The 198,324-nt window shown below is 70.2% G+C and carries 181 protein-coding genes, 2 tRNA genes and 1 pseudogene (1 of these 184 running past the window's edge); 101 read left to right on the forward strand and 83 right to left on the reverse strand.

The features are described 5' to 3' along the window. A protein-coding gene (locus AC1DP1_RS04420; RefSeq protein WP_477505811.1) for a glycerophosphodiester phosphodiesterase family protein crosses the window boundary here: on the forward strand, nucleotides 1-619 show its 3' portion. The gene continues 206 nt to the left of window position 1, outside the view; 619 of the gene's 825 nt are visible here — the last part of the coding sequence; the start codon falls outside the window, past its left edge; its stop codon occupies nucleotides 617-619. Between the two features lie 8 nt (nucleotides 620-627). Here AC1DP1_RS04420 and AC1DP1_RS04425 read toward each other — a convergent pair whose 3' ends face one another. Continuing rightward, on the reverse strand, nucleotides 628-1,254 hold the full coding sequence (locus AC1DP1_RS04425) for a response regulator transcription factor (RefSeq protein ID WP_457188014.1): 627 nt from the start codon (nucleotides 1,252-1,254) through the stop codon (nucleotides 628-630). Nucleotides 1,255-1,442: 188 nt separating this feature from the next. On the opposite strand from AC1DP1_RS04425, the gene AC1DP1_RS04430 reads away from it, so the two are divergent. From AC1DP1_RS04430 to AC1DP1_RS04460, 7 genes are all read left to right on the forward strand, one after another. Further along, complete coding sequence (locus AC1DP1_RS04430; protein WP_129477404.1) at nucleotides 1,443-1,745, forward strand: metal-sensitive transcriptional regulator; 303 nt, start codon at nucleotides 1,443-1,445, stop codon at nucleotides 1,743-1,745. 37 nt (nucleotides 1,746-1,782) lie between these two features. Beyond that, on the forward strand, nucleotides 1,783-1,989 hold the full coding sequence (locus AC1DP1_RS04435; RefSeq protein WP_477505812.1) for a heavy-metal-associated domain-containing protein: 207 nt from the start codon (nucleotides 1,783-1,785) through the stop codon (nucleotides 1,987-1,989). Between the two features lie 84 nt (nucleotides 1,990-2,073). Next, nucleotides 2,074-3,054: a hypothetical protein gene (locus AC1DP1_RS04440; protein ID WP_477505813.1), complete on the forward strand. Its 981-nt coding sequence runs from the start codon at nucleotides 2,074-2,076 to the stop codon at nucleotides 3,052-3,054. Then, a complete protein-coding gene (locus AC1DP1_RS04445) occupies nucleotides 3,044-5,344 on the forward strand; it encodes a heavy metal translocating P-type ATPase (RefSeq protein ID WP_477505814.1) in 2,301 nt (766 codons plus the stop codon). Before AC1DP1_RS04440 ends, AC1DP1_RS04445 begins: the two co-directional genes overlap by 11 nt. A gap of 199 nt (nucleotides 5,345-5,543) precedes the next feature. Continuing rightward, nucleotides 5,544-6,536, forward strand: a complete 993-nt coding sequence (locus AC1DP1_RS04450; protein WP_477505815.1) for a tripartite tricarboxylate transporter substrate-binding protein — start codon at nucleotides 5,544-5,546, stop codon at nucleotides 6,534-6,536. Then, complete coding sequence (locus AC1DP1_RS04455) at nucleotides 6,533-7,042, forward strand: tripartite tricarboxylate transporter TctB family protein (protein ID WP_477505816.1); 510 nt, start codon at nucleotides 6,533-6,535, stop codon at nucleotides 7,040-7,042. Before AC1DP1_RS04450 ends, AC1DP1_RS04455 begins: the two co-directional genes overlap by 4 nt. A gap of 1 nt (nucleotide 7,043) precedes the next feature. Next, complete coding sequence (locus AC1DP1_RS04460) at nucleotides 7,044-8,543, forward strand: tripartite tricarboxylate transporter permease (RefSeq protein WP_457188027.1); 1,500 nt, start codon at nucleotides 7,044-7,046, stop codon at nucleotides 8,541-8,543. A 70-nt stretch (nucleotides 8,544-8,613) separates the two neighbouring features. Here the strand turns inward: AC1DP1_RS04460 and AC1DP1_RS04465 are convergent, their stop codons facing one another. The 3 genes from AC1DP1_RS04465 to AC1DP1_RS04475 are packed head-to-tail and all read right to left on the reverse strand — an operon-like array spanning nucleotide 8,614 to nucleotide 12,403. Continuing rightward, nucleotides 8,614-9,309, reverse strand: coding sequence for a response regulator (locus AC1DP1_RS04465; protein ID WP_477505817.1), 696 nt, complete (start codon nucleotides 9,307-9,309; stop codon nucleotides 8,614-8,616). Next, nucleotides 9,306-10,940 carry a sensor histidine kinase gene (locus AC1DP1_RS04470; protein ID WP_477505818.1) on the reverse strand — a complete coding sequence of 545 codons (1,635 nt, stop codon included), beginning with the start codon at nucleotides 10,938-10,940 and terminating at the stop codon, nucleotides 9,306-9,308. The genes AC1DP1_RS04465 and AC1DP1_RS04470 overlap by 4 nt, the downstream gene beginning before the upstream one ends. Nucleotides 10,941-10,990: 50 nt before the next feature. Next, nucleotides 10,991-12,403 carry an alpha/beta hydrolase family protein gene (locus tag AC1DP1_RS04475; protein WP_477505819.1) on the reverse strand — a complete coding sequence of 471 codons (1,413 nt, stop codon included), beginning with the start codon at nucleotides 12,401-12,403 and terminating at the stop codon, nucleotides 10,991-10,993. Nucleotides 12,404-12,507: 104 nt separating this feature from the next. On the opposite strand from AC1DP1_RS04475, the gene AC1DP1_RS04480 reads away from it, so the two are divergent. Next, entirely contained in the window at nucleotides 12,508-13,212 is a 705-nt protein-coding gene (locus AC1DP1_RS04480; protein ID WP_477505820.1) for an EcsC family protein, read from the forward strand. A gap of 4 nt (nucleotides 13,213-13,216) precedes the next feature. On the opposite strand, the gene AC1DP1_RS04485 is transcribed toward AC1DP1_RS04480, so the two are convergent. Together AC1DP1_RS04485 and AC1DP1_RS04490 are read right to left on the reverse strand one after the other, a co-directional pair. Beyond that, nucleotides 13,217-14,014 (reverse strand): polyphosphate polymerase domain-containing protein, encoded by a 798-nt coding sequence (locus AC1DP1_RS04485; RefSeq protein WP_477505821.1) that lies wholly within the window; start codon nucleotides 14,012-14,014, stop codon nucleotides 13,217-13,219. Then, nucleotides 14,011-14,610, reverse strand: coding sequence for a DUF4956 domain-containing protein (locus AC1DP1_RS04490; protein ID WP_477505822.1), 600 nt, complete (start codon nucleotides 14,608-14,610; stop codon nucleotides 14,011-14,013). The genes AC1DP1_RS04485 and AC1DP1_RS04490 overlap by 4 nt, the downstream gene beginning before the upstream one ends. Nucleotides 14,611-14,723: 113 nt before the next feature. Here AC1DP1_RS04490 and AC1DP1_RS04495 point away from each other — a divergent pair, with 113 nt between their 5' ends. Both AC1DP1_RS04495 and AC1DP1_RS04500 read left to right on the forward strand, forming a co-directional pair. Further along, complete coding sequence (locus tag AC1DP1_RS04495) at nucleotides 14,724-15,083, forward strand: hypothetical protein (protein WP_477505823.1); 360 nt, start codon at nucleotides 14,724-14,726, stop codon at nucleotides 15,081-15,083. Continuing rightward, nucleotides 15,080-15,484 carry a hypothetical protein gene (locus AC1DP1_RS04500; RefSeq protein ID WP_457188046.1) on the forward strand — a complete coding sequence of 135 codons (405 nt, stop codon included), beginning with the start codon at nucleotides 15,080-15,082 and terminating at the stop codon, nucleotides 15,482-15,484. Before AC1DP1_RS04495 ends, AC1DP1_RS04500 begins: the two co-directional genes overlap by 4 nt. A gap of 20 nt (nucleotides 15,485-15,504) precedes the next feature. On the opposite strand, the gene AC1DP1_RS04505 is transcribed toward AC1DP1_RS04500, so the two are convergent. From AC1DP1_RS04505 to AC1DP1_RS04515, 3 genes are all read right to left on the reverse strand, one after another. Next, a complete protein-coding gene (locus tag AC1DP1_RS04505) occupies nucleotides 15,505-16,695 on the reverse strand; it encodes an aminotransferase class V-fold PLP-dependent enzyme (protein ID WP_477505824.1) in 1,191 nt (396 codons plus the stop codon). Between the two features lie 7 nt (nucleotides 16,696-16,702). Continuing rightward, nucleotides 16,703-17,896 carry a phosphoglycerate dehydrogenase gene (gene serA, locus AC1DP1_RS04510; protein ID WP_477505825.1) on the reverse strand — a complete coding sequence of 398 codons (1,194 nt, stop codon included), beginning with the start codon at nucleotides 17,894-17,896 and terminating at the stop codon, nucleotides 16,703-16,705. 61 nt (nucleotides 17,897-17,957) lie between these two features. Further along, on the reverse strand, nucleotides 17,958-18,425 hold the full coding sequence (locus tag AC1DP1_RS04515; RefSeq protein WP_477505826.1) for a hypothetical protein: 468 nt from the start codon (nucleotides 18,423-18,425) through the stop codon (nucleotides 17,958-17,960). A gap of 91 nt (nucleotides 18,426-18,516) precedes the next feature. Here AC1DP1_RS04515 and AC1DP1_RS04520 point away from each other — a divergent pair, with 91 nt between their 5' ends. The 5 genes from AC1DP1_RS04520 to AC1DP1_RS04540 all read left to right on the forward strand — a co-directional run bounded on the left by AC1DP1_RS04520 (nucleotide 18,517) and on the right by AC1DP1_RS04540 (nucleotide 23,300). After that, entirely contained in the window at nucleotides 18,517-18,831 is a 315-nt protein-coding gene (locus AC1DP1_RS04520; RefSeq protein WP_477505827.1) for a hypothetical protein, read from the forward strand. 370 nt (nucleotides 18,832-19,201) lie between these two features. Further along, a complete protein-coding gene (locus AC1DP1_RS04525; RefSeq protein ID WP_477505828.1) occupies nucleotides 19,202-19,699 on the forward strand; it encodes a hypothetical protein in 498 nt (165 codons plus the stop codon). A 39-nt stretch (nucleotides 19,700-19,738) separates the two neighbouring features. Next, the gene (locus AC1DP1_RS04530) at nucleotides 19,739-20,692 is read left to right on the forward strand and encodes a hypothetical protein (RefSeq protein ID WP_477505829.1); all 954 of its coding nucleotides are present in this window, start codon (nucleotides 19,739-19,741) and stop codon (nucleotides 20,690-20,692) included. Between the two features lie 129 nt (nucleotides 20,693-20,821). Further along, nucleotides 20,822-22,378 (forward strand): hypothetical protein, encoded by a 1,557-nt coding sequence (locus AC1DP1_RS04535; protein ID WP_477505830.1) that lies wholly within the window; start codon nucleotides 20,822-20,824, stop codon nucleotides 22,376-22,378. 355 nt (nucleotides 22,379-22,733) lie between these two features. Beyond that, nucleotides 22,734-23,300 (forward strand): hypothetical protein, encoded by a 567-nt coding sequence (locus AC1DP1_RS04540; protein WP_477505831.1) that lies wholly within the window; start codon nucleotides 22,734-22,736, stop codon nucleotides 23,298-23,300. A 211-nt stretch (nucleotides 23,301-23,511) separates the two neighbouring features. Here the strand turns inward: AC1DP1_RS04540 and AC1DP1_RS04545 are convergent, their stop codons facing one another. The 3 genes from AC1DP1_RS04545 to AC1DP1_RS04555 all read right to left on the reverse strand — a co-directional run bounded on the left by AC1DP1_RS04545 (nucleotide 23,512) and on the right by AC1DP1_RS04555 (nucleotide 26,345). Further along, nucleotides 23,512-24,303, reverse strand: coding sequence for a hypothetical protein (locus tag AC1DP1_RS04545; protein WP_477505832.1), 792 nt, complete (start codon nucleotides 24,301-24,303; stop codon nucleotides 23,512-23,514). 243 nt (nucleotides 24,304-24,546) lie between these two features. Continuing rightward, a complete protein-coding gene (locus AC1DP1_RS04550) occupies nucleotides 24,547-24,765 on the reverse strand; it encodes a hypothetical protein (RefSeq protein ID WP_477505833.1) in 219 nt (72 codons plus the stop codon). A 578-nt stretch (nucleotides 24,766-25,343) separates the two neighbouring features. After that, nucleotides 25,344-26,345 carry a hypothetical protein gene (locus AC1DP1_RS04555; protein WP_477505834.1) on the reverse strand — a complete coding sequence of 334 codons (1,002 nt, stop codon included), beginning with the start codon at nucleotides 26,343-26,345 and terminating at the stop codon, nucleotides 25,344-25,346. Between the two features lie 996 nt (nucleotides 26,346-27,341). On the opposite strand from AC1DP1_RS04555, the gene AC1DP1_RS04560 reads away from it, so the two are divergent. Next, on the forward strand, nucleotides 27,342-30,542 hold the full coding sequence (locus AC1DP1_RS04560; protein WP_477505835.1) for a hypothetical protein: 3,201 nt from the start codon (nucleotides 27,342-27,344) through the stop codon (nucleotides 30,540-30,542). 140 nt (nucleotides 30,543-30,682) lie between these two features. Here AC1DP1_RS04560 and AC1DP1_RS04565 read toward each other — a convergent pair whose 3' ends face one another. After that, nucleotides 30,683-32,305 (reverse strand): serine/threonine protein kinase, encoded by a 1,623-nt coding sequence (locus AC1DP1_RS04565; RefSeq protein ID WP_477505836.1) that lies wholly within the window; start codon nucleotides 32,303-32,305, stop codon nucleotides 30,683-30,685. A 242-nt stretch (nucleotides 32,306-32,547) separates the two neighbouring features. Between AC1DP1_RS04565 and AC1DP1_RS04570 the strand changes: the two genes are divergently transcribed. Then, nucleotides 32,548-33,237, forward strand: coding sequence for a GIY-YIG nuclease family protein (locus AC1DP1_RS04570; RefSeq protein ID WP_477505960.1), 690 nt, complete (start codon nucleotides 32,548-32,550; stop codon nucleotides 33,235-33,237). Between the two features lie 397 nt (nucleotides 33,238-33,634). Further along, nucleotides 33,635-34,852, forward strand: coding sequence for a hypothetical protein (locus AC1DP1_RS04575; RefSeq protein ID WP_477505837.1), 1,218 nt, complete (start codon nucleotides 33,635-33,637; stop codon nucleotides 34,850-34,852). Nucleotides 34,853-36,869: 2,017 nt separating this feature from the next. Here the strand turns inward: AC1DP1_RS04575 and AC1DP1_RS04580 are convergent. The 3 genes from AC1DP1_RS04580 to AC1DP1_RS04590 form a co-directional block, all read right to left on the reverse strand. Further along, nucleotides 36,870-38,093: an HNH endonuclease signature motif containing protein gene (locus tag AC1DP1_RS04580; RefSeq protein ID WP_477505838.1), complete on the reverse strand. Its 1,224-nt coding sequence runs from the start codon at nucleotides 38,091-38,093 to the stop codon at nucleotides 36,870-36,872. Nucleotides 38,094-38,361: 268 nt separating this feature from the next. After that, on the reverse strand, nucleotides 38,362-39,939 hold the full coding sequence (locus AC1DP1_RS04585) for an MFS transporter (RefSeq protein ID WP_477505839.1): 1,578 nt from the start codon (nucleotides 39,937-39,939) through the stop codon (nucleotides 38,362-38,364). Nucleotides 39,940-40,054: 115 nt separating this feature from the next. Beyond that, nucleotides 40,055-41,245 (reverse strand): RimK family alpha-L-glutamate ligase, encoded by a 1,191-nt coding sequence (locus tag AC1DP1_RS04590; protein WP_457188073.1) that lies wholly within the window; start codon nucleotides 41,243-41,245, stop codon nucleotides 40,055-40,057. A 52-nt stretch (nucleotides 41,246-41,297) separates the two neighbouring features. Here AC1DP1_RS04590 and AC1DP1_RS04595 point away from each other — a divergent pair, with 52 nt between their 5' ends. Further along, on the forward strand, nucleotides 41,298-41,786 hold the full coding sequence (locus AC1DP1_RS04595; RefSeq protein WP_477505840.1) for an ATP-dependent zinc protease family protein: 489 nt from the start codon (nucleotides 41,298-41,300) through the stop codon (nucleotides 41,784-41,786). A gap of 2 nt (nucleotides 41,787-41,788) precedes the next feature. Here AC1DP1_RS04595 and AC1DP1_RS04600 read toward each other — a convergent pair whose 3' ends face one another. Both AC1DP1_RS04600 and AC1DP1_RS04605 read right to left on the reverse strand, forming a co-directional pair. Next, nucleotides 41,789-42,619: a hypothetical protein gene (locus AC1DP1_RS04600; protein ID WP_477505841.1), complete on the reverse strand. Its 831-nt coding sequence runs from the start codon at nucleotides 42,617-42,619 to the stop codon at nucleotides 41,789-41,791. Then, on the reverse strand, nucleotides 42,600-43,118 hold the full coding sequence (locus AC1DP1_RS04605; RefSeq protein ID WP_477505842.1) for a hypothetical protein: 519 nt from the start codon (nucleotides 43,116-43,118) through the stop codon (nucleotides 42,600-42,602). The genes AC1DP1_RS04600 and AC1DP1_RS04605 overlap by 20 nt, the downstream gene beginning before the upstream one ends. Nucleotides 43,119-43,288: 170 nt before the next feature. Between AC1DP1_RS04605 and AC1DP1_RS04610 the strand changes: the two genes are divergently transcribed. The 7 genes from AC1DP1_RS04610 (at nucleotide 43,289) to AC1DP1_RS04640 (ending at nucleotide 49,720) form a co-directional block, all read left to right on the forward strand. Beyond that, nucleotides 43,289-44,794 carry a carbohydrate-binding domain-containing protein gene (locus AC1DP1_RS04610; RefSeq protein WP_477505843.1) on the forward strand — a complete coding sequence of 502 codons (1,506 nt, stop codon included), beginning with the start codon at nucleotides 43,289-43,291 and terminating at the stop codon, nucleotides 44,792-44,794. 264 nt (nucleotides 44,795-45,058) lie between these two features. After that, on the forward strand, nucleotides 45,059-45,241 hold the full coding sequence (locus AC1DP1_RS04615) for a hypothetical protein (protein ID WP_477505844.1): 183 nt from the start codon (nucleotides 45,059-45,061) through the stop codon (nucleotides 45,239-45,241). A 109-nt stretch (nucleotides 45,242-45,350) separates the two neighbouring features. Beyond that, nucleotides 45,351-46,298 (forward strand): succinylglutamate desuccinylase/aspartoacylase family protein, encoded by a 948-nt coding sequence (locus AC1DP1_RS04620; RefSeq protein WP_477505845.1) that lies wholly within the window; start codon nucleotides 45,351-45,353, stop codon nucleotides 46,296-46,298. Nucleotides 46,299-46,318: 20 nt separating this feature from the next. Beyond that, complete coding sequence (locus tag AC1DP1_RS04625) at nucleotides 46,319-47,518, forward strand: cysteine desulfurase-like protein (protein WP_477505846.1); 1,200 nt, start codon at nucleotides 46,319-46,321, stop codon at nucleotides 47,516-47,518. 104 nt (nucleotides 47,519-47,622) lie between these two features. Further along, on the forward strand, nucleotides 47,623-48,276 hold the full coding sequence (locus tag AC1DP1_RS04630) for a hypothetical protein (protein WP_477505847.1): 654 nt from the start codon (nucleotides 47,623-47,625) through the stop codon (nucleotides 48,274-48,276). Between the two features lie 77 nt (nucleotides 48,277-48,353). Next, entirely contained in the window at nucleotides 48,354-48,875 is a 522-nt protein-coding gene (locus AC1DP1_RS04635) for a SigE family RNA polymerase sigma factor (protein ID WP_457188087.1), read from the forward strand. Continuing rightward, entirely contained in the window at nucleotides 48,872-49,720 is an 849-nt protein-coding gene (locus tag AC1DP1_RS04640) for a hypothetical protein (protein WP_477505848.1), read from the forward strand. The genes AC1DP1_RS04635 and AC1DP1_RS04640 overlap by 4 nt, the downstream gene beginning before the upstream one ends. 6 nt (nucleotides 49,721-49,726) lie before the next feature. Here the strand turns inward: AC1DP1_RS04640 and AC1DP1_RS04645 are convergent, their stop codons facing one another. Then, on the reverse strand, nucleotides 49,727-49,969 hold the full coding sequence (locus AC1DP1_RS04645) for a hypothetical protein (protein WP_477505849.1): 243 nt from the start codon (nucleotides 49,967-49,969) through the stop codon (nucleotides 49,727-49,729). Between the two features lie 217 nt (nucleotides 49,970-50,186). Here AC1DP1_RS04645 and AC1DP1_RS04650 point away from each other — a divergent pair, with 217 nt between their 5' ends. Further along, nucleotides 50,187-51,230, forward strand: coding sequence for a DNA polymerase IV (locus AC1DP1_RS04650; RefSeq protein WP_477505850.1), 1,044 nt, complete (start codon nucleotides 50,187-50,189; stop codon nucleotides 51,228-51,230). A 48-nt stretch (nucleotides 51,231-51,278) separates the two neighbouring features. Here the strand turns inward: AC1DP1_RS04650 and AC1DP1_RS04655 are convergent, their stop codons facing one another. The 4 genes from AC1DP1_RS04655 to AC1DP1_RS04670 all read right to left on the reverse strand — a co-directional run bounded on the left by AC1DP1_RS04655 (nucleotide 51,279) and on the right by AC1DP1_RS04670 (nucleotide 56,872). After that, nucleotides 51,279-51,989: a ZIP family metal transporter gene (locus tag AC1DP1_RS04655; protein ID WP_457192415.1), complete on the reverse strand. Its 711-nt coding sequence runs from the start codon at nucleotides 51,987-51,989 to the stop codon at nucleotides 51,279-51,281. Nucleotide 51,990: 1 nt separating this feature from the next. Next, nucleotides 51,991-53,469: a peptide MFS transporter gene (locus AC1DP1_RS04660; RefSeq protein ID WP_477505851.1), complete on the reverse strand. Its 1,479-nt coding sequence runs from the start codon at nucleotides 53,467-53,469 to the stop codon at nucleotides 51,991-51,993. A gap of 76 nt (nucleotides 53,470-53,545) precedes the next feature. Next, nucleotides 53,546-56,089: an ABC transporter permease gene (locus AC1DP1_RS04665; protein WP_477505852.1), complete on the reverse strand. Its 2,544-nt coding sequence runs from the start codon at nucleotides 56,087-56,089 to the stop codon at nucleotides 53,546-53,548. Nucleotides 56,090-56,092: 3 nt separating this feature from the next. Next, a complete protein-coding gene (locus AC1DP1_RS04670; RefSeq protein ID WP_457192409.1) occupies nucleotides 56,093-56,872 on the reverse strand; it encodes an ABC transporter ATP-binding protein in 780 nt (259 codons plus the stop codon). Nucleotides 56,873-56,987: 115 nt separating this feature from the next. On the opposite strand from AC1DP1_RS04670, the gene AC1DP1_RS04675 reads away from it, so the two are divergent. Further along, complete coding sequence (locus tag AC1DP1_RS04675) at nucleotides 56,988-57,590, forward strand: LysE/ArgO family amino acid transporter (RefSeq protein ID WP_457192408.1); 603 nt, start codon at nucleotides 56,988-56,990, stop codon at nucleotides 57,588-57,590. 50 nt (nucleotides 57,591-57,640) lie between these two features. On the opposite strand, the gene AC1DP1_RS04680 is transcribed toward AC1DP1_RS04675, so the two are convergent. Continuing rightward, nucleotides 57,641-57,826 carry a hypothetical protein gene (locus tag AC1DP1_RS04680; protein WP_457192406.1) on the reverse strand — a complete coding sequence of 62 codons (186 nt, stop codon included), beginning with the start codon at nucleotides 57,824-57,826 and terminating at the stop codon, nucleotides 57,641-57,643. 47 nt (nucleotides 57,827-57,873) lie between these two features. Here AC1DP1_RS04680 and AC1DP1_RS04685 point away from each other — a divergent pair, with 47 nt between their 5' ends. Continuing rightward, on the forward strand, nucleotides 57,874-58,500 hold the full coding sequence (locus tag AC1DP1_RS04685; RefSeq protein ID WP_477505853.1) for a hypothetical protein: 627 nt from the start codon (nucleotides 57,874-57,876) through the stop codon (nucleotides 58,498-58,500). Nucleotides 58,501-58,551: 51 nt separating this feature from the next. Here AC1DP1_RS04685 and AC1DP1_RS04690 read toward each other — a convergent pair whose 3' ends face one another. Beyond that, complete coding sequence (locus tag AC1DP1_RS04690) at nucleotides 58,552-59,505, reverse strand: helix-turn-helix transcriptional regulator (protein WP_477505854.1); 954 nt, start codon at nucleotides 59,503-59,505, stop codon at nucleotides 58,552-58,554. Between the two features lie 93 nt (nucleotides 59,506-59,598). Between AC1DP1_RS04690 and AC1DP1_RS04695 the strand changes: the two genes are divergently transcribed. Next, on the forward strand, nucleotides 59,599-60,282 hold the full coding sequence (locus AC1DP1_RS04695) for an alpha/beta fold hydrolase (RefSeq protein ID WP_477505855.1): 684 nt from the start codon (nucleotides 59,599-59,601) through the stop codon (nucleotides 60,280-60,282). 178 nt (nucleotides 60,283-60,460) lie between these two features. Here the strand turns inward: AC1DP1_RS04695 and AC1DP1_RS04700 are convergent, their stop codons facing one another. After that, on the reverse strand, nucleotides 60,461-61,438 hold the full coding sequence (locus AC1DP1_RS04700) for a serine/threonine-protein kinase (protein ID WP_477505856.1): 978 nt from the start codon (nucleotides 61,436-61,438) through the stop codon (nucleotides 60,461-60,463). Nucleotides 61,439-61,608: 170 nt separating this feature from the next. On the opposite strand from AC1DP1_RS04700, the gene AC1DP1_RS04705 reads away from it, so the two are divergent. The 5 genes from AC1DP1_RS04705 to AC1DP1_RS04725 all read left to right on the forward strand — a co-directional run bounded on the left by AC1DP1_RS04705 (nucleotide 61,609) and on the right by AC1DP1_RS04725 (nucleotide 66,769). After that, the gene (locus AC1DP1_RS04705) at nucleotides 61,609-61,983 is read left to right on the forward strand and encodes an ArsR/SmtB family transcription factor (protein ID WP_477505857.1); all 375 of its coding nucleotides are present in this window, start codon (nucleotides 61,609-61,611) and stop codon (nucleotides 61,981-61,983) included. Between the two features lie 16 nt (nucleotides 61,984-61,999). After that, nucleotides 62,000-62,488 (forward strand): SRPBCC family protein, encoded by a 489-nt coding sequence (locus AC1DP1_RS04710; RefSeq protein ID WP_477505858.1) that lies wholly within the window; start codon nucleotides 62,000-62,002, stop codon nucleotides 62,486-62,488. 58 nt (nucleotides 62,489-62,546) lie between these two features. Continuing rightward, nucleotides 62,547-63,110, forward strand: a complete 564-nt coding sequence (locus tag AC1DP1_RS04715) for a dihydrofolate reductase family protein (RefSeq protein ID WP_477505859.1) — start codon at nucleotides 62,547-62,549, stop codon at nucleotides 63,108-63,110. A 73-nt stretch (nucleotides 63,111-63,183) separates the two neighbouring features. Further along, a complete protein-coding gene (locus AC1DP1_RS04720) occupies nucleotides 63,184-65,022 on the forward strand; it encodes a Na+/H+ antiporter (protein WP_477505860.1) in 1,839 nt (612 codons plus the stop codon). Nucleotides 65,023-65,107: 85 nt separating this feature from the next. Further along, nucleotides 65,108-66,769: an NAD(P)/FAD-dependent oxidoreductase gene (locus AC1DP1_RS04725; protein ID WP_477505861.1), complete on the forward strand. Its 1,662-nt coding sequence runs from the start codon at nucleotides 65,108-65,110 to the stop codon at nucleotides 66,767-66,769. Between the two features lie 36 nt (nucleotides 66,770-66,805). Here AC1DP1_RS04725 and AC1DP1_RS04730 read toward each other — a convergent pair whose 3' ends face one another. Further along, on the reverse strand, nucleotides 66,806-67,183 hold the full coding sequence (locus AC1DP1_RS04730) for a DUF1304 domain-containing protein (protein WP_477505862.1): 378 nt from the start codon (nucleotides 67,181-67,183) through the stop codon (nucleotides 66,806-66,808). 107 nt (nucleotides 67,184-67,290) lie between these two features. Here AC1DP1_RS04730 and AC1DP1_RS04735 point away from each other — a divergent pair, with 107 nt between their 5' ends. Further along, nucleotides 67,291-67,515 (forward strand): hypothetical protein, encoded by a 225-nt coding sequence (locus AC1DP1_RS04735; protein ID WP_477505863.1) that lies wholly within the window; start codon nucleotides 67,291-67,293, stop codon nucleotides 67,513-67,515. Nucleotides 67,516-67,528: 13 nt separating this feature from the next. Here the strand turns inward: AC1DP1_RS04735 and AC1DP1_RS04740 are convergent, their stop codons facing one another. The 6 genes from AC1DP1_RS04740 to AC1DP1_RS04765 all read right to left on the reverse strand — a co-directional run bounded on the left by AC1DP1_RS04740 (nucleotide 67,529) and on the right by AC1DP1_RS04765 (nucleotide 71,344). Then, nucleotides 67,529-67,750 (reverse strand): hypothetical protein, encoded by a 222-nt coding sequence (locus tag AC1DP1_RS04740; protein ID WP_477505864.1) that lies wholly within the window; start codon nucleotides 67,748-67,750, stop codon nucleotides 67,529-67,531. A gap of 1 nt (nucleotide 67,751) precedes the next feature. Next, entirely contained in the window at nucleotides 67,752-68,789 is a 1,038-nt protein-coding gene (locus AC1DP1_RS04745; protein ID WP_477505865.1) for a WD40 repeat domain-containing protein, read from the reverse strand. Next, nucleotides 68,786-69,316 (reverse strand): DUF4919 domain-containing protein, encoded by a 531-nt coding sequence (locus AC1DP1_RS04750; protein ID WP_477505866.1) that lies wholly within the window; start codon nucleotides 69,314-69,316, stop codon nucleotides 68,786-68,788. Before AC1DP1_RS04750 ends, AC1DP1_RS04745 begins: the two co-directional genes overlap by 4 nt. Continuing rightward, nucleotides 69,313-70,374: a hypothetical protein gene (locus AC1DP1_RS04755; RefSeq protein ID WP_477505867.1), complete on the reverse strand. Its 1,062-nt coding sequence runs from the start codon at nucleotides 70,372-70,374 to the stop codon at nucleotides 69,313-69,315. The genes AC1DP1_RS04750 and AC1DP1_RS04755 overlap by 4 nt, the downstream gene beginning before the upstream one ends. After that, entirely contained in the window at nucleotides 70,371-70,685 is a 315-nt protein-coding gene (locus tag AC1DP1_RS04760) for a hypothetical protein (protein WP_477505868.1), read from the reverse strand. Before AC1DP1_RS04760 ends, AC1DP1_RS04755 begins: the two co-directional genes overlap by 4 nt. Nucleotides 70,686-70,759: 74 nt before the next feature. Beyond that, complete coding sequence (locus AC1DP1_RS04765; protein ID WP_477505870.1) at nucleotides 70,760-71,344, reverse strand: mycothiol transferase; 585 nt, start codon at nucleotides 71,342-71,344, stop codon at nucleotides 70,760-70,762. A gap of 106 nt (nucleotides 71,345-71,450) precedes the next feature. Between AC1DP1_RS04765 and AC1DP1_RS04770 the strand changes: the two genes are divergently transcribed. Together AC1DP1_RS04770 and AC1DP1_RS04775 are read left to right on the forward strand one after the other, a co-directional pair. After that, the gene (locus tag AC1DP1_RS04770; protein WP_477505871.1) at nucleotides 71,451-72,542 is read left to right on the forward strand and encodes an oxidoreductase; all 1,092 of its coding nucleotides are present in this window, start codon (nucleotides 71,451-71,453) and stop codon (nucleotides 72,540-72,542) included. Nucleotides 72,543-72,562: 20 nt separating this feature from the next. Next, the gene (locus AC1DP1_RS04775; protein ID WP_191193756.1) at nucleotides 72,563-72,877 is read left to right on the forward strand and encodes a hypothetical protein; all 315 of its coding nucleotides are present in this window, start codon (nucleotides 72,563-72,565) and stop codon (nucleotides 72,875-72,877) included. A gap of 22 nt (nucleotides 72,878-72,899) precedes the next feature. Here the strand turns inward: AC1DP1_RS04775 and AC1DP1_RS04780 are convergent, their stop codons facing one another. Further along, a complete protein-coding gene (locus AC1DP1_RS04780) occupies nucleotides 72,900-73,136 on the reverse strand; it encodes a hypothetical protein (protein WP_477505872.1) in 237 nt (78 codons plus the stop codon). Between the two features lie 70 nt (nucleotides 73,137-73,206). Continuing rightward, a complete protein-coding gene (locus AC1DP1_RS04785; protein ID WP_477505873.1) occupies nucleotides 73,207-74,076 on the reverse strand; it encodes a sigma-70 family RNA polymerase sigma factor in 870 nt (289 codons plus the stop codon). Between the two features lie 109 nt (nucleotides 74,077-74,185). On the opposite strand from AC1DP1_RS04785, the gene AC1DP1_RS04790 reads away from it, so the two are divergent. Then, nucleotides 74,186-75,295, forward strand: a complete 1,110-nt coding sequence (locus AC1DP1_RS04790) for a prolyl oligopeptidase family serine peptidase (RefSeq protein ID WP_477505874.1) — start codon at nucleotides 74,186-74,188, stop codon at nucleotides 75,293-75,295. A 16-nt stretch (nucleotides 75,296-75,311) separates the two neighbouring features. Here AC1DP1_RS04790 and AC1DP1_RS04795 read toward each other — a convergent pair whose 3' ends face one another. From AC1DP1_RS04795 to AC1DP1_RS04805, 3 genes are read right to left on the reverse strand one after another with little or no spacing between them, the layout of a single operon-like run. Then, nucleotides 75,312-76,724 (reverse strand): MFS transporter, encoded by a 1,413-nt coding sequence (locus AC1DP1_RS04795; protein ID WP_477505961.1) that lies wholly within the window; start codon nucleotides 76,722-76,724, stop codon nucleotides 75,312-75,314. A 47-nt stretch (nucleotides 76,725-76,771) separates the two neighbouring features. Further along, complete coding sequence (locus AC1DP1_RS04800) at nucleotides 76,772-77,713, reverse strand: homocysteine S-methyltransferase family protein (protein WP_477505875.1); 942 nt, start codon at nucleotides 77,711-77,713, stop codon at nucleotides 76,772-76,774. Between the two features lie 50 nt (nucleotides 77,714-77,763). Then, nucleotides 77,764-78,360: a DinB family protein gene (locus tag AC1DP1_RS04805; protein WP_477505876.1), complete on the reverse strand. Its 597-nt coding sequence runs from the start codon at nucleotides 78,358-78,360 to the stop codon at nucleotides 77,764-77,766. 39 nt (nucleotides 78,361-78,399) lie between these two features. Here AC1DP1_RS04805 and AC1DP1_RS04810 point away from each other — a divergent pair, with 39 nt between their 5' ends. Next, complete coding sequence (locus tag AC1DP1_RS04810; protein WP_477505877.1) at nucleotides 78,400-78,849, forward strand: MOSC domain-containing protein; 450 nt, start codon at nucleotides 78,400-78,402, stop codon at nucleotides 78,847-78,849. On the opposite strand, the gene AC1DP1_RS04815 is transcribed toward AC1DP1_RS04810, so the two are convergent. The 7 genes from AC1DP1_RS04815 to AC1DP1_RS04845 all read right to left on the reverse strand — a co-directional run bounded on the left by AC1DP1_RS04815 (nucleotide 78,846) and on the right by AC1DP1_RS04845 (nucleotide 85,165). After that, entirely contained in the window at nucleotides 78,846-79,208 is a 363-nt protein-coding gene (locus AC1DP1_RS04815) for a bleomycin resistance protein (protein ID WP_477505878.1), read from the reverse strand. The genes AC1DP1_RS04810 and AC1DP1_RS04815 overlap by 4 nt on opposite strands. 104 nt (nucleotides 79,209-79,312) lie before the next feature. Beyond that, nucleotides 79,313-81,490, reverse strand: coding sequence for a catalase/peroxidase HPI (gene katG / locus AC1DP1_RS04820; RefSeq protein ID WP_477505962.1), 2,178 nt, complete (start codon nucleotides 81,488-81,490; stop codon nucleotides 79,313-79,315). A 104-nt stretch (nucleotides 81,491-81,594) separates the two neighbouring features. Beyond that, a complete protein-coding gene (locus AC1DP1_RS04825; protein ID WP_457190675.1) occupies nucleotides 81,595-82,044 on the reverse strand; it encodes a Fur family transcriptional regulator in 450 nt (149 codons plus the stop codon). Between the two features lie 43 nt (nucleotides 82,045-82,087). Continuing rightward, nucleotides 82,088-82,639 carry a GNAT family N-acetyltransferase gene (locus AC1DP1_RS04830; protein ID WP_477505879.1) on the reverse strand — a complete coding sequence of 184 codons (552 nt, stop codon included), beginning with the start codon at nucleotides 82,637-82,639 and terminating at the stop codon, nucleotides 82,088-82,090. Nucleotides 82,640-82,648: 9 nt separating this feature from the next. Continuing rightward, entirely contained in the window at nucleotides 82,649-83,626 is a 978-nt protein-coding gene (locus AC1DP1_RS04835) for an SDR family NAD(P)-dependent oxidoreductase (RefSeq protein ID WP_477505880.1), read from the reverse strand. A gap of 25 nt (nucleotides 83,627-83,651) precedes the next feature. Then, entirely contained in the window at nucleotides 83,652-84,521 is an 870-nt protein-coding gene (locus AC1DP1_RS04840; protein ID WP_477505881.1) for an aldo/keto reductase, read from the reverse strand. A gap of 65 nt (nucleotides 84,522-84,586) precedes the next feature. Then, entirely contained in the window at nucleotides 84,587-85,165 is a 579-nt protein-coding gene (locus tag AC1DP1_RS04845; protein ID WP_477505882.1) for a TMEM165/GDT1 family protein, read from the reverse strand. Between the two features lie 311 nt (nucleotides 85,166-85,476). Here AC1DP1_RS04845 and AC1DP1_RS04850 point away from each other — a divergent pair, with 311 nt between their 5' ends. Both AC1DP1_RS04850 and AC1DP1_RS04855 read left to right on the forward strand, forming a co-directional pair. After that, the gene (locus AC1DP1_RS04850; protein WP_477505883.1) at nucleotides 85,477-85,833 is read left to right on the forward strand and encodes an MmcQ/YjbR family DNA-binding protein; all 357 of its coding nucleotides are present in this window, start codon (nucleotides 85,477-85,479) and stop codon (nucleotides 85,831-85,833) included. A 102-nt stretch (nucleotides 85,834-85,935) separates the two neighbouring features. Next, entirely contained in the window at nucleotides 85,936-88,116 is a 2,181-nt protein-coding gene (locus AC1DP1_RS04855; protein ID WP_477505884.1) for an acyltransferase family protein, read from the forward strand. A 7-nt stretch (nucleotides 88,117-88,123) separates the two neighbouring features. Here the strand turns inward: AC1DP1_RS04855 and AC1DP1_RS04860 are convergent, their stop codons facing one another. Further along, nucleotides 88,124-88,513, reverse strand: coding sequence for a DUF6069 family protein (locus tag AC1DP1_RS04860; protein WP_457190661.1), 390 nt, complete (start codon nucleotides 88,511-88,513; stop codon nucleotides 88,124-88,126). Continuing rightward, nucleotides 88,510-89,523: an RNA polymerase subunit sigma-70 gene (locus AC1DP1_RS04865; protein WP_477505885.1), complete on the reverse strand. Its 1,014-nt coding sequence runs from the start codon at nucleotides 89,521-89,523 to the stop codon at nucleotides 88,510-88,512. The genes AC1DP1_RS04860 and AC1DP1_RS04865 overlap by 4 nt, the downstream gene beginning before the upstream one ends. Before the next feature lie 205 nt (nucleotides 89,524-89,728). Here AC1DP1_RS04865 and AC1DP1_RS04870 point away from each other — a divergent pair, with 205 nt between their 5' ends. The 3 genes from AC1DP1_RS04870 to AC1DP1_RS04880 all read left to right on the forward strand — a co-directional run bounded on the left by AC1DP1_RS04870 (nucleotide 89,729) and on the right by AC1DP1_RS04880 (nucleotide 94,470). Then, nucleotides 89,729-92,704 (forward strand): reprolysin-like metallopeptidase, encoded by a 2,976-nt coding sequence (locus tag AC1DP1_RS04870; protein ID WP_477505886.1) that lies wholly within the window; start codon nucleotides 89,729-89,731, stop codon nucleotides 92,702-92,704. 138 nt (nucleotides 92,705-92,842) lie between these two features. Beyond that, nucleotides 92,843-93,403 carry a hypothetical protein gene (locus AC1DP1_RS04875; RefSeq protein WP_477505887.1) on the forward strand — a complete coding sequence of 187 codons (561 nt, stop codon included), beginning with the start codon at nucleotides 92,843-92,845 and terminating at the stop codon, nucleotides 93,401-93,403. 86 nt (nucleotides 93,404-93,489) lie between these two features. Beyond that, nucleotides 93,490-94,470, forward strand: a complete 981-nt coding sequence (locus AC1DP1_RS04880; protein WP_477505888.1) for a lysylphosphatidylglycerol synthase domain-containing protein — start codon at nucleotides 93,490-93,492, stop codon at nucleotides 94,468-94,470. A gap of 6 nt (nucleotides 94,471-94,476) precedes the next feature. On the opposite strand, the gene AC1DP1_RS04885 is transcribed toward AC1DP1_RS04880, so the two are convergent. Next, on the reverse strand, nucleotides 94,477-95,289 hold the full coding sequence (locus AC1DP1_RS04885) for an META domain-containing protein (RefSeq protein ID WP_477505889.1): 813 nt from the start codon (nucleotides 95,287-95,289) through the stop codon (nucleotides 94,477-94,479). Between the two features lie 207 nt (nucleotides 95,290-95,496). Here AC1DP1_RS04885 and AC1DP1_RS04890 point away from each other — a divergent pair, with 207 nt between their 5' ends. The 3 genes from AC1DP1_RS04890 to AC1DP1_RS04900 are packed head-to-tail and all read left to right on the forward strand — an operon-like array spanning nucleotide 95,497 to nucleotide 99,947. Beyond that, on the forward strand, nucleotides 95,497-96,963 hold the full coding sequence (locus tag AC1DP1_RS04890) for a basic amino acid/polyamine antiporter (RefSeq protein ID WP_477505890.1): 1,467 nt from the start codon (nucleotides 95,497-95,499) through the stop codon (nucleotides 96,961-96,963). A gap of 24 nt (nucleotides 96,964-96,987) precedes the next feature. Next, on the forward strand, nucleotides 96,988-98,274 hold the full coding sequence (locus AC1DP1_RS04895; RefSeq protein WP_477505891.1) for an arginine deiminase: 1,287 nt from the start codon (nucleotides 96,988-96,990) through the stop codon (nucleotides 98,272-98,274). Between the two features lie 8 nt (nucleotides 98,275-98,282). Beyond that, the gene (locus tag AC1DP1_RS04900; RefSeq protein ID WP_477505892.1) at nucleotides 98,283-99,947 is read left to right on the forward strand and encodes an alpha/beta hydrolase; all 1,665 of its coding nucleotides are present in this window, start codon (nucleotides 98,283-98,285) and stop codon (nucleotides 99,945-99,947) included. A gap of 60 nt (nucleotides 99,948-100,007) precedes the next feature. Here AC1DP1_RS04900 and AC1DP1_RS04905 read toward each other — a convergent pair whose 3' ends face one another. The 6 genes from AC1DP1_RS04905 to dnaB all read right to left on the reverse strand — a co-directional run bounded on the left by AC1DP1_RS04905 (nucleotide 100,008) and on the right by dnaB (nucleotide 106,454). Beyond that, complete coding sequence (locus tag AC1DP1_RS04905) at nucleotides 100,008-100,481, reverse strand: MarR family winged helix-turn-helix transcriptional regulator (RefSeq protein ID WP_477505893.1); 474 nt, start codon at nucleotides 100,479-100,481, stop codon at nucleotides 100,008-100,010. Between the two features lie 17 nt (nucleotides 100,482-100,498). Then, nucleotides 100,499-101,956 carry an MFS transporter gene (locus AC1DP1_RS04910; RefSeq protein WP_477505895.1) on the reverse strand — a complete coding sequence of 486 codons (1,458 nt, stop codon included), beginning with the start codon at nucleotides 101,954-101,956 and terminating at the stop codon, nucleotides 100,499-100,501. Nucleotides 101,957-102,112: 156 nt separating this feature from the next. Further along, the gene (locus tag AC1DP1_RS04915; RefSeq protein ID WP_477505896.1) at nucleotides 102,113-102,967 is read right to left on the reverse strand and encodes a CPBP family intramembrane glutamic endopeptidase; all 855 of its coding nucleotides are present in this window, start codon (nucleotides 102,965-102,967) and stop codon (nucleotides 102,113-102,115) included. A gap of 112 nt (nucleotides 102,968-103,079) precedes the next feature. Further along, nucleotides 103,080-103,739, reverse strand: a complete 660-nt coding sequence (locus AC1DP1_RS04920) for a response regulator (protein ID WP_457190639.1) — start codon at nucleotides 103,737-103,739, stop codon at nucleotides 103,080-103,082. Next, entirely contained in the window at nucleotides 103,736-104,959 is a 1,224-nt protein-coding gene (locus AC1DP1_RS04925) for a sensor histidine kinase (RefSeq protein WP_477505898.1), read from the reverse strand. The genes AC1DP1_RS04920 and AC1DP1_RS04925 overlap by 4 nt, the downstream gene beginning before the upstream one ends. Before the next feature lie 91 nt (nucleotides 104,960-105,050). Further along, nucleotides 105,051-106,454, reverse strand: coding sequence for a replicative DNA helicase (gene dnaB / locus AC1DP1_RS04930; protein ID WP_457190635.1), 1,404 nt, complete (start codon nucleotides 106,452-106,454; stop codon nucleotides 105,051-105,053). A 526-nt stretch (nucleotides 106,455-106,980) separates the two neighbouring features. Between dnaB and AC1DP1_RS04935 the strand changes: the two genes are divergently transcribed. From AC1DP1_RS04935 to AC1DP1_RS04950, 4 genes are all read left to right on the forward strand, one after another. After that, nucleotides 106,981-108,318, forward strand: coding sequence for an MATE family efflux transporter (locus tag AC1DP1_RS04935; RefSeq protein ID WP_457190633.1), 1,338 nt, complete (start codon nucleotides 106,981-106,983; stop codon nucleotides 108,316-108,318). A 46-nt stretch (nucleotides 108,319-108,364) separates the two neighbouring features. Beyond that, nucleotides 108,365-109,522 carry a hypothetical protein gene (locus AC1DP1_RS04940; RefSeq protein WP_477505899.1) on the forward strand — a complete coding sequence of 386 codons (1,158 nt, stop codon included), beginning with the start codon at nucleotides 108,365-108,367 and terminating at the stop codon, nucleotides 109,520-109,522. Between the two features lie 191 nt (nucleotides 109,523-109,713). After that, complete coding sequence (locus AC1DP1_RS04945; protein ID WP_477505900.1) at nucleotides 109,714-114,417, forward strand: S8 family serine peptidase; 4,704 nt, start codon at nucleotides 109,714-109,716, stop codon at nucleotides 114,415-114,417. A 106-nt stretch (nucleotides 114,418-114,523) separates the two neighbouring features. Next, complete coding sequence (locus AC1DP1_RS04950) at nucleotides 114,524-114,934, forward strand: hypothetical protein (protein WP_477505901.1); 411 nt, start codon at nucleotides 114,524-114,526, stop codon at nucleotides 114,932-114,934. An 82-nt stretch (nucleotides 114,935-115,016) separates the two neighbouring features. On the opposite strand, the gene rplI is transcribed toward AC1DP1_RS04950, so the two are convergent. From rplI to rpsF, 4 genes are all read right to left on the reverse strand, one after another. Next, entirely contained in the window at nucleotides 115,017-115,463 is a 447-nt protein-coding gene (gene rplI, locus AC1DP1_RS04955) for a 50S ribosomal protein L9 (RefSeq protein WP_300048385.1), read from the reverse strand. A gap of 14 nt (nucleotides 115,464-115,477) precedes the next feature. Continuing rightward, nucleotides 115,478-115,714, reverse strand: coding sequence for a 30S ribosomal protein S18 (gene rpsR, locus AC1DP1_RS04960; protein WP_056603689.1), 237 nt, complete (start codon nucleotides 115,712-115,714; stop codon nucleotides 115,478-115,480). Nucleotides 115,715-115,909: 195 nt separating this feature from the next. Next, complete coding sequence (locus AC1DP1_RS04965) at nucleotides 115,910-116,548, reverse strand: single-stranded DNA-binding protein (protein ID WP_477505902.1); 639 nt, start codon at nucleotides 116,546-116,548, stop codon at nucleotides 115,910-115,912. A 123-nt stretch (nucleotides 116,549-116,671) separates the two neighbouring features. Then, complete coding sequence (rpsF, locus tag AC1DP1_RS04970) at nucleotides 116,672-116,962, reverse strand: 30S ribosomal protein S6 (RefSeq protein WP_129456612.1); 291 nt, start codon at nucleotides 116,960-116,962, stop codon at nucleotides 116,672-116,674. Between the two features lie 213 nt (nucleotides 116,963-117,175). Between rpsF and AC1DP1_RS04975 the strand changes: the two genes are divergently transcribed. Both AC1DP1_RS04975 and AC1DP1_RS04980 read left to right on the forward strand, forming a co-directional pair. Next, entirely contained in the window at nucleotides 117,176-118,135 is a 960-nt protein-coding gene (locus AC1DP1_RS04975) for a serine/threonine-protein kinase (RefSeq protein WP_477505903.1), read from the forward strand. Next, complete coding sequence (locus AC1DP1_RS04980) at nucleotides 118,132-118,944, forward strand: deoxyribonuclease IV (RefSeq protein ID WP_477505904.1); 813 nt, start codon at nucleotides 118,132-118,134, stop codon at nucleotides 118,942-118,944. The genes AC1DP1_RS04975 and AC1DP1_RS04980 overlap by 4 nt, the downstream gene beginning before the upstream one ends. On the opposite strand, the gene AC1DP1_RS04985 is transcribed toward AC1DP1_RS04980, so the two are convergent. Together AC1DP1_RS04985 and AC1DP1_RS04990 are read right to left on the reverse strand one after the other, a co-directional pair. Beyond that, on the reverse strand, nucleotides 118,945-119,607 hold the full coding sequence (locus AC1DP1_RS04985; protein WP_477505905.1) for a class F sortase: 663 nt from the start codon (nucleotides 119,605-119,607) through the stop codon (nucleotides 118,945-118,947). Beyond that, complete coding sequence (locus tag AC1DP1_RS04990; protein WP_477505906.1) at nucleotides 119,600-120,574, reverse strand: hypothetical protein; 975 nt, start codon at nucleotides 120,572-120,574, stop codon at nucleotides 119,600-119,602. The genes AC1DP1_RS04985 and AC1DP1_RS04990 overlap by 8 nt, the downstream gene beginning before the upstream one ends. Before the next feature lie 365 nt (nucleotides 120,575-120,939). Here AC1DP1_RS04990 and AC1DP1_RS04995 point away from each other — a divergent pair, with 365 nt between their 5' ends. Beyond that, nucleotides 120,940-122,076, forward strand: a complete 1,137-nt coding sequence (locus tag AC1DP1_RS04995; protein WP_457190614.1) for a lipid II:glycine glycyltransferase FemX — start codon at nucleotides 120,940-120,942, stop codon at nucleotides 122,074-122,076. A gap of 84 nt (nucleotides 122,077-122,160) precedes the next feature. Next, on the forward strand, nucleotides 122,161-123,240 hold the full coding sequence (locus AC1DP1_RS05000) for an alanine racemase (RefSeq protein ID WP_477505907.1): 1,080 nt from the start codon (nucleotides 122,161-122,163) through the stop codon (nucleotides 123,238-123,240). Here the strand turns inward: AC1DP1_RS05000 and AC1DP1_RS05005 are convergent. Beyond that, nucleotides 123,151-124,425 carry a hypothetical protein gene (locus AC1DP1_RS05005; RefSeq protein ID WP_477505908.1) on the reverse strand — a complete coding sequence of 425 codons (1,275 nt, stop codon included), beginning with the start codon at nucleotides 124,423-124,425 and terminating at the stop codon, nucleotides 123,151-123,153. The genes AC1DP1_RS05000 and AC1DP1_RS05005 overlap by 90 nt on opposite strands. An 8-nt stretch (nucleotides 124,426-124,433) precedes the next feature. After that, nucleotides 124,434-126,800 (reverse strand): transglycosylase domain-containing protein, encoded by a 2,367-nt coding sequence (locus AC1DP1_RS05010; RefSeq protein WP_477505909.1) that lies wholly within the window; start codon nucleotides 126,798-126,800, stop codon nucleotides 124,434-124,436. A 74-nt stretch (nucleotides 126,801-126,874) separates the two neighbouring features. Between AC1DP1_RS05010 and AC1DP1_RS05015 the strand changes: the two genes are divergently transcribed. The 3 genes from AC1DP1_RS05015 (at nucleotide 126,875) to AC1DP1_RS05025 (ending at nucleotide 129,330) form a co-directional block, all read left to right on the forward strand. After that, nucleotides 126,875-127,465 (forward strand): PadR family transcriptional regulator, encoded by a 591-nt coding sequence (locus AC1DP1_RS05015; protein WP_477505910.1) that lies wholly within the window; start codon nucleotides 126,875-126,877, stop codon nucleotides 127,463-127,465. Between the two features lie 56 nt (nucleotides 127,466-127,521). Then, on the forward strand, nucleotides 127,522-128,604 hold the full coding sequence (locus AC1DP1_RS05020) for an inositol-3-phosphate synthase (RefSeq protein ID WP_457186222.1): 1,083 nt from the start codon (nucleotides 127,522-127,524) through the stop codon (nucleotides 128,602-128,604). A 96-nt stretch (nucleotides 128,605-128,700) separates the two neighbouring features. Continuing rightward, nucleotides 128,701-129,330 carry an HAD family hydrolase gene (locus AC1DP1_RS05025; protein WP_457186224.1) on the forward strand — a complete coding sequence of 210 codons (630 nt, stop codon included), beginning with the start codon at nucleotides 128,701-128,703 and terminating at the stop codon, nucleotides 129,328-129,330. Between the two features lie 7 nt (nucleotides 129,331-129,337). Here AC1DP1_RS05025 and AC1DP1_RS05030 read toward each other — a convergent pair whose 3' ends face one another. Next, on the reverse strand, nucleotides 129,338-130,747 hold the full coding sequence (locus AC1DP1_RS05030; RefSeq protein ID WP_477505963.1) for a CCA tRNA nucleotidyltransferase: 1,410 nt from the start codon (nucleotides 130,745-130,747) through the stop codon (nucleotides 129,338-129,340). 92 nt (nucleotides 130,748-130,839) lie between these two features. Between AC1DP1_RS05030 and AC1DP1_RS05035 the strand changes: the two genes are divergently transcribed. From AC1DP1_RS05035 to trxA, 7 genes are all read left to right on the forward strand, one after another. Next, complete coding sequence (locus AC1DP1_RS05035) at nucleotides 130,840-133,176, forward strand: DUF6049 family protein (RefSeq protein WP_477505911.1); 2,337 nt, start codon at nucleotides 130,840-130,842, stop codon at nucleotides 133,174-133,176. After that, nucleotides 133,173-134,819 (forward strand): murein biosynthesis integral membrane protein MurJ, encoded by a 1,647-nt coding sequence (murJ, locus tag AC1DP1_RS05040; RefSeq protein ID WP_477505912.1) that lies wholly within the window; start codon nucleotides 133,173-133,175, stop codon nucleotides 134,817-134,819. Before AC1DP1_RS05035 ends, murJ begins: the two co-directional genes overlap by 4 nt. A 53-nt stretch (nucleotides 134,820-134,872) precedes the next feature. Next, nucleotides 134,873-136,900, forward strand: a complete 2,028-nt coding sequence (locus AC1DP1_RS05045; RefSeq protein WP_477505913.1) for a hypothetical protein — start codon at nucleotides 134,873-134,875, stop codon at nucleotides 136,898-136,900. A gap of 67 nt (nucleotides 136,901-136,967) precedes the next feature. Then, on the forward strand, nucleotides 136,968-137,639 hold the full coding sequence (gene sigM, locus AC1DP1_RS05050; RefSeq protein WP_477505914.1) for an RNA polymerase sigma factor SigM: 672 nt from the start codon (nucleotides 136,968-136,970) through the stop codon (nucleotides 137,637-137,639). Between the two features lie 72 nt (nucleotides 137,640-137,711). Then, nucleotides 137,712-138,485: a hypothetical protein gene (locus tag AC1DP1_RS05055; protein ID WP_477505915.1), complete on the forward strand. Its 774-nt coding sequence runs from the start codon at nucleotides 137,712-137,714 to the stop codon at nucleotides 138,483-138,485. A 101-nt stretch (nucleotides 138,486-138,586) separates the two neighbouring features. Further along, nucleotides 138,587-139,600, forward strand: a complete 1,014-nt coding sequence (gene trxB / locus AC1DP1_RS05060) for a thioredoxin-disulfide reductase (protein ID WP_457186236.1) — start codon at nucleotides 138,587-138,589, stop codon at nucleotides 139,598-139,600. Between the two features lie 95 nt (nucleotides 139,601-139,695). After that, complete coding sequence (gene trxA, locus AC1DP1_RS05065) at nucleotides 139,696-140,019, forward strand: thioredoxin (protein WP_299930264.1); 324 nt, start codon at nucleotides 139,696-139,698, stop codon at nucleotides 140,017-140,019. A gap of 109 nt (nucleotides 140,020-140,128) precedes the next feature. Here trxA and AC1DP1_RS05070 read toward each other — a convergent pair whose 3' ends face one another. After that, nucleotides 140,129-140,773, reverse strand: a complete 645-nt coding sequence (locus tag AC1DP1_RS05070) for a GNAT family N-acetyltransferase (RefSeq protein WP_191193807.1) — start codon at nucleotides 140,771-140,773, stop codon at nucleotides 140,129-140,131. Nucleotides 140,774-140,815: 42 nt separating this feature from the next. On the opposite strand from AC1DP1_RS05070, the gene AC1DP1_RS05075 reads away from it, so the two are divergent. Continuing rightward, nucleotides 140,816-142,030 (forward strand): pyridoxal phosphate-dependent aminotransferase, encoded by a 1,215-nt coding sequence (locus AC1DP1_RS05075; protein WP_457186240.1) that lies wholly within the window; start codon nucleotides 140,816-140,818, stop codon nucleotides 142,028-142,030. Nucleotides 142,031-142,076: 46 nt separating this feature from the next. Beyond that, entirely contained in the window at nucleotides 142,077-142,853 is a 777-nt protein-coding gene (locus AC1DP1_RS05080) for a lysophospholipid acyltransferase family protein (RefSeq protein ID WP_477505916.1), read from the forward strand. Between the two features lie 194 nt (nucleotides 142,854-143,047). On the opposite strand, the gene AC1DP1_RS05085 is transcribed toward AC1DP1_RS05080, so the two are convergent. From AC1DP1_RS05085 to rpmH, 8 genes are all read right to left on the reverse strand, one after another. After that, a complete protein-coding gene (locus AC1DP1_RS05085; protein ID WP_457186244.1) occupies nucleotides 143,048-144,046 on the reverse strand; it encodes a ParB/RepB/Spo0J family partition protein in 999 nt (332 codons plus the stop codon). 13 nt (nucleotides 144,047-144,059) lie between these two features. Next, nucleotides 144,060-144,998: a ParA family protein gene (locus AC1DP1_RS05090; RefSeq protein ID WP_477505917.1), complete on the reverse strand. Its 939-nt coding sequence runs from the start codon at nucleotides 144,996-144,998 to the stop codon at nucleotides 144,060-144,062. A gap of 202 nt (nucleotides 144,999-145,200) precedes the next feature. After that, nucleotides 145,201-145,884 carry a 16S rRNA (guanine(527)-N(7))-methyltransferase RsmG gene (gene rsmG, locus AC1DP1_RS05095; protein WP_477505918.1) on the reverse strand — a complete coding sequence of 228 codons (684 nt, stop codon included), beginning with the start codon at nucleotides 145,882-145,884 and terminating at the stop codon, nucleotides 145,201-145,203. A gap of 89 nt (nucleotides 145,885-145,973) precedes the next feature. Next, nucleotides 145,974-146,549 carry a Jag family protein gene (locus tag AC1DP1_RS05100; protein WP_477505964.1) on the reverse strand — a complete coding sequence of 192 codons (576 nt, stop codon included), beginning with the start codon at nucleotides 146,547-146,549 and terminating at the stop codon, nucleotides 145,974-145,976. 42 nt (nucleotides 146,550-146,591) lie between these two features. Next, nucleotides 146,592-147,563, reverse strand: coding sequence for a membrane protein insertase YidC (gene yidC / locus AC1DP1_RS05105; protein ID WP_477505919.1), 972 nt, complete (start codon nucleotides 147,561-147,563; stop codon nucleotides 146,592-146,594). Further along, entirely contained in the window at nucleotides 147,564-147,830 is a 267-nt protein-coding gene (yidD, locus tag AC1DP1_RS05110; RefSeq protein ID WP_457186252.1) for a membrane protein insertion efficiency factor YidD, read from the reverse strand. Next, entirely contained in the window at nucleotides 147,827-148,267 is a 441-nt protein-coding gene (rnpA, locus tag AC1DP1_RS05115; protein WP_457186254.1) for a ribonuclease P protein component, read from the reverse strand. The genes yidD and rnpA overlap by 4 nt, the downstream gene beginning before the upstream one ends. After that, nucleotides 148,206-148,343 (reverse strand): 50S ribosomal protein L34, encoded by a 138-nt coding sequence (rpmH, locus tag AC1DP1_RS05120; protein WP_300048438.1) that lies wholly within the window; start codon nucleotides 148,341-148,343, stop codon nucleotides 148,206-148,208. The genes rnpA and rpmH overlap by 62 nt, the downstream gene beginning before the upstream one ends. 504 nt (nucleotides 148,344-148,847) lie before the next feature. On the opposite strand from rpmH, the gene dnaA reads away from it, so the two are divergent. The 16 genes from dnaA (at nucleotide 148,848) to AC1DP1_RS05200 (ending at nucleotide 166,681) form a co-directional block, all read left to right on the forward strand. Further along, nucleotides 148,848-150,311, forward strand: coding sequence for a chromosomal replication initiator protein DnaA (dnaA, locus tag AC1DP1_RS05125; RefSeq protein ID WP_477505920.1), 1,464 nt, complete (start codon nucleotides 148,848-148,850; stop codon nucleotides 150,309-150,311). 406 nt (nucleotides 150,312-150,717) lie between these two features. Continuing rightward, nucleotides 150,718-151,854, forward strand: a complete 1,137-nt coding sequence (gene dnaN, locus AC1DP1_RS05130; protein ID WP_477505921.1) for a DNA polymerase III subunit beta — start codon at nucleotides 150,718-150,720, stop codon at nucleotides 151,852-151,854. A gap of 138 nt (nucleotides 151,855-151,992) precedes the next feature. Continuing rightward, nucleotides 151,993-152,976 carry a phosphogluconate dehydrogenase (NAD(+)-dependent, decarboxylating) gene (gnd, locus tag AC1DP1_RS05135; RefSeq protein ID WP_477505922.1) on the forward strand — a complete coding sequence of 328 codons (984 nt, stop codon included), beginning with the start codon at nucleotides 151,993-151,995 and terminating at the stop codon, nucleotides 152,974-152,976. 7 nt (nucleotides 152,977-152,983) lie between these two features. Further along, entirely contained in the window at nucleotides 152,984-154,198 is a 1,215-nt protein-coding gene (recF, locus tag AC1DP1_RS05140) for a DNA replication/repair protein RecF (RefSeq protein WP_477505923.1), read from the forward strand. Beyond that, the gene (locus AC1DP1_RS05145; protein ID WP_477505924.1) at nucleotides 154,188-154,751 is read left to right on the forward strand and encodes a DciA family protein; all 564 of its coding nucleotides are present in this window, start codon (nucleotides 154,188-154,190) and stop codon (nucleotides 154,749-154,751) included. The genes recF and AC1DP1_RS05145 overlap by 11 nt, the downstream gene beginning before the upstream one ends. Nucleotides 154,752-155,020: 269 nt before the next feature. Then, nucleotides 155,021-157,234: a DNA topoisomerase (ATP-hydrolyzing) subunit B gene (gene gyrB, locus AC1DP1_RS05150; RefSeq protein WP_477505925.1), complete on the forward strand. Its 2,214-nt coding sequence runs from the start codon at nucleotides 155,021-155,023 to the stop codon at nucleotides 157,232-157,234. A 60-nt stretch (nucleotides 157,235-157,294) separates the two neighbouring features. Beyond that, nucleotides 157,295-160,024, forward strand: a complete 2,730-nt coding sequence (gyrA, locus tag AC1DP1_RS05155) for a DNA gyrase subunit A (protein ID WP_477505926.1) — start codon at nucleotides 157,295-157,297, stop codon at nucleotides 160,022-160,024. 7 nt (nucleotides 160,025-160,031) lie between these two features. Further along, nucleotides 160,032-160,577, forward strand: coding sequence for a DUF3566 domain-containing protein (locus tag AC1DP1_RS05160; protein ID WP_300048452.1), 546 nt, complete (start codon nucleotides 160,032-160,034; stop codon nucleotides 160,575-160,577). Between the two features lie 82 nt (nucleotides 160,578-160,659). Continuing rightward, a tRNA-Ile gene (locus tag AC1DP1_RS05165) sits at nucleotides 160,660-160,733 on the forward strand. 46 nt (nucleotides 160,734-160,779) lie between these two features. Beyond that, complete coding sequence (locus tag AC1DP1_RS05170) at nucleotides 160,780-160,905, forward strand: DLW-39 family protein (RefSeq protein WP_300048454.1); 126 nt, start codon at nucleotides 160,780-160,782, stop codon at nucleotides 160,903-160,905. Nucleotides 160,906-160,937: 32 nt separating this feature from the next. Further along, nucleotides 160,938-161,013: transfer RNA gene (locus AC1DP1_RS05175), tRNA-Ala, on the forward strand. A 315-nt stretch (nucleotides 161,014-161,328) separates the two neighbouring features. Next, nucleotides 161,329-162,384 carry a sigma factor-like helix-turn-helix DNA-binding protein gene (locus tag AC1DP1_RS05180; protein ID WP_477505928.1) on the forward strand — a complete coding sequence of 352 codons (1,056 nt, stop codon included), beginning with the start codon at nucleotides 161,329-161,331 and terminating at the stop codon, nucleotides 162,382-162,384. Beyond that, nucleotides 162,377-164,425: a Z1 domain-containing protein gene (locus AC1DP1_RS05185; RefSeq protein WP_477505929.1), complete on the forward strand. Its 2,049-nt coding sequence runs from the start codon at nucleotides 162,377-162,379 to the stop codon at nucleotides 164,423-164,425. The genes AC1DP1_RS05180 and AC1DP1_RS05185 overlap by 8 nt, the downstream gene beginning before the upstream one ends. Beyond that, nucleotides 164,418-165,524, forward strand: a complete 1,107-nt coding sequence (locus AC1DP1_RS05190) for a hypothetical protein (protein WP_477505930.1) — start codon at nucleotides 164,418-164,420, stop codon at nucleotides 165,522-165,524. The genes AC1DP1_RS05185 and AC1DP1_RS05190 overlap by 8 nt, the downstream gene beginning before the upstream one ends. Before the next feature lie 3 nt (nucleotides 165,525-165,527). Continuing rightward, nucleotides 165,528-166,403, forward strand: coding sequence for a hypothetical protein (locus AC1DP1_RS05195; RefSeq protein ID WP_477505931.1), 876 nt, complete (start codon nucleotides 165,528-165,530; stop codon nucleotides 166,401-166,403). Beyond that, a complete protein-coding gene (locus AC1DP1_RS05200; protein WP_477505932.1) occupies nucleotides 166,400-166,681 on the forward strand; it encodes a hypothetical protein in 282 nt (93 codons plus the stop codon). The genes AC1DP1_RS05195 and AC1DP1_RS05200 overlap by 4 nt, the downstream gene beginning before the upstream one ends. A gap of 12 nt (nucleotides 166,682-166,693) precedes the next feature. On the opposite strand, the gene AC1DP1_RS05205 is transcribed toward AC1DP1_RS05200, so the two are convergent. Continuing rightward, nucleotides 166,694-168,085, reverse strand: coding sequence for a DNA cytosine methyltransferase (locus AC1DP1_RS05205; RefSeq protein ID WP_477505933.1), 1,392 nt, complete (start codon nucleotides 168,083-168,085; stop codon nucleotides 166,694-166,696). 262 nt (nucleotides 168,086-168,347) lie between these two features. Here AC1DP1_RS05205 and AC1DP1_RS05210 point away from each other — a divergent pair, with 262 nt between their 5' ends. Next, the gene (locus AC1DP1_RS05210) at nucleotides 168,348-169,148 is read left to right on the forward strand and encodes a protein NO VEIN domain-containing protein (RefSeq protein WP_477505934.1); all 801 of its coding nucleotides are present in this window, start codon (nucleotides 168,348-168,350) and stop codon (nucleotides 169,146-169,148) included. Here AC1DP1_RS05210 and AC1DP1_RS05215 read toward each other — a convergent pair. Beyond that, the gene (locus AC1DP1_RS05215; RefSeq protein WP_477505935.1) at nucleotides 169,118-169,648 is read right to left on the reverse strand and encodes a very short patch repair endonuclease; all 531 of its coding nucleotides are present in this window, start codon (nucleotides 169,646-169,648) and stop codon (nucleotides 169,118-169,120) included. The two genes, AC1DP1_RS05210 and AC1DP1_RS05215, sit on opposite strands and share 31 nt — an antisense overlap. Nucleotides 169,649-170,277: 629 nt before the next feature. Between AC1DP1_RS05215 and AC1DP1_RS05220 the strand changes: the two genes are divergently transcribed. The 6 genes from AC1DP1_RS05220 to AC1DP1_RS05245 all read left to right on the forward strand — a co-directional run bounded on the left by AC1DP1_RS05220 (nucleotide 170,278) and on the right by AC1DP1_RS05245 (nucleotide 177,283). Then, on the forward strand, nucleotides 170,278-171,069 hold the full coding sequence (locus tag AC1DP1_RS05220; RefSeq protein ID WP_477505936.1) for an AAA family ATPase: 792 nt from the start codon (nucleotides 170,278-170,280) through the stop codon (nucleotides 171,067-171,069). Further along, the gene (locus tag AC1DP1_RS05225) at nucleotides 171,069-172,004 is read left to right on the forward strand and encodes a hypothetical protein (RefSeq protein WP_477505937.1); all 936 of its coding nucleotides are present in this window, start codon (nucleotides 171,069-171,071) and stop codon (nucleotides 172,002-172,004) included. The genes AC1DP1_RS05220 and AC1DP1_RS05225 overlap by 1 nt, the downstream gene beginning before the upstream one ends. Further along, nucleotides 172,004-173,665 carry a DUF262 domain-containing protein gene (locus AC1DP1_RS05230; protein WP_477505938.1) on the forward strand — a complete coding sequence of 554 codons (1,662 nt, stop codon included), beginning with the start codon at nucleotides 172,004-172,006 and terminating at the stop codon, nucleotides 173,663-173,665. The genes AC1DP1_RS05225 and AC1DP1_RS05230 overlap by 1 nt, the downstream gene beginning before the upstream one ends. 306 nt (nucleotides 173,666-173,971) lie before the next feature. After that, nucleotides 173,972-176,683, forward strand: a complete 2,712-nt coding sequence (mobF, locus tag AC1DP1_RS05235) for a MobF family relaxase (RefSeq protein ID WP_477505939.1) — start codon at nucleotides 173,972-173,974, stop codon at nucleotides 176,681-176,683. Nucleotides 176,684-176,850: 167 nt separating this feature from the next. After that, the gene (locus AC1DP1_RS05240) at nucleotides 176,851-177,093 is read left to right on the forward strand and encodes a PLC family EF-hand domain-containing protein (protein ID WP_477505940.1); all 243 of its coding nucleotides are present in this window, start codon (nucleotides 176,851-176,853) and stop codon (nucleotides 177,091-177,093) included. After that, a complete protein-coding gene (locus tag AC1DP1_RS05245) occupies nucleotides 177,086-177,283 on the forward strand; it encodes a helix-turn-helix domain-containing protein (protein WP_477505941.1) in 198 nt (65 codons plus the stop codon). The genes AC1DP1_RS05240 and AC1DP1_RS05245 overlap by 8 nt, the downstream gene beginning before the upstream one ends. A gap of 135 nt (nucleotides 177,284-177,418) precedes the next feature. Here the strand turns inward: AC1DP1_RS05245 and AC1DP1_RS05250 are convergent, their stop codons facing one another. Together AC1DP1_RS05250 and AC1DP1_RS05255 are read right to left on the reverse strand one after the other, a co-directional pair. Further along, nucleotides 177,419-178,192 carry a toll/interleukin-1 receptor domain-containing protein gene (locus AC1DP1_RS05250; protein ID WP_477505942.1) on the reverse strand — a complete coding sequence of 258 codons (774 nt, stop codon included), beginning with the start codon at nucleotides 178,190-178,192 and terminating at the stop codon, nucleotides 177,419-177,421. 5 nt (nucleotides 178,193-178,197) lie between these two features. After that, nucleotides 178,198-178,428 (reverse strand): DUF2188 domain-containing protein, encoded by a 231-nt coding sequence (locus AC1DP1_RS05255; protein WP_477505943.1) that lies wholly within the window; start codon nucleotides 178,426-178,428, stop codon nucleotides 178,198-178,200. A 213-nt stretch (nucleotides 178,429-178,641) separates the two neighbouring features. Here AC1DP1_RS05255 and AC1DP1_RS05260 point away from each other — a divergent pair, with 213 nt between their 5' ends. Then, on the forward strand, nucleotides 178,642-179,079 hold the full coding sequence (locus AC1DP1_RS05260) for a hypothetical protein (RefSeq protein ID WP_477505944.1): 438 nt from the start codon (nucleotides 178,642-178,644) through the stop codon (nucleotides 179,077-179,079). A 386-nt stretch (nucleotides 179,080-179,465) separates the two neighbouring features. Here AC1DP1_RS05260 and AC1DP1_RS05265 read toward each other — a convergent pair whose 3' ends face one another. The 5 genes from AC1DP1_RS05265 to AC1DP1_RS05285 all read right to left on the reverse strand — a co-directional run bounded on the left by AC1DP1_RS05265 (nucleotide 179,466) and on the right by AC1DP1_RS05285 (nucleotide 185,397). Then, complete coding sequence (locus AC1DP1_RS05265) at nucleotides 179,466-180,884, reverse strand: metallophosphoesterase family protein (protein WP_477505945.1); 1,419 nt, start codon at nucleotides 180,882-180,884, stop codon at nucleotides 179,466-179,468. Nucleotides 180,885-180,888: 4 nt separating this feature from the next. Continuing rightward, on the reverse strand, nucleotides 180,889-181,629 hold the full coding sequence (locus AC1DP1_RS05270; protein WP_477505946.1) for a hypothetical protein: 741 nt from the start codon (nucleotides 181,627-181,629) through the stop codon (nucleotides 180,889-180,891). Nucleotides 181,630-182,259: 630 nt separating this feature from the next. Beyond that, the gene (locus AC1DP1_RS05275; protein ID WP_477505947.1) at nucleotides 182,260-183,432 is read right to left on the reverse strand and encodes a tyrosine-type recombinase/integrase; all 1,173 of its coding nucleotides are present in this window, start codon (nucleotides 183,430-183,432) and stop codon (nucleotides 182,260-182,262) included. Between the two features lie 299 nt (nucleotides 183,433-183,731). Continuing rightward, nucleotides 183,732-184,307, reverse strand: a complete 576-nt coding sequence (locus AC1DP1_RS05280; RefSeq protein ID WP_477505948.1) for a class F sortase — start codon at nucleotides 184,305-184,307, stop codon at nucleotides 183,732-183,734. Nucleotide 184,308: 1 nt separating this feature from the next. Next, nucleotides 184,309-185,397, reverse strand: a complete 1,089-nt coding sequence (locus AC1DP1_RS05285) for a hypothetical protein (RefSeq protein ID WP_477505949.1) — start codon at nucleotides 185,395-185,397, stop codon at nucleotides 184,309-184,311. Between the two features lie 240 nt (nucleotides 185,398-185,637). Between AC1DP1_RS05285 and AC1DP1_RS05290 the strand changes: the two genes are divergently transcribed. Further along, nucleotides 185,638-186,246, forward strand: a complete 609-nt coding sequence (locus tag AC1DP1_RS05290) for a TetR/AcrR family transcriptional regulator (protein ID WP_477505950.1) — start codon at nucleotides 185,638-185,640, stop codon at nucleotides 186,244-186,246. 146 nt (nucleotides 186,247-186,392) lie between these two features. Further along, a complete protein-coding gene (gene leuE / locus AC1DP1_RS05295) occupies nucleotides 186,393-187,064 on the forward strand; it encodes a leucine efflux protein LeuE (RefSeq protein WP_477505951.1) in 672 nt (223 codons plus the stop codon). A 10-nt stretch (nucleotides 187,065-187,074) separates the two neighbouring features. Here the strand turns inward: leuE and AC1DP1_RS05300 are convergent, their stop codons facing one another. Then, nucleotides 187,075-192,825, reverse strand: coding sequence for an Ig-like domain-containing protein (locus AC1DP1_RS05300; RefSeq protein WP_477505952.1), 5,751 nt, complete (start codon nucleotides 192,823-192,825; stop codon nucleotides 187,075-187,077). A 180-nt stretch (nucleotides 192,826-193,005) separates the two neighbouring features. Here AC1DP1_RS05300 and AC1DP1_RS05305 point away from each other — a divergent pair, with 180 nt between their 5' ends. From AC1DP1_RS05305 to AC1DP1_RS05330, 6 genes and pseudogenes are all read left to right on the forward strand, one after another. Beyond that, nucleotides 193,006-193,338 carry a YciI family protein gene (locus tag AC1DP1_RS05305; RefSeq protein WP_477505953.1) on the forward strand — a complete coding sequence of 111 codons (333 nt, stop codon included), beginning with the start codon at nucleotides 193,006-193,008 and terminating at the stop codon, nucleotides 193,336-193,338. A gap of 15 nt (nucleotides 193,339-193,353) precedes the next feature. Further along, nucleotides 193,354-194,619 (forward strand): annotated as a pseudogene (locus tag AC1DP1_RS05310) (RNA polymerase sigma factor). Nucleotides 194,620-194,644: 25 nt separating this feature from the next. Then, nucleotides 194,645-195,385: an SURF1 family protein gene (locus tag AC1DP1_RS05315; protein ID WP_477505954.1), complete on the forward strand. Its 741-nt coding sequence runs from the start codon at nucleotides 194,645-194,647 to the stop codon at nucleotides 195,383-195,385. 24 nt (nucleotides 195,386-195,409) lie between these two features. After that, on the forward strand, nucleotides 195,410-195,790 hold the full coding sequence (locus AC1DP1_RS05320) for a DUF3817 domain-containing protein (RefSeq protein ID WP_300053751.1): 381 nt from the start codon (nucleotides 195,410-195,412) through the stop codon (nucleotides 195,788-195,790). A 19-nt stretch (nucleotides 195,791-195,809) separates the two neighbouring features. Continuing rightward, a complete protein-coding gene (locus AC1DP1_RS05325; RefSeq protein WP_477505955.1) occupies nucleotides 195,810-196,640 on the forward strand; it encodes a patatin-like phospholipase family protein in 831 nt (276 codons plus the stop codon). 11 nt (nucleotides 196,641-196,651) lie between these two features. Further along, a complete protein-coding gene (locus AC1DP1_RS05330; protein ID WP_477505956.1) occupies nucleotides 196,652-197,653 on the forward strand; it encodes a lysophospholipid acyltransferase family protein in 1,002 nt (333 codons plus the stop codon). 176 nt (nucleotides 197,654-197,829) lie between these two features. Here AC1DP1_RS05330 and AC1DP1_RS05335 read toward each other — a convergent pair. Next, on the reverse strand, nucleotides 197,830-198,324 hold a 495-nt coding region (locus AC1DP1_RS05335; RefSeq protein ID WP_477505957.1), incomplete at its 5' end, for a hypothetical protein.

Consider the following 198,324-nt stretch of genomic DNA (forward strand, 5'->3'; position numbering starts at 1 on the left):
GCGCGTCGCGGACCTGGACCTGGCCGACCTGCGCCGCCTCCGCGTCGGGGGCACCGACCGGATCCCGACGCTGGTCGAGGCGATGGCGTCCTTCCCGGACGCGAGGTTCGCGATCGACCTCAAGGACGAGGCGTCGATCGGGGCGATGGCGCGGCTGCTGCAGGCCAACCCCGGCTGGGCGGAGCGGGTCCTCGTGGCGGGGGCGTGGTCCCGCTGGCTGGACCGTCTCCGCGACGAGGCGCCGGGCGTGACGACGGCACTCGGCTGGCGCTCGCTGACCACACTCATCGCCTGCTCGCGCGGCGGCGTACGCCCTCCGGGGCTGCGGACCGACGTGCTCGCGGGTGGTGCGTTCGCGCACGTGCCGATCCGGCTCGGCCGGCTCCCCGTGCACTCCGAGCGGGTGATCCGGCGCGCCCACGAGCTCGGCATCCGGGTGGTCGTGTGGACCGTCGACGACCCCGCCGCGATGCGCGTGCTCCTCGACATGGGCGTGGACGGCATCATCACCGACCGCCCCGACCTGCTGCGCGAGGTGCTGATCAGCCGCGGCGAATGGCCGCGCGCGTCCGGCGTACGTCCCGCGACACCGGCGCCGGCGCCTGCGAGCGCCGGGTAGCCCGGGGGTCAGACGCGCTCGAGGGCCTCCGCCGCCAGGCCGTGCGAGACGGCCCAGAGCACCGCCTGGCTGCGGCTCTGCACGCCGGTCTTGCGGTAGGCGCTGCGGATGTAGGACTTCACGGAGTTCAGCGAGATCTGCATCTGTCGCGCGATGTCGTCGTTGCTCTTGCCGGTGGCGATGTGGGCGAGGGTCTCGCGCTCACGGGCGGTGAGGAAGTCGATCTGGGTGGTCGAGCGCAGGTCCTTGGTCGGCAGCACCGGCAGGAGCGGGGCGACGACGGTCTCGCCGAGGTGGATCGCGCGCAGGGCACGACCGAGCTGCTGGGCGTTGAGGCTCTTGGCGAGGTAGCCGGTGACGCCGTTGCCGAGCGGCTCGTGGGCCAGTCCGGGCTGGTGGTTCCACGTGTAGACCGCGACCCGGCGGATGTGCGGGTCGGTGACCGCGCGCTGCAGCGTGGTGTCACTGCGCGCCGTCCCGAAGGTCTCGACCAGCGCGATGTCGACCGGCAGGCGAGAGCGGTCCTTGATCGTCCCGAGCTCGAAGCCGCCGAGCGTCTTCAGCATGCTGTCGAGGCCTCGCCTCACGAGCTCGTCGCCGCCGAGCAGCGCGACACGGATGTCCATGCTCATCATCTGGTGGGTCCTAGGGATCGCCTCGGAGAGACGGAACCTCCATCTCCCGACGACCCCCCGACCGTCACTGGGGACAGTAACCCGGGGGGGTGCCCGGCATTCACATCAGTGGTGCCAGCACGACCATTTTCACCCCCTCGGGTGAGCCTGGCCTTGATCCTGATACCCCCTAGGGGTATCTTGGATCCATGAGCGAGCAGCACGGCCACCTCGAGGGCAACGACGAAGCCGTCCAGGCGCACCTCAAGCGCCTCCGCCGGATCGAGGGGCAGGTCCGCGGGATCCAGCGGATGGTCGAGGAGGAGAAGTACTGCATCGACATCCTCACCCAGGTGTCCGCGGCGACGAAGGCGCTCCAGGCGCTCGCGCTCAGCCTGCTCGACGACCACATGGCGCACTGCCTCGTCGACGCCGCCCGGCAGGGCGGGGCCGAGCAGGAGCAGAAGCTCAAGGAGGCCTCCGAGGCCATCGCCCGCCTCGTGAAGTCCTGACCCCGCGCCCCCCTTCCCACGTTTGCAGGAGCACCCCATGAGCCAGACCACCACCTACACCGTCACCGGGATGACCTGCGGCCACTGCGCCGCGTCGGTCACCGAGGAGATCTCCGAGATCGCGGGCGTCGAGGACGTCGCCGTCGTCGTCAAGACCGGAGCCGTCACCGTCACCAGCGCGACCCCCCTCGACGACTCGGCCGTCCGCGCCGCCGTCGAGGAGGCCGGCTACGCCGTCGCCTGAGAGCGGTGACCTGTCAGCGAGCGCCAGCGAGCCGACAGGGCGCCGAGTCGAGTTCTTGAAACCCCAGCCCGAAGGAGCCTGACCATGAGCACGCCGCTGCGTGTCCTCGCGTTCGTGTCGGCCCTGGCCGTCGCGTTCGCGCTGGCATGGGGCGGGGGCCGGCTCGTCGGCCCGCTCGACACCGAACCCGTCGCGCACGAGGGCGCCGCCCACGGTGCCGACGCCTCGCACGACGACGAGGCCGGGTCGCACGACGACCACTCCTCCGCCGTCGCCGAGGCGACCGGGCTCACCGCCCGCGCCGACGGCTTCACGCTCGCGCTCGCCGACCGTACGCCGGCCGCCGGGCGCACCCGCCTCGACTTCCAGGTGCTCACCTCCAGCGGGCGCCCCCTGCTCGACTACACGCGCGAGCACGAGAAGGACCTGCACCTCATCGTCGTACGCCGCGACCTGACCGGCTTCCAGCACGTGCACCCGCGGCTCGACCGCAGCACCGGCACCTGGTCGGTGGACGTGCGGCTCACGCCCGGCGTGTGGCGGGTCGTGGCCGACCTCGTGCCCGCGGGCTGGGAGGGCATCACGCTGGCCGACGACGTGTCGGTCGCCGGAGACTTCACGCCCGCCGCCCTGCCGGCCGACGACCGGATCGCAGAGGTCGAGACCGACGCGGGCACCTACACCGTGACCCTGGCGGGTGACACCGCGCCGGGGGCGTCGACCGTCCTCACGACGCGCATCGAGCTCGACGGCGAGCCGGTCACCGATCTCGAGCCCTACCTCGGCGCCTACGGCCACCTCGTCGCGATGCGCGCCGGCGACCTGGGCTACCTCCACGTCCACCCCGAGGAGGGTCCGGCCGGCCCGGGCATCGACTTCGCGACGGCGTTCCCCGAGCCGGGGACGTACCGCCTGTTCCTGGACTTCCAGCACCGCAGGCAGGTGCACACCGCGGCGTTCACGGTCGAGTCGGGCGGGGCTCCGGCGGCCGACTCCGCCGACGGCTCCGAGGACAACTCCGGCGACGGCTCCGGGCATGCGGAGGGAGGCGACCATGACCACTGAGTCGAGCGCTGAGGCCCAGCCGCTGAGCGACGTCGAGCTGGCGATCACCGGCATGACGTGCGCGTCCTGCGCCAACCGCATCGAGCGCAAGCTCAACAAGCTCGACGGCGTCTCGGCCACCGTCAACTACGCCACCGAGAAGGCGAAGGTCTCCTTCCCCGTCACCGTCTCGACCGACGACCTGCTCCGGACCGTCGAGGCCGCGGGCTACGCCGCCGCGCTGCCGACTCCGCCCGACGAGGTCACCGCGGCCGAACCGGAGCGCGACCCGCTGCTGCAGCGACTGCTCGTCAGCACCGCCCTCAGCATCCCCGTCGTCGCGATGGCGATGGTCCCGGCCTGGCAGTTCACCTACTGGCAGTGGGCCTCGCTGGCCCTGGCCGCGCCCGTCGTCGTGTGGGGCGCGTGGCCCTTCCACCGCGCGGCGTGGACCAACCTGCGCCACGGCGCGACGACGATGGACACGCTGGTGTCGGTCGGCGTGCTGGCCGCGTTCGGCTGGTCGCTGTGGGCGCTCTTCCTCGGCACCGCCGGCGAACCGGGCATGACGCACCCGTTCCAGATCTCGATCGACCGCACCGACGGCGCGGGCAACATCTACCTCGAGGCCGCGGCCGGGGTGACGACGTTCCTCCTCGCCGGACGCTGGCTGGAGCACCGCTCCAAGCGGCGCGCGGGCGCGGCGCTCCGGGCGCTGCTCGAGCTCGGCGTCCGCGACGTGGCGGTGCTGCGCGACGACGCCTCTGGTGGGCGGAGCGAGACCCGGATCCCGGTCGACCAGCTCGCGGTGGGCGACCTGTTCGTCGTACGCCCCGGCGAGAAGGTCGCCACCGACGGCGAGGTCGTCGAGGGCAGCTCTGCCGTCGACGCCTCGATGCTCACCGGTGAGTCGGTCCCGGTGGAGGTCAAGCCCGGCGATGCCGTCGTCGGCGCCACGGTCAACGCCGGTGGCCGGCTCGTCGTCCGCGCCACCCGCGTCGGCGCCGACACCCAGCTCGCGCAGATGGCTCGGCTGGTCGAGGACGCGCAGAACGGCAAGGCCGAGGTGCAACGCCTCGCCGACCGCGTGTCCGGCGTCTTCGTGCCGATCGTCATCGGCCTGTCCGTCGCGACGCTGGGCTTCTGGCTCGGCGCCGGGGCGGGCGCCACGGCAGCCTTCACCGCCGCGGTCGCCGTCCTGATCATCGCGTGCCCCTGTGCCCTCGGCCTTGCCACGCCGACCGCGCTGATGGTCGGCACCGGCCGCGGCGCCCAGCTCGGCATCCTCATCAAGGGTCCCGAGGTCCTCGAGTCGACCCGGCGCGTGGACACGATCGTGCTCGACAAGACCGGCACCGTGACCACCGGCGAGATGACCGTCCACGACGTGGTGGTCGCCGAGGGCGAGTCCGTCGACGACGTACGACGCCTCGCGGCGGCGCTCGAGTCGGCGTCCGAGCACCCGATCGGCCGGGCGATCGCCGCCGCCGGCGTGTCTGAGGACGCGGCGTACGCGAACGAGCCCGGGATCCGTCCACCACGTCCTCAGCTACCTGTGGTCGAGGACTTCGCCAGCCGCGAGGGGCTGGGTGTCGAGGGCGTCGTCGAGGGCCACGCCGTCGTCGTCGGCCGGCCGAGCCTGCTCGCAGACTGGGCGCAGCACCTCCCGCCGTCGCTCGACGCCGCCGTCCGGCGGGCGCAGGGCGAGGGCCGCACCGCCGTCGCCGTCGGCTGGGACGGCCGCGCGCGGGGCGTCATCGTCGTCGGCGACACCGTGAAGCCCACGTCCGCGCAGGCCGTCGCCGCGCTGCGCGACCTCGGCCTGACCCCGATCCTGCTCACCGGCGACAACGAGGCCGCCGCCCGCCAGGTCGCCGACCAGGTCGGCATCGAGACCGTCGTGGCCGACGTACTGCCGGCTGACAAGGTCGCCGAGGTCCAGCGGCTCCAGGCCGCCGGCAAGGTCGTCGCGATGGTGGGCGACGGGGTGAACGACGCCGCGGCCCTCGCCCAGGCCGACCTCGGGCTGTCGATGGGCACCGGCACCGACGTGGCCATCGAGGCCGGCGACCTGACCCTCGTGCGCGGCGACCTGCTCGTCGCGGTGGACGCCATCCGGCTCTCCCGCCGCACCCTCGGCACGATCAAGGGCAACCTCTTCTGGGCCTTCGCCTACAACGTCGCCGCGCTCCCCCTCGCCGCCGCCGGCCTCCTCAACCCGATGCTCGCCGGCGCCGCGATGGCGTTCTCCAGCGTCTTCGTCGTGACCAACAGCCTCCGGCTGCGGGGGTTCCGCTCCTCCGTCGCCTGAGGTATCTAGGGCACGGGCGACCCCTGACCGGCCGCCGAGCGGTGCCCCAGCCACCTTCCGGCAGGCGCGAAGGTGGCTCACGCACCGCCCGCCCGCGCGTCGTACGACGACACCCGTGAACACAAGGTGCACAACGGTGACCCGCGGCCCGCGGGTGGGGAGTGTGACCGGCGACACACTCCCCGAACTAGGAGCACCCATGCACCGGCGCATCCCCCTGGCCACCCTCGCCTGCCTGTCGATGTTCACGCTCGCTGCGTGCGGTGGCGGCGAGGCCGACCCGGCCACCTTCCCCGACGACGACATCACCCTGGTGGTGCCGTTCGCGGCCGGTGGGCCGACCGACACCGTCACCCGCCTCATCGCCGAGCCGATGTCCGAGGAGCTCGGCGCGGAGATCGTCGTGCAGAACGTCGAGGGTGCGGGCGGCACCGTCGCGGCCGGTCAGGTCGCCGACGCGGACCCCGACGGCTACGAGGTGCTGATCCACCACATCGGCATGTCGACGGCCCCGGGCCTCTACCCCGACCTGGCCTACGACCCGCTGGAGGACTTCAAGACCGTCGGCCTGGTCACCGACGTGCCGATGACGATCGTCGCGCGGAAGGACTTCGAGCCCGAGACGCTCGACGAGCTCGCGACCTACGTCGAGGAGAACGCCGACACGGTCACCCTCGCCAACGCCGGCGTGGGCGCCGCCTCCCAGCTGTGCGGCCTCCTCATCGAGCAGCAGCTCGGCGTCGACCTCACCGAGGTGCCGTACGACGGCACCGGTCCGGCGCTGACCGACCTCGTCGGCGGCCAGGTCGACTTCATGTGCGACCAGACCACCAACACGGCCGCGCAGATCCAGTCCGGCGACATCAAGGCGTACGCCGTCACGACGCCGGAGCCGATCGAGGCGCTGCCCGACCTCCCGACGACCGCCGAGGAGGGCTGGTCGGACGTCGAGGTCGGCGTGTGGCACGGGCTCTACGTCCCGTCCGAGACGCCCGACGAGATCGTCGAGAAGCTGACCGCGGCCCTCGAGGTGGCGCTGCAGGACCAGAACGTCATCGACAGCATGGCCGACCTCGGCACCACCCCCGCGCCGGCCGAGGACGTCACCCCTGACGCCCACACGGCCAAGCTCCAGGAGCAGATCGACCTCTGGACCCCGATCATCGAGGAGTCCGGAGTCACCGGCGGATGAGCACCGACCACACCCTCGTGGACGGCGCCGGGCACCGCCCGGCGCCGTTCCGGCCGGACCTCTACGCGGGCGCCGCGTTCGTCGTGCTGGGCCTCGCGTTCGCCATCGGCGGCTCGAGGTACGACGTCGGCTCGGCGCTGCGGATGGGCTCGGGCTACGTCCCGCTGGTCCTCGGCGGCATCCTGGTCGTGCTCGGGGTCCTCATCGTCGCGATGGGTTTCCGTGGTGGCGATCCGTCGATCCGCGATGTCCAGCGGGAGCCGATCCCGTGGCTACGCGGCGGGCTGCTCGTGGCGGCGATCATGTTCTTCGGGTTCTTCGTCTCCGGCCTCGGGCTCGGCCCGACGCTGTTCGTGACGACGTTCATCGCCGCGATGGCCGGGCACGGCACCAGCCCCCTCAAGGCAGCACTGACGGCCGCTGGCATCACCGCGCTGTGCCTGGTCGTCTTCGTGGCGCTGCTGCAGCTGCGGCTGCCGCTGCTCGGCGACTGGTTGGGAGGCTGACGTGGACGGCATCCTCCTCGGCCTCGAGACCGCGCTCCAGCCGACCAACATCCTCATCTGCCTGCTGGGCGTCACGCTCGGCACAGCGGTGGGCGTGCTGCCCGGCATCGGGCCCACGGCGACGGTGGCACTGCTGCTGCCGATCACCTTCGAGTTCGACCCGGTCGCCTCGCTGATCATGCTCGCCGGCATCTACTACGGCGCGCAGTACGGCGGCTCGACGACGGCCATCCTGCTCAACCTGCCCGGTGAGTCGTCATCGGTGGTGACGGCGCTCGACGGGCACCAGATGGCCCGACAAGGGCGGGCCGGACCGGCCCTGGCGACGGCGGCCCTGGGGTCGTTCTTCGCCGGGACCGTGGGCACCATCGTGCTCGCCCTGTTCGCCCCGCCCCTGGCGCAGCTGGCGCTGAAGTTCGGGCCGGCGGACTACTTCGCGATCGTCGTCCTCGGCCTCATCGCGAGCATCGCGCTCGCCAGCGGGTCGGCGGTCAAGGCGCTCGCGATGATCGTGCTGGGCCTGCTGCTCGGCACGATCGGCCAGGACCAGTTCACCGGCGTCCCACGCTTCACCTTCGGGGTGCGCGAGCTCTACGGCGGCCTGGACTTCGTCTCGCTCGCGGTCGGCCTCTTCGGCCTCGCGGAGATCATCCGCAACCTGGAGACGAAGAACTCGTCCTCGATCGTCACGAAGAAGGTGGAGGGACTCTGGCTGAGCAAGGACGACTTCCGCCGCATCCGCAACCCGGTCCTCCGTGGCACGGCCCTCGGGTCGGTGCTCGGCGTGCTGCCCGGCGGCGGGCACGTGCTGGCCAGCTTCACGTCGTACTCCGTGGAGAAGAACCTCTCGAAGGAGCCGAAGAAGTTCGGCACCGGCGTCATCGAGGGGGTCGCGGCGCCCGAGTCGGCCAACAACGCCGCGGCGCAGACGTCGTTCATCCCGCTGCTGTCGCTCGGCCTGCCGGCGCACCCGGTGATGGCGCTGCTCGTCGGCGCCTTCATCATCCAGGGCATCACCCCGGGCCCCAACGTCATCAACGACGAGCCCGAGCTGGTGTGGGGCCTGATCGCCTCGATGTGGGTGGGCAACCTGCTGCTGGTGGCGCTCAACCTGCCGCTCATCGGCATCTGGGTGAAGATGCTCTCGGTGCCCTACGAGGTGATGTTCCCGGCGATCATCGCCTTCGCCTCGATCGGCTGCTACTCCCTCGGCCTCAACTCGTGGGACGTGTTCGCGATCGCCGCCGCGGGTGTCGTGGGCTACTTCCTCATCCGGTGGGGTTGCGAGGCCGCGCCGCTGCTGCTCGGCTTCGTGCTCGGGCCGCTGCTCGAGGAGAACCTCCGCCGCGCGATGATCATCAGCCGGGGCGACCCGACGGTCTTCCTGACCCGGCCGATCTCCGCGTCGCTGCTGATCCTCGCCGCGCTGATCATCATGATCGCGGTGCTGCCGTCGGTACGCCGCAAGCGTGAGGTCGTCTTCCAGGGCGAGGACGACTAGGTCCGTCCATCGAGCGGTGAGTGAGACAGGTCCTGGTCGCCAGGAACCTGTCTCACTCACCGCTCGTGCGTCACCGTTTGGAAGACGAGTGCTGCCAGCGGTACTCGACCTCCGGCCGACCGCTGCCCCCGTAGCGCAGCGACCGGGCGACGACCCCGATGTCGGCGAGGTGCTCCAGGTAGCGCCGGGCGGTGACGCGCGAGCTCTCCAGCTTCTCCCCGAGCTCCCGCGCGGACAGCACGCAAGGAGGCGTGCGGAGGTGGTCCATCGCCTCGTGCAGCCGCTCCGCGGTGAGCCCCTTGGGGAGGGCGCCGTCGGAGGTGGCGACGCGCAGCGAGCCGAGCATCCGGTCGACCTCGTCCTGCATCACCTGCTCGGGGGCGTCGCCGAGCTGCCGGCGGTAGTCGGCGTACTGCTCGAGCTTGGCGCGGAACATCGGGAACGTGAACGGCTTGATCAGGTAGAGCACGACCCCGTGGGCGACCGCGCGGCGCACCATCTCGGCGTCGCGCGCTGAGGTGACCGCGATGACGTCGCACATGGTGCCGCCGGCGCGCAGGTTGCGGAGCAGGCCGAGGCCGTGGCCGTCGGGGAGGTACATGTCGAGCAGCACCAGGTCGACCTCGCGGTCGCCGAGCATGCGGGCGGCCTCGGTCGCTGAGTTGGCGACGCCGACGACGTCGAAGCCCGCGACGCGGCGGGTGTACTCCGCGTGCGCCTCTGCGACGAGCGGCTCGTCCTCGACGACCAGGACCCGGACGCTCACTCCGGCACCTCCGCGCTCGCCGGCTCGGGCGCCCGCCCCAGTACGACGACCATCTCGGCGCCGCCGAGCTCGGACCGTCCGATCCGCACCCCGCCGCCGAGGCGCCGGGCGACCTGCGAGACGAGGGCAAGGCCCACGCCGTGCGCGTCCCCGGCGTCGGCCTTCGACGTCCAGCCGCGCTCGAGGGCGTGGGCGGCCTCCTCGGGGGTGAGCCCGGGTCCGCTGTCGCCGACGACGAGCCGCGCGTGGCCGGGCGAGCCCTCGAGGTGCACCACGATGCGGCGGTCGGCGGCGCCGGCGACGGCGTCGATCGCGTTGTCGACGAGGTTGCCGAGGACGGTGACGAGGTCGCGCGGGGAGCCGACGGCGAACGACGCCGGCAGCTCTCCGGTGACGGTGAGCGAGATGCCGCGCTCCGCGGCCTCCGCGGACTTGCCGAGCAGCAGCGCTGCGACGACCGGGTCGCCGACCGCGCCGACGACGCGGTCGGTCAGCATCTGGGCGACCTTCAGCTCGTCGGTGACGAAGTCGATCGCCTCCTCGGTGCGCCCGATCTCGATGAGGGAGACCACGGTGTGCAGCCGGTTGGCGGCCTCGTGGGTCTGCGCCCGCAGCGACTCGGTGAGGCCACGGACGATGTCGAGCTCGCCGGTGACGGCCTGCAGCTCGGTGTGGTCGCGCAGGGTGACCACCGCGCCGACCTCCTTGCCGTCCCAGAAGGCGGCGCTGGAGCTGGCGACCAGGACGTGGTCGCCGGTCACGTAGACCTCGTCGGCACCGCGTTCGCCGGACGCCGCCTCGACGAGCGCCGGCGGCAGGCCGAGGTCGTCGAGCGAGCGACCGACCACGTCGCCGGGCAGGCTGAGCAGCCGGCGCGCCTCGTCGTTGACGAGCTGGACCCGGCCGTCGAGGTCGATGAGCAGCAGTCCCTCGCGGACGGCGTGCAGGACCGCGCTGTAGTACTCGTACATCCGGGTGATCTCGCGCTCGCCCATGCCGTGGGTCTGGCGCCGCAGCCGCTGCGCGATCAGCCACGCCCCCACGATCCCGACGATGAGCACCACGACCGCGGCGACGACGATGTCGGTGAACTCGTCGACGAGCAGGTCGTCGAGCTGGGTCAGGGTGATCCCGACCGCGACCAGCGCCACCACGGGCGAGCCGGTGTTGGTGTCCGAGGCCGAGCTCGGCCCGAAGACCGGCACGATCGCCCGGATCGACGGCCCCAGCGTGCCGACGTACTCCTCGGTGTAGACCTCACCGTCGGGCGCCCCGCCGAGGTTGCCGATGAAGGTCTTGCCGAGCTGCTCCTGGTTGGGGTGCGACCACCGCGTGCGGTCGCGGTCCATCACCACGACGAAGTCGACGCCGGTGTCGACGCGCACCGCCTCGGCGTACGGCTGGAGCAGAGCGGTCGGTTCGCTGGTCGCCATCGCCTCGCGGACCACCGGCGAGCGCGCCACCGCCCTCGCGACCGACACCGCCTCGTCGCGGGCGCTGGCCCGGATGTCGTTGCGCGCGTCGTAGGTCGCGAGGGCGAGGGCCGTGACGACCAGGACCAGCACCACGATCAGCTGCAGGACCAGCACCTGGCGCGCCACGGACTGCTCGTGGCGAGGTCGCGTCAGCACCGGCACATCGTAGGTGCGGTCGTGACGCCCCTCACCCGCTCAGCCACGGGTCACGGCTCGATCCCGATGCCCGGGGCCCGCGACCAGGCCCGCTCCTGCGCGGCGCTCATCGTCGGCCACCGGTGGCCGCCCGGGCGCGCCTCGACGCGGCTGTCGTACGACGTCGGCTCGAAGGTCGGGTCGAGGAAGCAGCCGCTGCCGTACGTCGAGTCGTTGCCCGCGCAGGAGGCTGCGACGCCGGCGGGCGTCGGCTCGACGCCGGTGTCGACCCACGTGTCCACCGCGTCGAGCACGGCGGCGTACCCGCTGTTGCTCAGCGAGCTGTGCTCGGACTCGCGGCTGAAGACCTGCACCAGCGCGTCGGCGGTGCCGGCGCCCTCCCGGGTCGCGCGGTAGGCCGACTCGTGCTCGACGAACGCGGTCGGGTCGTCGATGGCGTGGAGGGTCACGGTCGGGATGGTGACCGCGCCGGTGAGGTCGCTGTCCCAGGTGAGGTCGCGCTTGGCGTCCGGGTCGGCGGAGAACCGCTGGACGCCCTGGTTGAGCGCCTTGTCGTCGTGGCTGCCGGAGTAGTGCACGCCCCTGTTGCTGAACGGGTTCCGGCCGTCGAGCCGGTGGTGGACGATGTCGCGGAAGGTGAAGGTGGCGAAGCGCAGGTGCGACTCGAGGGTGCGCTCGGGCACCTTCGTGACGGCGAGGATGTCGTCGAGGTTGCGCTGCTGCAGCGGCGTGCGGTCGGCCGGTGCGGACTGGTAGCCGGTGCACTCCTGCAGGCGCGAGCGGAGACCGGCCGACGTCATCGTCGAGTCCTCGCGCAGCCCCATCCAGAGCGGGTACTGCGGCTCGGTCGGGCGCGGGTGGTTGCCGCAGTAGTACTGGTAGACCACGCGCAGGTCGACGCGGTAGTCGTAGCCGCGGGAGGCCCCGGCCAGCACGCCGTTGGTGAGCAGCACGCCGTCGTACGACGTCGGGTGCACCTCGACGAGCTTGGCGGCGACGTCACCGCCCCACGACTGGCCGTGCGCGAGCGTCGTACCGGGCACGCCGAACGTCGCCTCGAAGACCTGGCGAGCGCTCTCGGTGTCGGCGACGGCCATCCGGGTGCCGTAGCCGCCGCGACGGTAGGCCGAGCCGACCCAGGCGTAGCCCTCGCGCGCCATCACCGCCCAGCGGTCCAGGTCCTCGACGCTGCGGGCCGGGTCGGACGCGTCACCGAGGTCGGGGCCGCCGTGGGCGTGGACGACGAGGTCGCCGTTCCAGTCGTGCGGGACCGCCATCGCGTAGTAGGCGCCGTTGTCGTCCTGGCCGGTCCAGCAGTCGGCGACATCGGCGACCCCGGCCGGGCAGGCCGACGGCGTCGGCCCGGTGGCAGCCGACGCGGGGACGGGCGCGAGCAGGGCGCCGGCAAGGACGGCCGAGCCGGCCGCGGTGACGGCGCGAGCAAGGTGCGAACGGTGGGGCATGACGAGCCTCCGGGGTGGGGGGACGGACGACCGAGTGCGTCCGGTCCCCCGACGCTAGGAGGGTGTGACGTCCGTCTCACCGTTGTGTTCGTAGTGTTTGCGCCATGGGACTCAAGGACCTCGTCACCCGCGGCCGCTCCGAGGCAGCCACCACCCGGACCGCGCTCGAGGCGTCGGAGGAGCCGCACCACGACCCCGGGGCCATCGACCGGATGGTCACCATGCTCCTCGACGTCGGCCTCGACGGACGAGGCCCGCTGGACTCGGTCCGGGAGGTGGCCGACGAGGCGCTGCGCAAGGCCGGCGGCGACCCGGAGAAGGCGATCGCCGCGGTGGCCCGGCGCACCACCGTCACCGGCGGCATCGGCGGCTTCGTCACGGGCGTCGGCGGCTACGTCACGATGCCGGTCGCGCTGCCGGTCAACGTCGCCGAGTTCTACCTCCAGGCCACCCGGATGGTCGGCACCGTCGCGGTGCTGCGCGGCTACGACGTGGACGACCCGCGGATCCGCAGCGCGATCCTGTTGGTGCTCGTCGGCGCGGAGTCCGACGAGGTGCTCAAGAAGGTCGGCATGTCGAGCGTCAGCGGTCGCGCGACGACGTACGCCCTCGGCGGCCTGCCGCCCGCGGCGCTGATGATGGTCAACAAGGCGGTCGGCTTCCGGCTGATGCGCGGCGTCAGCGAGAAGGGGCTCGCCGGTCTCGGCCGCGGCATCCCGCTCGCCGGTGGGTTCATCGGCGGCGGGCTCGACGGCTACATGATGAAGAAGATCGCCGACCACGCGATGAAGGAGCTCCCGAAGGCCTGAACCGTCACGCCAGGACTCCTTCGCGGAGGGTGAGGTGGCCGGCGAGGTGGCGGCTGGTGACGCGGTGCCAGCGGTTGCCGGGGAGGTCGGGGGTGAGCAGCGCCAGCCCGGTGCCGTACTTCGAGATCCGGACCGGCCGGTGGCCGAGCTCCCACAGCCGCCGGTCCAGCGGGCCGGGGCGTGGAGTGCCCGACTTGGTCTCGACGACCAGCACCTCGCCGACCTCGGCGGTGCCGTGGCCGGACACCCAGCGCAGGTCGCGGTCGATCGTGGCCCGGCCGGCGCCGCCGGGGAGGAGGAGCGTCGTGCGCCGGTAGCTGGTGTGCAGCGTCGCGACCAGGCCGGACGGGTCGACGTCGTGGACGCGCGCGGCGCCGAGCCGGTCGCGGACCCACGCGTCGGCGTGGCCGGAGACGTCCGGTCCGTCGTGCGGCAGCCGCTCCTTGACGGTGGTGCCGCGCAACCCGCGTGTCTTCACCTCGAGCCATCGCTCGCCGGTGTCGGCGTAGACGCGGCAGCGGACCTTCCAGCGGTGCCGGCGGCGGGTCGCCGCGCCGGTCCAGCTGTCGAGGTCGACGGTGTCGAGGTACGTCGACTCGTAGCGCGAGCTGCGACGGCCGTCGACCTCGAGCACCCGCAGGCCGGCGCTCCCGGTGGGACACAGCCCGGTGACCACGGGGTCGAGCTCGCCTGCCGGGACGACGTACTTCCGGTCGGTGCGGGTCAGCAGCTGCGCGACGTCGTTGAGCTCGTCGAGGGAGACGGTGGGGAGGCGGTCGAGGGCGCTCACCTGGATGGTCATCGGGTGACCGCCGCGACCTCGTGGCGCTCGGCCGCGGGGAGGGTCGGGCGGGGCGCGGCGGCGTAGTGCACCTCGACGGTCGTGGTGTCGTTGACGAGGTCCACGCGGATCGGCGTGACCCGGGTGACGCGGGCGTCGAGGAGCATCTCGAGGCGGACGACGAGGTCGCGCTCGTCGGTGACCGCGCTGTCGAGCACCACGACCTGCCGCAGCCCGGTGGCGTGCAGCAGCCGGCTGTCGGCGAGGGCGAGGACGAGCACCAGGCCGACCATGAGCGAGGCCGAGAGGGCGACGTCGCCGGTGCCGAGCCCGCCGAGCAGGCCGATGGCGAGGGCGGCGAAGTAGTAGGCGATCTCGTGCTGGCCGAGCTCGTCGGAGCGGAGCCTGATGATGGAGAGGACGCCGAACAACCCCAGGCCGAGCGCGACCGTCGCGGCGCTGTTCGCCAGCACGATCGTCACCGACAGCACGCCGACGTTGACCGCGACGAACGCCGTGACCAGGTCGGCGCGGCGGTGGCGCGGGTAGTAGACGGCGAGGGCGAGCACCAGCACGGCGACGATGTCGACGGCGGCGAGGAGGTAGGTGGGGTTCATCGAGATCCTTCGTCAGCGGTTCGGGTGCCCCGATGTTGTCCGGCTCACCTGTCGACGGACTGCTGCGATGCTGTGACGGGTCTGTGAGGACGGCCCTGCGAGAATCCACCCTCGTGGACGGACCCCTGCCCCTCGTGCTGCTCGTCGCCTCGCTGCTCTTCGCGGCGGTGGTGCTGGTCTACGTCGTGCTCGACCGCACGCCCGACTGGGGCCTGCTCGGCTTCGCCGCCGTGATCGAGGCGCTCACCCTCGTCCTGCTCGTCGTCGCCGCGGTGCAGGTCGACGACGTGGACCTGTCCGGCGGGCGGCTCGTCACCCTGTTCGGCTACCTGGTCGCCGGGCTCGTCCTGCTGCCGATCGGCTTCGTCTGGTCGCTGGCCGAGCGCAGCCGCGGCGCCACGGCCGTGCTGATGGTCGCCGGTCTGGCGCAGGCGTTCGTCGTCGTACGCGTGATGCAGGTGTGGCCGTCGTGAGCCGCGCCGCCGCCTCCACCTCGTCGGGCCTCGGCCGCGCCCTCGTCGCGGTCTACGGCGTCTTCGCCCTCGCCGCGACCGCCCGCTCGCTCGTGCAGCTGGCCACCAAGGCCGGTGAGGCGCCGCTGGCGTACGCCCTCTCGGCCGTCGCCGCGCTGGTGTACGTCGCCGCCACCCTCGGCCTCGCCGAGGTCGGGCCCAGCCCCCGCCGGCTGGCCTGGGCTGCGGTCGGCTTCGAGCTCGTCGGCGTGCTCACGGTCGGCACGCTCACCGTGCTCGACCCGGAGCTGTTCCCCGACGCCACCGTCTGGTCGGACTACGGCGCCGGCTACGGGTGGCTCCCGCTGGTGCTGCCGTTCGTCGGGATCGCGTGGCTCTGGCACACGCGGGCGCGCGACTGATCCGACGTCGATCGGCGGGGTCAGGTGACTCGGGTCAGCGCCCCGGCGAGCACCTGGAGGTCGTCACTGGTGTTGTAGCCGTGCAGGGACACGCGGATCCCGCCGACCCGTGAGCTGGTGAAGACGGAGTGGTCTCGGGCCAGGGCGGCCTGGACATCAGGTCCCGACGCGCGGGGGTGTCGCAGCGAGATGAGGTGGTGGCTGGCGGCTGGGTCCCCCACCTCACGGAACGGGGACCAGCCGGACGGGCCCACGAGGTCGACGAGCTCGTCGGCCAGGAGGCGTGAGTGATCGGCGAGAGCCGGGATCCCCGCGCTGCTGAGCAGCTCGATGGACTGTTGGAGCCCCACCGCAGAGGCGTACGACATGGTCGAGAGCTCGAAGCGGCGAGCGCCTGTTGCGAGCCTCAGGTGGGTGGCGTCGAAGTCGAAGGGATCCTCAGCCCCCATCCATCCCACCACCGGAGGCACGAGCTCGGCCATCTCGGCGCTCAGCGCGGCGACGGCGACACCGCCGTGGGCCGAGAGCCACTTGTACCCGCTGCACACGAGAGCGTCGACGCCCCACTCCCTCATGCTCACCGGGGCGGCACCCGCGAGCTGGGTCACGTCGACGACGACACGGGCCCCCACCGTGCGCGCGGCGCGAGCGACGGCAGCGACGTCGATCCTCGTGCCCGTCGAGTACTGCACCGCGCTCACGCACACGACAGCGGTCCGTTCGCCCACTGCCGCGACGAGCCGGTCGGTGAGGTCGCTTCCGGGCTCGTCGACGACCCAGCGAAGGACGGGTGTCGTGGGAAGGCCTCGACCCCTGGCGGCGAGCCACGGGTAGGTGACGCTGGGGAAGTCGGTCGTCACCAGCACGACCTCCGGTGCGTCCGGCCTCAGTCCCGGGGCGAGGGCCGCCGCCACCTGCCCCAGCCCTTCGCTCGCCCCGGCCAGCACCGCGATCGATCCGGGTGGGGCGTCGAACAACGTTGCTGCAGCCTGGCGCACGCCGTCCAGGACTCGTGCCTCGGCGTCGTCGGACAGTCGGACGTTTCCGTACTGGCCGACCTCCTCGAGGAATCGCGTCATCGCCTCGATGGTCGGGCGGGGCACGAGTCCCAGGGATGCCTGGTTGAGGTAGGTGCATCCCTCGAGCGCCGCGTACAGCTGCCGCGGGAGCAACGCGCCCTCGGCATCACGACCAGCTCCTTCAACGTTCACGCCGACATCACCAGGTGCGCACCCAGACGCAGTGCTCCGAGCGCCGCAGCTCCTCGACGGCCGTGGCGGACAGGGGCTCCGACGCGTCGGTGACCACGTAGCCGAGGTGGTCCCTGGTCGACAGGTGCTGACCGATCACGTTGTCGCCGGCCTCGGCGAACACGGCGTTGAGATTGGCGAGGACCCCGGGGACGTTGTGGTGGAGGAAGCCCAGCCGGTGCTCACCGGTCAGCGTGGGCGTGAGGACCTGCGGGAGGTTGACCGACAGCGCCGTGCTCCCCTGGAGGGTGTAGCCGGCGAGCTTCTCCGCCACGAACCGGCCGATCTCCTCCTGCGCCTCCTGGGTCGAGCCACCGACGTGGGGCGTCAGGATGACGTTGTCGAGACCCCGCAGCACGGACACGAACTCGTCGCCCTGGGCCTTCGGCTCGACCGGGAAGACGTCGACCGCGGCACCCGCGATGTGCCCGGACAGGACATGGGCGCGCAACGAGTCGTAGTCGACCACCATGCCGCGCGAGGCGTTGATGAACAGGGCTCGTGGCTTCATGGCCGCGAACTCGGCGGCGCCGAAGAGGCCCGCGTTGCCCGGCCGGCCGTCGACGTGGAGGCTGACCACGTCGGCGGTCTCGAGCAGCTCGGCGAGCGACGCCATGCGGCGAGCGTTGCCGTGGGCCGGACGATCCGCCTTGTCGTAGAAGACCACCCGCATCCCGAGCGCCTCGGCGACGTTCGACAGCTGGGTGCCGATGTTGCCGTACCCGACGATCCCGAGCGTCCGCCCGCGCACCTCGTGGCTCCCCCGCGCTGACTTGTCCCACACGCCGTCGTGCATCCGCTGGGTCTTCTCCGGCAGCCTCCGGGCCAGCGCGATGATCTCGCCGATCACCAGCTCGACGACGCTGCGCGTGTTGGAGTACGGCGCGTTGAAAACGCCGATGCCCCGTTCCGCGGCCGCGACCAGGTCGACCTGGTTGGTGCCGATGCAGAAGCAGCCGATCGCCTCCAGGCTGGGCGCTTCCTTGAGGACCCGCTCGGTCACCGTCGTGTTGGACCGGATCCCCAGCAGCTGTACGCCGTCGAGCGACTCGATCAGCTCGTCCTCGCGCAACGCTCCCGTGCGCAGCTCGACCTCGTAGCCGCGGGACCTCAGGACATCCACGGCCGTCGGGTGGATGTTTTCGAGAACCAGAGCCTTCATGGCCGCAACGTTATGGCAGTACGGGCGGGGCACCGGTGTCGGTCCAGCACGGGGCCGCCGGTCAGGTCTCGCCCCCGATGTCGAACTCGTACGCCTCGTAGACGAGGTCGGACCCTCGTTGGCGGTGCCGGACGAGCCTGCCCAGGAGCGCCGTACCCAGGTCGCGGACCCTGTCGACGTCAGGGACGACTTCCACCGGCCCGACTCGGGCCAGGAGGCTGTCGAGCTGACCGCGGATCAGCACGTGCTCGCGGGTGAGGGTGGCGACGGCCCCGGACAGCCGCGGTGAGGCCGTGAGGATCTCGCGGTGCAGACCGTCGGGAGCCTCCGTGATGTCGACGTGCTGCCGGAGGTCGCCGGCGAGCTCCACCGCGGCGACGTGGACACGTTGGGCCCAGCGATCTCGGTCGCCGACGGCCGGCGCGGCCATCGCATCCTCCAGCGCGCTCATCGACTCGCGCAGCTCCGCGCGGTGTCGCCGGAGCTCCTCCAGGAAGTCTTCGTCTGATGTCGTCGCGCTCGGTTCCATCGACCCTCCGTCCCCGGACGTGCGTGACCTACCAGTGTCGCGCGTTCCGCGTCCCTTGGCGATGCCGTCCTCGAGCCCGCACAATCGACAGATGGTCATGCTCGAGGCCGCCCTCGTGATCGGCGTGCTGGGACTCCTCATCTTCTGGGTGACGTCGCTCCTCCTGCGCCCCACGAGCCAGGGTCCTCACGTGGCGGCCGCGGGCACCTGGCGCGTCGCGCACCACGACGCCAAGGGGGAGACACGCGTCGTGCTGCAGAAGGTCCGCGAGGGGGACACGCGGGTGATCGACGAGCACGTGATCACGTCGATCCGTGCGGACGATCCTGAGTACGACGACAAGTTCCTCGCCGCGATGGACGCCGCGCGACAGCGGCAGGCTCTCTTCGAAGCCGAGGACGGCTGAGGGGAGCTCGGGCGGCTGTCCCAGCCCAGGCACCGATTGAGATGTCCAGCGCTGCCGGGTAGTTTGGACGACGCCACGCTTCGGGCGCTCGCTGCAGGGGATGGCGCCGATTCGCGGCGGTAAGACGCACCTATTGCGGTAGATCCGGTTGGACCTGCACGCTCGGCGGCGTCTGAGCGGCGTCCCGCATGTCGCGCTGCTCGCTGGTGGCGTGAATCAGTGCTTCCGTTCGCGTCGTGGTCGGCCATGCGTCCGAGTGCGACGGTCAGCTCCGACAGCGGGGCCGGGACTGCTTAGGGGCCTCAGATTCCCGGCACGGTCGGGACGGCAGCCCTGTGCGGGAACGTGCTGTGCGGCGCACACTCGACGCATGAACACCAGCGGGCATGCGAGCGGCCGTAGGGCCGCGGTGGCGCTCGCGGTGATTGCGGTCGGCTTCTCGTGGTCGGGGTGTGACGCGTCGGACTCCGAGCCGGGTGGTTCCACCGACACACCGAACGAGGAGCAGCGATCGTCGGATGCTGCCGCGGAGCCCGGGCCCGACACCGCTCCCGACGGCGAGAGGTCTGCGGAGGTTGAAGCCACCATGTCCACCCCGGCCGGCTTCCGGCCGTGCCTGTCACAACCTTGGAGTGCGTGGACCACCGTGGACAGCGAGACCGAGGACTTTTCGTGGTCGGACATCGGGGACCTCGTCGTCGACGGCGACGGGACTGCGACGCTGGCCCTAGACGAGTGGGTCGGAGGGCTCCTCAACGCCCGCACCCTCCCTGCTGTCCAAGGTGACCCGCAGGAGCTGCCAGGACCACCGCCCAACATGCAGCCTGTGCCAGCGAATTCCGGCGTGTCCGCGCACTTCCCCGACTAGACCCACCTCGGCGTCGACGACGCGGGCACCCTGACCGCCATGTTCATCCAGGACATTCGTCGGCGCGGCGGCATGGGGTCGGAGAACTACGACCTCGTGCTCTCCGACAGACCGGTCGGTCGGGCGTGGCCACCGGACCCGTACGTACCAGGCACCGCCACGATGATGAGGGCCGAACTGGCGGTCAACGCCTCCGGCGCCGCGGTCGTGACGTGGCAGGGCTTCGATGAGCCGCTGCGGGTGAGCTACCGGCCCGCCGCCGGCGCCGCCTGGGACTCTCCTCAACCCGTCACACCAGACGCAACGTTTGCGGTGGACGTCGGCATCGACGACGCCGGACGGGTCGTCATGCTCTACGGCAACGAAGGCCAGGAGATCGCCGCCATCAGGGGCACCCCGGGCACCGGGTGGAGCCAACCCACGCCCCTGGCCGGCAACGACCACCAGCTTGAGGTCGCCGCCGGCGGCGCCGCGCTCGTCACTTCCGGCCGCGGCTTCCCGGGCACCCGCCACTACACGTACTCGATGTCCCCATCAGGCACCTGGGGTCCCGCCGTCCGACAGCCGAACACCCTCGGCCTCGCACCGGTCGTCGCGATCGACGGCGCCGGCCGAGGCGCCTACATGTACTGGCACGAGCGACGCCTCTCCATCCGCTGGAGCGACCCCAACGGCCGGTGGGACGAGCCGTGCGTCCTCACCGACCGGGCCAGCAACCCGTTCGACTCCGACGAGGACTCCGGCGCCCTCGCCGCCAACAGCCGCGGCGACGCCGTCGTCGTCTACCGCATCTCCGACGACACCCCGCAGCTGTGGGCCCGCTACAAGCCCGCTGGGCGGGCGTGGACCCAACCCATCGAAGTGACCGCCGGAGCCACCGGCCGGCAACGCGCGTTCCGCGCTGCCATCGGACCGAACGGCGACGCCGCCATCGCGTGGGTGAAGCCCAACTTCAAGCAGCTCAACCTCACCCGCATGGCCCCCGCACGCTGATCCACTCCCTCGGGCTGCCAACTGGCCGCCCGACCGCGGACGCACGCCGGTCGACGCGACGTGAAGTTCCCGATCCAAGCGGGACTGCAGCCCCGGGCACCGACCACGCGGGAAGCGCACACTCGACCCATGAGCACGAGAATGCGCCACAGCCAGGCGACGAGGTCGGGAGGGGTGCTGACCGGGCGCATCCGTCTCGCAGCGCTCGAGATGTCGGTGGCTGTTCTCGTTGCCGCGCTAGCGGCCTGCAGCGCGAGCGAGTCGACAGCCCGGACAGCGCCGAACGATGCCGAGTCCGACACAGGTGTGGTCGAGCCGTTCGAGCCAGTCGACCTGCGCGCGTCCGCGTCCACTCAAGGCGTCGCACCATCCAGCGATCCGCGCGCACCTGCCCCGTGCACCACTGGTCGGCCGCGTGCGTGGGCGCTCGAGGAGCCGACGGCGGTCGCCGGTCGGATCAGCCCCGCGGACTACCTGACGCCGACAGACATCGTCGTCGCCCATGACGGCATAGCGACCGTCGCCTACCAAGGTGCAGGCCACGTGGCGCGTACCGCGGACGACCCGCCCGCTGCCGGGGACCCGTTGGACCCCTCAGGCGGCCTTGACGAGACATGGCTGGAGCCCGGTGACGACCACTTGGCCGTCGATGGCAGCGGAACCCAGACGATGGTCGTCCAGGAACCGGTGCGGTTCAACTCGAACACATTCAGGCAGTTCTACGACTTAATCGTCGCCGACAGGCGCGCCGGGGGCAGCTGGTCTCCCGCCGCGGTGACGGTGAAGGACAGGGAGATCACCGGGCGAGTCGACGTGGCGGTCAACGCCTCGGGCGCAGCGGTCCTCGTGTGGTCCGAGAAAACGCGCTATCGAGCCGTCTACCGCACAGAAGCTGGCGCCCCGTGGAGCAGGCCAGAACGCATACCGTCGGTTCACGCGTTCGACTTCGGCGTCGACATCGACGACGCCGGTCGCATCGTCCTCGCCTATGACAGGCTTTACGACGACCAGTCGGGCGTCTACGCCATCCGACGCTCGCGCGACGGCCGGTGGACACCCCGCGAGCAGCTCGGCGGCCCGGGCAACGAGCTGTTCGCGATGGCGTTGAACTCCGATGGTGTGGCCGTGGTCAGCTACGGACCCACTGACGACGGCACGCCACTCGGCCGCCTGTACACCGCGCGGATGACCGCCGACGGCACCTGGCAGGCACCCGTCCGGCAACCTCACTCCCTCGGACTTCACGGCGTCAACGTCGACGAGCGCGGGCGCGCGCTCATCGGTGGTTGGGAGCGCGGCAGCCTCTGGGGCCGGTGGAGTCGCGCGGACGGCACCTGGCGTCAGCCGTTCACCATCGCAGGTGACGTCACCGAGACCGGCCGGTGGGGTCTCGACCCGCGCGTGACGGCGAACGGGCGCGGCGACGCGCTCGCCGCGTGGGGCACCAGGACGGATGCCGGGAACCTTCGCGTGTTGGGGCGGTTCGCCGCCGCCGGCCGCAACTGGACCAAGCCGCGGCGCGTCACCCCAACGAGCCATCAGCCCACACGGTTCGACGTCGCCATCGGCGAATGCGGGCACGCCGCCTTCGCGTGGACGCCCGCCGGCAAGCCGCGGCAGTTGCACATACGGCGAGCCACACCATCCGGCAACACCGGCAAGCCGGCGCCGGTGACGGCACGATGAGGAGCAGACGGACACCGGTACGTGAAGCCGTCCTCGACGCGCGCTGGCCGACAGAACAGCGCCAAGCCTGAGATGCTCGTCCGGGATACGACGGGCGGTGGCTTGGCCCGTCGCAACACATCCAAACGCAGCTGGGTTGAGACGACCTTCTGATCCGCGCCGGCACGCGGCGAAAAGATGCGCCCAGCACGGCGTACTTGGTCGTCCCGTTCGACTGACGCGTCGGCTGCTCTTCTTTACTGTGTGGCCACCGACTCGCGAAGGGCGAGCCATCGAGCAGGGACGTGGCGTGGCCGTACAAGGCAAGGTGTGGAACTTGGCTCCGACACCTAGGCAGCAGCTTGAGGCTGCGGACATGGACTTCGCGTGGGTATCAGGCTCTGGACTCCGAGCTCTGAGCGTGGGGTCTGGCGGAATTGGTTTGTTCGCCGGCGAAGCGGCACGAATCGAGACGTGGCCCAACGTGGTCTCGCTCGAGACGCGCGGAAAACAGCAGGTCGCGATGAGTCTGGAATCGGGCGACGACCCACTCGAGTTCACTTTCGCCCGCGCGAAGGAGCGCGACGAGTTCTTCGCAACGATGCCTCCCGAAGAACGGGACCGACTACTAAGCAACAAGGTGTCAATGAGCGGGAGTCCCCATCGGTCAGTGGCGGCAACGTCGGCGGCAGCGACCAGCTCGACCAGCTCGATCTGGACGCTTTTCTGGTGTGGCGTCATTGCTCAGGTTGTCGGCGGGGTCGCTCTGGGCCTGTCCTGGCCCACGCTGGAGGTCAGTGACCTTGGAGTGGCATCTGTTGACGGCAGCGAGCTCGGCCTCGCTCTGGGTTGGGCCATGATCGGAGCGGGATCGCTCGCCACCCTGACCGCCGTAATCGCTTTCGGGGTTCGACTCGGCATACGGGCCGCTGCTGAGGATTAGGCCAGTGGGCAGGGTGCTGGGAGTTAGGCCTCGCGCCGGTTGCCCGTTTGAAAGGCGAATGGCCGGGCGTAGACAAGCGGCGGAATGGGCTAGGTCAGGCTGACACCACTTCGTGCGGCAGATACCGACTGACGACTTCGAATTTGCGGGACAGTGCCGAGCGCAAGTGCAATTTGCCGCCGCACCCGCCGCCTAGAGCGGCGAGGAGTGGTTACTGCTCGAAGCCGGAGGCGCCGACGAGTCGCACCGCGCACTTCTCCGGCTTCTCACCATACGAACCCAGTGTCCAGGTGACCGAGCCGCCCGCTGGCACGGTGTCCCCGTCGGTGTACTCATTGCGTTGTGTGACGGTCCCGTCGGCAGCGAGACAGGCTGTGGCCACGCTGATCGGACCGCCGACGGTGACGTCGTGAGGGTTGCTGACGTCGCCGACAAGGTCGCCGCTCTTGAGCTGTTCGACGTTCTCTACGTCCAACGCGATGATGTTCTCGAACTCGGCGAGCCCCTCTTCGAACTGAATGCGCAGGTCGGGGATCGAGGATCCGGCGGGGAGTTCGTAGTCAGATGTCTCGATGTAGACGTATCCGATCGCGTAACCATCGGGCAGCACGACGTTCGGCTCGATCGACTGTGAGGCGCCGGTTCCGAGCGTGGTCCCGTCGGCATCCTGAGCCCGACCGCTGACCTCGATACGTGAGATGGCTTGGTCAGTTCCGTTGTGGACGATGAATGGGAACGAGGTTCCGCCGTCTGGTTCGCTGATGGCGACGACTGTCACCTCGCCTTCGGTTCCTGCGGGTAGTGCAGCCTCATCGCCAATCACAGTCAAGGTCGAGTACGCCTGCGGCGTGTCAGGAAGATCGCCAGTGGGCTCTTCTTCGCTGGAGTCTGAATGATCCTGCGTCACGACAACCGTGTCGTCCGTATCGGAGTTGCTTCCGCCACACGCGCCCACCAACAGCAACATCGCGCCGATGGCGCACGCCCCAAGTCGTTTCATCACGACATTGAACGTAGTCGACTGCAACTCGGAGATCTCGACTTCGGGCTCACCGACCTAACGATGGTGTCGTGGGTCGCGGGCCCGGAGGCAACCGGACCGACGCGGCCGCGCGGTAATCGCCACATGGCTAATAGAGAACGTTCAGCATCCCCACCGAAGGATGGGTGACCCGTTGCCGGGAGGCCAGCCAGCTCGGGTCGCGCCAGATCGAGGCGAGGCCGGGCCTCGAACGGCCGGCTGCGGTTAGCCCTCTGAGGACGTGAAGTCGGCGTCAACGCCGCCGAAGGCCAGTCCGACCTCGAGCGCTACCTCGCCCATGGTCAACGACACATCCGCTACACGCTTCGCGACATCGCGGATTTGAGCTGAATGCGCGTCGCGCACCGCCTGCTTTCCCTCGGCGTAACCCTCCTGGAAGGCGCGGAGAACTTCCTCAGCGCTGTTCTGGCTTGTCTCGCTCATTGACTACTCCCTAGGCGCTACGGTCGGACAACGGTAGGACGAGCGCCTGTTAGTGCGCAGGCTCAGCGTGTAGACAACCACCATTTGAGGCACCCTCAACGACCGTTCAGCCTGTGCGAAGCGCCTCGAGCCGGGCCAACTGCTGGCGGCGGTGGTGCTCCACCTCCCGGCCCCGTTCCTCGTGGCTCAGCAGCGAGCGGATAGCGGGCGGAACGGTACGCGGGCACCGGCACCACCGCGGCACCGAACAGCGCGACGACGGCGTGCTCCACCAGCGTGGACCCGTCCGGCTGGGTGCTGCGCCTGGCGCTCCGCCGGTCCGGCACGAACTCGGTCGACAGCGCCCCGTACGTTCGGCCCGGATCAGTTCCGCTGTTGGCGAGGTGTTCCACCTGGCGACGAACGCGGCGGAATGGGGCAGGGTTGTCTATCTCGATTGGGGTGGCTCACGGGACGCGGTTGAGGAGGGATGGTGGCGTCGAACGTGTGTGCCAGATCCCGTGTTGGTCACGCGTGACGATCGGTTTGAGCAGCACCGCGCGCGACCGTCGGATCGGAGACGTCGAAGGAGTGGCGCCTCAAGCCGTGCTGGTCCGCGCGATGAAGTCGCTGATGGGAAACCAGTTGGAGTTCCCGGTCAGAGGCTCGACGCGGACCTCGTACTCCCTGTCGCGCCATTGGCCGTTGGCCAAGTCTTGGGCGAGCGCGTCACCGTTGATGCCACCCGAGCGCCCCATCCAGGCAAAGCTTAGGCTTTCCGAGGCGTGGGCTTGGACGATGTCTTCGCCGCGAATCAGCGCATCGGCGTTTGTCCGGAAGGTGGGCTCGGGGGAGGCGAGTTCGTCGTATCGGGCGAGAGCATCCCGGATCACCCCGAGCCAATACGCAGGCGCGACGGCCGCGTAGGCATCGCGCACCGCCTCCCAGGTGATCACGGGCACCGCGAGCTCGCCGCGGGCTCGCGCCAGTGGCTCGGGCAGCAACAGCACGTGTGCCACCCGCTCCGGGTCCAGCCCCAGCGCGGACGTCCAGTAGTCCACTAGTGTTCGCTGCCGCGCGATCTGCTTTTCGAGCGCCTGCCGAGTCGGCCGGTGGTACATCTTGGCCTCGACAGCCAGCAACCAATCAGGACCGGTCAGAACAAGGTCAGGGGTGTCGCGCTCGTGCGGTCGGTCGGCGAACCGCTGCCGGTCGTGCGAGGTTTGAACACTCTCGGCGAAGGCGTATTCGGTGAAGAACTGCAGGTCTTGCCGTCCCTCGAGTGGATGGCTGCCCGCGCCGACGTCGCCAACGAAAAGACCACAGAGATCGAGGAATCGGTGCAGGTGAATGAATCCGTTGTCGCTGATCAAGGCGGGCAGCACGGTCCCGGTGAAGTACTTCTCTTTCCGATTTACCGGCAATCGGAGGTCAGCGGCTTGGGTGAAGCCGGCCCCGGCATCCGGCTGAGGGCTGCTGCCCTCGACCAGTCCGGCGACTTCCCGGGTGTGTCGCGCCCGTTCACCGAGTGCAGTGAGCATCTCGGCGACCGCATCTGCGTGCCCGGCCGGCCAGTCGGACGGTATCTCCCCGTTGCGCATCTGATCCAGCCAGCTCGACCCGTCGCCTGGGCCTGCGACTCGATCCCACAAGGCTCGCGCTCCTGTGGCTGCCTCGCGGACAGCCATAACTGCCTTGGACGGCCTCATTGCCACAGTCAACCGCAAGACGGTGACATGTCCACTAACCAATTCTCTGCCGATCACACGGAGCCGGCCGTTCCTTGGGCTTGGTCGCGCGAAGTAGTCGCTCGAATGCGCAAACAAATATTACCGAGCCATCGCGCCCCTCCGCTCCGACCAGCCCGTCCCCCACGCCGAACCCTCGCCGGCGCACCGCCTGCTCGCCACTCCTGAACCGCAGTCCGAGTCCAAGACTCCCCGTTCCCCTGGTATCACCGGCATTGACGCCCTTATGCGGCCACGCTCTAACGAGCCCATCGGGAGGACGTTGCCGACAGGCGGCGGAATGACCATCTTTTTCCAAGGCACGTGCCGGAGGCAGGCACCGGGCCCCGCGCATCGCTCGCCCGGCGACCACCAAGCCAGGAGATGCCCCCTGGCTCAACGTGCACACATGCGTCTCTCCCTCGCGAGGACCGCGGCAGCGATGGGATTATTTCGGGCCAACCCTCGCCGGCCGAGTCACCCAATCCATGAGCGGCATCGGAACCACGTCACAGTTCCGGGACGAGGATGACGGGACACCGGTCCTCCTCATCCCGACGAGTTGGGGCCCGTTGTTCTTCCGTCCTTCGGCGATCCCGGAGAACGGCACTGCCCGTCGCAAGCGCCGGGAGCCCGACGACGCGTGATGAAGCGCCCCGTCACCGATCATCGGTATTTGCCGAAGTTTTGACAGCGCCACAGCACCGCCCGCTGTATCAACAAACCGTTACGGACTAACGCCTTGGCTCTCCGAAGGGCCGCACCGGTGGCGACCGCCGCTCCTGTCGCTCACCAAGCGAACCATGTGCAGCTCGCATCCGCTAGGCGCCAAAATGTGGACAACTACTTGGGGAAGTAACGGAAACCGCAGTGAAATCCAACGTCTTCGGCCTTCTCAGTCGTGTCGATCAGCCGGCAAGGCGACTGAAGCACCATGTAGGCAGCGTCGTCCGGCGATCTCTAGCAATGGTTGTTGTCATCCTGCTCGCGCTCGTCGTCAAGGCGATAGCGACTCTGACGATCGCTGTGGAACTGAACTGGTTTGCCGGACCCGCGGGCGAAGTGTGCGCGGCTTTGAAGCCGGACTGCAATGAACTGGTCTCGCTCGTTGATCGATTTTATGTCTGGTTGCCGGTGCTTATCGTGGGCGCCGTAGTCCTCCTGACCCTTCACCGACTGGACCGGCGCAGACGCGCCGATGTCAGCATTTTGGTCATTGCTGCGTCCCTCGGTATCGCCGCGACCTACCTGCTTTGGCGGGTCCCGCGAGACTCCGATTCGTCGGCGTGGTTCAGGGGTGAACCTGGCTGGGCGCTCGGACTGCTCGTCCTGGCTCTGGTGCTCATCGGGGGCAGGGAAGTGTGGGTAAGCGACGACGGTGCGGCGGCGTCGGAGCGCGCGCACCCGGGACTCACCCTCGTCCGTCACCGACTGGGGCAGCACCGCGTGGCGATTCTCGTCATGGCAGCTTATGCCCTGCTGTTTCTCGTCGCGGACCAATCTAGTGGTCAGGCCCTTGACGCTCTGCGCTCCTGGGGACTTCGCGGTCAGCCGCAGGGAACTACCGCTGCACTTGGGCTGATTAGCGCCCTGCTTCTGTCCCTAACGATCCGCGAGACCGGACGAGAATTTGAGCGCCAGCGTAGCAAGGAGCGAGGCGACTTCGTCACTTGGTGGTGGATCACCGCAGGCGTCGTTGTAACAGTCGTAGGTGTCATCCTTAACTACTCGACGCCAATGGGATCCGGCGTACTTCTGTTGGGTGGCGCCCTGCTGTCAATGGGTGTCATCGGAGTCTTTCCGGCTCCGAGCCGACCGCGTAAGGAGCCGCCGGAGCTCGACTCGCCGATGTCCAGCGGCGATGACCCGCGACCCCGCCTTTCCATCGTCGGTCAGTGGATAGTCGCGCTGCCGTTCCTCGTCATCGCGACCGGACTGGCCAATGTCGCGGTGGACAGATATTGGGTCACGGGCCATGTGGGTGGGCACTACGTCCTCATTCTTGCGGCTTTGTTCCTTGGCGCCCTCGTCTCAGTTGACGAGTACGGGTACCGCCCGCACGAGGACTGGTCAGCCGTAACGAGCGTGATTGTCTGGACGATCCCCGCAATCTTGGTCGCTGTTCCCTTCGCTACCCTTGAAGTGCGAAACGTCACGTTGACGCTTGCAGTGTCGGCTGGCCTGGGGATCGTCACTCTCTCTTACGCGTATGCAGTAATCCGGGGGAACTCAATCGGCTCCCTGCAACTAAGCCTTCCGGTAACTATGTGGGCTTCCGTGGCTGCCGCCGTGTCCGTGCATATCGACCCGATCAAGACCGGCGAGGTGTTCGGAACGGTGACGCTAGTCAATCTGGCGGCCGGGATTTTGGTGGTGCTTGGTTACGGCGTCGTGCGCGCCGCAGCGAAGTACCGTCCGCCGGACTTCCTGGAATGGCTCGGTTACCGCTCGCTTCCCGTGCTCACCATGCTGCTGGCGTGGTGGATCGTCTGCGGAACGGCTCTGCCTGAAGAGATGCACGATGTAGAGGTGGTGCAGCGGAAGGCGCCCGAAACTTGGTCAGCCGAGCAGCAACGTACGCCCGACCTCAAGGACGCGTTCGACGCGTGGGTGCGAGCGCAACCGGAACTGGCAGACCAACCGAAGTCAACTGCAGGGGAGCGACCTCCCGGTAACCCAGACCCTCCGGTCCCAATGATGCTTGTCGCCACGCATGGTGGCGGAATTCGCGCGGCGTACTGGACAGCGCTGGTCCTCGATTGCCTCGTGGCGAGATCTCGCTCAATTGACGAACGCGTTTGTCACGGGCCGCGCCGAGACCAGCCCGGTACTGAGGCGGCAGCTAGACGAATATTCGTGGCAAGCGGAGTGTCGGGAGGGTCTGTCGGCCTGGCCTCCTACGCCCAGCACATGCTGTACGGCGACCTAGAGAACGATGAATGGATCCGTGACAAACTTGGCTCGGACTTCGCCGCACCCACTGTGGCCTGGGGGCTATTTCACGACCTGCCCAACCACGCGCTGGGGGTGACCGCCGCGCGCGGCCGGTGCGAGGGGTGGCGTCCATTCCAATGTGTCCGGCGCGACCGAGCCGGAATACTCGAAGACACCCTCGACAAGGACTCGCCGGAGCAGGGACCTGCTCAGTTGCGCAAAACTTGGGACGAGCGAATGTCCGACGACTCGCTGACGCGCAAAAAGGCAGAGACGGTCCCTCTGCTCGTCTTCAACTCGACTCAAGTTGGCGGAAAGTTCTCGGTGGTGACATCCGCTGCCAAATTCGGCTCGCAGAAGTTGGACCTTGACGCGTCGTCAGGTGTCCGCCCAGTTCGCAACGACGAACCGCTGCCCCTAGGCGGGGCCCTCGAGACGGTTGACCTGCTGTGTAGCGACTCGGATCTCAAATTGTCGACGGCCGCGATGCTCAGCGCACGCTTTCCCCTTGTTTCCCCCTCTGGGCGGCTCTCCGGGAAGTGTGGCCAAAGTCCCGCTGGCCAGCGCTTCAAGTACAAGGATTGTGTGTCCAAAAGGTGCGCCATCTACATGGTGGACGGCGGATACTTCGACAATTCCGGTCTGCTCACTTTGGCGGGTCTTTCAGGTCAACTGCGAAGACTGGTGGCTGCGTACAACGCGACTCATCTTCGCAAGATCGCACCGTTCGTCGTCGACATCGACAGCTCATACCAGGCACGCGATCCCAAGTTCACCGATCCCGGTCAGATCGCGGAATCGACCGCTCCACTTCAAACTTGGGGTGTGAGTGGCGCGGTGGAGCGATGGGCGCGCGGACGCATCTACGCGATGTTCCCACGGCGGTGCGCTGTCACCATCGCGCCCGCGGTGCAGCCGGCGCTGATGGCGCCCCTCGGCTGGTCATTGAGCGAAACGACTATGGGCGAACTTGAGATGGCATTGGACGCCGAGGGGCGCGACGGGGACGGTAAGGCGTTGGGACGCCGGGAGAACTTGCGGATGGTGCAGGGGTGGCTCGGCGACGAGAGCCCGGAAGGCCAGGTGTCCGAAGACCTGCTCAACGGATGCGCTGGGATCGCGCCGACCCGCAGATAGGCGGCAATGCCAGCGACCGGACGTGGCGCCTTCAAGATGAGTGCCGCGGACTCAAATTATTGACTCCGAACACAGGAGTGTGGAGACGGGAACTCGGCGGGACTGGCGGACACGCGGCGTAAAGACGCGTGCTCGTGTTCCTAGGCCGCGCAGTCTTGGCGTTCGCTCTGAAGGACCAGGAGTTCGACCCTGTCGTCCATGATTCCGATTGTGTAAAACACCCCCGGCGCGACTCCCGGATACATGTTGCCGAGTCGATCGCCTGCCGCCACTGGATATGCAGTCCAGACTTCGTCGGCCGAGGAGCCAAGTCTGATCCCTCGAGAGGTAGCCATCTTGCCGACAAACTCGATGGCGACGACTCGCTTCTGCGTTCTGGAAAAGAAGGCGTAGCCGCCTGCGCGCATCCCGTAACGGACGCAGGATCCCCCGGATTCGTTGCTGTACCCCGTCGTTTCTTCCGTCGCCACGAGTTGAGCGCGCGTCATTCCCAGCTTGATGGCGCCGTAGCCGACTCGCCGGTTCCCTCCTAGCCCGGGAATCGCGGCGCGCTCGGCTGGCTGCTCGTGGGTGCGGGTGGTGAGGGCTGCGCCGTGGGCGTGCGAGAACCCGTCGGGGTCGTGGGGGGCCGTTGCGGTCGGCTCTGTCGGTCTCGTGCTTGTTGCAGGGTCCTGCGTCTCTCTCGCTATGGGTATGGCGCCGTCTGTGGTCGAGCTCGACGCCTCAGGTCGAAGCAGCGCGCTGCCTCCGAGAGCCACGTAGGTCATCAGGGATGCCAACGCGATCACCCCAAGCAACACGCCAGGGCGGCGCAAACGAAAAGAAGGACGCGTTGCAAAGTCAGGCCGAGTCTGTGCCCCCGTTGAGTTGCCAACAAGGGTGACGTCCGCGGTGGAATCCCATGCCGTCGCCACCATTTCCGACGTGACGCCACCCGTGCCGCCGAGCTCTCCAACAAGGTGCGCTGCGCTCCTGCGCTCGAACGGTTCTTTACTGAGCGCCCTCGTGACTGGAACAACCAGCGTTGAGTGCAAGGCGTCCGGAACTCTGGAGGTCGCGGACTCCCAAGTACGCAATCGCCGAATGCTTTCGCTCGAACTCGCGCCCGCAAAAGGCGAACTTCCTGATGCGGCGAACCAGCACACACATCCCCACGCGAAGACATCGATGGCACTCGTGGGGACCGCGAATGGGTCGAGTTGTTCTGGCGCCATGTACCCAGGAGAAGCTGGTGCCAACGCCCCATACCCGGTCACCCCCTGAACGTTCTCCCTGACCGCGATCCCAAAGTCGATCAGCCGGGGACCACGGTCCGTACAAATGATGTTCGCCGGCTTGACGTCGCGGTGTACAAGGCCTTGGGTGTGAAGCTGTGTAAGTCCCTCGGCGAGGGCGGAAGCTAACGCGTACTGCTGGTACGGCCCGAGCGGCCCCTGGCGCGCGACAAGCTCGGCAAGAGTCGGACCGTCGATGTACTCGATCGCTACCCACTGCCGTTCGGCACTAAGGTCAGAGGCCAAGGTGTCAGGGACGAATGGTGATTCAACACTCAGCGACGCGAGCACTTCATGCCGGAAGCGACGACGGGCATCGGGGTCGTCCGCATGATCCAGCTGCACCATCTTTACAACGGCACGCTGGCCACCAGTCGTCTCAGCGAGATAGGCAATGCCCATCCCGCCCGCACCGAGTCTCGAAATGACCCTAAACCGTCCGCACAGGTCCGGATCTCCCGGCATCAGGGGTCGGCTCTGCGCCTCCACCGATCCCCCTATCCGCCGAAGTGGTCCGAGAGTAGGTCTGCGTGTTGCTACCCGACTCGGAGCGCAGTCGGGTTCACCAGAGGGTAGGTATGGGCCTAGCAGATGACCTACCCGGTTGACCGCGTTCACCAGATTTGGCGAGCGCTTCAGCGAACTGATGGGTCACCACGCTCAGGACCGCACGGCTGGCGCCTCAGACGGCGATAAGCGTGCCTCTGGCCGGCCGGTTCGATCGCGGCGCAATGACGCGGGTCCGTGGCCGGGCCTCCCCGCTCCGTCCATTTGCCCCGCGGTCGGCTCGCGCAACAGGCAGACTGGGCCTTGTGCAGGACGAGGCAGCGACACCAGACGCTTCGGCGCTCCTCTCTCTGAGAATCACGGCGGGACGAGATGAAGCGCTCACCAGGCCGTGTCCGATCCCAGCGACGCCCGGGGTCTACGCCTGGTACTTCGATCGGGCCCCCGCGGGTGTACCGACGCAGGACTGCCACACAACGGAGGCCGGAACTCTCCTGTACGTCGGTATCTCTCCCAAGGCGCCGAGCAAGGATGGATTGCGCCAGAGTCGGCAGAACCTTCGGACACGGATCCGGTACCACTACCGTGGCAACGCCGCCGGATCGACTCTCCGGCTCAGTCTAGGTTCGCTACTAGTCGACGAGCTCGGGATAGGTCTGCGTCGCGTCGGGTCGGGTCAGCGGCTCACTTTCAGCGACGGCGAGGCGCGCATCTCCGAATGGATGTCTGCGCACACGCGAGTTTGCTGGCTCCCAACTGACAAGCCATGGGAGGCGGAGAGCCATCTGATTTCGATGCTGCCACTGCCCTTAAACCTGGACCAGAACCGGCACTCGGGTTTCCATCACGAGCTCAGCGCGGCTCGCGCACGGCAACGAGCGCGGGCGCGTGAACTGCCGGTCGTCCCCAGATAGTTCGCGACGAACCCGCTGTCTTCGGGAGGCGCAACGCGGCGATATGTCGCACCTCCGTGTCGGCACCGCTGTTCACTCTACGGGGAGCTGCTGGACCGCGCCGGATCGTGCTGGTGCCAAAACAATGGTCTAGGCACTAGGAGTTGATCCTCGGAAGCGCACTTAGGCTGGGAGTTGACCTAGTTCGAGCAAGCGCGGGGAGGAGTGACCCGTGAGCAGTTCGGCCGTCCCGCGAGCGTTGGCTCGCCAACTCGTGTCCATTGGGGTTCTGCTGCTCCTATGGAGCCAAACGTGTATCGCGATTGCGCCTGCTTCACCCGCGTCGGCGACCAGCGTGGGAACTGAGACGTGTTTCGGTCAAGCAGCAACTATCGTCGCCAGGAGCGGGGAATCCGTCATGGGTGGCACGAGTGGGCCGGACGTCGTCGTCTCTTATGGCGCTGACCCGATCTTGACGGGTGACGGCGACGACCTCGTGTGCGTCTTCGGGGGCGCGCGGCCAGACTCCGAGGGGTACTTGTTCGGAATCGACACCGGCCCCGGAGACGACCGAGTTGACACGAGAGGGACTTCGGCTTATATCGCCACCGGGCTAGGAGGCGGCGCAGATCAGTTCGAGGGCGGTCCCGGGTCGGACATCGTGTCCTCAAGTGGACACGATGATCGACTGCGCGACATCGAGCAGGACTTCATCAGTACGGGGGGCGGCGCGGATCAGGTCTACACCTCTGGCGACTCGGACAATGTCGTCCTCGGAGACGGAAACGACACGGTCACGCTGACAGGACTGACCAAGCCGGAAGCTGTTCTGGACGGTGGATCAGGCGCCAACAAGCTAGACATGTATCTCGTCGACGCTCGACGGCGATCCTGGACAGTCGACAATCGAGCAGGGCAGTTGCGGGGCGACGCAACCGTGCGGGCCGACTGGATCGGCTTCACGAATTTTGAGATCGTCGCTCCGGGACCAGTCGAGTTTCTTGGCAGCGGGCTGGACGAGTCGCTGACTGTAGGGCCCAACGTGGTCCCCGGGACCGACGGGTTCGCAAGGATTCATCGGTGGCCCGTAGATGCCCGCATGGGTGGCGGAGACGACGTTGTTGCATTCATCGGGGGTCCCGACGACACGCAGTTTGATGGCGGTCCTGGAACGGACGAGTTGCGCTACACCACGTGGTTGCGCCGCCTCCGGAACACCCCCAGCGAGGTCGTTCTAGACCTGGCCGCCGGATGGCTGACTGACACGGAGGCGAACTGGAGGCGTCGGTGGCAGGCTCGGCGCTTCGAGGACGCGAACGTGCGGAACTCGAGTGGCCGTACGCACATTCGTGGAACCGACGGCCCCAACTTGCTGTCTGCCAAGCGAAGTTCAGCTGACACCACAATCGATGGAGAGTCGGGAGCTGACGTTCTCGTCGGAGGAGGAGGCAACGACTCTTTACGAGGTGGAAAGGGCCGCGACAGCGCTGACGGCCGACCTGGAGGGCGAGATCGCTGTGAGGCCGAGGTTGTCATCTCTTGCGAGAAGGTGGCTGAGAGCTGCGAGGCGTCGCCTATGGCTCGTTCGGGAGCCAGCAAGCCGGCCCTGAACCTCGTCCGCCGAGCGGCGGTATGACGCGGGGGCTGTACAGACAGTCTGGCCTTGGCTCGCTAGGGGCTGCACAATTTCGGTGAGGTGACGTCTCGCAAGCGCAAACTCGGTCTGAGGCTGGGTGATATGAACTTTCCGAAGTGGCGAACTCGCCTACGCTTCAGTCTCGTACTCGCTGCGGCCGGACTGAGCGCGGCAGCAGGTTGTGCATCAGGCGAGTTCTCCGCGAGCCGGGGAGGTGTCGGGCCAGCGCCTGATGCGGCGTCGGCATCGGCGTCGGCATCGGCAGTGCAGGCAGGCGGGAAGGCTGCAGAATCTTCGCTCTTGCGGTCTTCGCTCGAGTGGGGTGAGCTCCAGGAGCTCTTTGGGCGAAGGCCCGTGGGCGTGATTCCGCTCTTCGCTGATGAGAGAGCAACTGCCGTATGGACCTCAGGTCGCCGCATATGGACACGTCACACCACCAGGACGGGTGTCTGGAAGGCAGCCCGGTCTGTGCCCCACCACGTTCGAAGTCCCGGATTGATCGGCGCTGCATCCGACGCCGACGGCGCGCTGACGCTCGTCGGGAAGACGTCGCCCCGTGGCGACCGCTATCGCATCTACTCCTGGTGTAGCCGCCGCAACGGATCATGGACGCGTCCACAACTGCTTGCGTCCGGTTCCACAGACGAGGACCTCGGTACGGCCGTTGATATGTCGGTGAACAGCCGGGGTGCCATCTTGGTGACGTGGATCGAACCCACCACTTTGAAGGCACGTGCTCTGTACCGACCCTCAGGTGGCCCGTGGAGCAAGCCCGTAACGTTCCGAACGCCGTCGTTGTTCGAAGGAATCCGCGGAACAGTGGGCCCAGGCGGCCAAGCCGTCGTGACCTACCCGAACTCGACCGGGAAAGTCGTCGCCGTACGACGCATCAATGGTCGATGGATGCCGCCGACCGTACTCCCTGTGCGCCCATCCCCGCCGACAACGCACGACATCGATCAGGCTTCGTCTCGAAAGAGCTACTTAGTATGGAGGACGAACAGTGGCACGATTCGCGTAGGAACAATCACCGCCCGCGGCTGGCGATCTAGCCGCGTGGCCACCAACGTCGCAGCCGCTTGGGATGTGCAGATCACAGCGAACGCCGACGGTGGAGCGCTCGCCCTGTGGACACAGGGACCATTCGCAGCGGCTCGACCCTTCTCAATGCATGGCGTCCGTCGCCACGCAGGGGGACCGTGGCAGGCACCCGAGGTACTCGTTCCGCAAGCCGTGTCCAATGCGCCTGAGGTGGTGAGCAACCCACGGGGTGACGTGTTGCTGTCCTGGCTCGGCCCCGGACTCGAGGGCGCGACATACGACGTCGAGCCCTACGTCATGTTCCTCGCCCGCGGCAGCAGCTCCTATGCACCTGTCGATATCGGTGCTGGCACCGGAAGCAACACCGGAGGCGGCACGCCCCCTGTGGCTCTCGCCCGCGACAGTCGCGCCCTAGTCGTCTGGCAAAGCCTTGTCGGACCACCCTCTCTAGTCGATTGGGGACCAACGCTGCTGCGTAGCGGCTACCCGGTCACCTAGTTTGTGCCTCGCAGGTGAGTGCCGGAGCGAGCCAGGACATGAGCCTGTTGCCGTTGCCGGCGTGACGGCTGATTGTTCGCGGCGGATAGACGCGGACAAGCTGAGCCCGCCCGCTGGGAGGTGCCGCCGGATGACGTGACGTTTCCGCCAGCGGTGATCAGCCGCACCCGCTGGTCGTAGTGCCTGCCCCGTCCGTGTCGTAACCCCACTCGCACAACCATCCGTCATGACCGCCGGTTGCCTCGACGAGGAGTAGCAAGAAGATCAGGAAGAACGCCACGGTCATGATGACGATGGCTCGTAGCACCCGCGCTGTCAGCCGGCTCATTGAAGGAGCGTACGACTGCGAGCGCCGTCGGTCATCGTCCGAATCGGTCACAAAGGCGCGCGAGACAACAACCGGGCAGCGCGACACGGCACCGTTTCCCGGCATTCGACAGTGACCGGCATGCGGCGCTGTGTGGCACCCCTCGCCGGCCTACGTCCGCCTGGCGAAGGTGACCTTGTTGTCGGCGTGGATGGTCATGGCGTAGCGGGAGTCGTGGGCCAGGCGGTGGTGGCGTGGGCAGAGGAGTCGGCCGTTGGTGAGGTCGGTGAGGCCGAGGCGGGACCAGGGGGCGTCGTGGTGGGCGTGACACCCGGACGCTGACGTCTCGCAGCCCTTCGCAGTGCACCCACCGTCGCGCAGGCCGAGGGCGATGCGTTGGGGCTTGTTGTAGAGCCGCGCGCTACGTCCCAGGTCCAGCGGCTGCGACGAGGTGCCGAGTACGGCGGGGATGATCCCGGCCTCACACGCCAGACGGCGGGCCTGCCCGGCTGTCATGCGCGAGCCGTCGTCGAGCAACGCCGTGGCCTGCTCGGCCATCAGCTGCTCGAGGGTCATGGTCACCACGACCGTGGCATTGACGCCTGCGGTCTGCGGGGTGGCGTCGGCTGGGTAGCGCTCGACGTACTCGACGAACGCCTCGCCGAGCCGCCGGCGCAGGGGCTTCCAGTCGCCGGTTTCGTCGCGGAGGTCGGCCTCGGTGTGGCGGGCTGGGTTGGCGAGCGCGAGGAGGTGGCGCTTGAGCATCGCGCCCACGTGGGACGGCACGGTGAACCTGCCGTGGCAGCGCCCGGCGCCGTCGTCGACCAGCGTGAGCTCGACACCAGCAGCGGCCCGCGCCTCCTCGCCCGCGAGCACGGACTCCTCGTGGCACTCCCCCACCTCGGGGGCCACCACGTCAAGGATGCGTTTGCCGATCTGCCTCAGGTCGCGGGCGTCGTGCCGGGCAGCCAGCTCCAGAAGGGTGGTCTCGGCGAGCCTGCGAACATCAAGATCTACGTCCGACGGGAGGGCGTCGACTGCCTCGACGATCACCCGAGCCTGCTCCGTGCGCACCTCACCCGATGTCAGGGCCGTGGCCACGTCGACGTGCTGCCCGAGCGCCCGGCCCAGCGCCAGGTCACGACCAGCCTCCCGTCGGGTCGTCCGCGTCGCAACCGACAGCCACGCCGCGGCGTCGCGCAGCCCGTGCTGCTCGCCCACGTCGTCGGAGGCGGCCAACACCCGCGCGGTCAACGCGTCGAGCTGCGAGCGGGCCGCGGCCACCGCCACCAGCGCCGACTGCTTCTCCCCCACCGACATGAACGTCGGCTCGACCGACGCGACGCTCTTCAAGGCGGTCTGGACGTCGGCGGCACAGCCGATGATGGGATGCACTCGGGCCACCTCCTCGCACGCGCTCACTGGTCACCGCCCGGGTCCGGGGCGGAGCGGTGAGGCATGACTGGTGGCGCCGTTGCCAGGGCGTCACCCGAGAGCCGTATGGCATCCCGTCAGCACCAAGACGGGTTCTATGGGCAACTGTCCTGATCCCCAGATCCCCATCACCTCAGACGAGAGATCCTTTCCGGACCAGCGTGCTGCCACCATCGTACGCCTGTTCGAATAGCACCGCAAGAGTCATTCGCGCCGGTTGCGTGAGGTCTCACCCAAGGCCCACATCGTCGGTCGCCGACGGCGCAGGGTCAGGTAGCCGCATCATCCGGAACGCGACAACGACCCCCACCAGGGAGGCAAGAAGCGCCACGAGGAGTGCGACCTGGAGCGCGAGGTCCCGGGCGTCGTCGTTGATGGCGAGGACCTCGTCCTGGATGTTCTCGGGCTGGCCGGCGAGGAGCTCCTCGAGCTGGGCGTCGCTCATCACCTGCGCGTCGTCCTCCAGGACCGTCGCGACCCGCTGCTGGTCGGCCGGCGGCAGGACGCTGCTGGACTCCGCCATGCTCGTGAAGGAGGTCGACAGGGTGGCGAGCATGATCGCGCCGGCGAAGGCGAGACCAAAGGACAGACCGAAGGATCCGGTCGCAGACGTGACGCCCGCGGCCTCGCCGACCCGGTCCTCCGAGAGCGGAGCGAGCGCGTAGTTGTTGAGCTGGGAGGCGAGGAGGCCGAGGCCGGCACCGGCGAGGATGAGCGGGATCGCCAGGTGCCAGCCGGAGTCCGCCCGGGGCACCAGGAGGATGAGGCAGGCGATCGCCGCGGCGAGCAGGATGAAGCCCGCTCGGATGATGCTGCTCGCCCTCCGCTGCCCAGCCCTCCGCCCGGCGAGCAGCGCGACGCCGAACATCGTGAGCGACAGCGGCGCGAGCGTGATGCCCGCCTGGAGCGCGTTGTAGCCCCAGACGAGCTGCAGGAAGATCGGCAGCGCGATGAGCATCCCGCCCAGCGCGACCTGTTGCAGGAAGATCTGGGTCACGCCGGTGCTGAACAGCTTGGACGAGAAGAGGCCCGGGTCGATCAGCGCGGGCTTGCCGTCGCGCTTGCGGTGGATGAGCCAGGACACCAGACCGGCCATCGCGATGACCCCGATCGCGAGCAGCAGCAGTACGGACTCGGCCCCTTCCTGCCACGCGAGGACGCCCAGCACGAGGCCGCCCATGCCGATCACCGAGAGGAACGCCCCGGGGACGTCGACGGACCGGTCGCCGGCGTACGGCACGTCCCGGATGCCGCGGCTCCCCAGGAGCACGGCTCCGATGATGAGCGCCTCCAGCAGGAAGCCGACGCGCCAGGACAGCAGCGTCGTGACGAACCCCCCGACCAGGGGACCGATCGCGGCGGCGATGGCCCCCGATGCGCCGACCAGGGCGAACACCTTGGCGCGGGTCTTCCCCTCGAAGTTCCCGTGGATCAACGACTGCATCGCCGGGAGGTAGAGGGAGGCGCCGAGCCCGCCGAGGACGGCCCAGAAGACGATGATCGCCGTCAGGCCCTGAGCGAAGACCATCGCGAGCGCCCCGACGGCGTAGAACAGCATGCCGAGGACGAACGCACGCTTCCGCCCGAACAGGTCACCGATCTTGCTGCTGATGAGGATGAACGCAGCGGACACGAGCGCCTCGATCGCCACGGCCGACTGCACGCCGCTCACGGTCGTGTCGAGGTCCTCCACGACGGCCGAGATCGACACGTTCATGAACGACGTGTCGATCACGAAGACGAACATCGCCGCCGCCAGGAGGATGCCCTGGCGCGGCGTGCCGCCGGAGTCTTCCGCAGGAGCCATGCGAATCACCACGCCATCGGTGCCGTGGCGACGGCCGAGCATCGCCGGGGGTCAGTCGACCCATCGTGGAGCGCGCAAGGCGCTCCCGGCTTCACCCGCAGCGAAGGACCGTGGGCTACGAGCTCTCGGGCGGCAGGTGCTTCTTCATCAGGCGCCGGACGCGCTTCTGCTTGCGGTCGGGGATCATCGAGCGCATCTCCTCGAGCTTGCCGAAGCAGAGGAGGCGGTCCTCGCCCTCGAGCACGGTCTTGTTGCGCGGGTTGGGGATGACCTGGGGTCCGCGGTGCAGCGTCAGGACGGTGATGTCGCGCTCGTCGAGGCCGGAGTCGCCGAGCTTCTTGCCGACCATGTCGGAGCCGGCGTGCACGACGATCTCGGCCACGCCGTAGCCGGTCGAGACGGTCAGCCGCTGGCGTACGTCGATGTCGGGGAAGGCCACCTGGTTGGCCATGTAGTCGACGATCGCGCCGGCGACGTCGAGCTTGGTCGCGCGCTCGATGCCCTCGAGCCCGGGCGAGGAGTTGACCTCCATCACCTGCGGGCCGCGGCGGCCCTCGAGCATGTCGACACCGGCGACGCGCAGTCCCATGATCTGCGCGGACCGGACGGCCACCCGCTCGAACTCCTCGTCCAGCTCGACCGGCTCCACGCTGCCGCCGCGGTGCACGTTGGAGCGGAACTCGTCGCCCTGGGCGACCCGCCGCATCGCCGCGACCACCCGGTCCCCGACGACGAGGGCGCGGATGTCGCGGCCCTTGCTCTCCTTCACGAAGCGCTGGATCAGGACGTTCTGCCGGGTGCTCTGCAGCGTCTCGATGATCGCCTCGGCCACCTTGATGGTCGGGGCCAGGATCACGCCGATGCCCTGCGTGCCCTCCAGCAGCTTGATCACGACCGGCGCCCCACCGACGCGCTCGATCGCCGGGATCACGTCGGCCCGGTCCTGCACGAAGGTCGTGGCCGGCATCGGGATCTTGTGGCGCGACAGGATCTGCGTGGCGCGCAGCTTGTCGCGGCTGTTGGCGATGCCGTAGCTCGTGTTGGGCGTGTAGACGTCCATCTGCTCGAACTGGCGCACGACGGCGGTGCCGAAGTAGGTGATCGAGTTGCCGATGCGCGGCAGCACGGCGTCGTACGTCGACAGCTGCTTGCCGCGGAACAGCAGGTCGGGCTCGTCGCCGGTGAGGTCGATGCCGAAGCGCAGGGTGTTGAGCACCTTCACGTCGTGGCCGCGGTCCAGGGCGGCGGTGCGGAGCCGCTGCGTGCTGTAGGACCGCGGGGCCCGGGACAGGATGGCGAGCTTCATGGGACGTCATCCAACCACCTGCCCGGAGCCCGCCACCTGCCAAGATGGCCGCGTGGACCCCGCCCCCCAGCCGACCGAACCCGAGAAGGTCGTCGTCGGCTGGCGCGAGTGGGTGGCGCTCCCGCAGGCCGACGTGCCTTGGGTGAAGGCGAAGATCGACACAGGTGCGCGGTCGTCGTCGATCCACGCCTTCGACCTCGAGGTGTTCGAGGAGGACGGCCACGAGCGGGTGCGCTTCTCCATCCACCCGTGGCAGCGCTCCGACGAGGACCACGTCGAGCTCAGCCTGCCGGTGCTCGACATTCGCGAGGTGCGCTCCAGCAACGGCCAGGTCGAGAAGAGGTACGCCGTCTCGCTCGACGTCACGCTCGCCGGCCGCACCATCACGACCGTGATGACGCTGAGCAACCGGGACGAGATGGGCTTCCGGATGCTGATCGGGCGCGAGGCGCTCGAGCGCGGGTTCCTCGTCGACTCGTCGCTGTCGTACGCCGGTGGCAAGCCGCGCCGCGCCGTGCGCCGCAAGAACTGGGGCAAGTAGCCCTAGCGCAGCTTGATCTCGCAGCTCCTGAGCTTCTCGCCGCTGCACCGGTCGCGGTTGGCGTTGCCGTCGACCGTGTCGCGACCGGGCCCGCCGACGAGCAGGTCCTTGCCTCGGCTGCCCGAGAGGGTGTCGTTGCCGCCGTCGCCGTAGATCCGAATCGTCGACCTCCGCGGGTCGCAGTCGAGCAGGTGGCCGTCGTCGGCGGTGCGGAAGAACTCGAGCGAGTCCTTGCCAGCGCGGCCGCGGACGGTGGCGGTGCAGGCGTAGACGCGGAGGTCGTCTGCTTTCTTCGTGCCGCGGACGTTCATCCTCTTCGCGCCGACGCGCACGTCGTCCCAGCCGCGGAAGGTGCTGCGTTGGGTCTTGCCGAAGAACCGGTTCTCCAGCCGGCCCTCGGGCAGGTCGAGGTCGAGCCGCGTGCCGGCCCACAGGTCGACCGAGTCCTCGCCCGGCCCGCCGACGTACTCGCTGTCGCGCCAGCCGAGGCCGTTCGGCGCGAGGAGGGTGTCGTCGCCGCCACCGAGGGCGAACCGCAGGACCGTCCTGGCACCGCGGTTGAGGAAGACGCGGGCGTACTCGTCGCGGTCACCGCCGATGAGGGACAGCGAGCGCGGCGCGCCGGGACCCAGCTCGAATCGCGTGACCTCGCCCGTCCAGGAGAGCACCGATGCACCGTCCTCGGTCCACGATCGCCGGGCTGCGTCGATGGCCACGTCACCGACGCCGAGGGCGGGTCGCAGCTCGGCCGAGGTGCCCAGCGCCACCCGTGAGCCCGGCGCCTGGATCCCGTACCAGTACACGACGTGCCCGTCACCGGCGAGCTGCAGCACGTCGGGGTTTGGGCACGTCGAGCATCCCGGTGAAGTACTGGTCGGCGGACTGGCCCAGGCGCGTTCCGGTCGTCGCGACGACGGTGTCGGCCTCCAGGTCCACCGGCCCCCCGCCGTCGTTGGACCCGAGGACCACGTAGTCCCGGCCCGCCGAGGCGGTGTAGTGGTCGGACCCGGTGCCGAGCTCCGCGTCGATCGTCGACGCGGACGCGGAGGCGTCCACCACGTCATTGCCCGCGCCGGCGCGCAGCGTCACGAAGACCGGGGCCGTCACGTCGGTGACGCAGACCAGGTCGTCGCCGCCCAGCGTGGCGACGCCTACGGCGCCGTTGGTGACCACCACGTCGGGACCCTCCGTGCCGGTCACGCCGAGCTGGCCGGGCGTACCGACGATCGTGGCCGCCCGTCCCTGGCAGGTCTCCACAGCCGCCTGGGCCGTCGGCGCGGCGAGCAGCGTGGCGGTGAGCAGTCCGGCGGCCACGAGGGGCAGCGGTCGCATGAGGTGTCCTTCGATCGGGGTCCGGTCCTAGGGAGACGCTGCCAGACGCCGAGAGGTTGTCGCTGGGCGCGGGGCTCACAGGAGACGCACAAGGTCAGCCCACCGCTCCGACAGGTGGGCCGAGCAGCATCGGGCTCACCAGACCAGATGCACTTCGGAAGGCAACACCCATGCGACTCACCACGCTCCGTCAGGCCGTCGCCGGCACGATGGCCGCCGCGCTCCTCGCGGGCTGCGGCGCCTCCGTCGCCAGCGACTCCACGTCCACCTCCTCGAGCACGTCGACCAGCTCGTCGACGAGCGGGGTCGTCAAGACCGACGCCACGACCGTCGAGGACGCCCTCGCCGACGACGTCGCCGTCGAGACCGGCGACACCTCCTACGACGAGGGCGACGCCACGGCGATCACGCTGTCCGGCTCGGGCGCCGACTCCGACAGCGACGCGGTCACCGTCGAGGACGGCACCGTCACCATCTCGGCCGCCGGCACCTACGTCCTGAGCGGCGAGCTGACCGGGCAGGTGGTCGTCGACAGCGCCGGCGACGGCGTCGTACGCCTCGTGCTCGACGACGCGACGATCACCTCCGAGACCACCGCCGCGATCGACGTCGTCGACGCCCAGTCGGTCGTGGTCGTCCTCGCCGACGGCAGCACCAACGCGCTGGCCGACGCGGCGACGTACGCCGACACGTCGGAGGACGCACCCACCGGCACCCTCTACTCGACGGCCGACCTGACCATCGGCGGCACCGGTTCGCTGACGGTCACCGGCAACAGCAACAACGGCATCGTCGGCAAGGACGGCCTGGTCATCACCGGCGGCACCATCGACGTGACGTCCGTCGACGACGGCATCCTCGGCAAGGACTACCTCGTCCTCACCGACGGCACCGTCACCGTCGACGCCGTCGGTGACACCTTCAAGTCCGACAACACCGAGGACGCCGGCTCCGGCTTCGTGCTCGTCGAGGGCGGCGAGCTCACTGTCACCTCCCAGGACGACGGCATCAAGGGCGTGCAGGTCCTGATCGCCGGCGGCACGGTCGACGTGGCCGGCTCCGACGAGGCGCTCGAGGGTTCGCTGATCGTCATCGACGACGGCGACGTCGAGCTGCACGCCGCCGACGACGGCGTCAACGCCGCCTCGTCGGACGACAGCGCCTCGACGGACGGGCAGCCCGGCGGCGCGATGGCGGCCGACGACTCGCTGGCCCTGTACGTCAACGGCGGCACGCTCGAGGTGTGGGCCAGCGGCGACGGCCTCGACTCCAACGGCAGCGCCACGATCACCGGCGGCGAGATCACCGTCTACGGCCCGACCACCGACGGCAACGCTGCGCTCGACGTGAACGGCACCTTCGACGTCAGCGGCGGCACCCTGATGGCGACCGGCAGCGCCGGGATGATGGTCGCCCCGTCGACCGACTCCGCCCAGGGGTGGATCGCGACCGCCCTCGGCACCACCGCGGCGGCCGGCTCGGAGGTCGTCATCACCAACGCCGACGGCGCCGAGGTGGCGGCGTACACGATCGCGAAGGACTTCGCCTCCGTCGTCTACTCGTCCGCGGACATCACCTCCGGCGAGAACTACACGGTCACCGTCGACGGCACCGCGACGACCGTCACCGCGGGCGAGGCGCCCGCGGGCGGCCACGGCGGCCCGATGGGCGGCTGACGTCCGGTCCCCACGCACCCGCTCCACTCCCACCACGTCACACGAAGGAACCCAGATGAACGACAGCCAGCTCCCGCCCGCCCCCGCCGGTTCCCCTCGGGCCGCAGGGCGGTCGCCGCGGGCGCCGTCGTCGCGGGACTAGCGATCGGCGGTGCCGGGTTCGGGGCCGGGTACGCCGTCGACGACGACGGCTCGGCCGACACCGCCACCACGCAGACTGGCACCGACTGGGACCGCGGCCAGCCCGGTGACGGCCGCGGGCCGATGGGCGACCTGGAGGGCCAGGTGCCCGGCGGCGGGATGGGCGGGCCTCCCGGTGACCTGACGCAGGGTGAGGGCGGCACGACCGACCAGGCGCCCGACTTCGACGGCGACGGGCAGCCCGACACGGACAACGACAGCGGGTCGACTTCCGACTCCGGCACGGACACTGCTCTGAACGGCTGACCCCACGATCCGCTCGCCCCGACCCCTCCGCCCCCGGGAGGCGGTCGGGGCGGGCCAGTGCGCGCACTACCCTGAGCGTCGTGATCGCCGCCGACCGGAGAGCCGCCTGATGGCGCGGGAGTCCTTTGCCATCGGCGGCGTGCGGATCCGCTCCGGCACGGTGCGCGCGCTCGAGCTGCCGATCACCCGGCTCGTCACCGGCGCCGACGTCACCCTTCCGGTGCGCGTGGTGCACGGACGCGAGGACGGCCCCCGCGTCTGGATCGACGCCGCGATCCACGGCGACGAGGTGGCCGGCGTCGAGGTCGTCCGCCAGGTGATGGCGGGCCTCGACCCCAAGACGTTCCGCGGCACCCTCGTCGCGGTCCCGATCGTCAACGTCCTCGGCTTCATGACCGGCGACCGCTACCTCCCCGACCGCCGCGACCTCAACCGCTCCTTCCCCGGCTCGCCGCGCGGGTCGCTCGCCAGCCGGATCGCCCACCTCTTCATGCGCGAGATCGTCGCCGGCTGCGAGGTGGGCATCGACCTGCACACCGGCTCCGACCGCCGCAGCAACCTCCCGCAGGTCCGCGCCGACCTCGACGACCCCCGCACCCGCGAGCTGGCCGCCGCCTTCGGCGCGCCCGTGATGCTCCACGCGGGGATCCGCGACGGGTCGCTGCGCCACGCCGCCGGCGAGCACGGTGCGAAGGTGCTGCTCTACGAAGCCGGCGAGAACCTCCGCTTCGACGACTACGCCGTCTCGGCCGGCGTGATCGGCGTACGCCGTGTGCTGGCCGCGCTCGGCATGACCGACCCGGTCGACGAGCCCCCCGTCGAGCCGAGCCTGGAGTGCCGCTCCAGCGGCTGGGTCCGCGCCCGGCGCACGGGCATCCTGCACCTCGACGCGCACCTGGGCCAGAAGGTCAGCGACGGGGAGCGGCTCGGCACCCTCTTCGACTCCTTCGGCAAGACCCTCCGCGCGGTCTACTCCAACCGCGACGGCATCGTGATCGGCCGGACCGAGGCCCCGCTGGTCAACTCCGGTGACGCCGTGGTGCACATCGCGTCCTGAGCGTCTGGTTGAGTGCGGGGGTGTCCGCCTTCGACGTCTCCGCCTTCCGTGCCGGGTTCCCCTCGCTCGACTCGGGCATCGCCCACTTCGACAACCCCGGCGGGACCCAGACCCCGCGGGTGGTCGGCGACGCGATCGTCCGCACGCTGACGGGTCCGCTGTCCCAGCGCGGCTCGGCACTCGTCAGCCAGCGCAACGCCGAGGCCGCGGTCGCCGGCTACCGCTCCGCAGTCGCCGACCTCGTCGGCGGTGACCCGGGCGGCGTGGTCCACGGCCGCAGCGCCACCGCACTGACGTACGACGTCTCGCGCACGCTGGCGCGCACGTGGTCACCCGGCGACGAGATCGTTCTCTGCGAGCTCGACCACGACTCCAACGTGCGTCCGTGGATCCAGGCCGCCGAGCGGGCCGGCGTGACCGTGCGGTGGCTGCGCCTCGACCCGGCGACCGCCGAGCTCGACCTGTCCTCGCTCGAGGAGATCACCTCGCGGACGCGCCTCGTGGCGCTCACCGCGGCCTCCAACCTCCTCGGCACCCGACCCCCGGTCGCGACCGTCGCCGCCCGGGCGCACGAGGTCGGCGCGCTCGTCCACGTCGACGCGGTGCACCACACCGCGCACGCCGCACCCGACATCACCGCGATGGGTGCCGACTTCCTGGTGTGCTCGGCCTACAAGTTCTTCGGACCCCACTGCGGCTCGCTCGTCGCGGACCCCGCCCTGCTCGAGACGCTGCGGCCCGACAAGCTGCTGCCCTCGACCGACGTGGTGCCCGAGCGGTTCGAGCTCGGCACGCTGCCGTACGAGCTGCTGGCCGGCGTCACCGCCGCGGTCGACCTGATCGCCTCCGTCGGCTCGGGCGGCACGCGGCGCTCGCAGCTGGTCTCGGCGGCCGCGCTGATCGCCGAGCACGAGCTGCGGCTGCGGACCCGGATCGAGGAGGGGCTGGCGTCGCTCGGCGACCGGCTCACCCTCCACTCCCGGGCGGCCGACCGCACCTCGACCCTCTTCCTCACCCTGCGCGACCGCTCGCCGCTCGACGTCTTCGAGCACCTCGCCAAGCGGGACGTGCTCGTGCCGGCCGGCACGTTCTACGCCCACGAGACCTTCCGCGCCCTCGGCCTCTCCGTCGACTCCGGGCTCCGGATCGGGCTGGCCGCCTACAACGACGACTCGGACGTCGACCGGCTGCTCGAGGGGCTGGCGGAGGCTCTCGGCTGACGCGCTTCCCGTGCGGGCCGCCACCGACCGAACCGACCAGCGCGCTCGCAGCGTTGAAGGTCGGGAACGGTTCCCGATGATGAGGCCCGGAAGAGGGTGGCGAGATGCGCAGGCTGACGCGTCCCAGGATGCAGATCGGCTGGAGGACCTGGCTCGGGATCGGGCTCGTGGGGCCGTTGGTCGCGGGGGTGGCGATGATGCCCTCCAACGCCTCCGACGTGGGCGATCCCGCCCAGCTCGAGCAAGACCAGCACGACGGCGACCACGACCACGCGGCGATGACCGCGGGCCTGCAGGACGACCTGGCCCGGGTCCGCAGGGCCACCGCGAGGTACCACCGGGTGGAGGCTGCCGAGGCGGCCGGCTACCGGCTCGGGTGGGTCAACGGCGCGGGCAGGCTGATCGTCAACACCTGCATCGCCCGCCCGGCTGGCGCTGGCGGCGGCGCGATGGGGTTCCACTACTTCAACGCGGACCTGATGGCCACCGACGAGGTCGACGTCCTCCGACCTGAGGTCCTGGTCTACGCACCGGACGACGACGGTCGCCTGCACCTGGCCGCCGTCGAGTGGGTGGCCCGGAGCGCCACCTCCAACCCTCCCGGGGTCTCGACCGCCCCGTCGGTGCTCGGGATGCCGATGCACATCATCGCTCCCGCACCGGCCGGGCCGGCGTTCTACCTGACCCACGCATGGATCTGGAGGGAGAACCCGGCCGGGATGTTCGCCGACTGGAATCCGGACGTGAGCTGCGACTGATCCCTCTGGCGCCGACGAACCGGATCGCAGGACCATCGCGTTGAGGGGTTGATACCCACGACGCGAGGGGGTGACCCATGGGCCTCGACCGGGACCTCGACCAGGACTTCGCCGAGTTCGTCGGCGCCCGCTGGACCTCGCTCTACCGACTGGCCTACCTGCTGGCGGCCTCGCCCGCGGGCGCGGAGGACCTGTTGCAGACCACCTTGGAGAAGGCGTACATGGGCTGGGGGCGGATCAGCGCCATGGAGTACCCGGAGGCCTACGTGCGCCGCATGATCACCACGACCCTGGTGTCCAGCCGCCGTCGGGCCTGGAACCGGGAGCGCCCCACCGAGCACCTCCCCGAGACCGGCGCCGACTCCGGTGAGCTCGGCACCCTCGACAGGTCCCTCCTCTGGCCGCTGGTCTGCGCGCTCCCGGAGCGGCAGCGTGCGGTGATCGTGCTCCGCTACTACGAGGACATGTCGGAGGCGCAGATCGCGCAGACGATGGGCTGCGCGGCAGGCACGGTGAAGTCGCAGTCCTCGGCAGCCATGGCAGCGCTGCGCCGGGCGCTCGTGGCGTCGGGCGTCGTCCAGGAAGTGGGTGGGGCATGAGCCTCGACGAGGAGCTGCGCACGACCCTCGGCCTCGAGGCCGAGCTGCACACCGTGCCCCCGCCCGACGTGGTCCGCCTGATCCAGGGGGGCCGGGCCCGGCGGCGCCGCCGGACGCTCGTACGCGCCGCGGTGGCCGTTGCGGCGACCGTGGCCGTCGGAGCAGCGACCCTGGGCTACGTGACACTCGATCCGCGAGCGGGGGGTGAGGTGGTGTCGCCTCCGAGCCCCACCCCCCGGCCAGATCTCGAGACCTACTCGGACGACGGTCGCGCCACGCTGGAGCCCGGCACCTACCGGATGCTCGCCGGACTCCGACCGGACGGTACGCCGGTCGATGTCGACGTCACCGTCGACGGGCCCAACTGGAAGCACGGCGACTTCCCGCTGTTGTCCGACGGGTCCGGCTCGGCACACGCAGGCTTCGGCATCTACCAGGCATTCTCGCTGGCGTCGGGCGACGGCTGCGTGACCGGCCCGACCGTCGCGGCGTCCTCCCCCACGCCGACGGCCCTGGCCGCCCAGCTCGCCGGGCTCCCGCGCAGCACCGTCCTGAGCCCTCCCCGACCAGCGCAGGTTCTGGGCCGCGGCGCCGTCCACCTGCGACTGCGCATCCGCGTCGCGTGTCCCAGCTACTACCGCGTCGCACACACCGCCGGTGGGAACCGCGGCATGACCTACGCCCCCAACGGGCTGCCGGACGATGTCGTCATCGACTTCTGGGTGCTCCGCGCCGGCGGCGTCGTGCTCGTGGTGGACGAGTGGCACGACGTCGACGCGCCGGCGGACCTGCGGGAACGGGCCCAGGAAGCGCGGAAGTCGATCAGGTTCGTCGCGGACGGCTGAGGCGGCTCAGTCCTGGCGACCGCCGTCGACCTGCTCGGCGACCTCCTCCGACCCCGCACCCTCCTCGTGGGCGCTGGAGTCGAGGCCGTCGGTGTCGACCATGTCGCCGACGGTGGCGTTGCCCGCGGGCTCGGCATCGAGCGCGCGCTGCCGGTCGGCGTCGCTGACCCGCTCGCCGGCACCGGGGAAGACGGACTCCTCGGGGTGCTCGGCGTAGGGGTCGGGCCCGGCCTGCTCGTCGCTCGTCATGGCTTCGACCGTACGCCGACGGCGTACCGCGGCACCCCTCCCTGAGGGTGGCGGCAGATCGCAGCTCCAGGGTGCGGGTCCGCGCGATGTGCCGCCACCCCCACCAGGACCCCCGCGAAGGTGGCGGCAGATCGCGGCCCGACCCCGCCGTTGCCTGCAAGGTGCCGCCACCCCCGAGCGGCGCACCGGTGTCGGAACGTCGGGCCAGAATGGGCGGATGCCGCAGCACTGGGTGCTCCACGTCGACATGGACCAGTTCCTCGTCGCCGTCGAGCTGCTGCGCCGCCCAGAGCTGGTCGGGCTGCCGGTGGTGGTCGGCGGGCGGGGCGACCCGACCGAGCGGGCGGTGGTGTCGACGGCGTCCTACGAGGCCCGCGCCCACGGCGTCCGCAGCGGGCTGGCGCTCAAGCTGGCCAAGCGGCGCTCGCCCGACGCGGTGTTCCTGCCGGTCGACTTCCCGGTCTACGAGGCTGCGTCGGCGCAGGTGATGGAGACGCTGCGCGCGACGCCGGGCGCCGTGGTCGAGGTGCTCGGGTGGGACGAGGCGTTCGTGGGGGTGGAGACCGACGACCCGGTGGCCACCGCGCGGCAGGTGCAGGCGGCGGTGCTCGAGGCGACCGGCCTCCACTGCTCGGTCGGCATCGGCGACACGTTGGTCCGGGCCAAGATCGCGACCGACTTCGGCAAGCCGCAGGGCGTCTTCGAGCTCACCCGCGACAACTGGATGGAGGTCATGGGCGAACGGCCGACGACCGCCCTGTGGGGCGTCGGCTCGAAGATCTCCAAGCGGCTGGAGGGGATCGGGATCCGCACCGTGGCCGACCTCGCGGGCACCGACGACGAGCCGCTCGTCGCCGCGTTCGGGCCGACCAACGGACCCCACCTCGGCCGGCTCGGTCGCGGCGGCGGGCGGTCACGCCCTGACGACACCCCGTGGGTGGCGCGCGCCCACGGCCGGGAGACGACCTACCAGGCCGACCTGCTCACGCCCGACGACGTACGCACCGCGCTGCGGGAGCTCGCCACGCGGGTCGTCGACGACGTCCGCAAGGAGGAGCGGGCGGTGCAGCGGGTGCACCTCAAGGTCCGCTTCGCGCCGTTCTTCACCTTCACCCGCATCCGCAAGCTCCCCGAGGCGACGTACGACGTCGAGGTGATCGCGCGGACGGCCTTCGAGCTCTACCTCGCGCTCGCCGACGACCGGCCGGTGCGTCTGCTCGGTGTGCGCGGCGAGATGGTCCCGCCCGAGGGCGGCTACTGACCGGAGCGCGGAGTCCTGAGGTCACCGGATGACGCCAGGACTCCGCGATCATCCGCCGAGCAGCGACAGCCCCGCTGCCAGCGCGAAGCCGGCGACGGTCGCCAGACCCGCCCAGTCCTTCGCCTTCTCCTTGGCCTCGGGCACCATCGAGTCGATCAGCATCGTCAGCAGTGCACCCGCGGCGAACCCGTCGACGAACGCCTGCGCATCGCTGGAGACAGCGTCCGCGAGCGCGGTGCCGGCGACGGTGGCGAGCGCACAGCACACCGCGACCACCGTCCACAGGACGACCACCGAGCGCCGCGACCGCCCGGCGGACCGCATGTCGGCGGCCGAGCCGATCGCCTCCGGCAGGTTGGAGGCGAAGATCGCGACCACCAGCGCGGCGCTCACGCCCTGCCCCGACGCGATGCCGATGCCGAGCACGGCCTGTTCCGGGATGCCGTCGAGGAAGGCCCCCACCGCCAGCGGCGCACCGGCGGCGGAGCCACCCGAGCGTCCGCCCCACCTCTCGACCAGGCGGTCGGCCGTGAAGTAGGTCAGCCCGCCGAGCGCCAGCCCACCGGCGACGGCGTACGTACTGCCGATCCGCAGGCCCTCCTCGGCCAGCTCGAACGAGACGCTGGCGATCAGCGCGCCGGCACCGAAGCCGAGCACCAGCCCGACGACGGTCGCCGACCACGTGCGTACGAGCGCGAGGACGGCGCCGACCACCAGCGAGCTGGCGGCCAGCGCACCCCACCCGAGCGCCTCGAGCACGTCAGTCGACGCCCGCCATGAGGCGGTGGATCGGCTTCGACGCGAGCATCACCACGACGCCGGTGACGACCGACGCGAGGCCGATCGAGAGGAAGAACGGCGCCTCGTCCGTGGCGTCGTAGTAGCCGGCCAGGATCCCCGCCAGGGCCGTGCCGAGCGCGATGGACAGGAAGTAGAGCGCAACCATCTGCGTCAGGTACTTCTTCGGTCCCAGCTTGGTCGTCGCGCTCAGGCCGACCGGGGAGATGAGCAGCTCGGCCACGGTGAAGATGAGCAGGATGCCGGCCAGGCCGAGCAGCGGGACGGTGTTCTCGCCGGGCGGCATCAGCAGGAAGGCGAAGAACGCCACGCCCATGAGCGCCGTGCCGGCACCGAACTTGATCGGCGTGATCGGCTGGCGGTCGCCCAGCTTGGTCCACAGCGCGGCGAAGGCGCCGGCCAGGACGATGATGAAGACCGGGTTGATGCTGTTGACCCACGAGATCGGCATCTCCCAGCCGAAGATGTCGCGGTCGAGCCGCTTGTCCGCGTAGAGGGTCACGACGGTGAACTGCTGCTGGTAGAGGGACCAGAACACGACGTTGCAGACGAACAGCGGGATGAACGCGAAGATCCGGCTGCGCTCGGCGCCCTTCACGTCCTTGTCGGAGAGGATCCGCGCGAAGTAGGCGATCGCGGCGAGCAGGCTGATGCCGATGACGATGTCGGCCAGCCGTTCGGCGGTGATCACCTCGACCCACACCAGCACGCCGACCAGCGCAAGCACGGCCACGGCGCCGACGACGTACACCACGCGCCGGTCCGCCGGCAGCGGGTTGGCGACGTGGTGGGTCTCCTCCGGGAGGTTCTTGCGGGTGAGCGCGTACTGGGTGAGGCCGATCGCCATGCCGACCGCAGCAGCGGCGAAGCCCCAGTGGAAGCCGGCCTCCTTCTGCAGCAGGCCGGTCAGCAGCGGGCCGAGCAGGGCACCGATGTTGATGCCCATGTAGAACAGCGAGAAGCCCGCGTCGCGGCGCGGGTCGTGCTCGTCGTAGAGCGACCCGACCAGCGAGGTGGCGTTGGCCTTCACGCCGCCGGAGCCGAGGGCGATCAGCACCAGGCCGAGCCCGACGCCGGCGAGGTCGGGCACGACCGCGAGGGCGATGTGGCCCGCCATCACGCAGATCGCGGCGTAGAAGAGGGTGCGCTCGGGACCGATCAGCCGGTCGGCGAGCCAGGCGCCCAGGATGGTGGAGAGGTAGACCGCACCGCCGTAGGCCCCGACGATGCCGGTCGCCACGGCCTCGTCGATGCCGAGGCCGCCCTGGGCGGCGGAGTAGTAGAGGTAGATGAGCAGGATGCCCTGCATGCCGTAGAAGCTGAACCGCTCCCACAGCTCCACCCCGAACAGGTTCGCCAGCACACGGGGCTGGCCGAAGAAGCCGGTGTCGGACCGGCTCTGCGCGCCGCTCCCGTGCGTGTTCTGTTGTAGGTCACTCACCTCTTCACCGTGCCATCGTTCCCCGGGTGTGTCAGCACCCGGGGTCCGAAGGGGTGAGCCGCCTCACGAGCAGCGGCTACTCCGTGGCGATCGCGTCGAGCACCTTCATCCGGGACGCCCGGATGGCGGGGACGATCGCGGCGAGCACGCCGAACACGACGGCGATGACCAGGAAGACCACCAGCGATCCGAGCGGCAGCGAGAGCACCGTGAGGTCCTCCGACAGCGACTGGCGCAGCGCGACCCCGATCAGCAGCCCGACCGCCAGCCCGAGGACCGCGCCGAGCACCGCGATGGCGATCGACTCCAGCGTGATCATCAGGCGCAGGCGCCGCCGCGACAGGCCCACCGCACGGAGCAGCCCCACCTCGCGGGTGCGCTCGATGACGCTGAGGCCGAGGGTGTTGACGATGCCGATCACCGCGATGATCACCGCCAGCGCCAGCAGGCCGTAGATCATGAACAGCAGCTGGTTGACCTGCTGCTTGATCAGGTCGGCGAAGCCCTCCTTGTCCTGCACCGTCACGATCGGCAGGTCCTCCACGACCGCGTCGAGCGCGTCGTGCACCTCGTCGACGTCGGCACCCGGGGCGACGTTGATGCTGAGCATGCTGTCGTTGCGCCGAAGACCGACGTCCTCCAGGACCGTGATGGGCAGGGTCACGCCCTGGGTGATCGGGGTGTCCTCGAAGATGCCGACGACCTCGAGGTCGACCGTCTGCCCACCGGGGAACGCCATCGGCAGCGACGTGCCGACGTCGGCGTCGAGGTCTGCGGCCGTCGACGCGCTGAGGATCGTCTGGTCGCCGCTCATCTGCTGCGTCCCGCGCCGCATGTCGAGCTCGTAGATGTCGCCGAACGTCTCGTCGACGCCCATCACGAAGGTCTGGTCCTTCTTGACCAACGCCACCGAGCCCTGCATCCGCGACACCGTGCCGACGCCGTCGACCTCGGCCATCTCGTCTCCCACCTTGGTGGGGAAGCCCTGGAAGCTCGGGGACTGGACCAGGAAGTCGCTGCGGAACTCGCGGTCGACGAGCTCGTCGTTGGTCGCGCTGAGCGACGAGGCCAGCACGCCGACGGCCGAGACCACGGCGAGGCCGATCATCAGCGCCGACGCCGTGGCGCCCGTACGACGCGGGTTGCGCAGCGCGTTCTCGCCGGCGAGCTTGCCGCTGGTGCCGAACAGCTTGCCGAAGACCGCCCGGCAGGCCAGCAGGACGGGCCGCCCGAGGATCGGCGCCATGACGGCGACGGTGATCACCCAGATCACCGCGCCCGCGCCGATCCAGGCCGCGTCGGCACCGGGGGCGCCGACCAGGCCGGCTGCCATGAGCGCGGCGCCCACGAGCAGGGCGATCGTGCCGAGGACGAGCCGGCGACGGCCGAGTGCCTTCTCCTGCACCGTCAGGTCGTCACGCAGGGCGGCGACCGGCGGCACCTTGGCGGCGCGCCGGGCCGGCACGAAGGCCGCGACCATCGTCACGCTGATGCCCACGACGTAGGCGGCGATGACCGTCGCGGGCGTCAGCACCAGCACGTCACCGGCGATGTCGAGCCCCTGCGAGCGGAAGACTGCGGCGAGGCCGCGCGCGAGGCCGAGCCCGACCAGGAGCCCGAGGGTGGAGCCCAGCAGCGCCATCAGGAACGCCTCGATGAGGACGGACCGCGTCACCTGGCGGCGGCTCGCCCCGAGCGCACGCAACAGCGCCGACTCGCGGACCCGCTGCGAGACCAGGATCGAGAAGGTGTTGAAGATGATGAAGGCGCCCACGACGATCGCGATCACCGCGAAGGCGATCAGGAAGTAGCTGATGACGTCGAGGAACTGGCCGATCTGCTCGTCGGACTCGTCGATCACCTCCTGGCCGGTGACGGCGGTGAAGCCGTCGGGCAGGACGGTCTTGGCGGCGTCGGCGAGCTCGGTCTGGCTGACCCCCTCGGCGGCCGTGAGGCTCACGGTCGTGAAGGCGTCCTCGCCGTCGAGGAAGAGGTCCTGCGCAGCGCTGGTCTCGAGCAGCGCGAGGGTGGCGCCGGCGGTGCCACCGCCGTTGAAGTTGGAGGTGCCGACGAGCTCGAACGTCTGGCGCAGCTCACCGGTCGGCAGCAGGAGGGTGACCTCGTCGCCGACCTCGTAGTCGCCGCGCTCGGCCGAGGAGACGTCGAGGTTGATCTGGCCGGGCTGGTCGGGCCACTCGCCGGACTCGAGGATCAGGATCGGGTCGCCCGCGGCGTTGACGCTGTCGTAGTAGTTGAACACCAGCGTGGGCGCGCCGGTGCCGCCGACGAGCTTGCCGTCCTTGCCGAGCAGGTAGGCACCGACGCCGTCGACGGACCCGTCGGCGGCGGCGACCTCGGGCAGCTCGGCCAGCCGGTCGACGACCTGCGGCTCCACCAGCTTGGTCGTGCCGGCGCCGGAGGCCTGGAACGACACCTCGCCCTCGGTGCGGACGATCGCGTCGGAGGTGGACCCCTCGATGATGTTGTCGAAGGTCGCGCCCAGGCCGTGGCTGAAGGTCAGGACGCCGGCGAGGAAGCCGATGCCGAGCACGATGGCCAGCGTGCTCATGACCAGGCGGACCTTGCGGGCCACCAGGTTGCGCCAGGTGAGTCGGAACACCGCTCAGCCCGCCTTGCGCGCGGCGGCGTCGTGCAGGGCGCCCATCCGCTCGAGGATCGCGTCGCGGTCGGGGTTGCGCAGCTCGTCGACGACCTTGCCGTCGGCGAGGAACAGCACCCGGTCGCTGTACGACGCCGCGACGGGGTCGTGCGTGACCATGACGACCGTCTGGCCGAACTCGTCGACGCTGCGGCGCAGGAAGCCCAGCACCTCGGCGGAGCTGGTGGAGTCGAGGTTGCCGGTGGGCTCGTCGGCGAAGACGATCGACGGGCGGCTCACGAGCGCCCGGGCGCACGCCACCCGCTGCTGCTGGCCGCCCGACATCTCGCTGGGCCGGTGGCTCAGGCGCGGGCGCAGGCCAACGGCGTCGATGACCTGGTCGAACCACGCCTGGTCGGCCTTCTTCCCGGCCAGGTCGAGCGGCAGCAGGATGTTCTCCTTGGCCGTCAGGGTCGGCACGAGGTTGAACGCCTGGAACACGAAGCCGATGCGGTCGCGGCGCAGGTTGGTCAGCGCCTTGTCCTTCAGCTTGCCGAGCGCGGTGCCGTCGACGACGGCCTCGCCGGAGGTCGGGGTGTCGAGCGCCGCCAGGCAATGCATCAGCGTGGACTTGCCGGATCCCGAGGGACCCATGATGGCGGTGAACTCCCCCTTCATCAGGTCGACGGTCACCCCATCGAGGGCACGGACCTCGGCCTCCTCCGTGCCGTAGACCTTCACCAGGTCCTGTGCGCTTGCCGCGACGCCCTGCAGCGCCGCCCCTCCCGTGGGCTGCTCAGTCATGGGAGGAGTCTGGCAGGGGCCTCCGACGTCCTGCCATGGGATAACACCCGCAGACGACCCTGACATCTGTCAGGGGTCGCTCGGGGTCTGGACCGGTGGCCCTAGGTTGAGCCGCGTGGGTGACGTCGTCGCGGGGCTGCTGACGGGCCTGTCCCTGATCGTGGCGATCGGCGCGCAGAACGCGTTCGTGCTCCGGCAGGGACTGCGCCGCAGCCACGTGGGGCTGGTCGTCGCGATCTGTGCGCTGTCCGACGTCGTGCTGATCCTCGCGGGCGTCGCCGGCATCGGCGTGCTCGTCGACCGCGCCCCCTGGGCCGTCGAGGCGGTCCGCTGGCTCGGCGTCGCGTTCCTCACCGTCTACGGTGTGGCCTCCCTTCTGCGCGCCCGACGCGCGGAGGCCCTCGACGCCGGCGACGGCGTGGTCGAGGCACGACGCGGGGTGGTGGGTCGCGCAGTCGCCCTCACCTGGCTCAACCCGCACGTCTACCTCGACACCGTGCTCCTGCTCGGGTCGATCGCCGGGACCCACGGCACACCCGGGCGCTGGTGGTTCGCACTCGGCGCCTGCGTGGCGAGCATCGCGTGGTTCGCCGGCCTCGGGTACGGCGCCCGGCTGGCCGCCCCGCGCCTGGCCAGCCCCCGCTCCTGGCAGGTGCTCGACGTGCTGGTCGGCCTGGTGATGCTGGCGATCGCCGTACGCCTCGCGCTCGGCGCGTGATCGTCGTACGCCCTCCCGGCCCGGGTCGCCGGAACCGGCGGTGCGGCTGCTCACTCCGAGGTGGGGTCGCCCTCGGCCGGCTGGCGTGCGACGGCCTCGTCGTGGCGGGCGTGGAGCCGGTCCCGGACCTCGGACGGCTCGTAGTGGCGACGCACCCGCTCGTCGCGCGCGACGGCGGCACCGGTGGCCACGCCGGCCAGGATCCCGGCCAGTCCGACCCACTTCCACACGCGCATGGTTGGAGCCTAGTGGTCGGCGTGCGTCGATCGTGCAGACTGCGCGCATGACCCTGAGCCTCGACCAGGCGGTGGACCTCACCCGCAGCGGCGACATCTGGTTGTTCCGCGGTCGTCGGGCACCGGACCGGGCGATCCGCGCGGTCACCAACTCGCCGGTCAACCACGTCGGCATGGCGGTGGTCGTGGACGACCTGCCGCCGCTGATCTTCCACGCCGAGCTCGGGAAGAAGCAGCCCGACATGTGGACCGGCGACCACCACCGAGGCGTGCAGCTGCACGACCTGCGCGAGGCCGTGACGCGGTGGCAGGTCGAGTACGACCAGGACGCCTGGGTCCGCCAGCTCGACCCGCAGATCGGCCAGTCCGAGGAGGACGGGATGCTGCGAACCGTCGCGCGGCTCGACGGGGTCTCCTTCCCCAGCCTGACCCGGCTGGGCGCTCGGTGGCTCCGCGGCCGCGACGCCTACGTCCCGCAGCGCAAGCGCGGTCAGCGCGTCACCCCGGAGGCGGCGTTCTGCGCCGAGATCGTGGCCAGCTGCTACATCGAGATGGGCATCCTCCGCGACGACCGGCGCGCGACCTGGTACGACCCGGGCAAGTTCTGGAGCGGCGACTACCTGCCGATCTCGCCGGGCTGGAGCCTCGGCAAGGAGGTCGCGGTCAGTCGCTGACCGAGTCGAGTGCGGAGGTGGTCGTGCTCGACACATGGCCGCGCACTCGACTCACTCGATCGAGCGCGCCAGCCGCTCGGCCACCGTCGCGACCGCGGCCCGGAGCTCGGGACCGCCCACCACCGTGAACGGGAGCGGGACGTGGGCGAGCCACTCACCGGCGTACGCCTCCGGGTTGCTGGTGCTGCCGACCAGCTCGCAGCGGCCGTCGGGCAGCTCGCGCAGGTCGCCCAGCGTGGGCCGGATCCAGGGCCGCACCTCGGCCAGTGGCAGGTCGAAGACGAGGTGGGTGTCGTGCTCCCACCCCTTGCCGAGGTTGGCCTCGAGCTCGGCCGCCGGATCGAGGTCGGCCGGCACCTCGAAGGTGCCCGCGAGCTGCTCCACCTCGGTGATCCGGTCGATGCGGAAGGTCCGCAGCGCATCGGCGTGGTGCGAGTGGCACAGCAGGTACCACCGTCCGTAGCGCACCACCACCGACCACGGGTCCACCTCGAAGGTCCGGGCGTTGCCGGCCGCCGTGCGGTAACCGATCCGCACCTGCTGCTGGGCGGCGACCGCGGCGACCAGCCCGCTCGTGACCTCCGGGTCGGGCCGGACCGACGCCCTCTCGGGCACGGTGCGCGCGGTCTCCCGCACCGCGGCCGCCTGCCGCGCGACGTTGGTCGGCAGCACGCGCAGGATCTTGCCGAGCGCGGAGCCCACCGGGTCGGCGGGGTCGGCGACCGCGTGCTGGGAGTCCAGGGCGGCCATCACCAGCCCGAGCGCCTCGGTCGCCGAGAAGACCAGCGGCGGCAGTCGGAGCCCGCGCCCCAGCGTGTAGCCGCCGTAGGGACCACGCGTGGACTCGATCGGGATGTCGGCCTCGCGCAGGATCGCGACGTAGCGCCGCGCGGCGCGCTCGGTGACGCCGAGGCGCTCGGCCAGCTCCGCGGCGGTGACCCCCGGTCGGGCCTGCAGGACATCGAGCGCCCGCAGCGCCCGCGCGGTCGGACTGATCTCGCTCATAGGAGCATCGTGGCACCGGTTCCGGACGTGGAGCGTCCGGAAAGGCCCCTAACGTGTGCGGTGAGGGTCGACCACACCGATCAAGGAGAACTCATGGACATCGTGCTCATCGCCGGACTCTGGCTCGACGGCACGGCCTGGGACGACGTGCTGCCCGAGCTCGAGCGGCTCGGCCACCGTGGCATCCCGGTGACGCTGCCGGGACAGGGCGACGGCGCCAGCTCGGCGACGTACGACGACCAGGCGGACGCGGTCGTCGCAGCCGTCGACGCGGCCGACGGGTCACCCCTCGTCGTGGGCCACTCCGCGGCGTCGACGCTGGCGTGGGTGGCGGCCGACCGGCGGCCGGACGCCGTGACCGGGGTGGTCCTGATCGGCGGCTTCCCGACGACCGGCGGCAACGCCTACGCCGACTTCTTCGACACCGACGGCGACGCGGTGCCGTTCCCCGGCTGGGAGCCGTTCGCCGGCCCGGACTCCGACGACATGTCGCCCGAGCTGAAGGCGGAGGTGGCGGCGTCCACCCACCCGGTGCCCGCGGGCGTCACCAAGGGCACGGTGCACTGGACCGACGAGCGTCGCCACGGCGTACCGCTCACGCTGGTGTGCCCGGAGTTCAGCCCCGCCCAGGCGCAGGAGTGGATCGACTCCGGTGACGTGCCCGAGCTGGCCGACGCCACGGCGTTGGAGCTCGTCGACCTCGAGTCCGGCCACTGGCCGATGTTCACCCAGCCGGCCGCCCTGGCGGCGCTGGTCGACGCGGCGACCAAGCGCTAGACCCCCGGCTGGGCGGTGCGTGAGCCACAACCGGACCGCGCGGAATGTGGCTGGACCACCGCCCGGTCGCGTGTCGGCGTACGACGCTCCCGCGGGCGGTGCGTGACCCACATTCCGACCCCGCGGAATGTGGCTGGGACACCGCCCGTCGGGGCGGCACACGAAGACCCGGAGGTCCTCAGTCGAGGAGCTCCTCGGGCGCGGCGGCCATGGTGGGGAGGTCGAGGGGCGCGCGGTCGGCCGGCTTGACGGCCTCGAGGGGCGTCGACGGCGTCAGCGGCGTGACCGGCAGGACGACGTAGCCGCCGCTGGGCACGCCGGAGGCGAGGTCCACGTCGACGTCGGCGAGCTCGGCCGGGGCGACGCCCAGGAGCACGGCGACGGCGAGGGCGTTCTCGGGGCGGTCGGTGGGGTCCTTTTCCAGCAGGCTCGCCACGACGTTGCGCAGGTCCTCGGGCACCTCGTCGCCCAGCGGCGGCGGGGGCTCGTTGACGTGGCACATCGCGGTCGCGATCGGGGTGCCGCGGTCGAAGGGCCGCTTGCCGGTGAGCATCTCGTGGGCGACCACGCCGAGGGCGTAGAGGTCGCTGGCACCGGTGGCCTGCTGCCCGATCGCCTGCTCGGGGCTGATGTAGTTGGGCGTCCCGAGCATCTCGCCGACGCGGGTGTGGCCGATGGTGTCGATCGCGCGGGCGATGCCGAAGTCGGTCAGCTTCACCAGGCCGTCCTCGCGCACGAGGATGTTGGCGGGCTTCACGTCCCGGTGCACGACACCGGCCTCGTGGGCGGTGCCGAGCGCGAGCGCGGCCTGGCCGAGGATCGACCGCACGGGCTCGGGCTGCATCGCACCCTGCTCGCGGATGATCGCCGACAGGGGCAGCCCCTGGACGAGCTCCATCACGAGGTAGGTGAGGTGGTCGTCCTCGCCGTAGTCGAAGACGGTGGTGATGTTGGGGTGCAGGAGGGCAGCCGAGTGGAGGGCCTCGTCGCGGAACCGCTCCGCGAAGATCTCCTCGTTGTCGGGGTCGGCGCGCATGACCTTGACCGCGACGTCGCGCTTGAGCACGTCGTCCAGCCCGCGCCACACGTCGGCCATGCCGCCGGAGGCGATGCGGGCCTGCAGGACGTAGCGGTCCCCGAGACGGAGTCCTTCCACGAGCCTCTGCATCGGGCGGTGTCCCACTTCTCTCGAAACAGGTGCGCAAGAGCGCACCAGCGGCCGAGATTACTCCGACTTCCGGCTGATCCGGCCTTTTCCGCAGCCAGGCCCACCCGGGTGGGTGACTCCCTTGACAACGTACAACCAGTTGGTTGTATATTAGTCCCATGAGCCAGACGGAGGAGGACCGGGCGGACGCCTGGTTCCACGCGCTCTCCGACCGGACGCGCCGCGACATCCTGCGGCGCGTGCTGTCCGGCGAGCACTCCGTCTCGGCGCTGGCGCGCAGCTACGACATGAGCTTCGCCGCCGTCCAGAAGCACGTCGCGGTGCTCGAGCGCGCGGGCCTGCTGACCAAGCGTCGGCAGGGTCGCGAGGCCCTGGCCAGCGGCGACGTGGAGGCCGTGCGGTCGGTGGGCGCGATGCTCACCGACCTCGAAGCCCTCTGGCGCGGCCGCATCTCGCGGATGGACGAGCTGTTCGCCGAGCACCAGGAGCAGGACCAGGAGCACGACGACCGACCCGACCCGACCGATCGATGAGAGAAGGACCGAACCCATGCCTGTCACCGACGTCCAGCACGACCTCGACGCCCTCACCCTGACCATCACCGCCGACTTCGCCGCGCCCGTCGAGCGCGTGTGGGAGGTGTACGCCGACCCGCGCCAGCTCGAGCGGGTGTGGGGTCCTCCGGGCTACCCCGCCACCTTCGTCGACCACGACCTGGTCCCGGGCGGGCGGATGAACTACTACATGACCAGCCCCGAGGGCGAGAAGTACTACGCCTACTGGGACATCGCCGCTGTCGACCAGCCGACGAGCTTCACCTTCAAGGACGGCTTCGCCGTGGACGACTCGTTCACCGCCAACCCCGAGATGCCCGAGTCGAGCCAGGTCTTCGCCTTCGCCGACGTCGACGGCGCCACGCGGGCCACCTTCCTCGCGACCTACGCCGACGCCGAGTCCCTCCAGAAGGTGCTCGACATGGGCGCCGTCGAGGGGTCCACACTTGCCATCAACCAGATCGACGACCTCCTCGCGGCCTGACGCGAGCGGCCGACCCACCAGTCCCCGACCAGTCCCCGACCAGCAGAGGAGCACCATCGTGCGACCCATCGTCGTCACCGAGTTCATCAGCCTCGACGGCATCGTCGACTCCCCCGGCGGGGGCGACCACCCGCACGCCGGCTGGACCTTCAAGGACGTCCCGTTCGACGAGGCGGCCTACGAGATCAAGGGCCGCGAGATCTCCGAGGCCACCGCGCTCATGTTCGGCCGGCAGTCCTACGACGAGTTCCACCCCGTGTGGCCGTCGATGGAGGAGTTCGCGACCTACAACGCGATGCCCAAGTACGTCGTCTCCACCACGCTGGCCGGCGAGACCGTGCCGTGGGGCGAGGGCACCGTGCAGGTCCTGCGGTCCCTCGACGACGTGGCGGCCCTCAAGGAGACCGACGGCGGCGAGATCCACGTCCACGGCAGCGCGCGCCTGGCCCAGTCGCTTGCCGCCGCCGGCCTGGTCGACCGGTACACGTTGCTCGTCTTCCCGCTGCTGCTCGGCGGCGGCAAGCGGCTCTTCGCCGAGGGCGACAAGACCAAGCTGGAGCTCGTCGAGCACGCGGCCTATGGCAACGGCATCACCCTCCAGCGCTACGACGTCGTGCACTGACCGCTCCCCTCATCTCGCTGGTGCCGTGGACGACCTCCTCGACCAGCGGGACGCGAGCGGCAACAATCACCCGGTGGAACTCGCCCTGCTGCTCGTCTCCATGGCAGCCGTCGTGCTCGCCGCCACCGCCGTCAGCGAGCGGCTGCGCATCCCGGCGCCGCTCCTGCTGGTCGTCGTCGGCGCCGCGGCGGCGTACGTCCCCGGCGTCCCGACGATCCACCTCGAGTCGGAGGTCGTGCTGCTGGGGCTGCTGCCACCGCTGCTCTACGCGGCGGCGATCCAGACCTCGCTGGTCGACTTCAACGCCAACCGCGGCACGATCCTGCGGCTCTCGATCCTGCTCGTCCTCGTCACGACGTTCGCGGTGGCCGCGGTCGTCCACTGGCTGGTGCCGAGCCTGGGCTGGGCGGCCTCGATCGCCATCGGGGCCGTCGTCGCACCCCCGGACGCCGTCGCCGCCACGGCGGTGGCCCGGCGCATCGGGCTGCCGCGGCGCGTCGTGACGATCCTCGAGGGTGAGTCGCTGCTCAACGACGCAACCGCCCTCGTCACCCTCCGCACCGCGATCGCCGCGCTGTCCGGCGGCGTGGCCATCACCGCGGTGGCGGGCGACTTCGTCGTCGCCGCCGGTGGCGGCGTCCTGATCGGCGTCGGCTTCTTCCTCCTCGTCGCCAAGCTCCGACATCGCATCCGCGACCCGCTGATGGACACCGCGATCTCGTTCCTGACGCCGTTCGCGGCGTTCGTGGTGGCGGAGGAGATCCACGCCTCCGGTGTCATCTCGGTCGTCGTCGCCGGCCTGCTGCTGGGCCACAAGGCGCCGATCATCCAGACCGCGCAGTCGCGCATCACCGAACGGATCACCTGGCGCACGGTCGCCTTCGTGCTGGAGAACACCGTCTTCCTCCTCATCGGCCTCCAGCTCGACTGGATCCTCCAGGACGTCCACGAGTCGAGCCTGCCCAACAGCCGCATCGCGCTCGTCTGCCTCGCGACCCTGCTGACCGTCGTCGTCGTACGCCTCGTCTACATGCAGGCCACCGGCTTCCTCCGGCGGCGCGACCCCATCCCGGCGTCGTGGAGCTTCCTCATCGGCTGGGCCGGGATGCGCGGCGTCGTCACGCTCGCCGCGGCGTTCGTGATCCCGGAGGACGCGCCCCACCGCGAGGTGCTGCTCCTCGTCGCGTTCACCGTCGTGGCCGGCACCCTGCTCGCACAGGGCCTGACGCTGCCGCTGATGACCCGGCTGCTCGACGTACCCGCGCCCGACCCGGCGGAGGACGCCCTCGCCCGCGCCGGCCTGCTCCAGCAGGCCGCGGACGCCGGCTTCAAGCGCCTCGACGAGCTGGAGTACGTCGACCACCACGGGGTGGCCGATCAGGTCCGGGCCCGCGTCGACCAGCGCACCTTCGCCGCCTGGGAGCAGCTGGCGACCACCGACGGCGAGGAGACACCGTCGGAGCTCTACGCCCGGATCCGGGGCGAGATGATCGAGGCCGAGCGCGCCAAGGTGCTGCTGGTCCGGGGCAAGGGCAAGGTGCCGTCGGAGGTCGTGAGCCAGGTGCTCGGCATGCTCGACATCGAGGAGTCGATGCTCGACGCCGGCTCGGCTGCGCGCGCCGGCGTACGTTCCGGGAGCCTCTCCTTCGCCGGCGGCCGCACCTGCGACGACCTCGACGAGCACCCCGCGGTCGAGACGGTCGACGAGCCGGCCTGCGCCACCTGCCTGGCCGACGGCACCCGCTGGGTGTCACTGCGGCAGTGCCTCACCTGCGGCAACGTGGGCTGCTGCGACTCCTCCATCGGCAAGCACGCCACCGCCCACTTCCACGACAGCCTGCATCCCGTGGTGGAGTCCGCCGAGCGGGACGAGTCCTGGCGGTGGTGCTACGTGCACAACCTCACCGGCTGATCTGGATATCTGAGGACGGCGTGGACGTCGGACCGGTCGATTTCCGACCGCGACGTCCTCAGATATCGGCCACTAGGCTGGAGGAATGGGAGCGCCCGCGATCGTCATCGCCTCCACCCACCACACGACCGAGCTGGGCGAGGCCTTCGCCCGCTACGAACGCGAGTACGACGTCCGCTTGGCGTCCGACGAGGCCACGGCCAAGTCGACCGCCAAGCACCTGCTCAAAACCGGGCACCAGGTGGCGCTCTTCGTCGTCGACACCGACCAGGAGCAGGACACGCTCTACAAGCTCATCGGCGGCACCCGGCAGGCCGTCCCGACCGCGCGGCGGCTGATCGTCACGCACGTCAGCCGGTTCCGCGACGACAACCAGACCTTCCGCCACGCCGTCGCCGCCGGCAAGGTCGACGCGCTGCTGCTCATGCCGCAGGGACCGCGCGACGAGGAGTTCCACCTCGCCGTCGGCGAGCTGCTCAACGAGTGGAACGCGACCGTCGCCGCACCGGTGGTGGAGAACGTCCGCATCATCACGCCCGAGAAGGACGGCCTGACGCGCGACCTGCTCGACTACCTCGCCCGGGTCGGGATGCCGGCCGGCGTTCACCACCCCGACAGCGAGGTGGGCCGCGAGGTGATGGCGAGCTGCCCGGAGGACGAGGGCCGATGGCCGGTCGTGTCCTCACTGTCCGGGTGGTGCGGCCACTGCCCCGACGTGCGATCGCTGGCCAACCAGCTCTACGGCCGACCCGACTCGATCGACGTCGACGAGGTCGTCGACCTCGTGGTGGTCGGCGCGGGCCCGGCCGGGCTGGCCGCCAGCGTGTACGCCTCGAGCGAGGGCCTGTCCACCATCTGCCTCGAGGCCGAGGCCATCGGCGGCCAGGCCGGCACCAGCTCGATGATCCGCAACTACCTCGGCTTCCCGCGCGGCATCTCCGGCATGCGCCTGGCGCAGCGCGCCCGCGGGCAGGCGCTGCGGTTCGGCACCCGCTTCTTCACCGGCTGGCCGGCGACCGGGATCTCGCGGTGCGCGGACGGGGACCACCACGTCGTGCACACCGACGGTGGCGACGTGCACGCCCGGACGGTGCTCGTCTCGACCGGGGTCGACTACCGCCGGCTGGGCGTCGAGTCGCTCGAGGAGCTGGTCGGCCGCGGGGTCTACTACGGAGCAGCGATGGCGGCCGCCCGCGAGCTCGCCGGCGACCACGTCGTCGTCGTGGGGGGCGGCAACTCAGCCGGGCAGGCGGCGATCCACGCCGCGCGCTTCGCCTCCGCGGTCACGCTCGTGGTGCGTCGGCCGGACCTCACGGCCACCATGTCGTCGTACCTCATCAACGAGATCGAGTGGAACCCGCGCATCACCGTGCGTCCCTGCACCCGCGTGGTCGACGGCGGCCCCGACGACGTCGGTCAGCTGGCCTGGCTCGACATGGAGGACGTCGACACGGGCGCTCAGGAGCGGGTCGAGGCGCGCGGGTTGTTCCTGCTCCTCGGCGCGGCACCCGAGTGCGGCTGGCTGCCGGATGCGGTCCTGCGCGACGAGCGCGGCTTCGTCCTCACCGGGCGCGACGTGCCGACCGAGCACTGGGCCGAGGGCGTGCCGCCGGAGGACCTGGCCACCACCGTCCCGGGCATCTTCGCCGGCGGCGACATCCGCGCCGGGTCGATGAAGCGGGTCGCGTCGGCGACCGGCGAGGGCGCCTCGGTGGTGTCCTCGGTCCACACCTGGCTCGGCCAGTAGCGCTCATCCGGTCGAGACCCGGGTCGAGCCCGGGACCTACATCGACAGCAGCAGGAAGAGCACGGCCAGCGCCGGCAAGGTGCCCTGGGTGATCGCGGCGCGCGCCATCGACCGGTCGTGGGTCACCAGCACCAGCGCGGCGCCGAGCATCGAACCGGTGCCGGCCAGCGCCAGCGCCCGGCCGACGTCCTCCTGCTCGCCCAGCAGGGCGACGCCGACGATCGTGACGATCGCCAGGAAGAGGTTGTAGAAGCCCTGGTTGTAGGCCATCGGCGCCAGGACCGGGGCGTCGACCTCGGAGACGCCGAAGGTCTTGCGGGTCGAGGGCTCGGTCCACCGGAAGGCCTCGAGCACCCAGATGTAGACGTGCAGCAGCGCGGCCAGGACCGCGAACACCACAGCGAGGACGGTCATGCGGCCACCCTAGGCCCGCCTACCCCTGGGAGGGTGGCAGGTCGTACGCCGTTCGGCGCACACTCGCGACGAACGGCCGCCCGGCCGTGAGGAACGAGGAGGTCCCTGTGGGACGACTGATCGGCATCCTGCTCGTGGTCTGGCTCGTCATCGGCGGGCTCGCCGCCTTCCAGCGCGGCTACTTCGAGGACACCCGGACCAACTGCTCCGAGGCCGGCGACATCGCGCTCACCGTCGTCGCCGGGCCGCTGAACTACTTCGGCGTCAACCCCAAGGTGAAGTGCTCCGACGTCGACATCCCCGACGTCGACGTCCCGGAGCCGAGCAACTAGGGACACGCCCTAGTCAGCGACCCGCGTTGCGCGGATGGTTCTTCGCCGTCCGCTCGTTGCCGCGGCGGTAGTTGCCGGTGACCCTGGCCATCAGCTCCTGCGCGTCGTCGTCCTCGACGTCGGCGAGGAAGCGCGCAGCCGCCGCGCCGCGCAGCACCGTCGCGCGGCGGCCGTGGTGCGAGATCACGACCTCGCCGCCGCGCACCTCGTAGTCGAAGCCCTCCGGTCCCGGCACGTCACTCCTCCTGCTTCTCGAACGTCGTCGCGTCGCCACCCGATGCCGGCCAGGCGAGGACGCCGTCGCGAGGGCTCACTGCGTAGATGCGCGAGCCGTCGGGCGCGACGAGCACGGCCCGCGGGGTGTCGGTGGCACCGGCGAGCGGCTTCACGTCATCGGTGCGCCAGTCCCAGACCCGCACGTCGGGCTCGTCCTTCACGCTCGCCACGACACCGTCGGAGCCCAGCCAGGCCAGGTGGTCGGCGGCGACCGACGACGACGCCTCCTCCTCGTAGGTCTCGGCGTCCCAGACCGTCAGCGCCGCCTGCTCGTCGAGGGCGAACGACGACGTCGCGAGGGTGGCGTCGTCCGGCCCCCAGGCGACATGTCCCTGGGGTGGGGCGTCGAGCTGTCCGCGGGCGGCCCCGGACCCGGCGTCGAAGACCGTGACCGGGGCGTCGGAGGACGCGACGGCGAGCGCGGACCCGTCGGAGCTGAAGGCGACGGCCACCGGCGCCTCGCCCTCCGGGTCGAGCTCGGTCACCTCGGCCGGGTCGTCCACGGACCAGAGGCGTACGACGCCGTCGGCGCCCGCACCAGCGAGCGTCCGGCCGTCGGGAGAGAACTCGAGGTCGCGCATCCCGGCGCCCGGGCCGTCCTGCACGACCTCGGCGTCGTAGGCCTCGGCCGTGCCGACCTCGTCGCCGGTCGTGTCGTCGACGAGGACGATCGAGACGGTCTCGCCGTCGACCCGGTCGGTCGCGACGAGCCCGCCGGTGCCCCAGGCGACCACGCCGCCCCCGTCCCACCGGTCGTCGACGGTGCCCTCGGCCGTGGACCACAGGCAGAGCTCGCCGTCGCACGGCACCGCGATCCGCGACCCGTCGGGGCTCAGCGCTGCGGAGTCGCCGGTGAAGGGCACGCCCGGCACCTCGACGACGTCTCCCGACCCGGTGTCGACCCCGTCGGTCATGGCACCGCCGGAGTCGTCCGAGCACCCGGCGAGCGCCAGCGCGGCGACCGCCAGCCCCGCCGCCAGCGGGAGCGCACGCCTCATGCGCGGACCAGCCGGCTGACGTCGAACCACGCCTCGGTGCCGTCGTCGCACACGTGGTGGTCGAGCGACCCGCCGTCGACGGCGACCAGGGTCTGCTGCTGCGAGGTGCGGCGCCCGGCGCGCAGCACGTCGTACTCGTCACTGATGCGCAGCACGCTCCACGGGTGCTCGCGGGTGCCGTCGCCGGTGCTGCGGATCGACTCGATCGCCAGCGCCTGCAGGCCCCGCTCCGCCCGGGCGCGGGCGTCGTCACCGAGCCCGCCGTGGGCGGCGGCGAGCGCCGCGTGGGCGGACGGGGAGAAGAAGGCGCCGGGCATCAGGCGCTGCACGACCGAGGCCGCCTCGGAGTGGTCGCCGCGGGCGAGGGCAGGGGCGACGGCGTCGACGACGTCGAGACCGGGGTCGAAGCCAGGCGTTCGGCGGACAGCGTCGCGGAGCGCCGCCAGGTCCGAGGCCGAACGGGTGCGGGCCCAGACGAGGGCGAGGTCGGACAGCGCGGGTCCGCCGGGCTCGATGTGCGTGCTCATCGCGCCTCCTCCCTGATCCGGTCGAGGTCGTCCTCGTCGAGGTCGTCGAGGTAGGCGCCGCCGGTCTCGCGGGCGTCCTGCTCGACAGGCTGGTCACGATAGGCGTCGTAGCCGTCGTCCTTCGTGGTCTGGTAGTCGTCGAAGTTGTCGCGCCACTCCTCGACCTCCGCCTCGCTGACGCCGGGCGGACCGTCGTAGTCCTCCCACCACCACCACGGCAGGTCGTCGACCTCCTTGTGCTGCTGGGCGTGCCGGACCTCGTGGGCCACGGTGCCGAGGATGGTCGGGTCGGAGAGGTTGCCCTCGTCGATGCGCAGCACGCGGTCGCCCTCGCTCCAGCTGCCGCGGGAGTCGGTGGTCGGGTCGTCGTCCTTGCCGTCGCCGTCCGCGTCCTCGAGGTCCTCCACACGGACCTCGAAGTCGTCGACGCCCGCGTCGCGGGCCTGCTGCTCCGCGATGTGCTCGAGCACCCGGCGGCGTTCGTCGTCGGACATCGAGGCCCAGTCGCGCTCGACCTCCGGATCGACGACGTAGTCGGGTCCGTCGTCGCTGAACGACCCGTGCGGGCGCGCAGCGACCAGCGCCGAGTCGACGGCGTAGGCGTCGTCGAGGACGTCGCCCACCCGCGTGGCCAGGGCGTTGACGGCGTGCTGCCGGCTCGCCTGGTGCTCCTGCGCCTCGAAGCGGTTGTCGAAGGTGGGCCTCGGGGCGACGTCGCTGACGGTGCCGGACGCGTCGACCTCCAGCTGCTGGGCCGCGGCGTCGGTGAGGATGTCCTGCACGGCCTGCTCGATCGCGGTGACCGGACCGATCTGGGCGTAGACCTGGCGCTCGAAGTCGGCCAGTCCCTCGATGTGGCGCGTCATCTGGGCGACCAGCGCCGCCTGGCGCGCGGAGGCCGCCCAGCGGCCGAGGCCGGTCCACCCGTCGGGGACCGCGTCGGACTCCACGACGTCGCGGGCCTTCTCCAGCGCCAGCACGTCGACCCGCAGCTCGTCGCTCGCGGCCTTCACGCCCGCGGAGCGCCAGGACCGGAGCCGGCCGAAGGTGATGCTCACGACCCTCCTCCGAGGAACGTGCGCAGCCACTCCTGGAACGCCTGCGCCCGGGCGTCGGCCGCCTCGGCGTCGGCGGCGGCCGCGTCGAGCCCGTCGGCGAAGTCGCCGACCGACGACGCCCACGCCGTGATGCCCTCGTCCCACGCGGTCGCGAACGCCGGCATCACGCTCGCGGTGCTGCTGCCGGGGAGGGCACCGGCGAGCTCGTCGACGGCGTCCCTGGCGTCGGCGTCGCGGGCGTCCTTGGCGGCGGACCGCAGGTCGCTCGCCGTGGTGCGGAGCTCATCGGGCTCCACCTGGTAGGTCGACATGTGTGGTGGATGCCCCGCCGCGACGCCCGCCAAACCGCGTCGCCCGGCGCCTGTGGACGACTACGGGAGGGCGACTACGCGAGCCAGGCGGGGGTCCAGTCCTCGGGCGGGTCCTCGCCGACGCGCCCGTCGACGGCCTCGCGGAGCAGGTCGGCGTGGCCGGTGTGCCGGGCGTACTCCTCGAGCAGGTCGACGAGGAGCCTTCGCAGCCGCGGGTGGTTGCCGTTGCCGTCGTCGACGTGGGCCACCAGGTCGAGACCGCCCTCGGCGAGCGCGTCGTCGATGCGCCGGGTGTTGCGGACGACGGCCTCGTCGAAGACGGCGTACGTCTCGGCCGCCGTGAAGTGGTCGGCCTCGAACTCCCACTCGTCGGTGTCGTCGTGCCCGAGCGAGCGCCACGGCTCGACGAGCTCCTCACCCCGCAGCTTGGTGGTCAGGTAGTAGTCCTCGGCCAGCGCGAGGTGGCGCAGGAGGCCGCCGAGGGACAACGACGACGAGGGCAGTCGGTGCCGGAGACCGCCGTCGTCGAGGCCGTCGGCCTTCCACCTCAGCGTCGCCCGCATCCGCCCGAGCGCACCGGTCAGGTGCTCGGCCTCGGTGCCGTCGATGGGCGGCTCCCACGGCGGCGGGACCCAGATCTCGTGGTCGGGAGTGCTCATCCCCCGACGCTAGACCGGGTTCCGGACGATCCGCTGCCGCAAGGCGCGTCCTTGCAGGTGGCGACGGGTCTGGACACGGTCGGCGCCACGGGTGGAAGGTGACCGGATGCGACGACTCGGAGTCCCTGCCCTGATCCCTGCCCTCCTCACGATCCCCGCCCTGGCGCTCGGCCTCCCAGCGAGCACGGCGGCCCAGCCGGAGGCCGCCGCCGGGCCGAACCCGTTCCGCGACGGCTGGAGCGAGACGGTCGTCGACGCCGACCAGAACTTCCGCGGCCTCGAGGCCGTGAGCAAGCGCGAGGCCTGGGTCACCGGCGAGAGCCTCACCGACGACGGGCCGGCCCGCGTCTTCCGCACGACCGACCGGGGCCAGACCTGGACCGACGTCAGCCCCGACGGCACCGAGGGCCTGTCCTTCCGCGACGTCGAGGTGCACGGCTCGGTCGCGCACGTGCTCGCGATCGGCCCCGGCGAGGCGTCCCGCATCTACCGCTCGACCGACGGCGGCGCGTCGTGGGACGAGTCGTTCCGCAACACCGACGAGAAGGCGTTCTACGACTGCATGGCGTTCTACGGCAAGGGCAGGCACGGACTGGCGGTGAGCGACCCGGTCGGCGGCAAGCTGCGCATCCTCGCCACCGACGACCGTGGCCGCTCGTGGTCGGTGCTGCCCGACAAGGGCATGCCTCGCTCGAAGGACGAGTTCGGCTTCGCCGCCAGCGGCGACTGCCTCGTCACCTCCGGCAGGTCGGCGTTCCTGATCACCGGGGGCAAGAAGTCGCGCGTCATGCGCTCAGACGACCGGGGTCGGACCTGGACGGCGGTCGCCTCGGGGATCCCGACCGGTGAGGCGGCCGGCGGCTTCGCGGGCGCGTTCGCCTCGCCCCGGGTGGGCATCGCGGTCGGCGGCGACTTCGCGGAGGCCGACGACACCGAGGACACGACGGCCTACACCCGCGACGGCCGGACCTGGACCACGGGCGGCGACCTCTCCCACGTCGGCGAGGACGTCGCCTTCCTGCGCGGCACGAGGTACGCCGTCGCGACCGGCGACTACGACGGGTCGATCGGGTCGAGCATCACCACCGACGGCGGGCGCACGTGGAAGCGCACGAGCCGGAAGGGCTACCACGCCATCGACTGCGTCGGCACGGTCTGCTGGGCCGCCGGCAGCAAGGGCCGCGTCGGCCACAACTGAGTGCTGGCTAGGCTCGCTGTGTGCCTGACCTGACGCGCGTCCCGACCGCTCCCCTGCTCGCCGCCGGCCTCGTCGGCGGCTTCGCAGCTGCCCAGCAGACCGGCGTACGCCCACTCGGCGGTGCCGCGATGCTCGGCGCCAACGTGGTCGCGGCCCGGCAGTGGTACGCCGTCGGCGGCGCGCCGCTCGCCGTCGGGCTGAGCGCCGCCTACTGGACCGCGATGGGTGTCTCGCACCCGCTGGCGAAGAAGGTCGGCACCTGGCCGTCGGTGCTCGGCGTCACGGCGGTGGCGTCGGGTGCCGCCTGGCTGCTGGCGGACCGCCGCTCGCGCTGACCCCTCGGCTGCCGCCGCTTGGTCAGCCCTCGGGCAGGGCGGCGAAGTCGGACTGCATCTGGCGGTACCACCCGAGCGACTTCTTCGGGTGGCGCCAGCGACCCTTCATCTCCTTGCGGGCCGGCAGGTGGGCGGCGTCGCCGTCCTTCTCGGCCCGCTTGAGGTGCTGGTCCTGCGCGTTGATGACGTCGTCGTGGGTCTCGCCGCGGTGGGCGAGGTCGCACGGTCCGCCCAGCTGGCGGCAGGTCATGGTCTTCATCTGGCTTCTCCTCCTGGGGTGGTCACTCCACTGACGTACGACACCGCGCGGGTGTGACCGCGGGGGCGACTCATCGGACCTCGGGTCCCTCGCGCCGCACGACCTGCTCGAGCACGGCCGGCTCGGCGCGGAAGGTGATCGCGCGGACCTGGCCGTCGGCGACCTCGAAGTCGAAGACGACCGCCGCGGCGCCGCGGTGGAACCACGCGGATGCCGGTCGGTCGCCGACGAAGACGGCCATCGCGGCCTGGGCGCTGCCGTTGAAGAAGGTGGCGACCTCGTCGCGACCCTCGATGGAGGCGGGCGTGCCGGCCAGGACAGCGGCCTCGTCGGCACCGACCACCGCGTCGGGCGCGAGCAGCTGGAGCAGCCGCTCGAAGTCGCCACCGCGGGCGGCGGCCATGAACGCGTCGACGACCTCCCAGTCGGCCAGCGCGTCCTCGGGTGCCGGTTGCGCGACCTTGGCCCGGGCCCGCGACGCGAGCTTGCGGGCCGCGACGGGGGACGTGTCGAGGACCGCGCCGATCGTCGCGAAGTCGAAGCCGAAGCTGTCGTGCAGGACGAAGGCCACCCGCTCGCGCGGCGACAACCGATCGATGACCGCCTGGAGCGCGATGCCGACCGTGTCGGCCAGCGCGACGTCGTCCGCGGGGTCGGTCACCGGCTCGGACCACGGCTCCTGCGCCGCGTCCTCGAGGTGCGGGTCCTCCACCGGCACGGGCGTGCGGGCCCGCAGCCGGTCGAGGCAGAGCCGGGTGGTGACGGTGGTCAGCCACGCGGGGAGGTTGTCGATGTCGGTGCCGTCGCGGGTGACCGCGCGGTCCAGGCGCAGCCAGGCCTGCTGCACCACGTCCTCCGCCTCGGCGTGGTCGCCCAGCACGCGGGTCGCGATGCCGAGCAGCCGCGGCCGCTCGGCCTCGAAGCTCTCCGTCCGGTCCATGGGTCCACCTTTCCGCGTGCACGTCGTCTCGACCAGTCGACGTCCCGCGGGCCGCAGACGTGACCGGACGCGACCGGCGCGTTTCCGACCGTCCCGCAGACTGGTCGGCATGCCCGCCCTCCGGCCCCGAGCCGCCGGCCCTGTCGCGACCGTCGCCGCCGTCCTGGTGCTGCTCGCCGGGTGCTCGAGCGGGGCGGACGAGCCCGGCTCCGCCGACCCGCAGGACACCCCGAGCGCCAACCCGACCAGCGAGCCCACCAGCACGCCGACCGAGGAGCCCACGGACGAGCCCACGGAGCAGCCGACCGAGGAGCCCGAACCGGCACACCCGATCTCGATGGCCGCCCTCGCCCAGGCCGACCTGACCAGCGGTGACCTGCGGCTCGGGGCGGTGCGCGAGCGGACCCCCGCCTACACGTCGTACGACGTCACCTTCTCGTCCACCACGATGGGCCGAGGCACCGAGCCGCTGCGGATCAGCGGCGTGCTCAACGTTCCGACCGGGCGCGGTCCCTTCCCCGCGGTCGTGCTGGCGCACGGCTACATCGACCCGGCCTACTACGTCCGCGGCCAGGGCATGACGCGCGAGCGCGGGTTCCTCGCCCAGCGCGGCTACGCCGCGCTCCACGTCGACTACCGCAACCACGCCGAGTCGACCGACGACCCGCGCGTCGAGCAGGCGGTCCGGCTCGGCTACGCCGCCGACGCGGTCGCCGCGCTCCACGCGCTCCGGACCTCCGACGACGTGCGGGTCGACCCCGACCGGATCGCGCTGTTCGGCCGCTCGATGGGCGGCGGCGTGATGATGAAGGCGCTCGCCGCCGAGCCCGGCCTCTTCGCCGCGGGCGTGGGATGGGCCTCCGTCTCGAGCCTCGAGGCGGAGAACTTCGCCCAGTTCCAGCGGCCCGACGCGCCCCTCGCCGAGCTGAAGGCCGACTTCCGGGGACGCCACGGGCTCCCCGCCGAGGACCCCGAGTTCTGGCGGGGCGTCTCCCCGCGGCCGCTCTTCGGCGACATCACGGAGCCGGTGCTCATGGTGCACGGCCGGGTCGACGACACCTGCCCGCCCCCGTGGGCCCGCGCCACCCAGCGCGCCATGACGAAGGCCGGCGTCGACGCCACCCTGGAGTGGTACGACGACGGGCACGCGTTCGGGCCGGCCTTCATCGCGGCGATGAACCGGACCGTCCGCTTCCTCGACGCCCGGATGCCCGCCTGAGCCACCCGCCCGCGGGTCAGTCGGTGGCCGCGCCCTCGATCTGCTGCGGCGGCGCATCGGCGTAGGCAGCCGAGAGCCGACGGTAGGGAGCGGACGTCAGCGCGATGAGCACGGTGACGAACATGATCGCGCCGGCGATCATGAAGACCAGCGCGATGCCCCGGGCGTCGCCGTCGCCGAGCAGCCAGCGCCATGAGTCGCTGCCCTCCTCGGACTCCATGTAGGGGATCAGGGCGAACTCCGCGATCGGGCCGATCAGGAACGCGGAGATCGGGCTGGCTGCCAGCTCGACGCTCTGGGCGAAGCCGAACACCCGGCCCTGGGTGCGGAACGGGACGACCCGCTGCATGATCGTCTGCTCGGCCGCCTCGGCGGCCGGGATCACGGCCATGAAGAGGAAGATGCCGAGGACGTAGAGCCAGGCCCACTCACGGACGGTGAAGGTCATCCCGAGCAGGGCGATGGCGAGGTTGACGAGCAGGAGGGTGCGGACCGGGTTGGCACCGAGGCCGAACCTGGCGACGAGCCCGCCGCCGACGACGAACCCCAGCCCCGTGACACCGAGGACGATGCCCCACGCCTCGACGCTGAAGAGCTCCAGGCCGTAGGGGTCCATCAGCGCGATGTAGACACCGGAGACCAGGTTGTTGAACGTCGTGAAGAGGATCAGCGCGACCAGCCCCGGGACCGCGGTGATCGCGGAGATCGCCCCGCGGAAGTCGAAGCGCGGCCCGCCCTCCTCCGGCTCCGGGTCGACCTCGGGGACGGTGATCGGCAGCAGGTGCAGCAGCGCGACGCCGGTCAGCGCGACCGCGATCGCGAGGGTCCACCCCATGCCCAGCAGCCCGACACTCAGACCGCTGAAGACGCTGGTGATCATGAACGAGATGCCCTGGACGGTGCCCACCAGGCCGTTGGCCTTGTCGCGGCCGTCGTCGGGGACGAGCAGGGTCACGGTGGTGGAGAGCGCGATGTTGCGCAGGCTCTCGACGACGCCGCCGACCAGGATCACGCCGGTGAACAGCCAGAACCACGCGCTGCCCCAGTCGGCCAGCCGGTCCTCGCCGAGCAACAGCCACAGGCCGGCCGAGGCGGCGTAGGCGACGAGCGTGACGGTCGACGAGATGACCATCACCTGCTTCTTGCGGTGGCGGTCGACGAGCGTGCCGAAGAACGTGCCGAACACCGCAGTGAAGAGCATGTAGCCGCCGCCGATGATCGCGGTGGCCATCACCGAGCGCGTCTCGAGGTAGGCCCAGAAGGTGAGGGCGAACCACAGGTAGCTCGCGGTCACGTTGGCGACCAGCGTGTTGCCGAGGACCTGCCGGAAGGCGCGCACGGTCTCCGGGCCGCGGGTCACGCCCGGCGGGAGGTGGGCCTCGACCTGCGGCGCGGCCGGGTCGGCCGGGACCGGGTCGAGGTCCTCCATGGGCACCCGACGACCCTAGGCGCAGCCACCGACAGTCCGCCTCCGACTTATCGAGCCGTCGGGGTCCAGTCCTCCCACATCGCCGCGACGTGTCGCGCGTCGGTGCCGCAGCACCCGCCGACGATGCGTACGGCCGGGAGCACGTCGACCAGCGCGCGGGTGGTGGCGGCGAGGTCCGGGAGGTCGCCCTCGTCGAGCTCCTCGGCCTCGTCGAGCTCGGCGTGGCTGAGCCGCGAGGAGTTCACCCGCAGGCCGGCGATCCGGCCCGTCCACGCGGCGTCGGCGTCGAGGCCGGGGCGGACGTGGTCGGGGTGGGCGCAGTTGAGGAGCAGGTGGGCGGCACCGGCGTCGGTCGCGGCGTCGAGCTGCTCCACGGCGGCGCCGAGGTCGGTGCCGTCCGGCAGCCTGCCGTCGGTCTCGACGGTGAAGGAGACCGCGACGGGCAGGCCCACGTCGGCGGCGGCGCGCACGATCCCGGTCGCCTCGGCGACGGTGGTCAGGGTGTACGCCGTCGCGAGGTCCGCCCCCGCCTCCTGGAAGGCGGCGAGCTGCGCGCGGTGGTAGTCGGCGTAGCGGTCGGCGTCGAGGTCTCCGGCCAGGTAGCCGTCACCGCGCGGCCCCACCGCCCCGACGACGAGCACGTCGTCGACCTCGCCGGACACCTCCTCCGCGAGCGCGCGCAGGTGCTCGACGGCGTCCCGGTTGACGCGGGCGAGCGCCTCGGCGTCGTAGCCGAGGCGGGCTCCCCAGTCGCCGTTGGCCCGCCAGGTCGGCGTCTCGAGGAGCAGGCCGGCCGCGGCGCGGGCCGCCACGACGGCGTACGCGCGGTAGTAGTCCGCCAGCACCTCCCGGCCGGCCGGGTCGTCGAGGAGCGGGAAGGACGCGAAGTCCGGGAGGTCGAGCCCGCGGTGGAAGATCAGGTCGGTCTCGAGCCCTCCGTCGGTGACCCACCCGCGGGCCGTCTCCGGCAGTTGCCATGTCGTCGTCATGCGTGCCTCCCGAACGTGTCGGACCAGATGGTCCGGTATAGCAGAGCTCGTCAGGCCGGGAACTCCTCGGCGATGCTCCTCAGCCGGTTGACGTACGCCGGCCAGTCGACCTCGGGCATGTTGGTGACGTCCACCTTGAGGCCGGCCGCCCCGTCGATGTCCTCCCGCAGGATGTCGGCGTGGCCGGAGTGCCGGGTGACGTCGGCGAGGACGTGGACGAGCACCCGGTGGAGCGTGACGTCGCGGTGCGCGGCCGACCACCACGGCACCGCCCCGGCAGCATCGAGCGGGAGCTCGGCCACCGTCGCGTCGCTGAAGGCCCACACGGACCGGTAGAAGTCGACGACCTCCGCCGCCGGGACCGAGGCGGGCACCCACCAGTCGGCCTGCGGGTCGGCGTCGTAGTCCGGGTCCGACACGACGAGCGGGTGGTCGGGGTCCGGCCACTCGCGCCCGAACGTCGGTCCGAAGTAGCCGATCTCCACGTTGGCGACGTGCCGGACGATGCCGAGCAGGTTGGTCCCGGTGGGCGTGCGCGGGAGCCGCAGGTCGCGCTCACCGAGCCCTTCGAGCTTCCAGAGCAGGGCGTCGCGCGCGTCCTGGAGGTAGCGGAGGAGGGCCGCCTTCGGGTCACGGAGATCGCTCATGGCAACCGATCATGCTCCTCGCGACGTACGGTCGCACCCGTGACCTCGCGCGTGCACGCCCTCCACATCGCCCCCGGGCGCAGGATCCCCACGAAGTCGGTGGACTCGGTCGAGGCCGAGGCGGGCGTCGGCCTGGTCGGTGACCGCTACCACGGCGCGAAGCACCGCCACGTGACCGTGCAGGCGCTCGACGACCTGGAGGCGGCGGCCGAGGTGCTGGGCCGGCCGGTCGACCCGGGCCTCACCCGCCGCAACGTCACGCTGACGACCGGACCGATCCCGACGCGGCCGGGCGAGCGGATGCGGATCGCGGACGTCGAGCTCGAGGTGGTGCGGATCGCCGCACCCTGCCGGCTCCTCGACGACTGGCTCGGCCCCGGCGCCATGCAGGCGCTGCGCTCCCCGCGGGGCGGCACGGTGTTCCGGCTGCTGGGATCGGGCACCATCAGCGTCGGCGACGAGGCGGTGGCGGGACCCGCCGCGGGCTAGGGGTTCTGCACGAGCCGGAGCAGGTTGCCATCGGCGTCGACGAGGTAGCCGATCCTCATCCCCGAGTCCTCGACGCGCGGCGGATGGAGCCGTGGCCACCCGACGTGGTTCACGGGCAGGCCCGCCGCCACGCAGACGTCGTACCACGCATCGACGTCGTCGACGCGCAGGCAGCAGCTCGAGGCGGTCGAGGCCGGGTCCATGCCGGGGTCGGGGAAGAACTCCAGCACCAGCGTGCCGCGCTCCAGGATCAGCCAGCCCGGGTCGTGGTACGCCGTCGCGAACCCGAGCGCGGCGTAGAAGGCAGCCGTGGCGTCGAGGTCACGCGAGGGGAGGTTGGGCGTGGCGTGGTCGACCATGCCGCCACGCTAGAGCGGGCCGAAGACGTCCGCCACCGCGGCCCGGACGCACGGCAGCCCGGCCCCCGAACGGGGACCGGGCTGCCGGCGCGCGACGGGAGGCGTCAGGCCTTCACGTCGTAGCGGTCGTTGTCCATGACCTTCGCCCACGCAGCGACGAAGTCGTGCACGAACTTCTCCTCGGCACCGTCCTGGGCGTAGACCTCCGCGACCGCGCGCAGCTCGGAGTTCGACGCGAACACCAGGTCGGCGCGCGAGCCGGTCCAGGCGTTGCCGCCCGTGCTGGCCTCGAAGCGGTCGTTGGAGCCGGCGGGGCTCCAGACCGTGCCGAGGTCGAGCAGGTTGACGAAGAAGTCGTTCGTCAGCTGGCCCGGGCGGTCGGTGAGGACACCGTCGGTCGACGCGGCCGTGTTGGCGCCCAGCACGCGCAGGCCGCCGACGAGGACGGTCAGCTCGGGCGCACTGAGGTTGAGCAGGTTGGCCTTGTCGACGAGGAGGTACTCCGCCGGCAGCTTGGCGTCGGACCGCTCGTAGTTGCGGAAGCCGTCGGCCTTCGGCTCGAGCCAGGCGAACGACTCGACGTCGGTCTGCTCCTGGGTGGCGTCGCCGCGACCCGGGGTGAACGGCACCTCGACGGTGACGCCGGCCGCGGCCGCCGCCTGCTCGACACCCACGTTGCCCGCCAGCACGACCGTGTCGGCGAAGCTGATGTCGTTGCGCTCGGCGATGCCCTCGAGCACCGAGATCACGCCGGCGAGCTGCTGCGGGTCGTTGACCTCCCAGCTGCGCTGCGGCTCGAGGCGGATGCGGCCACCGTTGGCGCCACCGCGCTTGTCGGAGTGGCGGTACGACGATGCGGCCGCCCATGCGGTCGAGACCAGCTGGCTGACCGTGAGGCCGGCGTCGGCGACCTGCTGCTTGACGGCCGCGACGGTCTCGGCGGACGGGGTGTGCGCCGGGGCCGGGATCGGGTCCTGCCAGAGGAGCTCCTCCGAGGGGACCTCGGGGCCGAGGTAGCGGGCGACAGGGCCCATGTCGCGGTGGGTCAGCTTGAACCACGCACGCGCGAAGGCGTCGGCGAACTCCTCGGGGTTCTCCAGGAAGCGGCGGGAGATGGCCTCGTAGGCCGGGTCCATCCGCAGCGCCAGGTCGGTGGTCAGCATGGTCGGCCGGCGCTTCGCGCCACCCTCGTCGGGCGCCGGGATGATCGCCTCGGAGTCCTTGGCGACCCACTGACTGGCGCCGGCCGGGCTCTTCTCCAGCTCCCACTCGTGCTCGAAGAGGATCTCGAAGAAGCGGTTGCTCCACTGGGTCGGGACATCGGTCCAGGTGACCTCGAGGCCGGAGGTGATGGCGTCCTTGCCGACACCGGAGCCGTACTTCGACAGCCAGCCGAGGCCACCGGTCTCGATGGGCGCGGCCTCCGGCTCGGGGCCGACGTACTTCTCGGGGTCGGCGGCACCGTGGGTCTTGCCGAAGGTGTGTCCGCCGGCGATGAGGGCGACGGTCTCCTCGTCGTTCATCGCCATCCGGCTGAAGGTGTCGCGGATGTCGTGCGCCGCCAGGATCGGGTCGGGGTTGCCCTCCGGGCCCTCCGGGTTGACGTAGATGAGGCCCATCTGGACCGCGGCCAGCGGGTTGTCGAGCTCGCGGTCGCCGGAGTAGCGCTGCTCGCCACCGCGATCGCCGCCGAGCCACTCGGTCTCGGGGCCCCAGTAGACGTCGTCGTCCGGCTCCCACGCGTCGACGCGGCCGCCGGCGAAGCCGAAGGTCTCGAAGCCCATGTCCTCGAGCGCGACGTTGCCGGTGAGGATGATCAGGTCGGCCCACGACAGGGCGTTGCCGTACTTCTTCTTCACCGGCCACAGCAGGCGGCGAGCCTTGTCGAGGTTGCCGTTGTCGGGCCAGGAGTTGAGGGGGGCGAAGCGCTGCTGACCGGTGCCACCGCCGCCGCGGCCGTCCTGCACGCGGTAGGTGCCGGCGCTGTGCCAGGCCATCCGGATCATCAGCGGGCCGTAGTGGCCGAAGTCGGCGGGCCACCAGTCCTGGCTGTCCTTCATCACCGCGGCGATGTCGGCCTTGACCGCGCCGAGGTCGAGGGTCTCGAAGGCCGCGGCGTAGTCGAACTCCTCACCGAGCGGGTTCAGCACCGGCTGGTTCTTCGCCAGGATCTTCAGGTTGAGGCGCTCGGGCCACCACTCGCTGTTGGCGTCGCCCTGCGTGGGGTGCTTGAGGCCGTCGTGCAGGACCGGGCACGTGCCGGCCGGGGCGTCCTCGTTCATCTCGCCGACCTCGGCGTTGGCCTGGTTGCTGTCGGAGGTGTCGGTCGAACGCGCGGAGTCGTTGGGCAGGTCGTCGGTCAGGTCGTCGGGCATGGGGTTCCCTCTCAGTGGGTGCTGGCGGTGGTCGTGGCGGAGGAGCTGGTGGCGCAGGAGGGGCACAGGCCCCAGTAGGTGACCTCGGCCTCGTCGATGACGAAGCCGTTGGTGTCGGAGGCGTGCAGGCAGGGGCGTACGCCGACGGCGCAGTCGACGTCGGCGACGACGCCGCACGAGCGGCAGACCGCGTGGTGGTGGTTGTCGCCCACGCGCAGCTCGTAGCGCGCGACCGACCCCGCGGGCTGGATCCGGCGGACCAGCCCGGAGTCGGTGAGCGCGCCGAGGACGTCGTAGACCGCCTGGTGGGAGACGGTCGGCTCCTCGGTGCGCACCGCAGCGAGGACGCTGCCGGTGTCGGCGTGCGGCTGGCGACGTACGGCCCTCAGCACGGCGAGCCGCGGCCGGGTGACCCGCAGGTCAGCGCTGCGGAGCAGGTGCTCGAAGTCGTGGTCCTCCATCACGGACCACCCTGCCCCCTTTTCTTGAACGAGTCAAGTTTCTTCAGGGCCGGATCGGGAGGCCGGACCACTCGCGGGCCAGCAGCGCCCAGACCTCGAGGTCCTGCCGCTCCTCGCGCACGGGGAACACCTCCCGCAGCGTGCCCTCGTGGGTGAAGCCGAGCCGCTCGGCCACGCGCCGGCTCGCGTGGTTGCCGGGGGCGCAGCGCCACTCGACGCGGTGCAACCCGCGCTCGACGAACGCCCAGTCGAGCATCGCGCCCACGGCCCGGGTGACGATGCCGCGTCCGCGGGCGGACGCCGCGAGGAAGACGCCCGCCTCCGCGGTCCGCGAGCGGGCGTTGATGCTCGGGAAGAGCGTGCCGCCGACCAGCTCGTCGTCGACCCAGATGCCGTAGAGCCGGCGGGTGCCGTCGCCGCGGCCCTTGGCGAACGACTCGAGGAAGCCGCGCGCTCCCTCGACGTCCTCGAAGCCCTCCCACGGCAGCCAGTCGTAGAAGTCGGGGCCGTGCGCCCGGAACAGGGCGGCGAGCTGCTCGGCGTGCCACGGCTCGAGGTCGGTCAGGCGGGCGTCGTCGATCTGCAGGCTCAGCACCGCGCCACCCTAGGGTGCGGCGGCGTCGTCCAGCCCGGCCGCCACGCACAGCCAGGCCCAGGCACGGGCCCCGTCGCGGTCGCTCCCGCGGGTCGTCGGCAGCAGGTGGGTCGGGCGCTCGACCCGGTCGTGCCAGAAGCGACCGGTCGGCGGGGCGGGCTCGACCGCCGTCAGCCACACGCTCGTGTCGGCACCCTGCGCGTCGTCGCGCAGCACCGGCCGGGTGAGCCGGCGGAAGGTAGGGAGCGACTCCCGCACGCCGGGGGTGTCGGCCCAGCCGGGGTGCATGGTCGCGACCGTGGTGCCGTCGGCACCCCACCGGTCGGCGAGCATCGGGGCGAGGTCGACCTGCCAGCGCTTCGAGCGGGCGTACGACGTCGTGGGCGAGTAGTCGCCGGCGGTGTAGCCCGGGTCGTCCGCGTGCAGCGGCTGGCCGTACATCCCGCCGCTGCTGACCAGCACCACCCGACCGCCGGCGACCGACCCGCGCAGCGCCTCGGTCATCACCACCGGCCCGACGAGGTGCACGGCCATGCTGAGCTCGAGGCCCTGTGGCGACTCGGTCCGCTCGGGCGGCATCACGCCCGCGTTGTGCACCACCGCGTGGAGGTCCGGGACCTCGGCGGCGAAGCCGGTCGCGAAGCGTCGTACGTCGTCGAGGTCGGCCACGTCGCACCGCCACAGCCGCAGCTCCGCAGCGGGGTGTGCAGCGCGGATCCGGTCGGCGACCCCGGCCCCCTTGGCCTCGTCGCGCACGAGCAGGTGCACGACCGCCCCGAGACCGGCCAGCCCCTCGACCGTCGCGGCCCCGAGCCCGGAGCTGGCGCCGGTGACGAGGACGTGCCGACCCTCCAGCGACCGCGGGAGCGGGTCGGCCGGCCAGCCCGGCAGCGCCCGCCGCACCGCGAGGCCGATCGTCGTGTAGCCGAGGACCACCGAGCGGTCCATGGCCGTGTCGACCGCGCGGGCGAGGATCGGACGGGGCATCGCGGGCTCCTGGCTTGTCCCTGGGTCAGCTCGCGTCGAGGCGCGCCAGCTCGTCGGCGGTGAGCTCGATCTCGGCGGCCGCGGCCGAGTCGGTGATCGAGGTGGACCGCTTGGCGCCCGGGATCGGGATGACGACCGGGGACTGGGCGAGCTCCCAGGCCAGCGCGACCTGCTGCGCGCTGACGCCACGCTCCCGGGCGATCTCGGCGAAGGCGGGGTGCTTGTCGGCGAGCTCCTTGGCGTCGGAGAGGCCGCCGAGCGGGCTCCACGGCAGGAAGGCCAGGCCGAGCTCCTCGCACACGTCGATCTCGGGCCGGCTCGAGCGGAACTTCGGGCTGAACTGGTTCTGCACGCTGACCAGCGCGGCGCCGAGGACCGCGTGTGCGTCGCGGATCTGCTGCGGGTCGGCGTTGGAGAGGCCGACGTGGGCGACCTTGCCGCTGTCGGCGATCTCCTTCAGCGTGCCGATGACCTCGTCGTAGGGGACCTTCGGGTCGGGCCGGTGGTGCTGCCAGAGCGCGATCTGCTCCACGCCGAGGCGCTGCAGGCTGGCGTCGACGGCCTCGCGGAGGTGGGCGGCCGAGCTGTCGGTGTCCCAGCCGCCGCCCTCGGTGCGGACGTGGCCGCCCTTGGTGGCGAGCACGACCCGGTCGCGGGCCCCGAGCTCGTCGAGGATCGAGGCGATCAGCCGCTCGTTCTCGCCCTGGGCGCCGGCGCCCTTCTCGTCGCCGGGGCCGTAGGCGTCGGCGGTGTCGAGGAGCGTCACGCCCGCGTCGAGGGCCGCCGACACGGTGTCGAGGAGCTGCTGGCGGGGCTGGCTGCCGGTCTGGTCGAAGGTCATGAGGCCGAGGCCGATGGCGCCGACCTGCTGCTGTCCGAGAGTGCGCGTCTGCATGTCACGACACTACGACGCGCGAGGTCAGGCGTTCAGCCCCCGAAGGGCGAGGACGTCGCCGGACCTCAGAGGGCCGTCCAGCCCTGCCAGACGAGCAGCAGGCCGAAGACGACGAACGCCCCGGCGGCGCCGTACGTGATCGCCTTCTCGGGCAGCTGGCGGCCGAGGAGCGCGCCTGCGGCGATGGCCAGCGCGTCGGCGGCGACCATGCCGATGGTCGAGCCGATCCAGGTGCCGAACCAGCCCTCGTGGGTGGCGAGGGTGATGGTGGCGAGCATGGTCTTGTCGCCGAGCTCGGCGAGGAAGAAGGCGACACCGACGGCGAGGACGGCCGCGCCCTGGCTGGTGCGGGCCTTGTCGGCCTCCTCGTCGGTGAGCTCGTCGCCGCGCAGCGTCCAGGCCGCGAAGAACAGGAACGCGAGGCCGGCGGCGATGTTGATCGACGGCTGGTAGTCGCTGAAGGCCTCGCCGATCGCGACGCCGATGCCGACCGAGGCGAGGTGGACGATCGCGGTGGCGACAGTGATGCCGATGATCACGTCGCGGGCGCGGTAGCGGGTGGCGAACGTCATCGCCATGAGCTGGGACTTGTCGCCGAGCTCGGCGACGAAGATGACGGCGGTGCTGATGAGCAGCGCTTCCATGGGGGCGGTTCCTCTCCGGCCCGGCCGGAGGTGACCCCGGGAGCCGGGACGCGCCTTCGACCAGGCACGTCCGGGTGGGGTCGTGTGAATCTGGTCGAAAGTCTCGTCCGCCACCACGAGGTGGCCCTGCGCGCCGGACCGGAGAGGTCAGTGTGTCGACACGCCTGTTGGGGACTACTCCCTTTCAGGGTCCAGCCTAGGCGGCGTCGGGACGTACGGCCTCATCGACCGTGGGTGATCCCGCCCACGCGCAGGCGGTGGCCTGGGCTGACGTCGATGCAGATCGACCGCGCCGGGTCGATACTGACGGCATGGCGGTGGTCGACGACGTCCTCCCGTTGGGAGCCAGCCTGGACCGGTCCTACGTGGTGACCGTCCGGGGTCGTCTGAAGTTCCGGGTGGGCTCGATCGTCTACACGGCGTTCTCCCAGGACGAGTCGGTGATGGGGTTCGCCTTCCCCAAGGAGGAGCGGGCCGCGCTCGTGGACAGCGATCCTCGCTTCCACCTGCCGAGCGAGGCGGACATGCGGTTCAACTGGGTGCACGCGACGCTCGCCGACCTCGACCCGGCAGAAGCACGTGAGCTGGTCGTCGACGCCTGGCGGATGGTCGTCCCGCAGAAGCTGACGCGCGCCTGGGACGAGGCCCACCCCGGCGGACCCGGCTGACCGTGCCGTCGCCACCCGACGAACTGGGGTCCGGACCCCATCGGACGACCCGTCCAGCGCGGTTAGCGTGACGGAGACCTGCTCTCGTCCGTGAGGATCCTCGTGACCCCCGCACCTCCCGACCGGGCCGTGAGCACGAAGGCCGTACGCCGTGGCTTCCGCGACGACATCCAGGGCATGCGTGCCCTGGCCGTCCTCGGCATCCTGGTGTTCCACGCCGGCATCGCCCCCTACCCGGGCGGGTTCGTCACCCTCGACGTCTTCTTCGTGCTCTCCGGCTTCCTCATCACCACCCTCCTGCTGCGCGAGGTGGCGAAGACCGGGACCATCGACCTCGTCGGCTTCTACGTCCGCCGGGCGCGACGGATCCTGCCGGCCGCCACCGTCGCGATCATCGGCACCGTCGTCGCGTCGTGGCTGTGGTTGAACCCGCTCGACGCGCGGGACGCCTCCGTCGACGGCGTGTGGGCGGCGCTCTTCGGGGCCAACGTCCGCTTCGCCATCGAGGAGACCGACTACTTCACCGCGACCGACCCGCCGTCGCCGCTCCAGCACTTCTGGTCGCTGTCGGTGGAGGAGCAGTTCTACCTCGTCATGCCGCTCGCGCTCCTCGCGTCGATCGTGGTGGCCGCCCTCGTGCTGCGGCGTCGCGACGTGCGCGCCCACCGGGCGGGCATCGTCACCGTGCTCGCCCTGGCGACCGCGGCCAGCCTGGCGTGGTCGGTGCACGCGTCGACCGCCTCGCCGGAGAGCGCGTACTTCTCCACCTTCACCCGCGTGTGGGAGTTCGCCGCCGGCGGCCTGCTCGCCGTGTTCGCGCCCCGCCTCGCCCGCGACCTCGGCCACATGGCGCGCAACGTCGTCGCGGTCGCGGGCCTCGGACTGATCGGCGTCGCCCTGTTCGTCGTGACCGAGGCGTCGCCGTTCCCCGGTTGGCTCGCGCTGCTGCCGGTCCTCGGGACCAGCGCGGTGATCCTCGCGGGCACGGGTCTCGACGACTCGCCGCTGCCGCTCGCCCAGCGGGCCCTCGGGGTGCGGCCGATGCGGGTCGTCGGCGACGCCTCCTACTCCCTCTACCTGTGGCACTGGCCGGTGCTCGTCGTCGCCGAGCAGCGCGTCGGTCGCGACCTGCGACCCGTCGAGCTGCTGGTGGCGCTCGGTGTGACCGCGGTGATGACGTGGGCGTCGTACCGCCTCGTCGAGACGCCGTTCCGCACGGTGCGTACGGCGAAGCGCCCCCGCGGCATGCTGCTCTACCCGGCTGCCGTGTCGGTCGCCGTGGCCTGCTGCCTGACCGCCACCAGCCTGATCGACCGCCAGCTGGAGGGGCAGGACGCCCCGATCTCGGCCGACGACTACGAGCGGACCGTCGACGGCTCGCGGATCTCGGACGACCCGTGGGTCGGCCTCGTGCAGGCGTCCGTGCGGGCCGCGGCCGCCGAGCGGCGGATCCCCCGCGACATCCGACCGGAGCTGCGCGAGCTGAAGGACGACCGGGCCGACCTCGGCGACTGCGAGTACATCGGGACCCCGACGGACCTGTGCCCGGCCGGCGACCTCGACGCCGACCGGACCATGGTGGTGCTCGGCAACTCGCACGGCCGGCACTGGATCCCGGCCTTCGACCGGATCGCCGAGCAGGCGGGCTGGCGCACCTACTACCTGGTGAAGTCGCAGTGCACCCCCGCGCGCGTGCAGATGGTGCGGGGCGGCGGGAAGGTCAAGCCGTGGCAGGGCTGCCTCGACTTCAACGCGTGGGCGGAGGACCGGATCCGCGAGCTCGACCCCGAGCTCGTCGTCGTGTCGACGTCGGGTGCGCCCAACGTCGAGGTGGACGGCGAGGTGGAGCGCAGCACCGACGGTGTCGTCGCGGAGCTGGAGAAGGGTTTCGACCGGCTCTTCGCCGACCTGCTCCCGCTGACGAAGCGCCTCGTGCTGCTCGAGGACGTGCCCCGGCGCACGATCTCGCCCGAGCGCTGCCTGGCCGAGAAGGACGCCCACCTGGGCAGCTGCCTGAGCGGCACCGCCGAGCGGGCCGACCGGGTCACTCGCACGAGCATCGAGGCCGCCGACCGCGCCGGCGTCGAGGTGGTGCCGACGCGGCAGTGGTTCTGCGACGACGGCCGCTGCCCGGCGGTGGTCGCCGACATGGTGGTGCAGCGCGACGAGGGCCACGTGACGACGACGTACGCCCGCTCGCTCACGACGCCGCTCGGCCGCGCCCTCGGCCTGCTGCCCGAGGCGAGGGGCGGCGGGAAGGGCGCGAACGGCGGCGGGCGCTGAGGCCGGGTCAGGCCGGGGTGCGCAGGGTGCGCGCGACGACCGGGACCACGACCGCTGCCGCGAGCAGGTGGAGCGCGACGAGCGTCGCCGCCGTGCCCGCGTCGGCGGCGGCCAGGAAGGGCGGCACCAGCGACACCGCGGTGAGCACCACCGTCGTCCTCAGCCACCACTGCACCGGGCTGTCGCTCCACCGCGACAGGGCCGCGGCGATGAGCACCCCGAGGACGGAGAAGACGACGGTGACGAAGGCGATGCCTGACACCGGGATCGCCTCTCCGCCCGTCACCTCGAGGTCGACGCCGGCAGCCCGGGCGAGGCCCGCGACGACGGCGTTGAGCGCCGCGGCCGCCACCGCGGCACCGAGCCCGGTGACGGCGAGACGTCGACCGCGGCTCATCGCTCGCCACCCTCGGCCGGCAGGCGCTCGGGCAGCCCCAGCGACTCGAACCGTTCGGCGCCGAAGATGGTGACCTCGGTGACCAGGCCGCCGGCGACGCGCAGCACGTCGATCGTGAGCGGCAGGTGCGCCGCCTGCTCCTCGTTCCAGAGGTAGCAGGCGACCGCGGGCTGACGGTTGACCGCCGTCGGGACCGCCCGCAGGCCGGTCATCTCCGGGAAGCCGTTGGCCGTCCAGTCCGCGACGACCGCGTCCCGACCGACCAGCAGGCCCTCCCACGGCGGCATCGAGTAGCGCACGTCGTGCCGCAGCATGGTGGCCACCGTGTCGATGTCGGCGGAGACGCTGGCGTCGGTGAAGCGGCGCACGAGGTCGCGGTTCCCGACGTCGCCGTCGTCACCGGTCCACTCCTGCCGCTCGCTGGGCAGGTGCTCGCGCATCCCCGCGCGGGCCCTCTGCAGCGCACTGTTGACCGAGTTCACCGAGTCGCCGAGCAGGGTGGCGACCTCCTTGGCCGGCCAGCCCATCACGTCGCGGAGGATCAGCGCGGCGCGCGGACGCGGGGCGAGGTGCTGCACCGCGACGACGTAGGCCAGCTCGATGGTCTCCCGCGCGAGCGCCTTGCTCTCCGGGTCGTCGGCACCGTCGGCGGGCAGCTCGTCGAGGAGGCTGTCGGGGTAGGGCTGCAGCCACCTCACCTCGCCGCCGCGCGCCGGCTCGGGCCGGCGCTGCGCGATCAGGTCGAGGCAGGTGTTGGTGGCGATGCGGTAGAGCCACGCCCGCACCGTCGAACGTCCCTCGTAGGTCTCCCGGGAACGCCAGGCCTTGAGGAACGTCTCCTGCACCGCGTCCTCGGCGTCCTGGAACGAGCCGAGCATCCGGTAGCAGTGGACGTGCAGCTCGCGGCGGTGGCGCTCGGCCAGGTCCGCGAAGGCGCTCTCGTCCATGCCCGGGAGCGTGCCCATCACGACCGCCTCCCCCGTTCGTTCCGTCCACATGTCGATGGTCATCGTTCATCCTTCCGTCCGTCGTGTCCTGTCGCCATGTGTGACGGAGGTAGGCGCGCGAACTCATCACTTGGACTGAAATTTCCGTCACACTCCCGGGAACGCTCGCGGCGGAGGATGGTGTCCACCCCCGTGAGGGTGCATCTACCCCACCCCCGCAGCGCCTAGTCTTCAGGCCCCCGTCCCGCCGTGAGATCCGAGGATCTGCATGTCCCGTCCCTTGCGCTACCTGTCCCTGCTCATCTCGGCCGTCATCGCCCTCGCGGGCCTGCAGGCCCTGGCCCTCTCCGGAAGTGCCGCTCCACCCGACGACGGCTACTGGGCGGCCACCGACCGACGCCCCGGCGGTGACCGGGGCGACAGCACGAGGCGCGTGGAGCCCAAGCGCTACGCCGCCTTCACCCTCGACCGCGCCGGGATCAGCGCAGCCCTTGATCGGGCCCCCGCCGAGGAGTCCGCCCGCGCCGACGACGCCGGGGCCGTCGTGACCGTCCCCGCGCCCAACGGCGAGCTCATCGACTTCCGCGTGCAGCAGGTCGCCGTGATGGAGGACGGCCTCGCCGCCCGCCACCCCGAGCTGACCACCTACGCCGGTCGCGCCGTCGGCGACCCGACCGCCACCATCCGCCTGGACCTCACGCCGATGGGCTTCCACGCCTCCGTGCGTGGCGACGGCAACCGGTCCGCCTGGTACGTCGACCCGGCCTGGAACGGCGACGACAGCCTCTACCTCTCCTACCGCCACGGCGACCTGCCGCGCAGCGACCGCGGCCTGGTCGAGCCCGAGCTCGACGAGGACACCGTGAAGCGCCTCGGCACGAGCCTGGCCGAGGCGCCCGGCACCGAGGTCTCGCTGCGGACCTACCGCCTGGCGCTCGTCACCGACCCGTCCTACGCGACCTACTTCGGCACCGAGAACGTGCTCGCCGAGAAGGTCACCCTGATGAACCGCGTCAACCAGATCTACAACGACGACCTCGCGGTCCGGATGGTGCTGATCGACGACACCGACAAGCTCAACCTCGACACCGCCGCCAAGGCCACGGAGCCCAACGGCCCGTGCGGCTCGGCTCCGTGCTTCACGCCTGCCCAGCTGACCAGCTGCGCCGGCGCCTCGCTCAACCGCAACCGCATCGTGCTCGGCCAGCTCGTCGGCGCCTCCAGCTACGACGTGGGCCACCTCGCGCTCGGCGTCAACGGCGGCGGCGTCGCCGGGCTCGGCGTGATCGGCGGTGACGGCAAGGCCCGCGGCTGCACCGGCCTGCCTGCTCCCGAGGGCGACTACTTCGCCGTCGACTACGTCGCGCACGAGATCGGCCACCAGTTCGGCGGCCCGCACACGTTCAACGGCACCGAGCTCAACTGCTCCGGCAACCGCGGCGGCTCGCCGTACGAGCCGGGCTCGGGCAGCTCGATCATGGCCTACGCCGGCATCTGCCAGCAGGACAACCTCCAGCCGCACAGCGACCCGTACTTCTCTCAGCGCAGCATCACCGACATCAGCAACACCGTCACCGCCACCCGCGCGCCGATCAACGACATCCAGACGGTGTCGCTGCGTGGCTTCGACACCGACGGCGAGTCGTTCACGCTGAGCTTCGACGGCACCCAGACCGCACCGATCGTGCGCGGCACCAACTACACCGTCGCCGGCATCGACGCCGCGATCGAGGCCGTCACGGGCGTCGGCACCGTCGACATCCGCAACTTCGGCAGCACGAGCACCACGGTCATCGACGACACGGGCTTCGAGGTCCGCTTCACCGGTGCGCCGTACGCCGGCACCGACGTCGCGGCCCTCGGCCTCGCGCCGGCCTCGGGTGACGTCACCGGCTTCGTCGGCGAGACCGCCCAGGGTGGTCCGCAGCGCAACGGCGGTTCCACCGTCACGCCCACGGGCAACCACGCCCCCGTGGTGACGGCCCCGGAGACGAAGACGATCCCGATCCGGACGCCGTTCGCCTTGACCGGCCAGGCGACCGACCCCGACGGCGACCCGCTCGTGCACATCTGGGAGCAGAACGACCGCGGCGGTGCCGCCGGCACCGCGCTCGGCAACCAGACAAAGGTCGACGGCCCGCTCTTCCGGATCTTCGGGGTGCACGCCCCGGTGACCCCGGCCGGCGCGCTGCAGATCAACTCGCCGGGTGAGAACCTCGCCACGTCCAGCCCGACCCGGGTGTTCCCGGACATGGCGCAGATCCTGGCCAACAACACCAACGCGATCGACGGCACCTGCCCCGCGATGCCGCCGAAGCCCACCACGCCCGGCACACCGGTCCCGCTGCCCGCCGTGCCCGTCACCGAGTGCTTCGCCGAGTGGCTGCCGACCGCCGACTACGTCGGATCGGCAGCGAACCCCAGCGTCGGGTGGGCCGGCAACACCGAGCCGTCGCTCAACTTCCGGTTCACCGCGCGTGACCTCGCCCCCGAGGGCGGCGGCTACGCCTACGGGGACGTCAAGCTGCTGCTCGACAAGACCAGCGGTCCGTTCCGCGTGACGTCGAAGGCTGCCACCACCGCCGCGGCGGTGGGCGGTCGCACGGAGACCATCTACTGGACCAACAACACGAGCGCCCTCTCGGCCAACGTGAGGATCAGCCTGTCGATGGACGGCGGACAGACCTTCCCGACGGTCCTCGCCGAGACCACGCCCAACGACGGCAACGCCCAGGTGACCTGGCCCGACGTGGCCACCACCAAGGCGCGGATCAAGGTCGAGGCGGTGGAGAACTACTTCTTCGACGTGAACGACGCCGACATCACGATCCTGTCCGACAACGACGGCAGCACCCCCGGTCCGACGCCGACCACGCCGCCGACCACCCCGCCGACCACCACCCCGCCGCCGCCGACCACCCCGCCGGCCGACAAGGTCCGCTCGCGGATCTCGACCAAGATGGTCAAGCCGGTCGAGGTGAAGACCCGCGTCAAGCTGCGGGTCACCGTGCGGGCCACGGAGGTCGTCCCGTCCGGCAAGGTCCGGATCACGGTGAAGGGCGCCGGGAAGTCGAAGTCCTGGACGAAGACGCTCAGCGTCCGGGGACGGAGCAGCGTGCTGCTGCCGCGCTACGCCCGCACCGGCAAGGTCAAGGTCGTCGTCCGTTACCGCGGTGACGACAAGGTCGAGGCCGGGAAGAAGAAGATCAGGTTCGCCGTGGTCGATCGCGGTCGCCGCCGCTGACGCAGCAGGCATGACGAGGGGCCGTCGGTGGCGACACCGGCGGCCCCTCGTGCGTCGCGACACGTCCCGGCGTCCGTCCGGGTCGTGTCGCCCGGTCCGGGTGATCCTCCCGGCTGACCCGGCCGCGACGATCGCTCGATGGAAGCACCGGTGCTGGTCCTCGTCGGGGTGCTGCTCGCGGTCGGAGGCATCTGGTCGATCCGCCTGGTGCTGGTGTGCGCCGGGGCCGGGGCGGCCTGGCTGGTGGCCGACGCCTTCGGGGCGAGTGCGGGCACCGCGGCCCTGGTCGCGGCCGCCAGCGGCCTGCTCGCCCTGCTCGTCGGAGTGCTTGCCGCGCGCGTGCTGTTCTTCGTCGTGGGACTGGTGGTGGGTGCGGTCGTCGGAGCGCGCCTCTTCACCATCCTCGACACCGGTGACGCGAGTGTCCTGCTGGCCGTCGTCTTCGTGCCTGCCGTCGCAGTCGTCGGCGGGGTGGCCCTCGAGCGCTGGCGGGAGCGGTTGGTCGGTTGGGTGACTGCCATCGGCGGGTCTGCCCTCGTCCTGGCCGGCCTGGGTCGCGTCGACTCCGACGTCCGGGTCGTCGGCGACCCGGGGGACTACGGCGAGCAGGCGATCTCCGTCGCGGCCTGGGTCGCGCTGGCGGTCCTGGCCCGCGTCGTCCAGAGAAGGGTCGGTGGGTCCCGCGGCAGGTCGTCGTGACCCCCGACGGTTTCACGGCAGGCGGACCGCCCCATGAGGCACACGCCGGCACGTCCGCGCGCCACCGCCCGCCGTGGCTCCGGCCGGTGGTCATCGTGGTCATCGTCCTCGTCTGTGGGTGGCTGGCCTCCACGTTCCTGGGCGCCATCGACTGGTCGTCGGTGGGAGAGGCGCTCGGCCGGCTGACGGTCTGGCAGCTGCTCGCGCTCCTGGCGGTCCTGCTCGTGCGCCAGACGTTCAACGCCCTCCCGCTCGCGTTGTTCATCGACGGCCTGGGCGCGGGACGCGCCTTGCTCAGCGACCTCGTCGCGTCAGTCACGGCTGTCGTGGCGCCCCCGCCGGGCGACCTGGTCATCCGCGTGGCCATGTTCCGCGGCTGGGGGATCGAGGCTTCACGGGGCCTCGCCGGAGCCACGATGAACATGGTCGTGTTCTACGTGAACCGCTTCGCCGCGCCGCTCATCGGCCTTTCGGTCCTTGCCGTCCTGGGCAGTGGCACCCCGCCGGTGGCGGGCGCCGTGGTGAGCATCGCGATCGCGGTCGTGCTTGCCGTGGTCGTCTCGCTCGCCGTCCGCCGTGAGCAGTTCGCCGCCCGGCTGGGGAGGACGGCCGCGAACATCGTGCGGCGCGTGCGTTCCTCGGTCGACCCCGATGCGTGGGTCCGCTCGTCGACCGGGTTCCAGCAGCACATCGTGGCCGACTACCGACGGGCCTTCGCGCGGTCGCTGCTCGCGCTGAGCGCCATGGTGCTGTCGGACGCCTGCATCCTGCTGCTGGCCATCCGGTTCGTCGGCGTCCCCGCGGAGGCGGTGCCGGCGTACGAGGTGATCGGCATCTTCTTCCTGGCCTACCCCCTGACCCTGCCGCCGATGATGGGCCTGGGCATCTACGACGTGGTCCTGCTCGGGGCGTTCATGGAGATCGGCGGCGACGCGCTCGAGCCCGAGCTGGTCGCGGCGCTCACAGTGTGGCGAGCCGTGACGATCCTCGGCCCGGTCATGCTCGGCGGGGTCGTCACCCTCGTGTGGCGGCGACGCCTGGGCGCGGCGACCGCGGACCCGCCGTGACCCGGGTCAGCGGATCTCGAAGAAGAGGCCCTCGCCACCCTGGGTGACGACCAGGAGGTGGTCGTGGAGCTCGGCGGAGTCGCTGGGGCCGTCGAGCAGGGCCAGCACCGCGCGCTCGGTCTGACGCGCCGGACCGGTGCAGCGCCCGCGCTGGAGCGTCACGTTGGAGAAGACCAGCGCCGTCCCCTCGACCTGCACGGTGACGCGTCCGCTCCGACACCCGGTGAACAGGCGCGACAGTCCGTTCGCCCCGACGTCGAGCCGCGGTCGGCGGGTGTCGACCGGAAGCCGGGACACGGACCCGTCGGACACGGTGCCGACAGCGGTCCAGGTACGCCCGAGCAGGCTCGTGAGGTCGTCGGGGGTGTCCGTCCCGAGCTCGATCGTGACCCCGCCGGCCTGCAGCGTCAGGGCGTCTCCCTCGACCGTGGCGTCGACGCCGGCGCTGAAGAACTCGGTGAGCCAGCGGTCCTGCTCGAGGAGGTCGGGGTCGCACATCATCATCGTGGCGGCCGGCTCGGACGCCCATGCGATGGTCGTGCCGTCGACCTCGAACGGCCCGAACACGGTGTTGCACCCGGCGTTGACCGACATGGTCTCGCCCTCGAACCCGACCTCGACGGTCGTCCCCTCCGCCAGCTCTGCGCCCTCGACGGAGGTCGAGGCGTACGACCTGCCGTCCAGCGCGGCGGCATCGACGGTCGCGGCGGACGAGGTGTCCGCCGTCGACGGGGACGGCGAGGAGGACGAGTCCGAGCTGTCGGAGTCGGCACACCCGGCCAGGACGGCCGCGAGCAGCACTGCCGTGCCACCGCGCATGACCGAGCTCAAGCCTTGGTGAAGCACGTCCCCCCGACTCCTCTCCTCGGTCCCTGCCGTCGTCGTGCCGAGTCTGCTCACGGCGCGGACGGGGTGGCCTCCCCCGCAACGGGGGACCCGCTCGGGGCCGGCACGTCGGAGGATCGCACCCATGCGCGCCTCGGGGCACACGCCCGTCCGACCGGCCGCCACTGCCCGGGGGACGGCATGACCGCGCCCGGCACGCAGCCGGCCCCTCCTGCGGAGAGCAGCCCCGTCCAGAAGATGACGCTGCCGACCCTGACCGCCATGGTCATCGGCGGCATGGTGGGGGCCGGGGTGTTCTCGCTGCCGGCCCGGTTCGGCGTCGCCACCGGGATCCTGGGGTCGCTGATCGCCTGGGCGATCGCCGGCGCGGGCATGCTCATGCTGGCCTTCGTCTTCCAGAACCTCGCGCTGCGCAAGCCGGACCTGGACTCGGGCGTCTTCATCTACGCCAAGGCAGGCTTCGGCGACTACGCCGGCTTCAACTCCGCCATCGGCTTCTGGGCGAGCACCGTCGCGGGAAACGCCTTCTACTGGGTGTTCATCACGGCGACGCTGGGAGCGTTCTTCGACAGCTTCGGGGACGGCGACACCGTGCTGGCACTCGTGCTCTCGACACTCGGCGTCTGGTTCTTCCACGTCCTCATCGCCCGCGGGGTGAGGGATGCGGCGGTGATCAACCGCATCGTCACGATCTTCAAGATCATCCCGATCCTGGTGTTCATCGTGGTGCTCCTCGTGAACCTCGATGCCGACGTCTTCGCCGACAACTGGACCGCCTACGGCTACGGCGACCTCGGCTCGCTCGACGAGCAGGTGCGCAACACGATGATCATCACGACGTTCGTGTTCATCGGGATCGAGGGGGCCAGCGTCTACTCGCGCTACGCCCAGAAGCGCGAGGACGTGGGCCGAGCCACCGTCATGGGCTTCCTCAGCGTGCTGTCGATCTTCTCGCTGGTGACGCTCTCCAGCTACGCCGTCCTGCCGCAGCCGGAGATCGCCGCCACCCGGCAGCCCTCGATGGTCGGCGTCTTCCAGTCGGTCGTGGGCGACTGGGGCGAGGTCTTCATCAGCGTGGCGGTCATCGTGTCCGTCCTGGGTGCCTACCTCGCCTGGACGTTGATGGCCGCCGAGGTCATGTACATCCCGGCGCGACAGGACGACTTCCCGGCGTTCCTCGGACGTGAGAACGAGGCAGGGACGCCGATCACGGCCCTCGTCGTCACGTCGATCGCCATCCAGTCGGTGCTGCTGCTGACGCTGGTGGTGGCGGACGCGTTGAACTTCCTCCTCGACCTGTCCACGAGCCTTGCCCTGCTGCCCTACCTCCTGGCTGCGGCGTACTCGCTGAAGCTGGCGCTGACCGGGGAGTCGTACGAGGACGAGGCGCCCCGGGTGAAGCTCCGGGAGGGGATCGTCGCGGGGGCAGCCACGGTCTACACGCTGTTCCTCTTCGATGCCGCCGGCCTCGAGTTCCTGTTGCTGTCCGCGGTGCTCCTGGCGCCTGCGTCGCTCCTCTACGTCAAGGCGCGCAGCGAGCGCGGTCGGCGCATCTTCACCCCGGCCGAGATCGGCCTCTTCGTCATCATCGTGGCCGCCGGCGTCGTCGGCGTCGTCGGCCTGTGGACCGGCCGGATCGCCCTCTGACGCACCGCACGGAAGGATCGACACATGACCAGTGACCAGAACCCAGGACCCGAGGCCGCCAGTGGCGGCGCCGCGTCGGCGTACGGCGTTCACTCGGAGGTCGGCCGGTTGCGCAAGGTCCTGGTGTGCTCGCCCGGCCTCGCGCACCGCCGGCTCACGCCGACGAACTCCGACTCGCTGCTCTTCGACGACGTCATGTGGGTCGACAACGCCGAGAAGGACCACGCGGCCTTCGTGTCGGAGCTCGAGGCGCGCGGGGTGGAGGTGGTCGAGCTCCACGACGTCCTCGCGCAGACGATGGCCGTGCCGGGGGCCAAGGACTGGCTGCTGGAGCGGAAGATCAGCCTGAACCAGGTGGGCTACGGGCTGGTGGACGAGACCCTCTCCTTCCTGCGCACGCTGGACGAGGCCAAGCTCGCGGAGCTGCTGATCGGCGGGATGGCGACCAGCGACCTCCCCGACGACTTCCGGTCCGGGTTCGTCGCGCTGGCCCGCGAGTCCACCGGGGCGCGGGACTACCTCATGCAGCCGCTGCCCAACACTCTCTACACGCGCGACACCACGTGCTGGCTCTACGGCGGCCTGACGATGAACCCGCTCTACTGGCCGGCACGTCACGACGAGACGCTGCTCTACAAGGCGATCTACGAGTTCCACCCCGACTACGCCGGGTCGAAGGTGTGGTGGGGCGACCCCGAGCTCGACTGGGGGCTCGCCACCATCGAGGGCGGGGACGTGATGCCGATCGGCAACGCCACGGTCCTGGTCGGGATGAGCGAGCGGACGTCGCGCCAGGCCATCACCCAGGTCGCGCGCGCCCTCTTCGAGCAGGGGGCCGCCGAGCGCGTGGTCGTCGCCGGGATGCCCAAGCTGCGCGCCGCCATGCACCTCGACACGGTGTTCACCTTCGCCGATCGCGACGTCGTGACCTACTTCCCGGGCATCGTGGACGGCATCCACTCGTTCTCCCTGCGCCCTGGCGACAACGTGCACGGGATCGAGGTCACCGACGAGGGCGACCGGGCGTTCGTCGACGTCGTGGCCGAGTCCCTGGGGCTCTCCGAGCTCCGGGCGCTGGAGACGGGGGGCGACGTGTACGCGTCCGAACGCCAGCAGTGGGACAGCGGCAACAACGCTGTCGCGGTGGAGCCGGGGGTGGTGTTCACCTATGACCGCAACACCTACACCAACGCGCTGCTGCGCGACGCCGGCGTCGAGGTGATCCCGATCGTCGGCGCGGAGCTCGGCCGGGGCCGTGGTGGCGGGCACTGCATGACCTGCCCCATCAGCCGCGACCCGGTCGACTACTGACGTCAGGAATGGGTGCGGTGCCCGGGTGGCTCGAGCGAGCGGTGGAGCTGGTCCGTCGCTCCCGCCTGCTCCCGGCCGGGCTGGCGTTCGCGATCGGCTTCGCCTGCCTCTCGCTGACCCCGTCGCTGCTGCCCCGTTCCCCGCTGGCCCAGGGCGTGGTCAGCGGCGCCGCCGCAGCCTCGGGGTACGGCGTCGGGGTCTTCCTCGCGTGGTGCTGGCGTGGGCTGCGCGACCGACCACGGGAGCCCTGGCCGGACCTGGCTCGATCGGTCCTCCTGGTGGGAGGGGTCGCGGCCCTGCTCACGAGCCTCGCCGCGGGCGTGCGGTGGCAGGCCGAGGCCCACGACCTGGCCGGGACGGAGGCGACGCCCGTCGCGTTCGTGCTCCTCGTGCCACCGGTGACGCTGGTCGTCGCCGCGCTGTTCCTCGCACTGGCGCGTGGCGCGCGGGCCGCCTCGCGACGGGTGGCCCGGCTGCTGGAGCGTCGACTCAGGCCCTCGGTGGCACGGGTCCTGGGAGTCGTGTCGGTGGGCTTCGTGGCGTGGGCACTGCTCAGCGGGGTGGCGGCTGACGCGGGGCTGCGCGCGCTCGACGCCTCGTTCGCCCTCGGCGACCTCGAGACGCCGGAGGGGATCGAACGACCGTCGACGCCGCTGCGCTCCGGCAGCGACGAGTCGGTGATCGACTGGGACGACCTGGGCGTGGAGGGGCGGACCTTCATCGGCACTGGACCGAGTGCCGAGGAGATCGGCGAGCTGACGGACCGCCCGTCGATCGAACCCATCCGCGTCTTCGCGGGGCTCGCCAACGCCGAGGACACGGAGCAGCAGGCCGCCCTCGCGGTGGCGGACCTCGAGCGGGCCGGCGGCTTCGAGCGGCAGCACCTCCTGGTGGTCACCACCACCGGGACGGGGTGGGTCGAGCCGAGCGCGGCGAGCGGCTTCGAGTACGTCACCGGTGGGGACTCCGCGATCGTCGGGATGCAGTACTCGCACCTCCCCTCCTGGCTGTCCTTCGTCGTCGACTCGGCCCGCGCCCGTGACGCCGGGAGGGCCTTGTTCGACGCGGTCTACGCGCGCTGGTCGAGCCTTCCGTTCGACGAGCGGCCGGAGCTCTACGTCTTCGGTGAGAGCCTCGGGTCGTTCGGCGCCGAGGCCGCCTTCAGCGGCGAGTTCGACCTCGACAACCGGACGTCGGGGGCGCTCCTCGTGGGTCCGCCCAACTTCAACCCGCTCTACCGCAGCTTCATCGAGGACCGGGACGCCGGCTCGCGCGAGGTCGAGCCGGTCTACCGGGAGGGACGGATCATCCGCTTCACCACGAAGGCCGAGCGTCCCCAGCCGGAGGACGAGCCGTGGACGGGGAGCCGGGTGCTCTACCTGCAGCACGCGTCCGACCCGGTCACCTGGTGGAGCCCCGACCTGCTGCTCACCCGACCCGACTGGCTCGAGGAGGCGCGCGGCGACGACGTGCCCGGTGCCATGCGGTGGGTCCCCTGGATCACCTTCCTGCAGGTGTCGGCCGACCTCGCCGCGGCCTTCTCGACCCAGCCCGCCCACGGGCACAACTTCTCGGGTGAGCACGCCGCCGGCTGGGTCAACGTGCTGCAGCCCGAGGGCTGGACGCCGGACATCACCGAGCGGCTGCGGCAGGAGCTCGCGCGCTACCCGTGACCGCCGCTCGCGACACCCGGGTCGAGTCGAGCGCGAGGAGCAGGGCTCGACGAGCGGATCTCACCTGTGCTGGTGCGGCGACATCTCCACGGCATCGTCGATCGCATCGTTGAAACGCCCCAGGCCCGCTGCCAGGTCAGCCGCGACCTGCTCGCCCAGTGTGTCCACGATGGCGCGGAGACCGGCGGCCCGGACCTCGGACTCGCTCCGGTAGGCCGCCTCGCCGGCGGCGGTCGCTCGGACCAGCATCGCGGGGGACTCCGGGTCGTCGTACCGCTCGACGTAGCCGTGGCCGACCGCCGTGTGCACCTGTCGGTTGATCGTGGACTGATCGAGGTGCAGGTACTCCGCCAGCCCACGCAGGGTGTGCGGGCCGTGCTCGATCACCAGCCACAGGATCTTGAACGCAGAGCCGTCGAGTGCAGTCGCCGACGAGTGGGTCTCGCGCCGTCGACCCAGCCGCATGAGCTCGTGCCGCAGCGTGGTCAGGGTCTCGTCGGTGACGGGCGGGGGTGATGTCGTGGGTCGTGGCATGACCGCCTCCTCGGGTCTCAGGCGCCGCCGGCCACCGTATCGACCGTGGCCTCGTCGAGGTCGGCGCCGATGGCGTCGGCACGGCGGCGGACGACGGGCACGGTCGAGGCGATGGCGACGCCGATGAAGGCGGCGAGCGCTCCGACGATGAAGCACCAGCGGAACGCCGACTCGCTCGGGACCGCGAAGCCGCCGAGGTCCGTCGTGCTGCTGGTCAGGAGCGTGGCCATCACGGCCGCTGCCAGCGTCGTGCCGGTCGAGCGCATCAGACCGTTGACACCGACCGCCGAACCGGCCTCGTGGGCCGGGACGGAGTCGAGGATCAGCGTGGGCATGGCGGCGTAGCCGATGCCGACACCGGCAGAGGCGACGCAGGAGGCGAGCAGCAGCTGCCACGGGGCGTCCATCATGACGAGGGCGACGAGGTAGCCCGCACCGAGGACGGCGGCGCCGATCATCAGCGTCTGCTTGGCGCCGATGCTCCTCATCAGGCCGCTGGAGACGGGCGCGAAGACGAGCATCATCAGCCCCGCCGGCGCCATCCAGAGCCCGGCGGCCAGGATCGACTGGCCGAGACCGTACCCGGTGATCTCCGGCATCTGGAGCAGCTGGGGCACCACGATCGACTGCGCCATCATGCCGAAACCGATCGCGACGGCGGCGAGGTTCGTCAGGAGCACGGCCGGTGCCGCGGTCGTGCGCAGGTCGACCAGGGGCTCGTCCTGGCGCAGCTCGAAGGCGCCCCACGCGAGCAGGACGAGCAGGCCGACGACGATCGCGGTCCACGTGCGGCCGCTGTCCCAGCCCCACGTGCTGCCCTTGGAGACGCCGACGAGGAAGCACGACAGGCCGATCGCCAGGCCGACGGTTCCGGCGACGTCGAGTCGTCCCGACGAGCCGTCGTGCACGTGCGGCACGGCGACCCAGGTGAGGACGGTGATCACGGCGGCCAGAGCGGCAGCCACCCAGAATAACGCGTGCCAGTCACCGGAGTCGGCGATCCAGGCCGCCAGCGGCAGGCCGATCGCACCACCGACGCCGAGCGTGGCGCTCATCGTGGCGACTCCGGTCGAGGCCATCTCCGGCGGCGCGAACTCACGGATGAACGAGATCCCGACGGGGATGAAGCCCATCGCGAGACCCTGCAGGGCGCGGCCCGCCAGCATGGGGGCGAGCGAGTCGGACAGCGCGCACACGGTCGAGCCGACGAGCAGCAGCGCAGCGCTCGCGGTCAGCACGCGTTGCTTGCCGACCATGTCGGCGATCCGCCCCGCGACCGGCATGGTGACCGCCGCAGCGAGCAACGTGATGGTGATGACCCACGACGCGTTCGATGCCGACGTGGAGAGGAGCCCGGGCAGCTCACTCTGGATCGGGATGACCATCGTCTGGGTCAGGGCGGCGCTGAGGCCACCGGCGCACAGGACCCCGATGGCGAGTCCGGGGTGTGCAGGCGTGGAAGACGGATTGCTCATGTGTGCAACATACATATGTTGCCTATGACAACCAATTCGGCGGCTCCCACCCTCCTCACGGTCAGCGCCGGGAGGAGCGTCCCGACCTGGGAAGCGAGGAGCTGGTGGTGCCCGGTCGGGCACCACCAGCTCCTCACTGATCGACTGTCGCCGGGCCTAGGCGGCCCGGGCCAGCTCGCGCTCGCGCACCTCCACCGCGGCCGGTTCGGTCCGCCACACCCTGGCGCGAGCCAGGAAGAACGCCCCGACCACGGCCACCGCCGCGAAGGTGGCGATGCCGCTCTCGCCGGCGACGTAGGCCAGGTCGGCCTCCGAGCCCGCCACCACGGCCGCCGCACCGATACCGAACGCGATGTTGACTGCACCGTGCGCCATCGCAACGGGCCAGACGCTGTGCGTCCGGTCCCACACGTAGGCGTAGAAGACGCCACCCATGGTGATCGTGGCGACCACGACCGGCGCCACGAGCCAGCGGCTGCCGTGCTCGTCGTACGTCGTGGCGATGAGGATCAGCGGCAGGTGGAAGCAGCCGTGGATGAAGCCGGTGACCAGGGCAGCCCGGCGACGGCTGGTGAGCTGCTGGATCCTCGGCAGGAGGTAGCCCCGCCAGCCGATCTCCTCGGCCAGGAAGAGGACGGTCATGAACGCCAGCGTGCTCGCCAGGTTCAGGCTCCAGGACGCCACGCCCGACGACGTCAGGTCGACCGGGCGCAGGTCCGCGACGTCCAGCGCCAGAGCAGCGCCGTACGCACTGCCGGCCAGCAGCATGGGCACGAGGACCGCGAACGCCCACAGTCGCTTGCCTGAGCGGTTCAGCCCGAACTCCCCCCACAGGGCGCGGCGCCTGCCGCGGGGGGTGACGGTGAACGTGATGATGACCAGCGCGGTGATGGGGGCGAAGGCGCTGAGCAGCACATTGATGCCGGCGTGGGGCAGCGCGGTGGCGATGCCGATGGCCAGTGAGAAGGCGAGCACGAGATAGGTCGTGGCCTCGCGTAGTGGTCGTGACATGCGAACCTCCGGTGGCTGTGCCGGCCTGTCTGGCCGCTCCACCAATCTCGCCGCCGGGGAGGGTCCCGCACATCTGTCCGGGGTCCTCACGCGTCGAGACCCGAGGCAGAGGTCAGCTGCTCCCGGGGACGGTCAGGCCCGACTCGTAGGCGTGCATCACCAGCTGCGCCCGGTCGCGGCACTCCAGCTTGGTGAGGAGGTGGCTCACGTGGGTCTTCACGGTGCCGTAGCCCATGTGCAGCGAGTCGGCGATCTCCTGGTTCGACAGGCCGCGCGAGACCGCGACCAGCACCTCGCGCTCACGATCGGTCAGGCCGTCGTCGGCGGGGGACGCCGGGCGGCCCGGGAGGGTCGCGAACTGCTCGATCAGGCGACGTGTGACCGAGGGCGCGAGCAGCGCGTCGCCGGCGGCGACCACCGAGATGGCGTCGAGCAGCTGGGTCGGCCTGGTGTCCTTGAGCAGGAACCCGCTGGCCCCGGCGCGCAGGGCCTCGTGGACGAGCTCGTCCTCGTCGAACGTGGTCAGCACGAGCACGTGCGTGCCGGCACACCGCGGGTCGGCCATGATCCGGCGCGTGGCCTCCAGGCCGTCCATCCGGGGCATGCGGACGTCCATCAGGACCACGTCGGGCGTCGTACGACGACACAGCTCCCAGGCCGCGGCGCCGTCACCCGCCTCGCCGACGACCTCGATGTCGGGGCTGGAGCCCAGGAGCACGACGAAACCGGAACGGACCAGCTCCTGGTCGTCGACCACCGCCACCCGGATCACGGCGCCACCGCCATCGACGAGGGCAGGTGTGCCGCCACCCTGAACCCGGCTCCGTCGAGCGCGCCGTAGTCGAGGGTGCCACCCAGCAGCCGGGTGCGCTCGCGCAGGCCCACCAGCCCGTGCCCGCCCGGGACACCGACACCGGCCGGAGCCCGTGACCCGCCGTGACCGTGGTCCCTGACCTCGACGTCGACCCCGTCGGGCACGTAGGCCACCGTCACCTGCGCCTGCCTCGCGCCGGAGTGCTTGAGCACGTTGGTCAACGACTCCTGGACGATGCGGTAGGCGGTCAGCTCGATCGCGGTGTCGAGCGGACGCACCGCACCGCTGACGGTCAGGGAGACATCGACGCCGGCCTCGCGGACGTCGTGGACGAGGTCCTCGAGGTCGTCGATGCCCTGGAGGGGCGAGACCGCCGGGTCCGCGTCCTCGGCCCGGAGCAGGCCCAGCATCGAGCGGGTCTGGGCCAGCGCCTTGCGGCTGGTCTCGGCGATGATCTCGAGCGCGCGCTCGGCGGCGGCCACGTCGGTGCGGATCACGTGCCCGCCGACGCCGGCCTGCACGGCGATCAGGGACATGCTGTGCGCGACGACGTCGTGCAGCTCCCGGGCGATCCGCAGCCGCTCCTCGACGACGGCACGGGCCGCCAGCTCCCGGGCCGCGGCCGCCTCCTGCTCCGCGATCCGCAGCCGCTCGGACTGCTGGATGCGGCGCGAGCGGATCGCGTCGCCGAGCGCCCACGCCGTGAGGAGGAGGGCGCAGGCCTGCAGGAGGTCGGAGGTGCCCAGGTCGGGGACGTCCAGCACGGCGAGGCCGATGAAGACGAGCAGGCAGAGGACCAGCCCGGCCACGCCGTTCCTCCGTCGGCTGTGCGCCGCGAGGGAGTAGAGGCTGAACAGCAGCAGGACCGAGAGCAGGCCGATGTAGTGGTCGGTCAGTGTCACGACGAGACAGCACGTGACGAACACGGTGAACGCGGCCACCGGCCGGCGGCGACGCCAGACCAGGGACAGGCCCGCCACGAGCGTGGCAGCCACCGACAACGGGTCGGCGGGGTCGAGCCGGGGGTCGATGCCGGCGATGTCGGTGCTGAGCAACGACGCGACGGACAGGGTTGCGGCGGCGAGGCCGATCGCGAGGTCCAGGTAGGGCGACAGCCGCCGGGCCAGCGCCTCCCAGGCTCCGCGGTCGAGCGCGTGCTCGGCATCGCGACCCGTCATCCCGGCAGGCTACGCCCGAGCGACGGTCCGGACCTCTGTCTGCAGACGGACCCGCCTCTGTCCTCCGGCAGAGGAGGGTGGAGCGTGGCCGTCAGCCCTGGGCCATGTCGACGAAGCGGGAGTAGTGGCCCTGGAAGGCGACGGTGAGGTCGCGGGTGGGGCCGTTGCGGTGCTTGGCGACGATGAGGTCGGCCTCGCCGGGGCGGGTCGACTCCTTCTCGTAGACGTCGTCGCGGTGGAGCAGGATCACCATGTCGGCGTCCTGCTCGAGCGAGCCGGACTCACGCAGGTCGCTCATCATCGGGCGCTTGTCGCCACGCTGCTCGGGACCACGGTTGAGCTGGGACAGCGCGATGATCGGGCACTCGAGCTCCTTGGCGAGGAGCTTGATGTTGCGGGAGAACTCGGAGACCTCGAGCTGGCGGGACTCGACCTTCTTGCCCGAGCTCATCAGCTGCATGTAGTCGATGACGATGAGCTTGAGGTCGTGGCGCTGCTTGAGCCGCCGGGCCTTGGCCCGGATCTCCATCATCGTCATGTTGGGGCTGTCGTCGATGAACATCGGCGCCCCCGAGACCTGCCCCATCTTGCGGGCGAGCTTCTCCCAGTCGTCGTCGCGCATCGTGCCGTTGCGGATGTGGTTGAGCGGCACCTTCGCCTCTGCGGAGAGCAGGCGCATCATGATCTCCGAGCGCGTCATCTCGAGGCTGAAGAAGACGCTGGTGAGGTTGTTGTGGATCGACGCCGCGCGGCAGAAGTCGAGGGCGAGCGTCGACTTTCCCATGGCGGGACGCGCCGCGACGATGATCATCTGGCCGGAGTGGAGACCGTTGGTCAGGTCGTCGAGGTCGGCGAAGCCCGTCGGCACGCCGTAGAGACCGGCCTCGCGGTTTCCGATCGCCTCGATCTCGTCGAGGACGCCGCTCATGATGTCGCTCAGGGGGGCGTAGTCGACGGCCGCGCGACGGTCGGTGACCTTGTAGACCTCGGCCTGGGCGTGGTCGACGACGTCGTCGATCTCACCCTCGCCGGCGTAGCCGAGGGCGGCGATGCGGGTGCCGGCCTCGACGAGGCGGCGCAGGATCGCCTTGTCGCGGACGATCTCGGCGTAGTAGCCGGCGTTGGCCGCGATCGGGACGTTGGCCGAGAGGGTGTGGAGGTAGGGGGCGCCACCGATGCGCACCAGCTCGCCGCGCTTCACCAGCTCTGCGGCCACCGTGATCGGGTCGGCCGGCTCGCCGCGACCGTAGAGGTCGATGATCGCGTCGTGGATGACCTCGTGGGCCGGGCGGTAGTAGTCGACGCCCTTGATCACGTCGACGACGTCGGCGATCGCGTCCTTCGACAGCAGCATCGAGCCGAGCACGCTCTGCTCCGCCGCGTTGTCCTGCGGAGGCGTCCGGTCACCCGGGGAGCGCGGCGAGCTGCCGGGCTCGTAGGCCGCCGGTCCGTCGCCCCAGGCCTCGTCGGTGTCCCCCTCGAAGGTGACGCTCACCGGTGCTCCCTCCATCTCGCTCGGGTCCACTGACCACGACGTTAGGGACGACCACCGACATCGCTGCCGGCTCCGCTCGCACCCGAGTCCACCAGCCATCTCCACGACTGGTTCGCGCAGGACCGTACGTGCTCGCAGGGCCTCGTGGGAAGCCAACGACGCCGAGTTATCCACAGGGTCTGTGGACAAGTCAGGCACACGCGTGGACGACACGCTGCCGCAGGTGCACATGCGGTGGACGACCCTGTGGAAGCAGCTGGACCGTTGACGCCGGTCACGCCGCTGACCTGCGCAAACGCATCCCACACCCTGTGGAAGAAAAATACTCAGCCCCGGGGTCCGTTCACCTGTCCGCCATCTGGCGGATGCCCGCCGCTCGCCGCCTCCCCTGCCTCGACCGGCGCTCGCGGCGCGTCATCCACACGGCCATGCACAGGTAGTCCCATCGGGCTATGTACGTCGAGGCACAGCCGTCGCTATGACGCCCCGCAATCGACGAAGACTGCGGGGTTCCTAGGGTGAACCTGTGAAGACCGACCACCGGGAGACAGACCGCGAGATCCTGCGCCTGGCCGTCCCGGCCTTCCTCGCGCTCGTCGCCGAACCGCTCTTCCTGCTCTCCGACGCCGCCATCGTCGGCCACCTCGGCACGCCCGAGCTCGCGGGCCTCGGCGTCGCCGCGGTCGTCCTCCAGACGGTCGTCGGGCTGTGCGTCTTCCTCGCCTACGGCACCACCGCCAGCGTCGCCCGCCACCTCGGCGCGGGCGACCTCCGGGCCGCCCTCGCCCAAGGGGTCGACGGCATCTGGCTCGCCGTCATCATCGGGGTGGTCGCCACCGTCGGCGGCGTCGCGCTCACGCCGGCGCTGGTCGGCGTCTTCGACACCAGCGCCGAGGTCGCCGACCACGCCGAGACCTATCTCGGCATCGCCTTCCTCGGCACCACCCCGCTGCTGGTCATGCTGGCCGCGACAGGTGTGCTGCGCGGGCTGCAGGACACGCGTACGCCGCTGCTGGTCGCGGTCGTCGGCAACGGCCTCAACATCCTCTTCAACGTTGTGCTCGTCTACGGCCTCGACCTCGGTATCGCCGGGTCCGCCATCGGCTCGGTGCTCGCCCAGGTGATCAGCGCGCTGTGGTTCCTCGTCGTCGTGGTCCGCGCCGCCCGCGAGCACGACGCTCCCCTGAGCCCGGACCGCGCCGGCATCGCGGCCGCCGCGCACGCCGCCGTCGCGCTCGTCGTCCGCACCCTCGCGCTCCGGGCCTGCCTGCTCGTCGGGACGTACGCCGTGACCCGCGTGGGCACCGGCGCGAGCGACGTCAACGTGGCCACCCACCAGATCGCGATCACCCTCTGGGCCTTCCTCGCCTTCGCCCTCGACGCGATCGCGATCGCCGCGCAGGCCCTCACCGGCCGGGCGCTGGGCAGCGGCGACGTCGACGGCACCCGCCGCCTCACCCGCCGGATGGTGCGGTGGGGCTGGGGCAGCGGCATCGTCGCCGGGCTCGCCCTGGCCGCCGTGGCCCCGTTCATCGGCGCGCTCTTCACCACCGACCCCGCGGTGCGCGACCTGCTCGTGCCGGTGCTGCTCGTCGCCGCGATCGGGCAACCGGTCGCCGGGATGGTCTTCGTCCTCGACGGGGTGCTGATCGGCGCGGGCGACGGCGCCTACCTCGCATGGGCCGGCCTGGTCGTGCTGGCGGCGTACGCACCGGCCGCGCTCTGGGCGGCCACGCTCCCCCACGGGCTGGTCGCGGTCTGGGTCGCGATGACCATCGTGTTCATGGGCGCGCGCGGCGTGCTGCTCTCGTGGCGCGCCCGCGGCGACCGGTGGCTCGTGACCGGAGCCACCGCCGCTCGTTGACCTCGGTGAGGGCGCTCGGGAGCGCGCCGGACACGAGGGAGGACCCATGCTTCGACACCGCACCGCGAGCCGGCTGGCCGTGCTGGGACTGCTGGGCGGCGGCCTGGTGCCGTTGGCCGCGGCGCCGGCAGGCGCCACCCCGGGCTGCGTCGACGAGACCGCTCCGAGCGTCCTGCAGAACGGCTGTGACGACAGCACGCCACCCGAGACCACGCTCACGGCCTCGACCGCACCCAACGCCGCCGGGCTGGTGACCGTGTCGTCGATGACCTTCACCCTCGGGTGGCAGGTCACCGACGGCGACCAGGGCCCCTTCGGGCTCGAGTGCCGGCTGACCGGTGGGCCGAAGGCCCACGACTGGCGTGCCTGCACCAGCCCCGTGACGTACGCCGACCTGCCCGACGTCGCGGCCGGCGGCTACGTCCTCGAAGCTCGCGCCGTCGACCTCGGCGACCGCGCCCGCACCCCCGACACCGCCCCGCTGCTGCCGCCCACCGTGGCGGACACCCCCGACGAGGACCCCACGCCGGCGACCTTCACCTGGGGACAGGACACCCGCGCGCCCTTCGTCTTCGTCACCGGCACCTCCTACGACGAGATCACCCCGACCCAGCCGGTCGTCACCGGTGCGGGCGCGCCGATCCGGCTCAACAGCAGCGAGGCGGGCTCGGCCTTCGAGTGCACCGACAACGACCGGCCGGTCCCGTGCACGGGCGGCCGGTGGGAGCTGCCCGACCCCACCGCCGGCCGGCACCGCTTCTCCGCACGCACCATCGACGCCGCCGGCAACGCGAGCGCCTGGTCGGAGCCGATCGAGTTCTTCGTGCCGCGCAACCTCACCCGCCAGCGCGGCTGGGCGAAGGTGACCGGCCCCGGCTACTTCCGCGGCGACGCGATCAAGGCGTCCCGCCGCGGTGCGCGCCTCGCGCTGCCCCGGACGACCGTCGGTGAGCTCCGGCTGCTCGCCGCCACGGGCCGCGGCCACGGCAAGGTGCGGGTACGCGTCGGCAGGCGCGACTGGCACGTCGTGGACCTCGCCGGTCCGAAGGCGTCCATGAAGCAGCTGGTCGTCATCGACCGCTACTCCGGCATCCGCACCGGACGGATCGTCATCGAGTCGCTGAGTGCCAGGCCGGTCGTCCTCGACGCCGTCGTCGCGCGCCCCAACCGGTTCCCGGCCGCCAGCCGCAGCAGCCGACGCTGACCCCTGCCGGACGGCCTCCCGCGTTACGTCTCGGTTAACGCAGGAACTTCGGCAGATCTTTTCGTTGACAGGCGTGGCTCCTGTGACTTCAGATACACCTGTTCACTCTCTGCCCGCACGTCGTTACGCATTCGTTTCCGGGGGCGCGTCGTCGTGCAGTGGGGCCACTTCATTCCGAACGGGAGATCCGTGTGATCCGTCGTACCGTTGCGGCCGGCGCTGCCACCAGCGTCGCTGCCGCACTACTCGTGCCGTGGGGGACGGCTGCCAACGCAGCCGACAGCTCCCTCGACGGCCTGGAGCCGGCGCAGTCGTCGCTGGCCAGGTCCCTCGAGAGGGGGACGGTGCTCGAGCTGGGCACCGGTTCCGCTCCGGAGACCTACTTCGTGCAGCTGCAGGCCCCGGCCGTTCCGCGGCGTGAGGTCGCGGTCGAGCGTGGCATGACCTCGACCCGGTCCGAGTCGGGCTACCGCCGCGAGCTGCAGGAGCAGCAGTCCGACCTGGTCGACTCGATCTCGCGCGTCACCACTGGTGACGTCACCGTGCTCAACCGCTACACGGAGGCCCTCAACGGCGTCGCCGTGCGGATGACGCGCGCCCAGGCCAAGAAGGTCGCCGGCATCGACGGCGTCTCCGCGGTCCAGGTCGACTTCGAGCGCGAGCTCACCACGGACAAGGGCCCCGAGTGGATCGGCGCACCCACCGTGTGGGACGGCACCAACGTCCCCGGTGGCGTCGGCAGCAAGGGCGAGGGCGTCATCGTCGGCATCCTCGACTCCGGCCTCAACCCGGCCAACCCGTCGTTCGCCGACAGCGTCGCGGAGGCCGACGGCGGCGACGGCTACGACCACACCAACCCGCTCGGCGCCGGCAACTACCTCGGCATGTGCGACTCCTCCAACGAGGACCAGTACTACGAGGGCTGGGGCTGCAACGACAAGCTCATCGGCTACTACAACTTCGAGGACCCGGAGAACCCCGCCTCCGACCCGTTCGACGACGTCTACGACGACGACGGCCACGGCAGCCACACCGGCAGCACCACGGCCGGCAACCAGGTCGAGGCCACGGCGTACGCCGCGAAGGGCACCGAGCACGAGTTCTCGGTGACCTCGAAGATCAAGGGTGTCGCCCCGCACGCCAACGTGATCGGCTACGACGTCTGCGACGGCGGCTGCCAGGGCTACTCGATCGTCACCTCGATCGAGCAGGCCATCACCGACGGCGTCGACGTGATCAACTACTCCATCGGCTCGAGCGCCGCCTCCAGCCCCTGGACCGACCTCGACGCCATCGGGTTCCTCAACGCCCGCGCGGCCGGCATCCACGTCGCCACGTCGGCCGGCAACGACGGTCCCGGTGCCGCCACCCTCGGCAGCCCGGGCGACGTCCCGTGGATGACGACGGTCGGCGCGACCACGCACGACCGCAAGTACGTCGCCTCGGTCACCGGCATCACCGCGACCGACGCTGCCACCCGGCCCGACATCACGGGCGCCGGTCTGTCCGGCGCCACCGACGGTGCGTTCCCGGTCGTCTACGCGGGCTCCGCTCCCTACAACAACGCCCGGTGCAGCCAGCCCGACGACGAGACGCCGGTCGGCGCCTTCCCGGCGGGCACGGACCTGTCCGGCCTCATCGTGCTCTGTGACCGCGGTGGCAACGGACGCGTCGAGAAGGGCGAGAACCTCGCCGAGCTCGGCGCCGAGGGCATGATCCTGGCCAACGACCAGGCCAGCGGCACCTCGCTCAACGGTGACGCCCACGCCCTCCCGGCCGCGCACATCACCTACGCCGACGGCGTCGCGCTGAAGGCGTTCATGGCCGCCCACCCGGGCACCAAGGCCGCCCTGTCCGGCTCGGTGGCCGACATCAAGGACGCCAACGGCGACATCATGGCCGCGTTCTCCAGCCGCGGCCCCAACCGGTCGGTCTCCTCGATCAGCCCGTCCGTCTCGGCCCCCGGCGTGGACATCCTCGCCGCTGCCGGCACGGACAACAGCGTCGAGTGGCACTTCATCTCCGGCACCTCGATGGCCAGCCCGCACACCGCGGGTGCCCTCGCGCTGCTCAAGGGGGTCCAGCCCGCCTGGACCCCGGCGGAGTCCCAGTCCGCGCTGATGACGACGGCCGAGCGTGACATCACCGACAACGACGGCACCAAGGCCGACTGGTTCGACATGGGCTCGGGTCGCATCGAGCTCCGTCGCGCCGCGAAGGCCGGCCTGGTGCTCGACGAGACGCTCGCCGGCTACCAGGGTGCCAACCCGGCCGTCGGTGGCGACGTCCGCGCGCTCAACACCGCCAGCATGGCGGACGACGAGTGCCTGCAGACGTGTGACTGGACGCGGACCTTCACCGGCACCTCGACCGGTGTCGGCACCTGGAGCGTCTCGGTGGAGAACCTGTCCCCCGGCCTGACGCTGTCGACCGACAAGACCAGCGTCGCGGTCACCGACGGCGGCGACGTCGACGTGACGGTCACCGCTCAGCTCGGCCCGGACGTCGCGACCGACACGTGGCTGTTCGGCACCCTGGTGCTGACGCCGCCCTCCGGCTCGCAGGCCCCGGTGGCCCACCTCCCCGTCGGCGTCCTGCCGTCGGCCGGCGTGCTGCCCACCTCGATCGACATCACGACCCGTCGTGACGCCGGGTCGCAGGTGGAGGAGGGTCTCGAGGCGATCGCGATCTCCGACCTGCAGGTCGAGGCCAGCGGCCTGGTGCCCGAGGACAAGGTCAAGCTGACCATCCCGCAGGACACCACCAACCCCAACGCGTTCGACGGCAACGGCACGCACGTCGAGGAGCTCGACGTGCCTGCCGGCGCCACGAGCCTCATCGCCGAGCTCCAGAACCCGACCGCTCCCGACTTCGACCTCTACGTCGGGACGGGCGAGGTCTCGGAGGCCAACGTGGTGGCGTCGAGCGCCAGTGCCGGCTCCAACGAGCGGGTCGAGATCGCCGACCCCGAGCCGGGCACCTACTGGGTGCTGGTGCAGAACTGGCAGGCATCGCCCTCCGGCACCGACACCACCGACCTGGTGACCGCCGTGGTCGCCGGCGACCAGGGCAACCTGCGCGCCGAGGGCCCTGACGGTGCCCTGCCCGCCGCCACACCGTTCTCGATCCGCACCTTCTGGGACGAGGACGCCATGGAGGCCGGGCAGACCTGGCACGGCACGCTCACGCTCGGCACCTCGTCCGCGAACCCGGGCGACATCGGTGTCGTGCCCGTGGTCGTCAGGCGGATCGAGGACGACGTGACCAAGACGTCGGACGTGACCGAGGCGGGGCCGGGTGACACCGTCACCTACACCGTCGAGGTGGCGCCCAACGTCACCCGCGAGGACCTCACCTACTCGATCACCGACACCCTGCCGGCAGGGGCGACGTACGTCGAGGGCTCGGCCACCGACGGCGCCACCTACGCCGACGGCAAGGTGACGTGGAGCGCGGACCTGCCCTCCACCTACGGCGAGCAGGGCACGTACGACATCACCACCAGCAAGACCGACACGTCGTGCGTCAACCCGTTCTCGGGCAGGGCCGACTACACCGACCTGCTCACCGCCACGGGTGGCGCGCTGAAGGCCGACCCCGCGATCTCCGGCGACAGCAAGCTGTGGAACGCCTTCACCTCGACCGACCTCGGCCTCTACGGCGAGGCGTTCCGGGGTGTCGGCTACACCGACGACGGCTTCCTGGTCTACGGAGGGGCGGACAACTGGGCCCAGACCAACGCCGACGAGCCGTGGGTCCCCCAGGTCCTGCCCAACCCGGCGCTGCCCAACAACCTCGCTGCGGGCATGTGGCGCGACGGCCAGGTCTTCTACAACGCGGCGGCCAACTCGGGCGTCACCACGGCCCAGACGGGCTCCGGCCTGAGGATCATCGAGTGGGACAACCACGGTGGCTGGAACGCGCCGGGCGACTCCCTCGACATGCAGGTCTTCCTGCAGGAGGGCAGCAACGACCTGGTGTGGGTCTACGACGACATCAAGGCCGACCTGTCGGAGGTGACCGTCGGCACGGAGAACGCCGACGGCACCAACGGGCAGGCGCTGGTCAACAAGGCCGACGTGGGCACGAAGATCACCAACGGGACCGTCGTGTGCATGACCTACGAGTCGGCACTCGGCGACCCGGTGTCGTTCACCTACCAGGTGACCGTCGACGGTGACGTCCACGAGCGCCAGCGGCTGGTCAACGAGGCCGTCCACACCACGAGCGACCCCGGCGCCAAGCCGGCGTCGGTCACCAACACGGTCGTGGTGAAGGGCGCCTCCGAGCGCAGCGAGGTCGCACTGTCGATCAACCCGAACCGCATCGAGACCGGTCAGACGACCGCGGCCACCGCCACGGTCTTCAGCGCGGGTGAGACGGTCGCCACGGGGTCGGTCGAGTTCTGGGCGGGCACCCGCCTGGTCGGCACCGCCCCTCTCGACGCGGCGGGCAAGGCCACGGCCACGCTGAGCGGGTTCCCCACGGCCGGGACCATCCCGGTCACCGCGAAGTACCTCGGTGACAGCGCCAACCTGGGCAGCATCTCGGACCCGGTCAACCTGGTGGTCTCGGCCCCCGGCGCCCCGGCTCCGAAGGTGAAGTCGCGGCTCGAGGTGGACGCCCCGAAGGTGATCAAGCAGGGCAAGAAGGCCAAGCTCAGGATCGCCGTGTCCGCTCCGAAGGTGGTGCCCACCGGCACGGTGGAGGTCACCGTCAAGGGCGCGCTGGAGAAGAAGACCTGGACGCTGACGCTCAACCGGTTCGGCAAGGCGCAGCTCGTCCTGCCGAAGGCCCGGAAGGTCGGCAAGATCAAGGTCAAGGTCGAGTACCTCGGTGACGCCGCGGTGCTCGGGTCCAAGGACCGGCTGAAGATCAGGGTCGCGAAGAAGTGACCTGATCCTCACCTCTCCACACGACGAGGGGCCGGCGGTGGTGACACCGTCGGCCCCTTCGTCATGTCCGGAACATCCCCGTGGACCGTGCCGTCAGACTGCCATGATGACCTCGAGCCGTCGCCTCGCCCTGCTGCTCGCGTCGAGCGCCCTGCTCGCGTCGTGCGGCGCACCCGACGAGGGTGCCGACCGGCCGACGACCGACCCGCCCGTCGCCGAGGAGACGACCGTGGACCCCACCACCAGCCCGTCGGGCACCCCCGCCCCCCGCGACGTCGTACGCGCGGTGGACGACCTGTCCGCCAGCCTCGGCGTCGATGCCGACGAGGTCGAGGTGATCTCGGTGGAGGAGGTCACCTGGCGCGACGGCAGCCGCGGCTGCGCCCAGCCCGGGATGGCCTACACCCAGGCGCTGATCGACGGATCACGGATCACGCTCCGGGCCGGGGGCCGGACCTACGAGTACCACTCCGGCGGCAGCCAGCCACCCGCGCGCTGCGACAAGCCGACCCAGTAGAACCCGGTAGACCCCGGTAGACGCACCACGGCCCGCCACCCCTGAGGGGCGGCGGGCCGTGGTGTGTGGTGCGTCGGTCGCGTCAGGCGGGGACGACGTTGAGGGCCACCGTGGCGGACACCTCGTCGTGCAGCTTGACGGTCACCTCGTGGGCGCCGAGCGACTTGATCGGGTTGACCACCACGATGGTGCGGCGGTCGACCTTCTCGCCGGAGACGGCCGTGATGGCGTCGGCGATCTCGGTGGTGGTGACGGCGCCGAACAGGCGACCGCCCTCACCGGCACGGACCTTCACGTTGACCGCGTTGGCCTCGAGCTTGGCCTTGACGTCCTTGGCGTGGTCCTCGTCGCGCACCGCGCGAGCGGTGCGGGCGGCCTTGATCGACTCGATGGTCTTCTCGCCGCCGCGGCTCCAGCGGATGCCGAGGCCACGCGGGACGAGGTAGTTGCGGCCGTAGCCGTCCTTGACCTCGACCACGTCACCGGGGGCACCGAGGCCGTCGACCTCCTGAGTGAGGATGAGCTTCATGTCCCGTGCTCCTCTCAGCGACCGGTGGACGTGTAGGGCAGCAGCGCCAGCTCGCGCGCGTTCTTGACGGCGATGGCCACGTCGCGCTGGTGCTGGACGCAGTTGCCGGTCACGCGACGGGCGCGGATCTTGCCGCGGTCGGAGATGAACTTGCGGAGCAGGGTGGTGTCCTTGTAGTCGACACCGGTCGCCTTCTCCTTGCAGAACTGGCAAACCTTCTTCTTGGGCTTGCGCAGAATTGCCTTGGCCATTGTGGTGCTCCCTTTCAGTGAGCCCGGCCCTGAAGGCAATCAGGGACGGAATGGAATTTCGGAATGTCTTGCTTGATGTGTCGGATCACGGTTGCCGGGTTTCGATACGCCCTGGTCACGGCTTCGCGAGCTCAGCCGTGCGGGCTACTCAACCTGGCGACCTGACACGGCTTCGCAGGCCCAGCCGCGGGTCCCTCAGAACGGCGGCTCGTCGTTGCCGCCGTTGACCCCGGGCGTGGCCCACGGGTCGTTGGCCGGCGCGGACTGGCCGCCACCCTGGGACTGGCCACCTTGGGACTGGCCGCCCTGGGACTGACCGCCCCAGCTGCCGCCAGCCTGGCCGCCCTGCGAGGGCGCCGGGCTGGCCCACGGGTCGTCGGCCGGCGCGGACTGCTGCCCGCCACCGCCCGAGTAGCCGCCGCCACCGCCGGCACCGCCGCCACCGGAGTAGCCGCCACCGCCGCCGGACCGGGTCGTCTTGGTGACCTTGGCCGATGCGGAACGCAGCGACGGGCCGACCTCCTCGACGTCGATCTCGAAGACGGTGCGCTTCTCACCCTCGCGGGTCTCGTACTGACGGGACTTCAGGCGACCCTGGACGATCACGCGCATGCCCCGCTGGAGGGACTCGGCGACGTTCTCCGCGGCCTGGCGCCAGACAGCGCAGGAGAGGAACAGCGTGTCGCCGTCCTTCCACTCGTTGCTCTGGCGGTCGAAGGTGCGCGGCGTCGACGCGATCCGGAAGTTGGCCACGGGGGCCCCCGAGGGGGTGAACCGCAGCTCCGGGTCGTCGACGAGGTTGCCGATCACGGTGATGGTGGTCTCGCCTGCCATGAGGTCTCCTCAGAAAGTCCTGCTGCTGTGCCGGTTGATCCGGGGTGCTCCCGGTGATGCGCCCATCAAACAGGCACTCACCGACAGCGGGAAGGGTGTTTCCACAGATGCCCGGGAGGGCGATCAGTGGGCGTCGGGACGCATGACCTTCGTGCGCAGGATCGACTCGTTCAGCGTGAGCTGGCGGTCGAACTCCTTGACCGTCGCGGGCTCGGCCGTCAACGAGATGACGGCGTAGATGCCCTCGGCGTTCTTCTTGATCTCGTACGCCATCCGGCGACGACCCCACACGTCGAGCGACTCGATCGAGCCACCGTCCTTGCGGATCACGTTGAGGTACTTGTCGAGCGACGGCTCGATGGTGCGCTCGTCGAGACTCGGGTCGAGGATGACCATCACTTCATAGGCACGCATAGCGGTCTCCACCTCCTCTGGGCTAGAGCGGCCACGGGCTTTCCGTGGCAGGAGGGACTGTGCGTTCGCGGCGCGTTACGACGTGGGTCGTGCACCGCGGTCACCCGGGGGCAACCGCAGAAGATTATCAGCGGCGGCCCCCGCGGCTGGAATCCTCGTGGTCCGCCTGTGGAGGAAGGTCCTGCGAGCGCCCGGCCGGTCTAGCGTCGGAGGGTGCGGACCACCTCCTCGCGCACCGCCTCCGAGACCGGCACCTGGACCGACCTGGTGGTGGCGGGCCGCTACCGACTGCTCGACCAGGTCGGCTCCGGCGGGATGGGTTCGGTGTGGCGCGCGCACGACCTGCGCACCGGTCAGGACGTCGCCCTGAAGGTGCTCGGGCGCCACAGCTCGACGCTGCTGGCCCGGTTCGTGCGCGAGCAGGCCGTCCGGGTGCGGCACCCGCACGTGGTGGCGCCGCACGGCTGGGCTGCGGAGGACGACCTCGTCGTGCTCGCCATGGAGCTCGTGGCCGGCGGGTCGGTGGCCGACCTGCTGCGCGAGCACGGCCCGCTCGACGCCGGCACCTGCGCGCTGCTGGTCGAGCAGCTGCTGCTGGGCCTGGCGGCCGTCCACGCAGCCGGCCTCGTGCACCGCGACGTCAAGCCCGCCAACCTCCTCCTCGAGGCGACGGACGACGGGCCGCCCCACCTGCGCCTCGGGGACTTCGGGGTGGCCGCCCCGGTCGCCGACCGCCGCTTCACCACGGTGCCCGGAGCGATCGGCACCGACGGCTACATGGCGCCCGAGCAGGCGCGGGGTGCACCGCCGGAGCCGACCCAGGACCTCTACGCGGTGGGTCGGGTGGCACTCGAGCTCGTCACCGGTGAGGCGCCCGCTCGCCAGGACGTCGTTCCCTCGCACCCGCTGCGCCCGCTCGTCGAGCGGCTGCTGGTCGCCGATCCCGAGCAGCGCATCGCGACGGCCGAGGCGGCGCTGCGACTGCTCCGCCGGCTGCCGGTCCCGCCGCCGGCGGGGCCACCGGTGCCCGACCGGCTGGGTCCGCGTCCGGGTGGACGGCGTACGACATCAGGGTCGGGAGCGGTCGTCGACTGGCTCGGCTGGGCCGCGGTCGCCGGCCTGTTCGGCGTGGTCGTCGGGTGTCTGTGGGTGCTCCTAGGCTGGACGCCATGAGCCCCTCCCCCTCCACCTCCCTCTCGATCGGCGCCCACGTCGAGCAGACCGACCCGATCGCCGAGGCGCTGGCGCGGGAGACGTCGCTCGTGCAGTTCTTCCTCGGTGACCCGCAGGGCTACAAGGGTCCCGAGATCCGCTTCGCCGGCGGGGCGGAGGCGCTGCGCGCGGCTGCCGCGGAGGCGGGCGTCGACCTCTACGTCCACGCTCCCTACATCGTCAACGTCGCCACGACCAACAACCGGATCCGGATCCCGAGCCGCAAGCTGCTCCAGCAGCACATGGACGCCGCGGCGGAGATCGGGGCGAAGGGCCTGATCGTGCACGGCGGCCACGTCAACAAGGACGACGACCCGTCGGTGGGCTTCGACAACTGGCGCAAGGCGATCGACGCCACCGACATCAAGATCCCGCTGCTCATCGAGAACACCGCCGGCGGCGACAACGCGATGGCTCGCCACCTCGACCGCATCGCCGGGGTGTGGGACGCGATCTCCGCTGCCGAGGGCGCCGACGACGTCGGGTTCTGCCTCGACACCTGCCACGCCTGGGCCGGTGGCATCGAGCTCGGCGACGCGGTGGAGAAGGTTCGCGGCATCACCGGCCGCATCGACCTCGTCCACGCCAACGACTCGCGCGACACGTTCGGCTCCGGCGCCGACCGCCACACCAACTTCGGGCAGGGCCACCTGCCCGCCGACGAGTTCGCCGGCGTGGTGCGCGAGGCCGGAGCCCCCGTCATCTGCGAGACGCCGGGCGGTGCGACGGAGCACCAGGCCGACTTCGCCTGGCTCCGCGAGCACCTCTGATCAGTCGACCGGCTCGGCCGTGACCACCACGTTGCTGCGGTACTCGGTGCCGTCCCAGTCCTCGCAGGTGATGAGGACGAGCCGCGGCGGCCCGGTCCGACCGAACAGGTCGGCGCTGCGCCGGGCCAGCTCGTCGCGGCTCAGCACCTCGACCGACGCGACCCGGTAGGCCAGGTCGTCGGACGGCGAGCGCACCAGCACCCGGTCACCGGGAGCCAGGTCGTCGAGATCGTCGAACGCTCCGCCCCCGGTGTGCACGGTGTGCCCCGTGACCACGGCGGCACCCTCGGCGGCACCGGGTCGGGCGCCGTCGGACCACCAGCCGACCTGCTGCGGGTCCGACGGCGGGGTCAGCGCCCCGTCCTCGGCCCGGATGGGCGTCACCGGCGCCTGCACCCCGATCGCCGGTACGACGAGCGCCTCGGGTCGGACGCCGGCCGCGGGCGTCGCCGGGGCGGACTGGGCGTCCGACCGAGCGGGCGACGAGGTCCCGGACGGTCCCGCCACCCGGATCACCGGTGGGGGCGCGGCCGGCGCTCCCGTGTCCGGCGCGGCCGGCGTCGCCTCGAGCGCGCCGCCTGCCAGGAACAGCCCACCCACGACCAGCGCGGATGCGGCTGCTCCCAGCAGGAGCGACGTCAGGCGACGGCGAGGGTCAGCCACGGAGGCGGTGCCACCCCAACCGGGCAGCCGCCCCACCGATCAGGACCATCAGCAGCCCGAGCAGCACCTGCACGGGGCTGGGTCCGACAGGAGTCGAGCCCTCGACTCCCGCGTTGACCGCCGTCGGGACCTGCTGCGACTGCGGGGCCGAGGAGGCCGGGCCGGTCCCGCCCTGGTTGGCACCCGGACCTGCGTTGTTGTCACCTCCGGAGGCCTGCACCCCCAGCACCTCGGGCGACTCGGTGTCCTCGGACTCCTGCGGCTGCTGCGTCGGTGACGTCGTCGCGGGCGTGGTCGGCGGTGTCGTCGGCGGAGTGGTCGGCGGGGTCGTCGGCGGGGTGGTCGGCGGGGTCGTCGGCGGGGTCGTCGGCGGTGTCGTCGGCGGGGTCGTCGGCGGGGTGGTCGGCGGTGTCGTCGGCGGTGTCGTCGGCGGTGTGGTCGGCGGTGTCGTCGGCGGGGGCGGCGGCGGAGGAGGCGGGGTGCCGCAGCCCTGGACCCAGAAGACCTTGTGCTTCACGGTCGCACCGTTGGACTCGGGCGTGTTGATGGTGAGCTTCACGTGGTAGCCCTGCTGCGGGTGGGGCGCACCGGTGAAGGACAGGGTGTAGGCCTGCGATCCGTCGATCCCGCCGTTTCCTGCCCCGGCTCCGGGGTCGTTGTCGAGCTGGACGGTGGTGTCGCCGGCGACGGTCATGCCGACGCCGGTGGTCGGTGCCTGCTCCTCGAAGAGGACGGTCGAGACCACGTTGGCGTCGAAGCCGTACCACTCGAGCTGGAAGGTGCAGCCGACGTGCGGGTGGTTGTTCGGGATGGCGTCGATGTCGCCGTCAGGGGCGACCTTCACCGTGCCGTTGTTGCCCTGCGGGCCGGCGGCGTTGGCGAGGGGGGAGCCGGCAACGGCTCCGAGGCAGACGAGGGCGGCGAGCCCCAGTCGTGGGGCAAGGCGATGGCGATCGATCGAGTTCATGCTGGTGTCCCCCAAGGGTGAGTGCGGCGCGAGGTGCGCCGTCGAAGAGAGGAGTACGGACGACCTCGTCCCCACGGGCCGCTCCGCTCCCCTACTTGTGCAACGTCCTCCGGTACCCGCGTGGTACGGCCCGCTAGCACAATCGGGCCAACCTTGCGCCCGTCTTGACCGTCTCCTGACGAACTGCGGGATACCTCGCACCAACGCCCGCCCGTGCGGGTGGGGTCGGTCGCGGTGTCGTCGGCGTACGTCTGTCAAGAAACTCCTGCGCCTCGCGCAACCAAACCGGTGCCGTCCGCGTCTTCAATGGTGCGGGGACCAGACACGTACGGGGGTCGTGTCTGGTCCCTTGTAGCCTTTCCGGGGTGACGACCCCCCTGACGCTGCGACCGATCTCCGCCCAGCAGCACCACGACCTCATCGCGAGCCGGTCGTCCGCCAGCTTCCTCCAGACCCCCGGCTGGGCCAGCGTGAAGGCCGAGTGGCGGGCCGAGTCCATCGGCTGGTTCCGCGGCGCCGAGGTCGTGGGCGCCGCCCTCGTCCTCTACCGCCAGCTGCCCAAGGTCCGGCGCTACCTGGCCTACCTCCCCGAGGGCCCGGTCATCGACTGGTCCGACGACGACCTCGGCTCGTGGCTCGCACCGATGGTCGCCCACCTCAAGAAGCAGGGTGCCTTCGCCGTGCGGATGGGCCCACCCGTGGTCACCCGGCGATGGTCCGCCGAGCAGGTCAAGGCCGGCATCGCCGACGAGTCGGTGCGCCGCCTCGGCGACGTACCTCCCCTCGACCGCACCCAGGACGGCGCCTGCGTCATCGCGCAGCTGCACGAGCTGGGGTGGCAGCAGCAGTCGGCGGAGGGCGGCTTCACCGCGGGGCAGCCGCAGTTCAACTTCCAGGTCCCGCTGGTCGACGAGGACGGGCAGCCGCGCTCGGAGGCCGACGTCCTCGCCGGGATGAACCAGCTCTGGCGGCGCAACATCAAGAAGGCCGACAAGGCCGGCGTCGAGGTCGCGCTCGGCGACCGCACCGACCTCAAGGCGTTCCACGACCTCTACGTCCACACCGCCGAGCGCGACCACTTCACCCCGCGCCCGCTCTCCTACTTCGAGACGATGTACGACGCCCTCGCCGCCGAGGACCCCGACCGCATCCAGGTCTGGCTCGCCCGCCACGAGGGTGACCTCGTGGCGGCAACGATCGGGATCCGCGTCGGCACGCACGCCTGGTACTCCTACGGCGCGTCGTCCACCGAGAAGCGCGAGGTCCGCGGCTCCAACGCCGTCCAGTGGGCGATGATGCGCCACGCCCTCGACGCCGGGGCCCACGTCTACGACCTGCGCGGCATCACCGAGACCCTCGACGCCGACGACTCCCACGTCGGGCTGATCCAGTTCAAGGTCGGCACGGGCGGGCAGGCCGTCGAGTACGCCGGCGAGTGGGACCTCCCGGTCAACCGCGCCATCTACAAGGCCTTCCAGCTCTACCTGGCCCGGCGCGGGTGAGGGCATGAGCGAGCGCAGCGAGCGAGTCATCGGGCGCAGCGCCATCCGTGCCTCGTGCGCGCACGGAGCGAAGCGAGTACGCGCATGAGCCTCAGCCTCACGGTGGACGGCGAGCGCTGGCGCTCGCACCTGCTCCGCACCGTCCGCACCCATCCCGGGATCGTGCCGGTCGCCAAGGGCAACGGCTACGGACTGTCGGTCGCCCGCCTCGCCCGGCGGGCGCAGTGGCTCGCCGACCACGTCGACGACACCGGCGCGGCGGTCGACATGATCGCCGTCGGCACGTACGACGAGGTGGCGGAGGCCGCGAGCCGCTTTGCGGGCGACCTCCTCGTGCTCACGCCGTGGCGCCCGTTCGGTGCGGCGCTCGACCTCGACGCCCGGCTCGCCGCCCGGGTCGTGCACACCGTCAGCCGCCCCGACGACCTGTCCGCCCTGCGCGAGCGCGACCCCGACGCCCGGTTCGTGCTCGAGCAGCTGACCTCGATGCTGCGCCACGGGATGACGCGCCGCGACCTCGCCGCCGCGGCCACGGCGCTCGGGTCAAGACGGAGCGGCCTGCGCGGCGTGGCGATGCACCTCCCGCTCAACACCACCTCGCACCTCGGCGAGGTGAGTCGGCTGATCAACGACGTCGTGGCCTCCGGGCTGCCGACCCGCACCGTCTTCGTCTCGCACCTCACCGAGGCCGAGCTGGGCCGGCTCGCGACCACCTACCCGGACTTCACCGTCCGTCCCCGCATCGGCACCGACCTGTGGCTCGGCGACCGCGGCGCCCTGTCGGTGACCGCGACGGTCCTCGACGTGCACGAGGTCGAGCGCGGCGACACCTTCGGCTACCGCGGCCGCAGTGCACCCAAGCAGGGCCACATTGTCGTGGTCAGCGGTGGCACCGCCCACGGCATCGGCCTCGAGGCACCGACCGGCGACCAGTCCCTGAAGGCGCGCGCGGCGACCCTGGCCCGGGGTGGCCTGGACGCCGTCGGCTTCGTCCGCTCGCCGTTCTCGATCGACGGCAAGCAGCGCCTCTTCGCCGAGCCGCCCCACATGCAGGCGTCGATGCTGTTCGTCCCGTCAGGGGCGCGGGTCCCGTGCGTCGGCGAGGAGATCGAGGTCCGGGTCCGCTTCACCGCGACCGACTTCGACCGGGTCGTCATCGCCTGACCCGGCGTCGCGCAGCACCGCCACCACCAGCCAGGCCAGCCCGACGACCCGCAGCAGGACCGCCAGCCAGTAGGCGCGCGAGTCGTCGGCGACGGTCGGCACGAGGGCCTCGCCGACGTACCACCCGGTGAGGACCCAGCTGAGGAGGTGGAGCGCCTGCCACACCAGCAGGTCGCGCCAGCGGCGTACGGCGATCGCGGCGAGCGGCAGCACCAGCAGCGCGGTCTCGGGCGGGGCCGACGGCGCCACGACGAGTGCCGCGGCGAGCAGGACCAGGCCGGCGCGGGCGGTCGTGAGCGGGGTGGGACGCCCGGCCCGCCGGACCAGCCACCACACGGCGCCCGCCGCCAGGCCGAGGACCACGACCTGGACGACGGTGCGTGTCGTGGTGGACGCGCCGGGGCCCGTCCGGGCGAGGAGGAACCAGATCGACCCGATGTCGGGAGTCTCCGCGGTCGCCCGGCCGGGAAGGGTGACGACCACATAGGCCGCGGCGGCGGCGAGCAGCGCGTCGACACGGTCGCGGGTGCGACCGCCCACGGCGACCACGCCCACGAAGGCGACGGCGACCGGCAGCGCGAACGCCGCCCCCACACCGGCTCCGACTCCGGCGAGCCACGTGCGGCCCGTGGTCCAGCCCCACAGCAGCAAGGCCACGCCGACGGCCGCCACCAGCTCCCACGACAGCCAGTGGACGAGGAGCACGGGAGCAATCGCCCACCCGGCCGCCGCCCAGGGTCGGCGCGCGTCGACGCGGACGAGCAGCGCGGTGGCCAGCAGGGCGAGGGCGGCGAGGACGACGGCGAGGACCGCCGCGGTCGCCACGGCTCCGGTGCCGGGCAGCCACTCGGCCGCTCGCTGCAGCCAGGTGGCCACCCGCGGCGGAGCCCCGGCGTCGACCGACGTGCCGGCGAGGTCGGTCCAGCACAGCTCGGCGTAGGGCTGGTGCTCGTTGCCCCACCCGGTCGGCACGCACGCCGTCTTGCTCACCATGCCGGCGGCGAGCGTGAGCGCCGTGGCGCCGGTCAGCACGCGCGCAGCGCTCCACCACCGGTGCCCGCCGGCGTGGTCGCCCAGTGGGCCGCCGACGACCTCCGACATCGCCGCGGCGACCGGGTCGGTGCGCGTGGGCGCGTCGTGGTCACCGGTGTCGACCTCGGGCGAGGGGCGGTCGCGGTGTTCCACCGTCGTGCTCAGCGGCGGAGGTCGGCCAGCGGCTGGCGCGGCTGGAAGCGCCCGCTCGGCGGCGGGGTGGTCGGCGGCGGGGTGGTCGGCGGCGGGACCGTCTCGGTCGGAGGGGGCGGGGGCGGCGTCGTCGGGGGCGGCGTCGTCGGGACGGGCGTCTCGGTCGGGACGGGAACCTCGGTCGGAACCGGCGTCTCCGTCGGGGTCTCGGTAGGAGTCTCCGTCGGCGTCTCGGTGGGCGGGCCGGCGGACTCGGTCGGCGTGTTGGACGGCTGCGGCGCGGACGAGGACGGCGGCGGGGGCGGCGGCGGGGTGTAGTCGTGGCCCTCGTCCGGCGCGTCACCGTCGACGTAGACCGGCTCGGGGAAGTCCTCGACGTCCTTGCCCTCCATCACCCGTCCCATGATCGAGGTCCAGGTCTTGGCGGGGTAGTTGCCACCGAAGTAGCCGGACTTGCCGTCGGAGCTGGTCGGCAGCCACAGGTCGGCACCGTCGGGCCGCGGGACGTCGAGCCCCTCGCGACCCTTGCCGCGGACGTACATCACCGCGGTCGAGATCTGCGGGGTCATGCCGACGAACCACGAGGAGGAGACCTCGTCGTCGTCGTTGGTGGCCGTGCCGGTCTTGCCCGCCGCGGGGCGATCGAGGGCCAGTGCCTCGGTGCCCGACCCTGACTGGACGACCTGCTGCAGCGCGTAGGTCACGTCGGCCGAGATGTCGGGGTCGACGGTCTCCTTGCTGCGCGGCTTGGCCTCGTAGAGGACCTCGCCGCTCTGGTCGACGACCTTCTGCAGGACGTGGACCTCGTTGCGGACACCGTTGTTGGCGAGGGTCGCGTAGGCGTTGGCGATGTTGATCGGGCTGACCTGGGCCGTGCCGAGGGTGACGCCGACGTTCTCCTGGAAGTCGATCGAGCGGCGCGGGATGCCCCACCGCTCCGTCTCGTTGCCGGGGATGCCGAGGTCCTCGGCGGCCTGGATGACCTTCTGGGGACCGTCGTCCATCGAGTCGACCATGTCGATGAAGGCAGTGTTCACGGAGTTCTCAGTGGCGTCGGTCATGGACACGGCCGAGCCGTAGTCGGTGTCGCCCTGGTTGCTGAACTCGGTGCCGGCGACGTCGATGGGGCTGTTGCCCTCGAAGGTGTCGTTGAGCGAGAACCCGTCGCGGATGGCCGCGACGTCGGTGGCTGCCTTCATCGTCGAGCCGGCCATGCCACCGGCGACCGCCCAGTTGATCTGGGACTCCAGGTAGTCCTGGCCACCGTAGAAGCCGAGCAGCTCGCCGGTCGCGGTGTCGACGGTGGCGGCGCCGATGTGCAGGTCCTTGTTGCCGGCCGGGCCGGGCATGCCGGCGTCGGGGCGCTGCTCGTCGACGGCCTCCTCGACGTCGGTCATCACCTGCGGGTCGAACGTGGTGGTGATGCGCAGGCCACCGCCGTCGATCTCGTCCTCGGTGGCGATGCCGCGGGCGAGGATCTCCTGCTTGACGAGCGCGAGCATGTGGCCCCGCTGGCCGCCGAACTGGCTCTGCGCCGCGATCTTGGGGAACTTCGGCAGCTTCTTCAGCGCCTTGTCACGCTGCTCCGGCGTGATCGTCTCCATCTCGGCCATGCTGTCGAGGACGTAGGAGTAGCGGCCCTTGAGGTCGTCCTTGGCCTCCTTGCCGTTGGCCGGGTCGTACTTCGAGGGGTTGTTGAGCACCGTGGCGAGCACGGCGGACTCACGCAGGTTGAGGTCCTTGGCCGGGTGGTCGAAGTAGGCCTCGGAGGCGGCCTCGATGCCGTACGCGCCGCGACCGAAGTAGATGGTGTTGAGGTAGCCCTCGAGCACCTCTTCCTTGCTCAGCTCCTGCTGGATCTTCAGCGACACGACCGCCTCGCGGATCTTGCGCTTGTAGCTCTGCTCGCTGGTCAGGTAGAGGATCTTGACGTACTGCTGGGTGATCGTGGACGCACCCTGCCGGTCGTTGCCGCGGGCGTTGGAGAAGAGGGCGCGCGCGATGCCCTTCGGGTCGATGCCCTTGTCGGTCCAGAAGGTCTGGTTCTCCGCGGCGACCACCGCGTCCTGCATGGACTCGGGCATGTCGCCCAGCGGGATCGAGACCCGGTTCTGGTCCTCGTAGTAGGTGCCGAGCTGCTGCTCACCGTCGCGGTAGTAGACGAAGGTGGTCTGCGCCTCGAAGTCCTCGTTGGGCTCCGGGATGCTGATCGCCTGGTAGAGGACCACGACGACTCCGCCGAGGACCAGGGCACCGACGACGCCCACGATCGCCAGGATCTTCGCGACCCGGGCCGCCCGCTGCTTGCCGGTGCGCCTCGCCTGGGGCCGTCGTGTCTGGGCCTTGCCGTCGGCCCGCCGCTTCTTAGCACTCACAGGGCAACAGGGTACGGGGAGGGGTACGACAACCCCGATTCGTCGTGCCCGGATATATCGGTACGATAGGTCACATGGCACGTCGTGGCGACACCATCGAGCTCGCAGTCCTCGGACTGCTGCACGAGGGACCCATGCACGGCTACGAGCTCCGCAAGCGGCTCAACCTCATGCTCGGGTGGGGTCGCGTGCTGTCCTACGGCTCGCTCTACCCCGCGCTGAAGAAGATGCTCCGCGCCAACCTCATCACCGAGGTCGCGGCTCCTGCCACGGCGTCCACCCGGCGCCCGCGCATCACCTACGAGGTCACGCCCGCCGGCAACGAGCACTTCCAGCGACTCATGACCGAGGTCGGCCCCACCGCGTGGGAGGACGACAACTTCGACATCCGGTTCGCGTTCTTCTCCTCCACCGACATGGAGATCAGGCTCCGCGTCCTGGAGGGACGCCGCTCGCGGCTGCAGGAGCGGCTCGCGCGCGTGCAGGGAGAGCTCGAGCGCACCCAGGCCGAGGTCAACCGATACGCCGCCGAGCTCCAGCGCCACGGGGTGGAGTCGGTGGAGCGCGAGGTGCGGTGGCTCTCGGACCTGATCCAGGCCGAGCGCAGCGACGTACGTCCCGCACCGGCACCAGCACCAGCACCAGCACCGACCACGAACGACTGAACACCTTCAACCAGCCACAACCAGCCAGCACGACCAGCGATGAGAAGGAGAGCCCCATGGGTTCGGTACGAGTAGGGATCGTGGGAGTCGGCAACTGCGCCACCTCCCTCATCCAGGGCGTTGAGTACTACAAGGACGCGGACCCGACCGGGACCGTCCCCGGGCTCATGCATGTCGTCTTCGGTGACTACCACGTCAAGGACGTCGAGTTCGTGGTCGCCTTCGACGTCGACGACAAGAAGGTCGGCAAGGACCTGTCCGAGGCCATCAACGCCTCGGAGAACAACACGATCAAGATCGCCGACGTCCCGACGCTCGGCGTCGAGGTCAAGCGCGGCCCGACGCTCGACGGCCTCGGCAAGTACTACCGCCAGACCATCGAGGAGTCCGGCGCCGACCCGGTCGACGTGGTCCAGGCGCTCAAGGACGCCGAGGTCGACGTCCTCGTCTCCTACCTCCCGGTGGGCTCCGAGGAGGCCGACAAGTTCTACGCCCAGTGCGCGATCGACGCCGGCGTGGGCTTCGTCAACGCCCTGCCCGTCTTCATCGCCTCCGACCCCGAGTGGGCCAAGAAGTTCGAGGACGCCGGCGTCCCGATCGTCGGTGACGACATCAAGAGCCAGGTCGGCGCCACCATCACCCACCGCGTGATGGCGAAGCTGTTCGAGGACCGCGGCGTCGCGCTGGACCGCACCTACCAGCTCAACGTCGGCGGCAACATGGACTTCAAGAACATGCTCGAGCGCGAGCGCCTGGAGTCCAAGAAGGTCTCCAAGACCCAGGCCGTGACGTCGAACCTCACCGGCGAGCTCGCCGACAAGGTCAGCGACCGCAACGTCCACATCGGTCCGTCGGACTACGTCGCGTGGCTCGACGACCGCAAGTGGGCCTACGTCCGCCTCGAGGGTCGCGCCTTCGGTGACGTCCCCCTCAACCTGGAGTACAAGCTCGAGGTCTGGGACTCCCCCAACTCGGCCGGCATCATCATCGACGCCGTCCGTGCGGCCAAGATCGCCATGGACCGTGGCATCGGCGGCCCGATCCTCCCCGCCTCGGCCTACCTCATGAAGTCCCCGCCGGTGCAGATGGCCGACGAGCTCGGTCGCGCCGAGCTGGAGAAGTTCATCGCGGGCGAGTGACCCCACCCCTGGCCCCGCGCCAGGTCGACGCAGGCCCCGTCCCCTCCGTGGGGGCGGGGCTGCGTGCTACCGACGGTGGTGCGTACGCTCGCGGCCGTGACCGCACGCACCCCCCTCGTGGTCGGCTTCGACCTCGACCTCACCCTGATCGACACCGCGGCCGGGTTCCGGCAGGTGCTGCTCGCGCTCGGCGCCGAGCTCGGCGTGGACTTCCCGGTCGAGGAGATGACGGCGCGGCTCGGTCCGCCCCTCGACCACCTCCTCGCACCGCACCTGTCGCCGGACCAGGTCGGCCCGGCGGGTGACCGGTTCCGCGCCCTCTACCCCGACCACGCGATCACGACGGTGCCCGCCCTGGCCGGGGCGCACGAGGCGTTCGCCGCGGTGCGCGCCCACGGGGGCCGGGTGCTCGTCGTCACCGGCAAGTACGGCCCCAACGCCCAGCTGCACCTCGACCACCTCGGCCTCGAGGCCGACCACCTCGAGAGCTGGGTGTGGGGCGTGGGCAAGGCCGAGGTCCTGCGCCGGGAGGGAGCGCTGGCCTATGTCGGCGACCACGTGCACGACGTCGAGGGCGCCCGGGCCGCCGACGTGCTCAGCGTGTCGGTGCTGACCGGCGGGTGCACGCGGGCCGAGCTCGAGGAGGCCGGCACCGACGTCGTGCTCGACGACCTGTCGGCCTTCCCGGCCTGGCTCGACGCCGCGGTCCGCGACCGCAGCGCCTGAGACCCGGTCAGGAGCGGGCGGCCCACCAGGCGCGCAGCGCGGCCTCGGCCTGCTCGGGGGTCTGCGGGCCCTCGTCCATCCGCAGCTCGAGGAGGAAGGCGTAGGCCTGGCCCACCTCGCGACCGGGACCGATGTCGAGGACCTGCATGATCTGGTTGCCGTCGAGGTCGGGCCGGATCGAGGCCAGCTCCTCCTCCTCCGACAGCCGGGCGATCCGCTGCTCGAGCGAGTCGTACGTCCGGCGCAGGCGGTCGGCCTTGCGCTGGTTGCGGGTGGTGCAGTCGGCGCGGGTGAGGATGTGCAGCCGCTCGAGCTGGTCGCCGGCGTCGCGGACGTAGCGGCGTACGGCGCTGTCGGTCCACTCCCCCGAGCCGTAGCCGTGGAAGCGCAGGTGCAGCTCGACCAGGCGCGAGACCGCCTCGATGTCGTGGTTGGAGAAGCGGAGCGCCTTCATCCGCTTGCGGGTCAGCTTGGCCCCGACGACGTCGTGGTGGTGGAACGTCACGACACCCCCGGTCTCGAAGCGCCGGGTCCGCGGCTTGCCGACGTCGTGCATGAGCGCGGCGAAGCGGGCGACGAAGTCGGGCCCGCCGCCCAGGCGCTGCTCGAGGTCGATCGACTGCTCGAGGACCGTGAGGGTGTGCTCGTAGACGTCCTTGTGACGGTGGTGCTCGTCTCGCTCGAGGGCGAGGGCGGGCAGCTCCGGAAGGACGTACGACGCCAGGCCGGTCTCGACGAGCAGCGTGAGCCCCAGCCGGGGGTGGGGGGCGCACACCAGCTTCACCAGCTCGTCGCGGACCCGCTCGGCCGAGATGATCTCGATCCGGCCGGCCATCGCGGTCATCGCCTCGACCACCTCGGGCGCGACGGCGAAACCCAGCTGCGCGGCGAAGCGGGCGGCACGCATCATCCGCAGCGGGTCGTCGGAGAAGGAGTCCTCGGGGGTGCCGGGGGTGCGCAGCACCCGCTCGGCCAGGTCGACGATCCCGCCGAACGGGTCGACGAACTCGCGGCCCGGCACCCGCACCGCCATCGAGTTCACGCTGAAGTCGCGGCGACCGAGGTCACCCTCGAGGGAGTCACCGAAGTCGACGTCGGGCTTGCGCGAGGAGGGGTCGTAGCTCTCCGAGCGGTAGGTGGTGATCTCGACCTGCCACGGGCCCTTGCGGCAGCCGATCGTGCCGAAGTCGCGGCCCATGTCCCACACGGCGTCGGCCCAGTCGGAGACGAGGCGCTCGGTGACGTCGGGCCGCGCGGAGGTGGTGAAGTCGAGGTCGTTCTGGAGCCGACCGATCATCGCATCGCGGACCGGTCCGCCGACCAGCGCCAGCTCCTCGCCGGCGTCGCTGAACAGGGTGCCGAGCTCGTCGATGACCGACCCGATGCGGTCCAGCTCCTCGCCGACGCGGCGCTGGATCTCGACGATCGTGAGGGGCTGCAGTGCGGCGTCGGACACGACAGGCCACTCTACGTGCCGGCCGGGTGGTGCCGAACAACTAGCATCGGTGCGTGCCCCGCCCGTCGTCGTTCCGTGCTGCCCTGGCGGGGCTCCTGACCTTCGGCGTCGCGAGCGCGGGTCTCCTCGCGCCCGGTGCGGCCGCGCTCGCCCCCGCTCCTGCCCCAGCTCCTGCCCCCGCTCCTGCCAGGGACGGCGACCCGCTCCTCGTGCACATCGACACCATGAGTCCCGTCCTGCCGGAGAGCGGTGACGTGGAGATCGGCGGGACCGTCACCAACGTCAGCGACGAGACCTTCACGCGGGTCAACCTGCACGCCTTCTCCTCCGAGACGCCCATCCGCGACCCGCTCACGCTCTCCCAGTCGGCCACGATCGACCCCACCCTGTTCGTCGGCGACCGGGTGACCGTGCCCGGCACCTTCGACACCATCGACGAGCTGGCACCGGGAGCGTCCGCCACCTTCAACGACTCCGTGCCCGTCGAGCTCCTGGCCACCTCAGGTGAGCCGGGCATCTACTGGATCGGCATCCACGCCCTCGGCGACAGCTCGGTCCCGCGCGACCTCGTCGCCGACGGCCGGGCGCGCACCTTCATCCCCCGAGTGGCATCAGGAGGCGCCCAGCCACGCGAGGCCTCGGTGATCCTCCCGATCCGCAGCCGCGTGTGGTTCGACGAGGACGGCGCCGTCGCCGGCACCGACCGCTGGGCGAAGCGGCTCGCGGAGGGGGGCAGCCTCGACGGCGTCCTCGACATGGCCGACTCCGCCGGCTCCGCGCCGTACAGCTGGTTGGTGGACCCCGCCGTCCTCCACGCGCTGGCGCGCCTCGCGAACGGCAACCCGCCGCGCACCCTCACCCCCGACCCCAACGTGCCCGGGCAGGAGCCCACACCCGTGGAGCCGCCCGCGGAGGGCGAGGAGACACCGACCACGCCGGGCGAGACGCTCACCCCGACCCAGCCGGTCCCCACCGAGGAGCCGACCGACGAGGAGGCACAGCTGGCGGCCTCCGCCGCGGCGTGGCTGGAGCGGTTCAAGCTGCTCGTGGGCGCGACACCGGTGCTGACGCTGCCCTACGGCGACGTCGACGTCTCCGCGTCGATCCGGAACGACCGCCCCCGCTTCGACCAGGCGGTCGCCCGCGGCGCCGAGGTGATGACCGCCCTGACGCTGCCGTCCCAGCCGACCGTGGCGCCGGAGAACGACCTGCTCAGCCCCGAGGCCGTCGCCGCCATGCCCCTGGGCACGACGATCCTGCTGGGGGACAACGCCTTCGCCATCCCGCCCACCAGCCCCACATCCGTCGTCCGGCTACTGGGGCACGAGGTGGTGGTCACGAGCACCGGCGCGGAGGCGGGCGGACCGGCCCCGACGGCGTCCAACGACCCCCTCGCCCTGCGGCAACGGCTGCTCAGCGAGGCCGCCCTGCGCCTCGAGGCCGACAACACCGCGCCGCTCGTCGTCACCCTGCCGACAGTGTGGCGAGGCGAGGACGCCGCGTCGTTCTTCACCGACCTCGAGCAGTCGTGGCTCGACCTGGTCCCCCTCGGGGACATCGCCGCCCGCACGCCCAAGGGTGTCCCGGCCGCGAGCCTCACCTACACCGACGACGACATCGACGACGAGCTCGGTCCCGAGGCCTTCTCCGCGGCCAACCGCGCCGGCGGGGCCGCCACGCTGCTGGAGCAGGTGGTCATCCCGGTGACGACCATCGAGGCGCAGGTGCGCGACGAGCTGCTGGTCACCCTGTCCGAGCAGCACCGCGAGCGACCCGGGCTGGCCGTCGGCGCGGCCGAACGGGTCGAGGAGTCGATCCGCACCGACCTCGGCAAGGTCGAGATCGAGGCACCCCCGGCGGTCACCCTCTCCAGCGACTCCGGCCCCCTCGGCGTCACGCTCGTCAACGGCCTCGACCAGCCGGTCGAGGTGCAGGTGCAGGTGCGGACCGACGGCGAGCTGACGCTCAGCGGCGGCGGCGTACGACGCCTCGGTCCCGGTGCGCGCAGCGTCGTCCGGTTCGAGGCCACCACCAGCCGGGCGGGCGTGCACAACGTGCGCCTCTCGGTCACCAGCCTCGACGGCGTGCCGCTCGGGTCCTTCGACTCCCTGCCCATCCGGGCTGCCCGGGTGAGCGCGATCATCTGGATCGTGATGGCCCTCGGTGCGCTCGTGCTGTTCGGGATGATCGGCTACCGCCTGCCCGGCCAGATCAGGGCCCGTCGCGCCGAGCTCGCCGCCGCCGACAGCGAGCTCGAGCCCGGTCCGGAGCCCGACCGTGACCCCGAGCCCGACCCGGCAACCGATCCCGAGCCCGACCCCGCGACCGACCTCGAGCCGGCGCCGGCGGACGGACCCGCAGCGGGGACCCCGGCGGTGGAGCGCTCGTGAGCGACCAGAGTGACCAGAAGGTCCTGGCCTCGTCGGCGATCATGGCGGCGGGCACTGTCCTGTCCCGCGCGTCGGGCTACGTGCGCGCCGCGCTGCTGGTGGTCGCCCTCGGGTCGGGCCTGCGGGGCGACCTCTTCGCGATCGCCAACACGCTGCCCAACATGGTCTACATCCTCCTGGCCGGGGGCATCTTCAACGCGGTGCTGGTGCCGCAGCTGGTCCGGCGGATCAAGGAGGACGCTGACGGCGGCGACGCCTACGCCAGCCGGGTGATCACCCTCTCGGCGCTCTTCCTGGGTGTCGTCACGATCGTCCTGGTCGTCGCCGCACCGCTGCTGCTGCGCCTCTACCTCGACAGTCGCTACCTCGACCCGGACCGGGTCACCCAGCTGGAGTCGATCGTCTCCCTGACCCGCTGGTGCCTGCCGCAGGTCTTCTTCTACGGCATGTACGTCCTCATCGGGCAGGTCCTCAACGCCCGTGGGCGCTTCGGTCCGATGATGTGGGCGCCGATCGCCAACAACCTGCTGTCGGTCCTGATGCTGGTCACCTACCTCATCTTCTTCGGACCGACCGGGGACGGCGCGGCCCGGTCCGAGGCGCTCAGCACCAGCCAGGAGGTCATGCTCGGCCTCGGCTCGACGCTGGGGATCGTGGTCCAGTTCCTCGTCCTCGTGCCCTACCTGCGCGCCTCGGGGTTCACCTACCGACCCCGCTTCGACTTCCGCGACCCCGAGCTGGCCAAGACGCTGTCCCTGGGCAGCTGGACGGTGCTGTTCGTGGTGGTCACCCAGGCGGCGTACCTCGTCGTGGTCAAGCTCGCGTCGGGCGGCACGGTCGGCGGCGGCGACGGCACCGGCTACCTCGTCTACTCCAACAGCCTGCTGATCATGATGGTGCCGCACGCCATCGTCACCGTCTCGCTGGCGACCGCGATCCTGCCGCGGCTCTCGTCGTACGCCCACGAGGGCCGCCTGCCCGAGCTGGGCCGCACCGTCGGGTCGACCCTCCGCACGGCGCTCGCCCTGGTGCTGCCGTTCGCGCTGCTGCTGCCGATCACGGCGGGCGACGTCGCCGGCTTCGCCTTCGGCTGGGACAACCCGGAGGAGGCGGCCGCCTTCGCCCCGACCCTGGCGGTCTTCGGACCCGCGCTGGTCGTCTTCACCGTCCACTACTTCATGCTCCGCGGCTTCTACGCCATGGAGATGACGCGGCTGGTCTTCTTCATCCAGCTCGCGGTGTCGACGACCAACGTCGTCGTCGCCCTCCTGCTGGTGCCCTCCCGGCCGCCGGAGGACACCGCGCCCATGCTCGTCGTCGCCTACCTGGCGTCGTACACCGTCGGCGCGGTCGTGAGCTTCGTCCTCCTCCGCCGCAGGGTCGGCGGCCTGGAGACCCCGCAGCTGCTCCGGTTCCTGGTGCGGATGGCCCTGGTGCTGGCGTTCACCGGCGCTGCCGCCTGGGGGGTGGAGCGTGCCCTCGCCGGCATGGGTGAGTACCCCGGACCGTTCCCGTCGCTGCTGCGCGGAGGCCTGAGCGCGGCGGCCGGGATGCTGATCTTCCTCGTCGGGGCCCGCCTGCTGCGGGTGCGGGAGGTCACCAGCCTGGTCGACACCGTCGCGGCGCGCCTCCGGCGCGGGTGAGACTCCTTAGAGTGGCCTCAGCAGTGGGACAGGCGAGGAAGGTGGGGTGAGCGATGCCGATGTCGATGCAGGCGGGTGACGTGCTCGCCGGGCGCTACCGCTTCGACGACCTCCTCGCCGAGTCCGGGGCGGGTCGGTTCTGGCGCGCCCACGACCTCGTCCTCCACCGCCCGGTGGCCGTGCACATCCTCGCCGCGGACGACGACCGCGCCCAGCCGCTCCTCGAGGCGGCGCGCCGCACCGGGCCGGTCATCGACCGGCGGCTGCTGCGGGTCCTCGACGCCGAGGCCGCCGAAGGGCGCTGCTTCGTCGTCAACGAGTGGGGCCAGGGCGACTCCCTCGACATCCTGCTCACCCGCGAGGGACCGCTCGCCCCACGACGTGCGGCCTGGCTCGTGGCCGAGGTCGCCGACAGCCTCGTCGAGGCCCACGACTCCGGCCTCGCCCACGGCTGCCTGACGCCCGAGCACGTGCTGATCGACCAGCACGGGCAGGTGCGGATCATCGGCTTCGGGGTCGAGGCGGCGCTCCGCGGCCTGCCCGCGGGCCGGGTCAACGTCGACGAGATCGACCTCGCCGGCCTCCTCTACTGCGCGCTCACCGGCAAGTGGGCCGGCGTCTCGCCGTCGGCGTTGCCGCCCGCCCCCGAGGTGCACGGCGAGGTGCTGCGCCCTCGGCGCGTCCGGGCCGGCATCCCGCGCGTGCTCGACGCCCTGTGCGACCAGGTGCTCAACCCGCAGCGGGAGTCCGACCGCCCGCACCCGTCCGCGCGCAGCATCCGCGACCTGCTCCTCGAGCACGTCGGCGAGATGACCGGCACCCACGTCGCGGTCCCGGGCACGCGGCCGACCCCCCCGCCGACCCCCCCGCCGGCCCCCCAGCCGTCGCCCCAGCCGTCCTCCCTCGCCACCCCGCCTCCCACCTCGGCCGTCGCCCCCACCACGGTGGTGCCGGTCGTGCCGGCGGCCGACCTCGAGCCGGGTGCCGATGTGGAGGTGCCCGACCTCCCCGCCGACCCCTCGGACGACCGTCCTGCCGACCTCCCGGGCGAGCCCGAGCCGGAGGTGACGACCGCCGTCCGGGCCGAGGAGCCGCCCGACGACGACCCGGCGACGTCGAGCACCGACCTGCCCACGCAGGCCGGGATGCCGGTCTTCCACGACGACGACGAGGTCGACTGGCTCCGCGCGCGCTCCGAGAAGCCCGCCCCGCCGCCGCCGTTCGCCGACCCGGCGCCCAAGCCGCTGTTCGCGCCCGACCCGCCGGAGGGCGAGCCCGTACGCCGTCCCCGCCCGGGCAGCCGACCCGTCACCAACCCGGCGTACTGGCCGTGGGACTCCAGCCACGACTCCGGCGTGGACCCGAACCGCGACTCGGGGGTGCGCCCGGTGGGCCGCGACACCGGGTCGTGGTCCTCCGGCTCGTGGACCGAGGACCGGTGGGACACCGGCGACGGGTTCGACGACACCGGCGACCAGGTGCCGGGACGCACCTGGATCCGGCTGGCGATCATCGTGGGCATCTGCCTGCTCGTGGGCGTGGCAGCCGTCGCTGCCTACCAGCTCGGCCTGAAGCCACCGACGCCCGGCTCCAGCGAGGAGCCGACGTCCACGACCACCCCGAGCGCCGCCGCCCCGACGCCGTTCGCCGACCTGACCGCCGACGACTTCGACCCGCAGGGAGCGGCTCCGCGGGAGGAGAACCCGGAGTCGGTCCCCAACGTCCTCGACGGCGACCCCGCGACCTCGTGGTCCACCTCGACCTACCAGCAGAACTTCGGCCCCGCCGGGCTCAAGACCGGCGTCGGTCTCGTCATCGACCTCGGCACGACCAAGGCCGTCCGCCAGGTGCTGGTCACCACGGCGGGTGGTCAGACCTCGCTGGCGGCGTACGTCACCTCGGAGCCCCCCACGGGGGTGTCCGGGCTGACCCCCGTCGGGACCGCGTCGGGCGACGGCGAGCTGACGATCGACCTCACGGAGCCGGTGTCGGGCCAGTACGTCACCGTCTGGCTGACACTGCTGCCGCAGGTCAGCGACGGGTTCCGCGGCACGATCACCGAGGTGCAGGTGCTCGGATGACCACCCCACGACGTTCTTCGTCTCCCCCGCTGCGCTCCTCCGTCGAACAACGCCCCGGGGACCCCGGGTGACCCACACCCCGACGAGCGACGAGCGCTCCGACCGGGACCTCCTCCAGGCCCACGTCGACGGTGACGCCGCCGCCTTCGGCGAGCTGTTCGCCCGCCACCGCGACCGGTTGTGGGCGGTCGCGCTCCGCACGATGGGCAACCCGGAGGACGCCGCCGACGGGCTGCAGGACGGCATGATCGCGGCCTTCCGGCGGGCAGGCTCCTTCCGCGGGGAAGCCGCCGTGACCACGTGGCTGCACCGCGTCGTCGTCAACGCCTGCCTCGACCGCCTCCGGGCCGCGAAGATCCGCCGCTTCGAGTCCATGCCGGACGACGTCGAGGACCGCGGCACCGTGGTGGCGACCGCCGTGCACGACGACCAGCCCGAGTCGGTCGCGGAGGACGCCGAGCAGCGACGCCGGGTGCTCGACGCGCTCGCCACGCTGCCCGCCGAGCAGCGTGCCGCGCTCGTCCTCGTCGACATGGAGGGCTACCCCGTCGCCGAGGTGGCCGAGATGCTGGGCTGCGCGGAGGGCACCGTGAAGTCGCGCTGCTCGCGCGGTCGCACCAAGCTCGCCGCGCTGCTCGCCGACCTGCGCCACCCCGCCGGTGACCCGCCTCACGGGAACCCGCCCCCGGACGGTCCCGTCCAACCCACCGTGCGGCCACGCGGTCCTCCCGCGCCCTGAGCATCCCCCACCCGCACCCGTCCCCCGCACCCGTCCCCCGCACCACCGCGCCACCCGAGGAGGTGACCGCCGATGTCCGAGTCCTCCGGACTCCCGCCCGAGCAGGAGGCCGTACGCCGCCTGCTCGCGGACGCCCGTCACGACGGGCCGCCGCCTGCCGACGTCGTCGCCCGCCTCGACGAGACCCTCGCCTCCCTCACGGCCCAGCGCGTGTCGGAGCGCACGGCCGCCCCCGCGACCGAGCACGACGACCGCTCGCCCGGACGCGTCGTCGACCTCGGCTCCCGCCGACGCCGGGTGGCGAGCATCGGCCTGTTGGCCGCCGCCTCCGTCGTCGTCGCGGGTGTCGCGATCGGCCAGGCCCTCCCCCGCGGCGGCAACGACTCCTCCAGCGAGTCGAGTGCCGGCTCGCAGTCCGACTCCTCGCTCGCCGAGTCCCCCGAGGCCGGGGGGTCCAGCGCCGACTCGAGCACCAGCTCCGGCGCCGACCAGGGCGGGGACTCCGGTGCCGCCTCCGAGCCCGCGCCGGAGTCGCTGAAGAGCTCTCCCGCCACCCCCTTCGCCGGGGTGCCGAGCCTGTCGACGGCCGACGCCGACCTCGACGACCAGCTCCTCGCCCTGCGGGCGGCGGGCGCCACCCGTCGCCAGCAGCTCGCCACGCTCGACGCGCTCCGGGGCTGCGACGTCCCCCGTCCGGGCAGGGCCGCCGCCCTCGTCGCCGCGGAGGTCGACGGCCGGACCGGGGTCGTCGTGTTCCGTCGCCCCGTCGACCAGGCGCAGGGCGTTGAGCTCTACGTGTGCGGCGAGGCCGTTCCGGTGCGTACGATCACGCTGCCCGCGCCCTGAGCGGTGCGGGCGGGGCGTGGAACAACGGTCGCCTACGATCGGTTGAGGACGACGTACCTCACCACCCCGTACCAGCAAGCCAGCAGGAGTGATTGACCCACATGAGCACCAGCACCGAGACCCGCAACGTCATCATCATCGGCTCGGGGCCCTCGGGCTACACGGCCGCCGTCTACGCGGCTCGCGCCTCGCTCAACCCGCTCGTCTTCGAGGGCTCGGTCACCGCCGGTGGCGCGCTGATGAACACCACCGAGGTGGAGAACTTCCCCGGCTTCCGCGACGGCATCATGGGCCCGGCCCTGATGGACGAGATGCGCGCCCAGGCCGAGCGGTTCGGCGCCGAGCTGGTCTCCGACGACGTCATCGAGGTCGACCTGACGGGCGACGTGAAGGTCGTGAAGACCGCCACCGACACCTACACCGCCCGGTCGGTGATCCTCTCCACGGGCTCGAGCTACCGCAAGCTCGGCCTGCCCCGCGAGGAAGAGCTCTCCGGCCGCGGCGTCTCGTGGTGCGCGACGTGTGACGGCTTCTTCTTCCGCGAGCAGGCCATCGCCGTCATCGGCGGCGGCGACTCCGCGATCGAGGAGGCGACCTTCCTGACCCGCTTCGGCTCGAAGGTCTACCTGATCCACCGCCGCGACGAGCTGCGCGCCTCCAAGATCATGCAGGAGCGAGCCTTCGCCGACCCCAAGCTCGAGATGGTCTGGAACTCCGAGGTCGCGGCCATCAACGGTGCCGACAAGCTCGAGTCGATCACCCTGCGCGACACCGTCACCGGCGACGAGCGGCAGCTCGACGTGACCGGCATGTTCATCGCGATCGGCCACGACCCGCGTTCGGAGCTGCTGACCGGACAGGTCGACCTCAACGACGACGGCTACGTCCTGGTCTCCCACCCCTCGACGGCCACCAACCTGCCGGGCGTCTTCGCGGCCGGCGACCTCGTCGACCACCACTACCGCCAGGCCATCACCGCTGCCGGCACCGGCTGCGCCGCCGCCCTCGACGCGGAGCGCTTCATCGCCGCGCTCGACCACGAGGCGTCCACCGCCGGCGACGCTGCGGCGACCGTGCACGCCATCGAGGAGCAGGTGCAGACGGCCGGCGCCTGACCTCCGCTCGTCCCGCCCCGCAGACGGGAACAACTGTCGGTGGGGCGGTGTTCAGTAGACATCGCCGAACAGACCTCCTGAAAGGGGCACCAACCGTGGCCAACATCGCCGCCGTGACCGACGCCGAGTTCGAGGCGCAGGTCCTCAAGTCCGACAAGCCCGTCCTGGTCGACTTCTGGGCTGAGTGGTGCGGTCCGTGCCGCCAGGTCGCCCCGATCCTCGACGAGCTCAACGCCGAGCACGGTGAGAAGCTCACCTTCCTCAAGATGAACGTCGACGAGAACCCCGTGACCCCCTCGTCCTACCGCGTCACCGGCATCCCGACGATCAACGTCTACCAGGGTGGCGAGGTCGTGAAGTCCATCGTGGGCGCCAAGCCCAAGGCCGCGCTCCTCAAGGAGCTCGACGGCATCATCTGAGCCACGCAGTGACGAGCGCTTGCGCTCGGCACGTGGGCGTGGCCAGATCGAGTGGCCCCGCGACTGAGGTACGAAGTCGCGACAGGGCTGTATCGAGATCTCACCACGTCTAGTCGCGAGAGGCGACCCGCACCGATCCGATCGGGCGGGTCGCCTTCTGCGTGGGACGGACGACCCCCCAGACCTTCTCGAGGGCGAGCTCGACCTCGTCCTTCCAGCTCAGCGCCGTCCGCAGCTCCATCCGCATCCGCGGGGTGGTGGGGTGCGCGCGCTGGGTCTTGAAGCCCACGCCGCCGAGGAACTCGGCCGGCAGCACGCATCCCGTCGTCTGCCCCCGCGTGTCGCCGTACGCCTCGATGGCGGAGTGGCCGCGCTCGACCAGGTCGGCGGCCATCGCCTGCACGAGCAGCCGGCCGAGGCCGCCCCGCCGCAGCCCAGGCTCGACCCACGCGGTCGCCGCGATGATCGCGTCGGGCGAGCCCGGGGCCGTCGGGAGGGTCGCCGCCCCGGGCAGCCGCGCCGCCGGGGCGTAGACGATGTGCCCGACGGTGCGCCCGTCGAGGCGTACGACCCGCCCGCACGAGCCCCAGTCACGCAGCACCGTCGAGAGCCAGCTCTCCTTCTCCGCGATCCGCTCGTCGTGGTCGAGCCGTGCCCGGTCGACGGGCGAGAGCTCCCAGAACAGGCACGACCGCACCGGGTCGGCCAGCTCCGCGAGATGGTCGACCGTCAGGCGCGCGGTCTTGCGGGACACGCTCCCGATGCTAGCGCCGGAAGGCGCCTGAGAGGATGAAGCGTGCGCCCGATCCGACAGAGCAAGAAGCTGCAAGGTGTCCGCTACGACGTGCGCGGGCCGATCCTGGTCGAGGCGCAGCGGCTCGAGGCCGAGGGCCACCGGATCCTCAAGCTCAACATCGGCAACACGGCGCCGTTCGGCTTCGAGGCCCCCGAGCAGATCCTCGCCGACATGATCCACCACCTGCCGCAGTCGCAGGGGTACGCCGACAGCCAGGGCATCTGGTCGGCGCGCACCGCGGTCATGCACTACTACCAGTCGCACGGCCTGCGCGACGTCGGTGTCGAGGACATCTTCATCGGCAACGGTGTCTCCGAGCTGATCTCGATGGTGCTGCAGGCCTTCGTCGACGACGGCAACGAGATCCTGGTGCCCGCGCCCGACTATCCCCTCTGGACGGGCGCCGTGACGCTCGCCGGCGGGATCCCGGTGCACTACCGGTGCGACGAGGAGTCCGACTGGAACCCCGACCTCGCCGACATCGAGTCGAAGATCACCGAGAACACGCACGCCATCGTGATCATCAACCCCAACAACCCCACGGGTGCGGTCTACAGCGAGAGCACGGTCAAGGCGCTCGTCGACATCGCCCGGCGACACCAGCTCGTCGTCATGGCCGACGAGATCTACGAGAAGATCCTCTTCGAGGACGCGCAGCACCACCATGCGGCGACCTACGGCGGCAACGACGTGCTGTGCCTGACGTTCTCCGGCCTCTCGAAGGCCTACCGCGTGTGCGGCTACCGCGCCGGCTGGGTGATGATCTCCGGACCGAAGGAGATCGCCGGCGACTTCCTCGAAGGCCTGACGCTGATCGCCAACATGCGGATGTGCGCCAACGTGCCCGCGCAGCACGCCATCCAGACGGCCCTGGGCGGCTACCAGTCCATCGAGGAGCTGATCGGCCCCGGTGGCCGCTTCTACGAGCAGTCGATGCTCGCCCACCGGCTGCTCAACGAGATCCCCGGCGTCAGCAACGTCAAGCCCCGCGGCGCTCTCTACTGCTTCCCGCGCCTCGACCCGGACGTCTACGCCATCGACGACGACCAGGACTTCGTGATCGAGCTGCTTCGCGCCAAGAAGATCCTCGTCACGCACGGGACGGGCTTCAACTGGCCCGACACCGACCACTTCAGGCTCGTCACGCTCCCCGAGGCATCGGTCCTCGAGGAGGCCATCGGCCGGATCGCAGACTTCCTCGCCACGCGACGCTGATCACGAAGGGTCGCGGCCACGGTCGGCTGACCCTAGGCTCCTCCGCATGCGCGATGTGACCTACCCGCCGATCATCGTCACCGCCAAGGCGGCCTTCAAGGCCCTTGGCCAGAGCTTCCGGATGAGCGGCACCGAGCACGTCCCGCGCGAAGGCGGTGTGCTGCTGGCCTACAACCACATCGGCTACGTCGACTTCATCTACGGCGGCCTGGCTGCCAACCCGTCCGGCCGGCTCGTGCGCTTCATGGCCAAGCGCGAGCTGTTCGACCACCGGTGGGTCGGCCCACTCATGCGCTCGCTCCACCACATCGAGGTCGACCGGGGCGAGGGGATCGCGAGCTTTCACGCGGCCGTCGACCGCCTGCGCCAGGGCGAGGCCGTCGGGATCTTCCCCGAGGCGACCATCTCCCGCGCCATGGAGCTCAAGGAGTTCAAGACCGGGGCCGTACGCATCGCCGCGGAGGCCGGCGTACCCGTCGTGCCCGTGATCCTGTGGGGCACCCAGCGGATGATGACCAAGGACCACCCCCGCGACTTCTCCCGGGGCAAGACCATCTCCATCACGGTCGGCGAGCCGATGCACCCGACCGGTGACGACCCCGTCGGCGACACCGCGAGGCTCCACGCCCAGATGTCGCAGATGCTCCGCGACACCATCGCCGACTACCCCGCCGACGAGCAGCCTCCCGGCTCCTGGTGGCTGCCTGCCTCGATGGGCGGCTCCGCCCCCACGCTGGAGGAGGCCGCTCGCCTCGACGGCGAGGAGAAGCGGGAGCGCGCTCGCAAGCGGGCCGAGAAGCGCGCCAAGAAGACAAAGCGCTAGATTGACAGATCGCTTTGTAGACAGGTCGATCTGTCGTTTTGTCGACATTGAACGCGGCGCTGTGTCGTACCGACCGGCACTTATGGGTGCGGCTCGGTATGACGCACGCATGGCGACCGACGCCTGCGTCATACGGATGAGCACCCATGGGTGCCAGTCCGTATGACGCTGACAATGATCTGGCCGGGCTGGACCTAGATCGGGCGGTCGTTGCGATTCCGCGGGTCCATGATGTCGACGATCCGGCGCAGGTCGTCAAGGCTGGCGAACTCGACCGTGATCTTGCCCTTGGCCTTGCCGAGGTCGACCTTGACGCGGGTCTCGAGGCGGTCGGAGAGGCGTTCTCCCAGCTCCTCGAGACCGGGGGCGACGGGCTTCTTGCGCAGGACGCGCGGAGCCGACTCCTCCTCGCTGCGGAGCGAGACGATCTCCTCCAGTCCCCGCACGGAGATGCCCTCTGCCGTGACCCGGGAAGCGAGCCTGTCCTGGAGACCGGCGTCGTCCACGGAGAGGAGGGCACGGGCGTGTCCGGCGGAGAGGACGCCGGCCGCGACGCGACGCTGGACGGCAGGGGACAGCTTCAGCAGCCGCAGCGTGTTGGAGATCTGCGGCCGCGAGCGGCCGATACGCTGGGCGAGCTCCTCGTGGGTGCAGCCGAAGTCCTCGAGCAGCTGGCCGTAGGCGGCCGCCTCCTCGAGCGGGTTGAGCTGCGAGCGGTGGAGGTTCTCCAGCAGCGCGTCGCGGAGCATGTCGTCGTCGTCGGTCTCGCGCACGATCGCGGGGATCGTGTCGCGACCGGCCTGCTGGGAGGCGCGCCACCGACGCTCGCCCATGATCAGCTCGTACGCGTCCTCGCCGGTGCGGCGTACGACGACGGGCTGCAGGAGGCCGACCTCCTGGATCGAGTGCACCAGCTCGGCGAGCGCCTCCTCCTCGAAGACCTGCCGTGGCTGGCGGGCGTTCGGACGGACCTGCGCGATGGGCAGCTCCGCGAAGTAGGCGCCGGCGACGGTGCCGTCCACGGCCTGCGACCCGTCTGGGACGGGGGCGGCAGGCGTGGCCGGCTCGTTCGGCCCAGCCGAGGACGAGGCCGGGTCGGCCGCGGCCGGCGGCGGGAGCGGCTGGCTGGGAGCGGTCGGGATCAGCGAGCCGAGGCCGCGCCCCAGTCCGCGCCGCGGTGCGTTGCTGCTCATGCCGTGACCTCGTTCATGCGGGCGCTCCCTTGCTGGCGATCTCGCGGGCGGCCTCCAGGTAGGAGAGCGCTCCCGCCGACGCCGGATCGTAGGTCATCACGGTCTGGCCGTAGGACGGCGCCTCCGACACACGGACCGACCGCGGGACCGCAGTCTTGAGGACCTGGTCGCCGAAGTGGCCACGCACCTCGTCGGCCACGCCGGCGGCGAGGCGGGTGCGGGCGTCGTACATCGTGAGCAGGATCGTGGAGATGACCAGCCGCGGGTTGAGGTGCTGGCGCACCATCTCGACGGTCTCGAGGAGCATGCCGAGCCCCTCCAGGGCGTAGTACTCCGCCTGGATCGGGATGAACATCTCGCGGCCGGCGACCAGCGCGTTCAGCGTGAGGAGGCCGAGCGACGGGGGACAGTCGACGAGGACGTAGTCGAAGCGGTCCTCGCCGACCTCGGCCCCGCTGCCGACCAGGGGGTGGGCGGCGATCGCGCGGTCGAGCCGCTGCTCGCGCGCGACCACGCTGACGAGCTCGATCTCGGCGCCGGCCAGGTCGATCGTCGCCGGGACGACCCACAGGCCCGGGAGGTCGGCCGACTCGGTCATCACGTCGGCGAGGGGAGCGCCCTCGACGAGCATGTCGTACGTCGACGGCACCCCGCGGTGGTGCTCGATCCCGAGCGCCGTCGAGGCATTGCCCTGCGGGTCGAGGTCGATGACCAGGACCTTCTGGCCGAGCTGCGCCAGGCCGGCGGCCACGTTGACCGTCGAGGTGGTCTTCCCGACGCCGCCCTTCTGGTTGGCGACGACGAGGACTCGCGTGGCGTCCGGACGAGGAACGCCCTGCCTCCGCAGACCGCCGGTGCGCGCCAGGACCGAGTGCTGGGCGGCTTGCGCCAGCGGTGTGGCCGCGTCAGCGAAGTCGTTGTCCTGACCGGCGAGGTCGCCGGCGGTCCGCACCTGCCAGGCGGGTCGTGTTTCACGTGAAACGTCATCTGCCGGTGTTTCACGTGAAACGGCCGCGCTATCCACTTCCTGTGGATGAACACGTCCATCCTGTGGATATCCCCGCTCAGGGGTGCCCTCCTGAGCGGTGGAAAACGGGTACGGGTCGCCACCCGTGCTGCGCCAACCCATGTCGTCACTGGGGCCTTGGCTCAACTCAGCTCACCTCTCGCTCGACCGCAGAACGGTCCCGACGCCCGGGGCGCCGCTTGGGATTCCGGGCAAGGGGCCAACCTATCCGGAAAGGGTCGGCCCACGGCACCCGCACCACGGTGGTCGGGGGATCGAGAAGACCGGCGCCCACCTCGAAGACCTCAGGCTCGCCACACCGCCATCGGGTCAGGAAGTCCCGTGTCTCCGCGATCTCGTCGTGGATCGAGCGGCCCTTCATGGCCACCGTCGCACCAGTGGGGGACACGAGCGGCATCGACCACCCGAGCAGACGCTCGAGGGGGGCGACGGCGCGCGACGTGACGACATCGAACGTCGCATTCCCGTGCAGGTCCTCGGCACGCCCGCGGACCACCGTCACGTGGCTGAGCTCCAGCTCGGCCACGACCTCGTCGAGGAACGTCGTACGTCGCAGGAGCGGCTCGACCAGCGTCACCGCGAGGTCCGGCCGGGCGATGGCCAGGACAAGACCAGGCAGACCGGCACCGGTACCGATGTCGCACACCGAGGAACCCTCCGACACGGCCTCACCGAGCACGGCCGAGTTGAGGACGTGGCGTTCCCACAGCCGCGGTGCCTCGCGGGGCCCGATCAGCCCGCGAAGGACGCCCTCGGTGGCCAGCAGCTCGGTGTAGCGCTCGGCCAGCGCGAGGCGGTCGGACGCGAACACCCTCCGCGCCTCGGGAGGCACGGAGGGTGGTCTCGACACGGCCGCGGGGGGCCTGTTCGACCCACCGGTTTCACGTGAAACGTCGTCGCTCACGCCGGGAGGATCACCACGTGCCGCTTGGGCTCAGCGCCCTCGGACTCCGACGTCAGGCCCGCAGCGGCCACCGCGTCGTGGACGACCTTGCGCTCGAAGGCGCTCATCGGCTCCAGCGACACCGACTCGCCGGACTCCTTCACCTCGGCGATGGACGTCTCGGCCAGGGCCACGAGCCGCTCGCGCTGCTGGGCGCGGTGGCCGTCCACGTCGAGCATGAGGCGCGACCGCTCGCCGGTCTCGCGGTAGACCGCGAGGCGGGTGAGCTCCTGGAGCGCCTCCAGCACCTCCCCGTTGCGACCGACGAGCTGGCTCAGGTCGGCGCCGCCGATCTGCACGCTCGCGCGATCACCCTCCACGTCCATGTCGAGGTCACCGTCGAGGTCCGCGATGTCGAGGAGCTCCTCGAGGTAGTCCGCGGCGATGTCGCCCTCGTGCTCGAGGCGCTGCACCTTGGAAGGTCGGGCCGCCCCGGTGGACTCGCTGGTCGGCTCGTCGTTCTCGGTCGTCTCGGCGGCGGTCTCGCCGTCGGTCAGCTGCTCACTCACGTGTGTCTCCTGCTTCTCGGTCAGGTACGACGACACCCTCGCGAGCGTCGTCAGGGGAGGTCTGGGTCAGCGCTTCTTCTTGCTGCGCTGGGACTTGGACTGCCGCTGGGGCTGCTGGCGGGTCTCGGACTTCTCCGCGCGGCGAGCCTCGGCCTCGGCGGCGAGGCGCTCCTCCTCGATCTGCGCGGGCGTCTTCTGCCCCTTGCGAGCCGCCTTCGCCCGGTCGCGGTCCTCCTTGGCGGAGGCCGCGGGGGTGCCGGGAGCAGGGTTGTTGCGGATGACGTAGAACTGCTGGCCCATGGTCCAGAGGTTCGACGTGGTCCAGTAGAAGAGGACACCGATCGGGAACGCGATACCGCCGACGGCGAACACGACGGGGAGGACGTAGAGCAGCATCTTCTGCTGCTGGGCGTAGGGGCCGGAGAGGGCGTCGGCCGGCATGTTCTTGCTCATCAGCTGGCGCTGGGTGAGGAACGTGGTCGCCGTCATGGCGAGCACGAGGAAGGCCGCCAGCACGCGCACACCGATGTCGTCGGTGTTGAGGAAGGTGTCGGAGATCTTCGCGCCGAGGAACGTCGCGTCACGGAACTGCTCGTTGAGCGTGACCGTCATGAGGCCCTTGGGGTCCCCGGGGTTCTTCACCGCCTGGTCGATCAGCCGGAACAGCGCCAGGAAGATGGGCATCTGGAGGATGATCGGCAGGCAGGACGCGAACGGGTTGGTGCCCGAGTCCTTGTAGAGCTTCATCGTCTCCTGCGCGAGACGCTCCCGGTCGTGGCCGTACTTCTTCTGCAGCTCACGCACCTTGGGCTGGATGAGCTGCATGTTGCGGCTGGACTTGATCTGCTTGACGAAGAGCGGGATCAGCGCGATGCGGATCACGAGCGTCAGCCCGATGATCGACAGCACCCACGCGATGCCGGTCTCGGGTCCGAAGATGCTGCCGAACAGCTTGTGCCAGCCCACTAGCACCGCCGAGATGACGTAGTAGAGCGGCGCCATGATCGCGCCGCCGATGGTGCCGAAGAAGTCGAGCACTCATGCTCCTCGAGTTGCGGTGGACGTGGATGAGGACTGGCCGGCCGATCCGGCGCCGGGGGGAACGGGGTCGTAGCCGCCGGCGGCCCACGGGTGGCAGCGGGCGATACGGCGTACGGCGAGCCAGGTGCCGCGGATCGAGCCGTGCACGGTGACCGCCTCGAGGGCGTACGCCGAGCAGCTCGGGTGGTAGCGGCAGACCTGGCCGTAGAGCGGGCTGATCGCGAAGCGCCACGCCCGGATGAAGCCGATGAGGAGGTGCTTCATGACGAGCTCACCCTGCTCAGGGTACGGGCGAGGTCGGCACCGAGGGAGGAGTACGACGCCTCCGACGAGGCCGGGAGCGCACGAACCACGAGCGCAGCACGACCCGGGAGCTCCTCGAGTGCAGCGAGGTGTTCCCGGGTCAGGTGCCGAAGTCGTCTCTTCACACGGTTGCGCGTGGCGGCATTGCCCACGGCCTTTCCGACCGTGAACCCCACCTGCGCCGGCGCCGGCGCGGCGTCCCGGTCCACCCACAGGTGGACCACGAGGGTCGTCGAACCGGCGCGTCGCCCCTGACGCACCGTGCGGCGGAAGCCGTCAGCGGTGGTGAGGCGGTGGACAGCGGAGAGCAACGGCGTGTGCCGCGGGCTCTGGCCGTCAGACGGCCAGGCTCTTGCGGCCCTTGCGACGACGGCCCGACAGGATGGCGCGACCGGCACGGGTCCGCATGCGCAGGCGGAAGCCGTGCACCTTGTGACGGCGACGGTTGTTCGGCTGGTACGTACGCTTGCTCACGGCTATTTCTCCGAAGGTTTCGAGGGATGTCCACTCCACACGGCGTCAGTGCTGGTCGTTCAACCGGCACCGCCCGTCCGCGCGGCCGCCAGGTGGCGGATCGTGGACATGCGGCACCCGTCGACGGGGAGCGACCGGCCAACGGTACGCGGCGGGCGAAGTGGGGGTCAAACCCGCGAGCCGCCCCTGCTGGTCTGCCTGTGGATGACATCTTGCTCCCCGCCTCCACGGGTTGTTACGTTCGGGACCTCCGCGGTCAGTCCCGACCACGGTCCGACCAGGGTCCAGCACACCATGTGATCCGGGTCACAGACCACTCGAACCGGTCTCTGACCTGCGGAAACGCTGGAAGGATCACCAGCCGTTGCGGCCGTGGGGGTCTGATCCCACGGATCGGGCCCGGCAGTTCACAGCTTGTGGACAACTCTGTGGAAGCCTCACCGGTCACATCGGTGGCGTCGTCCCAGCGAGGCCGGATCCAGAGCAGCACACGAGCACGACGACATGGTAGAAGCGAAGGCGGTCCGGGTGGACGACCAGCAGGTAGATCTCGGGACGGCGTGGCAGCAGATCGTCGAGGACCTCCAGCCCAACCAGAGGGCCTGGCTGCGACCGAGCGTCCCGGTGACGTTGCACGAGAACACGGCGATCATCGCCGTGCCCAACGACTTCACCCGCAACCAGCTCGAGGGCCGGCTGCGCAACCACATCGAGGACGCGCTGACCGAGGGCTTCGGTCGCGAGATCCGGATGCTCGTGACGGTCAACCCGGCGCTCGAGGAGGAGACCCAGCCGCAGATCGATCAATCGACAGATGGATCTGTCGCTTTGTCGACAAATATCCAGACGCCGTACGAGCCCCCCGCTCCGGTCACGATCGAGCCCCACGAGCCGGTCGGCGTCAGCGGCGAGCGCCGATCCTCGGCCCTGGAGACGCGCCTCAACCCCAAGTACACCTTCGAGACCTTCGTCATCGGCTCGTCCAACCGGTTCCCGCACGCCGCTGCGGTGGCCGTCGCCGAGGCACCGGGCAAGGCGTACAACCCGCTGCTGGTCTACGGGGACTCGGGCCTGGGCAAGACCCACCTCCTGCACGCGATCGGCCACTACGTGCGCAGCCTCTACAGCAACGCCAAGGTGCGCTACGTCTCCAGCGAGGAGTTCACCAACGAGTTCATCAACGCGATCCGCGACGACCGGCAGGACCGGTTCAAGCGGCGCTACCGCGACGTCGACGTCCTGCTGATCGACGACATCCAGTTCCTCGAGGGCAAGACGCAGACCCAGGAGGAGTTCTTCCACACGTTCAACACCCTCCACAACGCCAACAAGCAGATCGTGCTGACCTCCGACCGCGCACCCAAGCGGCTCGAGGCGCTGGAGGACCGGCTCCGCAACCGGTTCGAGTGGGGCCTCATCACCGACGTCCAGCCGCCCGACCTCGAGACCCGCATCGCGATCCTGCGCAAGAAGGCCGCGATGGACCGGCTCACCGCGCCGCCGGACGTGCTCGAGTTCATCGCCTCCAAGATCCAGACCAACATCCGCGAGCTCGAGGGTGCGCTGATCCGCGTGACGGCGTTCGCCAACCTCAACCGCCAGGAGGTCGACATGACCCTGGCCGAGATCGTGCTCAAGGACCTGATCCCCGAGGGCGGCGAGCCCGAGATCACGCACGCGCTGATCATCGCCCAGACGGCCGCCTACTTCGGCGTCTCGCTCGAGGACCTCACCGGTCCCTCACGCGGGCGCCACCTGGTGATGGCGCGCCAGATCGGCATGTACCTGTGCCGCGAGCTCACGTCGATGTCCCTGCCCCAGATCGGACGCGAGTTCGGCGGCCGCGACCACACGACGGTGATGTACGCCGACCGCAAGATCCGCCAGCTCCTCGCCGAGCGCCGCGCAGTCTTCAACCAGGTCAGCGAGCTCACCAACCGGGTCAAGATGCAGGCCCGCCAGGCCTGACGTCCCGAACCGCCGGCGACCTGCCTCGCGTGTGGAGAAGTTGTGGTTCGGTCCGACAGTTCATCCCCAGACCCTGTGGACGCCTCGGGACGAACCACACGGAATGCCCGCCGATCCACATGCCCGGCAGCCGGGCCCTGCGGCGTCCACACCCGTCGTGCACAGGGTTTCGGACCCCTGACCTGCACAAACCTGAGTTGTCCACAGTTTCCACGGACCCTATGACGACTATGAACCTCAAGACTGGATCGATCTCCCGCCAACACCTGACTGCCCTCACTCTGGGGAGAACCCTGCCGCTGCCTCGACAGCGCGTGGCAGGATGCACTTCCCACGTGCACGCGTGTGGTTCCCGCCTGCGTGCAGCCGCTCGTTGCCCGCACCACCTCTCGTCGAGGAGACCCTTGTGAAGTTCCGCGTCGAACGCGACGTCTTCGCCGATGCCGTTGCCTGGGCTGCCCGCAGCCTGCCCGTCCGCCCCAGCTCGCCGGTCCTGGCCGGTCTGCTGATCGAGGCGAGCGACGCCGGGCTGGTGCTCTCGACGTTCGACTACGAGACCTCGGCCCGCGCCACGCTCTCCGCCGAGGTCAACGACGAGGGCAAGGCGCTGGTGAGCGGACGCCTCCTCGCCGACATCTGCCGCAGCCTTCCGGCCAAGCCGGTCGAGCTGACCCTCGACGGTCCCCGCGTCTCGCTCACCTGCGGGTCCGCGCGCTTCAGCCTCCAGACGATGCCCGTCTCCGACTACCCGACGCTGCCGGAGATGCCCTCGGCCACCGGCACCGTCTCCAGCGCCGACTTCGCCCACGCCGTCGCGCAGGCCGTGACCGCGGCTGGTCGCGACGACATGCTGCCGGTGCTGACCGGCGTACGGATCGAGATCGACGGCTCGACCATGGCGCTGCTCGCGACCGATCGCTTCCGCCTCTCGCACCGCGAGCTCACCTGGAACCCCCAGTCCCCCGACGAGTCGGTCGCCGCGCTGGTGCCGGCCAAGGTGCTCGGCGACACCGCAAAATCGCTCACGTCCGGTGCCGAGGTGACGATCGCCCTGAGCTCGAGCGGCGCCGGCGAGGGCCTGATCGGCTTCGAGGGCAGCGGCCTGGGCGGCGTACGTCGCACCACCACGCGGCTGCTCGACGGCGAGTTCCCCAAGGTGCGCTCGCTCTTCCCGGCCGAGCACCTCACCGTGGCCAAGGTCAGCAAGGCCGACCTGATCGAGACCGTCAAGCGCGTCGCGCTGGTGGCTGAGCGCAACACCGCGGTGCAGATGAAGTTCGGCGACAACCAGATCGTCCTCGACGCCGGCTCCGGCGACGAGGCGATGGCGACCGAGGCCGTCGACGCCGACATCAACGGCGACGACCTGACCACCGGCTTCAACCCGCAGTTCCTGCTCGACGGCCTCACCGCCATCGACGGGGAGATGGTCGACCTCGCCTTCACCCAGGCGACCAAGCCCGTGGTCATCTCCGGAACCGACGCCGACGACACCACGGGGTCGTTCCGCTACCTGCTGATGCCGCGAAGGCTCCTGTCGTAGTCGGCGGCGAGCTGTCGATCGCGAATTCGGTCGTGGTGGGTCTCGCTACAGCACGTCGCGAGCTCGCAGGCTCGCTCGCGGTGCCACTCGACCTCCCTCGACTAGCCGTGCGCTCGTTCCTCGAGCACGGCTAGTCTCGTGACCATGGACATCGGACTCGTCGGACTCGGCAAGATGGGCGGCAACATGCGCGAGCGCATGCGCCGCGCGGGACTCACGGTCGTGGGCTACGACCGCAACCCCGACGTCAGTGACGTCGACTCGCTCGAGGGGCTCGTCGAGGCGCTGCCGAGCCCCAAGGTCGTGTGGATCATGGTGCCCGCGGGCGACCCGACCCGCGCGACGGTCAAGGAGCTCGCCGCCCTGATGGGCGAGGGCGACGTGATCGTCGACGGCGGCAACTCGCGCTGGACCGACGACATCGCCAACGCCGAGCTGCTCGCGGAGAAGAAGATCGGCTACGTCGACTGCGGCGTCTCCGGCGGTGTGTGGGGCCTGGAGAACGGCTACGCGCTGATGTACGGCGGCGACGCCGACGACATCGCGAAGGTGCAGCCGGCCTTCGACGCACTCAAGCCCGAGGGCGACTACGGGTCGGTCCACGCCGGCAAGGTCGGCGCCGGGCACTTCTCCAAGATGGTCCACAACGGTATCGAGTACGCGATCATGCAGGCCTACGCCGAGGGCTGGGAGCTGCTCGAGGCGGCCGACCTCACCGACAACGTCACCGAGGTCTTCCGCTCCTGGCGCGAGGGCACCGTCATCCGCTCGTGGCTGCTCGACCTCATGGTCTCCGCGCTCGACGACGACCCGGGCCTGTCGAAGGTCGCCGGCTACGCCGAGGACTCCGGCGAGGGACGCTGGACCGTCGAGGCCGGCATCGAGCACGCCGTCGCGACCCCCGCGATCACCGCTGCGCTCTACGCCCGCTTCGTCTCGCGCCAGGACGACTCGCCGACGATGAAGGCCGTCGCGGCAATGCGCAACCAGTTCGGCGGCCACGCGATCCGCTCCGCGGCACCCAAGGGCGGCGACGCCGAGGGCAGCAGCTCCGGCGCCGAGCAGTCGGAGACGGCGAAGAAGGCCGGTGCCGGCAGCGCCCAGGAGCCCGGCGAGAGCTGATGTCCCTGTGCACGTCGCGCACCTGACCCTGCACGACTTCCGCTCCTACGCCGACATCGACGTCGCGCTGGAGCCGGGGGCGACGGCGTTCATCGGCCGCAACGGCCAGGGCAAGACCAACCTGGTCGAGGCGATCGACTACCTCTCCCGGCTCTCGTCGCACCGCGTCGCGACCGACGCGCCGCTGGTCCGCGCCGGTGCCGACCAGGCGATCGTCCGCGCGTCCGTGGTGAAGGAGGGACGTCCGGCGCTGATCGAGGTCGAGCTCAACCCCGGTCGGGCCAACCGCGCGCGGATCAACCGCTCGCCCCTCCCCCGGCCCCGCGAGATCGTCGGCCTCGTGCGCACGGTGGTCTTCTCCCCCGACGACCTGACCCTCGTGAAGGGAGACCCGTCGGACCGGCGCAAGTTCCTGGACGACCTGCTGATCCTGCGCTCGCCGAGGCTGGCCGGCGTGCGGGCCGACTACGACCGCGTGCTCAAGCAGCGCAACAGCCTCCTCAAGACGGCCGGCGTCGCCCGTGGCTCGTCACGCGACGCGGCGATGTCCACGCTCGAGATCTGGGACGACAACCTGGCCCGCGTCGGCGCCGAGATCCTCGGCGCCCGGCTGCGGCTCGTCGAGGACCTGCGCCCCTACCTCGGCAAGGCCTACGAGGCGGTCGCCCGCGGTGCGAGCCGCGACGACGCCGACATCGACTACAAGGCCAGCATCGACCTCGGTCTCGCGACAGGACCTCGTCCTTCCTCGACCAGCGAGGAGGTCGAGGAGGTCGAGGAGGTCGAGGAGGTCGCCCAGCCGGGGGCACGCAATCCGCTCGAGGCTGCGCTGCTCGACGCGATCGCGGCCCGGCGCAAGGAGGAGCTCGACCGCGGCATCTCCCTCGTCGGTCCGCACCGCGACGAGCTGCTGCTCTCCCTCGGCGACCCGCAGCTGCGACTGCCGGTCAAGGGCTACGCCTCCCACGGGGAGTCGTGGTCGTTCGCGCTCGCGCTGCGCCTGGCGTCGTACGACCTGCTGCGCGCCGACGGCGACGACCCGATCCTGGTCCTCGACGACGTCTTCGCCGAGCTGGACGCCGAGCGTCGCCAGCAGCTGGCGGAGCTCGTCGCCGGTGCCGAGCAGGTGCTGGTCACCGCCGCGGTCGCGGCGGACGTGCCCGCGTCCCTGCAGGGTGTCCGTTACCTGGTCGCGGACGGGCAGGTGACCCGTGACGACTGACGACCGTCCGACGGACGCGTCGTCGGAGGAACCCACGCCGGCGGACGCCGCGGCGGAGCACCAGCCCGACGGGCTCGACCTCGCGCGCGCGGCGGCCCGGGCAGCGGCTGCCACGCCGGGCGGCAAGCCCCGGAAGAAGACCTCGACCTTCCGGCGTCGTACGTTCACGAAGTCCTCCGGCGCGCGTCCCGACGACCGCGACCCGCAGCTGCTCGACCAGGCGATGGGGCGGCTGATCGCCAACCACGGCTGGGAGCTCGACCTCAAGGTCCAGGGGGTCTTCGGGCGGTGGGCCGAGCTCGTCGGCGACGAGGTGGCCGACCACTGCACGCCCGAGACGTTCGACGACGGCCGGCTGGTGGTGCGCACCGACTCGACCGCCTGGGCCACCCAGCTCAAGCTGCTCGCGCCCACCGTCGTACGACGCCTCAACGAGGAGCTCGGCCACGGCACCGTGACCGTGATCGAGGTGCTCGGGCCCCACCTGCCGAGCTGGACCAAGGGGCGGCTGTCGAGCCGCGACGGTCGCGGTCCGCGCGACACCTACGGCTGAGCCACGTTCTGCCGATCTGGGAGCCTCCCGACCACATGGGGACCCACCGACCCCCCTGTTCGACCGGCTGACAGGCCTTCACGGGCCCGCTGAGGGCACATTTTCCCTCGGATCCATCCCCAACCGGGGGTTGGTGCTTCGGTTCAGGGGCCCTGGCAGGTAATATGAGGGACACGAGTCGCATGCCGTGTTGCCCCGCAACCGCCGCGACTCGACTCATGTCGAACGCACCCGGACCGCGTCCGGGGCGACGAGCAGAAGGCTGTGCCTTGAGCGAAGAGAACCACGAGTCCACTCCGGCCACCACCGACGCCACTCCCGGTTCCACTCCCGATCCACAGCCTGCCGACAGCCCGAGCGAGACCGAGCGCGCCGAGGCGCTGGCCGCTGCCGTCGAGGAGACGGTCGCGGAGAAGCGCTCCAACACCGCCGTCGACGGCAGCGTCGAGTACGACGCCTCCGCGATCCAGGTGCTCGAGGGCCTCGAGGCCGTGCGCAAGCGCCCGGGCATGTACATCGGCTCCACCGGCGAGCGCGGACTCCACCACCTCGTCTGGGAGATCGTGGACAACGGCGTCGACGAGGCACTCGCCGGCTACGCGACCCGCATCGTGCTGACGCTCCAGGCCGACGGCGGTGTCCGGGTCGAGGACGACGGTCGCGGCATCCCGACCGACACGGCTCCGGGCCAGGACATGCCCGCCCTCACGATGGCCCTGACGATGCTCCACGCCGGCGGCAAGTTCGGCGGCGGCGGCTACAAGGTCTCCGGTGGCCTCCACGGCGTCGGCGTCTCGGTCGTCAACGCGCTCTCCTCGCGCCTGGTCGCGGAGGTCAGGAACCGCGGCCACCTGTGGCGCCAGTCGTTCCAGCTCGGTGTGCCCGATGCCGACCTCGAGCAGGTCCGCGCGATGGAGCCCGGAGAGGGCACCGGCACGACGGTGACCTGGTACGCCTCGGAGGACATCTTCGAGCACACCGACTACAACCTCGAGACGATCACCGCCCGCCTGCGCGAGATGGCGTTCCTCAACAAGGGCGTCGAGTTCGTCGTCCGCGACGAGCGCGCCCGGGCCGAGGCGATCGTCGATGCAGTCGAGGACGACACGATCGCCGGCGACGTGGACAGTGCCGGACACGACGCGATCAAGCGGGCGGAGGCCGGCGGTCTCGAGCAGGTCTTCAAGTACGACCGCGGCCTCGTCGACTACGTCGAGCACCTCAACCGCCGCAAGGACAAGGCCAACGCGACGGTCATCTCCTTCGAGGCCGAGACGGCCGAGGGCGCCTCGGGCCAGCACATGAGCCTCGAGGTCGCGATGCAGTGGAACACCACCTACACCGAGTCGGTCCACACCTTCGCCAACAACATCAACACCCACGAGGGCGGCACGCACGAGGAGGGCTTCCGGGCCTCGCTGACCTCCCTGGTCAACAACTGGGGCGAGGAGTGGGGCCTGATCAAGAAGAAGGAGGACCGCGTCTCGGGCGACGACATCCGCGAGGGCCTGACCGCGATCATCTCCATCAAGCTCGGCGAGCCGCAGTTCGAGGGCCAGACCAAGACCAAGCTCGGCAACACCGAGGCCAAGGGCTTCACCCAGCGCATCATGAACGACCAGCTGGGCGCCTGGTTCGAGGAGAACCCGGCCGAGGGGCGCGACATCGTGCGCAAGTCGCAGGCCGCGGCCAACGCGCGGATCGCGGCCCGCAAGGCCCGCGAGCTCGCGCGCGGGCGCAAGGGCCTGCTCGGCGGTGGCGGGCTCCCCGGCAAGCTCAGCGACTGCCAGTCGACCAACCCGGTCGAGTGCGAGGTCTTCATCGTCGAGGGCGACTCGGCCGGCGGCTCGGCCCGCCAGGGCCGCGACCCGCGCATCCAGGCGATCCTCCCGATCCGCGGCAAGATCCTCAACGTCGAGAAGGCCCGCATCGACAAGGTGCTGGCCAACACCGAGGTCCAGGCGATCATCTCCGCCCTCGGCACCGGCATCCACGAGGAGTTCAACCTCGACAAGCTGCGCTACCACAAGGTTGTGATGATGGCCGACGCCGACGTCGACGGCCACCACATCAACACCCTGCTGCTGACGCTCCTCTTCCGCTTCATGAAGCCGCTCATCGAGCACGGCTACGTCTACATGGCGCAGCCGCCGCTCTACCGCCTGCGCTGGAACAAGCCGGCCGAGCACGAGTTCGTCTACTCCGACGCCGAGCGCGACGCGCTGATGGCCGACGGCCTCGCGCAGGGCAAGAAGCTGCCCAAGGAGAACCCGGTCCAGCGCTACAAGGGTCTCGGCGAGATGAACGCCGACGAGCTGTGGGAGACCACGATGGACCCCGACGCCCGCCTGATGAAGCAGGTGACGCTCGAGGACGCCGCCCAGGCCGACGAGATCTTCTCGATCCTCATGGGCGAGGACGTCGAGCAGCGCCGCTCCTTCATCCAGCGCAACGCCAAGGACGTCCGTTTCCTCGATATCTAGGTCGCTAGTCCGATCTACGACCAGCCCTAGACATCGATAGAACGCAGGAGATAACCAGACATGACCGAGACCCCCACCGGCACCGGCGGCGCAGACGGCTTCGGCCTCGGCGATGAGCGCATCCAGCCGATCGAGCTGCAGACGCTGATGCAGCAGTCCTACATCGACTACGCGATGACCGTGATCGTCGGGCGCGCGCTGCCCGACGTACGCGACGGGCTCAAGCCGGTGCACCGCCGGATCCTCTACGCGATGTACGACGGCGGCTACCGCCCCGACCGCGGCTTCTCCAAGTGCTCGCGCGTCGTCGGTGACGTGATGGGTCAGTACCACCCGCACGGCGACTCCGCGATCTACGACACCATGGTGCGCCTCGCGCAGCCCTGGGTGCTGCGCTACCCGCTCATCAACGGCCAGGGCAACTTCGGCTCGCCGGGCAACGACTCCGCCGCGGCGATGCGATACACCGAGTGCCGGATGGCGCCGCTGGCCATGGAGATGGTCCGCGACATCGACGAGGACACCGTCGACTTCCAGCCCAACTACGACGGTCGCTCGCAGGAGCCGACCATCCTGCCCAGCCGGTTCCCCAACCTCCTGGTCAACGGCTCGGCCGGCATCGCGGTCGGCATGGCGACCAACATCCCGCCGCACAACCTCATCGAGGTCGCCGACGGTGCGAAGTGGGCGCTCGAGCACCCCGACGCCAGCCGCGAGGAGCTGCAGGACGCGCTCGTCGAGCGGATCAAGGGCCCCGACTTCCCCAACGGCGCGCTGATCGTCGGCCGCCAGGGCATCGAGCAGGCCTACCGCACCGGTCGTGGCTCGATCGCCCAGCGCGCGGTGGTGGAGATCGACGAGGACGCCAAGGGTCGCGTCATGCTGGTCATCAGCGAGCTCCCCTACATGGTCAACCCGGACAACCTGGCGCTCAAGATCGCCGAGCTCGCCGACTCCGGACGGATCCAGGGCATCTCCGACGTCCGCGACGACACCAGCTCGCGCACCGGCCAGCGCCTGGTGATCATCCTCAAGCGCGACGCCGTCGCCCGCGTCGTGCTCAACAACCTGTTCAAGCACACCGAGCTGCAGTCCAACTTCTCGGCCAACATGCTGGCCCTGGTCGACGGGGTGCCGCGCACCCTGCCGATCGACCAGTTCATCTCCAACTGGGTCACCCACCAGATCGAGGTCATCCAGCGGCGTACGCGCTTCCGGCTCGCCGAGGCCGAGCGCCAGGCCCACATCTACCGGGGGCTCGCCAAGGCTCTCGACGCGCTCGACGAGGTCATCGCCCTCATCCGTCGTAGCCCCGACGTCGAGGAGGCCCGCCAGGGACTCATCGCGCTGCTCGAGATCGACGAGATCCAGGCCAACGCCATCCTCGAGATGCAGCTGCGTCGCCTGGCCGCCCTCGAGCGCCAGAAGATCATGGACCGCCTCGGCGAGCTCGAGCGCGTCATTGCCGACCTCGAGGACATCCTGGCCAACGAGGCGCGCCAGCGGCAGATCGTCTCCGACGAGCTGACCGAGATCGTCGACAAGTACGGCAACGAGCGGCGTACGCAGATCATCGCCGCCGACGGCGACCTGTCGATGGAGGACCTGATCCCCGACGAGGACCTCGTCGTCTCCATCACGCGCGGCGGCTACGCCAAGCGCACGCGTGCCGACCAGTACCGCCTGCAGAAGCGTGGCGGCAAGGGCGTGCGCGGTGCGACGCTGCGTGGCGACGACGTCGTGCAGCACTTCATCGCCACGACCAACCACCACTGGCTGCTGTTCTTCACGACCGCCGGTCGCGTCTACCGCACCAAGGCCTACAACCTGCCCGAGGCCGCACGCGACGCCAAGGGCGGCCACGTCGCCGGCCTGCTGAGCTTCCAGCCCGACGAGGACATCGCCCAGGTGCTGGCGATCCGCGACTACGAGCAGGCCCCCTACCTCGTGCTCGCCACCCGCACCGGCCTGGTCAAGAAGACCAAGCTCGGCGACTACAACAGCCCGCGCCAGGCCGGCGTCATCGCGATCAACTTCCGCGAGGACGACGACGAGCTGATCGGCGCCGAGCTGGTCAACGCCGACGACGACATCCTGCTCGTGTCCCGCAAGGGCCAGGCGATCCGCTTCCAGGCCAGCGACGAGCAGCTGCGCCCGATGGGCCGCGCCACCGGCGGCGTACGCGGGATGAAGTTCAAGCACGACGACGACGCGGTGCTCTCCCTCTCCGTGATCCGGGCCGACCAGGTCGCGGCGGAGGAGGCGGTCGAGGAGGCCGGCGCCTCCGTCGAGGACAGCGAGGTGAAGGAGCAGTACGTCTTCACCATCACCGACGGCGGCTTCGCCAAGCGCTCGCGCATCACCGACTACCGCACCACCAACCGCGGCGGTGTCGGCATCCGCGCGGTCAAGCTCTCCAACGAGGACCGCGGCGGCCTGGTCGGCGCGTTCATCGTGGAGGAGGGCGACGAGGTGCTCTCGATCACCAGCGGCGGGCAGGTCGTCCGCAGCCCGATCGACACCAACTTCCGGGCCACCGGCCGCGACAGCCAGGGCGTGAAGTTCGTGACGCCCAAGAAGGGCGACACGGTCGCCGTGGTGGCCCGCTCGGTCGAGGCGCGTGAGGACGAGGAGGTCGAGGAGCAGGCTGCCGAGGCCGCCGCCGAGGTCGAGGCAGGCGCCCGTGAGGCCGCCGTCGAATCGCCCGACGTGGTCGACGATGCAACAATCGATGGTCAGGACGCTGTCGAAGCACCTGCCGATGCCCCCGCCGACGACACCGAGGAGTGAGTGACCCATGTCGGAGCGCACCGCGACTCCCCGCCGTACCTCCGGGGGCGAGCCCAGCAAGCGGTCCCTGACCGAGCGGCTCCAGGACACGCTGTCCAGCGCCGCTGAGGAGCACCGCGCCAACGCCGGACCGGCCGAGTCACGCGGCAGCCGCGTGCGTCGTGCGGCCGGGCGGCAGCCGCGTCGGGCCCGGCTGCGGCTGACCCGGGTGGACCCGTGGTCGGTGATGAAGACGTCGTTCCTGCTCTCCGTCGCCTTCGGTGTCGTCACCTTCGTCGCCATCTTCATGGTGTGGTCGGTGCTCGGCGCTGCGGGCGTGTGGGACTCGATCAACTCGGCCGTGGCGAGCATCGTCGAGGGCGACAGCGGCAACTCCACCTTCGACGTGACCAACTACGTCGGTATGTCCCGCGTGCTCGGCTTCACGCTCCTCGTCTCGGTCGTCGACGTCATCCTGATCACCGCGATTGCGACCCTCACGGCGTTCCTCTACAACCTCGCGGCCGCCCTCCTCGGCGGCATCGAGGTCACCCTCGCCGAGGACGAGAAGTGAGCCCGGCCTGAACGACACGGGCCGATTGGCACCGCCTGACCGTGGTCAGGTAACCTTCGGCGTCGCCGCTTGCGGCATGCACGGGCCTATAGCTCAGACGGTTAGAGCGCTTCCCTGATAAGGAAGAGGTCGGAGGTTCAAGTCCTCCTAGGCCCACTCCATCCCTTCGCACCACCCTTCGCTCCGATCCCGAGGAGAGTCCATGAAGAAGCTCCTGCTGGTCGCACTCGCTGCCGCCGGCGCGGTCGTCGCGAAGAGGAAGATGGACGAGGGCAAGAACGAGCAGGCCCTCTGGGCCGAGGCCACCGACACCGTCGAGAAGGCCTGACGCTCCACCTCCGGCGCCCCGGGCGCCACCACGGGGCCTTGGCGCAATTGGTAGCGCACCTGCTTTGCAAGCAGGGGGTTGCGAGTTCGAGTCTCGTAGGCTCCACCAGAGAAACCGCAGGTCAGCCTGCGGTTTCTGTGATTTCCGGAATGTTCCGGTCGACTTCGGGATCGGTCTCTAGGGGGACTGGTGGGGGAATCTAACCCAACAGGCACCGCTGCGACTTCTTACCTTTCGCCCCGTCGGTCGCAAAAATCGAACTATCGTGAGCGTCGCTATAGATCAGTCGCGTACGGGGGCTCGCAGTTGGTTTCGCATGTGCATGGGCAGAGCACTGGTGACACGCCTTCTCAGACGGACCCCTTCGACGCCGATTGGATGACGCCCAGGTCTCCGTGGCCAAAGTCAGACGATCAGACCCATATGTCTATCGGCACGACGCACTTGGCCGCTGGCGGACCCCCCGCGAACGCCTCCCAGCGCCGCTGGGCCACCGCCGAGGCAGTCGAGACAGCGTTGCGTACTCGCCCAGACGAGCCGCTGTCACTCGCTGCCCTCTACGAGGCAGCCTTCGACCTCGTGGACTTCGTCCCCACCGAGAACGACGTGAGCTTGGCCGCCCGAGCTCTGGTGTCAACCCGAGAGAACTTCTTCAAGGTCGGCCAGGGCGCGTACGCGTGGGCACCAGACGGAACCCCGCCCCCACCGCCGCCTCCGGCTCGAGTAGTCGCCATGATGGAGTTGCGGCGAAGTGGCCGAACCTTGGACGAGATCGGCAAAGTCTTCGGGGTCACTCGAGAACGCGTGCGGCAACTCATGCGCAAGCACGGGGGCCCCGACGCGGCATCGGTAAGGCAGGCACAGATCGAGCGGAACCGGTCCGAGGAGCATGCGCACGGCATGTCCGTCTCGGCGGCCATCCGGGATGTGCTCGCTGACATGAATCCGAGGTCCGTCGAGGAAGTCGCGACTTTGACCGGGATCGCCAGCGAGGACACAGCCAGATGCTGGCCGGACGACCTGGCGCATCTCCGGCTGTGGGCGGCGACGGCTCCCGAGAACCGCTGGTCGGACGAGGAGATCATGGAGGCCATGAGGGCGGCCGCCGTGTACGAGTACCCGTTGACTTCGAAGGCCTACACAGCCCTCCTCGCGGTGGGCCAGATCACCGGCCCCTCAGTCCCGAGGATCGGCCAGCGGTATGGATCCTGGACAGCCGCCTGTGAGGCTGCGGGCGTTGAACCCGGTCGAACGGTCCGCAGTCACTATCAGTCGAAGTGGAGCGACCAGGACATCGCGGACATTGTTCGTCAGTATCTGCTCGACCCAAGCGCGCCGAACTCCGCACACCGATTCGACGAGTGGAGGCGAGTGAACGTGCCCGACGGTCCGTCCTTCCAGACCGTGCGCAACCGGTTCGGTTCATGGACTGAGGCGAAGCGTCGAGCGTTGAAGCCGACGGGATCCGAGGATGAGTGAAGTCACACGCTTGGACGGGATCCTGGCTACGACCATCGGCGACAACACGCGGGAAGGAATCTGGGAGTCAGCGTCGGCCATCCTGAAGCATGGTCCCAAGCCAGGTCAGGCAAGCGATCCGACCGTGCTCGCGCTGGGCTACGTGCAGTCCGGCAAGACGACCTCGATCACCGCGCTTGCTGCCGCTGCCGCGGACGAGGGCTATCAGGTCATCGTTGCTCTTCTTGGGTCCACCAATCTGCTTCTCGACCAGAACAAGCAGCGGCTCGAGGGGTCCCTAGGGATCACGACTCGCAGCGACTACGTCTGGATCAGCGAGACGAACCCAGCCACCGACGCTGCGGGCAAGAAGCTTCGCAGCTTCGTCGACATGGGCCGGGTATGTCTTGTGCCTGTGCTCAAGCACGCAGGACGCATCAGGGCCGTTGCGAAGCAACTGGCGAAGCTTCCGGACGAGCTGCGCGTGCTCGTCATCGACGACGAGGCAGACCAGGCGTCGCTGAACACCGGCAAGGACGCCGAAAGTCAGACCTACGCTGCCATTCGCGAGCTGCGGTCGTCCGTACCAAGCCATCTCTACGTGCAATACACGGCAACGCCGTACGCGCCCCTCATGCTGGACGCTGCCGACATACTGAGCCCCCAACACGTGGAGTTCCTGACCCCGGGCGAGGGATACACAGGCGGCAAGCAGTTCTTCATCGACCATGCCGATCGAGTCGTTCGCAACGTGCCCATGTTGGACGAGCAGGCCTCCAAGAGCCCGCCGCTACAGCTACAGAAGAGCCTGCATCAGGCCCTGTCGTCGTTCCTAGCAGGCACTGCACTCCTTCTACTCAAGGACGCGGCGAGCCCGCCGATCAGCATGCTGGTTCACTCCACGGCTCGCAACGACGTTCAGGCGCGGTACGAGTTCCTCATTCGCCGGCAACTGGACCAGTGGCGCAAGGCCTTGGTGCCCGACGACCCCGAAACAATTCCAGAGTCCATCACCGACGAACGCGAACGGCTCGTGCAGAACGGTGCCTCAGACGTCGACGATCAGACCTTCGCTCACAAGCTGAAGTTCGTACTCGCACAGGCCATGACCTGGCTCGTGAACAGCGCGGCTGACATCAACAAGGTCGACTGGCACGTATCGCCCGTCCACGTCCTCGTCGGCGGCAACAAGCTCGATCGAGGATTCACCGTCGAAGGGCTCACGGTCACCTACATGAACAGGCCTGCGAGTCCGCAGGTAGACACACTTGAGCAACGTGCTCGAGCCTTCGGCTACCGAGGGGACTTTCTGCCCTACTGCCAGTTCTTCGCCAGCAAGAAGACGATCCGCTCCCTTACCGAGATCGTGCACACCGAAGAGGACCTACGCGCGCGACTGCACGATCACATCGAGAGCGGTGGGTCGGTTCACACGTGGGCGCGCGAGATCGGACTCGTGCTGCCGGACGGGATGACACCTACTCGATCGAGCGTGGTCTCAGCCCTGTCGACGATGGGGCTGGGCTGGCACCAAATGCGCGCGCCCTCTCGCCAGGCTGCCGACACGTCTCACAACTACGGACTTCTCGAGGATCTTGGCCTGTTGGACGCCCCGCGAGTCTCCCAGGGTCGCCTGGCATTTCGCACCCTCACGGTCGAGTCACTCGAACCCTTGGAGCGACTCTTCACACAATGGGCTCGTCCCGACTACAGCCCAGGATGGCTCCACGACGAGTTCGCGGGTGCCATCGCCCGCGGGTTCACTCATCTGAAGAGCGCCACCATCATGCTGATGGAGGACGGCGAGGCTCCACGCAAGCGCCGATGGTCTGGTGAGCTTGGCTTCGTCAACCTCTTCCAGGGCCGCGACCTGAAACCACAGCAGAACGGCGACTTCTATCCCGGGGACCGACTCGTGGAAAACCTGGAGAACGAGCCGAACCAGATCGTGATCCAGATCCATCGCACTCAAGTGCGGCAACACGAGGACGACGGCGAGGTGCTGGCGCTCGCGGTCTACCTCGGATCAGGGCTCGTAGTTCGAAAGGAACGGAATGTCTGAACACCTCCCGGCCAGCGCGGGTCGCCCGTCGAGCGCCCCTCTGTCAGCTCTGCGTCTCGATCCGGAGAATCCGCGCATACCCGAGACGCACCGCACCAAGGACACCGCTGAGCTCGCGACGCTGCTCGAGATGGGCTTCGAGGCCTATCCCGTCGCGCAGTCGATAGCCGAACTGGGCTTCTTCAATGCCGAGCCACTCATCGTGATCCCCAGCCCCGATGAGGCGAACGCCTGGATCGTCGTCGAGGGGAACCGACGGCTCACCGCACTCATCGGACTGGCCTATCCCGAGATTCGAGCAGGCTTCGCGACACCCGATCGTTGGGAGAAGTTGGCCGCCAGCCGCTCGATCAGCCCCGAGATGGCGGTCCCGATCGTCGTCCACGAGACGCGCGAGACGACGCATGCGGAGATCGCGCGAGTTCACGTTGTCGGCAAGCTCGGGTGGCGTCCCTTCATGCAGGCTCGGTACATCGCTGCTCGCGTGGCAGAGGGACGAACACTGCAGGAAGTCGCTGACCTGATCGGCATTCCCAAGAGCAAGGCTGCCGATCTGTACCGCGACCAGGCCGTGCTGACACAGGCTGCGAACCTCGGGCTTGAGACCTCGCAGGTCGAGAGTGCCTTCTCGGTACTCACCGTGGCCATGGGCAGCACGAAGATCCGCGGCCACGTTGGCGCACCGTTGGGATCGCAGACTGTGATCGGTCAGGATCCCGTGCCCGCCGACAGATTCGATGAGCTCAAAGAGGTGATCCAGTGGGTGTTCGGCGACGAGGAGCACGAGTCCCTGATCTCAGACTCGCGGCAGATGTCGCAACTCGGCAACGTCGTCGCCTCTGAGGTCGGACTCGAAGCGCTACGCGAGGGCAAGACGCTCGAGGAGGCGAAGCAACGGATCCAGGAGAAGGGCCTGGACCCGTTGAAGGCGCTGACACTGAAGCTCAACGCTGCCAAGAACTCGCTGAACGCCGCCAGCGGCGACGTCGCCGAGTTCGCGATCGACGCCGGGGTTCAAAGCCTCGTCGACGACATCGAGTCACTGGTTGGAAGCATTCGGTCGACCCTCGATGACGTCACCGCAGAGACCGACCTCTAGCAAATGACGGACCTGGAGGTCTCGACCACCGAAGCCATCGCAGACTGGATCGAGACCAGTGTGCTCGTCAGCCGCTCAGGCCACTTCGGACGCGACAAGCTGGACGACCTGGCGCAGAGCGAGATCGGCGCCTCCTCGATGAAGGTCGCGATGGCGTTCGACACGATGGTCAAGCGGGCAAGCGTGCTCGGTAGTTCCTACCCGTTTGTCGTCAGCGACCTCGCAGTCCTGCGACGAGACGGCGCGCATGCCGGCCCCTATGCGGCACTGCTTCACCTCACGCCAGGTTCGGTCGCGCGTCAGACGGTGCGGGCGTCCGATACCGCCGTGATGGGCGAGCTGCTCGAGGAAATCAGCGAGGCCGCGCTTGCAAATTTTTGGGGCGATGGCGGGAACGCCGTGTCGTTCGGATACCCGTCGAAGCACGGCCGTCCCGAGTCATTTGATCAGGCTGTGGGATGGCTCGCCAAACGAATCGGCGTTGAGCCGGGACGGGGATACCGCCCGCCACGCCGAAAGGACGGCGGCGTCGACGTCGTCGCCTGGCGTCAGTTCGCGGACCGCCGACCGGGCTTTCCTGTCGCACTCGCCCAATGCACGATCCAGGCAGAGACCTTCACCAAGACCACCGACATAGACCTTCGACTCTGGGCAAGTTGGCTCGCGATGGACGTCGACCCCCTTAGCCTGCTGGTCATTCCAGGGACGATTCGGGCCGCCGGTCCAGATTGGAGACAACTGGCCACCGTGGTCATGGTCATTGATCGCCTTCGACTGCTCGAACTCCTCGGGCGTGGTCCCACAAAGGACGTTGATAATTCGTGGGTAACCGGAACGACCTCGTTGTTGCAAGCAGTCATGAGAGCGTCAGAGCTGTGACCACCAAGGCTGACATCGTCTGGGACATCGCACTGCAACTCGGAGCGGAGCCTCCGAAGATGTCCACGGGATCGACGGAGCCCCGAGAGATCTTCGAGATCGTCAACGACCGCCTAGGACTCGGCATCGACAGCCGGCTCACGAAACCCGACATGGCTCGCCAGATCGTCGAGGCCGCAGGCTTGACCTGGAACGCCCACTACGAATCCAGTGGCGGGACGGTGACCAAGGTGGGCCTTGCGGCAGTGCTCGAGGCTGTGGAGCACTTTGTTGCCTGATTGGGTCGCTGATCAGCCGGCGACACGGCGAGCGTCAGCCGAGCGACGACGCCTAACGATGACCTCGCGGCTCGAATCACGATGATGCTCAAGGGCCTCGTCTGGGCTGATCGCCGACTCCTCGACGGCTAGCGCGAGGCGTGGCGCGCGGCGTCGTACGGCGGCCAATGAGCTAAGCACGTGCTCGCGGAAAACGTGGTATGCGGCGCCGACGTTCACACCGTTGCCCATCTGCTTATAGGTGGCAGCGTCGGGCTGGTCACCGAAGTCGAACCACTCCGGCAGGCCCTGCAGCCGAGCAGCCTCGCGAGGGGAAATTCGGCGGAGACGATCGCCAAGGATGCTCGTTTGAGTGATCGCCACCAGCGCTGGAACGTAAGTCGCCTGCTTCACTCGCAAGCCGGACGGTCGCAGGTGCATTACCGTCTCGGCTAGCGAACTGGCGCCCTGCGCCTGCCATTCGAACTTCCTTCGGGACGACGGGAAGTCGCGGAGGTAGTTCCATCGGGAGAGCCAGTCCTCTAGAACGTCCTGGTGCTCGGTGTAGAACGCCGCGTTTTTGCGAAGGAACGAGGCCTTCCAGTCCGCGGTCCCGACAGGGACCACCAGGTCGTCCTCGTGGATGAACGCGTCGACCCACACCGGGAAGCCCGGCAGTTTCTCGACACCTGCGGATCGCAGCGTGACCACGAAGTCGTTCCACGCTTCCACCCAAGTCGTCTCCGCAGGTCCAAGATTCAGCCGCAACTTATTTCGGAGCTCTGGATCGGGCTGGACGGGCAGATGTGTCTCTAAGTCCCACTCGGATGGTGACCAGCCGTCGACTGGAAGGTGAGGGACTGACGGATCGACATCGATGTGGGAGGCGCGGGTTCCGACATACGTCGCCATGATGAAGACGCGCTCGCGAACTTGTGGTCGTCCTCCCCGTTCGGGCGGAAGCAGGTGCGGCGAAAACACGATCGGCCGAGACGACACCTGGTAGCCGAGTTCACGGAGCGAGCGGACAATCACTTCCCACTCGTGCCTATGACGCGGCCCGTAGATGTTCCGGACGTTCTCCAGCAGAACCACGGTTGGCCTCCGCACCTCAAGAATCCGGAGAATGTTCCAGAACAAGGTTCCGCGTGCCTCGTCCATGCCGCGCTGGAACCCAGACTTCGAGAACGGCTGGCACGGAAAGCCGGCAGCCAAGACATCGTGCTTGGGCACCCGCATGTGGGTCTCGGTGTCATTGATGATGTCGCCGTGAGCCTGGAGGCCCCAGTTCCGCTCGTAGACAGCAGCGGCCTCAACGTCCTTCTCGACAGCGTAGACGCACTCGCCACCCATAGCCCCGAGAGCAGCGTGGAACCCCCCAACGCCTGCGAACAGATCGACGAACGTGAACGGAGCCGAGCTCATGTCAGCTAGCTTAGCTGAGATTTCAGCTTTCTGCGCGCGTTCTCGCATGGTGTTTTCCCGTCCGTTGCCCCGATCGCGGCGTGCGACTCACTGACGTCGCCAAATCTGGATGGTAGACGCCACCACCGACGGACTGTGGAGCCGCCGCCTGGATGAGTTGGGGGTGCGGCGGGCAATCTCGGCAATCCGCTAACAGCCGCCGACCTCTTCCTGGACGATCTGAGGCGTGGCGTCTGGACCTTGGAGTGACGACGAGATCGGCGTGACCGTCGATGTCTACTTCCGCATGCTGACACTCGAGCTCGCTGGCGAGAGCTACACGAAGACGGAGTTCCGTCGCGAGGTCGAGCGGGACGTCGATCGCTCGTCGGGCGCGATCGAGTACAAGTTCAACAACGTCTCGGCGGTCCTCGACGAGTTGGGCGCCGTCTGGATTCCTGGGTATAAGCCGCTGCGCAACGTCCAGGATCGGCTGCGGGCCGTCGTTCGCGAGCGCTTCGAGGCGGACAGCGATCTCCGCGCCTTCATGCTGAAGGCAGTGGCCGATGGTGACGTCGACCCCTCCGAGCTCGGTGCAGAGGTCGCCCCGCCGAACGCCGACTGGCCAGTGGGCCGGGGCGCGCGTGTCGGCGTCCTGGGACTCGACTTCGCGGCGATTGAGTCATCCAACAGAGCCCTCGGGCGTGCAGGCGAGGAATCCGTGCTTGCTTGCGAGCGCGGGCGGCTGGCTGCCGCGGGCCGCGCAGATCTGGCAGCGGAGGTCCGCCATGTCTCTGTAGTCGACGGCGACGGACTGGGTTACGACATTCGGTCCTTCCAAGGCCTGACCGACGAGCCCGTTTTCATCGAGGTCAAGACCACGCGGTATGGCAAGGAAGTGCCCTTCTACATCTCCGGGACCGAAGTCGAGGCGTCCATCGATCTTGGGCCGGCGTACCGGCTGTGGCGCGTGTATCGCTACGGCAAGGCGGACACCGGCTACTACCGGCTGCCAGGACCGTTGACCCGGCACGCCCGGCTCAGGCCCGACACCTATCGTGGGCTGCCCTCAGTCGGATCCTGACTCCGGACGGCAACGGCTACGACCGTCGCGACCGTCTCGGGATCCTCATGCTCCCAGAAGCGAAGGACGGTCCATCCAGCGTCCTGCAGCCGTGAGGTGGTCTCGGCGTCACGGGCGACGTTCCGCGCCAACTTCTCCGACCAGTAGTCAGCGTTCCGCGCGGCCTTCGTTCCGTGCTCGGGGCACGCGTGCCAATAGCAGCCGTCGATGAACACCGCGATTCTCTGAGTGGGGAATGCAACGTCGGCCGTGCGGCGCAGCTCCGCGATCGGCCGATAGGCGACCCGGTACCGCAGCCCCATCGCATGGAGACGCCGACGAACGGCCAACTCGGGCTTCGTGTCTCGGGACTTGTTTCCAATCATGACCTTTCGAGCTTCTGGGCTGCTCGCCCAGGGTTCATAGGGAGTCACGCCTTCATAGTCTCCGACGGGCCTAGCGCAGAACCTGCCCACCCGTTGGCGAGGCAGGCATCGGGACCCGGAAGACGGCTCGCGCACGTCGCCGTGTCACAGCCTCCAAACCCATATACGCAGAAACCTGAGTACGAGGCCCTCTTCGCTGCAGGATGTCCTTCCGAGGGTCCGTGAACAGTCGGCTCGGCGAGCTCGGCTCGACGCGCCACTGTGCGCAGGAGACCATTCGAGCGAGAGGTGTGTGAGGGACATGTCGTACGCGGCGCCAGATACGTGAGGTAGTTTTCGTATGTGACGAGGCCAGGCCCCATCACTCACAAGAGCCCCCCGGCAGTGTGTGCCGGACCTGCATGGCAACATGCGTCGACGCTTGGCGAAGGACGACGAACGGCATGATCGCTACGTTGGGAGTCGAGGGTTACCGCGCGTTCAGTTCCCCGACAACTATGTCGCTACGGCGCCTGACCGTCATCTTCGGCAAGAACAACAGCGGCAAGACCACCCTCACACGGTTGCCGTTGTTCATCGGCGCATCGCTTCGCAGCGCTGAGCTCTATTCTCTCGTCGCGGGACGCTTGCGCCTCGGGAACAGCTTTCGAGATCTCGCCAGTCGACATGATCCTCACCCCGCGGTTTCATACTGGGTCGTGCGCGAGGACGGGCAACACTGGCGCACTGATCTGCAGGTGGTCTCGCACGCTCTAGCGGAGACCGTGCAGATCCGAGCGGTCGACGCCAACGGGCTGGTGATTGACCACCCGATCTCGGCGCCGGGCTCCCTATTTGAGTCGATCAGCGACGACGTTTCGGAAGCGATTGAGTCTGTCCGGGCCCGCGTTGCGCAGTCATTTGATGCCATGCTGCACGTGCCTAGCGCCCGGCCAGACATCAGCCCGGTGTACGAGATCCGAGCGCCGGCTGACTACTCCGTGGCCGAGGCCCCCTACCTCTTGCAGGAGAACGATGAGTTGCTCGCGGCGGTGAGCTCCTGGTTCGAGGCGTGGTTCAACGGGATCCAGATCGAGGTTGAGCGGACTGACTACTCGTTCCGCTTGACGACGAACTCAGACTCGGGAGGTGTGAACTTCGCGTCGTCGGGCCGGGGTCTACAAGCGTTGCTCCCCCTCGTCGTGCTCCTGAAGGCAGTCTCCCTTGGAGTCATAAGTACTCCGCTAGTTGTGCTTGAGGAGCCAGAGGCGCACCTGCACCCGTCCGCCCACGTCGCGATCGCCGAGCTTGTCGCCGAGGCTAGCGGGCACGTTCAGGTTCTCACTGAGACGCATTCTGAGAACTTCATCCTGCGGTTGAGGCGCAAGGTGGCTTCCGAGGAACTCCCGTCGGAGTCGCTCCGGTTGCTCTACGTCGACGACCACGCCCAGGTCTCAACGATCGATGTAGCCGCTGATGGTTCGGTCTCGGATTGGCCCGAGGGTGTGTTTGCCTACGACGTCGAAGAAGCACGCGCGATCGTCGAGGCGAGGCTCGCAGCACTCGGTCGAGGATGATGGACGTCGCGCTCAGTCCCGAATGTCCCTTGTTCGAGGATCAACACCACATGGAACTGATGGCGGTCATTCGCGGTGTCGTACTCGGATGGCACAACTTGGCCGCACCCTCGCGCGCAGAACTCGAAGACCTGCTCCCCGCGCACACGTGGCAGACCTATGGCGTGCTGCTCGCCAAGTCGGCGACCACGGCGGTCAACGCGCCGCACCTCTACAAGCCGACCGACTGTCAATCTTGCGACCCCGAGGCCCTCGCTGGTCTGCTCAGTCAGCCAGCCGTCCTCATCGTGGAGAACCCGGCTACCGATGGCCAATTCATCATCGAGGTCTCGGCCCGGTTGCGCCCTCGGCTCCATCGACGGTTGGCAGGGCCGAACCCCTCGATCGTTGTCGCGCATGGGGCCGGCATCGGTGAGATTCCCAAGGAGATCAAGCGGTACGTCTCGGAACTCCGAGCCCGCGCGTACGTGCCGGGGCTGCCGCGAAGGGTGATAGCAATCTCCGACAGTGATGCTCGCAGCCCGGGGAAAGTCAGCACCGCCGCGACGGCCGTGACGAGAGCGGCAAACGACCACGGCATTGATCACTGGGTGCTCGCGATGCGGTCAATTGAAAACTACATCCCGGACGAGGCGCTGCGGTCGTACGCAGCCACACGCAAGACCGCGTGGGATGGTGTCGAAGTCATCGTGACTCTCCCATCGCCCGCTCGGGACCACTATCCCGTCAAGGATGGACTGCCAGTTGAGTCCGAAAGGACGCCGGACGAGATGGCGCTTTATGGAACGGGCGTTCCCGCAGGGGTGGGAGTCGGGGACTTCATCGTCGACTTCTTTCAGCACTTTCCGCAACTGCTGGTTCGGCATGAGCTCCAGGCACGCGACCATCAAAGGGATCTAGAAAAAATGCTCGACGTGATCGAGAGGAACGTGTGATGCCTGACCAGCCCGATCAACTTGTCGAGATCAAGCCCGAGGTCGTCTTCCTGTACGAGGTACTCCAGGAGTTGACCAGCGGGCACATCAAGATCCCACGATTTCAGCGGGCGTTCGTGTGGCGACCCGACCAGATGACCGAACTTCTCGACTCGATCAACCGCCAGTATCCCATCGGAAGCCTCCTGGTGTGGGAGACCTCCGAGGAGATCGCCACCCTTGACAGACTGGGGCCGTTCGAGCCCCGGACCTCGCCGGAGACAGCCGCCGGCTATCTCCTCGATGGGCACCAACGACTTATGACCTTGGCAGGGGCGCTGATCCCGGGTACCGACCAGTTGCAGCGGACCGACGGGCTGGACAGCGGCAAATGGGAGATGTTCTGGAACGTCGAAAGGCGCCGTTTCCAGCACGCTTCAGGCAAGGAGAGCAACGAGTTCTTGTTCCCGATGTCCGCGCTGCTGGACACGGTTCTGTTTTTCGAGCACGTCGAGTTGATGCGTGCGCGTCTCGGGGCGGATGCCCCGAAGCGCATGACTGAGGTCAGTGAGCTTGCGAGGACCTTCCAGTCCTACCGAGTGCCCGTGGTCAGGATCCGGAAGACGGGGCTGTCAGAGGCGGTTGAGATCTTCGCTCGGCTGAACTCCAAGGGCCAGTCAATGACTCCCGACCAGATGGTCAGTGCGCTGACCTACCGTCAGCCGGGGCACGGAACCCTCTTTGACCTCTCCACTGAGCTTGACCAGATGGTCGAGAGGATCAGTGAGCGGGGCTTTGGTGAGCTCGATCGCACGACGCTCCTACGTTGCGTCCTAGCCTGTCTCGACGAAGACATCTACCGCACAGACTGGACAAAGCTCGCAAAGGAGCGGCGCGATGTCTTGCAGGGGCGGCTCACTGATGCCGTCGGCCGAGCGACCGCCAGCGTTGAACTTGCCCTGAGTTTCCTTGAGGAGCTTGCGGTAACCACTGGTCGCCTATTGCCCTATCAGCTCCAGTTGGTCCTGCTGAGCGCCTTTTTCGACCGCTGCCCCGACCCATCCCCGGAGCAGTCCGCTGTGCTGCGCCGGTGGTTCTGGGTGTCTTCGTTCTCGGCTTGGTTCGGTGGTGCGAATCCCTCGAGGATCGGTGCGCTGATCCGCGAGTTCCGCGAGGAACTGGCGAACGACCCAACTGCGACGACCCTGGAGAACTTTGCCCTCGATGCCGAGGCGTTGCCGTTCCCCACCAACTTTGACATGCGCAGCGCTCGGACCCGGACCTTGCTTCTGGTGATGCTGGACTCCATGACTGCCGAAGAACGCCACCACGCCGTGGAACAACTCGCCGTTAAGGGGCCCGGAGCCGTGGGGTCGGTGGTCGGCAGCATTCCCCGGGAAGTCCGAGGGACGCCGGCGAACCGGATGTTCCGACCTCGAGAGTTCGACAGGGGCGTGCTTCGACCGTGGGTCGTCGCTCGCGATGATGCCGGCGACAGCGCCGAACTAGCGCGGTACGGCGTCGACGCATCAGCGGTGGTTGCTCTACGCAACGGCGACGCCTTGGCGTTCGTAGGATCGCGTCAGATTGCGCTGGTTGCGATGGAGACAGCGTTCCAGTCCAGCCGAGACGTTACCCCAAGCGACGCGGAGGCCGCCGAAGCGCCGGTCGATACCGATTGATCTCCAGTCTCAAGGTCAGACAGCAAGTTCTAAAGACGGCGGGCTCAGCATGCGCACCCGTCTGTGAGCCCTGCGCGAGCGTAGTTACTCGCTATACGCGATCCCACGACTAGCACGATGAGCTTGTTGACGACGAGTACCGGACCGTGGAGTCGTTGCATTCGAAAGCCATGCAGACACTCGAATGTGTGCGGCACGCATGCTACGAATGTCCGTAGATCGGTCCGCCCTCGGGGCGGGCCGAGCGTCATTTTAAGGCTAGATGACGAGTGCTGACGGGCGGTGACGAGGCCGATGCATGGTGGAGTGAAGTTTTATCGCGGCTCCGCGTCCGCTGCACGCTCGTACGTGGAGGCCGACCGCTCGCGCGCTGACGACTACTACCTCGCCGAGGGCACCGGGGTGGCCGAGCGATACGTCGCTACCAGTTCCCGAGACGCGGGGGGACGCGGCGTTTCCGCAGTTCAGGACGGGGGGACGCTGGATGGGGACGCCTACGAGCGGTGGGTCGCCGGCCACGACGTCGTGACGGGGATGCCGAAGGGTCGGCTGCGTGACGACACCCATGCGCTGCGGTTCGTCGAGGTGATCGTGAACGGGCCGAAGTCGTGGTCGCTCGCCGCCGCACTTCACCCCGACATTGCGACCGCGTACGACGCGGCGATGGATCGGGCGGCTGGTGAGGTGATCGGGTGGGTGGCCGAGCACGCCACCACCCGGGTCGGGCCACGTGGCCGACAGGTGCAGGTGCCGGTAGACAAGCTTGAGGCGGCCGTCGTGCGTCACTACACCTCGCGCGCCGGTGACCCGCACCGCCACCTCCACCTGCAGATCAACGCCCGCGTCTTCGCCCGCGGTGCATGGCGCGGACTGCACTCGGTCGGTGTCGTCGACAGCATCGAGGCGCTCAACGGGATTGGGCACGCAGCCGTGATGTGCGACCCCGAGTTCCGGAGCGCCCTTGCCGCGCGTGGCTACACGCTCGATGAGGCCGGGGAGGTCGAGCAACTCGCGCCGTACGCAGGCGGCTTCAGCCAGCGCGCCGCACAGATCAACCGCAACGTCGACCGGTACGAAGCCGCATGGCGCGCCGAGCACCCCGACCAGGAGCCCGGCCCACGACTGCGCCGCATCTGGGACCGGCGCGCCTGGGCAGATGCACGACCTGACAAGGTCGTGCCCAGCAGTGGCGCCGACCTCGTCGCCGCATGGAACAACGAACTGCACGACCTCGGCTTCACCCCACCGACCAACCCGTCAAACATTCCGGCGACCGTGCCGGGTCTCCAGATCGGTCGGCTGAACCGGGACGTTGCCGCCGACCTCGTGCTCACCCGGCTCGGCGCCAAGCGGTCGGCGTGGAACGCACCCGACATCCGTGGTGAGGTCGAACGACTCATCGCCTCCGTCGGCGTGGTCGCCGAACGCCCCGTCCGCCACGAGCTGGCCGAGGACATCGCCGAGCGCGCCCGGACGCGGTGCGTGCCGTTGCTGGACCGAGGGGACGTCCCCGAGCACGTCCGCAGCCTGACGTCCGACCACGTGCTCGCCGTCGAAGCCGACCTGGTCAACACCTTCGCCGCGCGCGCCACGCAACCTGTGACGACTGCGGGCCGGCTCCGCGGCGGCCAGCACCTCGACCCAGCGCAGCAACGCGTCGTCGCGGCGCTAGCCGGCGGCGCTGGTCTGCTCGTGATCGAGGGCGCCGCTGGAACGGGCAAGACCGCGACCCTGGCCGCGGCACGCGCCGTACTCGACGCATCGAACCGTCGGCTCGTGGTCGTCACTCCCACTCTCAAGGCCGCCCAGGCAGCGGGGCAGCAGGTCGGCGCGGACGCGTTCTCCGCCGCCTGGCTCATCCACCAGCACGGATACCGCTGGGACGACGACGGCCACTGGACACGAGTCAACCCTGCACCCGGCGCCGCGCCGGACGCACGGGCCCGCCTGCTCACGGGCGACGTACTCCTCGTCGACGAGGCCGGCATGCTCGACCAGGACACCGCCCGCGCGCTGTTCGCGATCGCCGACCGAGCGCACGCCACCATCGCGCTGCTCGGCGACCGCCACCAACTCCCAGCAGTCGGTCGCGGCGGCGTCCTCGACCTCGCCGCACGCTGGGTGCGACCCGCAGCCCACCACGAGCTCGACTCGGTCCACCGGTTCAGCGATCCCGCGTACGCCGACCTCAGCCTGCTCATGCGCAATGGAGAGCGCCCTGATGAGGTCTTCGACGCCCTCCTCGAGCACGGAGAGATCGTCCTCCACGCGAGTGAGGTCGAACGCACCGCAGCCCTGGCCGCCATCGGCGCCGACAGCCTTAGTGGCGGTGACCAGCTCGTCATCGTCGACACCCGAGACCAGGTCGCAGCGCTCAACGCAGCCATCCGCGACCGCCGCCACGACGCCGACCTACTTCCTGGTGGGCAGGCTGATGAGCGCGCTGGTGAGCTGACCACGCGTCGTGGTGAGCGAATCGGTCTCGGCGACCGGGTCGCCACCCGCCGCAACAACCGCGACCTGGACGTCGCCAACCGTGACACCTGGACCGTGGCCGGGATCGGTGAGGACGGCAGCCTGCTCGTCACCGGCCGCGCCGGCCAACGTGTCCTTCCCTCCGAGTACGTCCGCGATCACCTCGAGCTTGCCTTCACCACCACCGCCTACGGAGCCCAGGGCGAGACAGTCGACTCCGCACATCTCGCGCTCGGCGAGACAACCGGCGCCGCCTCGGCGTACGTCGGCATGACCCGGGGCCGTCACCACAACACCGCCCACCTCGTCGCCGAGTCCGTCGACGACGCCCGCAGCCAATGGGTCGACGTGTTCAGCCGTGACCGGGCCGACCTCGGACCACGGCACGCCGCGCAGAGGGCCGCCGACGACATCGACCGGTACGGACCGAACGCCCGTCGGACCTCGGTGGTCTTGCAGGCGGCCGCGCTCCGCGACAGACCACGTCGCCCACCCCAGCCGATCCCGACCTCCTCGGCGACTTCTCGCGGGATCGGTCGCTGACCACCTTGCTCGCGTCGAGTGATCGCCCGGAGCGGCCCGTGCGACGTAGGTGACCAGGAGAGGCTCCGGTCTCGACAGCAACGGCCACAGACGTCCGAACCGCCAAGCACGAGGTTGCTTCTCCAGATCGGTTGCCGAACCCGTCGGCGGCCACGACGAGAGGCGACGTGATGGTGACACCCATCGGCATCCCGGACGACTGGGACGACAACAACCTGATCCTGTTCGAGGAGTTCTGCGACCTCATCCGCACACCGCAACGCACCGTCCGCGACTGGCGCCAGCGTGGCGTCGGCCCACGATGGACCCGCTTCCAAGGTGTCGGCCGGCTCTACATCACCGTCGCCGAAGCCCGACGCTTCCTCGCCTCCGCCACCGTCAGCCGGGCAGAGGTGCGTTCCGATGACTGAGCGACGCGCCATCCCCGTCTACCTCAGCCTCGAGGAGGCCGCTGACTGCATGTCCGTCTCGGTCAAGACCATCCGGCGGTGGATCGCTGCCGGCACCCTCCCGGCGTACCGCTGCGGCAAGCGCGCCATCCGGATCAAGCTCGAGGACCTGGAGGCCGCGCCCCGGCAGATCCCCTCAGCGCGGTGGTGATGCGAAAGAACCTCGAGTCAACGACGATCAACTGTCCGTCCTGGCCAAACCACCGACCCCAGCACCTGGTCAAGCAGAACAGGGTGTCGGGTCGACCCGAGTCCGTGCGCCCGACTCAATGATCGCTTGGGCCCGCTACTCGTGCACGAGGACTGCGGCAGCGATCTTATCGGCGATCTCCTCGATCGAGTCGCTCGTGGTGGTGAAGCCGGCCAGGTCCGGCAGGATGCCGCTGTACTCTTTGACGTCGTCGAACGTCACGTTGTGCAGCACCGGGATGAGGGTCGACTTCCCGAGCAGCGCGCCGAGTTCGCGCTCGGTCCAAAATCGTCCCTCGAGGTAGGCGGGCGTAAGCAGTGCGATGCCGGAGCGCGCCTTCTGAAGCCCCCGGTCCATCTGCAGTGCCTGGCTCTTTCCGGGCTGGATGGCGACGTGGTCGAACCAAACTGCAACGCTTCGCTTCTCGAGCTCGCCGCGCAGTTCGGTGGCCACCTCCTCGCCGTCGAGCCGGGCGTAGCTGAGGAAGGTGTCGTACTCCCGCGGGTCCAGTTGGATGACCGCGTCGTAGACGCGGTCGGCCAGGCGGCGCTCCGGTTCGGTGTACCAGACCGTGGTGCCGGGCTGCTGGAGATGCTTGTTGAGGTCGTTGATGACCTTCTTGTTGTGTGCGTCAGCCTTCCTGTTGTTAGACGCGACTTGCCGGTTGTAGTCGTCGGTCGCCTTCTGGTTTGCCCGGTTGACCCGGTCGATCTCCCGCTTGTTCTGGGCCGCAACCTTGCGGTTGTACTCGTTGACAGTGCGCTGGTTTGCGCGGTTGACCCGGTTGATCTCGCGCCGCATCTGCTGCTCGGCCCGCCGCTGGGCGGCGCGGACTTGGGCGTTGAACTGGCTCGCGTTGAAGTTCGCCACCGGCTTCAGCCCTTCGGCGGGTACGGGTCGTTCCCGTACGAGTCGCGATCGCGGATCCTGCCATCGCGGCCGTGGATGTACAGCTCGGCCTGCTCACGCCGCGCGATCTCGCGGCCGGCGTCGGCCGCCTCAGCTTGGGTCGAGTGCACCGAGGAGGCGCGGCGGGCGCCGTCGCGGATCACGTTCCAGTGTCCGTCGTCAAGGGGCGTGACGTGCACACCCTTCTTGTTCGTCATGGTCTTCTCCTTGCAACGTTTGGTGACGTTTGTCGTGTCTCAAGTGTGGGTTGGTGCTAATTCGCTCGGATTCTTTCTCTAGGTGTCGGCGTGGCGAGCAAGCCAAGGAGGCCCCCGCAGCGCGCACAGAGGCGCGCCTCCGGCGTGACCTGCACGGACGGTGTAGCTTGAGTGCGTGGAATTTCGCGCGGATTCTTTGTCAGCGAGTTGGCTGTGACGCCGCCGAACGCACATCTCGTCGCTGCGGACCAGGTCGACTACGACGCTCCGGAACCCGAGCATCTCGATGGCTTCTGTGCTAACCCGCGCTGTGATGTCCGGATCCAGCACAGCACCGGCCCAGGCCGTCGGGCCAAGTACCACGACCTCGGCTGCAAACGGGAAGCGGAGAAGATGCAGCGGCGGCTCGAGGGCCGGCTGAAGCACTTCGCGGCCCAAGTCGAGCTGGTTCAGCGCCAGCTTGCGGCGTACATCGACGTTGAAGCGGACGACGCCCCGAGGTCGACCGCGGACGCCAACGCAGATCGGCACGCCGCGCAGGTCGCACTTGCGCGAGCCGAAGCGGTCGTTGAGATGCTGGAGGAACCCGACAACCGGATGGCACGCGAGCTTGAGCGCCTCGTCGTAGCCGTAGCTCCCGCCGTGAAGTAGCAAGCGGATCTACGGTCGGGGGAGGCTTGGGCCCAGCCAAGTGCCTCGCGCGTCCGCTTAGCGGGAGCGGACGACTGGCCCGCTCGAGGTATCGCTCGCGCGCTAAACTCCCCTCTCCAGGCACGGCAGCTAATCGGCATCTGACTGACTATGACCACGACGCCTGTTGCCCACTCGCGGAGCACGTGGCTGAGTTGACCAGCGCGAGGCTAACGGGGTCACCCAGAAGCACGACGCCGCTAGGTCTACCTAGGATCGCTTGGCCGAGCTGGAGGTCCAACTCGCTCGGATCACTCGATCACCAGAACTGAGACGCAGCCTCTCGGCAGAGCGCGGCACAAGGCTTTCCTCATGCAGCCATGTGCGTGATCGCGCGCTGAAGGTGATCAAGGCAGTACGAGGGACCACAGTTCATGTGCCTCGCGCGCGGGACCGAATGCGTGACAGGTAGCTAGTACTCCTTGAGTCTCAAATGGCTCGTAAACAGAGAACGTGTTCAGCCCGAGCTCCGCTGGAATCCGAGCCTGCTTGACTCCTGCAGAGCCGGACGCTAGAACGCTCACGGCTCCATCCGGATGCAGTACGGCTCCTCTTTCGGAGAACTCAGCGCGTCGGGCGACGGTCGCCGAGAACGGTAGGTGTTGATGCCCATGGAGGATCGTGGAGACCCCTGTCGACTGCGCGAGCGATAGAAGCTCCCCAGCATCCAGGCAAAGGCTCACTGGGCGTTTGTGACCCTCCTCGGGAACCTCAACCAGCTGAGCGGGCAACACGTGGTGGTGCATCACCATTGCGCCCCATGCCGCTTCGCGGGACCTAGCGAGAACCTGTCCGACAGAATTGAACACCGGCTCACTCCGGTCGCGCCCGACGTAACCGTAATCCATAGTCGACTTGTGTCTAGGTCGCGATGAGTTCAGGACGCCTATTACATAGTGACGGCCTTGAGGGTCGCGGATGTCCTGAACACGTTCAATCGGGGTTCCTTGGCCGTAGAAGAGGTTAAGGAGGTCGCGGAAGGGCTGCTCATTCGAGAAGTCGCGCGTAAGTTCCTCATCGTCGATCAAAATGTCGTGGTTTCCTGGAGCGATCACGATACATTCGCGTGGGATTTCCAGTTGCGATGCGAGGTCTTCCAAGAACAGCCGCGCTGAACGCAACCCTGCATCGTTGCCCTGTGTGGTCAAGTCCCCCGACACCACCACACACGCGGGACGCTTAGGCAGTGCACTCAAGAGTCGGGTCATCAATGTCGGTCGATTGAACGGGCCGGAACTTACGAGAGGGTGGCCATGGTCGTCCCCGAAGTGAAGGTCGGAGATGTGCAGTACGCCGTCGTGCCCGTCAGGACTGTCCACTTCAATTAGGTGAGATTCGATGTCTGGGCGTGGCGATTTTGGGGCGTAAATGGTCGAGTCTCCGCTTGGGACTCGACCATACTTATTCGTCCAGGTTTCCTCCGAGATCCTCTTAATCTCAGTGAGCCTGAACCAAGCTGGAAAGGGCCTACCGCGATAATAAGATGGGACGAGTTCGTCGTCCGGCGAGGGCCGAGGCGTTCCATCGCTGGAGAAGACCAAGGATTCACAAGTAGCCACGCACATTTGCCGATCCACGCGGTCTACTAAAGCGATCTCCGCCGGACCAGTAGACAGAGCGGACACGAGATCGTCGAGCAGATCGAGGCGCATCGGCTCATGCACCTTTTTCCACCAAGCCCACCAAACCGTCCCCTGGTCACGAATCATCCCTAGGTGGGCATTGATGGTCTCTGCCTCGTAGTCGCTAAAGCGAAGAATGATCATAACTCTATTTACCTCCGAAGAGATGATGCCGAAGTTCAGCTACTGACGAATTCTTTGATTCGGGCTGACGCGCCAGCCGGTCAAACAGGTCGAGAAAAGATGCTGCGTCGGAAACCTGAAGTACGCGATTCTCGCAGGTCCAGACATGCGCCCTCTGCAAAACCGGGTCGCGTCGGCTTACCTGGGCTACCGTTCCAAGGGGCGTGTAGGCCGCCCCGTTAGATGCCAAGTCCTGCTTAGGAGCACGGGAGACAGTTGACCGAATGGAGACGATGTGGTCGCCTATCCGCACGTCATACCATTCGGCCGTCGGTGGTTGTACCCATGGTCGCCCGGCGGGGAAATCGTTGGTCACCAAAAGTAGGTCCGCTCTGCGCCAAGCCTTTAACGGCGGCACTCCGGCAATTTCCAGTGCACGTGCCTCGAAAGTCGGAACATCGTATTCGATTTGATCACGCTCAACGGAGAAGCGGCCAATTCTGGCTGCAAGAGCCAGTATTTCCTTGCGGTCTTTTTGCGCGCTCGGCCGCGTACCTCCACCGAGCAGCGGCATGACAAGCGCACCACCAGTACGCACCATGTGGCTGGCCATTTCCAACCAGGTGAGCAGGTTTCGTCCGTACCACGGTGGGTCCAGAATGGCGGAGTCGAATCGGCAGTCTGCTTGGAAATGCTCTACATCTGTCTGGAAATGCGTCCCAGGGATGGGACCAAATCGAGATGTCACCCAGGGGCTGGTGTCCACGAGTGTCGCGTTCCTACCGGCCACAACTGCGGTCGTCGGGGTGCCGAGATGGAGCGATAGGCCGTGCAGCTTCGAGGCGAGGAATCTCGACGTGCTGTCCGTGAAGAACCACTCGGCCTGACCGGGAGAGTGGTGCGGAACGATGGGCCGAGTTGTCACTGGCCGTTGAGTCGACGGCTGTTCGGTGTCTGTGTTCGCTGGGAAAGCCCCTCGGGCTGACTCCGGGGGTCCCGGGACGTCGGTGGGCTCGCTCCATCGGTCCGCGATGCCTCGGAGCCGCGATGAGACTGAGTTGAAAGCCTTCAAAGTGAGGTCCTATTTGCAGATCGTGAGGAGTCGCCTTGACCCTAGCGTGGCGTCGATGTGCACAAGGGAGGTGCGGTCCGCGCCGCGATTGGGACGCCGAGGTGTTCACTGCACGCAACACGGACCCGCGTCTGAACGAATCCAGTTCACACTGGCCTCCGTGGCCTCCAGCGGTGGTCTCCGAATGGAACTTGTTCGGGTCGCCGCTAAGTTCGGGCCACCGGGGCCCGCCGAGCGCCGCCGCGACCGCGCGCCGCAACGCGGCCGATCTCGCTCCCCGGATCTTTGGCGGCTCCTGACGCCGGCCTTCGCGCTCTCTCGTGACTACGGTCGGCTCTCGCGCCACGCCTCGTATGTTGCCCCGATCTTCTCCGCGAGCGACTTGTCGCGGTCGAGGGTGGCGTGTTGGTAGATCGCCATTGCGGCCTGAGAGGCATGGCCGGCACGCGCTTGCAGCTCGGCGGCAGTCGCGCCGTGCTGACCGGCGAGGGTCAGAGCGGTATGGCGCAAGTGGTGGATGGTCAGGTCCGGGCGGCCAGCTGCCGCCCGGGCGGGGCGGTAGCGATCCATCAGGTAGCGCACGCTCATGTGGTCGGTGCGGTCCCCGGGGAAGAGCAGACCGCTCGGTCCCGCAGCGGTGTGCTCGAGGAGGTGCTTCTGCAGCATCGGCAAGAACGGCGAAGGGACGTGGACCGTCCGCACTCCGCTCCTGGTCTTCGGCGAGCTGATGTGCCGCCCGCACTCGGGGCAGGCACCCCGGACCGATGGGTTGACGTCCTTGTCCACCTTCCTCGTGACGTTGATTCGGCCGGTGACGCCATCGACGTCGGACCGGCGCAGCTCCAGCAGTTCTCCCTCGCGCAAGCCGACGAACGCTGCCATCACGATGAGCAACTTCAGGCGCTCGGGCATCTCGTCGATGATCACGGCGATCTCGTCGAAGGTCGCCGGCACCACGACCTGCTTCACGGGAGCACTGCCGGCACCACGGATCTTCGGCGGCGCCCGGTCGATCAGCTCCTCCTCAAAGGCCGCCTGGAGAATCGAGCGCAGCAATCGGTACGCCGCCGCATTCGACGACTCCGTCTTGGGATCGAGCGACCGACGCCAAGCCTTGATCTCGGACAGCGTGACGTCGCGCAACGGCATCTCGCCGAAGTACGGCAGGATCCGGCGGTCCAACAGCGACTCGTACCCGCGCGCCGTCGTTGGCCGTAGCCCACGCTCCGCCAGGTACCGCTTGGCGAACGCCCTCATCGTGCTCATCGCCTGCTCGCGTTCGCGGCGTGCCTCGGCGACCTTGCGTGCCTTGGGCGGCGTCCACTCGTCGCGGTCGAGCAGGGTTCGCTCCGCGACAAGCCACGCCTCGGCATCGAGTTTGGTCTGGAAGTTGCGAGAGTGACGCGTGCCGTCCGGCATCGCGTACCGCGCCCGATAGGACGGTCCGGTCGCGCCCGAGCGTCGCTCGAGCTCGCCAAATCCTCGACGTCGTGCCATGCGCTGGAACCTCCCGTGCAAGCCGCCCTACCGCGCGGATCCAGTTAACCCCCTGCTTCGGCAGCACGGCAAGGGGGCACCCAGGGGGAAAGGATGCCCAGTTGAGTCTGCGAATGGACGCATGTGACCTGCAGTTTTACGCTTGAATCGTAGTTCGCTACCTACTCCAAGTCCGTTTGCAAGCAGGGGGTTAGGGGTTCGAGTCCCCTAGGCTCCACCAGAGGGAAGGCGCAGTCAGCGAGCGGCTTCTGCGTGTCCTGGGTCTTCCGGTCGGTTGAGCACCCCGCCAAGGCGGCTCGTCAGTTCGACCGGGTCGCGGTCAGGACCACGTTCGCGTCGTAGTGGCCAGTTGCCGGGTTGTAGTCCTCGCAGGTGACGATCACCAGTCGGTGCGGGCCGGACTGGGCGAACAGGCGCGGAGCCTGCTCTGCGAGTGCGGTCTTGCTGATCACCTTGACGCTGGCGACCACGTAGCGAATCCCGCTCACGCGTGCGGTGGCTCCCACCGGCACGTCCTCGAGGTCGTCGAGGTCCCCGCCGCCGGTGTGCACGGTGTGCCCCACCAGCAGGGTGACCCCGTGCCGAGCCCCGGCATCCTTGCCCCACCAGCCGAGCACGGTGGGATCGTCGGGCGGGACCAGCGTGGATCCGGCGAGGTCCAGCGGGACGACGGGAGCGTCGATCTCGTCCAGCCGCAGCCGGGTCGGCGTGGTGGGATCCGCCGGAGCAGTAGGGGCAGCAGCAGAGACAGGAGCCACGGTGGGGGCGGCGACCCCGCTCTGCGTCGAGGCTGTCGACGAGAGCGGCTCCGTCACGGCGCCGCCGCAGGCGGTCAGCGAGACGACCGCCAGGAGACCGACCAGGAGCCGCTTCATCTCACAGCCCAGCGTCGATCGTGGTGGGCACCGCGGCAGGAGCGTGGTGCTGCTTCGGGGTGTGGGCCGCCACCTGGGCAGGCAGCGCCTGAGCTGCCGGCGTGGTGTTCGCAGACGAGACTCCCGTGTGGGCCGCTGCGGGCACGTGGGCCACCGACGTGGCGGTGTGGGCTGCCAGCACCTCGGCCACCGGCGGGGTGGCGGGCGTCTGCGGTGTCTCGGTCGGCTCGTCGGTCTGGGTCTCCGGGGTCACGGTCGGCTCGTCCGTCGGCTCCTCGCTGTCGCAGGTCACGGCAGCAGTGCCCTCGGTGATGCCCCGGTGGTAGACGGACCAGCGGTACTCGTAGTGGAAGGCGTACACGTCGAACTGGTACTCGGTGCGGAACGTCTCCGCCTTGGCAGGGGTGCCTGGAGTTGCCGGGATGGCCGGGACTGCCGGAGTGCCCGGCGTACCCACCGAGCGGAAGAACCACGACCCGTTGCCGTTTCCGTCGCTCTGGCTGTAGATGCCGTCGGGACCCGCGTGACCACCGGGGATCATGTCCTTCACGTTCCACGTGCCGCGGGGGTCGGTCGGGTAGACCGGCGCGTCGGTCAGGGGCCCCTGCTCCTTGTTGGGGGAGAAGCTCGCCCAGATGGTCGACGTGCCCGGAACGGCGGGAGTGCCCGGAACGGCGGGCTTGCCCTCGATGGCGGGAGCGGCGTCGTTGTTGCCGACCTCGCGGGTGTAGCGGTGTCCGGCCTCTTCGTTGGCCGCGACGTCGGGTGCGGTGTCCCTGGCCGACCACGGAGTGAACCGCTGCCAGCCGTCGCTCACCTTCTGGCGGTAGGCGGAGTCGGCGGTGTCGGTCCAGCCCTCGCCGATCTGGATCAGGTTGGCGAGGTTGTCCTCCCCGGACTCGTCCGGGTCGGCGGGCGTGGCGTCGCTGGTGGACCAGTCGGTGAACGAGTTCCACGCCCACGCGCCGGGCGCGGCGTCGGTGCCGCTGTTCCAGGTGCAGTCGTCGGTGGCGTTGGCGGGTCCAGCAAGCGCGACCGTGGTGCTGATGGCGGTGACGGCCAGCGCGGTGGTGGTGATGAGCTTCCTCATGATGACTTCCATTCGTAGGGGACTCCGCACTTCTCTGGCGGGTCGTTGAGTGGTCAAGCGGGGTCGGAGGAGAGCTGCGGGGGTGTCCGCCAGGTCGCAACGCGACTGTATCGACTTGTTGACACAATGCTAACAGACTGTTGGCGAAGTGCCAATTCAGGGCGCCGGCGCCCTGGGTGCAGTGCAACGAAACCCCTACCCCCTTTTTGACGGATCGCCAATCACTGCGACACTGCACGCATGACCACGACGCCGAAGTACAAGCGCCTCGATCCCGCGCAGCGACGCGAGCAGATGCTCGACGCGGCCAACGACCTGTTCGCCGAGCGTGGCTACGAAGAGGTCTCGGTCGAGGACATCGCGCGTGCGGCAGGTGTCACTCGCGGGCTGGTGCACCACTATTTCGGCGGCCGTACCGAGGTCTACATCGCGCTGCTCCAGAGGATCGATGCCCTCCGCGAGGACGGCCTGCGGGCGCCCGAGGGGCGCAGCGCCCGCGCACGGGTGGCGGACTCCGTCTCACGCTGGCTGGACTGGACCGAGGCGAACCGCACGATCTATCTCGGGACGATCGCGCCCGGTGATGACATAGCCGACCCCGAGGTGAGCCGTGTGGTCGCCGACCTCAGAGGCCGCGTGGTGGCGTGGCTCGCGACCTTCCACGCCGACATCGCCCCCCAGGACTCGATCCGACTGCGCTACGCGCTCGAGTGTTGGACCGGCCTCAACCGCGCCGCGACCCGGCGCTGGCTGCGCGGCGACGCCACCCGCGAGGCGACGCACGAGCTGCTGGCCGTCACTCTCGAACACGTCTTGCGGACGTTCGGCGCGCCCACCACCTCCCGCTGAGCTCCGTCCGAGTCGGCGCGGGGACTGCCGTGGCCGCTGCCACAGGGTCACCTGATGACCTCACGGCTCCGGCGTCGCGTGTGACGTTCGGCCCACCTGTCGAAATCGGTGACCCGCGCCCCGCGGCCGGCCGCACACTGGGACGCGTGCTGGGCATCACCGACCTCCCGACCTACCTCGTCGGCCTCGTCCTGATCATCCTGCTGCCGGGCCCGAACTCGCTGTACGTCCTCTCCGTCGCGGCACGGCGCGGGGTCCGGAGCGGGTACGCCGGCGCGGCGGGGGTGTGGACCGGCGACGCTGTGCTCATGACCCTGTCCGCGGCCGGCGTCGCGTCGCTGCTGCAGGCCAACCCGTCGGCGTTCGCCGTCGTGAAGTGGGTGGGCGCGTCCTACCTGCTGTGGCTCGCCATCGGCATGCTCCGCGCGGCCTGGGGCATGTGGCGCTCGCGCGTTCCGGTCGCCGACCAGATCGCCGACGCCGCTGTCGAGGCCGGAGTGGAGCCGCAGGCTCGCGGCGAGCGGCCCTACCGTCGCGCGCTGGTGGTCAGCCTGCTCAACCCCAAGGCGATCCTGTTCTTCGTCGCCTTCTTCGTGCAGTTCGTCGACCCGGCCTACGCCCACCCGGTGGTCTCGTTCCTGGTGCTCGGCACGCTCGCGACGCTGGCGAGCGCGGCGTACCTCAGCGTCCTGATCTTCGGCGGCACCCATCTCGCGGCCGCCTTCCGACGTCGCAAGGCGTTGTCGGCGGGCGCGACCTCGGCGGTCGGCGCGGTCTTCGTCGGCTTCGCGGTGAAGCTGGCCCTGGCCTCGGCCTGAGCCCGCGGGGTCACGTGGCAGGTCGGATCTCCACCGCCACGAGCTGCCAGCGGTCGTTCTTGCGCAGCCCGGCGTTGCGCACCGTGATCGCGTTCCTGGAGGTCGTGGCCGTGGTGAGGCGCTGCACCCAGAAGTAGTCGTCGACCTGCCTGCTGTGGAACGTGTGCACCCAGGCGTGGTCGGCAGGCAGCTTGGGCGCTGTGCTGGTGCTCCAGTTGTGACCGACCGACCAGATGAGTGACGAGCTCGACGCGGGCGTGATGACGACCTTGGCCTCGGAGGAGACGCCGGTCGCCGACGACGTGCCGATGTCACGGGCAGCCCCGGTGTAGGCGGCGACGGTGATCGTTCCGGTGTAGCCACGGTGCTTGAACACCGCCTTCACCTGCACGTCCTTGACCCGCTTGGTGGCGTACGCCGTCCACACCTCCGTGCTGCCCCATGTCTTGTTGGCCCTCTCCTGACGGGTCCAGGTGAGGTCGTCGCTGCGCAGGCTCGTGATCTGCTGCGTCGGGGAGTGGGGTCCGTCGAAGGAGACGTAGGCGACGAGCAGCTCCTGGGCTCCTGCGGTCGTCAGCTTCGGCGCAGTGATCGAGTCGGTGGGCTTCTTCGTGTCGGCCCAGACGACCGTGTCGAGCGCCGGCGCGACCACCACGGGAGGCGGCGGAGGAGGCGGCGGAGGGGGTGGAGGAGGAGGCGGCGGCGGAGGCGGTGGAGGCGGAGGAGGTGGCGGGGTGACGCGTTCGACGTTGATGGTGATCGTGGCCGGCGCCGAGGTGTGGGTGGCGTCGGAGACGGTGAAGGTGAAGGAGTCGGGACCGTGGTAGCCGGCTGCGGGGGTGTAGGTGCGGCTGGCTCCGGTGCCGCTGAGGGTGCCGTGGGCGGGCTGGGTGGTGATGGCGTAGGTGAGCGGGTCGCCCTCGGGGTCGGTGCCCTTGAGGGTGACGGGCAGGGGGGTGTCCTGCGGGGTGGTGAGCGTCGCCTGCGTCGCGACCGGCGGCTGGTTGACCGGCGCCGGGGTCCAGGTGAGGGTCGCGTCCGCGGTCAGGCCGGACGACGTCGCGCGGACCGCGGCGGCGCCTGCGGTCGCCGACGTCAGGCAGTACGTCGCGCTGCCGTCGCCGCCGGTCACCAGCGAGCGCTCGTCGGTGACGACGCCGGTCGTGGTGACGTCAACCCGCGCGCCGGCGATCCCGGCGTCGTCCTGGTCCGAGAGCCGTGCCGTCGTGCACAGCTCGCGGCCGACCACGCCGGACGGCGCCGCCGGGGAGAGGCTGAGCCGGTTGGCCTCGGCGACCCGAGCCAGCCGGAACCCGCCCGGGAAGCCGTAGGAGTCGTCCTGGTCGAAGCCGTAGACCACGGTGCCGACGGGGACGGGCGAGGTGACCCGGTGGATGCCGGCCTCGATGTCGACGACCGCGCCCGAGTACGTCGTACCCGGGATCGGTAGCCACGCGGCTGAGGGGACCGCAGCGCCGTCGAGGCGGACGTCGCCCACGCGCGTCGTCGGTGCGGTGAGGTTGACGTGGTGGGCGCGGAAGCCCGACGTCGGCGTGGAGAAGGCCGAGCTGGTGTAGCCCTGCTCGAGCGCGGGGACCAGCACCATGAACGGGTCGGAGACGGTGCTGTCGAAGGTCGAGCCGTTGGAGTACTGGGAAACGCTGACCGGCTTGGTGGCCCGGATCGACTGGGGCCTGCCGCTGAGCCACTCGTGGAACTCGCCGGCGTCCAGGGTGACGTCGGTGCTGCCGACACTGTCGGTGATGGTGACGACCGTGCCGTCCTCGTCGGCCACGATCCGGAAGGTGTCCTGGGTACGCCCGGCCAGCGGCATGCTGGCGTACGTGCGCCCCCACGTGGCGGTCGGGATGAGCTGCTCGACGATGTGGTCGCAGTAGCCGAAGCCGTTGGGGATGTTGGCGCAGCGGTTGGCGCCGTACGCCGAGACCGGGCGGTCCGACGTGATGAGGGCGCCGGTCATGCTCTGCCCGATGCTCGTCTCCCACTCGAAGACCTCGCCCAGCTCCAGCTGCACGGTGTGGGTCTCGAGCTGGGGTGAGGGGGGATCGATCGTCACGGTGGTGCGGCCCTCCGTCGCCACGACGCCCACCACGGGAGCCATGCCGAACTCGTAGTCCACGACGCGGTAGCGGGTGCCGGTGGCGGTGACGGGAACAGCGAGGAAGGCGTCGGTGGTGTACTTCTGGCGGTTGAGCCCGTAGACGGTGACCGGGTCGTCGGCCACGACGTGCACCGCGAGCGGCTCGACCCGCTGGGCGTTGGTGTCCTTGACCCCGGCCCGTACGTCGACGGGCAGGGAGACCGCGGTGACGTCGTTGGCGGCCACCGTGAAGGGAAACTCCTCCAGCAGGCCGGGCACCTCCACGACGCCGCTCGTCGCGGTGGACGACGCGACGAACAGCGTGAGCGCGGAGTCGTCGGTGCTCATGTAGTTGGCGTCGAAGGTCACCCAGAACTCCCGACCCGATGAGGACGGAGTCCGGTCGACGTCGGCGAGCACGTGCACCCGGTCGATGCGGCTGACGCGCTTGCCGTCCGCTTCGGTGACGGTGAGGGTCACGTCGTAGGTGCCGGCCGTGCCGTAGGCGTGGTCGGCGGTCCGGCCGCTGGCCGTGGCGCCGTCGCCGAAGGACCAGCTGATGGCGGTCGCCGGGTCGGGACCGCCCGGGTCCGTCCAGTAGGCGCGGAACCCGAGCGGCTCACCGGTCCGGCCGACGGCGTGCTCGGCGATGGCGGCCTTCGCCGGTGCGAGGTTGGCGACGGTCGCCGTCGTCGTGTCGGCGTACTCCTTTGCACCGTCGTTGTGGTCGACGGCAGAGAGACGCACCTCGTAGGTGCCGGGCGTGGCGTAGCGGTGGTCGACGGGACCGCCGCGCCACGGCTCGCTACGGCCGTCGCCCCAGTCCACCGTGTAGACCAGGCCGTTGTCCGGAGTGGTCGACCCGGTGAGGTCGAAGGAGAGAGCGCTGCCCTCGTCGCCGGTGACCGCCGGTCCGGCGTCGACCACGACGTCCCGGATCACGATCGTGGCGACGACCTGCTCGACCCGGCCGCCGTCCTCGTCGCTCACGGCGACGGTCACCGGGTAGCTGCCGTTCGCGGTCCAGGTGTGCTCGACGAACGGGCCGGTCGCCTGCTGGCCGTCGCCGAAGTCCCACGTCACGGTCAGCACGTCCTGCGGGCCGGGGTCGTAGGCGTAGGCGCTCAGACCGAGGGACTTGCCGCGCACCCACCGGCCGTCGTGGCCGCTGTAGCTGACCTGGGGCGGGCGGTTGGCCACGGTGACGCGAACGTCCTTCGAGGTCGACGCGCCGCGGTTGTCGGTGACCGTGAGAGTGGCGGTGTAGGTGCCCTCGTCGGGGAAGGTGGGCGGGCTCGTCCCGCTGTAGCCGCCGGGCGCGGTCCACACCGTGGAGACGACGAGGCCGTCCGGGTCGCTCGCGGTGTAGGGGTAGGAGAACGACGAGCCCTCGTCCGCGGTCGCGCTGTCGGCGCCCACGATGATCGGCGCGCGGTTGTCGTCGACGATGGTCACGCGGACCGTGCCCACCGCCGTCGCGCCGGTGCCATCGCCGACGGTGTAGGTGAAGCTGTCCGTCGTGGCGGTGCCGTCCGCGGTGTAGGTGCACGTGCCGAGTCCCAGGTCGCACGTCGCGGTGCCGTCGCTCGCAGCGGTGGACGACACGAGGCGCACGTTGCCGTTGGGCGAGGAGTCGTTGCTCAGGACGTCGGCGGTCAGGGTGAGCCCGCGACCGACGGTGAAGATCTCGTTGCCCACAGAGATGCCGTCGGGGTTGCCGACCTTGAACGTCGTCACCGCCGGGTCCGAGGTGAGCGTGCCGTCGGTGACGGTGAAGACCACGCCGTCCGTGCCGCGGAAGCCCGGGTTCGGGGTGTAGGTCCACTGCCCGCCGGACTGCGTGACCGTGCCGTACGTCGGCGGGGTGACCACCTGGTAGGTCACCGGCTGCCCCTCGGGGTCGTAGCCGTAGAACGGGTTGGGGTAGGGCGAGTCCTGGTTGAGGTGGATCGTCTGCGAGACCGCGATCGGTGGGCGGTCGACGGGCGTGGGCGGCGTGATCGTGAGGGTGACCGTGGCGGGGTCCGAGGCGACCTTGCCGTCGTTGACCCGGTAGGTGAACGTGTCCTGCCCGACGGCACCCGGGTTCGGGACGTACGTGCGCTGCGCCCCGCTGCCCTGCAGCGTGCCGAGGGTCGGCGGATCGACGACCTGGTAGGTCAGCGGGTCGCCGTCGGCGTCGCTGCCGGCCAGCGTGATCGCCAGCGAGGTGTCGCGCTCGAGGGTCAGCGTGAGCGGGGCGGCGACGGGTGGCGTGTTGGGTGGCTGCACCGGACCTTCGATGCGCGCCGCAACCGCGATCGCCTCGCGTCCGAACTCGTCGAAGCCTGACACGGCCGCGTCGGTCGTCGCCGCCAGCGCGTCGAGCTGGTCGACCATCGAGGTGGCGGGGTCGAAGCCGGCCAACGGCACCTCGAAGTGGGAGCGGATCGCCTCGATCTGGGCGGGCGTGCGCCCGGCGGCAGTGAGCGCGGAGAGCTCCTGCGGCGCGAACCCGTTCTGGCGGACCCTGTCGTAGGCGCCCTTGATGGTCGTCCACTCCTCGGGCGTGACCAGCGGTCCGGTGAAGTCCGGGGTGGAGCGGAAGAGGTCGGCGTACGCCGTCAGCGCGTCGGCGCTGCGCCGCATCTGGGTGACCTGCGAGAGCGCGTAGCGTCCGGCGGCGCGCAGCTGGGCCGCAGCCCTCTCTTCGTTGCCGGCCTCGGTCGCGCCGAGGTACTTCTCGTAGGCCGACAGCGACACCTCGCCGAACGCCGACTGCCGGTCGAGCGCGGACATCAGCTCGTCGAGCACCGGCGACTGGGAGGGGCCGATGGTGGCGAACGACGGCGTCGGCACGACCGCGAAGTCCGGGTCGGGCGGGTCGGCGACGATGTCGGCGTACATCGCTGCGGTGGCGCACGACAGGTCGTGCAGGATCTCCATCGCCTTGTCCTGCCCCGCGCCGATGGCGTCGAACGACGGGAAGGCGAAGCCCATCAGGCCACCGGCCGCCGGGATGATCGTCGCCGCGAAGCCCACCTCGCCCGCCTCGTAGCGGTCGGCGCGCTGCTGGGCCTTCTTGATCTTGCCGCGGGCCGCGGTGACGCTGTCGGCGGCGTCCTTGAGCGCGAACCCGATGCATGCCAGGTTCACGCCCGTGCCCATCTGGCCGGCGCGCGCCTTCCACTCCTGCATCGCGGCCACTGCGGGTGCGCGCGAGCAGTCGAAGCAGCTGGTGACGGTGAACTCGACGCTGACCGCTGTCGGCGTGCCCTCGGAGTCCTCGGCCAGGATCCGCCAGGTTCCCGGGATCAGGCTGGGGCCCTCGATGGGCTGGATGATGCTGCCGATGCCGACGATGTCGTTGGGCGATCCCCAGGCCGGGCGGTCACAGCTGCCGTCGGCGGGTGCCTCGACACTCGCCTCGACGATGCAGACCCGACCGCCCTTGATGTCGGAGGTGACGTAGACGAAGAGGGCGTCGTCGTCGACGAACTGGTCGTCCGGCTCCTCCTCGGAGTTCATCGGGATCGGGTTGTGGAGCGCGGCCTGCGAGGTGGGGGCCAGCACGACCAGCACACCGACGGCCACCAGCAACGAGACCAGGAGCCGGGCGAGGAGCCGCGCCGGGGCGCTGCGGTCCCTCGTCCCCTCATCACCACTGCGACTGCGCCTCATCTGCGCAACGTGCTCCCGGTGGCGACCCGGGCCCGGCAAATCGAGGAGCAGATACCTCAAACGGGGGGGTGCGCCGGGCCGTCGGGGCCGCGGCCGGCGCTGTCGTATCCACGCCGTCCCGTTCGTGGTAGGGGTGAGAGGTCGCCCGAGAGGGGTGGCCGCCGACCACTGGAGACCGACATGCACTACCTCCTCACCGTCATCGGAGACACCGCCAACCCCACCGACGACTCCGCGCCCGGCGCGATCGACGCGTTCAACGACCGGCTCAAGGACGAGGGCCGCTGGGTCTTCGGCGGCGGTCTCACCGACCCGCGGGACGCCACCGTCACCGACAGCCGCGGCGGCGAGCCGGTGTTCACCGATGGGCCGTTCGTGGAGTCCAAGGAGTTCCTCGCCGGCTTCTGGGTGGTCACCGCCGACGACCTCGACGTCGCGCTCGCGCTGTCCGCGGACGCCTCGCGCGCCTGCCACCGCAAGGTCGAGATCCGCCCGTTCGGCGGCGTGGCCTGACCCGTGCCCGACCCCCTGACCGACCCCGAGGCCGTAGCAGGGCTCGACGAGGTCCTGACCCGGGTCCACCGCGAGGAGTGGGCCCGGGTCGTGGCCACGCTCGCCCGGCGCTTCGGCGACCTCGACGTCGCCGAGGACGCCACGGCCGAGGCGTTCGCCATCGCCGTCGAGCGGTGGCGCACCCACGGCGTACCACCCAACCCGGGCGCCTGGCTGACGACCACCGCGGGCAACAAGGCGCTCGACCGCGTACGCCGTGAGAGCCGGCGCGACGCCAAGCAGAGGCAGGCCAACATGCTCACCGACCAGCTCTCGGAACCACCGGAGCCAGCCGGCGTCGTCGAGGACGAACGACTCCGACTGCTCTTCACCTGTGCCCACCCGGCCCTCGCGATGGAGGCGCGGGTCGCACTCACGCTGCGCATGGTCGGCGGCCTCACCGTCGCCGAGATCGCGCACGCGTTCCTCGTGTAGGAGACGACCATGGCGCAGCGGGTCACCCGCGCCAAGGCGAAGATCAAGGCCGCCGGCATCCCGTGGCGCGTCCCGGCGGCAGCGGACCTCCCGGCCCGGATCGACGGCGTCCTGACCGTGCTCTACCTCGTCTTCAACGAGGGCTACCTCGCCAGCGGCGCCGACACCGACCCGGTGCGGGCCGAGCTGACCGGCGAGGCGATCCGTCTCACGCGCCTGGTGCGCGAGCTGCTGCCGGAGGACGGCGAGGCGGCGGGGCTGCTCGCCCTGATGCTGCTCACGGAGGCCCGACGTACCGCCCGGGTGTCCGCCGACGGCGAGCTGGTCACCCTCGACCAGCAGGACCGTGGGGCGTGGGACCGGACGCTCGTCGCCGAGGGCCACGCGCTCGTCCGCGAGCGGCTCGCCTCGGGCCGCCCGCCCGGGCGCTACCAGGTGCTCGCCGCGATCAACGCCGTCCACACCGATGCCGCCGACGCCCGGGACACCGACTGGTCGCAGGTCGCGGCGCTCTACGACCAGCTCGTGAGGCTCGACCCGTCGCCGGTCGTGGCCCTCAACCGCGCGATCGCCGTCGCCGAGCTCGACGGCCCGCACGTCGCCCTCGCCCAGGTGGACGCGCTGGCCGCGCCCCTCGCCGGCTACCACGCCTTCCACGCCACCCGCGCCGACCTGCTGCGCCGGCTGGGCCGCAGCGCGGAGGCGCGCGAGGCCTACGACCGGGCGATCGAGCTGTCCGGCAACTCCGCCGAGATGGCGTACCTCACTCGGCGTCGGGACCAGCTCGCATCCGCCGGAGGACAGTGACCGGGCGGCTGGGACAATCGAGGCCGTGACCGCCCCCCGCCGACCCGGCCTGCTGACCGACCTCGGGGCGGCGGCCCTCGCGCTCGTGCTGGTGGGGATCGCCGGGATGCTCGGGAAGTGGCAGTACGACGCCTGGCAGGCGCACCGCGACGCCGAGGCACGCGACCTGACCGGCATCGCGCCGGTGCCGCTGGACGACGTGATGGGCAACGACGACCCGTTCCCCGCCCCCGACCTCGGTCGGCCGGTGGAGGTGGTGGGCGAGTGGCTCGACGGCGGCTTCTGGGTCGCCGACCGGTCGCTGGACGGAGAGCCCGGCTACTGGGCCGTGACCCCGCTGCAGACCGGTGACGCCGCGGTGCTCGTCGTACGCGGCTGGGCGCCCGAGCCCGACGCCGACCTGCTGGCCGCCTCGGGCGAGGCGGAGGTGACCGGCTGGCTGCAACCCCCCGAGGGCACCCTCGTCGTCGACGACGACCCGACCGACGACGTCTTCCCGGAGATCCGGGTCGCCGACGCGGTGCAGCGCGTCGACGTGGACCTCTGGTCGGCCTACCTCATCAGCCAGGACCCCGGTCCCGGGCTGGAGGAGGCCGAGCTCGCGGCGCTCCCGACACCGAGCCGCACGACCGGCGTCCGCAACCTGCTCTACGCCGTCGAGTGGTGGGTCTTCGGGGCCTTCGCCGCCTTCATCTGGTGGCGCTGGCGGCGCGATGCGACCAACCCCGACCTGGCACCCGACCTGCCCTCACCGAGTGCCGGATAGGACGCGCCGGATATCTTGGCCGCCGTGTCCCGCACCCTCACCGCCTACCGCGTCATGGCCTCCATCGTGGGCGTCCTGCTCGTGGTGCTCTGCCTGATCGGCGTCCCGCTGGCCAACTTCGACGGATCCCCGATGTGGGGCGTCTTCGACAGCACCCCGACCTGGGTCACCCCCGGCTCGGACGCCCAGCACGCCGGCGAGCTGATCACGACCTACCTCGGCGTCGCGCACGGCTGGCTCTACATGATCTTCCTCTTCAGCGCCTTCCTGCTCTCGCGCCGGGCCAGGTGGGACTTCCCCTTCACCCTGGTGACCCTCGTCTGCGGCACGATCCCGCTCGTCTCCTTCTGGGCCGAGCACCGCGCCACCCGCCGCGTGCGCGCCGAGCACCCCGAGCTCGCCTGATCCTCACTAGGGTCGACCCATGGTGACCGCGTTCGTCCTCGGTGGCGGCGGCGTCCTGGGTGCCGTCGAGGTCGGCATGCTGCGGGCGCTGCTCGAGCGCGACATCGTCCCGGACCTCGTCCTGGGCACGAGCGTCGGCGCCCTCAACGGCGCCATGGTCGCCCGGCAGCCCGAGCTCGCGGTGGTCGACCGGCTCACCGACCTGTGGGTCACCACGGCGCGGGGACGCGACGTGTACGGCGACCGGCCGCTGCGCACGGTCCGGCGGGCCGTCTCGACGGGCACCCACATCTACTCCTCAGAGCCGTTGCGCACCCGGCTGGAGGAGGAGCTCGGCAGCGCCCGCTTCGAGGACCTCCCGGTGCGGCTCGAGGTGTGCGCGGCGAGCATCGAGCGAGCAGCCGAGCACTGGTTCACCGAGGGGCCGATCGTGCCGGCCATCCTCGCCAGCGCCGCCGTGCCCGGCCTGCTCCCGCCGGCCGAGGTCGACGGCGAGCACTTCCTCGACGGCGGCCTGGTGAACTCCATCCCGGTGGGCCGGGCGGTCGAGCTCGGCGCCACCCGCGTCTTCGTGCTCCAGGTCGGGCGGATCGACCGGCCCCTGCAGGTGCCGACCCGGCCGTGGCAGGTGGCGCGGGTGAGCTTCGAGGTGGCCCGCCGCCACCGGTTCACGCGCGACATGGCGACGATCCCCGACGGCGTCGAGGCCCACGTCCTGCCCGCCGCCGGCACGTCGTCGCGCGACGACTCGCTGCTCTCCTACCGCGACTTCTCGGGCGTGCAGGCCCGCATCGACGCGACGTACGTCGCCTCGCGGGACTTCCTCGACGCGGAGCTCGGCCGGCCATGAGGCGCCCTCTCGTGTGGGTCCTCCGTCGGCTGGTGGTGGCCCCGGCGGTGGTCGCCCTGACGGCGCTGATGTGGCTCACCCTCCCGGGCTGGCTGCTGGTGGCCGCGGCGCTCGCGCCGGTGCTTCCCGGCCGGTGGCGCGCGCTGCGCGTGCTGTGGCTGGTGCTGCTCTACGCCACCTTCGAGACCCTGATGCTGGCAGTGATGCTCGGCCTGTGGCTGGCCAGCGGCTTCGGCTGGCGGATCCGCTCGCCCTACTTCGCCGGCATCCACTACGACCTGGTGCAGGGCGCGCTGATCGTGTTCTTCCGCGAGGCCCGACGCGTGCTGGCGCTGCGCATCCGCACCGACGGTCCGCACCCGTCGCGGGTGCCGGACGGGCCGGTGCTGGTGATGTGCCGCCACGCAGGCCCCGGCGACTCGTTCGTGCTGATGTACGCCCTGCTGCACTGGTACCACCGCGAGCCGCGGGTCGTCCTGAAGAACACCCTCGCCTGGGACCCGGCGATCGACGTGGTCCTCAACCGGGTCCCGGCCCGCTTCATCTCCCCGAACCCAGCTGCAGGCGAGGACCTCGAGTCCCAGATCGCATCGCTCGCCACGGGACTCGACCACAACGACGCCTTCGTGATCTTCCCCGAGGGCGGCAACTTCACCGCCGCGCGACGCGACCGCGCGATCGCCAAGCTCCGCAAGCTCGGCCTGGAGAAGATGGCGGTGCGCGCCGAGGAGATGGTCCACGTCCTGGCGCCCCGCCCCGGCGGCGTACTGGCCGCGCTCGATGCCGCGCCCGAGGCCGACGTGCTGATGGTCGCCCACACCGGGCTCGACCACCTCCTGACCGTCGGCGACCTGTGGCGCGAGCTGCCGATGGACAAGCAGATCACCATGCGCTGGTGGCGGGTGGCCCGCGCGGACATCCCGGCCGATCGTGAGGAGCGCATCGAGTGGCTCTTCAACTGGTGGGAGCACATCGACGACTGGATCGAGACGAACCGCGTCGAGACTCCCTGACGTTCCTCCGAGCGCCGACGAGCGGTGGCCCACCCACGTTCCGAGCCGGCCGAACGTCGCTCACCCACCGCCCCCCGGGCGACACGCCGTGGACGCGACTCGGGCGGTGCCCCACCCACATGTCGAGCCAGTCGAATGTGGGTGGGACACCGCCCGGTGCGGTGCTGCGGGTGCTGCTAATTCTTGCGGGGCACGTCGTCGATGTCGATCACGTCGGCGGGCGCGTCGGGGTCGGTCGGCGGGTGCGCCTCCTCGATCGAGTCGCTGATCGCCTCGCCCGGGGCGCCGCCGCCGGGGTCGTCGGTGGCCGGCGGGTCGACCGTGACGACGTCGTCAGCCGTGACCTCGTCGGGCAGCGGGTCGGTGAGCGGGTCGCCACCGGGTGCGGCCGACGTCGAGGCCGGGGATGCAGGTGTGGGCGGTGGGGTGGCCGACGCGGTCGTGGCGGGCTTCGGCGCGGCCGGGGGCACGTAGGTCGACTGCCAGTTGGCCTCGGCGTCCTGCTTGCCCTTGAGCTTGCTGAACACGAACCCGCCGATGGCGAGCAGCCCGGTGAGCACCAGGAGCTTCTTCAGCTTGCTGCCCTGCGGCTCGGGCTCGACGCCGCGCAGCTCGTTGACCTTGGCCACGGCGATGTCACGGCCCTCGGCGGCCCGCTCGGAGGCGAGCGC

Source organism: Nocardioides sp. P4_G10 (assembly GCF_056401175.1).

What these genes read in the sequence shown, in the direction of transcription:
- AC1DP1_RS04725 (WP_477505861.1), top strand. Translation starts at nt 65,108, where the DNA reads ATGGGAGCGCCCGCGATCGTCATCGCCTCCACCCACCACACGACCGAG.
- AC1DP1_RS04940 (WP_477505899.1), top strand. Translation starts at nt 108,365, where the DNA reads ATGCTTCGACACCGCACCGCGAGCCGGCTGGCCGTGCTGGGACTGCTG.
- AC1DP1_RS04705 (WP_477505857.1), top strand. Translation starts at nt 61,609, where the DNA reads ATGAGCCAGACGGAGGAGGACCGGGCGGACGCCTGGTTCCACGCGCTC.
- AC1DP1_RS04925 (WP_477505898.1), bottom strand. Translation starts at nt 104,959, where the DNA reads ATGACGGGTCGCGATGCCGAGCACGCGCTCGACCGCGGAGCCTGGGAG.
- AC1DP1_RS04875 (WP_477505887.1), top strand. Translation starts at nt 92,843, where the DNA reads ATGGAAGCACCGGTGCTGGTCCTCGTCGGGGTGCTGCTCGCGGTCGGA.
- AC1DP1_RS05020 (WP_457186222.1), top strand. Translation starts at nt 127,522, where the DNA reads ATGGGTTCGGTACGAGTAGGGATCGTGGGAGTCGGCAACTGCGCCACC.
- AC1DP1_RS04535 (WP_477505830.1), top strand. Translation starts at nt 20,822, where the DNA reads ATGAGCACGAGAATGCGCCACAGCCAGGCGACGAGGTCGGGAGGGGTG.
- AC1DP1_RS04680 (WP_457192406.1), bottom strand. Translation starts at nt 57,826, where the DNA reads ATGCGCGTGTGGAAGTGGGTCGGACTGGCCGGGATCCTGGCCGGCGTG.
- AC1DP1_RS04785 (WP_477505873.1), bottom strand. Translation starts at nt 74,076, where the DNA reads ATGGACCGGACGGAGAGCTTCGAGGCCGAGCGGCCGCGGCTGCTCGGC.
- AC1DP1_RS04570 (WP_477505960.1), top strand. Translation starts at nt 32,548, where the DNA reads ATGACGCGGGTCCGTGGCCGGGCCTCCCCGCTCCGTCCATTTGCCCCG.
- AC1DP1_RS04965 (WP_477505902.1), bottom strand. Translation starts at nt 116,548, where the DNA reads ATGGCAGGCGAGACCACCATCACCGTGATCGGCAACCTCGTCGACGAC.
- yidD (WP_457186252.1), bottom strand. Translation starts at nt 147,830, where the DNA reads ATGAAGCACCTCCTCATCGGCTTCATCCGGGCGTGGCGCTTCGCGATC.
- AC1DP1_RS05055 (WP_477505915.1), top strand. Translation starts at nt 137,712, where the DNA reads ATGTCCGAGTCCTCCGGACTCCCGCCCGAGCAGGAGGCCGTACGCCGC.
- AC1DP1_RS04780 (WP_477505872.1), bottom strand. Translation starts at nt 73,136, where the DNA reads ATGAAGACCATGACCTGCCGCCAGCTGGGCGGACCGTGCGACCTCGCC.
- AC1DP1_RS04585 (WP_477505839.1), bottom strand. Translation starts at nt 39,939, where the DNA reads ATGGCTCCTGCGGAAGACTCCGGCGGCACGCCGCGCCAGGGCATCCTC.
- AC1DP1_RS04885 (WP_477505889.1), bottom strand. Translation starts at nt 95,289, where the DNA reads ATGCGCGGTGGCACGGCAGTGCTGCTCGCGGCCGTCCTGGCCGGGTGT.
- AC1DP1_RS05185 (WP_477505929.1), top strand. Translation starts at nt 162,377, where the DNA reads ATGAGTGAAGTCACACGCTTGGACGGGATCCTGGCTACGACCATCGGC.
- AC1DP1_RS04525 (WP_477505828.1), top strand. Translation starts at nt 19,202, where the DNA reads ATGAACACCAGCGGGCATGCGAGCGGCCGTAGGGCCGCGGTGGCGCTC.
- AC1DP1_RS04445 (WP_477505814.1), top strand. Translation starts at nt 3,044, where the DNA reads ATGACCACTGAGTCGAGCGCTGAGGCCCAGCCGCTGAGCGACGTCGAG.
- AC1DP1_RS04485 (WP_477505821.1), bottom strand. Translation starts at nt 14,014, where the DNA reads ATGACCATCCAGGTGAGCGCCCTCGACCGCCTCCCCACCGTCTCCCTC.
- AC1DP1_RS05290 (WP_477505950.1), top strand. Translation starts at nt 185,638, where the DNA reads ATGACCACGACGCCGAAGTACAAGCGCCTCGATCCCGCGCAGCGACGC.
- AC1DP1_RS05085 (WP_457186244.1), bottom strand. Translation starts at nt 144,046, where the DNA reads ATGAGCAGCAACGCACCGCGGCGCGGACTGGGGCGCGGCCTCGGCTCG.
- AC1DP1_RS04800 (WP_477505875.1), bottom strand. Translation starts at nt 77,713, where the DNA reads ATGACGACGACATGGCAACTGCCGGAGACGGCCCGCGGGTGGGTCACC.
- AC1DP1_RS05205 (WP_477505933.1), bottom strand. Translation starts at nt 168,085, where the DNA reads ATGAGCTCGGCTCCGTTCACGTTCGTCGATCTGTTCGCAGGCGTTGGG.
- rpsR (WP_056603689.1), bottom strand. Translation starts at nt 115,714, where the DNA reads ATGGCCAAGGCAATTCTGCGCAAGCCCAAGAAGAAGGTTTGCCAGTTC.
- AC1DP1_RS04480 (WP_477505820.1), top strand. Translation starts at nt 12,508, where the DNA reads ATGGGACTCAAGGACCTCGTCACCCGCGGCCGCTCCGAGGCAGCCACC.
- AC1DP1_RS05285 (WP_477505949.1), bottom strand. Translation starts at nt 185,397, where the DNA reads ATGAGGAAGCTCATCACCACCACCGCGCTGGCCGTCACCGCCATCAGC.
- AC1DP1_RS04670 (WP_457192409.1), bottom strand. Translation starts at nt 56,872, where the DNA reads ATGACTGAGCAGCCCACGGGAGGGGCGGCGCTGCAGGGCGTCGCGGCA.
- AC1DP1_RS04895 (WP_477505891.1), top strand. Translation starts at nt 96,988, where the DNA reads ATGACCAGTGACCAGAACCCAGGACCCGAGGCCGCCAGTGGCGGCGCC.
- AC1DP1_RS05045 (WP_477505913.1), top strand. Translation starts at nt 134,873, where the DNA reads ATGCCGATGTCGATGCAGGCGGGTGACGTGCTCGCCGGGCGCTACCGC.
- AC1DP1_RS04760 (WP_477505868.1), bottom strand. Translation starts at nt 70,685, where the DNA reads ATGTCGACCTACCAGGTGGAGCCCGATGAGCTCCGCACCACGGCGAGC.
- AC1DP1_RS04765 (WP_477505870.1), bottom strand. Translation starts at nt 71,344, where the DNA reads ATGAGCACTCCCGACCACGAGATCTGGGTCCCGCCGCCGTGGGAGCCG.
- AC1DP1_RS04795 (WP_477505961.1), bottom strand. Translation starts at nt 76,724, where the DNA reads ATGGAGGACCTCGACCCGGTCCCGGCCGACCCGGCCGCGCCGCAGGTC.
- AC1DP1_RS05280 (WP_477505948.1), bottom strand. Translation starts at nt 184,307, where the DNA reads ATGAAGCGGCTCCTGGTCGGTCTCCTGGCGGTCGTCTCGCTGACCGCC.
- AC1DP1_RS04550 (WP_477505833.1), bottom strand. Translation starts at nt 24,765, where the DNA reads ATGAGCGAGACAAGCCAGAACAGCGCTGAGGAAGTTCTCCGCGCCTTC.
- AC1DP1_RS04990 (WP_477505906.1), bottom strand. Translation starts at nt 120,574, where the DNA reads ATGAACTCGATCGATCGCCATCGCCTTGCCCCACGACTGGGGCTCGCC.
- AC1DP1_RS05080 (WP_477505916.1), top strand. Translation starts at nt 142,077, where the DNA reads ATGCGCGATGTGACCTACCCGCCGATCATCGTCACCGCCAAGGCGGCC.
- AC1DP1_RS04770 (WP_477505871.1), top strand. Translation starts at nt 71,451, where the DNA reads ATGCGACGACTCGGAGTCCCTGCCCTGATCCCTGCCCTCCTCACGATC.
- AC1DP1_RS04430 (WP_129477404.1), top strand. Translation starts at nt 1,443, where the DNA reads ATGAGCGAGCAGCACGGCCACCTCGAGGGCAACGACGAAGCCGTCCAG.
- AC1DP1_RS04690 (WP_477505854.1), bottom strand. Translation starts at nt 59,505, where the DNA reads ATGAGCGAGATCAGTCCGACCGCGCGGGCGCTGCGGGCGCTCGATGTC.
- rpsF (WP_129456612.1), bottom strand. Translation starts at nt 116,962, where the DNA reads ATGCGTGCCTATGAAGTGATGGTCATCCTCGACCCGAGTCTCGACGAG.
- AC1DP1_RS04980 (WP_477505904.1), top strand. Translation starts at nt 118,132, where the DNA reads ATGAGCCCCTCCCCCTCCACCTCCCTCTCGATCGGCGCCCACGTCGAG.
- AC1DP1_RS04905 (WP_477505893.1), bottom strand. Translation starts at nt 100,481, where the DNA reads ATGCCACGACCCACGACATCACCCCCGCCCGTCACCGACGAGACCCTG.
- rplI (WP_300048385.1), bottom strand. Translation starts at nt 115,463, where the DNA reads ATGAAGCTCATCCTCACTCAGGAGGTCGACGGCCTCGGTGCCCCCGGT.
- katG (WP_477505962.1), bottom strand. Translation starts at nt 81,490, where the DNA reads ATGAACGAGGACGCCCCGGCCGGCACGTGCCCGGTCCTGCACGACGGC.
- AC1DP1_RS05275 (WP_477505947.1), bottom strand. Translation starts at nt 183,432, where the DNA reads ATGGCACGACGTCGAGGATTTGGCGAGCTCGAGCGACGCTCGGGCGCG.
- AC1DP1_RS05230 (WP_477505938.1), top strand. Translation starts at nt 172,004, where the DNA reads ATGCCTGACCAGCCCGATCAACTTGTCGAGATCAAGCCCGAGGTCGTC.
- AC1DP1_RS04685 (WP_477505853.1), top strand. Translation starts at nt 57,874, where the DNA reads ATGACCCTGAGCCTCGACCAGGCGGTGGACCTCACCCGCAGCGGCGAC.
- AC1DP1_RS04520 (WP_477505827.1), top strand. Translation starts at nt 18,517, where the DNA reads ATGGTCATGCTCGAGGCCGCCCTCGTGATCGGCGTGCTGGGACTCCTC.
- AC1DP1_RS04630 (WP_477505847.1), top strand. Translation starts at nt 47,623, where the DNA reads ATGCGCAGGCTGACGCGTCCCAGGATGCAGATCGGCTGGAGGACCTGG.
- AC1DP1_RS04900 (WP_477505892.1), top strand. Translation starts at nt 98,283, where the DNA reads ATGGGTGCGGTGCCCGGGTGGCTCGAGCGAGCGGTGGAGCTGGTCCGT.
- AC1DP1_RS04860 (WP_457190661.1), bottom strand. Translation starts at nt 88,513, where the DNA reads ATGAGCCGCGGTCGACGTCTCGCCGTCACCGGGCTCGGTGCCGCGGTG.
- AC1DP1_RS04450 (WP_477505815.1), top strand. Translation starts at nt 5,544, where the DNA reads ATGCACCGGCGCATCCCCCTGGCCACCCTCGCCTGCCTGTCGATGTTC.
- AC1DP1_RS05000 (WP_477505907.1), top strand. Translation starts at nt 122,161, where the DNA reads ATGAGCCTCAGCCTCACGGTGGACGGCGAGCGCTGGCGCTCGCACCTG.
- dnaA (WP_477505920.1), top strand. Translation starts at nt 148,848, where the DNA reads ATGGTAGAAGCGAAGGCGGTCCGGGTGGACGACCAGCAGGTAGATCTC.
- AC1DP1_RS04635 (WP_457188087.1), top strand. Translation starts at nt 48,354, where the DNA reads ATGGGCCTCGACCGGGACCTCGACCAGGACTTCGCCGAGTTCGTCGGC.
- AC1DP1_RS04750 (WP_477505866.1), bottom strand. Translation starts at nt 69,316, where the DNA reads ATGAGCACGCACATCGAGCCCGGCGGACCCGCGCTGTCCGACCTCGCC.
- gyrA (WP_477505926.1), top strand. Translation starts at nt 157,295, where the DNA reads ATGACCGAGACCCCCACCGGCACCGGCGGCGCAGACGGCTTCGGCCTC.
- AC1DP1_RS05325 (WP_477505955.1), top strand. Translation starts at nt 195,810, where the DNA reads ATGGTGACCGCGTTCGTCCTCGGTGGCGGCGGCGTCCTGGGTGCCGTC.
- AC1DP1_RS04745 (WP_477505865.1), bottom strand. Translation starts at nt 68,789, where the DNA reads ATGAGGCGTGCGCTCCCGCTGGCGGCGGGGCTGGCGGTCGCCGCGCTG.
- AC1DP1_RS04850 (WP_477505883.1), top strand. Translation starts at nt 85,477, where the DNA reads ATGGCGGTGGTCGACGACGTCCTCCCGTTGGGAGCCAGCCTGGACCGG.
- serA (WP_477505825.1), bottom strand. Translation starts at nt 17,896, where the DNA reads ATGAAGGCTCTGGTTCTCGAAAACATCCACCCGACGGCCGTGGATGTC.
- trxB (WP_457186236.1), top strand. Translation starts at nt 138,587, where the DNA reads ATGAGCACCAGCACCGAGACCCGCAACGTCATCATCATCGGCTCGGGG.
- AC1DP1_RS04650 (WP_477505850.1), top strand. Translation starts at nt 50,187, where the DNA reads ATGCCGCAGCACTGGGTGCTCCACGTCGACATGGACCAGTTCCTCGTC.
- AC1DP1_RS04645 (WP_477505849.1), bottom strand. Translation starts at nt 49,969, where the DNA reads ATGACGAGCGACGAGCAGGCCGGGCCCGACCCCTACGCCGAGCACCCC.
- AC1DP1_RS04490 (WP_477505822.1), bottom strand. Translation starts at nt 14,610, where the DNA reads ATGAACCCCACCTACCTCCTCGCCGCCGTCGACATCGTCGCCGTGCTG.
- AC1DP1_RS04805 (WP_477505876.1), bottom strand. Translation starts at nt 78,360, where the DNA reads ATGAGCGATCTCCGTGACCCGAAGGCGGCCCTCCTCCGCTACCTCCAG.
- AC1DP1_RS05170 (WP_300048454.1), top strand. Translation starts at nt 160,780, where the DNA reads ATGAAGAAGCTCCTGCTGGTCGCACTCGCTGCCGCCGGCGCGGTCGTC.
- AC1DP1_RS04555 (WP_477505834.1), bottom strand. Translation starts at nt 26,345, where the DNA reads ATGCGCAACGGGGAGATACCGTCCGACTGGCCGGCCGGGCACGCAGAT.
- AC1DP1_RS04540 (WP_477505831.1), top strand. Translation starts at nt 22,734, where the DNA reads ATGGACTTCGCGTGGGTATCAGGCTCTGGACTCCGAGCTCTGAGCGTG.
- AC1DP1_RS04515 (WP_477505826.1), bottom strand. Translation starts at nt 18,425, where the DNA reads ATGGAACCGAGCGCGACGACATCAGACGAAGACTTCCTGGAGGAGCTC.
- AC1DP1_RS04910 (WP_477505895.1), bottom strand. Translation starts at nt 101,956, where the DNA reads ATGAGCAATCCGTCTTCCACGCCTGCACACCCCGGACTCGCCATCGGG.
- AC1DP1_RS04695 (WP_477505855.1), top strand. Translation starts at nt 59,599, where the DNA reads ATGGACATCGTGCTCATCGCCGGACTCTGGCTCGACGGCACGGCCTGG.
- AC1DP1_RS05255 (WP_477505943.1), bottom strand. Translation starts at nt 178,428, where the DNA reads ATGACGAACAAGAAGGGTGTGCACGTCACGCCCCTTGACGACGGACAC.
- AC1DP1_RS04840 (WP_477505881.1), bottom strand. Translation starts at nt 84,521, where the DNA reads ATGCAGACGCGCACTCTCGGACAGCAGCAGGTCGGCGCCATCGGCCTC.
- AC1DP1_RS04710 (WP_477505858.1), top strand. Translation starts at nt 62,000, where the DNA reads ATGCCTGTCACCGACGTCCAGCACGACCTCGACGCCCTCACCCTGACC.
- AC1DP1_RS05225 (WP_477505937.1), top strand. Translation starts at nt 171,069, where the DNA reads ATGGACGTCGCGCTCAGTCCCGAATGTCCCTTGTTCGAGGATCAACAC.
- AC1DP1_RS04475 (WP_477505819.1), bottom strand. Translation starts at nt 12,403, where the DNA reads ATGCCCCACCGTTCGCACCTTGCTCGCGCCGTCACCGCGGCCGGCTCG.
- AC1DP1_RS04730 (WP_477505862.1), bottom strand. Translation starts at nt 67,183, where the DNA reads ATGACCGTCCTCGCTGTGGTGTTCGCGGTCCTGGCCGCGCTGCTGCAC.
- AC1DP1_RS04610 (WP_477505843.1), top strand. Translation starts at nt 43,289, where the DNA reads ATGCGACTCACCACGCTCCGTCAGGCCGTCGCCGGCACGATGGCCGCC.
- AC1DP1_RS04845 (WP_477505882.1), bottom strand. Translation starts at nt 85,165, where the DNA reads ATGGAAGCGCTGCTCATCAGCACCGCCGTCATCTTCGTCGCCGAGCTC.
- AC1DP1_RS04815 (WP_477505878.1), bottom strand. Translation starts at nt 79,208, where the DNA reads ATGGTCGACCACGCCACGCCCAACCTCCCCTCGCGTGACCTCGACGCC.
- AC1DP1_RS04435 (WP_477505812.1), top strand. Translation starts at nt 1,783, where the DNA reads ATGAGCCAGACCACCACCTACACCGTCACCGGGATGACCTGCGGCCAC.
- AC1DP1_RS05195 (WP_477505931.1), top strand. Translation starts at nt 165,528, where the DNA reads ATGACGGACCTGGAGGTCTCGACCACCGAAGCCATCGCAGACTGGATC.
- AC1DP1_RS04455 (WP_477505816.1), top strand. Translation starts at nt 6,533, where the DNA reads ATGAGCACCGACCACACCCTCGTGGACGGCGCCGGGCACCGCCCGGCG.
- AC1DP1_RS04425 (WP_457188014.1), bottom strand. Translation starts at nt 1,254, where the DNA reads ATGATGAGCATGGACATCCGTGTCGCGCTGCTCGGCGGCGACGAGCTC.
- AC1DP1_RS05015 (WP_477505910.1), top strand. Translation starts at nt 126,875, where the DNA reads ATGGCACGTCGTGGCGACACCATCGAGCTCGCAGTCCTCGGACTGCTG.
- AC1DP1_RS04620 (WP_477505845.1), top strand. Translation starts at nt 45,351, where the DNA reads ATGGCGCGGGAGTCCTTTGCCATCGGCGGCGTGCGGATCCGCTCCGGC.
- AC1DP1_RS04440 (WP_477505813.1), top strand. Translation starts at nt 2,074, where the DNA reads ATGAGCACGCCGCTGCGTGTCCTCGCGTTCGTGTCGGCCCTGGCCGTC.
- AC1DP1_RS04605 (WP_477505842.1), bottom strand. Translation starts at nt 43,118, where the DNA reads ATGCGACCGCTGCCCCTCGTGGCCGCCGGACTGCTCACCGCCACGCTG.
- AC1DP1_RS04950 (WP_477505901.1), top strand. Translation starts at nt 114,524, where the DNA reads ATGACCTCGAGCCGTCGCCTCGCCCTGCTGCTCGCGTCGAGCGCCCTG.
- AC1DP1_RS04575 (WP_477505837.1), top strand. Translation starts at nt 33,635, where the DNA reads ATGGGTGGCACGAGTGGGCCGGACGTCGTCGTCTCTTATGGCGCTGAC.
- AC1DP1_RS04530 (WP_477505829.1), top strand. Translation starts at nt 19,739, where the DNA reads ATGTTCATCCAGGACATTCGTCGGCGCGGCGGCATGGGGTCGGAGAAC.
- AC1DP1_RS04590 (WP_457188073.1), bottom strand. Translation starts at nt 41,245, where the DNA reads ATGAAGCTCGCCATCCTGTCCCGGGCCCCGCGGTCCTACAGCACGCAG.
- AC1DP1_RS04890 (WP_477505890.1), top strand. Translation starts at nt 95,497, where the DNA reads ATGACCGCGCCCGGCACGCAGCCGGCCCCTCCTGCGGAGAGCAGCCCC.
- AC1DP1_RS05180 (WP_477505928.1), top strand. Translation starts at nt 161,329, where the DNA reads ATGTCTATCGGCACGACGCACTTGGCCGCTGGCGGACCCCCCGCGAAC.
- AC1DP1_RS04865 (WP_477505885.1), bottom strand. Translation starts at nt 89,523, where the DNA reads ATGACCATCGACATGTGGACGGAACGAACGGGGGAGGCGGTCGTGATG.
- AC1DP1_RS05160 (WP_300048452.1), top strand. Translation starts at nt 160,032, where the DNA reads ATGTCGGAGCGCACCGCGACTCCCCGCCGTACCTCCGGGGGCGAGCCC.
- AC1DP1_RS04835 (WP_477505880.1), bottom strand. Translation starts at nt 83,626, where the DNA reads ATGCCCCGTCCGATCCTCGCCCGCGCGGTCGACACGGCCATGGACCGC.
- AC1DP1_RS04640 (WP_477505848.1), top strand. Translation starts at nt 48,872, where the DNA reads ATGAGCCTCGACGAGGAGCTGCGCACGACCCTCGGCCTCGAGGCCGAG.
- AC1DP1_RS04790 (WP_477505874.1), top strand. Translation starts at nt 74,186, where the DNA reads ATGCCCGCCCTCCGGCCCCGAGCCGCCGGCCCTGTCGCGACCGTCGCC.
- AC1DP1_RS04615 (WP_477505844.1), top strand. Translation starts at nt 45,059, where the DNA reads ATGGGCGACCTGGAGGGCCAGGTGCCCGGCGGCGGGATGGGCGGGCCT.
- AC1DP1_RS04915 (WP_477505896.1), bottom strand. Translation starts at nt 102,967, where the DNA reads ATGTCACGACCACTACGCGAGGCCACGACCTATCTCGTGCTCGCCTTC.
- AC1DP1_RS05300 (WP_477505952.1), bottom strand. Translation starts at nt 192,825, where the DNA reads ATGAGGCGCAGTCGCAGTGGTGATGAGGGGACGAGGGACCGCAGCGCC.
- AC1DP1_RS05265 (WP_477505945.1), bottom strand. Translation starts at nt 180,884, where the DNA reads ATGATCATTCTTCGCTTTAGCGACTACGAGGCAGAGACCATCAATGCC.
- AC1DP1_RS05190 (WP_477505930.1), top strand. Translation starts at nt 164,418, where the DNA reads ATGTCTGAACACCTCCCGGCCAGCGCGGGTCGCCCGTCGAGCGCCCCT.
- AC1DP1_RS05305 (WP_477505953.1), top strand. Translation starts at nt 193,006, where the DNA reads ATGCACTACCTCCTCACCGTCATCGGAGACACCGCCAACCCCACCGAC.
- AC1DP1_RS05245 (WP_477505941.1), top strand. Translation starts at nt 177,086, where the DNA reads ATGACTGAGCGACGCGCCATCCCCGTCTACCTCAGCCTCGAGGAGGCC.
- AC1DP1_RS04825 (WP_457190675.1), bottom strand. Translation starts at nt 82,044, where the DNA reads ATGGAGGACCACGACTTCGAGCACCTGCTCCGCAGCGCTGACCTGCGG.
- AC1DP1_RS04870 (WP_477505886.1), top strand. Translation starts at nt 89,729, where the DNA reads ATGTCCCGTCCCTTGCGCTACCTGTCCCTGCTCATCTCGGCCGTCATC.